200 protein-coding genes, 5 tRNA genes, 2 pseudogenes and 1 riboswitch are annotated in these 205542 nt (G+C 61.9%); of the genes and pseudogenes, 96 read left to right on the top strand and 111 right to left on the bottom strand.

From position 1 onward, the window contains the following. Positions 1-376 precede the first annotated feature (376 nt). The 11 genes from WNE31_RS11565 to WNE31_RS11515 all read left to right on the top strand — a co-directional run bounded on the left by WNE31_RS11565 (position 377) and on the right by WNE31_RS11515 (position 15831). On the top strand, positions 377-958 hold the full coding sequence (locus tag WNE31_RS11565; protein WP_349979934.1) for an ANTAR domain-containing response regulator: 582 nt from the start codon (positions 377-379) through the stop codon (positions 956-958). Further along, positions 958-2133 carry an ABC transporter substrate-binding protein gene (locus WNE31_RS11560; protein WP_349979933.1) on the top strand — a complete coding sequence of 392 codons (1176 nt, stop codon included), beginning with the start codon at positions 958-960 and terminating at the stop codon, positions 2131-2133. Before WNE31_RS11565 ends, WNE31_RS11560 begins: the two co-directional genes overlap by 1 nt. A gap of 262 nt (positions 2134-2395) precedes the next feature. Then, the gene (locus WNE31_RS11555; RefSeq protein ID WP_349979932.1) at positions 2396-3760 is read left to right on the top strand and encodes a CmpA/NrtA family ABC transporter substrate-binding protein; all 1365 of its coding nucleotides are present in this window, start codon (positions 2396-2398) and stop codon (positions 3758-3760) included. 109 nt (positions 3761-3869) lie between these two features. Then, positions 3870-4952, top strand: a complete 1083-nt coding sequence (locus WNE31_RS11550) for an ABC transporter permease (protein WP_349979931.1) — start codon at positions 3870-3872, stop codon at positions 4950-4952. A gap of 5 nt (positions 4953-4957) precedes the next feature. After that, positions 4958-6649: an ABC transporter ATP-binding protein gene (locus WNE31_RS11545; protein ID WP_349979930.1), complete on the top strand. Its 1692-nt coding sequence runs from the start codon at positions 4958-4960 to the stop codon at positions 6647-6649. 151 nt (positions 6650-6800) lie between these two features. Further along, on the top strand, positions 6801-9248 hold the full coding sequence (gene nirB / locus WNE31_RS11540) for a nitrite reductase large subunit NirB (protein WP_349979929.1): 2448 nt from the start codon (positions 6801-6803) through the stop codon (positions 9246-9248). Next, entirely contained in the window at positions 9245-9577 is a 333-nt protein-coding gene (nirD, locus tag WNE31_RS11535; protein ID WP_349979928.1) for a nitrite reductase small subunit NirD, read from the top strand. Before nirB ends, nirD begins: the two co-directional genes overlap by 4 nt. Continuing rightward, positions 9577-12246: a molybdopterin-dependent oxidoreductase gene (locus tag WNE31_RS11530; RefSeq protein ID WP_349979927.1), complete on the top strand. Its 2670-nt coding sequence runs from the start codon at positions 9577-9579 to the stop codon at positions 12244-12246. Before nirD ends, WNE31_RS11530 begins: the two co-directional genes overlap by 1 nt. 20 nt (positions 12247-12266) lie before the next feature. Then, on the top strand, positions 12267-13661 hold the full coding sequence (cysG, locus tag WNE31_RS11525; protein ID WP_349979926.1) for a siroheme synthase CysG: 1395 nt from the start codon (positions 12267-12269) through the stop codon (positions 13659-13661). A gap of 267 nt (positions 13662-13928) precedes the next feature. Next, positions 13929-14417: a CBS domain-containing protein gene (locus tag WNE31_RS11520; RefSeq protein ID WP_349979925.1), complete on the top strand. Its 489-nt coding sequence runs from the start codon at positions 13929-13931 to the stop codon at positions 14415-14417. A 46-nt stretch (positions 14418-14463) separates the two neighbouring features. Continuing rightward, positions 14464-15831, top strand: coding sequence for an ArsB/NhaD family transporter (locus WNE31_RS11515; protein WP_349979924.1), 1368 nt, complete (start codon positions 14464-14466; stop codon positions 15829-15831). A 78-nt stretch (positions 15832-15909) separates the two neighbouring features. On the opposite strand, the gene WNE31_RS11510 is transcribed toward WNE31_RS11515, so the two are convergent. Together WNE31_RS11510 and WNE31_RS11505 are read right to left on the bottom strand one after the other, a co-directional pair. Beyond that, positions 15910-16746, bottom strand: coding sequence for an alkaline phosphatase family protein (locus tag WNE31_RS11510; protein ID WP_349979923.1), 837 nt, complete (start codon positions 16744-16746; stop codon positions 15910-15912). Positions 16747-16971: 225 nt separating this feature from the next. Then, complete coding sequence (locus WNE31_RS11505) at positions 16972-19233, bottom strand: Ig-like domain-containing protein (protein WP_349979922.1); 2262 nt, start codon at positions 19231-19233, stop codon at positions 16972-16974. A 248-nt stretch (positions 19234-19481) separates the two neighbouring features. On the opposite strand from WNE31_RS11505, the gene WNE31_RS11500 reads away from it, so the two are divergent. From WNE31_RS11500 to WNE31_RS11475, 6 genes and pseudogenes are all read left to right on the top strand, one after another. Next, positions 19482-19555: transfer RNA gene (locus tag WNE31_RS11500), tRNA-Cys, on the top strand. A 154-nt stretch (positions 19556-19709) separates the two neighbouring features. Beyond that, positions 19710-19964, top strand: a pseudogene (locus tag WNE31_RS11495) (protein NO VEIN domain-containing protein); the annotation flags it as partial. 69 nt (positions 19965-20033) lie between these two features. Next, positions 20034-20417: a calcium-binding protein gene (locus tag WNE31_RS11490; RefSeq protein WP_349979921.1), complete on the top strand. Its 384-nt coding sequence runs from the start codon at positions 20034-20036 to the stop codon at positions 20415-20417. Between the two features lie 142 nt (positions 20418-20559). Beyond that, on the top strand, positions 20560-21663 hold the full coding sequence (locus WNE31_RS11485; protein ID WP_349979920.1) for an AI-2E family transporter: 1104 nt from the start codon (positions 20560-20562) through the stop codon (positions 21661-21663). Positions 21664-21783: 120 nt separating this feature from the next. Continuing rightward, positions 21784-22035 (top strand): hypothetical protein, encoded by a 252-nt coding sequence (locus WNE31_RS11480; RefSeq protein WP_349979919.1) that lies wholly within the window; start codon positions 21784-21786, stop codon positions 22033-22035. Positions 22036-22044: 9 nt separating this feature from the next. After that, on the top strand, positions 22045-22506 hold the full coding sequence (locus WNE31_RS11475; RefSeq protein WP_349979918.1) for a hypothetical protein: 462 nt from the start codon (positions 22045-22047) through the stop codon (positions 22504-22506). A 16-nt stretch (positions 22507-22522) separates the two neighbouring features. Here the strand turns inward: WNE31_RS11475 and hutU are convergent, their stop codons facing one another. Genes hutU through hutI form a run of 4 tightly spaced genes read right to left on the bottom strand, consistent with a single transcriptional unit; the run spans position 22523 to position 27741 of the window. Beyond that, positions 22523-24193: a urocanate hydratase gene (hutU, locus tag WNE31_RS11470; RefSeq protein WP_349979917.1), complete on the bottom strand. Its 1671-nt coding sequence runs from the start codon at positions 24191-24193 to the stop codon at positions 22523-22525. Positions 24194-24197: 4 nt separating this feature from the next. Next, positions 24198-25010, bottom strand: a complete 813-nt coding sequence (hutG, locus tag WNE31_RS11465; protein ID WP_349979916.1) for an N-formylglutamate deformylase — start codon at positions 25008-25010, stop codon at positions 24198-24200. Next, on the bottom strand, positions 25007-26542 hold the full coding sequence (gene hutH, locus WNE31_RS11460; RefSeq protein WP_349979915.1) for a histidine ammonia-lyase: 1536 nt from the start codon (positions 26540-26542) through the stop codon (positions 25007-25009). The genes hutG and hutH overlap by 4 nt, the downstream gene beginning before the upstream one ends. Beyond that, a complete protein-coding gene (gene hutI, locus WNE31_RS11455) occupies positions 26539-27741 on the bottom strand; it encodes an imidazolonepropionase (protein WP_349979914.1) in 1203 nt (400 codons plus the stop codon). Before hutI ends, hutH begins: the two co-directional genes overlap by 4 nt. A gap of 78 nt (positions 27742-27819) precedes the next feature. Between hutI and WNE31_RS11450 the strand changes: the two genes are divergently transcribed. From WNE31_RS11450 to WNE31_RS11440, 3 genes are all read left to right on the top strand, one after another. After that, the gene (locus WNE31_RS11450) at positions 27820-29181 is read left to right on the top strand and encodes a formimidoylglutamate deiminase (protein ID WP_349979913.1); all 1362 of its coding nucleotides are present in this window, start codon (positions 27820-27822) and stop codon (positions 29179-29181) included. A gap of 9 nt (positions 29182-29190) precedes the next feature. Beyond that, a complete protein-coding gene (locus WNE31_RS11445; protein ID WP_349979912.1) occupies positions 29191-29895 on the top strand; it encodes a UTRA domain-containing protein in 705 nt (234 codons plus the stop codon). 177 nt (positions 29896-30072) lie between these two features. Next, positions 30073-31695, top strand: a complete 1623-nt coding sequence (locus WNE31_RS11440; RefSeq protein ID WP_349979911.1) for a GMC family oxidoreductase — start codon at positions 30073-30075, stop codon at positions 31693-31695. Between the two features lie 6 nt (positions 31696-31701). Here WNE31_RS11440 and WNE31_RS11435 read toward each other — a convergent pair whose 3' ends face one another. The 3 genes from WNE31_RS11435 to WNE31_RS11425 all read right to left on the bottom strand — a co-directional run bounded on the left by WNE31_RS11435 (position 31702) and on the right by WNE31_RS11425 (position 37837). Beyond that, on the bottom strand, positions 31702-33285 hold the full coding sequence (locus WNE31_RS11435; protein ID WP_349979910.1) for a M10 family metallopeptidase C-terminal domain-containing protein: 1584 nt from the start codon (positions 33283-33285) through the stop codon (positions 31702-31704). Positions 33286-33372: 87 nt separating this feature from the next. After that, positions 33373-36498: an efflux RND transporter permease subunit gene (locus tag WNE31_RS11430; RefSeq protein WP_349979909.1), complete on the bottom strand. Its 3126-nt coding sequence runs from the start codon at positions 36496-36498 to the stop codon at positions 33373-33375. Then, positions 36491-37837 (bottom strand): efflux RND transporter periplasmic adaptor subunit, encoded by a 1347-nt coding sequence (locus WNE31_RS11425; RefSeq protein WP_349979908.1) that lies wholly within the window; start codon positions 37835-37837, stop codon positions 36491-36493. Before WNE31_RS11425 ends, WNE31_RS11430 begins: the two co-directional genes overlap by 8 nt. 588 nt (positions 37838-38425) lie before the next feature. Here WNE31_RS11425 and WNE31_RS11420 point away from each other — a divergent pair. From WNE31_RS11420 to WNE31_RS11405, 4 genes are read left to right on the top strand one after another with little or no spacing between them, the layout of a single operon-like run. Beyond that, positions 38426-39466, top strand: a complete 1041-nt coding sequence (locus WNE31_RS11420; protein ID WP_349979907.1) for a TRAP transporter substrate-binding protein — start codon at positions 38426-38428, stop codon at positions 39464-39466. Between the two features lie 57 nt (positions 39467-39523). Further along, positions 39524-40108, top strand: coding sequence for a TRAP transporter small permease (locus tag WNE31_RS11415; protein ID WP_349979906.1), 585 nt, complete (start codon positions 39524-39526; stop codon positions 40106-40108). Continuing rightward, positions 40105-41418 (top strand): TRAP transporter large permease, encoded by a 1314-nt coding sequence (locus WNE31_RS11410; RefSeq protein WP_349979905.1) that lies wholly within the window; start codon positions 40105-40107, stop codon positions 41416-41418. The genes WNE31_RS11415 and WNE31_RS11410 overlap by 4 nt, the downstream gene beginning before the upstream one ends. A 13-nt stretch (positions 41419-41431) precedes the next feature. Beyond that, positions 41432-42721: a flavin-dependent oxidoreductase gene (locus WNE31_RS11405; protein ID WP_349979904.1), complete on the top strand. Its 1290-nt coding sequence runs from the start codon at positions 41432-41434 to the stop codon at positions 42719-42721. On the opposite strand, the gene pcaQ is transcribed toward WNE31_RS11405, so the two are convergent. Next, the gene (gene pcaQ, locus WNE31_RS11400; protein WP_349979903.1) at positions 42718-43641 is read right to left on the bottom strand and encodes a pca operon transcription factor PcaQ; all 924 of its coding nucleotides are present in this window, start codon (positions 43639-43641) and stop codon (positions 42718-42720) included. The genes WNE31_RS11405 and pcaQ overlap by 4 nt on opposite strands. 99 nt (positions 43642-43740) lie before the next feature. Here pcaQ and pobA point away from each other — a divergent pair, with 99 nt between their 5' ends. Genes pobA through WNE31_RS11370 form a run of 6 tightly spaced genes read left to right on the top strand, consistent with a single transcriptional unit; the run spans position 43741 to position 48332 of the window. Further along, entirely contained in the window at positions 43741-44910 is a 1170-nt protein-coding gene (pobA, locus tag WNE31_RS11395; RefSeq protein ID WP_349979902.1) for a 4-hydroxybenzoate 3-monooxygenase, read from the top strand. Continuing rightward, positions 44910-45695: a 3-oxoadipate enol-lactonase gene (gene pcaD / locus WNE31_RS11390; protein ID WP_349979901.1), complete on the top strand. Its 786-nt coding sequence runs from the start codon at positions 44910-44912 to the stop codon at positions 45693-45695. The genes pobA and pcaD (WNE31_RS11390) overlap by 1 nt, the downstream gene beginning before the upstream one ends. Further along, a complete protein-coding gene (pcaC, locus tag WNE31_RS11385) occupies positions 45692-46069 on the top strand; it encodes a 4-carboxymuconolactone decarboxylase (RefSeq protein ID WP_349979900.1) in 378 nt (125 codons plus the stop codon). Before pcaD (WNE31_RS11390) ends, pcaC begins: the two co-directional genes overlap by 4 nt. Before the next feature lie 48 nt (positions 46070-46117). Then, a complete protein-coding gene (gene pcaH / locus WNE31_RS11380; RefSeq protein WP_349979899.1) occupies positions 46118-46846 on the top strand; it encodes a protocatechuate 3,4-dioxygenase subunit beta in 729 nt (242 codons plus the stop codon). Beyond that, on the top strand, positions 46846-47466 hold the full coding sequence (pcaG, locus tag WNE31_RS11375) for a protocatechuate 3,4-dioxygenase subunit alpha (RefSeq protein WP_349979898.1): 621 nt from the start codon (positions 46846-46848) through the stop codon (positions 47464-47466). The genes pcaH and pcaG overlap by 1 nt, the downstream gene beginning before the upstream one ends. 29 nt (positions 47467-47495) lie before the next feature. Further along, a complete protein-coding gene (locus WNE31_RS11370) occupies positions 47496-48332 on the top strand; it encodes a 3-oxoadipate:acetyl-CoA acetyltransferase (protein WP_349979897.1) in 837 nt (278 codons plus the stop codon). 19 nt (positions 48333-48351) lie between these two features. On the opposite strand, the gene WNE31_RS11365 is transcribed toward WNE31_RS11370, so the two are convergent. The 8 genes from WNE31_RS11365 to WNE31_RS11330 all read right to left on the bottom strand — a co-directional run bounded on the left by WNE31_RS11365 (position 48352) and on the right by WNE31_RS11330 (position 55487). Then, the gene (locus tag WNE31_RS11365) at positions 48352-49365 is read right to left on the bottom strand and encodes a HupE/UreJ family protein (protein WP_349979896.1); all 1014 of its coding nucleotides are present in this window, start codon (positions 49363-49365) and stop codon (positions 48352-48354) included. Continuing rightward, positions 49362-50195 carry a peptidylprolyl isomerase gene (locus WNE31_RS11360; protein ID WP_349979895.1) on the bottom strand — a complete coding sequence of 278 codons (834 nt, stop codon included), beginning with the start codon at positions 50193-50195 and terminating at the stop codon, positions 49362-49364. Before WNE31_RS11360 ends, WNE31_RS11365 begins: the two co-directional genes overlap by 4 nt. A gap of 72 nt (positions 50196-50267) precedes the next feature. Continuing rightward, on the bottom strand, positions 50268-51512 hold the full coding sequence (gene arsJ, locus WNE31_RS11355) for an organoarsenical effux MFS transporter ArsJ (RefSeq protein WP_349979894.1): 1245 nt from the start codon (positions 51510-51512) through the stop codon (positions 50268-50270). 6 nt (positions 51513-51518) lie between these two features. Next, positions 51519-52529, bottom strand: coding sequence for a DUF1036 domain-containing protein (locus WNE31_RS11350; protein WP_349979893.1), 1011 nt, complete (start codon positions 52527-52529; stop codon positions 51519-51521). Positions 52530-52551: 22 nt separating this feature from the next. Beyond that, positions 52552-53562 (bottom strand): ArsJ-associated glyceraldehyde-3-phosphate dehydrogenase, encoded by a 1011-nt coding sequence (locus WNE31_RS11345; RefSeq protein ID WP_349979892.1) that lies wholly within the window; start codon positions 53560-53562, stop codon positions 52552-52554. Between the two features lie 11 nt (positions 53563-53573). Next, entirely contained in the window at positions 53574-54626 is a 1053-nt protein-coding gene (gene arsB / locus WNE31_RS11340; RefSeq protein WP_349979891.1) for an ACR3 family arsenite efflux transporter, read from the bottom strand. Then, positions 54627-55142, bottom strand: a complete 516-nt coding sequence (locus tag WNE31_RS11335) for an arsenate reductase ArsC (RefSeq protein WP_349979890.1) — start codon at positions 55140-55142, stop codon at positions 54627-54629. It lies immediately after the preceding gene. A gap of 12 nt (positions 55143-55154) precedes the next feature. Then, a complete protein-coding gene (locus WNE31_RS11330; RefSeq protein ID WP_349979889.1) occupies positions 55155-55487 on the bottom strand; it encodes an ArsR/SmtB family transcription factor in 333 nt (110 codons plus the stop codon). Positions 55488-55631: 144 nt separating this feature from the next. On the opposite strand from WNE31_RS11330, the gene WNE31_RS11325 reads away from it, so the two are divergent. Continuing rightward, on the top strand, positions 55632-56303 hold the full coding sequence (locus WNE31_RS11325; protein WP_349979888.1) for a cupin domain-containing protein: 672 nt from the start codon (positions 55632-55634) through the stop codon (positions 56301-56303). Here the strand turns inward: WNE31_RS11325 and WNE31_RS11320 are convergent. Then, positions 56300-56767, bottom strand: coding sequence for an Lrp/AsnC family transcriptional regulator (locus WNE31_RS11320; RefSeq protein WP_349979887.1), 468 nt, complete (start codon positions 56765-56767; stop codon positions 56300-56302). The two genes, WNE31_RS11325 and WNE31_RS11320, sit on opposite strands and share 4 nt — an antisense overlap. Positions 56768-56887: 120 nt before the next feature. Between WNE31_RS11320 and WNE31_RS11315 the strand changes: the two genes are divergently transcribed. Further along, positions 56888-58297, top strand: a complete 1410-nt coding sequence (locus WNE31_RS11315) for an aminotransferase class V-fold PLP-dependent enzyme (protein ID WP_349979886.1) — start codon at positions 56888-56890, stop codon at positions 58295-58297. Between the two features lie 4 nt (positions 58298-58301). On the opposite strand, the gene WNE31_RS11310 is transcribed toward WNE31_RS11315, so the two are convergent. From WNE31_RS11310 to WNE31_RS11270, 9 genes are all read right to left on the bottom strand, one after another. Then, the gene (locus WNE31_RS11310) at positions 58302-59690 is read right to left on the bottom strand and encodes a multicopper oxidase family protein (RefSeq protein WP_349979885.1); all 1389 of its coding nucleotides are present in this window, start codon (positions 59688-59690) and stop codon (positions 58302-58304) included. A 106-nt stretch (positions 59691-59796) separates the two neighbouring features. Beyond that, entirely contained in the window at positions 59797-60216 is a 420-nt protein-coding gene (locus WNE31_RS11305) for a PaaI family thioesterase (RefSeq protein WP_349979884.1), read from the bottom strand. 41 nt (positions 60217-60257) lie between these two features. Next, entirely contained in the window at positions 60258-60857 is a 600-nt protein-coding gene (locus tag WNE31_RS11300; protein WP_349979883.1) for a cytochrome b/b6 domain-containing protein, read from the bottom strand. 11 nt (positions 60858-60868) lie between these two features. Next, positions 60869-61312: a c-type cytochrome gene (locus tag WNE31_RS11295; RefSeq protein ID WP_349979882.1), complete on the bottom strand. Its 444-nt coding sequence runs from the start codon at positions 61310-61312 to the stop codon at positions 60869-60871. A gap of 185 nt (positions 61313-61497) precedes the next feature. After that, a complete protein-coding gene (locus WNE31_RS11290; protein WP_349979881.1) occupies positions 61498-62283 on the bottom strand; it encodes an SDR family NAD(P)-dependent oxidoreductase in 786 nt (261 codons plus the stop codon). Further along, the gene (locus WNE31_RS11285; protein ID WP_349979880.1) at positions 62276-63301 is read right to left on the bottom strand and encodes a phosphotransferase family protein; all 1026 of its coding nucleotides are present in this window, start codon (positions 63299-63301) and stop codon (positions 62276-62278) included. The genes WNE31_RS11290 and WNE31_RS11285 overlap by 8 nt, the downstream gene beginning before the upstream one ends. Before the next feature lie 13 nt (positions 63302-63314). Beyond that, complete coding sequence (locus tag WNE31_RS11280) at positions 63315-63983, bottom strand: histidine phosphatase family protein (protein ID WP_349979879.1); 669 nt, start codon at positions 63981-63983, stop codon at positions 63315-63317. After that, positions 63980-64969: an NAD(P)H-dependent flavin oxidoreductase gene (locus tag WNE31_RS11275; protein ID WP_349979878.1), complete on the bottom strand. Its 990-nt coding sequence runs from the start codon at positions 64967-64969 to the stop codon at positions 63980-63982. The genes WNE31_RS11280 and WNE31_RS11275 overlap by 4 nt, the downstream gene beginning before the upstream one ends. A gap of 171 nt (positions 64970-65140) precedes the next feature. Continuing rightward, on the bottom strand, positions 65141-66763 hold the full coding sequence (locus WNE31_RS11270; protein WP_349979877.1) for a long-chain-fatty-acid--CoA ligase: 1623 nt from the start codon (positions 66761-66763) through the stop codon (positions 65141-65143). A gap of 188 nt (positions 66764-66951) precedes the next feature. Between WNE31_RS11270 and WNE31_RS11265 the strand changes: the two genes are divergently transcribed. Next, positions 66952-67854: a pirin family protein gene (locus WNE31_RS11265; protein WP_349979876.1), complete on the top strand. Its 903-nt coding sequence runs from the start codon at positions 66952-66954 to the stop codon at positions 67852-67854. A gap of 170 nt (positions 67855-68024) precedes the next feature. On the opposite strand, the gene WNE31_RS11260 is transcribed toward WNE31_RS11265, so the two are convergent. Next, positions 68025-68612 (bottom strand): TetR/AcrR family transcriptional regulator, encoded by a 588-nt coding sequence (locus WNE31_RS11260; RefSeq protein ID WP_349979875.1) that lies wholly within the window; start codon positions 68610-68612, stop codon positions 68025-68027. Between the two features lie 96 nt (positions 68613-68708). Here WNE31_RS11260 and WNE31_RS11255 point away from each other — a divergent pair, with 96 nt between their 5' ends. The 8 genes from WNE31_RS11255 to WNE31_RS11220 all read left to right on the top strand — a co-directional run bounded on the left by WNE31_RS11255 (position 68709) and on the right by WNE31_RS11220 (position 74826). Next, positions 68709-68951: a hypothetical protein gene (locus WNE31_RS11255; protein ID WP_349979874.1), complete on the top strand. Its 243-nt coding sequence runs from the start codon at positions 68709-68711 to the stop codon at positions 68949-68951. A 129-nt stretch (positions 68952-69080) separates the two neighbouring features. Continuing rightward, a complete protein-coding gene (locus WNE31_RS11250) occupies positions 69081-70367 on the top strand; it encodes a homoserine dehydrogenase (RefSeq protein WP_349979873.1) in 1287 nt (428 codons plus the stop codon). 239 nt (positions 70368-70606) lie between these two features. After that, positions 70607-71122 carry a hypothetical protein gene (locus WNE31_RS11245; protein ID WP_349979872.1) on the top strand — a complete coding sequence of 172 codons (516 nt, stop codon included), beginning with the start codon at positions 70607-70609 and terminating at the stop codon, positions 71120-71122. Between the two features lie 69 nt (positions 71123-71191). Then, positions 71192-72157, top strand: a complete 966-nt coding sequence (glpX, locus tag WNE31_RS11240; protein WP_349979871.1) for a class II fructose-bisphosphatase — start codon at positions 71192-71194, stop codon at positions 72155-72157. A 3-nt stretch (positions 72158-72160) separates the two neighbouring features. Further along, complete coding sequence (locus tag WNE31_RS11235; RefSeq protein WP_349979870.1) at positions 72161-72724, top strand: cysteine hydrolase family protein; 564 nt, start codon at positions 72161-72163, stop codon at positions 72722-72724. After that, positions 72721-74463 (top strand): single-stranded-DNA-specific exonuclease RecJ, encoded by a 1743-nt coding sequence (recJ, locus tag WNE31_RS11230; protein ID WP_349979869.1) that lies wholly within the window; start codon positions 72721-72723, stop codon positions 74461-74463. Before WNE31_RS11235 ends, recJ begins: the two co-directional genes overlap by 4 nt. Positions 74464-74631: 168 nt before the next feature. Continuing rightward, positions 74632-74706, top strand: a tRNA-Glu gene (locus WNE31_RS11225). A 45-nt stretch (positions 74707-74751) separates the two neighbouring features. Beyond that, positions 74752-74826 (top strand) — tRNA-Glu (locus WNE31_RS11220). A gap of 163 nt (positions 74827-74989) precedes the next feature. Here the strand turns inward: WNE31_RS11220 and WNE31_RS11215 are convergent. Both WNE31_RS11215 and WNE31_RS11210 read right to left on the bottom strand, forming a co-directional pair. Next, on the bottom strand, positions 74990-76309 hold the full coding sequence (locus WNE31_RS11215) for an ABC1 kinase family protein (protein ID WP_349979868.1): 1320 nt from the start codon (positions 76307-76309) through the stop codon (positions 74990-74992). 6 nt (positions 76310-76315) lie between these two features. Then, positions 76316-76789 carry a DUF427 domain-containing protein gene (locus WNE31_RS11210; RefSeq protein WP_349979867.1) on the bottom strand — a complete coding sequence of 158 codons (474 nt, stop codon included), beginning with the start codon at positions 76787-76789 and terminating at the stop codon, positions 76316-76318. Between the two features lie 349 nt (positions 76790-77138). Here WNE31_RS11210 and WNE31_RS11205 point away from each other — a divergent pair, with 349 nt between their 5' ends. Beyond that, a complete protein-coding gene (locus tag WNE31_RS11205; RefSeq protein ID WP_349979866.1) occupies positions 77139-77972 on the top strand; it encodes a bifunctional allantoicase/(S)-ureidoglycine aminohydrolase in 834 nt (277 codons plus the stop codon). Here the strand turns inward: WNE31_RS11205 and bhcR are convergent. After that, positions 77964-78809: an HTH-type transcriptional regulator BhcR gene (gene bhcR / locus WNE31_RS11200; protein WP_349979865.1), complete on the bottom strand. Its 846-nt coding sequence runs from the start codon at positions 78807-78809 to the stop codon at positions 77964-77966. The two genes, WNE31_RS11205 and bhcR, sit on opposite strands and share 9 nt — an antisense overlap. A gap of 169 nt (positions 78810-78978) precedes the next feature. Here bhcR and bhcA point away from each other — a divergent pair, with 169 nt between their 5' ends. The 4 genes from bhcA to bhcD all read left to right on the top strand — a co-directional run bounded on the left by bhcA (position 78979) and on the right by bhcD (position 83377). After that, on the top strand, positions 78979-80169 hold the full coding sequence (gene bhcA / locus WNE31_RS11195; protein ID WP_349979864.1) for an L-aspartate--glyoxylate aminotransferase BhcA: 1191 nt from the start codon (positions 78979-78981) through the stop codon (positions 80167-80169). Beyond that, positions 80169-81137 (top strand): beta-hydroxyaspartate dehydratase BhcB, encoded by a 969-nt coding sequence (gene bhcB, locus WNE31_RS11190; protein WP_349979863.1) that lies wholly within the window; start codon positions 80169-80171, stop codon positions 81135-81137. Before bhcA ends, bhcB begins: the two co-directional genes overlap by 1 nt. A gap of 29 nt (positions 81138-81166) precedes the next feature. Then, positions 81167-82330: a 3-hydroxy-D-aspartate aldolase BhcC gene (gene bhcC, locus WNE31_RS11185; protein ID WP_349979861.1), complete on the top strand. Its 1164-nt coding sequence runs from the start codon at positions 81167-81169 to the stop codon at positions 82328-82330. An 81-nt stretch (positions 82331-82411) separates the two neighbouring features. Further along, positions 82412-83377: an iminosuccinate reductase BhcD gene (bhcD, locus tag WNE31_RS11180; RefSeq protein WP_349979860.1), complete on the top strand. Its 966-nt coding sequence runs from the start codon at positions 82412-82414 to the stop codon at positions 83375-83377. A 65-nt stretch (positions 83378-83442) separates the two neighbouring features. Here bhcD and WNE31_RS11175 read toward each other — a convergent pair whose 3' ends face one another. Further along, on the bottom strand, positions 83443-84357 hold the full coding sequence (locus WNE31_RS11175) for a LysR family transcriptional regulator (protein ID WP_349979859.1): 915 nt from the start codon (positions 84355-84357) through the stop codon (positions 83443-83445). 161 nt (positions 84358-84518) lie between these two features. Here WNE31_RS11175 and xdhA point away from each other — a divergent pair, with 161 nt between their 5' ends. The 5 genes from xdhA to guaD all read left to right on the top strand — a co-directional run bounded on the left by xdhA (position 84519) and on the right by guaD (position 92282). Next, positions 84519-85982: a xanthine dehydrogenase small subunit gene (gene xdhA / locus WNE31_RS11170; RefSeq protein WP_349979858.1), complete on the top strand. Its 1464-nt coding sequence runs from the start codon at positions 84519-84521 to the stop codon at positions 85980-85982. An 11-nt stretch (positions 85983-85993) separates the two neighbouring features. Continuing rightward, the gene (gene xdhB / locus WNE31_RS11165; RefSeq protein WP_349979857.1) at positions 85994-88318 is read left to right on the top strand and encodes a xanthine dehydrogenase molybdopterin binding subunit; all 2325 of its coding nucleotides are present in this window, start codon (positions 85994-85996) and stop codon (positions 88316-88318) included. Positions 88319-88322: 4 nt separating this feature from the next. After that, positions 88323-89174: a xanthine dehydrogenase accessory protein XdhC gene (gene xdhC / locus WNE31_RS11160; protein ID WP_349979856.1), complete on the top strand. Its 852-nt coding sequence runs from the start codon at positions 88323-88325 to the stop codon at positions 89172-89174. Between the two features lie 67 nt (positions 89175-89241). Next, entirely contained in the window at positions 89242-90825 is a 1584-nt protein-coding gene (locus WNE31_RS11155) for a xanthine/uracil/vitamin C permease (protein ID WP_349979854.1), read from the top strand. A gap of 101 nt (positions 90826-90926) precedes the next feature. Then, positions 90927-92282 (top strand): guanine deaminase, encoded by a 1356-nt coding sequence (gene guaD / locus WNE31_RS11150; RefSeq protein WP_349979853.1) that lies wholly within the window; start codon positions 90927-90929, stop codon positions 92280-92282. Between the two features lie 39 nt (positions 92283-92321). On the opposite strand, the gene WNE31_RS11145 is transcribed toward guaD, so the two are convergent. The 4 genes from WNE31_RS11145 to puuE form a co-directional block, all read right to left on the bottom strand. Continuing rightward, entirely contained in the window at positions 92322-93080 is a 759-nt protein-coding gene (locus WNE31_RS11145) for a sulfite exporter TauE/SafE family protein (RefSeq protein ID WP_349979851.1), read from the bottom strand. 94 nt (positions 93081-93174) lie between these two features. Next, a complete protein-coding gene (locus WNE31_RS11140) occupies positions 93175-94599 on the bottom strand; it encodes a uracil-xanthine permease family protein (protein WP_349979850.1) in 1425 nt (474 codons plus the stop codon). 61 nt (positions 94600-94660) lie between these two features. Then, positions 94661-95149, bottom strand: coding sequence for an ureidoglycolate lyase (locus tag WNE31_RS11135; RefSeq protein WP_349979849.1), 489 nt, complete (start codon positions 95147-95149; stop codon positions 94661-94663). Continuing rightward, the gene (gene puuE / locus WNE31_RS11130; RefSeq protein WP_349979848.1) at positions 95146-96558 is read right to left on the bottom strand and encodes an allantoinase PuuE; all 1413 of its coding nucleotides are present in this window, start codon (positions 96556-96558) and stop codon (positions 95146-95148) included. The genes WNE31_RS11135 and puuE overlap by 4 nt, the downstream gene beginning before the upstream one ends. 147 nt (positions 96559-96705) lie before the next feature. Between puuE and uraH the strand changes: the two genes are divergently transcribed. Then, complete coding sequence (gene uraH / locus WNE31_RS11125; RefSeq protein ID WP_349979847.1) at positions 96706-97059, top strand: hydroxyisourate hydrolase; 354 nt, start codon at positions 96706-96708, stop codon at positions 97057-97059. Between the two features lie 48 nt (positions 97060-97107). On the opposite strand, the gene ychF is transcribed toward uraH, so the two are convergent. After that, a complete protein-coding gene (ychF, locus tag WNE31_RS11120) occupies positions 97108-98205 on the bottom strand; it encodes a redox-regulated ATPase YchF (RefSeq protein WP_349979846.1) in 1098 nt (365 codons plus the stop codon). A gap of 103 nt (positions 98206-98308) precedes the next feature. On the opposite strand from ychF, the gene WNE31_RS11115 reads away from it, so the two are divergent. From WNE31_RS11115 to WNE31_RS11070, 10 genes are all read left to right on the top strand, one after another. Continuing rightward, complete coding sequence (locus tag WNE31_RS11115) at positions 98309-98713, top strand: VOC family protein (RefSeq protein WP_349979845.1); 405 nt, start codon at positions 98309-98311, stop codon at positions 98711-98713. 112 nt (positions 98714-98825) lie between these two features. Continuing rightward, entirely contained in the window at positions 98826-99311 is a 486-nt protein-coding gene (locus tag WNE31_RS11110; RefSeq protein ID WP_349979844.1) for an acyloxyacyl hydrolase, read from the top strand. Positions 99312-99411: 100 nt separating this feature from the next. Next, complete coding sequence (gene trpA / locus WNE31_RS11105) at positions 99412-100203, top strand: tryptophan synthase subunit alpha (RefSeq protein WP_349979843.1); 792 nt, start codon at positions 99412-99414, stop codon at positions 100201-100203. Between the two features lie 6 nt (positions 100204-100209). Next, positions 100210-100908 carry a hypothetical protein gene (locus WNE31_RS11100; protein ID WP_349979842.1) on the top strand — a complete coding sequence of 233 codons (699 nt, stop codon included), beginning with the start codon at positions 100210-100212 and terminating at the stop codon, positions 100906-100908. Positions 100909-101026: 118 nt separating this feature from the next. Next, a complete protein-coding gene (locus WNE31_RS11095) occupies positions 101027-102193 on the top strand; it encodes an alpha-hydroxy acid oxidase (protein WP_349979841.1) in 1167 nt (388 codons plus the stop codon). A gap of 181 nt (positions 102194-102374) precedes the next feature. Next, the gene (locus WNE31_RS11090) at positions 102375-103004 is read left to right on the top strand and encodes a 50S ribosomal protein L25/general stress protein Ctc (RefSeq protein ID WP_349979840.1); all 630 of its coding nucleotides are present in this window, start codon (positions 102375-102377) and stop codon (positions 103002-103004) included. A 134-nt stretch (positions 103005-103138) separates the two neighbouring features. After that, positions 103139-103846: an aminoacyl-tRNA hydrolase gene (pth, locus tag WNE31_RS11085; protein WP_349979839.1), complete on the top strand. Its 708-nt coding sequence runs from the start codon at positions 103139-103141 to the stop codon at positions 103844-103846. Further along, entirely contained in the window at positions 103843-104886 is a 1044-nt protein-coding gene (locus tag WNE31_RS11080) for a DUF2332 domain-containing protein (RefSeq protein WP_349979838.1), read from the top strand. Before pth ends, WNE31_RS11080 begins: the two co-directional genes overlap by 4 nt. A 59-nt stretch (positions 104887-104945) precedes the next feature. Then, the gene (locus tag WNE31_RS11075; RefSeq protein WP_349979837.1) at positions 104946-106112 is read left to right on the top strand and encodes a serine hydrolase domain-containing protein; all 1167 of its coding nucleotides are present in this window, start codon (positions 104946-104948) and stop codon (positions 106110-106112) included. Positions 106113-106176: 64 nt separating this feature from the next. Then, a complete protein-coding gene (locus WNE31_RS11070) occupies positions 106177-106545 on the top strand; it encodes a DUF2237 family protein (RefSeq protein WP_349979836.1) in 369 nt (122 codons plus the stop codon). On the opposite strand, the gene WNE31_RS11065 is transcribed toward WNE31_RS11070, so the two are convergent. The 25 genes from WNE31_RS11065 to miaB form a co-directional block, all read right to left on the bottom strand. Further along, positions 106546-107910: an FAD-dependent oxidoreductase gene (locus WNE31_RS11065; RefSeq protein ID WP_349979835.1), complete on the bottom strand. Its 1365-nt coding sequence runs from the start codon at positions 107908-107910 to the stop codon at positions 106546-106548. Between the two features lie 76 nt (positions 107911-107986). After that, complete coding sequence (locus WNE31_RS11060; RefSeq protein WP_349979834.1) at positions 107987-108289, bottom strand: hypothetical protein; 303 nt, start codon at positions 108287-108289, stop codon at positions 107987-107989. Positions 108290-108337: 48 nt separating this feature from the next. After that, positions 108338-109591 carry a tryptophan synthase subunit beta gene (gene trpB / locus WNE31_RS11055; RefSeq protein WP_349979833.1) on the bottom strand — a complete coding sequence of 418 codons (1254 nt, stop codon included), beginning with the start codon at positions 109589-109591 and terminating at the stop codon, positions 108338-108340. Between the two features lie 34 nt (positions 109592-109625). Beyond that, positions 109626-110009: an antibiotic biosynthesis monooxygenase family protein gene (locus tag WNE31_RS11050; protein ID WP_349979832.1), complete on the bottom strand. Its 384-nt coding sequence runs from the start codon at positions 110007-110009 to the stop codon at positions 109626-109628. Between the two features lie 69 nt (positions 110010-110078). Continuing rightward, entirely contained in the window at positions 110079-110747 is a 669-nt protein-coding gene (locus tag WNE31_RS11045) for a phosphoribosylanthranilate isomerase (RefSeq protein WP_349979831.1), read from the bottom strand. A gap of 88 nt (positions 110748-110835) precedes the next feature. Continuing rightward, complete coding sequence (locus WNE31_RS11040) at positions 110836-111186, bottom strand: LapA family protein (RefSeq protein ID WP_349979830.1); 351 nt, start codon at positions 111184-111186, stop codon at positions 110836-110838. A 3-nt stretch (positions 111187-111189) separates the two neighbouring features. Then, positions 111190-111471, bottom strand: a complete 282-nt coding sequence (gene ihfB, locus WNE31_RS11035; protein WP_043141735.1) for an integration host factor subunit beta — start codon at positions 111469-111471, stop codon at positions 111190-111192. Continuing rightward, positions 111468-111776 carry a hypothetical protein gene (locus WNE31_RS11030; protein ID WP_349979829.1) on the bottom strand — a complete coding sequence of 103 codons (309 nt, stop codon included), beginning with the start codon at positions 111774-111776 and terminating at the stop codon, positions 111468-111470. Before WNE31_RS11030 ends, ihfB begins: the two co-directional genes overlap by 4 nt. Positions 111777-111801: 25 nt before the next feature. Continuing rightward, on the bottom strand, positions 111802-113481 hold the full coding sequence (gene rpsA / locus WNE31_RS11025) for a 30S ribosomal protein S1 (protein WP_349979828.1): 1680 nt from the start codon (positions 113479-113481) through the stop codon (positions 111802-111804). A 206-nt stretch (positions 113482-113687) separates the two neighbouring features. Continuing rightward, the gene (locus WNE31_RS11020) at positions 113688-113960 is read right to left on the bottom strand and encodes a DUF6525 family protein (RefSeq protein ID WP_349979827.1); all 273 of its coding nucleotides are present in this window, start codon (positions 113958-113960) and stop codon (positions 113688-113690) included. Positions 113961-114170: 210 nt separating this feature from the next. Next, entirely contained in the window at positions 114171-115055 is an 885-nt protein-coding gene (locus tag WNE31_RS11015) for a Hint domain-containing protein (RefSeq protein ID WP_349979826.1), read from the bottom strand. 606 nt (positions 115056-115661) lie between these two features. Continuing rightward, a complete protein-coding gene (gene cmk / locus WNE31_RS11010; protein WP_349979824.1) occupies positions 115662-116270 on the bottom strand; it encodes a (d)CMP kinase in 609 nt (202 codons plus the stop codon). 71 nt (positions 116271-116341) lie between these two features. Further along, entirely contained in the window at positions 116342-116848 is a 507-nt protein-coding gene (locus WNE31_RS11005; protein ID WP_349979823.1) for a hypothetical protein, read from the bottom strand. A 27-nt stretch (positions 116849-116875) separates the two neighbouring features. After that, positions 116876-117415 (bottom strand): hypothetical protein, encoded by a 540-nt coding sequence (locus tag WNE31_RS11000; RefSeq protein ID WP_349979822.1) that lies wholly within the window; start codon positions 117413-117415, stop codon positions 116876-116878. Beyond that, positions 117412-118764: a 3-phosphoshikimate 1-carboxyvinyltransferase gene (aroA, locus tag WNE31_RS10995; protein ID WP_349979821.1), complete on the bottom strand. Its 1353-nt coding sequence runs from the start codon at positions 118762-118764 to the stop codon at positions 117412-117414. The genes WNE31_RS11000 and aroA overlap by 4 nt, the downstream gene beginning before the upstream one ends. Positions 118765-118915: 151 nt before the next feature. Beyond that, positions 118916-119629: a tRNA (guanosine(46)-N7)-methyltransferase TrmB gene (gene trmB, locus WNE31_RS10990; RefSeq protein ID WP_349979820.1), complete on the bottom strand. Its 714-nt coding sequence runs from the start codon at positions 119627-119629 to the stop codon at positions 118916-118918. A gap of 51 nt (positions 119630-119680) precedes the next feature. Then, complete coding sequence (locus WNE31_RS10985; protein WP_349979819.1) at positions 119681-120541, bottom strand: bile acid:sodium symporter family protein; 861 nt, start codon at positions 120539-120541, stop codon at positions 119681-119683. Positions 120542-120666: 125 nt separating this feature from the next. Then, on the bottom strand, positions 120667-121848 hold the full coding sequence (gene metK / locus WNE31_RS10980) for a methionine adenosyltransferase (protein ID WP_349979818.1): 1182 nt from the start codon (positions 121846-121848) through the stop codon (positions 120667-120669). Between the two features lie 4 nt (positions 121849-121852). After that, a riboswitch (SAM-SAH riboswitch) is annotated at positions 121853-121901 on the bottom strand. Between the two features lie 11 nt (positions 121902-121912). Continuing rightward, positions 121913-123424 carry an apolipoprotein N-acyltransferase gene (lnt, locus tag WNE31_RS10975; RefSeq protein WP_349979817.1) on the bottom strand — a complete coding sequence of 504 codons (1512 nt, stop codon included), beginning with the start codon at positions 123422-123424 and terminating at the stop codon, positions 121913-121915. Then, a complete protein-coding gene (locus WNE31_RS10970; RefSeq protein ID WP_349979816.1) occupies positions 123417-124307 on the bottom strand; it encodes a hemolysin family protein in 891 nt (296 codons plus the stop codon). The genes lnt and WNE31_RS10970 overlap by 8 nt, the downstream gene beginning before the upstream one ends. 33 nt (positions 124308-124340) lie before the next feature. After that, on the bottom strand, positions 124341-124844 hold the full coding sequence (gene ybeY / locus WNE31_RS10965; RefSeq protein WP_349979815.1) for an rRNA maturation RNase YbeY: 504 nt from the start codon (positions 124842-124844) through the stop codon (positions 124341-124343). 67 nt (positions 124845-124911) lie between these two features. Then, complete coding sequence (locus tag WNE31_RS10960; protein ID WP_349979814.1) at positions 124912-125958, bottom strand: PhoH family protein; 1047 nt, start codon at positions 125956-125958, stop codon at positions 124912-124914. Between the two features lie 148 nt (positions 125959-126106). After that, on the bottom strand, positions 126107-126403 hold the full coding sequence (locus tag WNE31_RS10955; RefSeq protein WP_349979813.1) for a hypothetical protein: 297 nt from the start codon (positions 126401-126403) through the stop codon (positions 126107-126109). Positions 126404-126414: 11 nt separating this feature from the next. Then, positions 126415-126975, bottom strand: coding sequence for an OmpA family protein (locus tag WNE31_RS10950; RefSeq protein ID WP_463407431.1), 561 nt, complete (start codon positions 126973-126975; stop codon positions 126415-126417). Between the two features lie 341 nt (positions 126976-127316). Further along, positions 127317-128639 carry a tRNA (N6-isopentenyl adenosine(37)-C2)-methylthiotransferase MiaB gene (gene miaB, locus WNE31_RS10945; protein WP_349979811.1) on the bottom strand — a complete coding sequence of 441 codons (1323 nt, stop codon included), beginning with the start codon at positions 128637-128639 and terminating at the stop codon, positions 127317-127319. Positions 128640-128750: 111 nt separating this feature from the next. Here miaB and WNE31_RS10940 point away from each other — a divergent pair, with 111 nt between their 5' ends. Next, positions 128751-129620: a glycosyltransferase family 2 protein gene (locus WNE31_RS10940; protein WP_349979810.1), complete on the top strand. Its 870-nt coding sequence runs from the start codon at positions 128751-128753 to the stop codon at positions 129618-129620. Continuing rightward, on the top strand, positions 129611-131137 hold the full coding sequence (locus WNE31_RS10935) for a phospholipase D-like domain-containing protein (protein WP_349979809.1): 1527 nt from the start codon (positions 129611-129613) through the stop codon (positions 131135-131137). The genes WNE31_RS10940 and WNE31_RS10935 overlap by 10 nt, the downstream gene beginning before the upstream one ends. Here the strand turns inward: WNE31_RS10935 and WNE31_RS10930 are convergent. Both WNE31_RS10930 and irrA read right to left on the bottom strand, forming a co-directional pair. Beyond that, a complete protein-coding gene (locus WNE31_RS10930; protein WP_349979808.1) occupies positions 131134-132120 on the bottom strand; it encodes an NADPH:quinone reductase in 987 nt (328 codons plus the stop codon). The two genes, WNE31_RS10935 and WNE31_RS10930, sit on opposite strands and share 4 nt — an antisense overlap. A 168-nt stretch (positions 132121-132288) precedes the next feature. After that, positions 132289-132705 (bottom strand): iron response transcriptional regulator IrrA, encoded by a 417-nt coding sequence (irrA, locus tag WNE31_RS10925; protein WP_349979807.1) that lies wholly within the window; start codon positions 132703-132705, stop codon positions 132289-132291. A 186-nt stretch (positions 132706-132891) separates the two neighbouring features. On the opposite strand from irrA, the gene fabA reads away from it, so the two are divergent. Further along, a complete protein-coding gene (fabA, locus tag WNE31_RS10920; RefSeq protein WP_349979806.1) occupies positions 132892-133401 on the top strand; it encodes a bifunctional 3-hydroxydecanoyl-ACP dehydratase/trans-2-decenoyl-ACP isomerase in 510 nt (169 codons plus the stop codon). A 167-nt stretch (positions 133402-133568) separates the two neighbouring features. Here fabA and WNE31_RS10915 read toward each other — a convergent pair whose 3' ends face one another. Then, a complete protein-coding gene (locus WNE31_RS10915; protein WP_349979805.1) occupies positions 133569-133802 on the bottom strand; it encodes a hypothetical protein in 234 nt (77 codons plus the stop codon). Positions 133803-133907: 105 nt separating this feature from the next. On the opposite strand from WNE31_RS10915, the gene WNE31_RS10910 reads away from it, so the two are divergent. The 5 genes from WNE31_RS10910 (at position 133908) to WNE31_RS10890 (ending at position 138438) form a co-directional block, all read left to right on the top strand. Beyond that, positions 133908-134537, top strand: coding sequence for a hypothetical protein (locus WNE31_RS10910; RefSeq protein WP_349979804.1), 630 nt, complete (start codon positions 133908-133910; stop codon positions 134535-134537). Positions 134538-134839: 302 nt separating this feature from the next. After that, positions 134840-135532: a phosphatidylserine decarboxylase gene (locus WNE31_RS10905; protein WP_349979803.1), complete on the top strand. Its 693-nt coding sequence runs from the start codon at positions 134840-134842 to the stop codon at positions 135530-135532. Positions 135533-135534: 2 nt separating this feature from the next. Further along, positions 135535-136287 (top strand): CDP-diacylglycerol--serine O-phosphatidyltransferase, encoded by a 753-nt coding sequence (gene pssA / locus WNE31_RS10900; protein ID WP_349979802.1) that lies wholly within the window; start codon positions 135535-135537, stop codon positions 136285-136287. Positions 136288-136411: 124 nt separating this feature from the next. Continuing rightward, entirely contained in the window at positions 136412-137641 is a 1230-nt protein-coding gene (fabB, locus tag WNE31_RS10895) for a beta-ketoacyl-ACP synthase I (protein WP_349979801.1), read from the top strand. 5 nt (positions 137642-137646) lie between these two features. Next, complete coding sequence (locus tag WNE31_RS10890; RefSeq protein ID WP_349979800.1) at positions 137647-138438, top strand: enoyl-ACP reductase FabI; 792 nt, start codon at positions 137647-137649, stop codon at positions 138436-138438. A 49-nt stretch (positions 138439-138487) separates the two neighbouring features. Here the strand turns inward: WNE31_RS10890 and WNE31_RS10885 are convergent, their stop codons facing one another. The 3 genes from WNE31_RS10885 to WNE31_RS10875 form a co-directional block, all read right to left on the bottom strand. Next, positions 138488-139075, bottom strand: a complete 588-nt coding sequence (locus WNE31_RS10885; protein ID WP_349979799.1) for a hypothetical protein — start codon at positions 139073-139075, stop codon at positions 138488-138490. A 144-nt stretch (positions 139076-139219) separates the two neighbouring features. Further along, positions 139220-140272, bottom strand: a complete 1053-nt coding sequence (locus WNE31_RS10880; protein ID WP_349979797.1) for an NAD(P)H-dependent flavin oxidoreductase — start codon at positions 140270-140272, stop codon at positions 139220-139222. 102 nt (positions 140273-140374) lie between these two features. Beyond that, entirely contained in the window at positions 140375-140803 is a 429-nt protein-coding gene (locus tag WNE31_RS10875; RefSeq protein ID WP_349979796.1) for an FKBP-type peptidyl-prolyl cis-trans isomerase, read from the bottom strand. A gap of 141 nt (positions 140804-140944) precedes the next feature. Between WNE31_RS10875 and WNE31_RS10870 the strand changes: the two genes are divergently transcribed. From WNE31_RS10870 to WNE31_RS10815, 12 genes are all read left to right on the top strand, one after another. Beyond that, a complete protein-coding gene (locus WNE31_RS10870) occupies positions 140945-141631 on the top strand; it encodes a haloacid dehalogenase type II (protein ID WP_349979795.1) in 687 nt (228 codons plus the stop codon). Position 141632: 1 nt separating this feature from the next. After that, positions 141633-142469 (top strand): alpha/beta fold hydrolase, encoded by an 837-nt coding sequence (locus tag WNE31_RS10865; RefSeq protein WP_349979794.1) that lies wholly within the window; start codon positions 141633-141635, stop codon positions 142467-142469. Beyond that, positions 142466-143440, top strand: coding sequence for a threonine ammonia-lyase (locus WNE31_RS10860; RefSeq protein WP_349979793.1), 975 nt, complete (start codon positions 142466-142468; stop codon positions 143438-143440). The genes WNE31_RS10865 and WNE31_RS10860 overlap by 4 nt, the downstream gene beginning before the upstream one ends. 58 nt (positions 143441-143498) lie before the next feature. Beyond that, a complete protein-coding gene (locus WNE31_RS10855; RefSeq protein ID WP_349979792.1) occupies positions 143499-143978 on the top strand; it encodes a macro domain-containing protein in 480 nt (159 codons plus the stop codon). Then, on the top strand, positions 143975-145168 hold the full coding sequence (locus tag WNE31_RS10850; RefSeq protein WP_349979791.1) for an endonuclease/exonuclease/phosphatase family protein: 1194 nt from the start codon (positions 143975-143977) through the stop codon (positions 145166-145168). The genes WNE31_RS10855 and WNE31_RS10850 overlap by 4 nt, the downstream gene beginning before the upstream one ends. A 5-nt stretch (positions 145169-145173) precedes the next feature. Continuing rightward, complete coding sequence (gene pcaD / locus WNE31_RS10845) at positions 145174-145977, top strand: 3-oxoadipate enol-lactonase (protein WP_349979790.1); 804 nt, start codon at positions 145174-145176, stop codon at positions 145975-145977. Continuing rightward, positions 145970-146680 (top strand): alpha/beta fold hydrolase, encoded by a 711-nt coding sequence (locus tag WNE31_RS10840; RefSeq protein WP_349979789.1) that lies wholly within the window; start codon positions 145970-145972, stop codon positions 146678-146680. The genes pcaD (WNE31_RS10845) and WNE31_RS10840 overlap by 8 nt, the downstream gene beginning before the upstream one ends. A 2-nt stretch (positions 146681-146682) precedes the next feature. Next, positions 146683-148014: a class-II fumarase/aspartase family protein gene (locus WNE31_RS10835; protein WP_349979788.1), complete on the top strand. Its 1332-nt coding sequence runs from the start codon at positions 146683-146685 to the stop codon at positions 148012-148014. 36 nt (positions 148015-148050) lie between these two features. Continuing rightward, positions 148051-149256 carry a TCR/Tet family MFS transporter gene (locus WNE31_RS10830; protein ID WP_349979787.1) on the top strand — a complete coding sequence of 402 codons (1206 nt, stop codon included), beginning with the start codon at positions 148051-148053 and terminating at the stop codon, positions 149254-149256. Positions 149257-149376: 120 nt separating this feature from the next. After that, on the top strand, positions 149377-150468 hold the full coding sequence (locus WNE31_RS10825) for a Zn-dependent alcohol dehydrogenase (protein WP_349979786.1): 1092 nt from the start codon (positions 149377-149379) through the stop codon (positions 150466-150468). Between the two features lie 19 nt (positions 150469-150487). Further along, entirely contained in the window at positions 150488-150856 is a 369-nt protein-coding gene (locus tag WNE31_RS10820) for a hypothetical protein (RefSeq protein WP_349979785.1), read from the top strand. Between the two features lie 4 nt (positions 150857-150860). Continuing rightward, entirely contained in the window at positions 150861-152090 is a 1230-nt protein-coding gene (locus WNE31_RS10815; RefSeq protein ID WP_349979784.1) for a mandelate racemase/muconate lactonizing enzyme family protein, read from the top strand. 18 nt (positions 152091-152108) lie between these two features. Here the strand turns inward: WNE31_RS10815 and WNE31_RS10810 are convergent, their stop codons facing one another. Further along, complete coding sequence (locus WNE31_RS10810) at positions 152109-153137, bottom strand: DUF1214 domain-containing protein (protein ID WP_349979783.1); 1029 nt, start codon at positions 153135-153137, stop codon at positions 152109-152111. 194 nt (positions 153138-153331) lie between these two features. On the opposite strand from WNE31_RS10810, the gene WNE31_RS10805 reads away from it, so the two are divergent. From WNE31_RS10805 to pdeM, 3 genes are all read left to right on the top strand, one after another. Beyond that, complete coding sequence (locus tag WNE31_RS10805) at positions 153332-153652, top strand: metalloregulator ArsR/SmtB family transcription factor (protein ID WP_349979782.1); 321 nt, start codon at positions 153332-153334, stop codon at positions 153650-153652. Between the two features lie 3 nt (positions 153653-153655). Beyond that, positions 153656-156070, top strand: a complete 2415-nt coding sequence (locus WNE31_RS10800) for a ligase-associated DNA damage response DEXH box helicase (protein WP_349979781.1) — start codon at positions 153656-153658, stop codon at positions 156068-156070. 62 nt (positions 156071-156132) lie between these two features. Then, a complete protein-coding gene (gene pdeM, locus WNE31_RS10795) occupies positions 156133-156795 on the top strand; it encodes a ligase-associated DNA damage response endonuclease PdeM (RefSeq protein WP_349979780.1) in 663 nt (220 codons plus the stop codon). 10 nt (positions 156796-156805) lie between these two features. Here pdeM and WNE31_RS10790 read toward each other — a convergent pair whose 3' ends face one another. Then, the gene (locus WNE31_RS10790; RefSeq protein WP_349979779.1) at positions 156806-157591 is read right to left on the bottom strand and encodes a LytTR family DNA-binding domain-containing protein; all 786 of its coding nucleotides are present in this window, start codon (positions 157589-157591) and stop codon (positions 156806-156808) included. A gap of 114 nt (positions 157592-157705) precedes the next feature. Between WNE31_RS10790 and WNE31_RS10785 the strand changes: the two genes are divergently transcribed. Next, the gene (locus WNE31_RS10785) at positions 157706-158134 is read left to right on the top strand and encodes a PaaI family thioesterase (protein WP_349979778.1); all 429 of its coding nucleotides are present in this window, start codon (positions 157706-157708) and stop codon (positions 158132-158134) included. Between the two features lie 69 nt (positions 158135-158203). Here WNE31_RS10785 and folD read toward each other — a convergent pair whose 3' ends face one another. The 19 genes from folD to ruvC all read right to left on the bottom strand — a co-directional run bounded on the left by folD (position 158204) and on the right by ruvC (position 175196). Beyond that, positions 158204-159094, bottom strand: coding sequence for a bifunctional methylenetetrahydrofolate dehydrogenase/methenyltetrahydrofolate cyclohydrolase FolD (gene folD / locus WNE31_RS10780; protein WP_349979777.1), 891 nt, complete (start codon positions 159092-159094; stop codon positions 158204-158206). Between the two features lie 55 nt (positions 159095-159149). Next, positions 159150-159455 carry a chorismate mutase gene (locus WNE31_RS10775; RefSeq protein WP_349979776.1) on the bottom strand — a complete coding sequence of 102 codons (306 nt, stop codon included), beginning with the start codon at positions 159453-159455 and terminating at the stop codon, positions 159150-159152. A 56-nt stretch (positions 159456-159511) separates the two neighbouring features. Beyond that, positions 159512-161188, bottom strand: a complete 1677-nt coding sequence (locus tag WNE31_RS10770) for a formate--tetrahydrofolate ligase (protein WP_349979775.1) — start codon at positions 161186-161188, stop codon at positions 159512-159514. Positions 161189-161355: 167 nt separating this feature from the next. Then, the gene (locus tag WNE31_RS10765) at positions 161356-161955 is read right to left on the bottom strand and encodes an MOSC domain-containing protein (RefSeq protein WP_349979774.1); all 600 of its coding nucleotides are present in this window, start codon (positions 161953-161955) and stop codon (positions 161356-161358) included. A gap of 14 nt (positions 161956-161969) precedes the next feature. Beyond that, entirely contained in the window at positions 161970-162743 is a 774-nt protein-coding gene (locus tag WNE31_RS10760) for a methyltransferase domain-containing protein (protein WP_349979772.1), read from the bottom strand. Positions 162744-162831: 88 nt separating this feature from the next. Beyond that, the gene (ftsH, locus tag WNE31_RS10755) at positions 162832-164751 is read right to left on the bottom strand and encodes an ATP-dependent zinc metalloprotease FtsH (RefSeq protein ID WP_349979771.1); all 1920 of its coding nucleotides are present in this window, start codon (positions 164749-164751) and stop codon (positions 162832-162834) included. 66 nt (positions 164752-164817) lie between these two features. Next, positions 164818-166095, bottom strand: a complete 1278-nt coding sequence (gene tilS, locus WNE31_RS10750) for a tRNA lysidine(34) synthetase TilS (RefSeq protein WP_349979770.1) — start codon at positions 166093-166095, stop codon at positions 164818-164820. Further along, positions 166092-166919, bottom strand: a complete 828-nt coding sequence (ybgF, locus tag WNE31_RS10745; protein ID WP_349979769.1) for a tol-pal system protein YbgF — start codon at positions 166917-166919, stop codon at positions 166092-166094. Before ybgF ends, tilS begins: the two co-directional genes overlap by 4 nt. A 13-nt stretch (positions 166920-166932) precedes the next feature. Continuing rightward, positions 166933-167448, bottom strand: a complete 516-nt coding sequence (gene pal / locus WNE31_RS10740) for a peptidoglycan-associated lipoprotein Pal (RefSeq protein WP_349979768.1) — start codon at positions 167446-167448, stop codon at positions 166933-166935. A 76-nt stretch (positions 167449-167524) separates the two neighbouring features. Next, entirely contained in the window at positions 167525-168838 is a 1314-nt protein-coding gene (gene tolB / locus WNE31_RS10735) for a Tol-Pal system beta propeller repeat protein TolB (protein WP_349979767.1), read from the bottom strand. Next, positions 168835-169911, bottom strand: a complete 1077-nt coding sequence (locus WNE31_RS10730) for an energy transducer TonB (RefSeq protein WP_349979766.1) — start codon at positions 169909-169911, stop codon at positions 168835-168837. Before WNE31_RS10730 ends, tolB begins: the two co-directional genes overlap by 4 nt. 7 nt (positions 169912-169918) lie before the next feature. Further along, entirely contained in the window at positions 169919-170398 is a 480-nt protein-coding gene (gene tolR / locus WNE31_RS10725; RefSeq protein ID WP_349979765.1) for a protein TolR, read from the bottom strand. Between the two features lie 3 nt (positions 170399-170401). Continuing rightward, complete coding sequence (gene tolQ / locus WNE31_RS10720; protein ID WP_349979764.1) at positions 170402-171076, bottom strand: protein TolQ; 675 nt, start codon at positions 171074-171076, stop codon at positions 170402-170404. A gap of 111 nt (positions 171077-171187) precedes the next feature. Continuing rightward, positions 171188-171574, bottom strand: coding sequence for a tol-pal system-associated acyl-CoA thioesterase (ybgC, locus tag WNE31_RS10715; protein WP_349979763.1), 387 nt, complete (start codon positions 171572-171574; stop codon positions 171188-171190). A gap of 68 nt (positions 171575-171642) precedes the next feature. Beyond that, on the bottom strand, positions 171643-172191 hold the full coding sequence (gene thpR / locus WNE31_RS10710) for an RNA 2',3'-cyclic phosphodiesterase (protein WP_349979762.1): 549 nt from the start codon (positions 172189-172191) through the stop codon (positions 171643-171645). Beyond that, a complete protein-coding gene (locus WNE31_RS10705) occupies positions 172191-172829 on the bottom strand; it encodes a hypothetical protein (protein ID WP_349979761.1) in 639 nt (212 codons plus the stop codon). Before WNE31_RS10705 ends, thpR begins: the two co-directional genes overlap by 1 nt. Positions 172830-172977: 148 nt before the next feature. Then, positions 172978-174003 (bottom strand): Holliday junction branch migration DNA helicase RuvB, encoded by a 1026-nt coding sequence (ruvB, locus tag WNE31_RS10700; protein WP_349979760.1) that lies wholly within the window; start codon positions 174001-174003, stop codon positions 172978-172980. A gap of 9 nt (positions 174004-174012) precedes the next feature. Continuing rightward, positions 174013-174693, bottom strand: a complete 681-nt coding sequence (gene ruvA, locus WNE31_RS10695) for a Holliday junction branch migration protein RuvA (RefSeq protein ID WP_349979759.1) — start codon at positions 174691-174693, stop codon at positions 174013-174015. Further along, positions 174690-175196, bottom strand: a complete 507-nt coding sequence (gene ruvC / locus WNE31_RS10690) for a crossover junction endodeoxyribonuclease RuvC (RefSeq protein ID WP_349979758.1) — start codon at positions 175194-175196, stop codon at positions 174690-174692. Before ruvC ends, ruvA begins: the two co-directional genes overlap by 4 nt. 332 nt (positions 175197-175528) lie before the next feature. On the opposite strand from ruvC, the gene WNE31_RS10685 reads away from it, so the two are divergent. After that, positions 175529-175729, top strand: a complete 201-nt coding sequence (locus WNE31_RS10685; protein WP_349979757.1) for a DUF1127 domain-containing protein — start codon at positions 175529-175531, stop codon at positions 175727-175729. A 166-nt stretch (positions 175730-175895) separates the two neighbouring features. On the opposite strand, the gene WNE31_RS10680 is transcribed toward WNE31_RS10685, so the two are convergent. The 4 genes from WNE31_RS10680 to WNE31_RS10665 form a co-directional block, all read right to left on the bottom strand. Then, the gene (locus tag WNE31_RS10680) at positions 175896-176249 is read right to left on the bottom strand and encodes a hypothetical protein (protein WP_349979756.1); all 354 of its coding nucleotides are present in this window, start codon (positions 176247-176249) and stop codon (positions 175896-175898) included. Between the two features lie 246 nt (positions 176250-176495). Next, positions 176496-177365 (bottom strand): 50S ribosomal protein L11 methyltransferase, encoded by an 870-nt coding sequence (locus WNE31_RS10675; RefSeq protein ID WP_349979755.1) that lies wholly within the window; start codon positions 177363-177365, stop codon positions 176496-176498. Between the two features lie 52 nt (positions 177366-177417). After that, positions 177418-178749: an MATE family efflux transporter gene (locus WNE31_RS10670; protein WP_349979753.1), complete on the bottom strand. Its 1332-nt coding sequence runs from the start codon at positions 178747-178749 to the stop codon at positions 177418-177420. A gap of 3 nt (positions 178750-178752) precedes the next feature. Continuing rightward, entirely contained in the window at positions 178753-179985 is a 1233-nt protein-coding gene (locus tag WNE31_RS10665; RefSeq protein ID WP_349979752.1) for an MFS transporter, read from the bottom strand. Positions 179986-180110: 125 nt separating this feature from the next. Between WNE31_RS10665 and WNE31_RS10660 the strand changes: the two genes are divergently transcribed. Then, positions 180111-181175, top strand: a complete 1065-nt coding sequence (locus tag WNE31_RS10660; protein ID WP_349979751.1) for a YeeE/YedE family protein — start codon at positions 180111-180113, stop codon at positions 181173-181175. 122 nt (positions 181176-181297) lie between these two features. Here WNE31_RS10660 and WNE31_RS10655 read toward each other — a convergent pair whose 3' ends face one another. Beyond that, positions 181298-183493: a primosomal protein N' gene (locus tag WNE31_RS10655; protein ID WP_349979750.1), complete on the bottom strand. Its 2196-nt coding sequence runs from the start codon at positions 183491-183493 to the stop codon at positions 181298-181300. 130 nt (positions 183494-183623) lie between these two features. Here WNE31_RS10655 and fsa point away from each other — a divergent pair, with 130 nt between their 5' ends. From fsa to WNE31_RS10635, 4 genes are all read left to right on the top strand, one after another. Next, positions 183624-184277: a fructose-6-phosphate aldolase gene (fsa, locus tag WNE31_RS10650; RefSeq protein ID WP_349979748.1), complete on the top strand. Its 654-nt coding sequence runs from the start codon at positions 183624-183626 to the stop codon at positions 184275-184277. Positions 184278-184443: 166 nt separating this feature from the next. Further along, entirely contained in the window at positions 184444-185151 is a 708-nt protein-coding gene (locus WNE31_RS10645; RefSeq protein ID WP_349979747.1) for a DUF484 family protein, read from the top strand. Further along, positions 185148-186062 carry a tyrosine recombinase XerC gene (locus WNE31_RS10640; RefSeq protein WP_349979746.1) on the top strand — a complete coding sequence of 305 codons (915 nt, stop codon included), beginning with the start codon at positions 185148-185150 and terminating at the stop codon, positions 186060-186062. Before WNE31_RS10645 ends, WNE31_RS10640 begins: the two co-directional genes overlap by 4 nt. Next, positions 186031-186828: an NAD(P)-binding domain-containing protein gene (locus WNE31_RS10635; RefSeq protein ID WP_349979745.1), complete on the top strand. Its 798-nt coding sequence runs from the start codon at positions 186031-186033 to the stop codon at positions 186826-186828. The genes WNE31_RS10640 and WNE31_RS10635 overlap by 32 nt, the downstream gene beginning before the upstream one ends. Positions 186829-186832: 4 nt before the next feature. Here the strand turns inward: WNE31_RS10635 and WNE31_RS10630 are convergent, their stop codons facing one another. Together WNE31_RS10630 and WNE31_RS10625 are read right to left on the bottom strand one after the other, a co-directional pair. Further along, on the bottom strand, positions 186833-187006 hold the full coding sequence (locus WNE31_RS10630) for a hypothetical protein (protein ID WP_349979744.1): 174 nt from the start codon (positions 187004-187006) through the stop codon (positions 186833-186835). A gap of 13 nt (positions 187007-187019) precedes the next feature. Then, entirely contained in the window at positions 187020-187382 is a 363-nt protein-coding gene (locus tag WNE31_RS10625) for a hypothetical protein (protein ID WP_349979743.1), read from the bottom strand. A 134-nt stretch (positions 187383-187516) separates the two neighbouring features. Here WNE31_RS10625 and WNE31_RS10620 point away from each other — a divergent pair. Together WNE31_RS10620 and WNE31_RS10615 are read left to right on the top strand one after the other, a co-directional pair. After that, a tRNA-Gly gene (locus WNE31_RS10620) sits at positions 187517-187591 on the top strand. A gap of 22 nt (positions 187592-187613) precedes the next feature. Continuing rightward, positions 187614-187688: transfer RNA gene (locus WNE31_RS10615), tRNA-Gly, on the top strand. Positions 187689-187734: 46 nt separating this feature from the next. Here the strand turns inward: WNE31_RS10615 and WNE31_RS10610 are convergent. The 3 genes from WNE31_RS10610 to WNE31_RS10600 form a co-directional block, all read right to left on the bottom strand. Further along, complete coding sequence (locus tag WNE31_RS10610) at positions 187735-189072, bottom strand: 8-oxoguanine deaminase (protein WP_349979742.1); 1338 nt, start codon at positions 189070-189072, stop codon at positions 187735-187737. Between the two features lie 117 nt (positions 189073-189189). Continuing rightward, complete coding sequence (gene hisN / locus WNE31_RS10605) at positions 189190-189984, bottom strand: histidinol-phosphatase (RefSeq protein WP_349979741.1); 795 nt, start codon at positions 189982-189984, stop codon at positions 189190-189192. A 58-nt stretch (positions 189985-190042) separates the two neighbouring features. Further along, complete coding sequence (locus WNE31_RS10600) at positions 190043-190420, bottom strand: helix-turn-helix domain-containing protein (RefSeq protein WP_349979740.1); 378 nt, start codon at positions 190418-190420, stop codon at positions 190043-190045. A 303-nt stretch (positions 190421-190723) separates the two neighbouring features. Between WNE31_RS10600 and WNE31_RS10595 the strand changes: the two genes are divergently transcribed. Continuing rightward, a complete protein-coding gene (locus WNE31_RS10595; protein WP_349979739.1) occupies positions 190724-191689 on the top strand; it encodes an NADPH:quinone oxidoreductase family protein in 966 nt (321 codons plus the stop codon). An 81-nt stretch (positions 191690-191770) separates the two neighbouring features. On the opposite strand, the gene WNE31_RS10590 is transcribed toward WNE31_RS10595, so the two are convergent. The 7 genes from WNE31_RS10590 to capB are packed head-to-tail and all read right to left on the bottom strand — an operon-like array spanning position 191771 to position 200329. After that, a complete protein-coding gene (locus WNE31_RS10590; protein ID WP_349979738.1) occupies positions 191771-192940 on the bottom strand; it encodes an ABC transporter substrate-binding protein in 1170 nt (389 codons plus the stop codon). A gap of 11 nt (positions 192941-192951) precedes the next feature. After that, positions 192952-194010, bottom strand: a complete 1059-nt coding sequence (locus WNE31_RS10585) for a branched-chain amino acid ABC transporter permease (protein WP_349979737.1) — start codon at positions 194008-194010, stop codon at positions 192952-192954. A 3-nt stretch (positions 194011-194013) separates the two neighbouring features. Then, on the bottom strand, positions 194014-194928 hold the full coding sequence (locus WNE31_RS10580; RefSeq protein WP_349979736.1) for a branched-chain amino acid ABC transporter permease: 915 nt from the start codon (positions 194926-194928) through the stop codon (positions 194014-194016). Continuing rightward, positions 194925-195671, bottom strand: coding sequence for an ABC transporter ATP-binding protein (locus WNE31_RS10575; protein ID WP_349979734.1), 747 nt, complete (start codon positions 195669-195671; stop codon positions 194925-194927). The genes WNE31_RS10580 and WNE31_RS10575 overlap by 4 nt, the downstream gene beginning before the upstream one ends. Continuing rightward, entirely contained in the window at positions 195671-196375 is a 705-nt protein-coding gene (locus WNE31_RS10570) for an ABC transporter ATP-binding protein (protein ID WP_349979733.1), read from the bottom strand. The genes WNE31_RS10575 and WNE31_RS10570 overlap by 1 nt, the downstream gene beginning before the upstream one ends. A 48-nt stretch (positions 196376-196423) precedes the next feature. After that, on the bottom strand, positions 196424-198550 hold the full coding sequence (gene capA, locus WNE31_RS10565) for a caprolactamase subunit alpha (RefSeq protein ID WP_349979732.1): 2127 nt from the start codon (positions 198548-198550) through the stop codon (positions 196424-196426). A 27-nt stretch (positions 198551-198577) separates the two neighbouring features. Continuing rightward, positions 198578-200329 carry a caprolactamase subunit beta gene (capB, locus tag WNE31_RS10560; protein WP_349979730.1) on the bottom strand — a complete coding sequence of 584 codons (1752 nt, stop codon included), beginning with the start codon at positions 200327-200329 and terminating at the stop codon, positions 198578-198580. A 271-nt stretch (positions 200330-200600) separates the two neighbouring features. Between capB and WNE31_RS10555 the strand changes: the two genes are divergently transcribed. After that, positions 200601-201554: an AraC-like ligand-binding domain-containing protein gene (locus tag WNE31_RS10555; RefSeq protein WP_349979729.1), complete on the top strand. Its 954-nt coding sequence runs from the start codon at positions 200601-200603 to the stop codon at positions 201552-201554. 12 nt (positions 201555-201566) lie between these two features. Here the strand turns inward: WNE31_RS10555 and WNE31_RS10550 are convergent, their stop codons facing one another. From WNE31_RS10550 to WNE31_RS10535, 4 genes and pseudogenes are all read right to left on the bottom strand, one after another. Further along, complete coding sequence (locus WNE31_RS10550) at positions 201567-203018, bottom strand: Glu/Leu/Phe/Val family dehydrogenase (protein WP_349979728.1); 1452 nt, start codon at positions 203016-203018, stop codon at positions 201567-201569. Between the two features lie 17 nt (positions 203019-203035). Continuing rightward, on the bottom strand, positions 203036-203911 hold the full coding sequence (locus WNE31_RS10545; protein WP_349979727.1) for a 3-hydroxybutyryl-CoA dehydrogenase: 876 nt from the start codon (positions 203909-203911) through the stop codon (positions 203036-203038). Between the two features lie 4 nt (positions 203912-203915). Beyond that, complete coding sequence (locus WNE31_RS10540; RefSeq protein WP_349979726.1) at positions 203916-205346, bottom strand: aldehyde dehydrogenase family protein; 1431 nt, start codon at positions 205344-205346, stop codon at positions 203916-203918. Positions 205347-205450: 104 nt separating this feature from the next. Then, a pseudogene (locus tag WNE31_RS10535) lies at positions 205451-205542 on the bottom strand (acyl-CoA dehydrogenase family protein); the annotation flags it as partial.

The following is a 205542-nucleotide window of genomic DNA, read 5'->3' as shown; positions in this document are numbered from 1 at the left end:
TCATCCTCGGCAAGCTGGCTTTCAAGAAGAAACGGATCCTCCCACGTGAAAGAGGAAAGGTCGGGTTTAGATTGGGGGGCCAGATCTTTCGGCATATCGAAGTCTCCTTGTTTCGCCTAGAGGCGCAGATTTTGGCGGCAGGGTGTTATGGGGGTGCCGAAATGTCCAGCACCTGCCGCATAGTTTTTCGTCAGGACCTGGAGCGCAGGTGCAAAGTAGCTCAGGATGATCCGCCTTCAAGGCGCTCAAACTTTCAGCCAAACGCCCATCTTTTGACCAGCACCCATTGGTCAGTCGCGCACGCTGCAACGCAGCATATGGTGCCTTCCAACCTGCCCCGCTAGGGTTCCTGCAACGCAACAGGAGTGCAGATCGGGTGACAGACCGGCTTTCCATACTCATTGTCGAGGGCGACCGCGACAAGGCCACCTCGATTGTGGACAGTCTTCTGGAAACAGGCGACCACGACATTCAGGTTCTGGGGGCACATACGCGCCTTGCCCGATCGATTGCCGAAATCAATCCCGACATCGTGCTGATCGACGTCTCAAACCCGTCGCGGGATACGATCGAAGAACTGACCCTCGCCTCATCGCCGCTGGAACGGCCGGTCGCGTTGTTCGTCAACCGGTCGGATGACCGCCTGACAAAGACAGCCATTGAATCCGGCGTGTCGGCCTATGTGGTGAACGGGTTGCACAGCGACCGCGTGAAACCGGTTATTGACGCCGCGATTGCCCGCTTTCACATGTTCCAACGTATGCGGTCAGAGCTTGAGGCCACAAAACGCGCCCTTGAAGAACGCAAGATCATCGACCGCGCAAAAGGCATCGTGATGCGCGCGCGCGGGGTCGACGAAGACGAAGCCTATGCCCTGATCCGCAAGACGGCGATGGATCAAGGCAAGAAAATTGCGGATGTCGCGCAGGCGCTTGTGACCGCATCGGAGTTGTTGTGATGCGTACGGTCCCCCTGAAAACCGGCTTCATGCCGCTGGTCGATGCCGCCCCGCTGATCATCGCGCAGGAAATGGGGTTCGCCGAAGAAGAGGGCCTGTCCCTTGACCTGCAACGCGCGCCGTCCTGGTCAACACTGCGTGATTGGCTGGTGCTGGGGCAGTTGGAAACCGCCCAGATGCTGGCCCCGATCCCTGTCGCCATGGCATTGGGGCTTGGCGGTATGACCACGCGGCTTGATGCGCTGTCAGTCCTGTCGGTCAACGGCGATGTGGTCGGCGTCTCGACCGAACTGGCGGACCGCTTGCGCACCAACGGCTTCGTGCCGGATTTCGCGGATGCCCATGCGACAGGCCGCGCGCTCAGCGATCTGGGCGGAGGCTTGCGCGTCGGCGTGCCCTTTCCGTTCTCAATGCATGCCGAGCTTCTTTATTACTGGCTGGGCGCGATGGGGCCAGCCGCCCCCCAGAACCTTGACGTGCGCACCATCCCGCCCCCGTTGATGGCGGATGCCATCCGCGCCGGGGAAATCGACGCTTTCTGCGTGGGCGAACCCTGGGGATCGATCGCGGTCGAACAGGGGCATGGAGAGTTGCTCTTGCCCGGAAGCGCCATCTGGCAGTTCGCTCCCGAAAAGGTGCTGGCCGTGCGCCACGAATGGGCCGAGGCGGAACCAGACCTGACCGGCCTGCTGATGCGGGCCGTGTGGAAGGCGGGGCGCTGGCTGTCGGATCCCGCCCGCATGTCCACCGCAGCGGAAATCCTGTCATGGCCCGAATATCTGGGTGTCAGCGCCGAAGTGATCGAACGCGCCCTGACCGGACGCATGGTCATCGCGCGCAATATCAAGGCCAAGCCCGTGGCGCGCATGGTGACCTTCTTTGACGGTGCCGCCACCTTCCCGTGGAAATCGCAGGCCGCGTGGATCGGCTCGCAAATGGCCGCACGGATCGGTCTGGACCGCGCAAGCGCCGCCCGCACCGCCGAGACGGTATTCCGCACGGACCTTTATCGCAAACATCTGTCTCCGCTGAACGCGGACATGCCCGGCGCCTCGTCGAAATGTGAAGGCGCGCTGACCCATCCGACCGAGGTCGCCTCGGTCAATGGTGCGATGATTCTCGGACCGGACCGGTTCTTTGACGGGGCGATCTTTGACCCACAGGGGCAGAAATGACCAAAAAACAGGCAGTCACCTACGCAATTGCGGCAACGCAGCATTATTTTGCACCCGCAGCACAATCACAGGCTTGCCCTGTGGCGAGTCACCCGGCCTAATGATCTCAAGACGGGGCAAGGGCGTTCCGTCTCTTCTCCCCCATCCCAACGTTTGGGACCTTATGAGCAAAGCCGCTCGACCCTTCGACAGACAGTCGAAGTGCGTCAGCGGCTTTTTTTGTTTTTTTGCCCCGCAAGGGGGCGCGAACGAGGACAAACACATGAAACGGATAGCATCCATTCTCGCAGCGACCACGATGTTCGTAACGCCTGCCATGGCCGAACTGGAACTGGAAAAGGACGAACTGACCTTCGGCTTTATCAAGCTGACCGACATGGCCCCACTGGCCGTGGCCTATGAACAGGGTTTCTTTGATGACGAGGGCCTCTTTGTGACGCTCGAGGCACAGGCCAACTGGAAGGTTCTGCTGGACGGCGTGATCGACGGCCAACTGGACGGCGCGCATATGCTGGCCGGTCAGCCGCTGGCCGCGACCATCGGGTTCGGCACCAAGGCGCATATCATCACCCCCTTCTCGATGGACCTGAACGGCAACGGCATCACCGTGTCGAACCAGATCTGGGAAGAGATGAAGCCCTACGTGCCCCTGATGGACGATGGCCGCCCGCAACATCCGATTTCGGCCAAGTCGCTGGCGCCGGTGGTTGAAAAATACAAGTCCGAGGGCAAGCCCTTTAACATGGGCATGGTGTTCCCGGTTTCGACCCACAATTACGAGCTGCGCTACTGGCTGGCCGCTGGTGGTCTTGAGCCGGGCTATTACAGCCAGGAAAACATCTCGGGCCAAATCGGCGCGGACGTCCTGCTTTCCGTGACACCTCCGCCGCAGATGCCAGCCACCATGGAAGCCGGCACCATCTATGGCTATTGCGTAGGTGAGCCCTGGAACCAGCAGGCCGTTTTCAAGGGCATCGGTGTTCCGGTCATCACCGACTATGAACTCTGGAAGAACAACCCCGAGAAAGTCTTTGGCATCACCGCCGAATTCGCCGAGGAAAACCCCAACACCACCAAGGCCATCGTAAAGGCCCTGATCCGCGCCGCGATGTGGCTGGATGAAAACGACAACGCCAACCGTCCGGAAGCGGTGAAGATCCTGTCGCAGCCCGAATATGTGGGCGCGGATTATGACGTGATCGCGAACTCGATGACCGGCACCTTTGAATACGAAAAAGGTGACAAGCGCGAAGTGCCCGATTTCAACGTGTTCTTCCGCTATAACGCGACCTACCCCTTCTACTCGGACGCGGTTTGGTACCTGACCCAGATGCGCCGCTGGGGCCAGATCGCCGAGGCCAAGCCCGACAGCTGGTATGACGAGGTCGCGCGCTCGGTCTACAAGCCGGAAATCTATCTCGAGGCGGCGAAGCTACTGGTGGATGAAGGTCTGGCCAGTGCCGAGGACTTCCCCTGGGACAGCGATGGCTACAAGGCCCCGACCCCTGCCGAGGATATCATCGACGGCATCGCCTATGACGGAAAAACACCGAACGCCTATCTCGACAGCCTGCCGATCGGCCTGAAAGGCAACCAGAAAGTCGTGGGCACCGAAGTGCAGGGATAACTCCCCCGTCGGCCCGCCCCACCTGCCTGTTACAGGGCAAACGGGGTGGGCCGACACCGACCGCAGCCTGCCAACGGGACACCCAACGCCCAACCCGAGGATCAGATCCATGACCGCGATAGACCCCCAAACCCTTGCCGACGAAGAGCGCGAAGCCCGCCGAGCCCGTCTGTTCACACGTATCAACAAAGCCGACGGATGGTTCCAGGTGCTGGGCCTCAGCTTTGTGACCCCCATTCTCAAGGCTGTTGCCGGCGACAATCCCCGCGCCCAGATGAAGGAAATCTGGCGCCTGCTGGGGGTGCCGGTTCTGGCCATCCTTGCCTTCCTCGCCCTCTGGGGCACGCTGGCCCCCAAGGTGGAAACCTCGCTGGGTGCTGTCCCCGGCCCCAAGGAAGTCTGGACCGAGGCCGTCAACCTGCACGAAGACGCGCAGGCCAAAGCGGCAAAGGAACAGAAGTTCTATGACCGCGTCGAGGCGCGCAACCAGAAATTCATCGAAAAAGGCCAGCCCGAGAAGGTGAAGCAGATCACCTATACCGGTGCGCCCTCTTACTATGACCAGATCTGGACCTCGATCAAAACCGTGTTCTTCGGGTTCCTGATCGGGTCGGCCATTGCGATCCCGCTTGGCATCATGGCAGGCCTCAGCCCCTATGCCAACGCGGCCATCAACCCGCTGATCCAGATCTTCAAACCGGTCTCGCCACTGGCCTGGTTGCCCATCGTCACCATGGTTGTTTCGGCCACTTACACTGTCGATGACGGGTTGTTCTCGAAATCCTTTCTGACATCGGCGATCACCGTGACCCTGTGTTCGCTTTGGCCCACGCTGATCAACACCTCCCTGGGGGTGGCCTCGATCGACAAGGATCTGGTGAGCGTGTCCAAAGTTCTGAAAATGAACACCTACACTAAGATCACCAAGCTGGTGCTGCCCTCGGCCCTGCCGCTGATCTTTACCGGCCTGCGCCTGTCGCTGGGCGTCGGCTGGATGGTTCTGATCGCCGCCGAAATGCTGGCCCAGAACCCCGGTCTTGGCAAGTTCGTCTGGGATGAATTCCAGAACGGCTCTTCCAGCTCGCTCGCGAAGATCATGGTGGCGGTTTTCACCATCGGCATCATCGGCTTCCTGCTGGACCGCCTGATGTACGCGATCCAGTCGCTGTTCACCTTCTCGAACAACCGGTGATCCCCATGAGTATTCTGAAATTCGACAATGTCAGCAAAGGTTTCGGTGAGGGCACAGCCCACACCGAGGTTCTGAAAAACATCAATCTCGACGTGCAGGAAGGCGAATTCCTTGTCATTCTGGGGTTCTCGGGCACCGGCAAAACAACGCTGATCAACCTGATGGCCGGGCTGGAAACACCGTCCAAGGGCAACGTCACCTTTAAAGGCAAGCCCATCACCGGCCCCGGCCCGGAACGCGGCGTGATCTTCCAAAGCTATTCGCTGATGCCGTGGCTGACGGTGAACGGCAACGTGCGGCTTGCGCTGGACTCGGTCTTTCCCAAGATGCCCGCTGCCGAAAAGGCCGCAACTGTCGACAAATACGTCAAGATGGTGGGTCTGGGCCATGCCGCCAGCCGCCGCCCGGCGGAATTGTCGGGGGGGATGCGCCAGCGGGTCAACGTGGCCCGTGCGCTGGCAATGAACCCTGAAATGCTGCTCTTGGATGAACCGCTTTCGGCGCTGGATGCCCTGACACGCGCCAATCTCGCGGACGAGATCGAGGCGATCTGGGAGGCCGACAAGAAAACCTGCGTTCTGATCACCAATGACGTGGACGAGGCGATTATTCTGGCCGACCGGATCATCGCGCTGAACCCTGACGGCACCCTGGGCGAGGAATTCAAGGTCACCATCCCCCGCCCCCGCGACCGGATGGAGATGAACCACCATGACGGATTCAAGAAGCTGCGCGCTGCGATCACCAAATACCTGATGGATGTGGGAATCGACGCCAAGGCGGATATGACGCGGGAACTGCCCAACGTCACGGCGATCCACAACATTCCCAAGGCCCAGGCTGATGTGCGTGCAACCGAAAGCACCCGGACCGACAAGTATCTGGAATTCTCGCAGCTGCACAAAATCTATCCCACACCCAAAGGCCCGCTGACCGTGGTCGAGGATTTCGATCTCAAACTGGAAAAGGGCGAATTCATTTCGCTGATCGGACATTCGGGCTGCGGCAAATCCACGGTCCTGACCATGGCTGCCGGCCTCAACGAGATTTCCAAAGGGGTCATCAACCTTGACGGGCGCGGCGTTGTCGGCGCCGATCCCGAACGTGCCGTGGTGTTCCAGTCGCCCAACCTGTTCCCTTGGCTGTCAGCCAAGGAGAACGTCGCGATTGGGGTCGACAAGGTCTACCCCAAGGCCAGCCAGGCCGAACGGCAGGACGTGGTGGAATACTATCTGGAACGGGTTGGTCTTGGTGACGCGATGGACCGCCCCGCGCATTCCATGTCGAACGGCATGAAACAGCGTGTCGGCATCGCGCGCGCCTTTGCGCTGTCGCCCAAGCTGCTGTTGCTGGACGAACCTTTCGGGATGCTCGACAGCCTGACCCGTTGGGAACTGCAAGAAGTGCTTATGGAGGTCTGGGACCGGACCAAAGTGACCGCGATTTGCGTCACTCACGACGTGGATGAAGCCATTCTTCTGGCCGACCGCGTGGTGATGATGACCAATGGCCCGCAGGCCACCATCGGCAAGATCGTCGATGTCGACCTGCCCCGCCCACGCACGCGCAAGGCGCTGATGGAACATCCTGACTATTATGACTTCCGTCAGGAAGTGCTCGATTTCCTCGAGGAATACGAGCATGGCGCCACGCCGAAACCCAAAGCCCAGTCCCACGCGCCGATTGCAGCGGAGTGAAAGCGATGATGCGCCAACCTTCGACCTGCCCATTGACCGGCAATGCCGGACAGCCACCGACCGCCCTCATGGGCGGGGGCTTCACCCCCACACGCGGTCCGGGCTTGCCCTCCGCTCTTACTAAAATCGCGACTCAGGAGCATTTCCTGTTATGACACAGAAACTGATCATCATCGGGGCCGGCATGGCCTCGGGCCGGGCGCTGGAACACCTGTTGGAACAAGCCCCCGACGCCTTTGACGTCACCCTTTTCAACGCCGAACCGCGCGGCAACTATAACCGCATCATGCTCTCGCCGGTGCTGTCGGGCGACAAGACCTATGACGAGATCGTCACCCATACCGCCGAATGGTACGAAGAAAACGGCGTGACCTGCCGCTTTGGCGAAAGGGTCGTGTCCATCGACCGCAAGGCGAAGACGGTGACTGCCGAAAACGGCGACGTCCTGCCTTATGACAAGCTGATGTTCGGAACCGGATCGAACCCGTTCATCATCCCCCTGCCCGGTCATGATCTGGACGGGGTGATTGCCTATCGCGACCTTGAAGACACCCAACGCATGATGGCACTGGGGGACACGTCGGGCGCACGCGCCGTGGTGATCGGCGGCGGGCTTCTGGGCCTGGAAGCAGCGGCCGGCCTCAAGGCGCGGGGCGTTGATGTGACCGTGGTCCATATCATGGGCCACCTGATGGAACGCCAGCTGGACGAGGCCGCGGGTTATCTCTTGCGCAAGGCGCTGGTGGACAAGGGGATCACTGTCAAATGCTCGGCCAACTCCAAGGAAATCCTTGGCGAAAACGGCAAGGTGCGGGCGCTGTTGCTGGACGATGGCACCGAATTGCCTTGTGACCTTCTGGTCATGGCCGTGGGCATCCGCCCGAACATCGCGCTGGCGCAGGCCGTCGATCTGGACACCGACAAAGGGATCCTCGTCAATGACCAGATGGTCACGTCGGACCCTGATATCGTCGCCGTCGGGGAATGTGTCGAACATGACGGCGCGATCTTCGGCCTTGTCGCACCGCTTTATGATCAAGCCAAGGTCGTCGCCAAAACCCTGCTTGGGGAAGAGGCCACTTTCGTCAACAAGGAGGTCGCAACCAAGCTGAAAGTGACTGGCTGTGACCTGTTCAGCGCGGGCGATTTTGCCGAAACCGACACCCGCGAGGACATCGTGTTCCGCGATCCCGCGCGCGGGGTTTACAAACGGCTCGTGCTTGAGGCCGACAAGCTGGTCGGCGCGGTCATGTATGGTGACACGGCGGACGGGAACTGGTTCTTCGGCCTGATCAAGGACGGCACCGACGTGTCCGAGATGCGCGACACCCTGATCTTTGGGCCCGCCTTCCAAGGAGGGGCCGCCGTGGACCCTATGGCGGCCGTTGCAGCCTTACCGGCTGACGCAGAAATCTGCGGCTGCAACGGCATTTGCAAAGGTCAGATCGTCGAGGCCATCCAGAACGGGGCCACCGACCTTGGCGCGATCCGCGCCACCACCAAGGCATCCGCGTCCTGCGGCACCTGCACCGGCCTTGTCGAACAGGTTCTGGCCACCACGCTGGGCGATGACTTCGTGATCCCCGCCGCAGCCTCGGTCTGTGGCTGCACCGATCTCTCGCACGAGGATGTGCGCCGCCTGATCAAGTCGCAGGAACTGAAATCGCAGGCGGCCGTTTGGCAGGAACTCGGCTGGTCCACCCCCAACGGGTGCCATGTCTGCAGACCTGCGATCAATTACTATCTGCTGGCCGACTGGCCCGTCGAATATCAGGACGACCCGCAGTCGCGCTTTGTGAACGAACGCAATCACGCGAACATTCAGAAAGACGGCACCTACTCCGTGGTGCCGCGCATGTGGGGCGGCGTCACCACGCCCGACGAATTGCGCGCCATCGCCAATGCCGCCGACAAGTACAACGTGCCCACCGTCAAGGTGACCGGCGGCCAGCGGATCGACCTTCTGGGTGTCCGCAAGGAAGACCTGCCCGCCATCTGGTACGATCTCAACCAGGCGGGCATGGTCTCGGGTCATGCATATTCCAAGGGGCTGCGCACGGTGAAAACATGTGTTGGCACGGATCATTGCCGCGTCGCGACGCAGGATTCCACGGGGCTTGGCATCAAGCTGGAAAAACAGCTTTGGGGCTCTTGGACACCGCACAAACTAAAGCTGGGCGTGTCGGGCTGCCCGCGCAACTGCGCCGAAGCCACCTGCAAGGATATCGGCGTGATCTGCGTGGACTCGGGCTACGAGGTCTCGGTCGCGGGCGCCGCCGGCATGGAGGTCAAGGAAACCGAAGCCCTTGCCAAGGTCGAGACCGAGGAAGAGGCGACCGACATCATCGTCGCCTTCACCCAGCTTTACCGTGAACAGGCCAAGTATCTGGACCGCGTCTTCAAATGGACCGCCAAGGTTGGGCTTGACTGGTGCAAGGCACAGGTCGTGGACGATCTGGAAAACCGCAAGGCCCTGATCGCGCGGTTCGAACTCTCGCAAAGCGTCTATCGCACTGATCCCTGGGCGGAACATGCAAAACCCCAAAAGGCCGCGACCTATGCGCCGCTGGCCGACCTCACACTGGAGGCTGCAGAATGAGCTGGCTTGATATCGGACACATCGACGACATCCCCCTGCGCGGGGCCCGTATCGTGAAAACCGCCGTGGGCTGTGTCGCTGTGTTCCGCACGGACGAGACCGAGGTCTTTGCCACCACCGACCGCTGCCCGCACAAGGGCGGCCCCCTGTCCGAGGGCATCGTGCACGGGCGCAAGGTCACCTGCCCGCTGCACAACTGGGTGTTCAGCCTCGAAACCGGCGAAGCACAGGGCGCGGATGACGGCCAGATCGACACCTACGACACGCGCGTGGTCGATGGCCGGATCCTGCTGGATGCCAAGCAGATCAAGGCGCAGGTGGCCGCGTGATGGACGGGGCAGACTTTCCCGCAGCCGCGCGCGGCACAGAGGCGGGCCAAACCATCCGCACCACCTGCCCCTATTGCGGCGTCGGCTGCGGGGTTCTGGCCACCTTGGACGGCTCGGGCGGCGTCAAAATCAAGGGCGACCCGGACCACCCCGCAAATCTGGGACGACTTTGTTCCAAGGGGTCTGCGCTTGGCGAAACCTTTGATCCCGAGGGCCGCCTGCTGGCCCCGAAGATCGGGGGGCAAACCGCAAACTGGGACGCGGCACTTGATCTTGTGGCGGACCGGTTCAAACAGGCGATTGCCGACCACGGCCCCGACAGCGTGGCGTTCTACGTCTCGGGGCAGTTGTTGACCGAGGATTACTATGTCGCCAACAAACTGATGAAAGGCTTCATCGGTTCGGCCAATATCGACACCAATTCGCGGCTTTGCATGGCCTCGACCGTGGCAGGCCATAAGCGCGCCTTTGGCACTGACACCGTTCCGGGCATCTACGAGGATCTGGAACAGGCCGACCTGATCGTTCTGGTGGGGTCGAACCTTGCGTGGTGTCATCCGGTTCTGTTCCAGCGCATTGTCGCGGCCAAGAAGGCGCGGCCCGGCATGAAAGTGGTCAATATCGACCCGCGCCGCACCGCCACCTGTGACATCGCAGATCTGCACCTGCCGATCAAACCGGGCACGGACATCGCCCTGTTCAACCGGCTTTTGTCGGAAATTCATCAACAGGGCTGCGTCGACAGCGCCTTTGTGGCCGAGCATGTCGAAGGGTTCGAGGACGCGCTGAACGCCGCCTCGGGCGAGGACGCCGCCATCACAGGGCTTGACCATAGCGCCCTTCAGACTTTCCTGACTTGGTGGATCGGCACCGAGAAAACCGTGACCGTCTTTTCGCAGGGCGTGAACCAGTCGCGCCAGGGCAGTGACAAGGTGAACGCGATCCTGAACTGTCACCTGGCCACCGGACGTATCGGCAAACCGGGTTGCGGGCCGTTTTCGGTCACGGGGCAACCCAACGCCATGGGCGGGCGCGAGGTTGGGGGTCTGGCCAATATGCTGGCCTGTCATCTCGATATCGAAAACCCCCGCCACCGCGACGTGGTGCAGGGCTTCTGGACGGCGCCGGAGATGCCCACGCAAGCGGGGCTCAAGGCGGTCGACCTGTTTGATGCCGTGGGCCGGGGCAAGATAAAGGCGCTCTGGATCATGTGCACCAACCCCGTGGTCTCATTGCCAGACGCGGACAAGGTCAGGGCCGCGATTGAAAGCTGTGACTTCGTGGTCGTGTCCGACCTTTCTGCCGACACCGACACGGCGCGGCTGGCAGATGTGGTGTTGCCCGCTACCGGTTGGGGCGAAAAGGACGGAACCGTCACCAATTCCGAGCGGATGATCTCGCGTCAGCGCGCGCTCCTGCCGCCGATGGGCGAAGCCCGCCATGACTGGGACATCCTGAGCGATGTCGGCCGCCGCATGGGCTGGTCCGACGCATTTGCCTACGCAAATCCGGTTGATATTTTCCGGGAATACGCCGCCCTGTCCGGCCTTGCCGCCGCCGAGGGGCGCGACTTTGACATTTCCGGTCTGGCGGCGCTGTCGGATGCCGCGTTCGAGGGTTTTGAACCCACCCGTTGGCCCGTTCCTGCCCCCCGGCCCGGGGGCAGCGGGCGCATGTTCGCTGACGGGGCGTTCTATACCCAATCGGGCCGCGCGCGGATGTTGGCGGTACACAATGCCCCTGAACCTGCGGTCTCACCGGACACTCTGCGCCTGAACACGGGCCGGATCCGGGACCAGTGGCACACGATGACGCGCACCGCCAAGTCGCCGCGTCTGAACAGTCACATGGCCGAACCCTATCTCGAACTCCACCCCGAAGATGCCGTCCAACACGGCATCCGGGATGCCGACCTGGTCACAGTCACCTCGGACCACGGGCAGGCCATCCTGCGCGCCCTGATCACTGACCGGGTGCAGGCGGGCACGGCTTTTGCGCCGATCCACTGGACCTCGGAATATGCCAGCGCGGGTCGGATCAGCGCGGTGGTGCCCGCAATCACCGATCCGGTGTCGGGACAACCGGACTCCAAGGCCGCCATGGTCCGCATCCGCCCTTTGGCCCCGGCATGGTATGGGTTCGCCGTGTCGACCGAGACCATACACCCTGCGTCGGACTATTGGGCCACAGCGCGCCATGCGCGCGGCTGGCGGGCCGAACTGGCGGGGGCCGAGACGCCGGAGGACTGGCAAAGCTACGCGCGCGCCCTGTTCGCCCTGCCCGATGCCACCGCCAGCAGTGTGATCGACACAACGCGCGGCACCGCGCGGATCGCCCTGCATCAGGACGGCAAGGTTCTGGCGGCACTCTACTGCGCGCCTGGCCCCGTTTCAGTCTCGCGCAGTTGGGCGGCGGGCCGCATGGGCGGCAGTCTGTCTGCCGCCATACTGGCCGGGCGCCCCGGCGCCGATCAACCTGACCCCGGTGCCACGGTCTGCGCCTGTTTCAACGTGGGCGTGAACACCATTCTCGACGCGATCACGCGCCAGAACCTTGTCTCGGTCGAGCAGATCGGTACGGCGCTTGAGGCCGGATCGAACTGCGGCTCGTGCCGCCCCGAACTGGCCGCGCTACTGGCCAATGCCAACGCCCGCCACGCGGCGGAATAACCCGAAAGAAAGGCCCTGCCATGGATGCTTTCCCGATGTTCATCAAGCTGCGCGACCGAAGCGTGGTCATCGCCGGCGGCGGAGAAACGGCGGCCCAGAAATGCCGCCTGATGCTGAAGACTTCGGCGCGGATCACTGTCCTTGCCCCGGAACTGGACCCCGAATTGCAGGCGCTGGCCGATCAGAAACGTATCACCCATGATCCCAGCCCCGTTACCGCCGACCACTTCGCAGACACGGCCATAGTGTTTCTGGCCACGGGGAACGAGGCACGGGACAAGGCGCTGCACAAGCTGGCCAAGCAGGCCGGGGCGACCGTCAACGTTGTGGATCAACCCGCGCTCTGCGACATCACCACCCCGTCCATCGTCGATCGGGACCCGGTGGTCGTGGCCATTGGCACCGAAGGCACCGCCCCGGTGCTGGCGCGCCGCATCCGCACGGAGATCGAACAGATGCTCGACCCGTCGCTTGGCCGCTTTGCCGCGCTGGCCGGACGCCTGCGCGATGCCGTCGCCGCGCGTATCCCCGCCGGCCAGCCCCGCCTGAAATTCTGGCGCACGGTCTTTTCAGGGCCCGAATGGCAGATGTTCCGCGCAGGATCCGAACGCAAGGCCGCCGAAATGCTCAAGACCCGCATCGCCCAAACCGGCGAAGCGCCCACGGAAACGGGTCACATCGCCCTTGTGGGTGCAGGCCCGGGCGCGCGTGATCTTCTGACCCTGCGCGCAGTCGAACGGCTGCAAGAGGCGGACGTGATTTTCTATGACCGTCTGGTCGATCCCGATATTCTCGAACTCGCGCGGCGCGATGCCGAACGCGTCTATGTGGGCAAGGCGCTTGGCACGCACAACTGGCCACAGGAACGGATCAACGCCGTGATCCTGAACGCCGCCCGCCGGGGCCAGAATGTCGTGCGCTTGAAATCTGGCGATCCCGCCGTGTTCGGACGCGCAACCGAAGAACTTGACGCCGCCCGCGTCGCCGGAATCCCGATCGAGATCGTGCCCGGCATCACCGCCGCTAGCGGGGCTGCGGCATCTCTGGGAAGGGCCCTGACAGAACGCGGCAAGACCGACCGGCTGGTTCTGGCCACGGGCACCTGCAAACCCGGCGATGCCGAACCGGATTGGTCGGAATTGACCCGCCCCGGCACGACCGTGGTGTTTTACATGGCCGTCGCGCAGGCCCCGACGATCCGAGCCAACCTGCTGGCACGGGGCGTGCCTGCGGATTTGCCGATCGAGATTGTCGAACAGGTCAGCACACGCGAAGAACGTCAGGTAGAGGCAAGCCTTGGTGCCCTGCCCGAGGTCTTGGCCGAAAAGGGTATCAAGAACCCCGCAGTCCTGATCCTGCGCTACTCCAAGACCGTTGAGACCGGCAAAAAGAGGGTGCCGCTCGTCGTGGTGTGACCGCGAGCCATAGAACACGCCGACAAACATACCGGCAAAATACTTCTTTTTATTCAGCACCATGCGCCGAGAAAAAGATGTGGCACGGCTCCTTTTTTGCTCTGGCCAAGGGGGATGAATCGTGGAATGAAGCGCGCGCCTCGCGGGATTGACACATGTCATTCCGCCGGGCGTCTGTCCCATTTGCCGTGCGAGGAGGCACAGCGGAGGAGGAGACCGGACAGGCAACAGGCAGGACATCCTGCTGCCACTGATTGAGGTCTCGAAATGGGTCTGACTTGTTTTGACGTGATGGTTCCGCCCGAGAACCAACTCACGATTCATCCGGATGAAAGCGTTGCCACCGCTTTTCAGATGATCCGGCACAGCCGCGCACGGTTTCTGCCGGTCGTGGATGAAAACGGCAAATATGTCGGTGTGTTTACCGCGCCGACGCTTCTGAAGCTGATCTTGCCCAGCGCGGCCACGATTGGCCTGAACTCGGAGACAACCCGGGCCGGCATCGGATCGCTCAGCTTCATGAACCTGTCCAAGGAAGATTTCGACGCGCGGATCGCGCAGTTGAAATTCGAAAAGGTCTCGGACAACCTGTCGAACCCCGACAATATCCCCGTGGCCGCACCGGACACGCCGGTCATGGAAGGCGTCTTCCTGATCTATAAGTACAAGCGCCACGTGATCCTTGTGGACCCCGAGACCGGCAAATTCGTCGGCACGGTCTGCAGCAACTCGCTTCTCGACAGCGTTCTGAGCTAACCCCCTCCTCTTCTGAAATTCTCCTCCTTCACACCGGACCAATACCTTGACCGAACATTCCAGTTCTCACGGAGACGTCGCGTTCTCCGTTCCCGACCTGTTGGGCATCTCGCCCCTGTGGGTCGCCACCGGCATCCTGCTGCTTGTCTATGCCGTACTGATCACCGAGAAACTGAACCGCGCCGTTCTGGCGATGCTGGGCGCGTCGCTGATGGTTCTGTTCGGGATCATCAACCAGGAACAGGCGATTGCAGGCGTCGATTCCAACACGCTGGCGCTTTTGATCGGCATGATGGTGATCGTCGGCATCACGTCGAAATGCGGGTTGTTTCAATACGTGGCGATCAAGGCCGCCAAGCTGGTCAAGGCCAACCCCACCGGCATCCTGATCATGCTGACGCTGATCACGGCGGTGTTCTCGGCGCTTCTGGACAACGTGACCACGGTGCTTCTGATCGCGCCGATCACGCTGTTGATTACCGACGCACTGGGGGTGCGGGTATTCCCGTTCTTCCTGGCCGAAATCCTCGCCTCGAATGTCGGCGGCACCGCCACCCTGATCGGCGACCCGCCCAACATCATCATCGGCTCGGCCGCGGGGCTCAGCTTTAATGATTTCGTCGTGAATCTCGCACCGATTTCCGCGATCTGCCTCGTGATCCTGACCGGCATCATTTACCTGATGAACCGCAAGGAACTGGCCGCGATCCCGCCCGAGGCCAGCGCCCGCATCATGAAATTCGACGAAACCGAAGCGATCACCAACTATCCGCTAATGTTCAAGTCGCTGGGTGTTCTGGCCCTTGTGCTAGCAGGCTTCACGCTTGGGCATGGATATGGCATTCAGCCGGGCACCTCGGCGCTGGCCGGGGCCGCACTCTTGATGCTCTTGGCCTATGGCCACCAGCACGGTGAGAAACAGTCGGAATCCGTGCACCACATCTTTGGCGAGGTCGAATGGATCACCATCTTCTTCTTTGGTGGCCTGTTCGTGATCGTCGCCGGGGTAGAACATGTGGGGCTGCTGGACTATTTCGGAGAGAAAGTGCTGGAACTGACCGAGGGCGACATGATGAAAACCGCCTTCTTTATCTTCTGGGCCTCGGGCATCTTGTCGGCCATTCTCGACAATATCCCCTTTGTGGCGACGATGATCCCGCTGATCGAATCCACCGCCGACACCTTTGGCGGACCCGAGGCGATCGAGCCGCTGTGGTGGTCTCTGGCGCTTGGGGCCTGCCTTGGGGGGAACGGTACGCTTCTGGGCGCGTCCGCCAACCTGACCGTGGCGGCATTCGCGGAAAAGGCCAAACAGCCGATCCCCTTCCTCACCTTCATGAAAATCGCCTTCCCGATCATGATCCTGACGCTGGCGATTTCGAACGTGTATCTCTGGCTGCGGTATTTCTATTGACGGCAAGGCGCGCCTTATCGTGCAAAAAGGGCCCGGAGCAACCACTTCGGGCCTTTTCATGTCCACGTCGGCGGTACGTCAGGCGTTCAGGAAAGGGGCGTGCTGCATCGTGTCGGGGATTTCGGCGCCCAGTCGGGTCAGGATCGTGGGGGCCAGTTGGCGCTGATCCAGCAAGGTGTCGCTGTCCGGCCCCTCGGCTGCGCCGAAATAATACAGCGCAAAATCCTGCTGATCCGCACCGCGTCCGCCGTGATGGCCGCGTGCATTCTGTCCGTGGTCGGCAGTGACAATAACCTCATAGCCGCTGTCACGCCACCGCCGAACATATTGCGCAAGCTTTTCGTCGAGGTGAAAAATCGCATTGTCCATTTCATAGCAGTCATGCTGAAATCGGTGCCCCATCGAGTCGAGCGTGCAGGTATGCAGGATGCCATAGTCAATACCGAACCGCTCGCCCAGCATGGTCAGCGTGGCGAACAGGTCCGCATCCGAGGGGGTCATCTGGTTGCGCATGTTGTAGCCGGTCATCGTGTGAAACCGGCCATGGTTGATGCTGGTGCTTTCGGGTTCGTCATATTCGATGTCGCGCACAGGATCAAACGGGGCCCGGTTAAAAAACTCGGACCAGTAGGAATGGGTGACCGCTCCGGTGACACCCCCTGCCAGCCGGACCTGGCTGAAAATGTCGGGCAGACCGACACGGAACACATTGTCATTGCCAGTGACCCCGTGCACCGCAGGCGTCACGCCGGTGTGGATCGAGGCATAGCAGCTGGCCGAGGTCGAGGGCAGCACCGAGCGCATCCGCCATTTGTGCGCCGCGCCGGCATCAACCCAGCCCTCAAGGTTTCCGAACAGGTCCCAGTTGCGCCAAGGCACCCCGTCCAGAACGATCAAAAGAAGTTTGGCTTTCATGCGCGCCCATCCTCGCCTGGCAGTCTTTCGTTTACGGGATCATCCCGGCATGTTTGCATAAAACATGCGTCCCGCCGAGAGTCTCCACAAGCATGACGACACCTGCTTGACGCTTTTGTGAGACGGTGGGGAAATTCGTATGAAACACGCTCGGGCAGAAAGGGGCCCGCCTGGGCCCCTTCGTCGGGTATGAAAACCCCGCGCGCTGCGTCGTGGGTTCGGGTATCACACGAGATCAAACACCACGACCTCGCCCTCGGGACCCGGCACCGGAAGGCGCAAAACGACGCGGTCGATATCTTCATTGAGGAACTCGACGATCCGTTGTCCACGATAGAAAAGGGCGGTCTCTTGATTGTATGTCTCGGCCTCCTCATTCGGGTTCACCAATGTCACGTTGGTTGTGCGCACCCAGAAATCTGCCGTGTCGACTAACGATCCATCTATCACGATCGTATCACCCTCAGCCGCCGAATAATCGTGAATCCGCAAGTGATCTCCGCCGAGCAGTGCCCCATTGAGGAAGAAGCGATCTGCGCCATCGCCACCTGTGACAAGGTCCCGACCAAGCCCTCCGAAGATGAAATCGTCCCCCGCACCCCCAAGGATGGTGTCGTTGCCATACCCGCCAATCAACGTGTCATCGCCATCTTCTCCATTGAGATAATCACCCGACGCCCCCCCAAAGATGCTGTCATTGCCTGCGCCGCCATAAAGCCGGTCACGCCCCCCTGACAGATTTCCGTCGTCCCCCGTGATCGTATCCTGCCCGTCACTCCCCCCGATAGTATCATTGCCAAGGCCCCCGTTCAGGACATCATCCCCTGCCCCGCCTCCGACGTGGTCGTGATCAGCCCCGCCTTCAATGGTGTCGTTGCCCTCCATACCCAAAAGCCAGTCCGGACCGTTGCCCCCTTCGATGCTGTCGTGACCGTCCCCGCCATAGACACTGTCTGATCCTTCTCCGCCGGCCACTGTGTCATCACCAGTGCCACCGCTCAGAAGATCGTGACCGTCGTCCCCAAAGAGACTGTCATTGCCGTCGCCGCCATGCACGGTGTCGTCCCGCCCGGCCCCGGCCAGCGTGTCGTTGCCAGCAAGCCCGAAGACAAAATCCGCCCCGGCAAAGCCGGTCAGGTCATCATCTCCTGCTGTGCCCCCCACCGTCTCGTCCCCGACAATAGACAGCGTGAACGCCGTTAAGGCATTTTGCCCGTCAGTTTCAGTCGCGAGGATCTGAAGCGCCAGATCGCCTTCGCGCGACGCATCCATATCGCTGGCCGAAAACCCAAGCGTGCGGTTGTCGAACGACAGCCAGTCCGGCAAGGCGCCACCATCCGCCATCCGAATGTCATAGGTCACGGGACCACCCGAGAGATCCTCGAACAGATCATAAGGTACCTGCCATGCGAAATCCTCGCCGTAATAAGCGCTGTTCACATCAATCACGCCGGTTTGGACGGGCACGTCATCCACCCCGTTGACCCTCAGGTACACGGTGGCCGTTGCTGTACCACCAACCCCATCGTCAATCGTGTAGGTAAAGCTGTCCTCTTCGCGGTCCGCCTCGTCCAGCGCCTGAATCGTGGCCGATCCGGTGGGATCATAGGTGATCGTTCCATCCGCGTTCAACGTGACCGCCGCGCCCAGCGCGCTTGTGGCCGACACGGCGATGATCGACACCGGTTCATTGTCCGGATCGCTGTCATTGCTCAACAGATCAGCGCCGTCCACCGTTGCGGTCCGGTTGGCACTCACCAGCAATCCCTGCTCTGTGGACGCGGCAAAATTTCGGATCGCGGCATTATAGACCCCTGTGCCGTCCGCCGATGAGTTCTCCCAACTGCGCCAGTTACTATTTACGCCGCCGGACTGCCCGTTGGACACATAAGCGATCTCGCCCTCGCCCAACTGGCGCAAACTCCAGGACGCGCCCCCCAAATAGCTGCTGGGCACGATCACCTGCGTGCCGAGATCAGGATCGACAAATATGGTATCCAAATCACCATAGTAATCCTGCGGTTGAAGCCCGCGGATGTCGACCACACCGGTGGTCAAGCTGCTCTCTACATCGTTGATCGGGCGGGGGCCACCAAAGTCGCGGCTTCCGGTTCCCCCAAGAAAAGCAATCAAACGGTCATCGCGCGGACTGGCCACCGAGTCATAGCCGGTTACGAAGACCCGGCCACCGTCGGTCACATACTCGGTAAGGTTTGCGAACATCTCGGGGTCGGTGTGTTGGTCGCCTGCCCCGTTTCCGGATGCACTCCAGAATATGGCACCATAGTCGGAAAGGTCCTGCTGCAGGCGCCAGGTTGTTCCTCTGGAGAAATTATCCAGAACGCCGTCCACCTCATACCCAACGGACCGCAAGGCATTGGCGATACCGCGCCCGGCACCGCTGTCTGACACGAAAAGAATACGGTTGGCCCCGCCAAGCAGGTCATCTTCGGCAATGGGGGTCTGGTTCGCTGCACCTTCGGGCATGATATCTCACCTTCAATCTATCAAATGAATTCAACAACAACCCTGACACGAATCCCGGATTCGCTCCAGACCCTCATAGGACAGGGACACAAGGGTCGGCGCAGATGCTGCAGCAGCAGGCACCAAATGCCGCGCTCCTATCGCCTACATGCCTGCAAGCAAATTGCCCGAACACTTGATGCAAAACCGGTCACACAAGGGCTTGCACCCCCGTCAAGGAAACGATAAACGCATCGCACCACAAGGCTGGCGAGTTGGCGGAGTGGTGACGCAGCGGATTGCAAATCCGTGTACACCGGTTCGATTCCGGTACTCGCCTCCAACACTTAGCTAAAATTGCGTCACCCAGTTTACAGGTCGGTGTACACCGTAGTCCGTCAGGTTTCCTTTTCGTCACATCGTGAAACCCTTCGCATAGCCTGGGTGAGGAATGGTCAGATCTGGAAAACGACGCCATCGTGGCGGACTATTTCGCCATGCTTTCTGATGAGTTGGTCGGCAACAGATACAACAAGGCCGCCCACAACCGGGCCTTGCAGGAGTTGGTCGGCCGCTCCAATGGTTCGATCGAGGTCAAGCATCAGAACATCTCGGCGGTCCTCAAGGGGTTGGGTGAAACCTGGATCAACGGCTACAAGCCCGCCTTCAATTTCCAGATGTCTTTGGTGGAGGCGGTTGCCCGGCACCTCCAGCAAAGCGGAGAGTGGGTTGCCAGGAAGCCTTCCCTTCCAATGGGAGTATCGGAGCCTCTTGGAGCAAAAGGCACGATGGGTCAGTCATGAATCTCGAATGGCCGCACTTTGCAGGGATCACGACAGGACGACTGGATTTCGGTGCAGGCGTTTGGCGGTAATGAAACCGATGATCGTCTTTTCGGATATGCGGGCAACGACTTGCTCAACGGCGGCAACGGCAATGACAGCCTCTATGGCGGGCTGGGACGCGACACGTTGAATGGCGGCGACGGGGATGGCCTGCTTGTCGGCGGCAACGGCTTTGACACCGACATCTTCGACGGCGGCACGGGTCACGACACGCTGGTCCTGCAGGGCGCGCGGGCAGAGTATGACATCGCCATCGTGAACGGGCTCTACCAGATCAGCCACACCGGCGGCACAAGGCGCGACGGCATCGACCATTTTTGCCAATATCGAGACGTTGCAGTTTGCGGATATGGTGCTTGAAGAACAGGCCTGGTTGCTCTGACCCACGCGGTCAGACACACCCCGACGCCCGCCTCTCTATTGGGGGTGCCGCCCCGATCGACATTCGACAACCCGCCTTGCGCTGGCTATCGTGGTGGCATTGGCAAACGGGACGGGCGCGATGGCCGGAAAACCTGACAAAAACCTGACCGAGACGCGCAACCGGGCGCTGATGGCCACAGGTGTTGCGACGCTTCTGGTCACGGCCCTGTTCCTGACGCTGGTGCAGGGGTTCCTGATCGCGCTCAGCCTTGCGGGGATCTGCGCCGTGCTGGCACGCCCCCTGTTTGACTGGTTCCACCGAGTGTTGGGAGGACGAACGGGGCTGGCCAGCGGGCTGACCCTGATCGTCTGCACCCTGTCCGTGATCACGCCGCTAATCCTGATCACTTACGAGGCCGCCGTGCAGGCCGTCGAGGTGTTCCGCGATTCAGATGAACTGCTCGAAACCCTGTCGGAAGACGTGAAAGAGCTGCGCGAGGGCACGCTGCGCTGGCCGGACTGGCTGCCCTTCAAGGATACACTCGAACGGGCAGGCCCCCAGATCTATGCCAAGGCGCAGCAACTCATGGGGTCGCTGGCCTCGTTCTTTGCCACCTCGCTGTCGCACCTGACCAATGGCACTGCGACCTTCTTCCTGAGCCTGTTCACTTTCCTTTACGCGATGTTCTTCTTTCTGCCGATGAACACCACGGTGTTCGCACAGATGCTCGCCTATTCCGGCCTGCCCACCGATTTGCAGGCCAAGATCGACGCGAGGATCATCTCGGTCAGCCGTGCCACGATCCGGGGCACTTTCCTGATCGGCATCATCCAGGCTATCCTTGGCGGGCTCAGCTTCTGGGTTGTTGGAATAGAGGGCGTGATGTTCTGGTCCGTCATCATGGCGCTTCTGGCGGCCATTCCGGCGGTGGGCGCTGGGCTTATCGTGTTCGGCGGGGCCGTATATCTTGGCATCGAGGGCGAGTTTGCCAAGGCGCTGGCGTTGGCTGCCTGGGCGGCGCTGGTGGTGGGTTCGGTCGACAACATCCTGCGCCCGCGCCTTGTGGGCAAGGATGCGGGCATGTCGGACCTGTGGGTCTTTGTCAGCATTCTGGGCGGACTCGGGCTGTTCGGGGCGGCGGGGATCATCCTTGGGCCGGTCTGTGCCGGGGTGTTCCTGACGCTGTGGACCGAGGTCGGCCCGGACGATCCGACCCCGGTCGAGACGGAAGACGACACCTGAACCATCTCGTTGGGGGTTGCCAGCATCGTCCCCATAACCCACCCTGTCACAGAGACCGGAACAGACACACGCACGGCGGCCATGGGCCCGCGCCGGTGTTGGAAACCAAAGGAGATTGCCATGCCGACCAAGGCCGAACTCGAAGAAGAGCTGAAAGAGCTTCGCAAATTGCTGGCGGAGAAGGCGGCCCCGCCCGAGGAAAACGAACCCTCTGACGGGGACGGGTCCGGCGACACGCTGTTGGGCAAGCTGAGTATCGAGGACGAGGTGACAAGCCTTCTCAATGATCTCGACGACTTTCCGCATAAATCCGCCCTGCTATTTGCGCTGGGGGTCTTTGCCCTTGGCTTCATGGCTGGACGCGGCAAATAGGAGACCCCCATGAACCGTATCTCCAGAAACATCTCTATCATCCTGCGGTCGGAACGGCTGATCGCGCAACATCACCTGGCCGTGCTGCGCCGTCAGACGGGTCTCATGGCGGCGGCGGGGATTGCCGCCGCTGTTGGGCTGGTCATGCTGAACGTGGCGGCCTTTTTTGCGCTGGCCGAAACCCTATCCTACGCCATGTCGGGTCTGATCGTGGCGCTGGTCAATATCGGGTTGGCGGTGCTGCTTGCCGTGATCGCCACGAAATCCGACGTCGGCGACGAAACCGCCGCTGTGACCGAAGTGCGCGATATGGCGCTTGAGGATATCGAGGCCGAGCTGCGCGGTGTCGCGACCGAGGCCAAAGAGGCGACGGACGCGCTCAAGAAAATGGCGCGCGATCCCTTGGGTGTGGTTGCGCCGGGGGCGGCCGGTGCAATTGCCAAGGCACTGATCAACAACCTCAAGAAATGATGCGCGCGGCGCGCGTCTATCCCAAAATTCCGGGCAGGCGCAGCCCGTGCACGCGGGCACAGTCGATCGCGGTTTCATAGCCCGCATCCGCGTGCCGCCACACCCCCGAGGCCGGATCGTTCCACAAAACACGTTCGATCCGGCGCGCGGCCTCGTTGGTGCCGTCGGCACAGATCACCACGCCCGCATGTTGCGAAAACCCCATGCCGACTCCGCCCCCGTGGTGCAGTGACACCCAGGTCGCACCCGAGGCCGTGTTGACCAGCGCATTCAACAGCGGCCAGTCCGACACCGCGTCCGACCCGTCGCGCATCGCCTCGGTTTCGCGGTTGGGCGACGCGACCGACCCGCTGTCCAGATGGTCTCGCCCGATCACAACTGGCGCGCTCAACTCGCCGTTGCGCACCATCTCGTTAAAGGCCAGTCCCGCCTTGTGACGGTCCCCCAGCCCGATCCAGCAGATCCGCGCTGGCAACCCCTGAAAGGATATGCGGTCGGCGGCCATGTCCAGCCAACGGTGCAGGTGGGTGTTTTCGGGGAAAAGCGCTTTCATCTTGGCGTCGGTCTTGCGGATATCCTCGGGGTCGCCGGACAAAGCCACCCAGCGAAACGGCCCGATGCCGCGACAGAACAGCGGCCGGATATAGGCCGGCACGAACCCCGGGAAATCAAACGCGTTTTCCAGCCCTTCTTCCAGCGCCATCTGCCGGATGTTGTTGCCGTAATCCACCGTCGGAATGCCCATTGCGTGAAAATCGCACATCGCCTTGACCTGTACTTTCATACTGGCGCGGGCGGCTTTCTCGACATCTTTCGGGGCGGTTTCGCGTTTCGACTTCCACTCGGCCAGCGACCAGCCCTGCGGCAGGTAGCCATTCACCGGATCATGCGCGCTGGTTTGATCGGTGACGATATCGGGGCGCACGCCGCGCCGGACCAGTTCGGGAAAAACGTCCGCCGCATTGCCCAAAAGCCCTACCGATTTCGCCTCGCCCGCCTTGGTCCAGCGGTCGATCATCTCCAGCGCCTCGTCCAGACTCTCGGCCTGTTCATCAAGGTATCCGGTACGCAGGCGGAAGGCGATGCTGTCGGGGTTGCATTCCACGGCCAGACAGCAGGCCCCCGCAAACACGGCCGCCAGTGGTTGCGCCCCACCCATACCGCCAAGGCCCCCGGTCAGGATCCAGCGCCCGCGCAAATCGCCGCCGTAATGCTGACGTCCGGCCTCGGCGAAAGTTTCATAGGTGCCCTGCACGATGCCCTGCGTGCCGATATAGATCCACGACCCCGCCGTCATCTGACCGTACATCATCAACCCCTTGCGATCGAGTTCATTGAAATGATCCCACGTCGCCCAATGCGGCACGAGGTTGGAATTGGCGATCAGAACGCGCGGTGCATCCGCATGGGTTTTCACGATGGCGACGGGTTTGCCCGACTGCACCACGAGTGTCTCGTCCACCTCGAGGTCTTTCAGGCTGTCCACGATCAGGTCGAAATCCTGCCATGTCCGCGCCGCGCGTCCGATCCCGCCATAGACCACCAACTCGTGCGGGTTCTCGGCCACATCAGGGTGCAGGTTGTTCATCAGCATTCGCAACGGGGCCTCGGTCAGCCAGCTCTTGGCCGTCAACTCGGGGCCGGTGGGCGGAAAGATATCGCGGGCGTTCTTGCGCGGGTGTTGCATGAGGTCAGTCCTTTCCTTCGGTCAGCGCGCCAGACAGCGCAAGCGTGTTCAGGGTGTCGAGCATGGTTTTCAGATGAGGGCGCAACGCGGCGGCGCGGGGCCCGTCCCAGCGCCACGGGGCCGCCTCGTGCATGTAGGCGCGCTGCGCGATCTCCATCTGGATCGCGTGCACACCCGTGTCGGGGCGGCCATAGTGTCGGGTCGTCCAGCCGCCTTTGAAACGCCCGTTCAGCACATGGCTTTGCCCCGACTGGCGGGCCACTCCGTGCACCGCCGCTTCAATCACTTGCGCGCAGGTCCTCCCCCCATCCGTGCCAGTGTTGAACACGGGCAATACGCCTTCAAACAGGTAGGGAATGGTTGACCGGATCGAATGGCAGTCAAACAGGATCGCAATCCCGTGACGGTCTTTTGCCCGCGCCAGCGCCGCCTGCACTGCGGCGTGATAGGGCGCGTGATAGGCCGCGCGGCGCCCTGCGATCTCGTCCGCCGAAGGGGCCTGCCCGTCTCGCCAGATCGCACGCCCGTCAAAATCGGTCAACGGCACAAGGGTGGTCGTGTTCTTCCCGGGATACAGCGATGCGCCCGACGGATCTCGGTTGGCGTCGATCACATAGCGGTGGACATTGGCACGCACAACGGTCGTCGACGGCAGCAATCCTTCGTAAAGCCGCGCGATATGCCAATCGGCATCGGCCAACCCCTGCCCGTTTGCGTTGAGCCGCGCCATGATCGGCGCAGGCACATGGGTGCCGCCATGCGGCTGCCCCAGCACAATGGGGCCGTCCCCCTGCAGAACCTCGACCACCGCGCTCATGCCAGCCCCGGAAGATCATGCTCCAGCCCCTGCAAAAGATCGCCCTGCGCAACTAGGTCCTTGGCCGTTTCCAGATCGGGCGCAAGATAGCGGTCACCCTCCAACGTCGGGATATCACGACGCAGGCGGTCCACAACCCGTTGCAGCGCGGGGCTGGTGGCCAGCGGCGCACGAAACTCGATCCCCCGCGCGGCACATAACAGTTCGACCCCCAGAATGTAGTTGAGGTTCGCCCCCATCCGCAAAAGCCGGCGCGCCCCGTGGGCAGCCATCGACACGTGGTCCTCCTGATTGGCCGAGGTCGGGGTGCTGTCGGTCACGCAAGGGTTGGCCAGATGCTTGTTCTCGCTCATCAGGGCAGCGGTGGTCACCTCGGCAATCATCAACCCCGAATTCAGCCCCGGATCCGGCGTCAGGAAGGGCGGCAGATCGTAGCTGAGCGTCGGGTCCACCATCAGGGCGATCCGACGCTGGCTGATCGCGCCGATCTCGGACAGCGCCAGCGCGATCATGTCAGCGGCAAAGCCCACCGGCTCGGCGTGGAAATTGCCACCCGAGACAATCAGCCCAGCCCCGCTTAACACCAGCGGATTGTCCGTCGCGGCATTCGCCTCGATCAGCAAGGTGCCCGCCGCCTGTCGCAGCACGTCCATCGCGGCGCCGGTCACCTGTGGCTGGCAACGGATGCAATATGGATCCTGCACGCGGTGGTCACCTTCGCGGTGGCTTTCGCGAATCTCTGACCCCGCCAGCAGGGCGCGCATCGTGGCGGCCGCGTCGATCTGGCCCGCATGGCCGCGCAGGCTGTGGATTTCAGGCTGTAGCGGGGCGGTGGACCCCATGACCGCATCAGTCGACATGGCCGACACTACCAGCGCGTTGCCAATCGCGCGCCACGCCTCGAACAACCCGGCCAGCGCATAAGCCGTCGAAAACTGTGTCCCGTTTATAAAGGCCAGCCCCTCTTTCGGCCCAAGGGTGGCGGGGGTCAGCCCGACCCGTCGCAGTGCCTCGGCCCCCGGCAGGATCTCACCCGCAACGTCGGCCTGCCCCTCTCCGATCAGCACCGCCGTCATGTGGGCCAGCGGCGCGAGGTCGCCCGAGGCCCCGACCGACCCCTGAGAGGGCACCACGGGCGTCACCCCGCGCGCCAGAAGGTCTTGCAACTGCTGCACCATGTCCCAGCGCACGCCGGACGCCCCGCGACCGAAAGACATCAGCTTGAGCGTCATCATCAGCCGCACCAGCGCGCGCGGCATGGGATCGCCCACGCCGCAACAATGGCTGAGGATCAGGTTGCGCTGCAAAAGCGCCGTGTCCTGTGGCGCAATCTTGAGCGAGGCCAGCTTGCCGAACCCCGTATTCACCCCATAAACAGCCTGGTCCCCCGCCGCCGCTTGGGCCACTTGCTCCGCTGCCACGCGTACCGAGACCGCACAGGCCGGGTCAAGCGCGCCGGTCGCGCCATCGCGATACACCGCCTCGAGCTGGGCCAACGTCACCTGGCCCGGTGTTAGCGTCAGATCGGTCACAAGGTACCTCCATAGATACGTTGGTAAAGCGGTGCCCCGCCAATGCGATAGGACAGTTCGGCCGGATGGGTGACATCCCAGACCGCCAGGTCGGCGCGCAACCCCGGTACAAGGCGGCCCCGGTCCGACAGACCAAGCGCCCTTGCGGCGTGGCACGTAACGCCCGCCAGCGCCTCTTCCGGGGTCATGCGAAACAGGGTGCAGCCCATGTTCATTGCCAAGGGCAACGAGGTCATGGGCGACGATCCCGGGTTGCAATCCGTAGCCAGCGCCATCGGCACGCCATGTGCGCGCAATAGGTCGATCGGGGGCGCTTTGGTTTCGCGCAGGGTGTAATACGCCCCCGGCAGGATTGTCGCGACGGTGCCCGCCGCAGCCATGGCCCGCACGCCGGATTCGTTCAGGTATTCCAAATGATCCGCCGAAAGGGCGCCATAGCTGGCCGCAAGGCGCCCGCCCCCGAGATCGGACAATTGTTCGGCATGCAGCTTGACCGGCAGGCCAAGCTCTTGAGCAACATTGAAGACGCGATCAATCTGGGCAGGGGTAAAGGCAATGCCCTCGCAAAACCCGTCGACGGCGTCCACCAGCCCCAGATCCTGCGCCGCGCGTAGGGCCGGAAGGGCCACCTCGTCAATATAGGCATCTGCGCGCCCCCCGTATTCGGGTGGCACCGCATGCGCCCCGAGATAGGTCGTGTGCACGGAGACGGAACGCAATTCGCCAATCCGGCGCGCCGCCTGCAACATCGCGATCTCGGCCTCGACGTTGAGCCCATAGCCGGATTTGATCTCCAGCGTTGTCACCCCTTCGGCGATCATCGCATCCACCCTTGGCAAAGCCTCTTGCACAAGATCGTCAACCGTGGCGCGGCGGGTGGCTGTGACCGTGGACACGATCCCGCCCCCTGCCCGCGCGACGTCTTCGTAACTGGCCCCATTCAGACGCATCTCGAACTCGGCGGCACGGTTGCCGGCAAAAACAACATGCGTGTGGGCATCGATCAGGCCGGGCGTGACCAGACGCCCCCCAAGATCCTGCACGTTATAGTTCCCGGCGGGCAGCGCATCCCCTGGGCCGACCCATTCGATCCGCCCGCCCGAAAGCACCATCGCGCCCGCCTCGATCAGGCCATAAGGCTGTTCGGACGGGGCCATCGTGGCCAAAACGGCATTGGTCAACAGGGTGAGCGTGGTCATGCGAGTCGACTCCGGGGATTGCGTGTGATTTTTTTTCGTATACTTATTTGGATAATAAGTGTAGACATAAAATTGAAAATGACAATCCACGCAAACACTGCCCTGATCGGCGCGGACTGGTGTCGCAACGTGCGCCTGGCGCTGGAAGACGGCCGCATCCGTCGCATTGAAACCGGCGTATCTGCCGCGCCAGACGATGTCTGCGTGGGCGTGCTGTTGCCCGCGTTGGCAAACCTGCACAGCCACAGCTTTCAAAGGGCCATGGCCGGCATGACCGAAACGCGGGGCGCGGGGCGCGACAGTTTCTGGACGTGGCGCAATCTGATGTACCGTTTTCTGGGCCAGCTCACCCCGGATCATGTCGAGGCCATCGCCGCGCTGGTGTTCATGGAGATGCAAGAAGCGGGCTATGCCGCGGTGGGCGAGTTTCACTATGTCCATCACCGCCGCGATGGCACGCCCTATGCAGCGCCCGCGGAACTGAGTGCGCGCATTTTTGCGGCGGCCGACCAGACGGGCATCGGCCTGACCCACCTGCCAGTGCTCTATACCTATGGTGGGGTCCGGCAAGAAGCCCTGCGCGGCGGGCAGTTGCGTTTTGCCAACGAGTCGGACGCCTACCTGCGGCTTGTCGAGGATTGCCGCGCCCTCGCACGTGCAGCGTTCAAAGACACGCGGGTCGGGATCGCGCCTCATTCGCTGCGCGCGACCACACCCACCGACATGGCCGCAGTCCTACGCGCCACGCCCGACGGCCCCGTGCATATCCACATCGCCGAGCAACGGGCCGAGGTCAAAGCGGTCGAAAAGGCCCTTGGCGCGCGCCCTGTCGCGTGGCTGCTGGACAATGTCGACGTGACCGATCGCTGGTGCCTGATCCATGCCACCCACATGACCGATGCCGAAACGCGCGCACTGGCCCAGAGCGGGGCCGTGGCGGGGCTGTGCCCAATCACCGAGGCCAATCTGGGCGACGGCATTTTCAATGGCGCGACTTATCTTGAGGCGGGCGGGGCCTTTGGCGTGGGGTCGGATTCGAATGTGCGTATTTCTTTGGGCGAGGAACTGCGCCTGCTGGAATATTCCCAGCGGCTGAGGGACCGCGCGCGCAATGTTCTGGTGCGCGATGGCGCCTCGGTGGGCACCACGCTTTACACGGGTGCGGCCAAAGGCGGCGCGCAGGCCCTTGATCGACAGGCAGGGCAGATCGGCGAAGGGATGCTGGCCGATCTGGTGGCGATCGACCGCACCCACCCCGCCCTCTGTGCGTTGCAGGATCATCAGCTTCTGGACGGGCTGGTATTCGCCGCACCGGATGGCCTGGTCAGCGATACATGGTCAGCGGGGCGGCACATGGTCCGGGCTGGACGCCACGTGGCGCGGGATGCCATCCTGTCGCGGTATAAAACCGCGATTGCCGATCTGGTCAATCTTCTCTAAGGCCAACCCATGACCAGACCCCAAGCCCCCCTGAGTTATCGCGATATCAAGCAGATCGTCCTTGAACGCATCCAGAACGGGACGTGGCCGCCTGACAGTTTCCTGCCCAACGAGGCCGAACTGTCGGACCAGTTTTCCAGCACTCGCACCACCGTCAACCGGGCGCTGCGCGAACTGGCAGAGGAAGGGTATCTTGAACGCAGGCGCAAGGCGGGTACGCGGGTTTTGGCCGCGCCTGTCCGTCAGGCGCGCTTTGCCATTCCGCTTGTGCGCGAAGAGGTCGAACAAGCAGGTGCCGCCTATCGCTATGCGCTTGTGGCGCGGCGCGTCATTCCGGCGCCGACATGGCTGTCGGGGCGGCTTGACCTGACACCGAACCAGCGGGTGCTGCACCTGGAATGCATGCATTACGCCGACAATGCGCCTTTCCAATACGAGGTGCGCTGGATCGTGGCCGACACCATCCCCGAGGCACTGAAAGCGGATTTCACGGACATCGGCCCCAATGAATGGCTGGTGCAGCGGGTGCCGCTGACCAATCTGGAGCTGAGTTTCACCGCGACCAAGGCGGACGCGACCATCGCCCAGTTTCTTGAAACCACGGCAGGCGAACCCGTGTTTCTGGCAGAACGCACCACGTGGCTCAAGGCCGCGCCGGTCACGCTGGCCCGCATGTATTTCGCACCGGGATACCGGATGACAACGCGCATTTAAGGGCCGTTTCCGTTCGTTCTACCCCTGAAAATGACCTTGGGTCACGGGCCGTGCAGGTCCAATTTTTCTGGACAGGTGGGGCAAAACCTTTTCTCCTGATCCTGTTCTGGCACAGACCGGGCGCGCGTCCGCATGAACTGAGCATGCCGCGACGCAAGAAATACAAGGGGGGAAACCATGGCCTATGACTATATCGTTGTCGGGGGAGGCTCGGGCGGTGCAACCGTGGCCGCACGTCTGAGCGAAAACCCGAATGTCAACGTCTGCCTTCTCGAGGCGGGCGGCGACGGCAAGGACATCCTGATCCGCATGCCGATGGGGGTTGTGGCGATGCTGCCGGGATATGGCAAAATCAACAACTGGGCCTTCAACACCGTACCACAACCGGGCCTGAACGGACGGCGCGGGTACCAGCCACGGGGCCGCACCCTCGGCGGATCCAGTGCAATCAATGCAATGCTTTATGTCAGGGGGCAAAAAGAGGATTACGACGGTTGGGCCGAGGCAGGCTGCACCGGTTGGAGCTGGGACGAGGTGCTGCCCTATTTCAAGAAGGCCGAGAACAACGAGAACGGCGGCAACGACCATCACGGCGACAGCGGCCCCTTGCAGGTGTCGAACGCCAAGGCGCCGCGCCCGATCTCGCGCGCCTTCGTCGAGGCCAATACCCAGATGCAAATCCGCGAGACGCAGGATTTCAACAGCGGCGACAATGAAGGCGCGGCGATCTACCAATGTACACAGTTCCACAGCCCCGACCGGAACGGGGAACGCTGCTCGGCAGCGGCGGCCTATCTGCATCCGGTGATGGACAGCCGCCCCAACCTGACGGTGATCACCCGCGCGCGCGCCACCCGCATTCTGTTCGAGGGCAAGCGCGCGGTCGGGATCGCCTATCGGCAGGGCAAACAGGACAAAGAGGTGCGCTGCACACGCGAGGTCATCCTGTCTGGCGGCGCGTTCCAGTCTCCGCAACTGCTGATGCTGTCGGGCGTCGGCAATCGGGACGAGATCGGCAAACATGGTATCGACATGGTGCATGACCTGCCGGGGGTAGGGAAAAACCTGCAGGACCATCTTGATTTCATCCTCGCCTACAAGACCAAGGATACGGACAATATCGGCATCGGCCTTCGGGCCGGCATGAAGTCACTGCGCGAGATCATGAAGTGGCGCAAGGACGGGAATTCCATGGCGGCCTCGACCATCGCCGAGGCGGGATCGTTTTTCAAAACGGATCCGTCTCTGGATCGGCCCGACGTACAGACCCATTTCGTAATCTCGATCGTGGATGACCATGCGCGCAAGCTGCATCTGGGCAATGGCTATTCCTGCCATGTCTGCGTTCTACGCCCCTATTCGCGGGGCGAAGTGTTCCTGGAAACAGCCGACCCGATGGCCGATCCGGGGATTGATCCCAGATTTCTGTCGGACGAGCGTGACCTGCAAACACTGATCAAGGGGGCCAAGATAACCCGCGCGATCATGGAAACCCCGCCCATGGCGCAATACAAACATGCCGAATTGTTCGGTGTGCATGACAACATGACCGATGCGGAATGGGAGCAGCATATCCGTGACCGTGCCGATACGGTCTATCACCCGGTCGGGACCTGCAAGATGGGGGTGGACGATATGGCTGTGGTTGACCCGGAATTGCGGGTGCGCGGGCTGGAAGGGCTGCGCGTCGCGGATGCGTCTGTCATGCCCACCGTGGTCAGCGGCAATACCAACGCGCCCACCATCATGATCGGCGAGAAATGTGCCGACATGATCAAGGCGACCTACGCCAGCGCCTGAGGCGTGTTACGCCAACAGGTCGGCCAGGGCATTCTGGCCATTCACCATCAGGTGGATGCTGTCCTGTGCCGCGCCGTCAACCAGCGCCCAGATGATCTGGCCCGTGGGGCGGTAGATCACAAAGGCCTCTTCAACCCCTTCGACACCCGCGCCGGTGGTTTCGACGAAATTGACCTGAAACTGCGCGGCACGGGCCGCATTGTCGCCGAATTGCAGGGCATCGCCGGCGCTGGCGTTATAATCCTGAATCCAGTCCGACCCATGGTCGAAAATCCCGAGGTGAAAGAACCGGTCGGCCCCGGCCCCACCGTTCACGCGGTCATGGCCAAAGCCGCCATTGATAAAATCCGCCCCGTCGCCGCCGAACAGCACATCCGACAGTGCCGATCCGGTCAACTGATCCTCGCCCGTGCCCCCGATCAGCGTATCAGAGCCGAAACCGCCGGTCAGGGTGTCGGCCCCGGCATCGCCGCGCAGCGAGTCGTTGCCATAGCCGCCGGTCATCAGGTCATCCCCGTCTCCGCCATAGAGGATGTCGCGCAGATCTGCGGCGCTGTCACCACCATGCAGCACGTCATGCCCCGCGCCCCCGTTCAGCGTGTCATATCCATCCCCCCCAAGCAGCGTGTCACTGCCCTCGAACCCTATCAGAGAGTCATTTCCGCGTTGACCCGCTAGCCGGTTGTCGAGGGTGTTTCCGCGCAGCACATCATGCCCCGCGCGCCCGGATGCATTCTCGATCTCGGCGCCATAAGGCACCGCGAGCCGCGCAAAAGCCGCGTCCCCCGCAATCGAAAATTCGGAAAACCGGCCCGGACGCAGGTCGATAATCGCGTTTCCCGTGCTGTTTTCGGCGGTGATTTCATCCACCCCGCCCGCATCCCAGATCACCGAGACATTGCCATCCGCGCGCGGGGCATGGGTATCATCCCCGGCGTGGGTGGACATGTTCGCCCCCCAGCGCTCTTGAAGCGCGGCGATGTCATAAAGCATGAGGTTTAGAGGATAAGCCGAGGTGTCAGGGTTGGTGTTGTAGGACATGACCGAGAACTGGAAATTGTCTTCGTCCTCGGGCAGGAACGGCGCGGGTGCACCACCGCCCAGCACGTCATAATCCCCAGTATGCTTGAACGACATGGCGTGACCGATTTCGTGCAGGATCAACCATGGAATCCAGCTCTGGTTGAAATTCAGGGCTGTGTCGAACACCACCGCGCCGTCATACTGGAACCCGCCGCCATAGGTGTATTGCCACCAGCCCTGCCCGTCCGGCACCCCGTCCGAGGCGCGCACGAAGGACAGGTGATAGGTGTTCTGATCGGAACTTTCGACAAATTCGACATTGATATAACGGGCATATTCGGCCAGCCCGTCGCGCACCATCTGGCGCTGCGCATTGGTCAGGTAGGTATAGCCCGACACATTGGTCCAGCCCCAGTCCAGCAGATCATCCGGGCGCTGGTTGCCAAAGTGATAGGACATCTGCAAAGGCGCGGCCTGTGTGGTGTGAAACGGACCAAAAGACTGATCGTACTGGATCGCCGCGATGCGGCTGTGCAATTCGTTCGGGGATACGCCTTGGATTGTCACGTGCCGCTCCAATGTCTTGAATGAAAAGGTCCGACGACCCGGACCCCATCATACTAGCAGTACAACGCCCCCGCACAAAGCGCGCCCTCACGCGGGTTCTTTTGTCACCGACCCTGCCTCGGGGCCGCCCGTGAACCTGGCCTTCCAGGCCGAGGCGGACACCATGTCGAAATAGATGGTCAGCGTGGCGGGCAGGACCAGCACCACAAGAACCATCGACGCCGCAAGCCCGGAGGCCACCGCCACCACCAGCGGCACCATGGTCTGCACCTGCGGGCTGCCATCCGAGATCAGCGGCAACAGGCCCGCAATTGTGGTGCCGGTCGAGATCAGGATCGGGCGGAACCGGTCGCGCACCGCGTCAATCGCCGCCGAGACGTGATCTTCTTCCTGCAGATTGCTTTGGAAGAACGTCAGGAACAGGATCGCGTTATTCACCACGATTCCCGCCAGCGAAGCAAAGCCAATGAAACTGGGCATGGCAAGATTGATGCCCGTGGCCCAGTGGCCAAGGATGGTCCCGATCAGGGCAAAGGGGATCGACAGCATGATGACGATGGGCAGGGTGTAGCTACGGAACTGGAAGGCCAGCACCGCATAGACCCCGACCAAGCCGACGATCAGCTTGCCGAGGATGGAGCTTTGCGACCGCTGCTGGTCTTCGACCGCGCCGCGGTTTGCGATCTGAACATCGGGGAGGGCCGCCATCACCTCGGGGGCAAGCACGTTGGTGACGTGGGCGGCGACCTCGTTCGGCGAGACGACGCTGCGGTCCAGCTGCCCGACAACATGGGCGATCACCTTGCCGTTGCGGCGGGTGATGTTGGGATAGCTTGTCGTGACGCGCAGGTCCGCCACGGTGCTGAGCGCGGTTTTCTTTCCTTGCCCGACCAGCACAGGAAAGGTTTCCAGCGCACTGAGGTTTGCGACACTATCGCCGATCTGCACCCGCACCGCCATGTTCGACGCACCGGTGCGGAAGCTGTCGGTCTCGGACCCTGCAAAGGCATTGCGCAGCTGTTCGGCAAGGGATTGCGGCGTCAGGCCCACGGCATAGCCATAGGGGTTGAGGGCTAGTTGCACCTCCTGACGGCCACCAAAGAAATCCTGGTAAACCTCGGTCACGCCGTCATGATCCTGCAAGCCCTGCAAAAGGGCAGTGGCGGCGCGTTCGACATTGACGGGGTCACGGCCGGATATCTCGATATCCACATCCGCCCCACCCGGCCCCATTTCGGCCTGCGCAAAACTTGACTGGACCAGATCCGGCACGGGGCCTGTTTCGGCACGCCAGGCGCGCAGGAAGTCCTGCGCGCTCACGTTGCGGCGGGCACTTTCCAGAAGGTCTACGACGATGGTGGCCGAATGCGATCCGTTGTCGTTCACATCGGCATTCACCCCGTATTGCACCATGACGCGTTTGACCAACGGCTCTTGCCCATCGGTCAGTGGCGTATAGGCCGCATCTACGCGGTCCAGTGCGGCCAGCATCTGATCCACCGTGTCAATGGTGCGCTCGCGCGTGATCCCGGAACTGAGCGCAAAGCGAGCTTGAACGGTATCGCCCTCGATGGTGGGGAACCCGACCACCTTGACCATGCCGGATGTGACCATACCCACGGTCACAATCAACAGGCCAAATACCGCGCCAAGCGTCAGGTACCGCCAGCGCACGAACAGCTTGACCACGGGGATCACCGCGGCCTCTTTCACGCGGTTCAGCACCTGCGAAGCGCGGCTTTCCGTGGCCGCCCCGTGTGTGCCGCGCCCGGCATGGGCAAGGTGATGCGGCAGGATCAGGAACGCCTCGACCAGAGACAGGGCCAGCGTCATCAAAAGTACGATGGGAATAAAGCGCAGTACCTGCCCCATGTCCCCTGAAAGGAACATCAATGGCCCAAAGACACAGGCTGTGGTCAGGAACGAGGACGCCACACCGGGCATGACCTCGCGCGTACCCCGCGAGGCCGCATCATAGGGCGACAGCTTGCGCCGGTGCCGGTCGATGTTTTCGGCGATCACGATGGAATCGTCCATGATCAGCCCCACCGCCATGAGCAACGCCACAAGGGTCAGCATGTTGATCGACACGCCCAGCGCCTGCATCAGGAACATGGTGCCCAGGAACGACACAGGCAGCGACGCGGAAATCCACAGGGAATGGCCGAACGAAAAGAACAGCCACATCGTGCCGAAGACCAGCGCCAGACCGATGGCGGTGTTCTTGAGGATCAGGGTCAGACGTTCTTCGACAAGGTCGGTCATGTTGAAGGTGACCGTGATCTTGAACGGATCGGGATAGGCCGCTTCTTCGGCCCGAAGCACCGCCTCGACCCCGTCAAAGGTGCGGATCGCGTCGGCCTCGTTGGCCTTGAACACATACAGGATCGCGGCCTGATCGCCATTTATGAAAGACTGCTGGTTTTCGTCCTTGTCGACAAGCTGGATGCGCGCCAGATCGCTCAGACGCACCATGCCGCCGGCATCGTTTTCAAGGATGATGAGATCCTGCAATTCGGTGATGGTGCGCCGCGCATCGGAATAGCGCAGGACGACGCTGCCCTCGTCGGCCTCCAACGAGCCAAGGGGCTGGCGCAAGCTGCGGGCATTGATGGCCGAAACGATCTCGCGCCCGGAGACGCCAAAGCGCTGCAACGCCTGTTCGTCGAACATGATCCGCAATTCCCTATCGGTGATCCCGGTCACGCGCGCCTCTGAGACACCGGGCACCTGTTGCAGGGTCTCGGCCAGTTCGTCGGCATAGGATTTCAGCCCCTCCTTGCCGGAAATGCCCGACACGGCCAGCATCGCGATCAACTCGGTTCGGCCGCCCATCTTGACCGAGGGCGGCTCCGCATCCGAGGGGAAATCGTCAATCTCGGACACGGCGGAAAAGACATCGTTGTAAAATTCGCTGACATTGCCGCCTTCAACAAGTTCGGCCGTGGCAGTCGCCACGCCGTCAAGCGACAGGCACGTCAGTTCCGCAAGACCGGTGGTGCCGGTCAGGGCGTCTTCGATCGGGGTGCAGATTTCCTCGTCCACATCCACAGCGGACGAACCGGGATAAATCACGCTGACGATCACGGTCGAGGGCGTGATGTCGGGGAAAGTCTCGCGTTTGATCCCGCCGATCGAGGTAAGGCCCAGAACGCAGATCAATGCCATCAACAGATTGGCGGCAACCGGATGGCGGACAAACCAGTCAATCATCTTGCAGCGCCTTCTCGGTCAGGGGGGCCAGCTTCATGCCCGGGACAGGCGGGCGCGGCGCCGACAGCAACAGGGATTCGCCCCCCGAAAGACCATTCAAAACAATCACATTGGCCCCGATCACCGGCCCCGCCTCAATGGGGGCAAGAGACAGGCGGTTGTTGGCATCGGCAAGATAGACAAAGGGCGCGCCGTCGTCGTCATAGCGCACCGCGCTGCGCGGAATCGCGATGACGCCAGGGCGCGGGCCGGTGGAAAACCGCACTCCCACGAAGGTGCCCGCATTCAGCGGCGGCCTGTTGATCGGGCGTACACTGACCAGAGGATCCTTCACGCGCACCACCATGCCCAGCGCGCCGGTGTCGGCGTCCAGCGTGCCACGCGTGCGCACCAGATCGGCCGGCCAGGTGGCCTCGAACCCGCCCTGCGCCATAAAAACCTCGGCGGTGATTCCTGCGCGGGTCAGCATCTTGACCGCCTGCGTGGTGTCGATGCTTTCATCCGGCGACAGGGTGCCCTGAAAGGCCAGCGCGATCATCGGTCCGAATTCCGAGGGCTGCACCTCGGCGGTGATTTCAACCGCCGACACATCGTCAAGACTCAGCAGCAGATCCCCCGACCGCACATATTGCCCGGCCTCGGTATTGGTGGCCGAGATACGCCCCCGGAACGGCGCGCGGATCGTGGCCTTTTCAATCGCGCGTTCCGCCTCGGCAATTTCCGAACGGCGCAGCGACATGGTCGCCTCAAGCGACTGGCGCTTGGACGGGTAAAGCGAGATCGTATTTTTCAGGTTGGCGACCGACACCGTTTGCGACAGCAGCGTGCGCCGCGCCCCGTCCAGCGCCGACTGGCTGGAGGTGCCACGGTCGAACAGGCTTTCTATGCGCGCGAATTCAGATTCGGCCACATCGAGAATACGCTCTTCCACCTCGAGCATGGCGCGTGAATTGGCCTCTTGCTGGTCCAGTTCAGCCATCTGAGCTTCGACGACGGCGATATTGGCCTCGGCCTTTTGCCGCGCGAGGTCGTAATCGGTGGTGTCGATGCGGACCAATTCGGTTCCCGCCTCAACAATGGCACCGACAGCGTGGTCCTCAGGCAGGTAGGTCACGCGGCCCTGGACCTCGGCGATGGCCGACCATGTGCGCACTGCTTCGGCGCGACCATAGCCCGTGGCTGTGCCCGTGATTTCTTGCGGGGCCACGGTCTGGACGCGCACCGCCAATGCACGTTCCTCTGTCATGTCCTGCGGGGCGTCGCCGGAGCGGTTCATCAGGACAAACACCCCGACGGCCAGAACGATGGGGGGAAGAATGAGAAACGGGCGAAGTGTCATACGTCAAAATCCGGTCTTGCTGCGGCCTGCACGGCCGTCTTTCTGAAATTGCCCAAGATCGTGCCGCCTTTGGGCACGCCCTTGGGTTGGCTCCGACCATACGCGGCTCTGGACAAAAGGACAGGCCCTGACATGGGCGACGCCCTGCCATTTCCCGGTCGCAGGTCGGAATTTGCTTAGAACGAGTGTGGCCTGCGTTTCCGTCGCAGCTTTTGCGAATTTTCGCGGCTTATCCTGTCAACAGGCGTGTCAGGGGGCTAAGCGGCATCGAAATGACCTAAAACTTTCCAAAAAAGGAAAGAAAACCCGATGAATGCTCAATTTACCTTTACCATTTATGCAGGCAATCTGGTCTCAGGAGGAAACGTGATGCAGCAAACTTGTTGTAGGGGACAGTGTGCCCCCGACTCGCAGAAGCGCGCGCCCCGCTGCTTCCCGCCTTTGGGATAAAACCAGCACCACGCACAACACACCGACCCGCGCCAGACCGACAATAAATTCGTGTAAATGGCCGGAGATCGTTTACAAACAACAGGACGCTTGCAGAAAAAACAAAGGACGCGTCCGGGTCATTCAAGGGAGGAGACCATGACCAACACTCGCAGAAGCATTCTCAAGACCGCAGTTGCGGCACTTGCCTTTGGCGCCATCAGCACCGGCGCCTTTGCGGCAGATGTCACTTTGCGGATGCACCAGTTCCTGCCGGCGCAGGCAAACGTGCCCAAGAACATTCTGGACGTCTGGGCCAAGAAGGTCGAGGCGGACTCGGACGGGCGCATCGCGATCCAGCATTTCCCATCCATGCAACTGGGCGGCAAGCCCCCGCAACTGATTGACCAGGCCATTGATGGCGTGGCCGATATCATCTGGACCGTTGCAGGGTATACGCCAGGACGATTCCCGCGGGCCGAAGTGTTTGAACTGCCCTTTACCATGACCAATGCCGAGGCGGTGTCGCGGTCTTATTGGGAGCTGGCCGAAGAAACCATGATGGATCAGGACTTCAAGGATTTCAAAGTTCTTGGCCTGTGGGTGCATGGCCCCGGTCTGATCCATTCCAAGAAACCGATCGAAAGCGTTGCCGACCTGAACGGCGTCAAACTGCGCGCGCCGACCCGCGTAACCAACGGCATGTTCAGCAGCCTTGGCGCGACACCGGTCGGTATGCCGGTTCCGGCGGTGCCCGAGGCACTGTCGAAAGGGGTGATCGACGCAACCGTAATCCCGTGGGAAGTGACCGGCGCGCTGAAAGTGAACGAACTGGTGGGCAACCACACCATGTTCGGCGACGAGACGCTGTATACCACCACGTTTATCTTCGCGATGAACAAGGACCGGTGGAATGCGCTGCCTGACGATCTGAAGGCCGTGATCGACGCCAATTCCGGCGCGGATTTCTCGGCCTTTGCGGGCAAACAGATGCAGTCCGACGATGCCCCCTCGCACAAGCAGGCGATGGAGCGTGGCAACAACATCATCACGCTGGGCCCCGATCAGGTCGCCGAATGGAAAACCGCGGCACAGCCGACGACCGATGCCTGGATCGCCGAAATGGATGAAAAGGGTATGGACGGCACGGCCTTGTACAATCGCGCGATCGAGTTGATCGCCAAGAACAGCGGCTCTTAAGAGCCTGACATTTCCCCCGGTCGTGGATCGGGGGAAACCATCCTGCGGGAGAATTTCATGCACTCACTGGTCGAACGGCTTGCACGGATCATGGCGATCGCGGGCGGCGTGGTTCTGACCGCCCTTGTTGCGCTGACCTGCGTCAGCGTTCTGGGGCGTGGTCTGAATACATTCGGGCATTCCGACACGCTAAAGACCCTGTCCGAGGGGGCCGCCAATGCCCTGATCGCCACGGGCGTCGGTCCCGTGAACGGGGATTTCGAACTTGTCGAGGCAGGCGTCGCCTTTGCGATTTTTGCCTTCCTGCCGATCTGCCAGCTGTATGGCAGCCACGCGACGGTGGATGTGTTCACCAATGCGCTGCCCCCCAAGGTAAACAGGATCATCGTCACCTTCTGGGAAGTGGTGCTGACCGCTGTGATCCTGCTGATCACGTGGCGCCTGTTTGTCGGTTTGCAGTCCAAGATGGCCTATGGCGAAACCACGTTCCTTCTGCAGTTTCCGGTTTGGTGGGCCTATGGCTTCAGCTTTTTGGCCGCCGTTGTTGCCTCACTCGTCGCTGTCTACTGCGCCATTGCACGGATCATAGAACTGATGACGGGGCGGCACATTCTGCCTTATGCCGGGGAGGCAATCCATTGAGCATGCTAGAACTGGGCTACGTGTCCTTCCCCATCCTGCTGGTAATGATCTTCCTGCGCGCGCCGATTGGCTTGGCCATGTTCCTGTGCGGTATCGGGGGCCTCTATTTCGCTATGGGCGGTACCAACATGTTCATGGCCAAGCTGAAGACTGAAACCTATTCGACCTTCTCGAGCTATTCGCTGACCATTATCCCGATGTTCCTGCTGATGGGCCAGTTCGCGACGCTGTCGGGCATGTCCTCGGCCTTGTTCAAGGCCGCAGAAAGCTGGCTTGGCCACCGCAAGGGGGGCGTCGCCATGGCCTCGGTCGGGGCTTGTGCGGGGTTCGGCGCGATCTGTGGCTCGTCGCTGGCCACCGCCGCCACGATGAGCCGTGTCGCCCTGCCCGAACTGCGCCGCTATGGCTATTCCGGCGGGTTTTCGACGGCGACGCTGGCCGCAGGGGGCACGCTGGGTATCCTGATCCCGCCCTCGGTAATCCTCGTGATCTATGCCATTCTGACGGAACAGAACATTGCGAAACTGTTCCTTGCGGCCTTTGTCCCCGGCATCCTGGCCGCGATCGGCTATATCATCACGATTTCGATCTACGTCCGCCTTTACCCTGACGCTGCGGGAACGCGCGCGCCAACCCCCTATGCCGAACGGATCCGTGCGCTGCTGGATGTGTGGCCGGTGCTGCTGGTCTTTGGGCTTGTCGTGGGCGGCATCTATCTTGGCTGGTTCACCCCCACGGAAGGGGCCGCCGTGGGCGCGGCAGGAACGGGCGTGATTGCCCTGTTGTCCGGCAACCTGAACTGGAAAGTGTTCGTCGAAAGCATCATTGCCACCGCCACCAGCACCGCGATGATCTTTTTCATCGTGCTGGGTGCGGGGCTTTACAACAGCTTCCTCGCCCTCAGCCAGGTGCCGCAGGAATTATCCAACTGGGTGCTGAGCCTTGGCCTCAGCCCGTGGATGGTACTGTGCATGATCCTTGCGTTTTATCTGGTGTTTGGCTGTCTCATGGACAGCCTGTCGATGATCCTGCTGACGATCCCGATCTTCTTTCCGGTGATCAGCGCACTGGATTTCGGGATGAGCCCCGAACATGTCGCGATCTGGTTCGGCATCCTTGTTCTGATCGTGGTCGAGGTGGGACTGATTACGCCCCCGGTGGGCATGAACCTGTTCATCATCAACGCCATGGACCGCACGACGCCGATGGTCGAGACCTACAAGGCGGTGATGTGGTTCGTCACCTCGGACATCGTGCGGGTAATCATCCTAGTACTGTTCCCGGCCATCACGCTTTTCCTGATCCCCTAGAAAGGACCCTGCCATGGCACAGCCCCGTGTATTGATTGCCGGTGGCGGGATTGGTGGCCTGTCATTGGCGCTGACCCTGCACCAGATCGGCGTCGAGTGTCTGGTGTTCGAGACCGTGCGTGACTTGAAGCCGCTGGGCGTAGGTATCAACCTGCAACCCAATGCGGTGCGTGAATTGTTCGATCTCGGGTTCACCGCACAGGATCTTGACCAGTTCGGCGTGCCAGCGCGCGAATGGGCGCTTGTGGGCCTGAACGGGCAGGAAATCCATGCCGAGCCCCGAGGCACCGATGCCGGGTATGACTGGCCGCAATACGCGGTGCATCGCGGCGTCTTTCATATGGCGCTGTATCACCGGTTTGTTTCCCTTGCCGGTGCTGAATCCGTCCGGTTGGGTGCCCGCGCGACGGGCTACGAAATCGAAAAGGACGGGCGGGTATCGGTTCTTCTGGACACCGACAGGGGTGAGAGGCGCGAAACCGGCACGTTGTTGATCGGAGCCGACGGCATCCATTCCGCCATTCGCGCCCAGATGCACCCGGACCAGCCGCCGATTCACTGGGGCGGCGCGGTGATGTGGCGGGGCACCACGCGCACCAAACCGGTGCGCACCGGATCATCCTTTATCGGGCTGGGCACGCATGAGCACCGGATGGTGATCTATCCGATTTCGCACCCCGACCCTGACACGGGCCTGGCGCTGGTCAACTGGATCGCCGAGGTCACCTATGATGATCCCTCCGCCCACGAGACCACCGGCTGGTTCCGGCAGGTCGGCACAGAAGACTTTGCCCATCACTTTGACGGCTGGACCTATGACTGGCTGGATGTGCCTGCGCTGATCCGCGGGGCCGATGCGACCTATGAAAACCCGATGATCGACCGCGACCCGATCCCGACATGGGTCGAGGGGCCGGTCGCCCTGATGGGGGATGCGGCCCATGCGATGTATCCGACCGGATCAAACGGGGCAAGCCAGGCCATTATCGACGCGCGCACGCTTGGGGCGAAGTTCCTGCAGCATGGGGTGACAGCCGAGGCCCTTGCCGACTATGACGCCACCCTGTGCGGGCCGGTCTCCGAGCTGATCCTGCGCAACCGTGGCGCGGGGCCCTTCGGATTGCTGAACATGGTCAATGACCGGTGCGGCGGCATCTTTGACACGATTGACGACGTCATCCCCAAAGAAGAACGCGCCGCGTTCATGGCGCGGTACAAGGCCGCCGCCGGGTTCGCACGCGACACATTGAACGCCGCCCCCCCGACCATCCCCACCGGTGCCAAGGTCAAGACAACCCCCTAGCCCGCGCGCAGCCCCAGCCTGTCGAGCACGGTGTTCACGGCCAGACCAAAGATCTGCGCCTGCGGTGACAGGATATCGTCGGGCCGGTGCATCAGCCCGACCGGGCCACGTGTGATCGAGGTCTCGAACGGCAGCGCCACCAAATGCCCGTCGGCAATTTCATTGGCCACCACCCCGGCCGAGATGATCCAGACCGCGTCGGTCCGTCGGGTATAGACCCGCCCAAACGCCCCCGACACAGTTTCCAGCCGGTGCGCGATCTCGCCCACGCCATGCGCGATCAGGTAACGGTCCACAAGCGCCCGGATGGCCGAGCCTTCGGGCGGATAGATCACCTGCCAGTCGCCGATTTTCTTGAGGTCGGGATCTGCCAACAGCGGGTGCCCCGCCCGCACCACGAATTCGACCCGTTCCTCGTAAAGCTGGGTAAAGGAAATACCCTGCATCGTGTCGGCCTGCCCAAGGCGCCCGATCACCAAATCCAGCTCCCCAAGGCGCAACCTTTCGACAAGGTACCCGTGCGGCCCGTCCATGATCCGCAGGCTTGTCTGGGGCGCGAGTGCGGCGAATTCGGTGGCCACATCCGGCATCAGTCGGGCCGCTACCGAGGGCAAGGCCCCGACCGAAAGGCGTGTCTTGCCTTGTGCGCCCACCTGTTCCACACCGGTCAGCCCCTGCTGCAGGGCCGCAAGGGACATTTCAGCGAAATGCAGGAACACCTCGCCCTGCCGGGTCAGACTGACCCCCGAACGGTTACGTACCAGCAACGTCGCGCCCATGATCTCTTCCAGTTCTTTCAGCGTCTTGGAAATCGCGGGCTGCGTCAGGAACAGCTTTTCCGAGGCAAGCTTGAGACTTTGTTCGCGGCAGATCTCGACAAAACACTGGATATGGCGAAACTTGATGCGGCGGTCGATCATATACTTTCCAATTTCGACAATGAAACCGCATGTATCTTCATTTTACTTCGCCTGTTTTGGCAAGCATTATCTGAAGAAAGGGTCAAGGAGGAGGATCACATGCGCACTCAGGTTGCCATCATCGGCGGCGGACCTTCGGGGCTGCTTCTCAGCCAGCTTCTACACCGCAAGGGCATCGACAGCATCGTTCTGGAACGCAAGACCCGTGACTATGTGCTGGGGCGGATTCGCGCCGGTATCCTTGAAACCGGCTTTGTCGACCTGATGCACGAGGCGGGCGTCGGTGCGCGGATGGACAAGGAAAGCTTTGTGCATGACGGCACGGTCATCGCTTATGGCGAGACACAGTTCGGCATCAATTTTCAGGACCTGACCGGGCGCCATGTCGTGGTCTATGGCCAGACCGAGGTCACCCGAGATCTTTACGACGCGCGCGAAAAAGCGAATGGCAAGATCGTTTTCAACGCCGAGCATGTCGCCATTCACGACGCCGACAGCGATGCCCCCTATGTGACCTATGTCGTTGGTGGCACTGAACAGCGGATCGACTGTGACTTTGTGGCGGGCTGCGACGGGTTCCACGGGGTCAGCCGCCAGTCGATCCCCCTGACCGTACGCAAGGAATACGAAAAACTTTATCCCTTCGGCTGGCTTGGCGTTTTGTCCGAAACGCCGCCCGTGCACGAAGAACTGATCTATTCCGGCTCGGATCGCGGCTTTGCGCTGTGCTCGATGCGCAACGAAAATCTCAGCCGGTACTATATCCAGTGTTCCCTGTCGGACTCGCCCGATGACTGGACCGATGCGGCCTTTTGGGAGGAATTGAAACGCCGCATCCCGACCGAGTTTGCAGACACTCTTGTCACGGGGCCGTCCATCGAGAAATCGATCGCGCCCCTGCGGTCTTTCGTGACCGAACCCATGCGCTGGGGGCGCTTGTTCCTGTGCGGCGATGCCGCCCATATCGTCCCGCCGACGGGGGCCAAGGGGCTGAACACGGCGGCCAGCGATATCCACTATCTCTACAACGGGCTGCTGCAGTTTTACGAAGAGAGCGACAGCGAGGGCATCGACCGCTATTCGGAAAAGGCGCTGGCCCGCATCTGGAAGGCGGAACGGTTCAGCTGGTCCACCACCAATCTCTTGCACCGCTTCCCCGAGCAGAACGCCTTTGACCTCAAGATCCAGGAGGCGGATGTCAAATTCCTGCGCGACAATCGCGATGCGCAATCGGTGTTTGCCCAGAACTATGTGGGGCTGCCCTACTGATGCCCATGGCGACGCTGGATAAGGTCCACCTGCACTGGCACGAAGACGGCGACCCGTCGGGGGTGCCGGTTGTCTTTGCCAATTCGCTGGGCACCGATCTGCGCCTTTGGGACAAGATCGTGCCGCGCCTGCCTGCGGGATTGCGGATCATCCGGTTCGACAAACGGGGTCACGGATTGTCTTTCTGCCCCCCTGCCCCGTATCGCATGGATGATCTGGTCGACGACACCGAGGCCCTGCTGACCCATCTCGGGGTAAAAGACTGCGTACTGGTCGGGCTTTCGATTGGCGGGATGATCGGGCAGGCGCTGGCCGCCCGTCGCCCCGATCTGGTCCGGGCGCTGGTCCTGTCGAACACCGCTGCGAAAATGGGTGAGGCCGGGATGTGGCAAGACCGCATCGACAGCATCCGTGCGGGCGGGATCGAGGCGCTGGCTGATGCCATCCTGGACCGCTGGTTTGCAGCCGCATTTCTGAAGACGCCCGAAGCCGAAGCCTGGCGCAACATGCTGACGCGGACGCCGGTCGAGGGCTATCTGGGCTGTTGTGCGGCGATTGCCGGCACGGACCTGTCCGGAACAACCGCCACGCTACGCCTGCCCGTGCTGGGTATCGGTGGCAGCGATGACGGCGCCAGCCCGCCCGATCTTGTTCGCGCGACAACGGCACTGGTGCCGGGCGCGCGTTTCGTTGAAATTGAAGACGCGGGGCACCTGCCATGTGTCGAGCAGCCCGCCCTGTTCGCCGGTCATCTGACCGCATTCCTGAAGGAGACCGTTCTATGAGCGAGCGTTTCGAAAACGGCATGCGCGTGCGGCGCAAGATCCTTGGCGATGACCACGTGGACCGCGCCGAAAACGGCAAAACCGCGTTTGACCAGCCCTTCCAGACCCTGATCACCGAAGGGGCCTGGGGCACGGTCTGGGCATCGGATGGGATCAGCGACCGCGAACGGTCGATGCTGACGCTGGCCCTGCTGGCGGCGCTGGGGAATTTCGAAGAAATCCCGATGCATATCCGCGCCACCGCCCGCACCGGAGCCAGCAAACAGGACGTGCTCGAGGCGTTTCAGCACGTGGCCGTCTATGCTGGCGTGCCCCGTGCGAACCATGCGCTGAAGCTGGCCAAGCAGACCTATGACGAGATGGAAAACGAATAACGCCGGGAAACGCGTTGTATATCCCAGCTACGAAAAGGAGAACCGCCCATGAACAAGCCTGGCGAATTCTACCAGAGAGACCGAGAGTGGCATCCGCCCGCCTATGCAAAGGATTACAAAACCAGCGTGGCGCGCTCGCCCCAGTATTCGCTGATTTCCTTGCAGAACTCGGTCAGCGAGATCACAGGTCCGGTCTTTGGTCACAATGACATTGATCCGCTGGATAATGATCTGATCTACAACTACGCCCAACCCGACCAAAGCGCGATTGGCGAGCGGATCATCCTGCATGGACGGGTTCTGGATGAGAACGGCCGGCCCGTACCCAACACGCTTGTCGAGATCTGGCAGGCCAATGCAGGCGGGCGGTACCGGCACAAGAAAGACACCTACCTAGCCCCGATCGACCCCAATTTCGGCGGCTGCGGGCGCACGCTGACCGACGAGAACGGCTATTACTATTTCCGCACGGTCAAGCCCGGCGCTTATCCGTGGCGCAACTGGGTCAACAACTGGAGACCGGCGCACATCCATGTGTCGGTGTTCGGCACCGGGTTTGCGCAGCGCCTGATCACACAGTGTTATTTCGAGGGCGATCCGTTGATCGCCAAGTGCCCGATCGTCAACACCATTCCTGATCCGAATGCCGTTGAACAACTGGTGGCCGCACTGGATCTGAACGCAACCATCCCGCTGGACAGCATGGCCTATAAATTCGACATCATCCTGCGGGGGCGGCGCTCGACCCTGTTTGAAAACAGGCTGGAGGGAAACTGATGCCTCAGCAACTGAATTATCTCAAGGAAACCCCGTCACAGACCGCCGGTCCCTATGTCCATATCGGCCTTGCCCCCGGGGCGGCGGGTTTTGACATTTACAGGCAGGAACTGGGCTGGGACATCGCGGGGCCGAATGCCAAGGGGGAACGAATCCGCGTCGAGGGGATCGTGATCGACGGCACGGGATCACCGATCAAGGACGTGCTTCTGGAAGCGTGGCAAGCCAATGCCGACGGCAACTATGCCCACCCCGAGGGCGGTGGCAATGTCGAGGACGGGTTCCGGGGCTGGGGCCGCGTTATCACCGACTTTGATACCGGTGAGTGGGCGTTTGAGACCGTGAAGCCGGGCCGAACGCGCGGCCGCAATGTCGGCACACAGGCCCCGCATATCAATCTCTGGATCGTGGCCCGTGGCATCAATGTCGGGCTGAACACGCGCATCTACTTTGAGGACGAGGCAGACGCCAACGCCGCAGACCCCGTGCTGAACATCATCGAGTGGGAACGCCGCAGGGCAACCCTGCTTGCCAAGCGCAGCGAACGGGATGGCAAAGTGGTTTACCGTTTCGATATCAAGCTGCAAGGTGAAGACGAAACCGTCTTCTTCGATATCTGATCCAACCGCCAAGACCAGGACCCCGGACCATGACCAAACCCTGTATCATCTGTTGCGCCATCACAGGATCGGTGGCCCGCAAGGAAAACAACCCTGCAGTGCCGATCACCGTTGCCGAACAGGTCGAGAGCCTGCAAGAGGCTTTCGAGGCGGGGGCGACCATCGCGCATGTGCATGTGCGCAATGACGACCAGACCCCGACATCGGACCCCGAGAAATTCGCGCGTCTGAAAGAAGGGATCGAAACCCATTGTCCGGGCATGATCGTGCAATTTTCGACGGGGGGGCGCTCGGGGGCCGAGAAGGAACGCGGGGGCATGCTGCCCCTGCGTCCCGATATGGCGTCCTTGTCTGTGGGATCGGTGAACTTTCCGACCCGCATCTATCCCAACAGTCCCGATCTTGTGGCATGGCTGGCCGGCGAGATGCACAGCTATGACATCACCCCCGAGATCGAAGCCTTTGACCTCAGCCATATCCTGCAGGCGATCCGCATGAACGCAGAGGGTACCCTGCCGGGCAAGCTTTATGTGCAGTTCGTCATGGGTGTAAAAAACGCCATGCCCGTCGACAAGGAAGTGTTCGATTTTTACGTGAAGATCATGCAGGACCGTGCGCCCGCCGCCGAATGGTGCGCAGCCGGGATCGGCCCGAACCAGATCGTCGTGAATGAATGGGCGATTGCTGCGGGTGGCCACACGCGCACGGGGCTCGAGGATAACGTGCGGTTGGACCGGACCACGCTGGCCCCCTCGAACGCGGCGCTGGTGAAGCGCACGGTCAATCTTTGCGACAAATACGACCGCCCCGTCGCAACATGGCAACAGGCGCGCGAGATGCTGGGCCTGCGGATGCCAGACGCGTGACGCTGCGGGCGGCGGCGCCCTAAAACGCCGTAAGCCGCTGGACCAGCCAGAAGGTTGCCATGCCGCCAATCGCATAGCCAAGCATCAGCGTGCCGGGCAGATGCGGCTCGCGCACCTGCCGGGCCAGCGCGGGGGCGGCAATACGGATCGTGGCAAACATCGCCAGCACCGCCGCGACAAAAGTCAACTGCCCCAGTTCGACCCCGACATTGAACGCCAACAGCGCCAGCGGAATGTCCCCCGGGGGCAGGCCGATCTCGGTCAGCGCGCCCGCGAACCCGAACCCATGCAAAAGCCCGAACCCGAAGGACACCAGCCACGGCGCCCGTTCCGACAGGCGCATCTCGCCCTGCTCGTGCTTGAGGATTTCCACCGCCAGAAACACGATGGACAGGGCGATCACCGCCTCGACCGGTGGCCCCGGCAGGCGGATATGCCCCAGCGTGGCAAGCGCCAGCGTGATCGAATGCGCCACGGTAAAGGCCGTGATCGTGCCCACCAGACGCCACGGATTCCGCACGATCAGCAACAGCGCGAAGACGAACAGCAAATGGTCCAGACCTTCCAGAATATGTTCGAAACCAAGCCCAAGATAGCTTAGGAACACCTCTGAACCACTCAGCGCGACGGGCACGACAAACGAGATTTGCGAAGGTGTCAGGCGCACCGTAGACATAGGCTGTTCCAGCGGTTGCAGACGGACAAGCACATCAGTGCGCTGCGCCTCAAGCCCCGGAATGGACACGACGCCCCCTTCCAGCCCGCCCTTGCACTGTGCCACCCACGACGCGATCCAGGCATAGCCGTCAAAGCGCGGGGCATCGCCATGTGCCGGGATGCAGGGTTCGGGCAGCACCGCGTCGATACGCATCGGGGCGCCCTGTACGTCGGGTTTGCGCCAGAACACCTGCCAGCCTTCGTTCGTCAGTTGCCGCAGGTCCAGATAACCGGGTTCCAGCGCGTGCGCATTGGCCGAGAGCGCGGCCCCAATGGTCAGGAGCAGCCCCAGAAGGAAATGGCGCAGCACGCTCATTCCGCGGCATCCTCAGGCAGCGACACCCCTGCGGGCAGTTGTATGTCATAATTGGCGCGAAAGGCCTGCATCTGGGCCTTGGTCAGGGCCTCGGCCTGATCACGGCGCCAGTTTTGTAACACATCCTCGCGCACCTCTTCAAAGGGCAGCATCCGCGCGGGGGTGAAGGCCTCGACGAATACGAGATGCGTGCCATAGCCGGATGCGACCGGCCCCGCCCATTGCCCCTGTGGCAGGACAGCGATCTGGTCAAAGACCCCGCGCCCGAAAGTGCCGTCCACGGCGGTTTGCACGACCTGGTTGAGGGTTTCCGGCAACAGGCTGCGCGTGCCTATCCCGTTCGGATTGCCGCCCGCGTTCAGGGTGACGGCCACGGCGGCGGGGTCTTCATCCGGGCGCAGCATCACGTGACGGAAACTGACCCTTGGTGCGGTCTGGTAGGCCTCGGGGGTCTGTTCCATGAAAGCGATCAGGTCGGCGTCGTCAGGTTGCAGGGATTGCGCGACAGAGGTGGTCAGAAAGGACATTTTCTGCGCCAGCCGCATCCGCACCACCCCGTCACCCTGATCCAGACCCAGCGCCAATGCCTCGCGCACGAGGATTTCTTCTTCCACCAGGCTGTTCACAAGGGATTGCATCTCAGCGTCGGTTGGGGGGCGCTGGCGCGCGCCTTCGAACTGGGCCTTTAGGCGTTCGATATCCTGCGCGTCTATCACGATCTGCGACGGATCGCTTTGCGAGGGCACACCGTCATCCTGCACCGTGAACCATGCAAAAATCAGCACCCCCAGCAGAAAGAAATGGAAGAGGGGTTCTCGGAGAAGTTTCATGCCGGGCTCGCTCTTGGGGGCTCTTTGGGAAACCTAGCAACTCCGCCCCCGGTGGCAAGGCCCAACCGCGCCCTAGCTGCGCAACCGATTGGCCGCCAGTGTCGAAGCCGCTGCCATGACTGCTGCTGTGAACAGACACAGGGGCAGCCCCCCCGCCTGATAGCTCAGCCCGGACAGAAGCGTACCCAACAGCCGCCCCGCCGCGTTCGACATATAGTAGAACCCTACATCCATCGTCACATGCTCGCCCGTGGTGAAGGCAAGGATCAGGTAGGAATGGACTGACGAATTCACCGCGAACACGAACCCGAACACCATCAAGCCCGCCACGAGGATCACCGTCAGGTACGGCAGGTCCAGCCAGACCACCACCGCAAGGGTCAGCGGGATCACGGTCAGCACCGCGCACCAGACCACCGCTTTGTGAACGATCTCGGGCGTGGTGCTGGTCGCGGCCTTCAGAAGTTTCGGTGCCAGCCCCTGCACAAACCCGTAGAGGATAATCCAGACGGACATGAAAGAGCCAATCATGAAAAAGGCCGCGCGGTTGCCCTCTTCGCTGCCATCCGACAGGACCGCATAGAAATAGATCGGGACGCCGACTACGAACCACACATCCCGCGCCCCGAACAGGAACATGCGGGCAAGGCTAAGCCGGTTGATATTGCTGTCCTTGGAAAAGACCTGGCTGAATTTCGCTGACTTTTTGCCTTGTGGCAGGCCCGCGGGCATGAATGCAATTACGCCGGTCAGGATGACGGCGAGCACCGCCGCCATCACCCAGATCGACGTGGTAAACCCCCACACCCCAAGAAGTACCGCGCCCAGCAGAAATCCGACGCCTTTGACCGCGTTCTTGGACCCAGTCAGCACCGCCACCCATTTGAAGAGCCCGCCATTGCCCTCGGGCGCGAGCAGCTTGACCGCTGATTTGGCCGACATCTTGGAAAGATCCTTGGCCACACCCGACAGGCCCTGCACCCCCATCACGAACGCCACCGAAGCGGCCAGCCCCCATGCCGGATCCAGTTGGGCCAGCGCGACAAGCGCCACGATCTGCAGGCCCAGCCCCGCATATAGGGTCGAGGTCAGGCCAAACCGCGCCGCCAGCCAGCCCGCCGACAGGTTGGTGACGATGCCCATCACCTCGTAGAGAATGAACAGATAGGCCAGTTGCACCGGGCTGAACCCCAGCGTGTGGAAATGCAAAAGCACCAGCATCCGCAACGCGCCGTCGGTCAGCATGAAGGCCCAGTAGGCCGCCGTCACGGTGATATAAGCAGCCAGCCCCTGCGGGCGCGCGATGTCGGGTGTCATGTGTCTTTAGTTCACCTTGAAGAAACGCAGGTCGTTCATCACCCCGGCCGGATGCAGTTCAAGGGTCTGGCCGGTGTTCAGGATGAACATGCACCTGTCCGCTTCGGTTTCGCCGTAAGGCACAAGTTCGAAAGCCGGCCCCGAACCGGGCGAGTCTTCACAGCGTTGTGTGAAGAACATGGTCGAGGTGCTGGTCGAGATCTGCTGATACATCTCTTCATAGACGCTGCCATAGATCAGCACTTCGAAATTCGGATCATCCATCGACCGCCAAAACCCCTGCATACCCGCGCGGTAGGCGGCGTAGGGGTCGGTGCCCGTCGCCTCGTAGTCGCGGATCGTGACTTCGGCGACATTTCCCTCGTAGAAGATCATGTCACCCGAGATCGAGACGGGGCGGTTTTCGCCCAGATCGGCCATTTCCTCTAACAGGGTCTGAGGTGTGGGACCGGACGAGTTTGCGACATAGCGGAACCCGTTGGCGTGGATTTCACAGGCCATCGAGACGTCATAGAAATCACAATGGCTGAGGATTCCGCTGATCGTATAGGGTTCGCCATGGGTGCCCGGCGGATCGGTGCGCGCGGGCGACGGCTCGGGGGGTGGCGGTGGCGGCGGTGCACTGGCGGCCGCGGTCAGGTTCAGCGTGTAGCTGGTCAAGCCGCCGACCTCAATCTGGCGGAATTCGGACTGGTCATAGCCCCGTGCCGCGCAATCCTCATCCCCAGCAATGGTAAAGGCCGACTGCGAGGTACAGAAGAAATACCGCTCACCGGGCCAGGAATAGCGTTCCGACGTCACCCGGTAGTAATAGTATTTTTTGGTCAGATCCCCGCCCTGCACGACCGAGCAATCATAAGGCGGGATGTTCCACCACCCTTCCGACGTCCAGACCCCGCCATCGTTATAGCCGATGGCGACACTAGCCTTTGCATCGGTTTCGTTACATACCCGCAACTCGGCCTGTGCGGCAGTCGCAGCGCAAAAAGTCGTGGTGATCAAAAGCAGGCGGAACATGGCTGTCCCCTTTCCGGTTGGATCAAAGAGATGCCACCACCATACGGGTGACATCCGCCAATCGCCAAGCGTAGCCCCACTCGTTGTCGTACCAAGCATAGATTTTCACGTGCCGCCCCCCGATCACGCGGGTTGAAAGGGCATCAATGATGGTCGAGCGGTCGTCGTTGGTATAGTCACAGCTGACCAAGGGGCGGGTTTCGTACCCGAGAATGCCCTCCAAGGCCCCGTGCGATGCGTCTTCCAGCAGGGTGTTGACCTCTTCTGCGGTGGTGTCACGCGCCACGTTGAACACGATATCTGTCAGCGAGGCATTCAGCAGCGGTACCCGCACGGCATGACCGTCGATCCGGCCTTCGAGGTCAGGGAAAATCTGGATGATTGCCTTGGCAGACCCGGTGGTGGTCGGGATCAGCGAGTTAAGCGCCGAGCGCGCCCGGCGCGGATCCTTGTGGGCGCGGTCGACAATGGTCTGGGTGTTGGTCACGTCGTGAATGGTGGTGAACGATGCCTGCTCGATCCCCAGATGTGCGCGGATCACCTGCACCACGGGAGCGATACAGTTCGTCGTGCAAGAGGCAGCGGTTATGACCTTGTGCGCCTCTGCGTCATAGATATCGTGGTTCACGCCATAGACGATATTGGCAGCATCGTCTTCCTTGACCGGGGCCGACACGACCACCTTTTTCACGCCCGCATCAAAATAGGGTTGCAGCTTGGCGTTGGTCTTGAAGGCACCGGTGCAGTCCACAACGAGGTCAACGCCCATTTCCTCCAAAGGCAGTTCCTCAAGGTTGCGGGTCGCGGTAAAGCGCATCCGCTGGCCATCAACGGTAATATTGTCCGCGTCATGGGCAAAGTCCGCACGCCAGCGCCCGTGCACCGTGTCGAACTCCAAGAGATGCGCGTGCAGCGCGGCATCGCCCATGGCGTCGTTCAGCAAGACGATCTCGGCATCAAGCCCGAGGTCAAAGAAGCTGCGGATCACCAGCTTACCCATGCGGCCGAGGCCATTGATTGCAATTTTTGTCATCAGAGTATCCTTCAGGAGGGAAACCAGCCGCGCGTGCGGTTGGCAAAGGCCACAAGCGAGAGCATTACGGGCACTTCGACCAATACGCCGACCACGGTCGCAAGCGCCGCGCCCGAGCCAAGGCCAAAGAGCGAAATCGCCACGGCGACCGCCAGTTCAAAGAAATTCGAGGTGCCGATCAGCGCGCAGGGGGCGGCAACTTCGAATGGCACCCGCCACGCCCGCGCAGCGCCATAGGCGATGAAGAAGATACCGTAGGTCTGGATCAGCAACGGGATCGCGATCAGGACAATCACCAGCGGTTTGTCCAGAATGACCTGCGCCTGAAAGCCGAACAACAGCACCACCGTCAGCAACAGCCCCCCGACCGAGGCCGGGCGTAGGCGGTCCTTGAACGCCTCGACGGCGGCCTCGCCCCCTGAGGTGATCAGGTTGCGCCGTGTCAGGATGCCCGCGATCAGCGGCAGCGCGATATAAAGCAGAACCGACAGGATCAGCGTGTTCCATGGCACAACGATATCGGTCACCCCCAGCAAAAGCGCGACGATCGGCGCAAAGGCAAAGACCATGATGAGGTCGTTCACACTGACCTGCACAAGCGTATAGGTGGCATCCCCGCGTACGAGGTTGGACCAAACAAACACCATCGCCGTACAGGGCGCGGCCCCCAGAAGGATCACGCCTGCCAAATATTGCGCCGCGTCCTCGGGTGTGATCCAGCGGGCAAAGATCACCTCGAAGAACAGCACACCCAACAGCGCCATGGTGAAAGGTTTGATCAGCCAGTTCACCACAAGCGTGATGACCAGCCCCTTGGGTTTGCGCCCGACCTGTGTGATGGCCCCGAAATCGACGCCCACCATCATCGGATAGACCATTGCCCAGATCAGGATCGCCACCGGTAAGTTGACCGAAGCCACTTCAAGCGCCGCCAACCCGCCGAAAATCGACGGGAACAGGCTGCCCAGAAGTATGCCCGCCCCGATGGCCAGCGCCACCCAAAGTGACAAAAGACGTTCAAAAGTGCCAAGTCCCGCCTTGGCCTGCGCTGCGTGATCCGTCATTCAGGGGTCTTCCGCCAGATCGGTATTTGTGCCGATCTCGTCCAGTTTCTGCTGCAGGGCAAAGCGATCATGCGCCTCGATCGGCAGGTTGGTGAAAATCGAAATGCGGTTGCGCAGCATCCGGTAGGCCTCGGAAAAGGCCAGACGTTTTTCGGCCTCGGTGCCTTCGGCTTTGGTCGGGTCCGATACGCCCCAATGCGCCGTCATCGGCTGGCCCGGCCAGACCGGGCATTCCTCTTGCGCGGCCTGGTCACAGACGGTGAACACGAAGTCCATCTTCGGGGCATCCGGCCCTGCGAATTTTTCCCAGCTTTTTGAGCGGGCAAAAGACGTATCGTGGTTGATCCCTTTCAAAAGATCGAGTGTGTAGGGGTGGGGTTCACCGCGCGGATGCGACCCCGCCGAAAAGGCGCGGAACCGCCCCGCGCCCTCGCGTTGGGCAATCGCCTCAGCCATGAGCGAACGCGCCGAATTCCCGGTACAGAGGAACAGCACGTTATAGGGTTTTTCAGTCATTGGCCCGTCCTTTCAGCATTTGCAGGCAATGTCTTCGATCAGGGGTTCGCAAAGCTCTGGACGCCCGCCGCAACAGTCTCTCAACAGAAAGCCCAGCAGGCCGCGCAGCCCGTCGGTATTCGCGAAATAGCGGATGGTCCGGCCTTCCCGCAGGTTCTTGACCAGCCCGGCCGACAGCAGCACCGACAGATTCGCAGACATGGTGTTCTGGCGTACCCCAAGCGTTTCGGCGATCTCACCCGCCAGCATTCCCGCCTCGCCCGCCGCGATCAACAGGCGAAACACGTCAAGCCGGGTTTCTTGTGACAGGGCCCCGAAGGCCAAAAGCGACTCTGATTTATCCATAATTCATGAATTATCGAATTGAATTGGGCGCGCAAGCCTGAAATGCCCTGTTTCGATGAAACTTTTATGACCCCGCCCAAAGCGCGGTTCATTGACCGGTCCGCAAAAGCGCCTATGTCTGGAGGGCGTAAAAGGAGCAGCACCATGCGGATCAACTCAGATTTTTCGAAACGTGTCGTCATTCGCCCCGAGGATCGCGACTGGGTCAAATCCCCGGCCAACGGGGTGGAACGCATGATGCTGGACCGGATCGGGGATGAGGTCGCGCGTGCGACCAGCCTTGTGCGTTTTGCCCCCGAATCCCGGTTTGACGCCCACACCCATGGCGGCGGCGAAGAGTTCCTTGTGCTGGAGGGCGTGTTCTCGGACGAAACCGGTGATTATCCCGCAGGCACCTATGTCCGGAACCCGATTGGCACCTCGCACACGCCGCACACGGACGAAGGCTGTGTCATCTTCGTAAAGCTACATCAGTTTGACGCCGACGATCAGCACCAGTTCCATATCGACACGACCACGGCCGATTTCCGCCCCGGCGCCGTACCCGGCCTGTCGGTGTTGCCCCTGCACGCGGTCGAGGGCGAAAATGTCGCGCTGGTCCGCTGGGCCCCAGGCACGCAGTTCACGCGCCACCGTCATTGGGGTGGCGAAGAAATTCTGGTGCTGGAAGGCACCTTTCAGGATGAACACGGCGATTACCCCGCCGGAAGCTGGATCCGCAGCCCGCACATGTCAGAGCACACGCCCTTTTCCGACGAAGGCTGCCTGATCTATGTGAAAACGGGCCACCTCACGCCCGAGGCCGTGCCCGCTTAGCCAAACACATCTAGCGGGCGGTCTTCCAACATGGTTTCCATCGAGAAAAACCCCGTGACCGTTTCCAGCTCGATCCCAGTGGTGAGGCGGCGGTACACGCCGTCATAGCCCTGCATCCCTCGGGTCACGACCTTGAGCATATAGTCCCAGTCGCCCCCGATGCGGTGCATCTCGACCACCTCGGGGATGCGGCTCACGTGGGTCCGGAACGCTTCGATCCATTCGTCGGAATGGCTGCGGGTGCGCACCATCACAAAAACGGTCAGGTCCAGCCCCAGCTTGCCCGCGTCCACGCGCCGCCGCGATCCGAGCAGGATTCCTGCCTTTTCCAGGGCCTGCAAACGCCGCCACAGGGCATTCTGCGAAAGGCCTACCCGATCGGCCAGTTCCCGTTGTGACAGCGATCCGTCGCGTTGAGCGACATCCAGAATGCGCCTGTCAATCTGATCCAATTTTTCTTTCATCTTCGATCAAATGACACAATTTTTGTGAATTATCCACAAAATTGGGCGAAGTTTCTGCAGCTTGGCCTCAATATCTTGATTGCACCACCACTCACGCTCTTTCCACAGGTGCAAGAAACCATGACCCTCCGCCATCAGAGCCTTGCCGATTTCGAAACAAGCCTGCGTTGCCAACCCGATGCCCTTGCCGCCCTGCAAGACGGACAGATCGGCAAATCCGCGATGATCGACACGCCCTATGGGGCGAAACCGCTGGTCTACGCCGACTACATCGCTTCGGGGCGCCCCCTGCGGCAGGTCGAAGACTTCGTGATGACCGAAGTTCTGCCCTATTATGCCAACACCCACACCTCGGATTCCTATTGCGGGGCCACCATGACCGCCCTGCGTGAAGAGGCGCGCGCGGTAATTGCCGCGAAATGTGGCGGCACCCCGGCGGAACATGCCGTGATCTTTTCGGGGTCTGGCGCGACCTCGGGGCTGAACCAGTTGGTGCACCTTCTGGGGCTGCGCGACGCGGTGGCGACGGGGCACCCCGCCTTTGTGATCACCGGCCCTTATGAACACCATTCGAACATCCTGCCCTGGCGCGAGAGCGGCGCCACGGTGATCGAGATTTCCGAAGCTCCGGAAGGCGGGCCGGACATGGCCGAACTAAATGACACGCTGATCCGTTGCACCGCGCAAGGTCTGACGATTGCCGCCTTTTCCGCCGCATCGAACGTGACCGGAATCTGCACGGATGTCGCGGCTGTCACCCATGCGGTCAAGGCCCATGGCGCGGCAATGGTCTGGGATTATGCAGGTGGTGGCCCCTACCTGCCCGTGAACATGACCCAGCCCGACGGCGCCGCGATTGATGCGGTGGTCCTGTCGCCCCATAAATTCATCGGCGGCCCCGGGGCCAGCGGCGTTCTGATCCTGCGTCGCGATGCCGTGCGCACCCAGACACCCAGCCGCCCCGGTGGCGGTACGGTGGCTTTCGTCAATGCGCATCGCCACGATTATGTCAAACGTCTGGAACAACGCGAGGAAGGCGGAACGCCGAACGTGATCGGCGACATCCGCGCCGCGCTGGCCCTATTGGTGAAGGACGTGATCGGGCAAGAGACCATCTCTTCCCGCAATGCCGGAAACACGCGGAGGGCGTTCGACGCCTGGGGAGGTGTTTCCGGCATTGACATCCTTGCCCCCGAAAAGACGGATCGCCTGCCCTTCCTGTCTTTTGTGCCGCGCGATGGCAGCGGAGCGCGGATGGATTATCGCGCCTTTACCCGCGCGCTGTCGGACCGGTTCGGCATACAGGCGCGCGGCGGCTGTTCCTGCGCGGGGCCGTACGTGCATGACCTGATGGGCATTGATGACGCGACTTCGGACCGGATCCGCGACGATATCCTGTCAGGCGAGACCGCAAGCAAGCCGGGGTTCGTGCGGTTGAACCTCAGCTACCTGATGGACGAGAGTACGATCGACTATATCCTGAATGCAGTGATTGCCCTGACCGAAGACGCACAGGCCGTGGCAGCCTGAGGTCTCAGGTCACGCTGAGCCACGTCATCATGCCGGCGGCGGAGTGTTCCAGCATGTGACAATGCAACAACCACTTGCCGGGATTGTCCGCGACAAAGGCGATCTCGGCCACCGCGCCACGATCCATCAACAGCGTATCGCGCAGCGGACCGGTGGTGCCATCGGGCATCACTTCGCGGAAGTGGTGACCATGAAGGTGCATCCCGTGCGGCCATGCCGTGTCATTCGTCATCCTGATACGAATGGTTTCCCCGCGTTCCGCGGCGATCAGCGGGGTATCCGACATATCCGCCATGCCGTTGAACGCCCAGACCTTGCCCTTGGCCGCCATCTCGCGGATCGGTGTGTCCTGCCCATTTAGCATGGCACTTTGCAACCCACCCATCGCGCCCCCTTCCATCACCAGAGGCACACTGCGTGCGATGGTGAGGTCACCCAGTTCCGGAACGGGGTTGGGTGGCAGGGGGCCGGGGGCCGCAAGACGCGCCGGACGGGCGCGGCCAGTGACAGGGAAACCCGCCACGGCAAAACCGCCATCGCGTTCGAAACTGACCAGCAGCGCCTCTTCACCCTCGTCGGCCAGCACATCCACCACCAGGTCCGCGCGCTGTGCCGGGGCCAGTGTCAGGCGCTCCAGCGGTTCGGGCGCGTCGAGTGGCATCCCGTCGAGCGCCACGACCCAGCCTTTGAAACCCTGTGCCTCAAGCGTGAAGATGCGGGCATTGGCCGTGTTCACCAGACGCAGGCGCATCCGCGCGTTGGTCTTGACCGGACGCGAGAACGCGCCATCCCCGTTCACCGTCACCCAGTTGCCAAGCCGCCCGCCATGCGCCCAGTCGTGCAGCGCCCCGAAGCCGCCTGCAATCTGGGCATCTTCGGCCAGACGCCAGTCATCCAGCAGCAGAACCTCGTCATGGTCCACCGGAATCGCACCCTCTGGCTCCTCAACAATCAGCGCCCCGTAAAGGCCCCGCGCCATCTGCTCCCATGTCCGATTGTGCGGGTGATACCAGTAGGTGCCCGCATCAGGCACGGCAAAATCATAAAGAAAGTTCTCGCCCGATGCGACGGCGGGCTGAGTCATGCCAGCCACGCCGTCCATGGCATTGTCGATCCGAATGCCATGCCAGTGCACGGTTGACGGTTGCGGCAACTGGTTCATGAAGTCGCGCATCACACGCTGCCCCTGCCGGACACGGATTTCGGGACCGGGCACCGTTCCACCATAGCCCCAGATCACAGTTTCGGGATAGTCCGGAGGCGCGAGACGCGCCATGCCTTCCTGCGCCACGAGGCGCGGCGCACTTGCTGCACGGGACAGGCGCGGCAGCGCGCTTGCGACGACACCGCCCAGCAGGACACCGGAAAACTGGCGACGGGTCAGGTGTGGCATGGGGCAATCTCCGGAAACTGGGTTTCTCCAAACCTATCCGCCACCCGGCCAAAGGCAAGTCACAGTTGCTTGGGCACGCGGGCCACGCCCCCCCCCCACAAACAGACTACAAGGTGGTCTTGCGATACTTGAACGCGCCCGAGCCACGCGCGATCACCTCGCCGGTTTCGTCCAGAACGGTCGCCTCGGCAAAGAAGGTCGCCGCCCCGCCGCCCACCTTGCGCCCTTCGGCAATCAGCAATCGTCCCTTGGGACGGCTCAGGAAATTTGTGGTCAGCGACAGCGTCAAAGCAAGGCGTTTGTGATCCGGATCGCCGGTATAGCAGCCCGCATAGCCCATCACCGTATCCAGCAGAGTCGCATAGACCCCACCATGCGGCAGACCGGCCCGGTTCGACAGGTAGTGCTCGATCGGCAATTCCAGCCGCGCATGATCCGCACCCCAGTGGGTCAGATGAAACCCGAGGTGTTTTTGCAGCGCATAAGGCGTTTCGTCGAGGCGGGGGTCAAGCGGTGTCATTGTCATGCGCCCGTTCTAGCCCGCGACGAACGAAAAGGAAAAGCCTCTCACGACCGGTCTTTGCGCACCAGTTTCCAGCCGGTGATCATCGGAGTCACGAGGTTTTCGCCCTTGAACCGCTTGTAGAACAGGATCGCCGCGACATGCAGCAGCACCAGAAGCAGGATAACCGTAGACATCTGGTTGTGAAGGCGCGTCGCCGTGCGATTTGTCCCGGAACTGACCATATCGGCCAGCGGACCGACATTGATGTAATCGTCAGGGTCGGCAAAAAGGCCGGTCGAGACCTGAGCGATCAGGATCGCGAGGATCGCGAACACGGACAAGGCCCCGATCGGATTGTGCCCTGGCCAGTAGGACGGCTTGCGGTCCTTCAGGGTAGCCGCGTATTTCAGCGTCTTTCCGGGGCCATAGATGAAATTCACGAAACGGACGGGGGCCGGTCCGACCAGCCCCCATAGAATGCGGAACACCAGCAGCGCGATGACCGCATAACCGAAGTAGAAATGCAGCGTCATGATGTTGGGGCCGAATTTGCCCAGCCCCCACGCCGCGACCACGCAGATCACCAAGGCCCAATGGAACAGGCGCGTGCCGATATCCCATATTTTCTCGCGCGAGACACCCTCGGGGATCTGCTTGGTCATGTCAGTTGGCCTCAGTCGGCGCGATAGTTAGAGTGGCACGCCTTGCAGGTGCCGCCAAGCGGGCCAAGGGCTGCCGTCATTTCGGCCTGACCACTGCCGGCCACTTCCTGCATCGCCTTGACAGCGGCCTGGAAATCCGCGGCCTTGGCCTGAACACCCGGGAAGTCTTCCCAGATTTTGGGCAGGGCCCGCGCGCCTTTTACGTCTTCGGACGAGGTGCCGGGTGCAAACAGGTGCGCGCCGTTATAGGTGGTCAGGACGACCATGTTGTCGGCGGCGGTTTGCGCCTTGGCCGAGTCATAGTCCATCTTGCCCTGTGCCATGCCGGCCAGAACACCCATGTTCGCCCCCAACAATTTGTAAAACCCCTGACGGGCGGCGACGGTGTCTTCTGCCGGACCTGCCATGGACAGGGTCGGGGCGGCAATAAGGGCAGCAATAAGTGCGTAACGCATTAGGTTGGCTCCAATCTCAATAAAGTGTGTGGCTCATCCGTTGAACGCGACAAGCGTTGCATCCCGCCGCAAGAATCGCCAGAAGTTTTCGCATTCCGAACACGGAATATCACATCAATTTGAACAGGACCGGAGAACCCGCATGCAAGAGCGGCCTTCTACGCGCCGCCCTGCCAAGAAAACGGTCAGATGGCGGTAAGGCCGCCGTCCAGCGCAATGGTCTGTCCAGTCATAAAGCTGTTTTCCGGCGCGCAGGCCCAGAGCATGGCTTGCACGATCTCTTCGGGCTGGGCCACGCGGCCCATGGGGATCCGCTGCGCAATGTTGCCATAGGCCTGATCCCGCGTGATCCCGCCACGCGCGACCATCTGTTCGGCCATTTCCTCGACCATCGGTGTGACGGTAAAGGCCGGGCACAGGGCGTTCACGCGGATTTTCTTACGGGCATATTCATCCGCCGCCGCGCGTGTCAGCCCCACCACCGCATGTTTCGCCGCCGCATAGCCCGACAGCATGGCCGCCCCTGTCAGGCCCGCCGCAGAGGACACATTCAGGATGGCGCCCTGCCCCGCCTCGAGCATGAAGGGGATCTGCACCTTCATACACAGGAACACACCGCGCGCATTGACGGCATAGTTGAAATCGAACTCTTCGGTGCTGAGCATATGGGTGGGGCACAGGGTGTGGCCCACACCAGCGTTGTTGATGCCCACGTTCAACGCGCCGAACGCCTCTTTGATGTGGGCACCATGGGCCATCACCTGATCCGCTTGCGAGACATCCACGACATCGGTGATGACCTCGACGCCTCCCGCGCGCAGATCATCGGCCACCTGCGCCAGCGCATCGGCCGAAATATCCGACAGGGCCAGCTTAGCCCCTTCGGCTGCGAATCGCGTGGCGGCCATCTTGCCGAACCCGCTGGCGGCGCCGGTAATCATCACCACCTGATCCTGATACCGTTTATCCATGTTTCGTGGCCTCCAGACCTGCTTGGGCGAAAAGCGGCACATAAGTGCCCATCTTGGCCGCGCGTTCGGGATCAGAAGCGTTGCCTTCCAGCCCGCGTTTTTTGACCCCCTGGATGATCGCCGCCATGCGGAAGAAACAGAAGGCCAGGTAGAACCCGAACCGTTCGATCCCCGATAGTCCCATGCGCCGGCAATAGGCCGCGATGAAATCGGCGTCGCTCGGGATACCGAGCGCGGCGCGGTCCACGCCTTGCAGGCCCCGTCCCGCCCCGCCGGGCGGCATCTGCCACTGCATGATGACTGCGGCAAGGTCCGCATAGGGATGCCCGATGGTGGACAATTCCCAATCCAGCACCGCGACACAATCTGTGCCATCTTCGGCAAACAGAAGGTTGTCCAACCGGTAGTCGCCATGTACCAGTGTGCGCTTGCCGTCATCTTCGGGCATGTTTTCCGTCAGCCATTCGATCAGCTGATCCATGGCAGGCACGGTTTCGGTCTCCGAAGCCCTGTATTGCTTGGTCCAGCGCCCGACCTGACGTTCAAAGTAATTCCCTTCCGGGCCATAGTCCGACAGACCCACCGCGTCGATATCGACCGAATGGATCGCCGCCAGAACGCGGTTCATCTGATCGAACACCTTGCTGCGGTCTTCGGTGGAAACCTCGGGGATGCGGGGATCGTCGAAGTTGCGTCCGTGCACGCGCTCCATCACGTAGAAGGCCGAGCCGATCACAGCATCGTCTTCGCACAGCACATGCATGCGGGCGACCGGCACGTCTGTTCCCGCCAGCGCCTGTTGCACGCGAAATTCACGGTCGACGGCGTGGGCAGACTTCAACAGCACCCCAGGGGGTTTGCGGCGCAGCACATAGTCGCGCGCCGGTGTCTTTAACAGAAACGTCGGGTTCGACTGCCCGCCTGCGAATTTCTCGGCTGTCACCGGCCCCTCAAACCCGTCAAGGTGTTGGGACAGCCAGGCCGCCACGGCGTCAGTATCCAGATGTGTCGCGTCCATAAGCCGTCCTCCCTCAGCTATAGGTCAACATGTCAGCTTCGTTGCTGGCATCAATATGCGGGGTCTCGTTGAACCCGTGCAGCCAAGTGCCGTTCTTCGAGACAACAAAACGCGCCACGGCACAGTTCTTGACCTGCAATTGCAGAGCTATCATCTGGTCTGCCGGACCGCCGGTGATCTCGGCCACGGTCTGGCCGATGGCCCCACCAGAAGATACCGCCATCGGCAGGCGCGCGTCGCTGGCCGCGATCACTTCGCGCGCCTCGCGCACACGGGCCGCGAAATCCCCAAAGCGTTCCGGCGGGTTCTCGATCTCGTCTTTCTGCCACAACAGCACCGTGTCCCGCAGGGTGCGGAAATGTTGGCGGCGGTCGTCATGCATGCCTTCTGGCGCGCCACCCCTGGCGAAACGGGCATCCAGAAGGCCCTTGAAGTCAAATTCGTTCAACCCCGGCAGGATCACCGGCTCGGCCGTGATCCCCATGCCGCGCGCCATGCCTTCCCAGGTCTGGCGATGCCGCTTCATGGCCCCGATGAACACCTTGTCCGGCACCGCGCCCTGCCGTTTCAAAGCCACGCCCAGCGCCTCGGACTGGCGGTGGCCCAACTCTGACAGGTTGTCGTAATCCGCTGCCCCGAACGACGCCTGCGCGTGACGCACAAGATGGAACATCTGGCTCATGCCATGCGCTCTTGCAGGCGGGCATAGGCGGCAACGTATTCCCGTTCGAACCGCGCCACGAGGTCTTCGACAGGCCCGACGGATTTCACCGACCCGATCCCCTGCCCCGATCCCCAGATGTGTTTCCACGCCTTGGGTTTCTCGCGGTCCTGCCCGAAATCCATGGTTTTCAGGTCCCCGGATGGCAGATTGTCAGGATCCATACCTGCATTGCGCACCGACCCTTTCAGATAGTTGCCCGACACCCCCGTAAAGAGCGAGGAATAGACGATGTCCTCGGCGCCGCTCTCGACGATCATGTCCTTGTAACCTTGATCGGCATTGGCTTCGTCCGTGGCGATGAAGGGCGACCCGATATACCCCAGATCCGCGCCCATCGCCTGCGCTGCCAGCAAGGCGTCGCCGGTGCCGATGGACCCCGACAACAAAAGCGGCCCCTCGAACCATTCGCGGATCTCGCGGATCAGCGCAAAGGGCGATTGCATTCCCGCGTGCCCCCCCGCACCCGCCGCCACCGCGATCAGGCCATCCGCACCTTTCTCGATCGCCTTCTTGGCAAAGGTGTTGTTAATGATGTCATGCAGCGCGATCCCGCCACAGCTGTGGGCGGCCTCGTTTACCTCGACCCGCGCACCCAGCGACGTGATCCAGATCGGCACCTTCCACTTGGCGCAGAGTTCCAGGTCGCGTTCCAGCCTCGTATTCGAACGATGCACAATCTGGTTCACAGCAAAGGGCGCAGCCGGGCGATCAGGGTTTTCCTGATTGTGGCGGTCCAGTTCCTCGGTGATCTGTTTGAGCCAAGCTTCCAGTAAGGGCGGCTCTCCTTCCGCTTCACGCGCGTTCAGCGCCGGAAAGCTGCCAATAACGCCAGCCTTGCACTGCGCAATTACCAGCGCGGGCACCGAAATGATGAACAGGGGTGAAGCCACAGCCGGGATTCTCAATCCCTGCAGGGCCTTGGGCAAATGACTGTCACCGGACATGCGCACCTCCTTATTTCGCATTCACATACCGGACGGTATGTTATTCATCACAGAGCGCAAGCCCCTAGCAAAAGGACTTCACGTCACTTGACCGAAACCAGCCTGCAAAAACGCAAAAGGGCGATCCGACTTGAACCGCCCCATGCATCTCTGGTCTCGTAGACCGCGGTTTTAGACGGTAGGCAGGCTATGATCCTTGAACTGCTTGCGCAGGGTCAGCTTCGATACCTTGCCCGTCGCGGTCAGCGGCAAATCCTCGACAAAGACCACATCATCGGGCAATTGCCACTTGGCAAAATGCTCTTCCAGAAGGTCCATCAACTCGGCCACCTCTGGCTTACCCTCCGGTGCGGGCACCACAATCAGCAAAGGCCGCTCATCCCATTTCGGATGCGGCACGGCGATCACGGCACAATTCGCCACCTTTGGATGCGCCATCACGGTGTTTTCAAGGTCAAGAGAGCTGATCCATTCGCCGCCTGACTTGATCAAGTCCTTGGCGCGGTCCGTGATCGTCAGATAGCCATGGTTGTCGATACTGGCCACATCGCCGGTCCCGAACCAGCCTTCACTGTCAAAGGCCGTCGCGTTGGCCTCTTCATTCTTGAAATAGCCAGCTGTGATCGTGTTTCCGCGCACATAGAGTTCGCCCGTCGCGGTCCCGTCATGGGGTTGCGGTTGGCCGTCTTCGTTCACGATCTTGAGATCAACCCCGAATACACGGCGCCCCTGTTTGCCCTTGATCGCGACTTTTTCGTCCAGCGGCAGATGATCCAGATGCGCCGGCAGGTTGCCCTGCGTGCCGACCGGGCTCATCTCGGTCATGCCCCAGGCATGGCAGACATTGACGCCATGCTCCTCGAAATAGCGGATCATGCTGGCCGGCGCGGCAGACCCGCCCACGACCATATCCCCGAACCCTGTGGGCACGCGTTCCTGTTTGGCGATCTCGCCCTGAAGACCCAGCCATACGGTCGGCACGCCCCAGGCCGAAAACACCTCTTCCTGATCCATCAGGCGGAACAGGCTCTCGCCTTCCAGCGCGCCTCCCGGAAACACCAAGGATGCCCCTGTCAATGGTGCCGCATAGGGCAGGCCCCATGCGTTCACATGAAACAGCGGCACAACCGGCAGGATCTTTTTTCCCGGTTGCAAAGCCGCAGGCAGCGACACCCCGATCATCAGCGCGTGCAGAACGGTGGAGCGGTGCGTGTAAAGCGTGCCCTTGGGGTTTCCGGTCGTCCCCGAGGTATAACACAAGCCGGCCGCGGTCTCTTCCGGGAAATCTGGCCAGTGATGGCGGTCCGGCTGACCCTCCAGAAGCTCTTCGTAGCAGAGGTAATCGCCCTCGGGCATATGGGCCCGGTCGGTCATCACCACGATCTTAAGACCAGAGGGCCACTGGTCACGCAGCGCGGCGACAAGCGGCACAAAGGTCGTATCCACGAACAGCATCGTGTCCTCGGCATGGGTCACGATATAGGTCATTTGCTCCGCCGACAGGCGGGGATTGATGGTGTGACACACACAACCAATTCCGGAAATCGCATAGTACAGCTCGAAATGGCGATACCCGTTCCATGCCAGTGTCGCGATCCGGTCCCCGACCTGCGCGCCCTGCGCCGCGAGCCCATGGGCCAGCTGCGCAACCCGCTTGGCCGTGTCGGCATAGGTGGTGCGGTGGATATCGCCTTCGGTCCGCACCGAAACGATCTCGGCGGTCGGATGCACCTCGGCGGCAAATGTCAGGATGTCCGCGATTTTCAACGGACGCATCATCATCGAACCCAGCATGTCAGCCCTCCCCTGCTGATATCTTTTTCGTGGCCAGTGTAGGAGGATAGCGCCGCCAAAATGAAATGGTATTTTCACTTCGTTCCGCCACGTCGTTTCGGTGCGCTGATGCACAGCTGGCGTTCACGCCCCTGCAATTGCCGGGGCCCCACCGCCACACTAGCTTGGCATCTGAAAGGAGACATCCCATGTCGATCAGACCTGTTGTTGAAACACGCGCCGCCCAACCCGCCATCGAAGGCGCGGGCGTACATCTGCACCGTGCCTTCGGATTTCAGGACCCTTCGGAACTGGATCCGTTCCTGATGATGGACCATTTCAAGAACGACGATCCCCGCCTGTTCGAAAAAGGGTTCCCGTGGCACCCGCATCGCGGAATCGAGACCATCACCTATGTGTTGTCCGGCACGGTCGACCATCAAGACAGTCTCGGCAATACCGGCACGCTGGGTGCGGGTGACGTCCAATGGATGACCGCCGGTTCGGGCATCCTGCATCAGGAGATGCCTGCCCCGGACGCGCGCGGCGTGAACCACGGCTTTCAACTCTGGGCCAACCTGCCGCGCGACCTGAAAATGACCGCGCCGCGTTATCAGGACGTCGAAGCCAAGGAAATCCCCGAGATCATCGACGATGACGGCACCACCGTCCGCGTGATCGTGGGCAGCTTCTGGGGCAAGACAGGGCCCGTCGACGGGATAGCGGCCGAGCCGCAGTATCTTGACGTGTCCCTGCCCCCCGGCGTGAAAAAGACCCTGCCGGTTGATACCTACCGGCAGGCCTTCGCCTACGTCTTCGAGGGCGACGCCGCCTTTGCCGACGCCTCGACCCCGACGGGTATCCTGCTGGAAAAAGAAGTGGCTGGCGAAGAGGTCCACATCCGCGACATGTCGGGCGAACGCACGCTGGTGCGCTTTGGCACAGGCGATGCAGTCACGGTTCAGGCCGGCGAGCGTGGCGCAAGGTTCCTGCTGATATCCGGCGCGCCGATCCGTGAACCCGTGGCATGGCATGGCCCGATCGTCATGAACACGCAGGCCGAGTTGCAGCAAGCCTTCCAAGATCTGCGCAACGGCACATTCATTCGCTGACGCGACAGACCGCCCCGAACAGGCCCGGCGCCAAAGAGCTGCGCAGGGCCTGTTTCTTAACACGACCGCGTCTTTTTCTTGGGTCAAATACCTTTGCCGTGCGCAGCACGGCCGGGCCCAACCGTCTGCCCTTGCACGTCAGTGCATGGCAGGCGGGCGGGAGCCCTTTGTCACGCCGCGACGGATTTGCGCACCATATCCCAATAGACCTGCTCGACCTCGGCAAGGGACAACCGCCCGCCTTCCTGAAACCATGTATTGACCCCGGTCAGCATCGCGATCACCGCCATGGCGGCGATCTTTGGGTCCGACACGTCAAACACCCCGTCCCGCATCCCATCGCGCAGGATGGTCTCGAGCTGGTTTTCATACTGGCGCCGCAAGCCTTCAATGACCTCGAAATTTTCGGGCGTCAGGTTGCGCAACTCCATGTAGGCGATGAACACCTCGTCCGGGCGTTGCGAATGGAACCGGATGTGAAACCGCGTGAACGCCTCAAGCCGTGCCATAGCATTGTCGGCCTCTGGCAGATCCTCGCGCGCGGCCAAAAGCTCGACCATGTGGGCCTGCATCAGGTCGAAAAGCAGGGTCTGTTTGTCAGGCGTGTAATTGTAGAGCGCCCCGGCCTGCACCCCGACCTCTTTGGCAATCTGGCGCATCGACACCGCCGCGAACCCGTGTCGGGCAAACAGCGTCAGCGCCGCCGCGCGCACGCGCGGCCCTGTGATATCGGAATGTGATCCTGTCGTTCTTGCCATGATCCCACGCTAACTGAACGTATGTTCAATTGAAAGCCCCACTTGCACCGTCCCCGCCGCTGGGGCACAAAGCAAGAAAGGCCATACGGGGTTTTCATGCGTTTCTTGTTTTCACTGACTTTTCTGGTTGCCATCGCGGCCTGTGCCGCGTTTCCCGAGGTGGATCAGGCGGTCAGCGACGACGTGAAGAAGGCGCCCTACCCCGCGCTGGTACCGGTAGAACAGGTTCTAACCGAAACCCCCACCCGGCTTGACGAGAACAGCGACGAAGCGATCGACGCTCGCGTGACGGCGCTTCAGCGGCGCGCAGAGGCACTGCGCCGCCGGCCCGTCGAATAGGATTCACGCAAAACCCCGCTTTTAGACAGGTTTTCCGCGCGCGGTCCGCCACAGCGGCGCAACGCGCATTGCACCCTTTCGGGCAAGAGGGTACACGGCAAATCAGGAACACCTTCAAAGGAGAGCATGATGACCACCCCCTTGCGTCTGGGCATCGCCGGATTGGGCACCGTCGGGATCGGTGTCGTGAAAATCGTTCGGCAGAAAGCCAACCTTCTGGCCACCCGAACTGGACGCCCCGTGGTCATCACAGCCGTGTCTGCACGGTCGCGCGACAAAGATCGCGGCGTATCGCTTGCGGGCTATGCCTGGGAAGACGATCCCGTCGCGCTGGCCCAACGCGACGATGTGGATGTCTTTGTCGAGCTGATGGGCGGCCATGACGGCCCCGCCAAAGACGCGATCGAAGCCGCCATTGCCTCTGGCAAGGACGTCGTCACCGCCAACAAGGCACTTCTGGCCCATCATGGCCAAGTCTTGGCCGAAGCTGCCGAGGCCAAGGGCGCCGTGATCCGTTTCGAAGCGGCGGTCGCGGGCGGCATCCCCGTCATCAAGTCGCTGACCGAAGGGCTGGCCGGGAACGAAATCACCCGCGTGATGGGCGTGATGAACGGCACCTGCAACTATATCCTGACCCGGATGCAGGATGCGGGCTTGCCTTATGACGAGGTATTTGCCGAGGCCGACGCGCTGGGGTATCTCGAAGCCGATCCAAATCTGGACGTGGGCGGCATCGACGCGGGCCACAAACTGTCGCTGCTGTCGTCGATTGCCTTCGGCACGCAGGTCGATTTCGACGGGGTCGAGCTGGAAGGCATCCAGCGAATCTCGATCGAGGATATCCATCAGGCCGCTGACCTTGGCTACAAGATCAAGCTGCTGGGCGTGGCCCAGATGACGGGGCGCGGGTTGGAACAGCGCATGTCGCCCTGCCTTGTCCCCGCCGACAGCCCGCTGGGCCAGCTCAAGGGCGGCACCAACATGGTGGTGATCGAAGGCGACGCTGTCGAACAGGTTGTCCTGCGCGGCCCTGGCGCGGGTGAAGGCCCGACCGCAAGCGCCGTGATGGGTGACGTCTGCGATATCGCGCGGGGCCTGCGCATCCCGACCTTTGGCGTGCCGGCAACCGAACTGGCCAAAGCCAAGGTGGCACAGTCGAATTCGCCCGCGCCCTATTACCTCCACCTCACGCTCGAGGACAAACCCGGCGCGCTGGCCAAGATTGCCACGGTGCTGGGCGACAACGGGATCAGCATCGACCGGATGCGCCAGACGCGTCATAATGACACGAACGCACCGGTTCTGATCGTAACCCACAAAACCACGCGCGCCGCACTGGATGCCGCGATCGAGGCTATGACGGTCACTGGCGTGATGGTGAATGCGCCCGTCGCGTTGCGGATCGAAACGGTCTGAGAACCGCCGCACGGCATAGTGAAACGCATAAGACGCGCCGCCCCCAAGCGGCGCGTTTCTTTTTACAAGGTACTGATTTTATGGATTACTCTGCTTTTATTGATCCTTGATGTGAACGCGCTGCGCCCAGTTTCTGGAATAAACCCATCAACGCATGGTCGAACCTGGCATTCCCCGCCGCCGTCTGGGCCTGGCTGGAGGCACGCAAAAACCGGCCCATCCCGGCAACGCTGTGGGTTTTGATCCTGCTTGCAGCCTTTATCGGCATCGGGTCGTTCCTGTTTCATACGTTTATAAATGACTGGACCGAACTTGCCGATGTCGTCCCGATCTGGAGCTGCGTGGCCCTGTGTGTACCGACCGCGATCCATTTTTTCGGCGGCGTGCCGCCCGCGCGTGTTCTGCGCATCGGGGCGATTGTCGCCGCGGTGGTGGTGATCGTTTTTCTGGCCTCGGGGTCTGACCCCGCACATGCACACGCTCACAGCCATGTCCCTGTTTTAAATGGGTCGTTGCAATATGCACCCGCGCTGATCTCACTTGTCATCTTTGGCGCGGTCACTTGGAGGCGTAGCCATCCAATGGCACCGAGGGCTCTGGCCGCAATACTTACCCTTGCAGCCTCGCTTTTCTTCCGCACCGTTGATCCGCAGGCCTGCGCCGCGTTCCCCACTGGGTCGCATTTCACGTGGCACCTTCTCAATGGTCTTATGGTTGGAATTCTGTTGCAGGCGCTCATCCGAAACCGCCTTTGACGCTTGTGCCCAAAGGCACAGACGTCTAAACCCCTTGGTCAAAAGACCCATCTCCCAAGGAACGTTTTCATGCCAACCAAAGCTGAATTTCAGGATCGTATGCTTTCTCTGGGCCTTGCCCGCGTTGCCGAGCAGGCCGCGCTGGCCTCGGCCAAACTTGTCGGACGCGGTGACGAAAAGGCCGCCGACCAGGCAGCCGTGAACGCCATGCGTGACCAGCTGAACCTGCTGGACATTGCCGGTGTCGTCGTGATCGGCGAAGGCGAACGCGACGAAGCTCCGATGCTCTATATCGGTGAAGAAGTTGGCACCGGCAACGGCCCGGGCGTCGACATCGCGCTGGACCCGCTGGAAGGCACCACGCTGACCGCCAAGGACATGCCCAACGCGCTGACCGTGATCTCGATGGGGCCACGGGGCTCAATGCTGCATGCGCCCGACGTATACATGGACAAGCTGGCCATCGGGCCGGGCTATGAAAAGGATGTCGTCTCTCTCGATATGTCGCCCAAGGAACGCGTCGAGGCGCTGGCCAAGGCCAAGGGCTGTGACACGTCCGACATCACCGTCTGCATCCTGGAACGCCCCCGTCACGAAGACATGATCGCCGAGGTCCGGTCGACCGGGGCGGCCATCCGCCTGATCACCGACGGGGATGTGGCCGGCGTCATGCATTGCGCCGAGGCCGACGTGACCGGCATCGACATGTATATGGGCTCTGGTGGTGCGCCAGAGGGCGTTCTGGCCGCGTCCGCGCTGAAATGCATGGGGGGACAGATCTGGGGCCGCCTGTTGTTCCGCAACGACGACGAGCGCGGCCGTGCCGCCAAAGCCGGGATCACCGACCTTGACCGCATCTACAGCCGTGACGAAATGGTCACGCAAGACGTGATCTTTGCCGCAACCGGCGTGACGCAGGGTTCGCTCGTGTCGGGCATCAAGCGCGAACCCGGCTGGGTCACCACCGAAACCCTGATCATGCGTTCGAAAACCGGCTCGGTCCGCCGCATGGTCTATCGCACCCCGGTCGCATAATCCGTGACACGCGCGCTGGTCCTGATTGACATTCAAGAAGGGATGAACAGTCCCCTATGGGGCGCGCGCAACAATCCGGATGCCGAACAGAACGCGGCGCGCCTCCTCGCCTTTTTCAGACAGGCAGGCGCGCCGCTTTTCCATATCTACCATCAGTCGACACGCCCCGGGTCCCCCCTGCATCCCGACAACGGTGGCACTGCGATCAAGACCTGCGTCGCACCGACAGATGGGGAACCGGTTTTTTCGAAACAGACAAACTCCGCCTTCATCGGTACCCCGCTGGAAGCCGACCTGCATAAGGCAGGCGTGTCCGGTGTGGTCATCGCGGGGCTTTCCACGCCGCAATGCATTTCGACCTCGGTCCGCATGGCGGCCAATCTGGGCTTTGACACCTGGCTTGCGCATGATGCCTGCGCCGCGTTCGAGACCCACGCCACCTATGACTGGGCCACGGACCTGCCCCGCATGACCGCCGAAGAGATCCACCGCAACGAGGTATCCATGCTGCATGGCGAATTCTGCCGCGCCCTGCCCACGGATGCGATCCTGAAGGCGCTGGCATGAGCGATTTCCTGAATGTCTCGGCATCGCTGACCGGGCGGCGCTGGCTTGGACCCTCGATCGAAATCAGCCGCGCGGCGGAACGTCTGGCGCAGGAAACCCCGCTGCCGCCGGCCCTGTGTCAGGTGCTCGCGCGGCGCGGTGTCGATCCCAACGGAGCCGAGGCGTTTCTGGAGCCGAAGCTGGCCGACCTCCTGCCCGATCCGCGCACGCTCAAGGACATGGACAAGGCCGCTGCGCGTTTCCTGCAGGCAGTGAAGCGGCGCGAACGCATCGCGATCTTTGCTGACTATGACGTGGATGGCGGCACTTCGGCGGCGCAACTGATTGTCTGGCTGCGCGCGATGGGGCTAGCGGCGACGCTCTATATCCCCGATCGCATCGACGAGGGCTATGGCCCCAACGAAACTGCCATGGCGGCCCTCGCGCAGGAACACGACCTCATCGTGTGTGTGGATTGCGGCACGCTCTCGCACGGCCCCGTTGAGGCGGCAAAGGGGGCTGACGTTGTCGTGCTTGACCACCACCTTGGCGGCGAGACTCTACCTGCGGCGGTGGCTGTGGTGAACCCCAACCGGCAGGACGAAACCGGCGATCTGTCGCATCTCTGTGCCGCGGCGGTGGTCTTCCTGCTACTCGTTGAAGTCAACCGCCAGATGCGCGAAGGCGGCCAGAAAGGCCCCGACCTGATGGCGCTTCTGGATCTGGTGGCGCTTGGCACCGTGGCCGATGTCGCGCCCCTTGTGGGGGTGAACCGGGCCCTTGTGCGGCAGGGGTTGAAGATCATGGCGCGCCGTGACCGCCCCGGTCTTGTCGCCCTGTCGGACGTATCCCGCATGGATACGGCGCCCAACACCTATCACCTCGGGTTCCTGCTTGGGCCGCGCGTCAATGCCGGCGGGCGGATCGGACAGGCCGACCTTGGGGCACGCCTTTTGGCCACGAACAACCCGCACGAAGCCGCTGCGCTGGCGGAACGGCTGGATGTGCTGAACACCGAACGTCGCGATATCGAATCCGCCGTCAGGGACGCCGCAATGGACCAGGCCGAGGCGCGCGGTCTGGACGCCCCGCTGGTCTGGGCCGCGGGCGAAGGCTGGCATCCCGGCGTGGTCGGCATCGTCGCCAGCCGTCTGAAAGAGGCCACAAACCGCCCTGCCATCGTGATTGGACTGGACGGGGACGAGGGCAAGGGCTCGGGCCGCTCGATCGCGGGCGTGGATCTTGGTGCGTCGATCCAGAAACTCGCCTCTGAAGGCCTGCTCATCAAGGGCGGCGGGCACAAGATGGCCGCGGGTCTGACCGTGGCCCGCGACCAACTGGAACCGGCGATGACGCGCCTGGCGGACCTGCTGGCCAAACAGGGCGCGGCCGAGGCTGGTCCGGCAGACCTCAAACTGGACGGGATGCTCATGCCCACTGCCGCGCGGGTCGAACTGGTGGAAGACATCGAGAAAGCAGGTCCGTTCGGCGCGGGCGCCCCTGCTCCGCGCTTTGCCTTCCCCGATGTCGAAATCCTGTTTGCCAAACGTGTCGGGGACAGCCACCTGAAACTGACTTTCGGCGACGGACTGGGTGCGCGGATCGATGCGATCTGTTTCGGGGCCTTCGACACCGCCCTTGGCCCCGCCCTACAGAATCACAACGGCGCCCGCTTTCACCTCGCCGGGCGGCTGGAAATCAACGAATGGGGCGGGCGGCGCAACGTGCAACTGCGTCTTGAAGATGCAGCGCCCGCCTGAACCGGCCTCGATCTTCTTTTTTCTACCAAATACTCCGGGGTGAATTGGCCCCCAAAGCGCCAGGAAGGGCAGCGCCCCTGCCAGCCTTCGAAAAATTGCAACGAGTCCTGAAGTTTCCGCTTGCGCCCGTGAGGCGCTTTGCATAAATACCGCCTCACGCTTCGGAATGGCCCGTTCGTCTATCGGTTAGGACGCCAGGTTTTCAACCTGGAAAGAGGGGTTCGATTCCCCTACGGGCTGCCACCGAAGCTGTCTCTTTCTCTGAGACACCGAACCAAAGGTTCCAGTGGCCCGTTCGTCTATCGGTTAGGACGCCAGGTTTTCAACCTGGAAAGAGGGGTTCGATTCCCCTACGGGCTGCCACACAAACCCCAGCTTTCTACATCCGATGGGCCTGAGCGGCGCCGAGCACGGTGCTGGCACATCGAAAAGGTCGGCCGACCGTAGTCGTAGGCCGCAGAGAGCACGCTTTGCCTGCTGTGGGTTTGTTTTGGACGGGTTGCAGAACGGGGCACGCGATGCCCGATCACCTGACGTATTTTGTCACAAGCGCCTTCACCGGCAGCGACGCATTCAACCGCGTGGCCAGCAGGAACATCCCCCCGATCTTTCGCTGAAGGTAAAGAATATCCATCGGCACCTTGGGCGGGATATAGCGGGCCTCGGCCAGCGCCACGCCTTCCTTGTTCAGGTGGTTGGAAAGCGTCCGGTCCGAGAAATCAAATTCATCGGCGGATTGGATGGCGTCGAAAACGCTTTGGATCATGCCCAGGATTCGGTCGTCGAAGGGGCCATCGCCTTCCAAAATCCCCAAATGAATGGCCGCCGCGCGAAGCTCTGTGTCATCGCCCTGCAATCCTGCACGCAACAAACGCCTGTATTTGTCAGATGCCGATGGGGGCACCGGGCGGGCCGCGCCAAAATCCAAAAGACCAATCTTCCCGGTCTCCCGATTATACCGGTAATTCGCAAAGTTCGGGTCGCTTTGCATGACACCCAACTCGAAAACCTCGCGCAGCGTGAGGTCCACCAACGCCCCGGAGACCCGGTTGCGTTCCGAATGTGGCGCATCACGCACAGTCTCGATGGTGCGCCCTTCGAGAAAGGACATCGTGAGAACCTCAGACGTGCTCCAGTCGGGGTAAAACTCCGGGATTTCAAAGGCTTCTTGATCTTTCAACAGTGCCGCAAAACGGCGCAGGTGTTGCCCCTCGCGGTCATAATCCGTTTCCTCGTGCAACTGCGTTTGCGCCTCTTGGATATAGGGATCCAGATCAAAGCTTTTGGGAAGCAAACCTGACATCCGCACCAGAACAGCCACATTAGCGATATCGCTGTCGATGCTGCGCGCGATGCCCGGATACTGCACCTTGATCGCCACATCGCGCCCGTCTTTCAGCGTTGCGCGATGCACCTGACCGATACTCGCCGCCGCGATTGGCCTGACATTGAAGGTCTGGAAAGACGTTTGCCAGTTCTGCCCCCAGTTTCTGTTCAAAACGTCACGCAACTGCTTGGGAGGCATGAAATGTGCCTGATCGCGCAAACGCGCCATGATGTCAGCCAGTTCAGGGGGCAGGACGTCGCCCGCATCCATTGAAATCAACTGTCCCACCTTCATGGCGGCGCCGCGCATCCGCGCAAGTTGATCCGCGACCCGTGTCACATTGCCCGGCGTCATCAGCAAACCGCGCATATCGGGTCGTGCCCCGCGCCCGACATCCCGCAGGGCACGCACCGCCACGTTGCCAGCGATACCTGCCGTCATGCTGCTCAGACCGGCAATACGCACCAGCCGGCCTGTCGGGACAGCCAAAGGATTGGCCGAGGGTTTGGGGTCAGTCATCAATCCTCACCAAAATTCCGTGCCCGGAGCGCCCTTGATACGCCCTGTCAGATTCTCGGTCACCCAGCCGCCATAAAAGTCCCCGGGTTGCGGGTTCACGCGATGCCCTCCAACAAAACACGCGTCCATAAGGCCGGCGTAAAACGCGAGATAACCTTTGATCGGCTCAAAACCCCTGGTCGGCGCCGCATAGCTCCACGCGGCTTTTCTGGCCATGGCCGCGCCGCCCTGAACGTCCCAGTAACTTGCAACGCCTTTCCATTCGCAAAAGGATCGACCGGCGGCCGGTATCAGGGCCGCGTCAACATCATCCGGCGGGATATAGTAGGTCGGCGCGTGGTGGGTTTCCAGAACTCGAAACGCCCGTTCGGTGTCCACGATCGTGGTACCGCCAAGCTCAACACGAATGGGCAGTTGCACCACTTCCAATGCAGGCGGCCGAGGATAGTCTTGAACATTTTCGATCTTCAGAGATGACATCGGGGGCCCGTGTAGGTTTGCATGAGGGGACTGCGACACGCAAGCTAGCGCAAGATAAAAGGGAATCTAGACCTTCAGGTTTGACGCAAACGTCTGCCCCGGCTTCGTCCAGAAGATGGAGGCGAACAAGAATGCCCGAAAAGGCCTTCTGCGTTGGGCGCGCAAAAGTCAGACGGCAGCGTCAAAGACGTAGAACGGCTGGCACAGTCCGCATGTCCGCTGTCGCGGCCAAGGTCAGATGTCCGCATTGTCAAAATTCTCCTAAAAGAGTTGTCACCTCTTTCTGTCTGGCAGCGCCAGAAACGAGGCCGCATATTTCCCCAAAGACACGCGGCCTTCAGGAGCACCTATGAGCACAACATATTACGCACCGCACGGCGGCCACCCCGGTCAGGAACAGCTTCTGACGGATCGCGCGATTTTCACCGAGGCTTATGCGGTGATCCCCAAGGGCACGATGCGCGATATCGTGACGAGCTTTCTACCGTTCTGGGATGACACGCGGCTTTGGGTGATTGCCCGCCCGATGACCGGCTTTGCCGAGACGTTTTCGCAATACATCATGGAAGTGCAGCCCGGCGGCGGCTCGGACCGGCCGGAAACCGATCCCGAGGCCGAAGGGGTGCTGTTTGTCGTGGAAGGCACGGCCACGTTGCACGTTGGTGGCCAGACCCATGAGATGACGCCGGGCGGCTATGCCTATTTGCCGCCGTCTTCGGGCTGGACGTTGCGCAACCGTGGCGATGAAACGCTGCGGTTTCATTGGATTCGCAAGGCCTATGAAGCGGTAGACGGGTTGGACGCGCCGGATGTGCTGGTGCTCAACGAGCAGGATATCGCGCCCAACGTGATGCCTGGCACCGAGGGCAAATGGGCGACGACGCGCTTTGTCGATCCGGCGGACCTGCGCCATGACATGCATGTGACCATCGTCACGTTTGAACCGGGGGCCGTGATCCCGTTTCTGGAAACCCATGTGATGGAGCATGGGCTTTACGTGCTTGAAGGCAAGGCGGCCTATCGGTTGAACAATGACTGGGTCGAGGTCGAGGCCGGGGATTACATGTGGCTGCGCGCTTTTTGCCCGCAGGCCTGTTATGCCGGTGGGCCGGGCAAGTTCCGCTACCTGCTTTACAAGGACGTCAACCGGCACATGTCGCTGCGTCCGCGGCTCTCACGATAACGCGGGCGCCACGCCCCCGATCGCCTGCGTCAGCGCCTTGGCCGCTTCGGTAACCGGGGCGCTCAGCCGCGCGACGTCCTCAGGGGTCACCCGGCTTGTGGGCCCCGAAACCGAAATTCCGGCCACGGCCTCTCCGTTCATGTCAAAAACCGGCGCCGCGATGCATCGCATCCCTGCGGTGCGTTCCTCGTTGTCGATGGAAAACCCACGGTCGCGGATCTGAGCGAGGTCGTTCAGAAGCGCATCGCGGTCGGTGATGGTGTGATCGGTGAAGGCCTGCAAACTGCTTTTGGCAAGAACCCTTTGCAGGCGATCCGCCTCCATATGCGCCATCAGCGCCTTGCCAATCCCCGACGCATGCATGTCAGAGAGCGTACCGGGCGGAAAGAAGGCGCGGATGGTTTCGTGGGTTTCTACCTGGCTCAGGAACAGAACGCTGCCTTCCTTCTCGATCCCGAGATTGGCGGTTTCGCCCGTGTCTTCCATCAGCTTGCGCATGATCGGGCGGGCACGGTCGACAAGGCTGGTGCGGCGCAGAAAACGGGCCCCGATGACAAAGGCGCCGGGGCCAATGTTCCATAGCTGGTCCTCGCCGTCGAATTCGACGAGTCCGCGCCCTTCGAGCGTGACCAGAACGCGGTACACGGTGGCCGGAGACTGGCCCATATCCTCGGCAATACGGGTCAGGGGCAAGCCCTGTGACCGGCTCAGATACTCAAGAACCGCCATCGCTCGATCCAGTGATTTGATGGTGTTCTGTTCGGTTTTGTCATGCCAGTCGCGCGGGCGGCCACGGGCACGACGCCCCTCATTCGAGCCACTTTCTTGGGAATCCATAAATTGTCTCTCCAGAGATATGAAAGCGTTTTTCATAATATGAAAAATTCAAGATACTGACAAGGCTTGATTTTTTCTCACCCTTCCACTTTTGAAAAACGATTTCAAAAAAATTTAACCTGCAGGGAAGCGCGTCTATGGTCAGGGCAACGATGCAAGGAGACGATCCATGAGCTTTCAAAACCCGGTCTTCATTCCCGGCCCGACCAATATTCCCGAGAGCCTGCGCAAGGCCTGTGACATGCCCACCATTGACCACCGCTCACCGCTGTTTGGGCAAATCCTGCATCCGGCCCGGGCGGGCGTACGCAAGATCCTCAAGAGCGAGACGGCGGAAGTGTTCATCTTTCCCTCGACCGGTACGGGTGGCTGGGAAACCGCGCTGACCAACTGCTTGTCAGCGGGTGACAAGGTACTGGCCGCGCGCAACGGCATGTTCAGCCATCGCTGGATCGACATGTGCCAGCGGCACGGGCTTGATGTTCAGATTGTGGAAACGCCGTGGGGCGAAGGCCTGCCGGCGGACCGCTATGAAGAAATCCTGACGGCAGACACCGCCCATGAGATCAAGGTGGTTCTGGCCACGCATAACGAGACCGCCACCGGCGTGAAGTCGGACATCGCTGCTGTGCGCCGCGCGCTGGATGTGGCGGGACACCCCGCGCTCTTGTTCGTCGACGGCGTGTCGTCGATTGCGTCGATGGATTTCCGTATGGACGAATGGGGCGTGGATGTCGCCGTGACCGGATCGCAAAAGGGGTTCATGCTGACCGCCGGGCTGGCCATTGTGGGCTTTAGCGCCAAGGCGATCGAGGCCACCAAGTCGGCCACCCTGCCCCGCACCTTTTTTGACATCAACGACATGACAGCGGGCTATGCCAACAACGCCTACCCTTACACTCCCGCCGTAGGGTTGCTGAACGGGTTGAGCGAAGCCTGCACGATGTTGCTCAATGAAGGCCTGGAGAACGTATTTGCCCGCCATCACCGCATCGCCGAAGGCGTGCGTGCGGCTGTCGGTGCATGGGGGCTGGAGCTGTGCGCGGCCAATCCGTCGGTCTATTCCGACACGGTCAGCGCCATCTGCACGCCGGACGGGTTCAACGCCACCGATATCGTGACTCATGCCGCCGACAAATATGGCGTCGCCTTTGGCGTGGGGCTTGGCGAAGTGGCGGGCAAGGTGTTCCGCATTGGCCATCTGGGCAGTCTGACCGACGTCATGGCGCTTTCGGGAATTGCCACAGCTGAAATGTGCATGGTCGATCTCGGGCTGGATATCCAGCTGGGGTCGGGGGTTGCCGCCGCGCAGGACTATTATCGCGGCCACGGGATCGAAGCCCGAAAGGATGCCGCGTGATGAAGGATACCGCGATGTATATTCCCACCTATCAGGACATGCTGGACGCGCATGAACGCATCAAACCGCATATCCGGCGCACCCCGGTGCGGACGTCGGATTACCTTAATGAGCTGACCGGCGCGGAGCTGTTCTTCAAATGCGAGAACTTCCAGGAACCGGGCGCATTCAAGGTGCGAGGCGCCTCGAACGCCGTGTTCGGGCTGGATGATGCGCAAGCCGCCAAGGGCGTGGCCACGCATTCCTCGGGCAATCATGCGTCCTGTCTGAGCTATGCCGCCATGAAGCGCGGCATCCCCTGTAACGTGGTGATGCCGCGCACGGCCCCGCAAGCCAAGAAGGATACGGTGCGCCGCTATGGCGGGCAGATCACGGAATGCGAGCCGTCCACCTCGTCACGCGAAGAGACCTTTGCGCAGGTGCAGGCAGAGACGGGCGGTGATTTTGTGCATCCCTATAACGATCCGCGCGTGATTGCCGGTCAGGGCACCTGTTCGCGCGAGTTCGTGGAACAGACCGATGGGCTCGACATGGTGGTCGCGCCGATTGGCGGGGGCGGGATGATTTCGGGCACCTGTCTGACGCTGGCGTCGCTGGCCCCAGAAACACAGGTGATTGCCGCCGAGCCGGAACAGGCCGACGACGCCTATCGCAGCTTCAAAGCGGGGCACATCATTGCCGACGATGCGCCCAAGACCATCGCCGACGGGCTTTTGGTCCCTCTCAAGGATCTCACATGGCATTTCGTGTCGACCCACGTGAGCGAGATCTACACCGCGTCAGAGCAAGAGATCATCGACGCGATGAAGCTGATTTGGAAACACCTGCGGATTGTTATGGAGCCGTCGAGCGCTGTGCCATTGGCGACCATTCTCAAGAACCCGGATGCGTTCAAAGGCAAGCGCGTCGGGCTGATCATCACCGGCGGCAATGTCGATCTGGATCGACTGCCGTGGATGGCGGGCTGAGTTTCGGCCAAAGTGAAAGGACAAAGGACATGAGAGATATGACTGATTTCGACGCCTACGAGGTGGGCTATGACATCCCCGCCAAACCCGGCATGGACGAGGCCGATATCCAGACGCCCGCGCTGGTGCTGGATCTGGACGCGCTGGAACGCAACATCAAGAAAATGGGCGACTATGCCAAGGCGCATGGGATGCAGCATCGGGTGCATGGCAAAATGCACAAGTCTGTCGATGTCGCCAAGCTTCAGGAAAGCCTCGGCGGCGCGGTTGGCGTGTGCTGTCAGAAAGTCTCCGAGGCCGAGGTGTTTGCCCGCGGCGGGATCAAGGACATCCTTGTCTCGAACCAGGTGCGCGACCCGGCCAAGATCGACCGGCTGGCCCGCCTGCCCAAGTTTGGAAGCCGCACGATTGTCTGTGTCGATGACATTGACAACGTCGCCGAGCTTTCGGCGGCGGCGGTCCAGCATGGTACCGAGATCCAGGTCTTCATCGAGATCGATTGCGGCGCGGGACGGTGCGGTGTCACCACCACGCCCGAGGTTGTGGCGATTGCCAAGGCGGTCGAAGCGGCGGAGAACCTGAAATTCTCGGGCATTCAGGCCTATCAGGGCGCGATGCAGCATCTCGACAGCTACGAGGACCGCAAGGCCAAGCTGGATGTGGCGATTGCCATGGTTCAGGACGCCGTGGACGGTCTCAAGGCCGACGGGATCACCTGTGAGCTGGTTTCCGGCGGCGGCACCGGGTCGTATTACTTTGAGTCCAACTCGGGTGTGTATAACGAGCTGCAATGTGGATCCTATGCCTTTATGGACGCCGATTACGGGCGCATTCTGGACAAGGATGGCAAGCGTATCGATCAGGGCGAATGGGAAAACGCGTTCTTCATCCTGACCTCGGTCATGTCCCACGCCAAAGCAGACAAGGCCATCGTGGATGCCGGTTTGAAAGCACAGTCGGTGGACTCGGGCCTGCCGGTGATCTTTGGCCGGAACGATGTCGAATACATCAAATGCTCGGATGAGCATGGCGTTGTGATGGACCCCAACGGCGTGCTCAAGGTCAACGACAAGCTGCGGCTCGTGCCCGGCCACTGTGACCCGACCGCGAACGTGCATGATTGGTATGTCGGCGTGCGGGGCGGCAAGGTCGAAACCGTCTGGCCCGTGTCGGCACGCGGGCGCGCCTACTGATCCGACCCTTGCAAAATTATCCCCCCGTGCACGGCTTTTGAAAGGCGTGCACGGGCTTTCCAATCCTGTCTGGAGACCCCCATGCTGATCGTACCCGAACGCGAAATCGCCAATCTGATGACCCGCGCCGCGGCCTTTGAGGCCGTTGAAAAGGTGTTTGCCGCCATGGCCTCGGGCGATGCGTATAATTTTCCTGTCGTCCGCCAGGCAATCGGCCACGAAGACGCACTTTATGGCTTCAAGGGCGGGTTTGACCGCGCGGGCCTGACGCTGGGCCTCAAGGCTGGGGGCTATTGGCCAAAAAACCTTGAAAAACGCGGGCTGATCAACCACCAGTCAACGGTCTTTCTGTTTGACCCCGACACCGGGATGGTCCGCGCCATGGTGGGCGGCAACCTTCTGACCGCACTGCGCACGGCGGCGGCGTCCTCGGTCTCGATCCGGCATCTGGCGCGCGAGGATGCCAAGGTGATCGGCATGATCGGCGCCGGACATCAGGCCACGTTCCAATTGCGCGCGGCGCTGGAACAGCGCGATTTTGAAAAGGTCATCGGCTGGAACTATCACCCCGAGATGCTGCCCAATATCGCCAAGGTCGCGGACGAGGCGGGCGTGCCGTTCGAGGCTGTCCCCCTTGAAGGAATGCAAGACGCGGACGTCATCATCTCGATCACCTCGGCCTTTGAACCGTCGCTCATGGCCGGCCATGTCTCGGCGGGGACCCACATTGCCTGCATGGGCACCGATACCAAGGGCAAGCAAGAGGTCGAGGCACAGCTTCTCGCGCGGGCCACGGTCTTTACCGATGAGGTCGCGCAGTCCGTCTCGATTGGCGAGGCACAGCACGCCGTGGCCGAAGGGCTGATCCGGGCCGAGGACGTGCGGCAACTGGGCGCTGTCATCAACGGCACCCATGCAGGTCGCCGGTCGGACACAGAAATTACTCTGTTCGACGGCACCGGAGTCGGCCTGCAGGATCTGGCCGTGGCGGCGGCTGTGGTCGATTTGGCCGTGGAACAGGGCATCGCGATCGAAGTCGATTTCTGACACCCACCCATAAGAATTTCCAACAAATGCTCCGGTTTTCCGGGGCATTTTTCTTGGCCTGGTGTTTACCCCCGCTCGGCCTGCTTCATCCGCTGCAAGGCGCGCGGTGCCATGAAATCAAGGAACAGCCGCACCTTGGGGTCTTGCAGGTTCTTGTGTGGATAGAGACTCCCGAACATCGAGGGCAGAGGGCGCGCCTCGGGCAGAATTTCGACAAGCCTTCCGGCTTGCAAGTGTTCGGCCACTTCAAACAGGGGCTTGTTGGTGATGCCGCGCCCATCCAGCGCCCATTCCAGCAACACGTCGCTGTCATCGGCATCAAACGCCCCGCCCACGTCGTATTTCTTAAACCCACCGCTGCCTTTCAAAGTCCAGTAGTATTCGGGCGAGCGCGGATAACGCAGCAGCAGGCAATTATGGCCCTTTAACAGGTCTTCGGGGGTTTGCGGCACGCCGAACCTGTCAAGATAGGCAGGAGCCGCACAGAGCACGCGATCACAATCCGAGATCTTGCGCAGCTTGAGGCTGGAGTCGCCCGGGTTCCCCACGAAAAACGCCACATCAATGCCATCGGCAAGAATATCGACCTTGCGGTCTGACATTCGCAACCGCACTTGGATTTCGGGGTGTTGGTCCACGAAATCAGGGATCAGCGGCGCGATCAGACGCCGCCCAGCCCCGAACGGGGCCGTCACCCGAAGCGTGCCCTTGGGGGCCTCGGAATACTGGGCCACGACATTTTCGGCGTCCCCCACCGCTTCGAGAATGCGCAGCGCCTCGCGATAGAATTGCTGCCCGACCTCGGTCGGCGTCAGCGAGCGGGTGGTGCGATTGAACAACCGCACACCCAGCTGTTTCTCCAACTCCTTGATGCGCTTGCTGGCCACGGCAGGGGTCAGGCGCAGGTCGCGCCCGCCCGAGGTGATACTGCCCAGTTCCACCACACGGCAGAACACCCGGATGCTTTCGAGATAGGCCATGATCTTCCCCCGGCGCTGCGCCTGTCAGCAGGTCGCCCTGATTGCACACATTCTCAACGATCTGTTGAAAGTATTCCGCAAATACGGTCGTTTTTCAATGCAGTCATTCACGGTAGTCTTATGGTGAGCCCACGCTTTTTTGGACGGGCACAGGAGACACCATGGCGCATCAGAACGAAATCCGCTTCCTGCTGAACGGCAAGGACACGACGGTCGTGGACCCCAAGGCGACGACAACCCTGCTGGATTACCTGCGGATCGACCAACGCCTGACCGGCACCAAGGAAGGTTGCGCCGAAGGCGATTGCGGCGCCTGTACAGTTCTGGTCGGGCGACTGCGGGATGGCAAATTGAAGTATGAAACCGTCAATGCCTGCATCCGCTTCCTCGCCTCGCTGAACGGCTGTCACATCGTGACGATCGAACACCTCTCGGGCCCCGATGGGCGTCTGCATCCGGTGCAGGAGGCCATGATCGAACACCATGGCAGTCAGTGCGGGTTCTGCACACCCGGCTTCGTAATGTCGCTTTATGCACTTTGGATGGAGACCCCCGCGCCCAGCGCGCAAGAAGTAGAAACCGCACTGCAGGGGAATCTCTGCCGCTGCACCGGATACGAGCCGATTGTGCAGGCTGCCCTGGCGATCAATCAATATGGCAGCCCCTCGAACGATTATCTGAACCGCGAACGGTCCGACGTGACCGCGCGCCTTGCGGCACTGCAATCGACAAGCCGGATCGAGACCGGCCCCGCCGACGACCGCGCCATCCTGCCGCGCGACGTGTCCGATCTGGCCGAGGTATTGGCGGAACATCCCGAGGCCACCCTCGTGGCTGGGTCTACGGATGTCGGCCTTTGGGTGACGAAATTCATGCGCCCGATCTCGCCGGTGGTATTCATCAACCATCTGGAAGAGCTGAAAGACATCACGCTGGACGACGACGCGCTGACCATAGGTGCGGGCGTGACCTATAGCGAGAGCGAAGCCGCCATCCGCGAGGCGTTCCCGCATCTGCGCGAATACTGGGACCGCATTGCCGGCTGGCAGGTGCGCAACATGGGGACCATCGGGGGCAATGTCGCCAATGGGTCGCCCATCGGAGACACGCCGCCGGTTCTGATTTCGCTTGGTGCCGAGGTGACATTGCAAAAGGCGGGGGGCGCACGCACCCTGCCGCTGGAAGCGTTCTTTATCGACTATGGCAAGCAGGATCGCGAAGCCGGAGATTTTGTCGCCAGCATCTGCATTCCGCGCGCCAAGCCAGGGCAGATCGACGCCGCCTACAAGATTTCCAAGCGTCGCGACGAGGATATTTCCTCGGTCGCCGTGGGGATCAGCGTTGTGCTTGAGAAGGGTACGATTGCAGAGGCGCGGATTGCCTTTGGTGGCATGGCGGCGACCCCCAAGAGGGCCGCGTCTGCCGAGGCGGCGCTGGTTGGGCAAAGCTGGAGCGCGGAGGCCTTTGATGCCGCCGCCAAGGCGCTGGCGCAGGATTTCACACCACTTTCGGACTGGCGGGCCTCGGCCGAGTACCGGCTGCTGGTTGCGGGCAACCTGTTGCGGCGTTTCCATCTTGAACACGACACCGCCAAGGACGCGCCTGTGCGTCTGGCCATCGCGTGAGGAGTAGGGCGATGAAGGATCAAACGACCATTCGCGGTGCCGTTCACCAGAACCAGAAACACGACAGCGCCGTCAAACAGGTGCAGGGGCGTGCGGATTACACCGACGATATTGCCGAACCTGTTGGCACGCTGCACGCCTATCTGGGTGTTTCCAGCGTGGCCCATGGCCGGATCAAGGGCATGGACCTGTCGCGCGTGCGCGCGGCCCCCGGCGTGGTGGATGTGCTAACCGCCGAGGACATCCCCGGCGTGAACGATGTCAGCCCCACGGGCAAACATGACGAGCCGGTCTTTCCCACCGACAAGGTCGAGTTTCATGGCCAGCCGATCTTTGCCGTGATCGCCGAGACGCGCGACTTGGCGCGGCGGGCGGCGGAACTGGCGGAGGTAGAATACGAGGTGCTGCCCCATGCGATTGATGCGGTTTCGGCGCATGAGGCCGGAATGCCGCTGGTGACGGACCCGCTCAAGCTGGAACGGGGCGATGTGGACGCGGCTTTTGAAGGTGTTGCGAACCGCGTCTCGGCGCGCATGGTCGTGGGCGGGCAGGATCACATGTATTTGGAAGGGCATATCGCCTTTGCCATCCCCGGTGAGGACGAGGATGTGATCGTGCATTGTTCGACCCAGCACCCGAGCGAGGCGCAGCACATGGTCGCCCATGTTCTGGGGGTGCCCTCGAACGCCGTCGTGGTGAATGTACGCCGTATGGGTGGCGGGTTTGGTGGCAAAGAAAGCCAGATGAACCTGTTCTGTGCCGTCGCAGCCATTGGCGCCAAAAAGCTGAACCGCCCGGTGAAAATCCGCCCCGATCGCGATCAGGATATGACCGCGACCGGCAAGCGGCATGATTTCGTGATCGACTATGACCTTGGCTTTGATAACGACGGCCGGATCGAGGTGGTCGAGGGCCAGTTTGCCGCCCGCTGCGGGTATTCCTCGGACCTTTCGGGGCCAGTGACGGATCGTGCGCTGTTTCACGCGGACAATGCCTATTTCTATCCGCATGTGCGCCTGACCTCGCGCCCGCAAAAGACCAACACCGTCTCCAACACCGCCTTTCGCGGCTTTGGCGGGCCGCAGGGCGTTGTGGCCGCCGAACGGATGATCGAAGAGATCGCCTATGCGCTTGGCAAAGACCCGCTTGAGGTGCGCAAGGCCAATTTCTATGGCGATGCCAACGATGGACGGAACCTGACGCCCTATCATCAGGAGGTCGAGGACAACGTCATTGGTCGCGTGGTGGAAGAGCTGGAAAGCAGCGCCGACTATCAGGCACGTCGAAAGGCCATTCTGGAGGAGAACGCCAAGGGCGGGATCATTCGCCGTGGTATCGCGCTGACCCCCGTCAAGTTCGGGATTTCCTTTACGGCGACCTGGTACAATCAGGCCGGATGCCTGCTGCATGTCTATAATGACGGCTCGATCATGCTGAACCATGGCGGCACCGAGATGGGTCAGGGGCTCAACACCAAGGTGGCGCAGGTTGTGGCCGACGCGTTGCAGGTGGATTTCGACCGGATCAAGATCACCAAGACCACAACCGAGAAAGTGCCAAACACCTCGGCCACGGCGGCCTCTTCCGGGTCCGACCTTAATGGTATGGCCGCACTGGATGCGGTGGAACAGATCAAGGCCCGACTGGTGGCGTTTGCAGTCGCCGAATGGGATGTCTCACCCGAAGAGGTGGTGTTTGCCCCCAACGAGATCCGCGTCGGACAAGAGACCTTTGCCTTCGATGAGTTCATCAAACGGGCCTATATGGCGCGGGTACACCTGTCGGCGGCAGGGTTCTACAAGACACCGAAAATCCACTGGGACCGTGCGGCTGGCAAAGGGCGTCCGTTCTACTACTACGCCTATGGCGCGGCCTGTTCGGAAGTGGCGATTGACACGCTCACCGGCGAATACCGGGTGGAACGCACTGATATCCTGCATGATGTCGGACGCTCGCTGAACCCGATCCTCGACAAGGGGCAGGTGGAAGGCGCGTTCATTCAGGGGATGGGCTGGCTCACGACCGAGGAGCTTTGGTGGGATGATGCGGGGCGGCTGCGCACGCATGCGCCCTCGACCTACAAGATTCCGCTGGCCAGCGACCGCCCGCGCATTTTCAACACGAACCTCGCCGATTGGTCAGAGAACCGCGAAATGACGATCAAGCGGTCCAAGGCCGTGGGCGAGCCGCCCTTCATGTTGGGCATCTCGGTTTTCGAGGCGCTTTCCATGGCGGTGGCCAGCGTTGCCGATTACCGCGTCTGTCCGCGCATGGATGCGCCTGCCACGCCGGAACGGGTGTTGATGACCATCGAACGGCTGAAAGCAGAGGTGTGATCCCATGACCACCGCACGTGCCCTCACAGACTTTATGAACGGCCCCGGTGCCGTGGCCTCGGTGCGGCTGACCCGCGTGCGCGGGTCTTCTCCGCGTACCGCCGGGACAGAGATGTTTGTGCGGGACGATGCACTGTGGGGCACGATTGGCGGCGGTCAGCTGGAACATCTCGCGATCTCGGCGGCGCGCAAGCTTTTGTCCGAAGGCAACCTGTCACAACATATGGACGTGCCTTTGGGGCCTGAAATTGGCCAGTGCTGCGGCGGTCGGGTTGAGCTGGTGATCTCGCGCCTCAGCACCGCCGACAAGGAAGACGCAATTGTTTCGGTGAAACAGGACGAGGCCGCACAACCAACCGTGTTCGTTCTGGGCGCGGGCCATGTGGGGCGCGCGCTGGCCGACCTGCTGCAACATATGCCCGTGCGCACCGTGCTGGTGGACCCTCGTGAAAGGGAACTGACGCAATCCAAGGCGCAGGTGGAAAAACGCCTGAGCGTGATCCCGGAAGTGGATGTGCAGAACGCCCCCGCAGGCAGCGCCTTTGTCGTGCTGACCCATGACCACGGGCTTGATTTCCTGCTGGCCTCGGCGGCGCTGCAGCGCGGGGATGCAAGTTATGTCGGGCTGATCGGCTCGGACACGAAACGCGCCAAGTTTGCCAGCTGGTGCAAAGACCACTGTGATGGCTTGTCCATCACACCCTTGATCTGCCCCATCGGGGCAGGCGGTAGCCGCGACAAGCGGCCGCCCGTGATCGCCGCGCAGGTCGCGGCCGAAGTGATCACGGCACTGACCTCTGAAACTACCGCAACTCCCCACTTCGGGGGCACTGTGTCGCAAATCGCGGCTCAGTGAGAAACGCCGGGCTTTAGCCGCGTCGAGGAGGAGGCGGCAGGGCATCGGTTTGCTTATGGAGGTCCCAATGAGGGATGGTAGCTATACCTACAAGCTGTTTCATCGCAGCGATTTCAGCGCGTTCTGGGCGCTGTTTACTGACAACCTGATCAACCTGATGGTGCTGGCCGGAGTGTGTCAGTTCGTCTTTCAGATGCCAGCAGAGATCGTTTATGGCCGGATCGTGCCGGGCGCGGCGGTGGCCATTCTGGCCGGTATCGCCGTTTATGTCGGGCTCGCCAAACGGGCCGCAGCCCAGCATGGGCGGGACGTGACGGCCCTGCCCTATGGCATCTCGACGCCGGTCATGTTCGTCTATCTGTTTGGCGTGATCGGGCCGATCTACTGGTCGACCAATGATCCGGTTCTGGCCTGGCAGGTGGGCATTGGCGCGGGGTTCATGGGCGGCATCGTGGCCGCACTTGGCGCCGTGATCGGGCCTTGGCTCAAGCGGGTGACACCGCGTGCAGGCATGTTGGGGACGCTTTGCGGCATTGCGCTGGTGTTTATTGGCACCGTGCCGCTGGCCACCGTGTTTGAAAACCCGTTCATCGGCTTTGCCTCGATGATCATCATCCTTTGGGGCCTCGTGGGCCGGTTCCGCCTGCCCTATAACATCCCCGCAGGCCTGTTGGCCTTGATCGTCGGGACCGTGGTGGCCTTTGCGATTGGCGAGGCCAAACTCAGCGCCGAAGGGGTCGGGTTCTATCCCCCACTGCCGTATCTGGGCGATCTGATGGCGGGTATTCAGTACCTCTTTGCCAACCCGGAACTGTTCCTCGTTCTGGTGCCGGTGCAGATCTATAACTTCATCGAAACCATGAACAACGTCGAAAGCGCCGAGGCGGCAGGCGACCATTATCCGGTTGCGACCTGTCAGATCACCGACGGGCTTGGCACGATGGTGGGTGCGGTCTTTGGCTCGCCTTTCCCAACCACCGCCTATATCGGGCATCCCGCCTACAAGCGCATGGGCGCACATGCGGGCTATGTCATTGGCGTGGGCGTGGTCATTCCTGCGGCGGCCTTCTTTGGGCTGCTGGCCTTTCTCAACAACCTGATCCCCGTGGCCGCCGCCGCGCCGGTTCTGGTGTTCGTGGCGCTCAGCCTGATCACCAACACCGCGCATTCGGTCAAGACCGACCACATGGCCGCCGTTACCTTTGCGATGATGCCGCATGTGTCGTCTTTCCTGATGGTCAAATGGGGCTCGCTCATGGGTGCGCTTGGTGCTGTCGGGGTTGCGGGTTTGCCGCAACTGGGGGATCCGGCCCTGACCGCCGCGCTGTTGCAGCAGGGCGCGCATTTCGAAGGGCACCTGGCCCTGTCGCAGGGTGCGATCCTGACCGGGTTGATCTGGGGTGCGATTGTGGCCAGCGTGATTGACGGACGGTTCCGCAATGCGGGCGGGTTTGCCCTTGCCGCGGCTGTCATGTCGGCCTTTGGCATCATCCACGGCGCGAGCCTGCATTGGCCCGAGCTGAGCGGCGTATCCGCTGGCTACCTGATCGCGGCGGCGTTCCTCTACATCTATCCGCTCTTTCACAAGGAAGATGATCTGGTGAATGAAAACGTGGTGGTGGGAGAGGCCCCGACCCTGCCCGCAGAATAACTGTTCGTCTCCCCGAACAGACATGGCGCGGGCCGGACCGTCTCCCCGGTTCCGGCCCGCGCATCCCTTTCAATGACACAGCTTTCAGACTGGACCCGCTCATGACATCGACGGATCAATATACGCTCTTGCGTGGCCGTATTCTGGATTTCCACGCCGCGCCGCAGGATGAGACAGACACCGAGGCCTATCGCTATATCGAGGATGGCGCGATCCTGTTGGCGGGTGGCAAGATCAAGGCCACCGGAGCGTTCGCAGAGATGGCCGCCCTTGCCCCCGACGCTCCGATCACGGACCACCGCCCCAACCTTTTGATGGCGGGCTTTATCGACACCCATGTGCATTTTCCGCAGGTGCAGGTCATCGCCTCGTGGGGCGCGCAGCTTCTTGACTGGCTCAACAGCTACACTTTCCCCGAAGAGACCCGCTTTGCGGACCCGGCCCATGGCGCCGCCATGGCGGGGCAGTTCCTTGATCTTCTGACCAGCCATGGCACCACCACCGCCGTGGCCTATTGCTCGGTGCATCCCGCATCGGTGGATGCCTATTTCACCGAGGCCGCCCAGCGCAACATGTGCATGATCGGCGGCAAGGTGATGATGGACCGCAATGCACCCGAGGCTCTGACCGATACGCCGCAATCAAGCTATGACGACAGCAAGGCGCTTATTGCAAAATGGCATGGAAAGGGGCGCGCGCATTATGCGATCACGCCGCGTTTCGCGATCACCTCAACGCCGGAACAGCTTGAGATGGCGGGTGCGCTTGTCGCAGAGCATCCCGACTGTTTTGTGCAAACGCATCTCAGCGAAAACCATGACGAGATCGCCTATACCGCAGAGCTTTACCCCGGTGCGCCGGATTATCTTGGCGTTTACGAAAACTACGGGCTGCTGACGCCCAAGATGCTCTTGGGGCATTCGATCCACCTTACCCCGCGCGAGATCGACGTGCTGGCCGAGACGCAGGCCAAGCCGGTGTTTTGCCCGACCTCGAACCTGTTTCTGGGCAGTGGTCTGTTTGACGACGCGGGGTTGCGCGGGCGCGGCATTCAGAACGCCATCGCCACCGATATCGGTGCGGGCACCAGCTATTCGATGCTGCAAACACTGAACGAAGGCTACAAGGTGCTCCAGCTTCAGAACCAGAAACTGCACCCCCTGCGCGCCTTTCACTGGATCACGCGGGGCAATGCCGAGGTCTTGGGTCTTGCGGACCGGATCGGGACACTGGCCGACGGATCGGACGCCGATATCGTGGTCTTGAATGCGCGCGCCACGCCCGCCATGGCGCTTCGGATGCAGCGGGCACAAACCCTGTCGGAAGAATTGTTCATCCTTCAGATGCTGGGCGATGATCGCGCGATTGAAGAGACCTATGTAGCAGGCGTGCCGCAAAAACAGACCGGCGTCAGCGCCATTCCGGACGTGGGTCCGGCGGTTCTGGAATTGGCCTGAGCCTGAGTGACCTTGATCGGCTGGTGCCCATCGCGGGCGTCAGCCGACAAACAAACGGCCAAGGAAGATGGCGCTCATGCCGTAGCCGATGATGATCACGATGATGCAGACCACCGAGACGGGCACGGCCTTGGCAATCCATGCGCCGCCATAGCCACCTAGCACCGCGAACACCATCATCAGCACCGCCATCGGCCACACGACCAGCCCGGCAACGGCAAAGGTGGCAACCGAAATGGCCGAGAGGGCAAAGGACAGACCGTTCTTGACGCCATTCATCAGGTGGATATCGCGCCAGCCCCACATGGCAAACAGCGCAAGCAGCACGATCCCCAACCCGCCGTTGAAATAGCCGCCATAGACACTGACCAGAAACAGGCCGATCGCGCCTTCGGGCTTGAGCGCACGTGACCGGCGTTCCGCCCAGGCGCGCAGTTTGCCGCCCAAAAGGAAAGCCGTGGTGGCAAAGAACAACAGGAACGGGACGATGAGCGAAAACGCCTCGTTCGAGGACACCAGAAGCAACAGGGATCCGGTCAGGCCGCCAGCAAGAGTGATCGCCGTCAAACGGATCATCTGTGCGCGTGAGAGGGTTTTCAGTTCCGAAAGAAACCCGATGGCGCCGCCGAGATAGCCCGGAAACACCGATACGGCGCTGGTGGCATTGGCCGCGACGGGCGGCACCCCGGCCCAGACAAGCGCCGGAAAGGTCAGGAACGTGCCTCCGCCCGCGATGGTGTTGACGACACCGGCCCCGAACCCTGCCAGCGCCAGCACAACAATTTCCAGAACGCTCATCTTCTTCCCCTTTTGAAGAGAAAAGCGGCGTGGGGGCACGCCGCTTTCCAGTCTTTTTCCAACCGTGTCAGGCGGTTGTCAATGCAGCCCCCCCTCAGACGTGATCGTCATGCGGCAGCGAGCCTTCGCCATGGCCCGCCAGACCGCCCGACACCTCTTCGGTGGCTTCGTCCGAAAGTTCTTCGGGCAGGATCAGGTTCAGCACGATGGCAATCAGCGCCGCGGGCAGGATACCCGACGTAGCCAGCACCTTGAGCGTGCTCGGCAGGTGCTGCAACGCGCCCGGTTCCAGCTGAAGCCCCAGACCCAGCGACAGGGAGATCGCGAAGATCACCATGTTGCGGCGGTTCCAATGCACATCCGAGAGCATCGAGATGCCCGCAGCCGCGACCATGCCGAACATCACGATCACGCCGCCGCCCAGAACCTCGATCGGGATCGACGAAATGATGGCGCCGATCTTGGGCACAAGCCCGGCAAGGATCAGGAAGATCGCACCAATGGTTACAACCCCCCGGCTCATCACGCCGGTCATGGCAATCAGGCCGACATTCTGGCTGAACGAGGTGTTGGGCAGCGCGCCAAACAGACCCGAGATCGCGGTGCCAAACCCGTCGGCATAGGTTGCGCCCTCGATTTCCTTGTCGGTGGCTTCACGCCCGGCACCGCCCTTGGTGATCCCCGAGACGTCGCCCACGGTTTCAACGGCCGAGACAAAGGACATCAGACAGAAGCCGATGATCGCAGCAACCGAGAATTCTATGCCAAAGTGCAGCGGGTTGGGCAGGGCAAAGGACGCCGCGCGGCCCACATTGGCAAGGCTGACCTCCCCCATGACAAAGGCAAAGATATAGCCCACGATCAGCCCGATCAGCACCGCCGAGACCGACAGCATGCCTTTGGCAAAGAACTTGAGCCCCAGCGTGACGAAGATCACGATCAGCGCCATGGTCCAGTTGATGAGCGAGCCATATTCGGGCTTGCCAATGGCCGGCACACCCCCGGCGGCGTATTGAATACCGACCTTGACCAGCGCCAGACCGATCATCGTGACCACAAGGCCCGTCACCAGAGGTGGCAGGGCAAAACGGATTTTGCCGATGAACAATCCCAGGAAGGCATGAAACAGGCCGCCGACCACGATACCGCCCATCAGAACCGCAATCGCGTCCACCCCTTTGCCCGCAACCAGCGGGATCATGATCGGGATAAAAGCAAAAGACGTGCCCTGAACGATGGGCAGGCGCGCACCAACGGGACCGACGCCGACTGTCTGAAACAATGTGGCGATGCCTGCAAAGAACATCGACATCTGGATCATGTAGATCATCTGCGGAAAGTCCGGGCTGTTCGAGCCAAACCCGAACCCGGCCGCGCCGCATACAATGATGGCTGGCGTCACGTTCGAAACGAACATGGCCAGCACGTGTTGGATTCCAAGCGGAACCGCCTTGGCGATGGGTGGTGTATAATTCGGATCGCGCAGCTGTTCCGGCGTCCCGATTGATGCATCAGCCATAATGTGTCTCCCCACTAGCTGTTCATTGGGGCCACCTCTCCTCCCTGGTGGCCCTTGGGCTCTAGTCCGCCACCACCTCGAACGGGGTTTCGAACCAGAATTCTTCCAAGTTGGCCCCAGCGCCGATCCGATCGACTACGGCAAACAGCCCCGATCCTGTGATCGGTGTCAGAACGCCATGCCACGTGTTGCGGGCAAAGTTGATGGCCTGACCGGGGGACGTGATGAACGCGCGGGGTGTTCCGGGGCCATTGCCTGTATCTTCGGCAACAATGACCAGAAATGCCTCCATGCTCATCGGAATGAAGGCTTGCGACCCGTCCGGGTGCCGCTCCATCATATCAAGCTGATACGGCAGGCTGCGCAATTCGGCCTGAAACAGGCTGATCCCTGCGCGCCCCTCGACAAAATCCAGCGTGGCGCGGTCGTGATAGCGCCCGCAAAGCCCCTGGTTGATGAGCTTGTCCGGCGCGCCCGACGTGTCGAGCACCTCGCCAAAAGGTGCAAACGCCTCTTGGGTCAGCGGCTCAATGTGGATGTGCCGGGTCATGCGCCTAGCTTTTCCAGAAGGCGCAACTCGGCAATGCGTTCAACCTGACGGCAGGCTTCGGTGAATTCGGTGGCGCGGTCATTGTTGATCCGGCGCTTGAAAGCCTCGGTGATGGTTGCCTTGGTGTTGTCGCGCACGGCAATGATGAAGGGAAACCCGAATTTTGCGACATAGGCGCTGTTCAATTCGGTGAACATCGCGCGTTCTTCATCGGTCAGCGCGTCCAATCCCACGGAGGCCTGTTCCGCAGTGCTTTCAGCGGTCAGGCGCTTGGCCTCGGCCAGTTTTCCAGCCAGATCCGGGTGGGCCACCAGCACGCCAAGGCGCTGCTCTTCGCTGGCTGACCGGAACACGCGGGCCAGGGCATTGTGCACGCCAGCCGCCGTGTTATGGGTCGGCCCCAGTTCAAGCTCATAAGCCCCTTCGGCGATCCACGGGCTGTGTTCAAAGATACCGCCAAACTCGGACACAAAGGTCTGTTTGTCCATTTCGGAGGGGCGCGTCGTCTGCATGGGAGGATGTTCCTTGGCCCAATGGTCGGCGATCTGTTCACGGGTCGCGAACCAGACACCTTCATGAGTGTTGAAATGATCGAGCACACGCTTGAGCGCGGCGGCGCGTCCGGGACGCCCGATCAGGCGGCAATGCAACCCGATCGAGAGCATACTGGGCATACCCGCCTGCCCTTCGGCATAGAGCATGTCAAAGCTGTCCTTGAGATAGCTTTCGAACTGATCGCCGTTGGTATAGCCCGCCTGAATGGCAAAGCGCATGTCGTTGCAATCCATCGTATACGGCACGATCAGCTGATCCTTGCCCCCGGCCTTGACCCAATAAGGCAGATCGTCGGCATAGCTGTCGGCGATGTAGGCAAAATCGCCCTCTTCGGCGGCCAGATCGACCGTGTTCATGGAACAGCGCCCGGTGTACCAGCCGCGCGGCGGGGTGCCCGTGACCTCGGTATGCAACCGGATCGCCTCGCGGATTTGCGCGCGCTCTTCCTCGGGAGACATATCCTTGTGCTCGATCCACTTCAGACCGTGACTGGCAATTTCCCAGCCTGCGGCCTTCATCGCGGCGACCTGCTCGGGCGCGCGGGCCAGCGCGGTGGCGACACCGTAAACCGTGAGTGGTGTGTCTTTGAGCATACGATGCACGCGCCAGAACCCGGCCCGCGCGCCATATTCGTAGATGGATTCCATGTTCCAGTGCCGCTGTCCGGGCCAGGGCTGCGCGCCGGTGATTTCGGACAGGAACGCTTCGGACGCAGGATCGCCATGCAGGATGTTATTCTCGCCACCCTCTTCATAGTTCAGCACGATCTGCACGGCGATCCGGGCGCCATTCGGCCAGTTCGCGTGCGGGATGCGCGGGCCATATCCGGTCAGGTCTCTTGGATATCTTGTCAAAATACGCTCCTCGGTGTTCGCAACTTGATAAACCAAATAATCAATACTGTTTTTCAAAAAAAATTAAAAAGAGCATTCTGACAGAGTATCTTTGCCACGCCGCCCCTGTGCGGATTAGAAGGGCAGAAACAATCAGGAGACAGCGCCATGACCGGCTATCTGACCACCCATGTTCTTGACACAGCGCGCGGATGCCCCGCCGAGGACCTTCGGATCGAGCTGTTCCGGATCGAGGGGGATACGCGAGTCAAGCTGAAAACGCTGGTCACCAATGACGACGGGCGCACGGATGAACAGATCCTGCCCGCAGAAGACTTCAAGCTGGGCGAATACGAACTGGTGTTCCACGCGGGCGCCTATCTCGATGCCTGCGGCACCCCGCCCGAAAGCCCGCGTTTCCTTGACATCGTGCCAATCCGCTTTGGCATGTCCGAAGCATCGCACTATCACGTGCCGCTGCTGCTTTCGCCCTTTGGGTATTCAACCTATCGCGGCAGCTGACCGGCAGGCCCTGCACGCGCATCCTGTTACCGGATGCGCGTCATGGGGTCAGGTGTTGAACAGGAAGTGCATCACGTCGCCGTCCTGAACGACATAGCCCTTGCCCTCGGCGCGCATCTTGCCCGCTTCCTTGGCGCCGTTTTCACCGTTGCAGGCGATATAGTCGTCATAGGCAATGGTTTCAGCGCGGATGAAGCCCTTTTCGAAATCGCCGTGAATGACGCCCGCCGCCTGCGGGGCCATCGTGCCCTGCCGGATGGTCCAGGCACGCGCCTCTTTCGGGCCGACGGTGAAATAGGTTTCCAGGTGCAAAAGCTCATATCCCGCGCGGATCAGACGATCCAGACCGGCCTCTTCCAGCCCCATTTCCTCAAGGAACATCGCCGCCTCATCGTCTTCCAGCTGGCTGATCTCTTCTTCGATCTGGGCCGAAATGATCACGTGACTATTGCCCTGCGCGGCAGCCATCTCGGCCACCTTGGCTGAGTGGGCATTACCCTCGGCGGCCTCGGATTCACCGACGTTGCAGACATAGAGAACCGGCTTGGTGGTCAGCAGTTGCAGCATCTTCCACGCCTTGGCATCCTCGGCATCGACCTCGACGACACGGGCGGGCTGACCATTTTCAAGGACCTCTTGCGCGGCGGCCAGAAGGCGGTCCTGCTGCTGCGCTTCCTTGTCGTTGCCCTTGAGCTTGCGCACGAGGTTGGCGCGGCGCTTTTCGATCGACTCGAGATCGGCCAGCATCAGCTCGGTCTCGATGGTCTCGGCATCTTCGACGGGGTTCACGCGGCCCTCGACGTGGGTCACGTCGCCATCCTCGAAACAGCGCAGCACATGGGCAATCGCATCCACTTCGCGGATATTGGCAAGGAACTGGTTGCCCAGGCCCTCGCCCTTCGAGGCCCCTTTCACGAGACCGGCAATATCCACAAAGGTCATGCGTGTCGGGATGATCTGCTTGGACTGCGCGATCGCCGCCAGTTTGTCCAGGCGCGCATCCGGCACGCCCACCTCGCCCACATTGGGCTCGATCGTGCAGAACGGAAAATTCGCAGCCTGCGCGGCGGCGGTCTTGGTCAGCGCGTTGAACAGCGTGGACTTGCCCACATTCGGCAGCCCAACGATCCCCATTTTAAAGCCCATCTCGGCCTCCTGTCACATTCGACTGGTCTTCTAGGGTCAGACCGGAGGCGACGCAAGACATGTGTTGTGCCTGTGTTAGACTGATCTGGAAAGGAGCGATCCCATGTCATTCATCCCCTATCTCAATTTCGACGGCACCTGCGCCGAGGCCATGCAATTCTATGCCGACTTGTTCGGCGCCACCGAGGTGCAGATCATGCGCTATACCGACGCGCCGGAGAGCGAGGGCCTGCCCCCGTCCGACCGCGTGATGTATGCCCATATCATGCTGGGCGATGCCTGCCTGATGGCATCCGACTGGCCGCCCGGCATGGAAGCCCCGCCCATGGCTTCGGTCTCGGTCAACCATCCGGTCGCCGACCCAGAGACCGGGCAACGCCTGTTCGATGCGCTGGCCGAAGGGGGCACTATCACCATGCCCTTTGAAAAGACTTTCTTTTCCGAGTCCTTCGGTATGGTCACCGACCGCTTCGGGACAAGCTGGATGATCGGCGTTCTGACCGATTGAGCACCCCTAACCGCGCCGGACGCCGGGGAAACAACGCTTACTGGTTGAACTGTTTGACGGCATGCCCAATTAGAGGCTTAACATCTATGGCAAACAGGATTTTAATTGCGCCATGAAGAAAGCATTATTTGTCGCCGCCGCGCTGCTGACCGGCACTTCGGCCATCGCCCAGGAAATCGTTATCGGGGCCGGATACACCAAATACGGGAACATCCTTGCCGAAGATTCCGCGATCTTTGACATTGAATACCACCACAGCCCGTTCCACGACACCCGCCACTGGGACGTGTCTTGGGGCGGCGTCCTGTCCAGCACCGCCAACGGCGATGTATTCGTCGGGGCGGGCCTTGTCGGGGTCTATGATTTCGACAGCCCGTGGTTTGCCGAACTCAGCGTGATGCCCGGCGCCTATTGGGAAAGCGATCCACTGACCGATCTTGGCCAGACTTTTGAAATCCGCAGCCTTTTGGGCGTGGGCTATACCTTTGCCAACGGCAACGCCCTGTCGCTGGCGGTGTCGCACAAATCAAACGGTGGTCTGGCGAATTCAAACCCCGGTGTGAACGCCCTGCACCTGCGTTATCACGCGCGGTTCTGAGCGGTTTTTCCAAGTGAGTGTATCCCAGCGGCATGGTCGGGATTGATTTCCCCTGCCGGTTCCGGCACATCGGAACGCAGAATTTCACAGGGACCAGCCGATGACTCGTATTGACGCCAAATTCGCCGAACTGAATGCCGCAGGCAAAAAAGCCTTCGTGGCGTATGTCATGGCCGGAGACCCGGATTACGACACCTCGCTCGAAATCGTGCGCGGCCTGCCCGGCGCGGGCGTCGACATCATCGAACTGGGCCTGCCCTTCACCGATCCGATGGCCGACGGCCCCACGATCCAGCTGGCCGGCCAGCGCGCGCTGGATGGCGGCATGACCCTGCAAAGGACGCTGGACCTCGCAACCGAGTTCCGCAAGCAGGACGACACCACCCCGATCGTGCTCATGGGCTATTACAACCCGATCTATTCGCGCGGCGTGGACAAGTTTCTGGACGATGCCAAGGCGGCGGGCATTGACGGGCTGATCGTCGTGGACTTGCCCCCGGAAGAGGACGAAGAACTCTGCATCCCGGCACAGGCGGCCGGCATGAACTTTATCCGCCTTGCCACCCCCACCACCGACGACAAACGCCTGCCCAAGGTGCTCCAGAACACCTCGGGCTTTGTTTATTACGTCTCGGTGACCGGCATCACCGGCGCAGCCGAGGCGCAGGCGGGCGAAGTCGGCCCCGAAGTCGCCCGCATCAAGGCCTCGACCGACCTGCCCGTGATTGTCGGTTTCGGCATCAACACGCCCGAGAAATCCGAGGCCATTGCCTCGGTCGCTGACGGCGCAGTTGTCGGGTCGGCCATTGTAGGCCAGATCGGGGCCGGAAAACCCGTGACCGAGGTGCTGGACTTTGTGAAATCGCTGGCTGACGGCGCCCACCGCGCCTGATCCGGCATGGTCCCTGAAACCCTCACCCTTCTGCGGCACAACATTGCGCATTACGTGATCGTCGTGGTGGTCGTGGTCATGCTCGAACTAATGATGCAGGCCACCGGCATCGTGACGCTGGTCTTTGCGGGTCTGTCGATGCTTTACACTCATCGCATGGTGCAACTGGGCGAGGTCCACGGCTGGGCCGATCCACTGGGTACCACGGGCAAGGACGGCTCCAAGGTCCCCGTGGTCGGTTATCTTCTGCGCTTTCTCGCGCTGTTCATGGTGCTGATGCTGCTGATGGCGGGCGGGTTCCTTGCGTTGGGGGTTTCCGGCATTTCGCCCGAAGCGGACGGGGCCTTCGCGCTTTGGGGGATCGCCGTGGGCACGCCCCTGTTCTGCGGGCTACTGGCCCTGATCGGCAGCGTCCTGCCCGCCTGCGCCGAACGCGCGGATACCTCACTCAGCGCCGCCTTGAAACGGGGACGCAAGGCGTTTGGCCGCGATGTGCTGCACCTGTTGACAGGCCCCGTTGCCGTCGGGATCGCGGGCATGGCCCTGCTGGCCTTCACTGGCTGGCAGGCCACGCCCGACAGCCCCCTTTTGCAGCGGATCGCTTATCAAACGCTGGTCACGGTCCTGACCCTTGTGCCCGCAATTCTGGCTGCGGTTATCCTCAGCCGCGCCTATCTGCGCGCCGAGTCACGCCCGTCCGCCTGACGCCCCCTCCAATGCCTTGCTCCAGCCAGTCGCGCCATGCAGCGACAGGTCGCACTTGCGTCAAACGCCGCGCATTGGTAAAGAACCTTGACCAATGCGACCCAGAAGCGAGCCCATCATGCCCGTCATCACCAATATCGAAGATCTGAAACATATCTATGAACGGCGGGTGCCGCGCATGTTCTTTGACTATGCCGAAAGCGGCAGCTGGACGGAACAGACCTTCCGCGAGAACACATCGGACTTTGAAAAGCTCTACCTGCGCCAGCGCGTCGCCATCGACATGACCGGCCGCAGCACCAAGACCCAGATGATCGGACAGGATGTGGCGATGCCCGTGGCCCTGGCCCCCGTGGGCCTGACCGGCATGCAGAATGCTGATGGCGAAATCAAGGCGGCCCGCGCCGCCGAGAAATTCGGCGTGCCTTTCACTCTGTCGACCATGTCGATCTGTTCAATCGAGGACGTGGCCGAAAACACGACCAAACCGTTCTGGATGCAGGTCTACACCCTGAAAGACGACGATTTCATGCAGCGCCTGTTCGACCGCGCCAAAGCGGCGAAATGTTCGGCGGCGGTGATTACGGTCGACCTGCAAATGCTGGGGCAGCGCCACAAGGACCTCAAGAACGGCCTGTCCGCCCCGCCCAAGCTGACCCTGAAATCCATGGCCAACCTTGCCACGAAATGGAGCTGGGGACTTGAAATGCTGGGCACCAAGCGGCGCTTTTTCGGCAATATCGTGGGACATGCCAAGGGCGTGACCGATCCTGGCAGCCTCAGCACATGGACCTCGAAGGCGTTCGACCAGGCGCTGGATTGGGACCGGATCCGCGAATTCCGCAAGATGTGGGATGGTCCCCTGATCATCAAGGGCATCATCGACCCGCGCGACGCACTTGAGGCGCTGAATGTGGGCGCGGATGCGATCATTGTGTCGAACCACGGCGGGCGGCAACTGGACGGGGCACTGTCGTCGATCCGTGCCCTGCCCGCCATACTGGATGCGGTGGGCGACAAGATCGAGGTGCATCTCGACAGCGGTATCCGCTCGGGTCAGGACGTGCTCAAGGCGGTCGCGATGGGGGCCAAGGGCACCTATATCGGGCGCGCCTTCACCTATGGTCTTGGCGCGATGGGCGAGGCCGGCGTTACCAAGGCGCTGGAGCTGATCCACAACGAACTCGACGTATCTATGGGCCTTTGCGGACGCACCGACATCAACGATGTGGACCGCGATATCCTGATGATCCCCGAGGATTTTGCAGGCCGCTGGCAATCGTGATCCCGCGCTATTGAAACCTCCGGCACGGACGCGCCCGCGATGCGCCCGTGTCCAAAGGGGCAGCGCGGCAAAAAACCTGCGCGAATCCTCTTTCCAAACGGACGAGACTGCGCTAAGAGCGCGGCTTCACGCGGGGTGACAGCCTTGGAGGCACCCTGCCCTAACATATTGGAGAATTCAAATGGCTGGACAGATCCCTGATCTTCACGCCGAGGTCCGCGCGGGGACAGGCAAGGGCGCCGCTCGCGAAGCACGTCGCAACAACATGGTTCCCGGTGTCGTCTATGGCGGCGACGCAGAGCCTCTCGCAATCCAGATGCCTTTCAACGTTCTGCTGAAGAAACTGAAAGAAGGCCGCTTCCTGTCGACCCTGTTCAACCTCAAGGTTGAAGGCCAGGAAGACGTGCGCGTCATCTGCCGTGGCGTACAGCGCGACGTGGTCAAAGACCTGCCGACCCACATCGACCTGCTGCGCCTGCGCCGCACTTCGAAAATCAACCTGTTCATCCACGTTGACTTCATCAACGAAGAAGCTGCCCCCGGCATCAAGAAAGGCGGCGTTTTGACCGTTGTCCGTCCCGAGGTGGAACTGAACGTGACCGCGGGCGAGATCCCCGAGAGCATCACCGTGGACCTGAGCGGTCTGGACATCGGCGACATCGTGCACATCTCGGACGTCACCCTGCCCGAAGGTTGCAAGCCGACCATCGACCGTGACTTCGTCATCGCCAACATCTCGGCCCCGTCGGGTCTGCGTTCGGCAGAAGATGAAGCCGAAGGAGAAGAAGGCGAAGAGGCTGCAGAAGAATAATCTTTGCGCCCTTTTGCGGTTCTATTGAAACGCGGTTCCTTCGGGGACCGCGTTTTTCATTGGGGCAGGTGAATTGATTCCGCGCCGTCGGACGCCTATAGATCAGAGCAACAGGCAACAGGGGCGCGCAAGAGATGAAACTGTTTGTTGGACTGGGCAATCCCGGCCCCAAATACGCAGGCAACCGCCACAATATCGGCTACATGGCATTGGACCGCATCGCCGAAGATCACGGCTTTGCCCCGTGGCGCAGCAAGTTCCAGGGACAGGTTTCCGAAGGTAAGTTCGGCAGCGAAAAGGTGATCTTGCTGAAACCCGAAACCTTCATGAATCTCTCGGGGCAATCCGTCGGCGAAGCCATGCGGTTTTACAAGCTGGACAGCACGGACGTGACCGTGTTCCACGATGAACTGGACCTCGCCCCCGGCAAATGCCGCGCCAAGGCGGGCGGCGGCCATGCGGGCCACAACGGGCTGCGCTCGATCCACCAGCATATTGGCCCGCATTACGACCGCATTCGCATGGGCATAGGCCATCCCGGCAACAAGAACGCGGTCTCGGGCTATGTACTGCGTGACTTTGCCAAGGCCGATCAGGACTGGCTGGATGACGTGCTGCGCGGGGTCTCGGACGGGGCGCAGCATCTGGCCGCTGATGACACCGGCAAATTCATGAACGCGGTCGCCCTGCGCGTGAATCCGCCCCGGTCCTCCACCACCCAGCCCAAGCCCAAACGCCCCCCCGAGCCCGCCGCGCCCAAACCCGTGCCCTCCCCTACGCCGGCGCCCGAGGCCCAAGATACCCGCAGTCCCATGCAAAAGCTGCTGGACAAGTTCAAATGACGGTGGCCCTGCACGCGGCCTTTCGCGATCAGGCCGGACATTGCGAGGCGCTGGACAGCCCGTTCATGGGACGCTTACTGCGGCTTCTGGCCGACAACTGGCCCGAGGACACGGCGCTGGCCGCCAAACTGGCCGGGTGGCAGGGCGATATCGGCCCCATGGCCGCCAGCCTGCCCCTACGCACCACCGGCGGCCTGCACGCGCTTGTGCTGAACGGCATGGACGCGGACCTTGCCGCCGTCTATCCACCCCATGAGGCCGGGGACGCCCCCCTTTGGCAGGCCGTCGAGGCTGCGCTGCGCCGCCATGACCAATGGCTGTGTGACTGGGTGGACAATGCCCCCCAGACCAACGAGGTGCGCCGCGCGGTTGCCATGATTGCCACGTCCCATCTTTTGGCCGACCGCTATGACCTGCCGGTTCGCCTGTCAGAACTGGGGGCAAGCGGCGGATTGAACCTGATGTTCGACCGCTTTGCCCTGCACTTGAACGGCACCCTTTACGGATCCGCAAATTCGCCCGTGGCCCTGTCGCCCGACTGGCAAGGCCCGCTGCCACCGCAAAGCCGCCCCCGTATCACAGACCGCCGCGGCGTTGACCTGAACCCGCTACAGGCCCAAAATCCCGACGGCGCCCTGCGGCTGCTGGCCTATCTCTGGCCCGACCAGACCGAACGGATGGAGCGGACCCGCGCCGCGATTGCCCTGCAAGAGGCCAAGGTGGACCGCGCCGACGCGATTGACTGGCTCGAACAGCGGCTGGAAGGCCGCTTTGACGGGCTGCACCTGATCTATCACACAATCGCGTGGCAGTATTTCCCCGACGCGGTGCAAACGCGCGGCAAGGCTCTGATTGAAACCGCCGGGGACGCCGCGACCGAGTCCCGCCCGCTGGCATGGTTGCGGATGGAAGCCGACGCCGACACGCCCGGCGCGGGGCTAAGCCTGCGCCTCTGGCCCGGCGACCGGCAGATTGATCTGGGCCGGATCGACTTTCACGGGCGCTGGGTCTATTGGCGGGGCCCAGACGGCCTTTCCTAACGTCAGGCTTGCCAAGCCCCCTGCCCCGCGTGTCGAATGGCCAAAAGGGGAGAAGAAACATGCGTACATTTGGGAAGTGGCTAGGCCGTATCCTGCTGATGCTGGTTCTGGCAGCGGCGGTCATCTACGTCTGGAAACGCGAGGAAATCCATCGTCTGCTGGCGGTGAACTCACTATTTACCGAAGAAAAGATCGTTCACAATTTCTCGCATATGGATCAGGCCTTCCTGACCCGCGAAGTGTCGCGCGGCGACGGGCCGGTTTCTGACCTGCCCAAGGGGCCGGATACGCCCCTGCCCGGCGGGTTCAGCGACTGGATCGACGCGCGTTCAGTCACTGCGCTGGTCATGCTGAAAGACGGACAGATCGTGCATGAAAGCTACTACAAGGGCACCGCGCCCGAGGATCAGCGCATTTCGTGGTCGGTGGCCAAATCCTATCTCTCGGCGCTGTTCGGCGTGATCGTGGCCGAAGGCCATATCGACAGTCTGGATGATCCCGTCACGAAATACGCGCCTTCGTTAAAGGGCACCGCTTATGACGGGGCGACGGTGCGCAATGTGTTGCAAATGTCCAGCGGCGTAACCTTCAACGAGGATTACCTCGACTATAATTCTGACATCAACCGGATGGGGCGCGTGATTGCGCTTGGCGGCACGATGGACGGCTTCGCCGAGGCCCTCTCCGAGACCTTCATCGCTGCGGGCACCGAATGGCAATACGTGTCGATCGACACCCATATCCTTGGCATGGTGATCCGGGGCGCGACGGGTCGCGATATCGCCTCCTTGCTGTCGGAAAAGATCATCCAGCCGCTGGGGTACGAGGCGTCGCCCTATTACATCACCGATGGCGTGGGCGTGGCCTTTGTTCTGGGCGGTCTGAACATCCGCACGCGTGACTATGCGCGCTTTGGCCAGATGTTCCTGCAAGACGGCGCTTATGGTGGTCAACAGATCGTACCCGCCGACTGGGTGGCTGCAAGCACGGTGCCCAGCGCCAATACGGATGAAGGCAACCTGCATTACGGGTATCAGTGGTGGATGCCCAAGGACGTGCGCGACGGCGAATTCTTCGGCATCGGCATCTATGGCCAGTATATCTATGTGAACAAACCTCTGGGCGTGGTGATCGCCATGAACTCGGCAGACCGCCGGTTCAAGGACGAAGGCGTCACCGACACCAATATCGCGATGTTCAGGGCAATGGCCGAAGCAGCACAGTAGATTTGGCACAAATCGCGGTTTGCCCTAGTATGATAGGGCAAGCCACACACAGGAGTGCCGGATCATGCAGATGGAACCTTCGGTCAACGTCCTTGGAACCGCGCTCGAACTTTGTTCCGGTGATCCGGTCACGGGGTTCTTCCGCGACGGGCATTGCAACACCTGTTTCGAGGATCAGGGTGTGCATACCGTTTGTGCCATCATGACGGCCGAGTTTCTGGCCTTTTCCAAGTATGTCGGCAACGACCTGAGCACCCCACACCCCGAATTTGCCTTTCCGGGGCTGAAACCCGGAGACGCATGGTGTCTGTGTGCCGGCAGGTTCCTGCAGGCCCATGATGAAGGCTGCGCGCCCAAGGTGCGGCTTGAGGCAACCCATGAACGCACACTGGACCTGATCCCACTGGAAGTGCTGGAACTTTATCGCGTCTGATCAGTGCACCCGCGCGCCCTGCCGGTCCAGTTCTGTCTGGATGGCGGTGATATTGATCGCGTCCAGATCGGCGTTTGAGCGCACCGCCAGCGCCGCCGCCACACCTGCGCCCTGCCCGATCACCGCACAACAGGCCATGTTGCGTGTTGCGGCATGGGCAATTTTCTCGCCCCCCGTGGCGCGCCCCGACACCAAAAGGCCCTTGATTTTCTTGGGCAGCAGGTTGCGATAGGGCACCTCGAAATAGCGCCCTGTGGTCGGCAGGAGCAGCACGCCATAGCCGTCGATAAACTCGGGAAAAATCCCGATACTGTCCTCGAACCGGCCCTGTTCACGCACATCCTGTTCCGTCATGATATAGGCCGTGTCGACCTTGCGCGTGTCCCGAATGCCCAACGTCATCCCGAAGTTGCGCAGGCGGATGTTTTCGCACCCCGGCGTATAGACCCGCAAGGCCTCGATCGCGAGCATGGCCTGACGGCGGCCCTCGATCTCGTGCGCGGTCAGATCATCGGGATCGGTGCCGTCGCAATTGGCCAGATGGATCAGGTTCATATAGGTCAGCTCGCCCGTGTCATGGGCCGCGCCCCAAGTGCCGGCGATGGTATTCAGATGCGCCGGGATCATGCCCGCCTTGATCGCCTGCGCGAACGGCTTGTGCAGGAAGGGCGAAAACATCTCGTCCTCTTTACCCGAGGTTTCGATATTCCATTCGCCCCCGCCGCCCCAATCGGCATAGGTCTGGGGATCGGCCTTGATGCCTTCGATGAAGCGCGCCTTGTCCAGCCCCGCCACATGGAACATCACCGAGGCCGCCATCAGGTCTTCGCGCGGGGCCTTGCGGGTCGGCGCACCGGCCCTGTGGGCGACATCCGCGTCGCCGGTCGCATCAATCACCACCCTGGCCAGGATCGCCTCGCGCCCGGCCTTGGATTCGGTGATGATCCCGGTGATCCGGTCGCCCTCCATCACCGGGGCCACGAAAGAGCGATGCAGCATGGCGTTAATGCCCGCCTCTTCCACCATCCGGTCAGCGACCAGCTTGAACCCTTCGCTGTCGATCTCGTAACTCAAAGACTGGCTTTCGGGCACTGCCGCCCCCGCCGCAACGGCCGCGTCCTCGAATTCCTTGGGAATGCCCATCGACTCGACGGTCTGTTCGTGGCGATACCAGTGCATCCCCTCGACACCCACGGCGGTGATATTACCGCCGAAACAGCCGAACCGTTCCACCAGCGTGACCGCCACCCCGGCGCGCGCAGCGGCCAGCGCAGCGGACAGGCCCCCGGGCCCCGATCCGACGACAAGAACATCGGTTTCGTGAATGACTTCAATCTGGCGGGCGGGTTCTGTGATTGTACGCATGAACGGCAGGTTTGCGCAGCACCCGAGGCCGCGTCAATCCAAAACCTGTACCGGCATTTAACTTTTCGGCGGGACGTCAGTAGGACAGGCCCGTCCCGTCCGGCGTGTTCCTGTGACCGGGCGGGGGCGCCATCGGGCCGCTGATATCCTCGAACACCTTGCCGGACCTCGGGTTCAGCGTCACGATGCGCGCCTGCCCGTCGACATAGCCGGTGATCTTCATACGTCCAAACGGGGTGTTGCGGACGGTGATCCGCTCATAGCCCTGCGCCTGCATTTCGGCGATGATCCGGTCCTTCGGCGCGGTATCGGCCAGCGCAGGGGGGGCCAGCACCCAAATGGTCTGGATCAGGGCGACAAGAACACCGCGCCACATCATGCATCGCCTCCGAAACAAAAAGGCGCCCCGCAGGACGCCCTTCGTGATTTAATCGACCGAGCGGCCCTCGGTATCGCTCATGTCAAAGCCAAGATAGCGGGCGACGGTCTGTACGTCCTTGTCGCCGCGTCCGCACATGTTCATGACGAGCACGTGATCCTTGGGCAGGGTCGGCGCGATCTTCATCACATGCGCAAGCGCGTGACAGGGTTCGAGCGCCGGAATGATGCCCTCTTGCGCACAAGAAAACTGGAACGCCTCAAGCGCCTCTTTGTCAGTGATCGACACATATTGCGCGCGCCCCGTATCGTGCAGCCAGCTGTGCTCTGGGCCGATGCCGGGATAATCCAGACCGGCCGAGATCGAATACCCTTCGAGGATCTGCCCGTCATCATCCTGCAACAGGTAGGTGCGGTTACCATGCAGCACGCCCGGACGTCCACCGGTCAGCGAGGCGCAGTGCTCCATGTTGTCGTCCACGCCCTTGCCACCGGCCTCGACGCCGATGATGTTGACCGACTTGTCGTCAAGGAACGGATAGAACAGGCCCATCGCGTTCGACCCGCCGCCAATCGCGGCGATGACAGTGTCGGGAAGGGCGCCCTCGCCTTCAAACTCGGGCAATTGCTGTTTGACTTCCTTGCCGATGATCGACTGGAAATCCCGCACCATCGCCGGATAGGGGTGCGGTCCGGCCACGGTGCCGATGCAATAAAAGGTGTCGCGCACATTGGTCACCCAGTCGCGCAACGCGTCGTTCATCGCGTCCTTGAGCGTGCCACGCCCGGACGTAACCGGCACAACCTCGGCCCCCAGAAGGCGCATCCGGAAAACGTTGGGCGCCTGCCGCTGCACGTCATGCGCGCCCATGTAGATCACGCATTTCAGTCCGAACTTGGCACAGACCGTGGCCGTGGCCACCCCGTGCTGCCCAGCGCCGGTTTCGGCGATGATGCGTTCCTTGCCCATGCGGCGCGCCAGAATGATCTGACCCAGCACGTTGTTGATCTTGTGCGCGCCGGTGTGGTTCAACTCGTCACGCTTCAGATAGATTTTGGCACCGCCCAGCGTCTCGGTCATGCGCTCGGCAAAATAAAGCGGGCTGGGACGCCCCACGTAATGCGTCCAGAGATCGTTCATCTCGTCCCAGAAGGTCGGATCCGTCTTGGCCTTTTCATATTCGGCTTCAAGATCCAGGATCAGCGGCATCAGCGTTTCCGACACGAAGCGGCCCCCGAATTTCCCGAACCGGCCCTTTTCGTCGGGACCATTCATGAAGCTGTTGAAAAGATCGTTCGACATAGAAGCGTCTCCAAAGAGGGTATCTCGCCCGTGTTTAAGTGTGATCCACTGGTTTTGCCACCGGATTTTGCATCGCAGAGGGTTCAATGTGACGCGCGGCTTGTGTCCAGGCCCTGAGGGCCACGGAAACAGACGGGATTGTTTCGGACCAAAACCCGTGAAACACCGAACTTTCCGTCAGTTTTGGCCCCATCTTCAAAGCCCCGCGATGCGCGCCACTTGTGACATAGGCCTTCATATGTGCAGGGCTTTCCCAGACCGTGATCGAAAAGTAGTGCCCAAGGGCAGGCACCGTCTTTGCCACCACACATCCTCTGGCCGTTTTTGCCTGTTTCAACGCGGCTGATGCACGCCAGAAAAACTCGGGGTAGTGCCACCAATGGCGCATTTTGGCGGCGCCGACCGCAACATAGTACATGGGTGATCTCCAGACATCAGGAGATCTACAGGATAGTTTGATCGCAAGGCGAAACCAGCCTGTGCCGGATCAAGTCAGGATCGGCACCTGCTGCGCACCCTGCCCATTTGCCGCCTCAACAAAGGCGCGGATCAACGCCACGTCCTTGACGCCCGGCGCGCTTTCCACGCCCGAAGAGACATCGACCTGCCGCGCGCCTGTCATCTGCACCGCCGTGGCAACGTTTTCGGGGGTCAGCCCGCCTGCCAACATCCACGGGCAGGGCCAGTATTTCCGGTTCACCAGACGCCAGTCAAAAGACAGCCCGTTGCCGCCCGGCAGGTCTGCGTTTTTGGGCGGCTTGGCATCGACCAGCAATTGATCAGCGACCGCACCATAGGCCTGTAGCTGGGACAGGTCGGAGTCGTCCGCGATACCGACCGCCTTCATCACAGGCAGGCCATAGCGGGCGCGAATCTCGGCCACCCGTTCCGGCGTTTCGCGCCCGTGCAGCTGCAACATGTCCAGCGGCACCGCCTCGACCAGCCCGTCCAGAAACGCATCATCCGCATTCACGGTCAGCGCCACTTTGGCCAGCCCCACTGGCGCCGCCAGCGCAAGGTCACGCGCTTGGGGCACCGACACGTGGCGCGGTGATTTTTCAAAGAATACGAACCCCGCATAGGCGGCCCCCGCCTCGGCGACGGCCACGACATGCTCAGGCTCTTTCAGCCCGCAGATTTTCACACGAATATTCATGCGCTCTCTTTCACGCAAAAAAGGCGGTCTGTAAACCACACCGCCCTTTGCCTCGGGACACAGGCCCCGGTGTTCTTGTGTTCGGGATTCAGCTTGCCTCGTCGAGCAGCGCCAGAACCTCGTCTTTCTTTTCGTTCTGTTTGCCCTTCAGACGGCGCACCTCGCGCTGGGTCTGTTTCAGCTCTTTCTGGGTCTTCACCTTTTCCGAGCGATGCTTGTGCTCGCGAAGCCATTCCCAGACGAACCCGATCAGCAGGCCGACCACCACGCTGCCCAGAATGACAACGAACAGCGGCAGGGTCACCGATTTGTTAAAGCCGAACAGTTCGGCCAGGGCATCGGGCAACAGCACAAGCTGCACCGGCTGCAGGTTGGCAATCGCCACCGAGATCAGGGCAATCCCGATCGCACCAAGAAACGCGTAACGAATATATCGCATGGATTACTTTCCGTTGAGACGATCACGCAACAGCTTGCCCGTCTTGAAGAAAGGCACGTGCTTTTCCTCGACCTGCACCGATTCTCCGGTGCGCGGGTTGCGGCCCACGCGGGCGTCGCGCTTCTTGACCGAAAAGGCCCCGAAGCCACGCAGCTCGACACGGTCCCCGCGGGACATGGCGTTGGTGATTTCGTCAAAGATCGTGTTAACGATCCGTTCTACGTCCCGCTGGTATAGGTGCGGGTTTTCATCTGCAATCTTCTGGATCAGTTCCGAACGGATCATGTGTGTATCTCCCTGGGCGTGCATGTCTTGTTGCGTGCATCACGCCAACTATAGGAACAATCCCGCAAAACGGAAACAAATTGCGGGGCCAAGATCGGAAAATCACGGTGCAGACGCCGGTTTTTTGGACGGATCGGCGAAAGGCCGCCGCCTGCCAGCGGATGCAGGGTATCGCGGCCGGGCTTCTGCGGCGCAGAGAACTCGTTGATTCGGAATGGAAAACCCTTCAGCTGCTCGAACCGTTCGGCGAAACTGTTGCCCATGCAAAGAAAAACGGCCCCGCGCATCCGCGAGGCCGTTTCCATAAACCGGAGATCCGGTTCGATCTTATCAGTCGCCCGATTTCAGAGCCGCGCCGAGGATATCGCCCAGCGATGCGCCCGAGTCCGAAGACCCGTACTGTTCCACGGCTTCTTTCTCTTCGGCGATCTCGCGTGCCTTGATCGACAGGCCCAGACGACGGGTCTTGCTGTCAACGTTGGTCACGCGCACGTCGACCTTGTCACCAACCGAGAAACGCTCGGGGCGTTGCTCTGCACGGTCACGCGACAGGTCCGAACGACGGATGAACGACTTCATGCCTTCGTACTCGACCTCGATGCCGCCATCTTCGATCGCGGTCACTTCCACGGTGATGACCGAGCCACGCTTCACGCCGCCAACGGCTTCTGCGAACTTGTCACCGCCCAGTGCCTTGATCGACAGCGAGATGCGCTCTTTGTCGACGTCAACTTCCGAAACCACGGCGCCGACAACGTCGCCTTTCTTGTAGTTCTGGATGGCGTCTTCGCCGCGCTCGTCCCACGAGATGTCCGACAGGTGAACCATGCCGTCGATGTCGTTGTCGAGACCGATGAACAGACCGAACTCGGTGATGTTCTTGACTTCGCCTTCGACCTCGGTGCCCTCGGGGTGGGTTTCTGCAAACACTTCCCACGGGTTGCGCATGGTCTGCTTGAGACCCAGCGAAACGCGGCGCTTAGCGCTGTCGATTTCCAGAACCATGACTTCGACTTCTTGCGAGGTCGACACGATCTTGCCGGGGTGCACGTTCTTCTTGGTCCAGGACATTTCGGACACGTGAACCAGACCTTCAACGCCGGGCTCCAGCTCAACAAACGCACCGTAGTCGGTGATGTTGGTGACGCGACCGGTGTGGACCGATTCCAGCGGGTACTTGGCAGCCACCAGATCCCACGGATCGTCTTGCAGTTGCTTCATGCCCAGCGAGATGCGGTGGGTTTCCTTGTTGATCTTGATGACCTGTACCTTGACAGTTTCACCGATCGACAGGATTTCCGACGGGTGGTTCACACGGCGCCATGCCATGTCGGTGACGTGCAGCAGGCCGTCAACGCCGCCCAAGTCAACAAATGCACCGTATTCGGTGATGTTCTTGACCACACCTTCGACCGCCTGGCCTTCGGACAGGTTGCCGATAACCTCGGCACGCTGTTCGGCGCGCGATTCTTCGAGGATCGCACGGCGCGACACAACGATGTTGCCACGGCGACGGTCCATCTTGAGGATTTGGAACGGCTGCTTCAGCCCCATCAGCGGGCCGGCGTCGCGCACGGGGCGCACGTCAACTTGCGAACCGGGCAGGAAGGCCACGGCGCCACCCAGATCGACGGTGAAACCGCCTTTTACGCGGCCAAAGATGGCGCCTTCGACGCGTGCGTCGTCTGCATATGCTTTTTCCAGGCGATCCCATGCTTCTTCGCGACGGGCCATCTCGCGCGAGATGACGGCTTCGCCACGGGCGTTTTCAGCCGCGCGCAGGAAGACTTCGACTTCGTCGCCAACAGCGATTTCAGGGGCTTCACCGGGGTTTGCGAATTCTTTCAGATCAACGCGGCCTTCCATTTTGTAGCCTACGTCGATAATGGCTTGGCCCGCTTCAATTGCGATGACCTTGCCTTTGACAACCGAACCCTCGTTCGGGGTGTCCATTTCGAAGCTTTCGTTCAGGAGGGCTTCGAATTCCTCCATCGATACGTTTTGAGCCATGTGGTCTCAGTTTCCTTTACTAACGTTTTTTCGGGCCGAGCGGTTGTCTCCGCCGGTCTTGGTGACGCCTGCTTTTGCAGACAGATTGGTCAGACGCACACATAAAACAAAGAGGGCCGGAGGTTCCGACCCTGCTCGTCTCTTTTGTTCTATGGCGGTGTTCGCCTTGTCGACAGGGCGCTCTCTACACCCACAAGGCGCGATTATCAACCGGTTTTGCGTTTTTGCGAGGCGTCAAAGGCAAATGACACGCGATCCCGCGCCAGGGTGGCTGCTTCAACCTCGGTTAGACGGGCCAGTGCGCGTTCCGGCCCGCCCTTGCGACAGGCGCGGTTCCAGATGCGTAGGGCGGAGGCCGGGCTCCAGGGCAGTGCCGCCTCACGCAACCACGCCCGCAACGGCGATGGCAGGCGATCAAAACGGCGCATCGGGTCACTCTGGTAGCGCCTTGCAAGACTTGATGCGAGATTCCGGCCCATGTCTCTCACCCCTGAACACATTGTTACGTTATCACATTTCATACCCAAAGTGAAAACAGCCCGCAAGCTAGTTCAAGGCGCGACGTGCGAGGGCCAAAGGGCGTTTCCACACATGCGGTACATTGCCTTGCAGTCAATAACTTAAACCGGAATTATCCGCGCCCAGTTGGGCCTCGCCCCCAAGTGTCGGGCGTTATACGCGGGTGAGGGTCAAGCCGCCAACGACACGGGCACCTTGGTTTCGCTGCTCTTGACGCCCCCAATTCCTGCGTATGCCAAAAGCAGCTCTCCTTCGCGCCGTGTCAGGGATTGTCGCGCCGTGTCGCCAAACCCTGCCCAGCCCTGACGGAATTCAGGAAACCTCTGTTTCAGATCCTCTCGCGCCTCAGCATCCATAGCTGCAATTGCCGCGTCTCCCGGAAACAGGCTCTCGCAAGGCAAACCGTTTGCCACAAGCACTTCGTGCCGTTCGAGTAAAAGATGGTAATAGGTAACGCCGCAGACGATATCTGCCGCTCCCTGGCCTTCCAGATCGGCAAAGCTGATCGCCGGTACAAATACCTCTGCATTGCGGAAAAGCAACTCGGCTTCCCAGCCCGCAAATAACACACGATGCTGGGGCGACAACCACAGGTCGCGCGCGGGCAGCCCCCTGCCAAGAACACCCTTTGCGATACGTACCGGCCTGAACCGTTGCTCGATGAGCAATTCCGAAAATGTCAGGTGCCGCTTCGCTATCCAGCGGATGGTTCGCGTGTCACCTTCAAACGTCGTGACTGTGTCACCAATCGCGAGTGTCTCGACAGGCCGCTCGCCGGAGGGGGTCAATATCCCGGCACCTTCGACAAAGCATACGGGTACGTTCAAGGTCGTCGTGAAAGATACAAGACTATGAGCCCAGTTCGGAAAGTCCTCCATCGTGGCGAGGCTGATTCCGTCCGGCAGGAAAAACAAACGTTGACCATCCTCGGTGGTGATGACAACGATCCGTTCTCCCCGTAGATCCTCTCCATTCACGTTTCTGAGTTTGTTTGATTGTGGCAAGGCCCCGGAAAAGTTTACCGTGAAGCTCATTTCGACACCGTCGATGATCACGGTAGTATCGGGATCCGGCGCCCCTCCGTTCGGTTCAAGCTTAAGATCTCCGTCCGTCCCGCTTGAGAACGTGATTTCGGTCGTGGGGGTTGTACCCGTATTTTCGACGTTCAGATACGCATTGTTCGCGGTGTTGCTATCACCCGCGCGCGAAAAAGGAAATCGTCGCCATTGCTCTGCCTCATGCCCTTTCGGGCGCCCCCATTTTTTGGGGATTTTTTGTGTCCGGGATCAAGCCCCGGAGTAGCTTTGAAGCTTTCTTGATAAATGTGGCAGAAATAGGGCAAGACGCCATAGCGGCCACATTTACAGCACAATTCTGGCTTTGGAGACCGAAATGAGGACCGATCCGATGCACCGCACGCAGGCGCAGGTCGGCTTTAACCCGCCTGCTGCACACTGTCCCGCGGTTAACCACTGAAAAATGGATCTGCCCCCTGACACGGGGCTTTTGCGATCTGGCTGGACTGCGGGCAAAATGTCCGAAGCGAACCGGGGCCTGGCACCCCCGGCCCACAGAATCCGTTCCCTTTGGCGGCCGCCAATTTCAGGACTGACATATCCCCCGACGATCTGCCCCGCTCTGGCAAAGCCAGCCTGCGGGCCTCAGGCGATGCGCGCCTCAATCGTGGCAATCGCCTTGGCGACCGCCTCGTCAATCGACAATGCGCTGGTGTCGATCAGCACCGCATCCCCGGCCGGTTTCAACGGTGCCTCGGAGCGATCCATATCGCGTGCGTCGCGTTCCTTCACATCCGCCAGAACCTGCGCCCGTGTCACTTCGGCGCCCTTGGCCTCCAGTTCAAGAAACCGCCGTTCGGCGCGCACCTCGGCACTGGCGGTAACAAACAGCTTGGCCTCGGCCTCGGGGCAGATCACCGTTCCGATGTCGCGCCCGTCCAGCACCGCGCCCCCCGCGCGGCGCGCAAAGGCACGTTGGAAATCCACCAGTGCGGCGCGCACCTCGGGGATGACCGCGACCTTGCTGGCGGCCTGTGCGACTTCGGCCGTGCGCAGGTTCTCGGCCTCAATATCCCCGGCCTGCAAGGCACGGGCGGCGGCCACCGCGTCGGTTCCGTCAAGCGTGCGCGCGCCCACGGCCCGGTACAGCAACCCCGTGTCCAGATGGGCAAACCCGAAATGCGCCGCCACAGCCTTGGAAATCGTGCCTTTTCCGGCCGCTGCCGGCCCGTCAATCGCGATGGTAAAGCGCATCCTGTCCCCCTGTCTCAACCCTGTCTGGAAAGTGCCCTCTCTATCTCAGCCCGCCCTTGCGGGTTCAAGACCTATCGCAACAGTTTGCGTCCCAACCGATGCACGCTTCCCACCAGAAGTGCGACGAAACACACAGTGTGGCCCATGGATTTGCACAGCGTCAGGAAACTGGCTACCTGCACCGTGGCCGCATCAAGTTCGGCCACGGGCGTGTGCAGCATCCCGGCCACAAGGAAGTTCTCAAAATAATCCGCTGCAGTCGCCATCAGGGCAACAACGCCGAACACCGTCGCCCAAGGGCGTGGCAAAAGCATCTGCAACCCGAGGATCAGCGCAAGGCCCAGCGCCGCCGGATAGAAGATATCCAGCCGCAATTGCGTATGAAGGTAAAAGTCACGCCCCGCCGGGGACAGGTCGCCAAGGAACCGGCGCGCCTCTTCCAGACCATAACCCATGGGGCGCATGTCAAACGGCACCTGCCCGCCTGCTTCCTGCGCGATATAGGGGATCGCCCAGAACACCATCACGAGGTAAATCCCGAGGGCCCCTGTCAGGCTGAACCAGAAAACACGCCGCATATGCCCTCCCCATGCAGGGACTGTGGCCTAGTGCGTGCGCCGCGCCCCAAGGCCAAACAGGCCGAAGTGTCGGACAATCATGGCCAACAACAGCGCAAAAGCAACAAAAAGTGTGACGTATTTCGACATGGTATAGGTGCTGGCCAGCGTGACGAGATCACGGTCCAGTGTCTCTGGACCCTGCGCCACCATCTCGGCGATCAGGGCGTTTTCACACAGGTCCATCACCGCATAGCTTGACGGCACCACCAACAGGATCAGCCGCGACCACGGGTGCATGGCACTGGTTACCGCCCACAATCCCATGCCCATGAGCAGCCCCATCAACACCGGAAACACCGTGTCCAGCTGGCGCAGGCGCCCGGTATAGAAGGCCGCCTGCTCTTCGGTCAGCAATTCCAAATAATTGAGCGCGTCCAGAAACGTGTATCCCAGAACCCGCAGGTCGAACGGGGGCAGATTGTCCGGCCCCAAAAGAAGATGCCGCGCGCCCATGACGACCATCCCGAGATAGACCGTCAGGGTGACCGTCCCAAGGGCGATCATGGCTTTGGCATAAAGACTCAAAGGTTGCTTCTCTCGATCTTGGCCCCCAGAGCGGCCATCAGCGGCTCGAAAATCGGGAAAGACGTGGCAATCGGCCCGCCGTCATCCACGCTGACCGGCTGTTGTGATGCCATGCCCATGACCATGAACGACATGGCAATGCGGTGATCCAGATGGCTCGCGCAGGTAGCACCGCCCGGCACGTTGCCGTGGCCGCGCCCGTGCACGATCCACCAATCCTCGCCCTCGTCCACGTCAACTCCGTTCAGGCGCAACCCCGTGGCCATGGCCTCGATCCGGTCGCTTTCCTTGACCCGCAATTCCTTGACGCCTTTCATCACCGTGTCGCCCCGAGCAAAGGCCGCGACCACCGACAGAACCGGATATTCGTCGATCATGCTGGCCGCACGGGCCGGATCGACCTCGATGCCCTTCAGGTCGGGCGAGAACCGCGCGCGAAGATCGGCCACCGGCTCGCCCCCTTCTTCGCGTTCGTTCTCATAGGCCAGGTCCGCGCCCATCTCGCGCAGCGTGGTGAACAGCCCTGCGCGGGTCGGGTTCAGACCGATATTGGGCACCAGCACATCCGACCCCGGCGTGATGATCGCCGCACAGACCGGGAAGGCCGCCGACGAGGGGTCACGCGGCACGGCAATCGTTTGTGGCTGCAACTCGGGCTGCCCGGTCAGGGTGATGACGCGGCCCTCGTCTTTGATCTCGGTCGTGATCTCGGCACCAAAGCCTGCCAGCATACGTTCGGTATGGTCGCGGGTCGCCTCTTTCTCGATCACCACGGTCTGTCCCGGCGCGTTCAGCCCCGCAAGCAGCACTGCGGATTTCACCTGCGCCGAGGGCATCGGCACCTCGTAACGCACCGGCACCGGATCGGCCGCGCCGACAATGGTCATGGGCAACCGCCCCCCCGACCGGCCGACGGCCTGCGCCCCGAACAGGGCAATCGGATCGGTGACCCGCGCCATGGGCCGCTTGTTCAGCGATGCGTCTCCGGTAAAGGTCGCGGTGATCCCCGTGGTGGCCATCGCCCCCATGATCAGCCGCACGCCGGTACCCGAATTGCCGCAATCAATCACGTTTTCTGGTTCGGCAAACCCGCCGACCCCCACGCCTTGCACGGTCCAGCTGCCGCCGCCATGATCGGTTACCGTGGCACCAAAGGCCCGCATGGCCTTGGCCGTGTCCAGCACGTCCTCGCCTTCCAGCAGGCCAGTAATGCGAGTCTCGCCCACCGCCATCGCCCCAAGGATCAGCGACCGGTGCGAGATCGACTTGTCCCCGGGGACATGCGCCTCGCCTGTCAGCGGGCCACAGGCGCGGGAAGTCATGGGGATCAGGGTGCCATGTCCGGACATGCGCGTTTCCTTTAGTCTTGTTCCAGGTCGTTGTTAGCGCGCACGGGGCGAACCGTCCATGCGCGATAACGTCTTCATCTCTTCAAAAATACCTCTGGGGTGAATTGGCGCCGGACCGCATCCGAGGCCAAGACTGGCAACGCCCCTCCCCTCAGGTTTTGCGGAACGTCAGATAGTGCGGCGTGCGCCCTTCGCGGAACGCCTTCTGCTCGTAACGGGTGGAAATCCAGTCCTCCCACGGTTCACGCCAATCTGCCGGGCGTTCGGCCAGCCATTCAAACCCCGCCTTCGGCACCTGTTCCAGCGTCTGTCGCACGTAATCGGGAATATCGGTGGCCACGCGGAAGATCGCACCGGGTTTCAGCACCCGCGCCAGCGGTTCCAGATGCTCGGGCGTGACAAAGCGGCGGCGGTGGTGGCGCTTCTTGGGCCACGGGTCGGGATACAGCAGAAAGGCGCGTGCGATGCTGGCCTCCGGCAATACATCGAACATGTCGCGCGCATCGCCAGGATGCACGCGAATATTGTCTGCCCCGGCCTGCCGGATCTTGCCCAACAGCATTGCGACGCCGTTGATATAAGGCTCGCAGCCGATGATGCCCACGTCGGGGTTCTGCACAGCCTGATGCACCATGTGCTCGCCGCCGCCAAAGCCAACCTCGAGCCAGACATCGCGCCCGCCGAACAGCGCCGCAAGGTCGATCTTTTCGCGGTCGGGGTTTTCCTCCCAGCCGACCTTGCCCGGCGACAGCTTGGCCAGATCCTCGTCCAGCCAGGCCTCCTGCGACTTACGCAGGCCCTTGCCCTTGAAACGTCCGTAAAAATTGCGCCACGGGGCGCCCGAAGGGTGTTGAGAGTCGCTCATCGTTCCGCCAGATCTGATTTCTGGGCCATGTGCCCTGTCCTGCGCGCGGGGTCAAGTTTTGCCGAAAACCGCCTTGAGCACAAACAGTCCCGGCAGCGTCACCAGATACATGGTGATGCCATAGACCGCCGCGGGCACCGCGAATTCCGGAATGCCGCCCTGCCCCGCGATCAGACCGGCCACGGTGATGCCCAGCGCGGCGTTCTGAACCCCCATCTCGATCGAGATACAAATCCCGTCCGGCCCGCCCAGCCCCACGGCACGTGCGATCAGCACGCCCGCGATCAAGAGCACGATATTGATCCCGACCAGCATCGGCCCCAGCTGCCCCACATTCGAAATGAACATATCCCAGTTGGTTGCCAGCGCCGCGACAACGATCACCACAAACAGCACCATTGCGATGGCCGAGACCCGGCCCTCGGTCCGCTCGGCAAAATCCGTCGCCACGAACCGCACCAAGAGCCCGATCAACGCGGGCGCGGCGGTGAGGGCGAACATTGAAATCCCGATCGAGGTCACGTCGATATCCACCGCAAGATCGCCCAGAAACGCCTCTGCCGCCCAGCCCGCAAACACCGGTAGGGTGATAACCGACAACAGGCTGACCACGGCGGTCAGCGTGATCGACAACGCCACGGTGCCGCCCCCGAGCTTGGTCAGAATGTTCGACGTCACCCCTCCGGGACAAAAGGCCAGGATCATCACCCCAAAGGCCATCGCTGGTGGCAATTCGACCACCATCAGCGCGAGATAAGCCACCAGCGGCACCGCCAGAACTTGCAAGGCCATCCCCGTCAACACCGCGCGCGGCATGCTCAGCACCCGCCCGAAATCCGCGAAGGTCAGGCCATAGCCCAGCGAAAACATGATGAAGGCCAGCGACAGCGGCAGGGCAACATCCAGCAACATATAAGATTTCCTTTATCTCTTCCCTGCTCGGGACCCTGCCACAGAAACGAAGCCACAGAAACGAAAAAAGGCCAAAGCCTTCCGCTGCGGAAGCCTTTGGCCTTTCCAAGAATTTTTCAAACGCTTCAGATCGCGCGTTTCAGGTCCTCGACCAGGTCGGTGCGTTCCCAACTGAAGCCGCCATCGGCATCGGGGGTGCGGCCGAAATGGCCATAGGCTGCGGTGCGCTGATAGATAGGCTTGTTCAGTTCCAGCTTTTCGCGAATACCACGCGGGGTCAGGCTCATGACCTTGCGGATCGCCTTCTCGATTTCGGCGGGGTGCACCTCGCCGGTGCCGAACGTATCGGCATAGATCGACAGGGGCTCGCTCACGCCAATCGCATAAGACAGCTGGATCGTGCATTTTTCGGCCATACCCGCCGCCACGACATTCTTGGCCAGATAGCGCGCCGCATAGGCCGCCGAACGGTCCACCTTGGTCGGGTCCTTGCCTGAAAACGCACCGCCGCCATGCGGGGCTGCGCCGCCATAGGTGTCGACGATGATCTTGCGCCCGGTCAGGCCCGCGTCGCCATCCGGCCCGCCGATCACGAACTTGCCGGTCGGGTTCACGTGCCATGCAGTGTCTGCGCTGATCCAGCCCTCGGGAAGAGTCTCGCGGATATAAGGCTCGACAATGGCGCGGATGTCGGCGCTGGTCAGGGTTTCGTCCAGATGCTGGGTCGAGAGCACGATCGAACTGACGCCCACTGGCTTGCCGTCGCGATAGACCACCGAAAGCTGCGATTTCGCATCAGGGCCCAGCGCAGGCTCGGCGCCGGATTTGCGCACCTCGGCCAGACGGCGCAGGATCGCGTGGCTGTACTGGATCGGAGCCGGCATCAGCGCCTCGGTTTCGGTCGTGGCATAGCCGAACATGATGCCCTGGTCGCCCGCGCCTTCGTCCTTGTCGGCAGCGGCGTCGACGCCCTGTGCGATGTGGGCCGACTGTTCATGCAGCAGGTTGGTCACTTCCACGGTTTCGTGGTGGAACTTGTCCTGTTCATAGCCGATGTCCTTGATACAGGCGCGCGCGATCTCGTCGATGCGGCCCATGTATTCGGACAGCTTGGCCGCGTCGGACAATCCGACCTCTCCGCCGATCACGACACGGTTGGTCGTGGCAAAGGTCTCGCAGGCGACCCGCGCTTCGGGTTCCTCGGCCAGTAAGGCGTCGAGCACCGCATCGGAAATGCGGTCGCAAACCTTATCCGGGTGGCCTTCGGAAACCGACTCGGAGGTGAAAGTGTAGTTCTGTCTGCTCATGAAATGCTCCATTAGGTCTCGATCGTCACGCCAGGAAGCCGTTGTGACGACGGGTCCGAGGGGCTTACGCGCCCCTGCGGGAATGGTCAACGTTATTCTTGCTCGCGCGAAAGCCCGCCAGCGCGCAGAACAGCGCCAGCACCAACGCCAGCGGCAGATCCCCAAGGCGCGCATAAGGCGTCGGCGGGCGCGGCGCGGGCAGGACCGCGTCCAGATGTCCCGCCGTATCAAGCGCCAGTTGCGCCGTGATCCGCCCGCGCGCGTCAATCACCGCCGACACCCCGGTATTGGCGGCGCGCACCAGCGGCAGGCCGGTCTCGATGGCCCGCATCCGCGCCTGTTGCAGGTGCTGGTACGGCCCCGAAAAATTGCCGAACCACGCATCATTGGTCAGCTGCAGCAGAAAGGCGGGCCGTGCAGGCGCGGCACGCACATCCTGCGGGAAGACCACCTCGTAACAGATCAGCGGCAGCGCCGCGCCCAGGTCCCCAAGGTCCAGCAGCGCAGGCCCCGGCCCCGCGCTGAACCCCTGCCCCTCGCGCGCGGCCATGCCATGAATGCCCACCGTATCCAGCAGATCGCCAAAGGGCACGTATTCGCCAAATGGCACGAGATGGTGCTTGTCATAGACGTCCGAGACCGTGCCAGCGGCATCCATCACGGCGGCAGAGTTATAAAGACGCGCGCCCTCGAACCGGTTGATGCCGAACACCACCGGCACGCCTGCCGCAGCCTCGGCCATGGCGGCCAGCGTCTGTTCGGCATAGTTCAGGGCGACCGGCACCGCGGTCTCTGGCCAGACGATCAGATCGGGGCGTTCGGGCCCAGCGGCGGTGGCCGCAATCGCGCGCTGGAAAAATACTGGCATGTAGGCCGGATCCCATTTCTGCGCCTGCGGGGCGTTCGGCTGCACCAGCCGCACCACGGGGCCTTCATCGGTCTGCACCGGCGCGGGTATCGGCCAGAGCGCCGCGCCCAGAAACAGCACCGGCAGCCCTGCCAGTACCGGTTTACGCAACGCCGCAACCGCCCCCGCCACTGAAAGGAACAGGAACAGATTCAACCCGTGCGGACCGACCCAAGCGGCAAGCTGCCCCGCCCATCCCTCGACCAGCACATAAGACGGCATGGCCCATGGAAAGCCGGTGAACACATAGGCGCGCAGCATTTCCGCCCCGGCAAGGGCGACGGCCAGCCCCGCAAGGCCGGCCCGCATCCGGAACGCCGCCCAGAAAGCCGCCCCCCAGAACAACGCCAGCCCGACCGACAACAGGACCAGCGCAAAGGGCGCCATCCAGCCGTGGCGGGCCACATCGACAAGGAAGGGCTCGACAATCCAGTTCAGGGCGATGGCGAAATAGCCGGTACCCAGCGCCACCCCGCGCCACGCAGCGCGCCGTGCGGTGTCACTGTCAGAAAAGGCCCAAAAGCCCAGCGCCAGCCCCACAAAGATCAGCAGCGCCAGGTCAAACGGTGCCTGCCCCAGCGCCGCCAGCGCGCCGAAGACCGCCATCAGGGCCAGCTGTTGCCCGCACCTGCGGGCGCGCCACCAGCGCGCGGGCGCGCTGTCAGTCATCCTGTGTCTGCGCCTCGGCCAGCCGCACCCGCAGCCGCTTGATCCGGCGGGGGTCGGCATCGACCACCTCGAACTCGGTGCCGTCGGGATGGGCCACGACTTCGCCCCGCGCGGGCACATGTCCGGACAGGGTAAAGACCAGCCCGCCCAGCGTGTCGACATCTTCGGCATCCACATCGTTGTGGTCGGTCAGGTCGCGGCCGATCTCGGCCTCGAAATCCTCGAGCGGAGTCTTGGCCTGCGCCAGATAGACCCCTTCGGTCTCGCCGATCCAGAAGGCGTCTTCGCCGACATCATGTTCATCCTCGATCTCGCCGATCACCTGTTCGATCAGATCCTCGATCGTCACCAGACCGTCCACACCGCCATATTCGTCGATCACCAGCGCCATGTGGCGCCGTTCGGTCTGCATCTTGGTCAGCAACACACCAATCGGCATCGAGGGCGGCACGAACAGCAACGGGCGCAGCATGTCCTTGAGATCCAGATCGCCCCCGCTGCCGTTAAACCCGTGCTTCAGCGCGAGGTCTTTCAGGTGCACGAACCCGATCGGGGTATCCAGCGTGCCCTCGTAGACCGGGAGGCGCGTCAGGCCGCTTTCGCGAAACAGGTCGACCAGTTCGTCCTTGGTGATGGTTTCGGCCACGGCCACGATGTCGGCCTTGGGAATGGCCACATCCTCAACCCGCATCCGGCGCAGGTTGATCATGCCATGCGTCTGGGGCCGCGGGGTCGAAACATGCGAGGGGGCCTCATCTGTGGCGTCGTCGCCCGGAGAGATGGCCTTTACGATACGGCCGAAAAAGCCGCTTTGCGATTTAGGGGGGCCCAGAGGCTGCGCGCTTGGCGCTGCGTTAGAAGACCCGTCGGTACTGTCGCCCATTTTACCTTTCCAAATTGGGGGAATGTCCCCGTCTTACCCATTATATGGGTCAGGCAGACCCATTTTGCCAAGTATCGCGGTCTCAAGACCTTCCATCAGCGTGGCATCCTTGTCACGGACATGGTCATAGCCCAGAAGATGCAGCACCCCGTGCACCATCAGATGCGTCACGTGATCGGCCAGCGGTTTGCCCGCCGCGGATGCCTCGCGCGCGCAGGTCTCGAAGGCGATGGCAATGTCGCCCAGTTCCTCGGGCATACCTGCAAAACCGGGCACCGGCGGGTCGGGCACCGCCCCGTCCAGTGCCGCGCCGCGTTCGTCCGAAGGCCAGCTCAGCACATTTGTCGGCGCGGGCTTGTCGCGAAAATCGCGGTTCAGATCGGCAATGCGTGTATCGTCACAGGCCAGCACGGCAATCTCGAAATCCTGCGGGTCAAGGCCCAGATGCGCCAGAGCCGCCACCGCAGCGCGCTCGGCCAGCGTGTCGAGATCGACCTCTTGCCAGCGCGCATCCTCGAGTATCGTGTCCGTCAGCATGGTGCCCTCATCGTGGGGGCTGACTGCCCCCACACCCCCGTAGGTATTTTGCCCAAGAAAAAGCCGCTCAGGTGGCTTTCTTCCGCTCCCGCTCGGCCAGCATACGCTGTGCGTCGGCGTCATAGGCCTTGATGATGGCGGCGACAAGGGGATGGCGCACCACGTCGTCAGCGGTGAAGTAGTTGAAGCTGACATTATCGATGCCCTTGAGCAGGCGCTCGGCATCGGCCAGCCCCGAGGGCACGCCGCGCGGCAGGTCGACCTGGCTGCGGTCACCCGTGATGACCATGCGACTGCCTTCGCCAAGGCGCGTGAGGAACATCTTCATCTGCATGGTGGTCGCGTTCTGGGCTTCGTCCAGCACCACGAAAGCATTGGCCAGTGTCCGCCCGCGCATGAAGGCCAGCGGCGCGATCTCGATGCGTTTTTCCTCGATCAGCTTGGCCAGTTGCTTGCCCGGCAGGAAATCGTTCAGCGCATCGTACAGCGGCTGCATGTAGGGGTCGACCTTGTCCTTCATGTCGCCGGGCAGATAGCCCAGTTTCTCGCCCGCCTCGACCGCGGGACGCGACAGGATGATGCGGTCGACATGCCCCTGGATGAACATCGACACGCCGACGGCCACGGCAAGATAGGTCTTGCCCGTGCCCGCAGGGCCGATCCCGAAGGCCAGTTCGTGGTTGAACAGCGACAGCACATAGGCCTTTTGCGCATCGGTGCGCGGTTCGATCAGCTTTTTGCGGGTCTTGATTTCAACCGGGCCGCCCTTGAACATCTCGAGTTGGTCACCGCTGCGCGTGCCGGTGCCCTTTTCCGAGGCCCCCATCCGCAACTCGCGGTCGATATCGCCATGTTCTACGGATTTTCCGGTCTCGAGCCGCTCGTAGAGGGATTTGAGTACTTCGACCGCTTCTTTCTGGGCGCTTTCTTCCCCGAAGATCGCCAGCTGGTTGCCGCGTCTCAGGATCTGCACCGAAAGTTTCTGTTCGATGTCGGCCAGGTTGCGGTCATATTCGCCGCACAGGTCGATCAGCAATCTGTTATCCGGAAACTCGACAAGGATCTCGGCGACATTTTCGGGCGAGGGCGGTGGGGTCAGAACACCTGTGGCCAATCAACTCTCCTGCTGGCGTTTGTTTCAAGGAAAGGGTGCCAAGTCGCGGCGCGATGCGCAAGCGTCGGGGCGGTAAAATTCACATCATCGACACAAAAAAGAGCCGCGTGCAAAAACACGCGGCTCTGGGTTGTGTATGTCGACGGCATCAGATTTGGTCTTTGACCGGCGAGCCCTTCTTGAAGGGTCCGGTGGCCACGCCCGGAGGCGCGACGCCCGAACAGACGGGCTTGCCGTATTTATCGAGACGCTGCGAGAGGTAGCCCTCGAAGCCGTCATCAATGATCCAGTGGTCACAGCCATTGGGATCCACCCAGATGCCCGCCTGAAGCTGGCTCAGGTGTTTGCTGTCCCAGCCCCGGTCCACGGTTTTGTCGACCTTGTTGTCGCAGGCGGCCACGACGGCCACGGCGCCAATCAGAAGAAGACCACGCATCAGTTTCATGTTCATTCTCCTTAACGCAGACAGATAATTTCGACGCGGCGGTTTTCGGCCATGCCGGCGGCGGTGCTGTTGGTGGCGCGCGGCATGCGTTCGCCGTAGCCCCGCACGTCAATCACGCGGGCGCCGGACGATTTGGCGATCTTGGCCACGGCGTTGGCGCGGTTATAGCTGAGGCGCATGTTGTATTCATCCGAAGCGCGGCTGTCGGTATGCCCCGCGATGATAAAGGCCGAGGCGGTCGAGGTCTGGAAGAATTCCTTCAGACGCTGCGAATTGGCCGCGTTGATGTAATACCGGTCGGTGGCAAAGAACTGGTCCGAGTTCATCACGCCGCAGACATTGCCGCGCCGGCAGACCGGAATGCCCTGACGGTTCACATGCGGGCTCATATAGCCCTCGGCGCCGTCATCCATTACCCAGTGTTCGCACCCGTCCGGATCAACCCAGATTGTCGGTACATATTCCTGACCCAGTACAGTCCGCTGGGTCTGCGCAGCCGCCGGTTGTGCGAAGGATACGGCAGCCACGCACAATGCGGCGATCCCTCCCAAAGCGGTGCGACGCTTGTTCATAGTTTTGTCCGCCACAGCAAATTTCCTCTGACTTATCCCCCGGGCATGTGAAATCGCAAATGCGCATACCTCGTTCGTAATACGCATCACTGTAGCAAATTTAGAGATTGTGTGAAGGAGAATTCACAAGATGTGGTAGGAAAATGTGGCCGAAATGTGGCGCGTCCTGTGACAAGGTCCGAAATCGGGCGTCATTTTGCACGCTGCGGGAACAACGCACAGGAGACCGGCGGCTTTGTTTCCGAATACCCGCCAATCGCGGGGCGTGCACGTTTTGCGGGCATGGTGATTTTTGACGCCCCCGCCCCCCCGAAACGGGGCGAAGGTGTCGCTTTCCGGTCTCAGAGCATCTCGCCCGAAAGGGAATTGGGGCCGCTTTCCACGATGCGGACACGCGCCAGATCGCCGACTTGCGCGGTGTCGGTTGCGACATGAACCGCGTGCAGGTATTCGGATTTGCCAACCATTTGCCCTTCGAAGCGGCCCGGCTTTTCGAACAGCACGTTGACCTCACGACCGACCATGCCATCCTGCACCTCGCGCTGTTGCTGCGTGATCAGGGCCTGAAGACGATAGAGCCGGTCCGACGCCTCGGCATCATCGACCATGCCGCGTTCCGCCGCCGGCGTGCCGGGGCGCGGCGAATATTTGAAGCTGAACGCCTGCCCGTATTTGACCTCGTCGATCAGGTCCATCGTGTCCTGGAAATCGGCTTCGGTCTCTTCGGGGAAACCGACGATGAAGTCGCCCGAGATCAGGATGTCGGGCCGTGCCGCGCGGATGCGCTCGATCAGGCGCAGATAGCTATCACGGTCATGGCTGCGGTTCATGCGTTTCAGGATCTTGTTGCTGCCCGACTGCACCGGAAGATGCAGGTAGGGCATCAGCTTGGCGCAGGTGCCATGTGCCTCGATCAGGTCGTCCATCATGTCGTTGGGGTGGCTCGTGGTAAAGCGGATGCGCTCCAGCCCATCGACCTTGTCCAGCTCCCAGATAAGCTTGGCCAGGGACCAGCTGTCGCCATTGGAGGCAGCCCCGTGATAGGCATTCACGTTCTGCCCCAGAAGGGTGATCTCGCGCACGCCCCGGTCAACCAGATCGCGGGCCTCGGTCAGGATACGGTCCACCGGGCGTGACACTTCCGCCCCGCGGGTATAGGGCACGACACAGAAGGCGCAGAACTTGTCACAGCCTTCCTGCACGGTCAGAAACGCGGTCGGACCACGCTTGGCCTTGGGACGGCGCTTCAGCTTCTCGAACTTGTCCTCTTCCGGAAAATCCGTATCCAGCGCCTTTTCGCCGGTGTGGGTCTTTGCCTCCATCTCGGGCAGGCGGTGATAGGCCTGCGGCCCCACCACCAGATCGACCAGCGGCTGGCGGCGCATGATTTCCTCGCCCTCGGCCTGCGCGACACAGCCCGCCACCCCGATCTTGAGGTCCGGCTTTTCGGCCTTCAACCCTTTGAACCGGCCCAGTTCGGAGTAAACCTTCTCGGCGGCCTTTTCGCGGATGTGACAGGTGTTCAGCAGGATCATGTCCGCGTCATCGGGCGTGTCGGTGGTGGTATAGCCCGCCCCGCCCATTGCCTCGACCATGCGTTCGCTGTCATAGACATTCATCTGACAGCCATAGGTCTTGATATAAAGCTTCTTCTCGTCAGCCATGTGTCCGATCCTGTCGCGGTTTCAGGGCGCTTCCCTACATCAAAACAGGTCTGTCTTGCAATGCATGGAAAATTGATCGATTCTGCGCCCAACAAGAGCAGGAAATAACCCATGAAATACGCCTCGTTGTCCGAGTTTCTTCGAAACGGTCGCGCCGCGCTGGCCAAGGGGCCTATCGCGCTGATCTTTGGCGAGGACGAAACCGAGCTGGACACGACCCTGCGCCACCATCAACAACTGGGCTTCAAGCAGATCCTGCTGATGACCCCGGCCAGCTTCGACATCCCCGAGGATGTCGCGGACGAAATCATCCGCATCGACATGGACAGCCCCAGTGGCATGACGATGATACATGCCGTGAATGACATCATCGCTGCCGCGCCGGGCGTCTGGATGTATTATTGTTTCAACGCCGAATACCTATTCTATCCCTTTTGCGAAAACCGCACCGTGGGCGAAATGCTGACCTTCCACACCGAGGAACGCCGTGACGCAATGCTGACCTATGTGGTCGACCTCTACGCCGAGGATCTTGAAAAAAATCCCGACGCGGTGTCGCTTGAAGAGGCCCTGATGGACCGGTCGGGGTACTACGCGCTGGCCCGCAACGACCCCGACAACCACAACTACCCAAAGGAACGGCAGCTTGATTTCTTTGGCGGGCTGCGCTGGCGGTTCGAGGAACATATCCCCGCCATCCGGCGCAAGATCGACCGGATTTCGTTGTTCAAGGCCAAGCCCGACCTGAAACTGCGTGACGACTTCACCTTCAATGATGAAGAATACAACACCTATGCCTGTGAATGGCACAACAACCTGACTGCCTCGGTCTGTTCCTTCCGCACCGCAAAGGCGCTCAAGCGCAACCCGGGCAGCAAGTATGAAATCGACACGTTCAAATGGCACAATTCGGTGCCGTTCGAATGGCATTCGCGCCAGCTTCTCGACCTTGGCCTGATGGAACCCGGCCAGTGGTTTTGACACGGGTAACGGCCCTGCTGGCACTCTGTGCCATGACAGCCTGCACGCCTGTACCGCTCGACGCACCACGCCCTGTGACCCGCCATGACGTCGTTGACAACGTCCCCATCACGCCCCGCCGGGTCAGTGCCGCCCATCCCCCATCCCGCTCGGCATATTACGATCTCATCAAAGGGCGTGACGCTCTTGGCGCACGCATGCAGATGATCGACTCCGCCCAATCTACGATCGATGTCTCGACCTTTCTGATCAAGCCCGACACGGCAGGGCGTCTGTTTGCCGCCAAGCTGATCGAAGCCGCTGACCGCGGCGTGCGGGTGCGGTTCCTGATCGACGATGTGTTCACCACCGCCAAAGACCGCCATCTCGCCTATCTCGATGCGCATGAGAATATCGAGCTGCGCATGTTCAACCCCGCCCCGCGCGGACTGCCCAAGGCGCTGACCTTTCCCTTCAACTTCAAGCGCCTGAACCGCCGCATGCACAACAAGATGTTCGTGGTCGACAGTTCCATGGCGATCATCGGCGGGCGCAACATTGCCGACGAATATTACCAGCTCGACACAACCGCAGTGTTTGCCGATTTCGAGATATTCACCGCCGGCCCCGATGCCGCCAAGCTGGGCAGCCTGTTCGATACTTTCTGGAACGACGAATATGCCGTGCCGCTGGACATGCTGATTTCAGAAACCACCCGACGCCGGGCGAGTGAGGATATCATCAACTGGGAACTGGCCGCCCACCCCGAAGAAGAAGCCGCCTATCGCGAGGCCCTCGCCTCTCCGCATCTGCGCAAAATCAACGAGGGCCGCATCGCGGCGCATGCCGGTCGCGCGTGGATCATCACCGACCCCCCGCAAAAGCTGCGCAACAGCGTCGCCGAAGGCCCGCACGCCATCGCCAACGCGCTTTTCACCGAGATGCGCAACGCCAGGCGCGACGTGGTCATGCTGACCCCCTATTTTGTGCCGGAACCCTATGGGGTGCGCTTCTATGCCAGCCTTGTCGAGAAAGGGATCCGCGTGCGGATCGTGACCAATTCGCTGGCGGCCAACAATCATCCCTATGTGCATGGCGGCTATCAACCCTATCGCGAAGAGTTGCTGCGCGCTGGGGTCGAGCTTTATGAAATCCGCGCCGACGTGCCGGAACTGTTGGGCGTGCAGGACGATGGCGTGGGTCAGCCGACCCTGACCATGCACTCCAAGATGGGGGTGATCGACGACGACAAGGTGTTTGTCGGCTCGCTCAACCTCGACCCAAGGGCGATCAAGCTCAACACCGAACACGGCATGATGATCCAAAGCCCCAGCTTGGCCCGCGCCATGCGGAGCGATATCGACAACGCGCTGAACGACTATGCCTATCGCGTCGGACTGGATGACGGAGGCAATCTGATCTGGGATTATTTCGGCTTTGGCAAGACCGAGCGGCGCCTGCGGGAACCGCAGGCGACCGGGTTCCAGAAACTGATCGCCAATATCACCGAACTCCTCGACGTCGAGCTACAGCTCTAGAGCCGGACCAGAACCGCCCCCGTGCGCCCGCCCTGCTCGACCATCTCATGCGCTGCCGCGGCGTCCTGCATCTGAAAGACATTCGGTTCGGGCAAAGAAAGCGCGCCATCTGCCAGCGCCGCGTGCAGCCGTTCAATCGCCCGGCCCCGTTCGACCTCGGGCAGGATATAGATCAGCACGATATCCAGTGTCAGCGCCTTGAACAAAAGCGGGCCGAACGGGATTTCAGGCGCCATGTCCTTGGCCGAGCCATAAATGGCAATGCGCGCGTTTTCGGCCATCACCTCGGCCAGCGTCGCGATATTGACCCCGAATTCCACCTCGACCGCCATATCGATCAAACGGCCCCCGTTGGCCGCGAGGACATCCGCCGCCAGCGAATCGCTGCGGTAGTCCAGCACGTGATCGGCTCCGGCAGCCCGCATCCGGTCAAAGTCGCGGGGTGACCCTGTGGCGATCACCGTCGCTCCGCCCCACTTGGCCAGTTGCACCGCCAGATTTCCGACCGTGCCCGCACCACCACTGATCAACACGGTCTTGCCGGTCACCGTGCCCGCGCCGAAAACGCAATGCGCGGCGGTCAGGCCGGGAATGCCCAACACCGCCCCGGCCTCGAGCGACACATCCTCCGGCAGGGTCACGGCCTGCGCGTCCGGCAGGGCGATAAACTCGGCCGCCGTACCAAAGGCGCGCTGCCACTGGCCGTTCCAGATCCAGACCCGTTCGCCGATCCGGCCCGGATTCACACCCTCGCCGACAGCCTCGATCACGCCGGACCCGTCACTATGGGGCACGATCACCGGAAAGGGCGGTCGTGTCACGCCGGGCCGCGTCCCGGCCCGCGCCTTGACGTCCGACGGGTTTACCCCGGAATATGCCACCCGCACCAAAACCTCGCCCGCACCTGGCGCAGGCCGCGCAAGATCGCGCAGCACCAGCACCTCTGCCGCCGGCCCGAACCGGTCATATGTCACTGCTTTCATGATCTCTCCCCTCTCGCTTTTGGCGCCATGCTGACATGTTCGCCACACGACAACAATCGCCAAAACGCCCCTGCTTTTTCTTGGGGAAAATACCTCGGGGGAGGGTTTCAAATCCTGCGGGATTTGAAACGCGGGGGCAGCGCCCCCAAATTCGATCGCCAGCCGCCGTTACTTGCGGCGCAGACGGATCACCACGTCGACCTTGGAGATTTCCGCCCCTTCGGGCAGCTCCGGCAGTCGTTGGATTTCAAGCTGGTCTGCCGGCGCGTCGGTCAGTACGCGGTCATCTTCCCAGAAGAAATGCGGGTGGTCATGGGTGTTGGTGTCGAAATAACTTTTCGACCCATCCACGGTGATTTCCTGCATCAGCCCGGCATCGCAGAACGCCCTCAGCGTGTTATAGACGGTGGCCAGCGACACGCTTTCGCCATGCGCGCGCGCGTCGGCATAAAGGCTCTCGGCGGTGACATGGCGGTCCATGCCGTCGCCCACCAGCAATGACGCCAGGGCCACGCGCTGGCGCGTCGGACGCAATCCGGCCTTGGTCAGCCAGTTGGATCCAATGGTCGTAGCTTGCTCAGTCATGCGGGCATACCTTTTGTTTGCACGACAGTATAAAGGGCACGTGCAGGCAAATTCAAATGAAAATCAGTCGCAACCCTTCCGCATCACGCTGCGGGGCTGTGACATGACCGCACTTGCAGCGCCCTTCCGTGGGGTGTTAGAGGGGCACAAGCAAACCAGGCACGGATGACGAGGGGGTATACCAGCATGGCCGATTTCCCAACCAGCTTTGACAAAGAGGACCTGCTGAAATGCGCCCGGGGCGAATTGTTCGGCCCCGGAAATGCCCAGCTGCCCGCCCCGCCGATGCTGATGATGGACCGCATCACCGACATCTCGGGCGATGGCGGCGCGCATGGCAAGGGCCATGTTCTGGCCGAATTCGACATCACCCCCGACCTTTGGTTCTTTGACTGCCACTTCCCCGGCAACCCGATCATGCCCGGCTGCCTGGGCCTTGACGGCTTGTGGCAGCTGACCGGCTTCAACCTCGGCTGGCGTGGCTGGCAGGGGCGCGGCTATGCGCTGGGTGTGGGCGAGGTCAAACTGACCGGCATGGTGCGCCCTGATCGCAAGATGCTGACCTATAAGATCGACTTCACCAAGGCGATCCAGACCCGCCGCCTGACCATGGGCGTCGCAGACGGCATCGTCGAGGCGGATGGCGAGGTGATCTATCAGGTCAAGGACATGAAGGTCGCGCTCAGCGAAAGCTGATCCAATCCCCGGTACGATTTGAAAGAGGCCCCCTGCGGGCCTTTTTTTGTTCCATCGCGTTTTTGTTCCGCCAAGGGGCGCGACCGCGCCGCTTGCCCCGGTCCGTAGCGTGGGTTTCCAACCCGCCCTAACCCCCCAGCCATAACCGGTTCCGGGATTGCCCCGACTTAATGCAGGCTCAGCAACACCGCGATGTCGCGCCTGCCGAGTCGCTCCAGTAGGGTCCTTTCCTCGGCATGGAGCGTGGCCCCGTGGGCGATATAGCGTTCCACCTGCAAGGCGACCTCGCTTGTCGGCTGGTAATACAGAGACGGGTTCCTGTCGCTGAGTTCGTGGAGCAGCCGTTCCAGCAGTTTTTTCTGTTTCTCCGCATCAAGGTCTTTGCGTTTGTCTTGCAACATGGGCTGGTTCCCCGGTGGATTTGCCTTACCTTACTGCACAGAAACATAGACCGCCGCGCGCCCCTGTCGAGGCTGCAGGCCCCAAACCGACAAAGGTGTCCCCCCATGTTGCGCTCTCTCTCTGCCCTGCTGCGCCCCCTTGCGGACCGGACAGCTTCCCGCGCAACGATCCGCCCCGCCCCGGACATGGCCACATTTGCCGCGCGGCTGGAGGTGCTGGACAAGGATCCCTTCCTGATGGTCGCAGATGACACACTGCGGCTGATCTCGGTTTTTGATGACCTGAAATACGACCGCGCCGATCTCGACATGATGTCGGGTCCGATGCGGCGCCATGTGGTGGGCAAGCTTGCCCCGCTGGGGTTCCGGCAGGTCTCGGGGTCGGTGATCGAAAACCGCACCGAGGATATCCGCATGCTGTTTCCGAAATATCGCGCGCTGGGGGCTTCGCCCTTTGACGCGGCGCGCGACACTCCACGCCGGGCGCAGGACTATTATATTCTGACCCCGACACAGGTGGCCTGTCAGATCATAGACCATTACCCGATTGAAGACGCGGTCGCGCGGATCAAGGCGCTGATCGTGAAACACCCGATCAACCTTTACCGGATCTGGGATTTTCTGGAGAAGACCGACCGGCACAACGGGTTCCTGCCCGCCATCGGCCACCTGAAATACGTCCAGCGCGAGGCCATCGAGAAAGAACCCCTCAAAACCCGCCGCGCCTTGCGGTGAGACAGGGCCGCTATCTGGGCGGGCTGCCGGCAGCCTGCTGTGCGCCACGTTTGAGCCCTAGCCGGCCATGATCGTCAGGCCCTGATGCAAGGCCTTGGTGCACGCCACGCGGCCCGACACACTCGGCAACTTTCGAAGCAGGCACCGCTAGACCCGTCCGACACTGCGTAAGTTCCTCGATGAAGGGCGCACACCGAAGTATATTTCGTCGTTTTTCGCGTTTTTTGCATACGCTGTGTTTGGACACCGGCGATAAATGGGGATAGGACATTCGGAGACGTCCTAATCAGGTGATACCTTCAATGAAAATGCGCGATACGTTCCTCAAGCCAATGCATCCCGAAGGGCGAAAGTTTGTCGCCATTTTCGCAGCTGTGACGGCTGTTCTGTTCCTGGTTTCCTCTGTCTTGGGTTGGATCGGGGTCGGGTTGACGGTCTGGTGCTATTACTTCTTCCGCGATCCGGTCCGTGCGACGCCTGTGCGCGACGGCCTGATTGTCAGTCCCGCAGACGGCGTGGTGTCCCTGATCGAAAAAGCCGTGCCGCCGGCAGAACTTGGCATGCCGGACGAGGCGCTGACCCGGGTCAGCGTATTCATGAGCGTGTTCAACTGCCATGTGAACCGCGCGCCTGTTGCAGGCCGGATTGCCGCCATCGCCTATCGGCCGGGCAAGTTCTTCAACGCCTCTCTCGACAAGGCAAGCTCTGACAACGAACGCAACAGCCTGTGCATCGAAATGGCGGATGGACGGAAAATCGCGGTCGTGCAGATTGCCGGGCTGGTGGCGCGGCGGATTGTCTGTTTCTCCGCCACCGGCGACACCGTGAAAACCGGTGAACGGTTCGGCCTGATCCGCTTTGGGTCACGGCTGGACGTCTACTTGCCGGATGATGTGCATCCGATGGTCAGCGTGGGACAAACCATGATTTCCGGCGAAACCGTTCTGGCCGACCTGACCTCGGACGAGCCGCCCCGGTCCGCGCGGGCGGACTGACCATGTCCAAGCCGCCCCCCACCAAGAAACGCAGTGTGCCGGTTTTCCTGTTGTTGCCAAACCTGATGACCGTCATGGCCATCTGTGCTGGTCTGACGGCGATCCGTTTTGCCTATGAAGGAAATTACGAAACCTCGGTGCGTTTGATCCTGGTGGCCTGCATCCTGGATGGTCTGGATGGGCGGCTCGCGCGCCTGATGAAAGCGGAATCCCCGATCGGTGCCGAACTCGACTCACTGGCGGATTTCGTGAATTTCGGCGTTGCGCCCGTGTTGATCCTCTACAGCTGGACGCTGCACGATTTTGGGGGCGCGGGCTGGATCGCGGTTCTCACCTACGCGATCTGCTGTGTTCTGCGGCTGGCCCGTTTCAACGTCAGCAACCGGTTGGGTGCAGAAGGGCATTCATCCGACTACTTTGTCGGCATCCCATCACCCGCCGGGGCGGTGCTCGTATTGCTGCCCATGGTGGTCAGCTTTGCCCTGTCCGGGGCTCCTGTGACATCCCCGGTGGTTACCGCCATCTATGTCTGCATCATCGGGTTGCTGATGATCAGCCGCATCCCCACCTATTCGTTCAAGAATGTCGTGGTGGACCAGCGGAATACGAAATTCGTCCTTCTGGGCACGGTGCTGTTGGTGGCTGCTTTGCTGACATATCTCTGGACCACCCTTGCCCTGCTCAGCGTCGCCTATATCGGGCTCGTGCTATGGGGGCTCAAAACCGAGTATCTGTCAAAGAAACCGCGGACATGACCCGCGACCGACGACAGCACCCCGCGCCGATCTCATGAGCCAAGCGCCTTAGCCAGCCCAACCCACCTTGCACCTCTGCGCCTCAACCCCTAGTAAGAAAGCAAGCAAATAAGGGAGAGCACGTATGCGTCGTGTCGTCGTCACCGGACTGGGCATTGTCTCGTCCATCGGCAACAATGCCGAAGAGGTCACCGCCTCGCTCAAGGCCGGGAAATCCGGCATCGAAGCCAGCCCCGAAATGGTTGAACACGGGTTCCGCAGCCAGATTGCGGGCACGCTCAAGATCGACCCGAAGGAACATATAGACAAGCGCGCGCTGCGCTTCATGGGCGATGGGGCGGCTTATGCCCACATCGCCATGCAACAGGCGATTGCCGACTCCGGCCTGACCGAAGACCAGATCGTCAACACCCGCACCGGTCTTGTGGCTGGTTCCGGCGGCCCCTCGACCAGCGCCATGCTGACCGCGCACCAGACCGTGCTGAAATCCGGCGCGACCAAGCGGATCGGCCCGTTTGCCGTGCCGAAATGCATGTCGTCCACGATCTCGGCCAACCTTGCGACCGCGTTCAAGATCAAGGGCATCAACTATTCGATCACCTCGGCCTGCTCAACCTCGCTGCATTGCATCGGCAATGCGGCCGAACAGATCATGATGGGCAAGCAGGACGTGATGTTTGCCGGCGGCGGCGAGGAACTGGACTGGACCCTGTCCTGCCTGTTCGACGCAATGGGTGCGATGTCGTCCAAGTATAACGACGCCCCCGAAACCGCCTCGCGCGCCTTTGACGAAAGCCGCGACGGCTTTGTCATCTCGGGTGGCGGCGGCATTGTCGTGCTGGAAGACCTTGACCACGCGCTGGCGCGCGGCGCCAAGATCTATGCAGAGGTCACGGGCTTTGCGGCCACCTCGGACGGCCACGATATGGTGGCCCCCTCGGGCGAAGGCGGCGAACGCGCCATGCGCCTTGCGCTGCAAACCCTGCCCGAAGGCCGCAAGGTCGATTATATCAACGCCCATGGCACCTCGACCCCGGTCGGCGACGTGGGCGAGGTCGAGGCCGTGCGCCGCGTTTTTGACGGGCTGCAACAGCCGCCGATCTCTTCGACCAAGTCGATGACCGGCCACGCCCAGGGCGCGGCGGGCGCGCTCGAGGCGATTTTCTGCCTGCTTATGCTGGACAATGACTTCATCACGCCCTCGATCAATGTCGAGACACTTGACCCCGCAATCAAGGATGGCGAAATCGCGACCAAACTGGTGGAAAACGCGGGTCTGGACAGCGTCATGACCAACAGCTTCGGCTTTGGTGGCACCAACGGATCCATGATCCTGTCGAAATACAAGGGGTAAGCCGGATGTCTGACCAGATGAAAGGCAAACGCGGCCTGATCATGGGCGTCGCCAATGAACGCTCGATCGCCTGGGGCATTGCCAAGGCAATGGCCGAAGCCGGGGCCGAACTGGCCTTTACCTACCAGGGCGAAGGCTTTGGCAAGCGCCTTGCCCCCCTTGCCGCCAGCGTCGGCAGCGACTTCATGGTGGATGTCGACGTGACGGACGATGTTTCGCTGGATGCCGCCTTTGCCCAGTTGCAAGACCGCTGGGGCACGATTGATTTCCTCGTGCACGCAATCGCCTATTCCGACAAGAACGAACTTGGCGGGCGCTTCATGGACACCAGCCGCGCAAACTTCAAGAACTCGCTGGATATCTCGTGCTACTCGCTGATCGAAGTGGCGCGCCGGGCGCATCCGATGATGAAGGAAAATGGCGGCACGATCCTGACCCTGACCTACCAGGGCTCGAACCGTGTGACCCCCTTCTACAATGTCATGGGTGTGGCAAAGGCCGCGCTCGAGGCCGCGACCCGCTATCTTGCCAATGATCTTGGCCCCGATGGTATCCGCGTCAACGCGATCTCGCCCGGGCCGATGAAAACGCTGGCCGGGGCCGCGATCAGCGGCGCGCGCAAGACCTTCCGCCAGACCGAGCAGAACGCTCCGATGCGCGCCAATGCCACGCTCGAGGCCGTGGGCGGCACCGCCGTCTACCTTGCCTCGGATGCAGGTGCCTGCACCACCGGCGAGATCATCCGCGTCGATGGCGGCTATCACGTGCTGGGCATGCCACAGCCGGAAAACCTGTGATCCGGGCCTGACAAACACCGCGCCCCTGCCCGCCAAAGGCGGGGGCGCGTCACTCTTCCTGGCGCAGGCGGTTACGCGATTGGACCACCCCCGCCTCGAACCCCTCACCATCCCCGAACTCCATGAAACCCGCATAGCGCGCATGTGCGCCATTGATGCGGGCGGCGTGCTTGATCGGGCACCAATAGGCCTCGGTCCGGCTGGCGATCTCGCGCACATAGGACACGACCCCGTTGCAATAGCCGCAATAGACACAGTTCAGCTTTTGCAGGGCGTTGAGATAGGCAAGGTGATGGCGGTCGATGCGGACATGATCACGCCGCCGTACCTTGGGGATGCCATAAACCGGAAAACAGATCGCGTGATAGACCGTCACGAAAAGATCAAGGATCAAGAAGGGGATGATCAGCGCATATATCACCGGCGCGGTCAGCACCACCAAGGGCCGCGTGGCCCGCAGGAACGCCCAGAACCGCACGCGCAACGCCCGGTGGCGTTTGCGCGCCTCGGCCTCGAACACCACCCGCCCATTGTCGAGCCGATAGCGAAACGCCGCGCGACGCTTGCCGATTTCGTCTTCAAGCTGGTCCTGCAACTTTGCCATCCGGTCCAGAATATCCTGCATCGGGTTGTCCATGACACTCTCCTGCGCTGTGGGCCTGCCCCGAGCCTAACCCCCGCCGCGCCCAGCGCGCAACGTCGGGCCAAGGCCCGGCTTCATCTTGCGCAAAATACTCCGGGGTGAATTGGCCCCGTCAGGGGCAAAGAGGGGCAGCGCCCCTTATGCGGTCATCTCTGCCACCAGCCCCGCCATGATATCGGAGGCGGGGACCGCACGCGCCTGCATCGCCCCTGTCCCGGCCCATTGCGCGCCGTAGCCGACCTCCCCCGCCGCGTGGGACGCCGCAGCCAGCGCCTTGGCTGCATCGTAAGCCACCGGATAGGACGGTACGGGCACGCGCGCGGTTTCGGACCAGCGCACGAAGCGGTTCTGCAAACAACGCGCCGGTCGCCCCGACAGCGCCGGCGTCAGCACCGACGGGTTCACCGCAGGATCGACCAGCGCAGCGCGATAGGCCGCATCCGCCGCGCTTTCGTCACAGGCGACAAAGGCCGTGCCCAGTTGCGCCGCGACCGCGCCCAGATCGAGCATCCGCCGGATGTCACCGCCCGACATGATCCCCCCGGCTGCGATCACGGGGCAAGGTACCTGCCCAACCAACAGATGCACAAGATCGGCGGTCGACAGAGCCGCATCCGGGGCGCCCGGGTCAAACACACCGCGATGCCCGCCGGCCTCGATCCCCTGTGCCACGATCGCGTCAATCCCCGCCGCCGCGATGGCGCGGGCCTCGTCCAACGAAGTGGCAGAGGCCAGCAACACACAGCCCGCGTCCCTGAGCGCCACGATCTTCTCGGGCGCTGGCAGGCCAAAGTGGAAGCTGACAACGGCGGGCCTCTCCTCCAGCAACATCTCCAGCATGGCGTCGTTGGTCTGGAAGCTCTCGTAAATCTCGTGCAGGGCCTCTGGGGGCGCGGCCCCGAAACGGGCAAACTCGGGCGCCATGGCCGCCAGCCACGCGGCCTCACGCGCCGGATCGCGTGACGCGGGCAGATGGCAGAACAGGTTGACGTTGAAAGAGTGATCGGTCAGGCGTCGGGTTTCAGCAATCATCGCCCGCGCGGCAGCGACAGTGCTGGCACCGAGCCCCAGCGACCCAAGCCCTCCGGCATCGGACACTGCTGCCGCCATGTCAGGCGTCGAAACCCCGGCCATGGGGGCCTGTATCACCGGATGCTTCACCCCGAGTTGCTGAAAAAGCCAATGTGTCATGTGATCTGCCTCCGTGTCTGACAAGCTGCGCCAGTACGCGGCAAAAGAAAAGCCCGCAAAACTGCGGGCTCTTCGGAACTCAGCGGTGGTAAATGGTGCGGATCAGCCGACCGAGACCAGCTCCAGCGCAAAGGTCAGGTCCTTGCCGGCCAGCGCGTGGTTGGCGTCCAGCGTCACGGCCTCTTCGGTGATCTCGATCACGGTCACAGGCACGACCTGTCCGGTGGGCGCCTGCATCTGCAGTTGCAGACCCACCTCAAGCGGGATTTCCGCCGGGATCTGTTCACGCGGAACGTCCTGAATGGCTTCGGGATGCGAGGGGCCATAGGCCTGGTCCGAGGGGATCTCGATCGTCTTTTTCTCGCCAACCGACATGCCGGTCACGCCTGCGTCGAAACCGGGGATCACCTGACCCGAGCCAAGTGTGAACTCAAGCGGATCGCGCCCTTCCGAGCTGTCGAAGACCGAGCCATCGCTCAGCGTACCGGTATAGTGGATGCGGACCTTATCGCCCGATTTCGCAACAGTCATAACATGTCCAATTCTGGTTTGTGTGCGGGCATTGGCCCTTGGATCAAGTGCCGCACCCTAGGGGGTCGGGGCCGGAAAGGCAAACAGGCTTTGACAGCACCGCTCAAGCTGACAGTATGGCGCCCGAGAGAGGGAACAAACATGACCATCACAACCTGCATTTTCGATGCCTATGGCACCTTGTTCGACGTGGCCGCCGCCGCGCGCGAGGCTGCCGCCGAACCGGGCCGCGAAAGCTTTGCCGCGCATTGGCCCAAGGTGGCCGAGCACTGGCGGCTGAAACAGCTGCAATACACCTGGCTGCGCGCCATCACCGGTGCGCATGACGATTTCTGGCGCGTGACGCAGGACGGGCTGGATTGGGCGCTCGAGGCCAACGGGCTGGACGGGGATGCCGATCTGCGAGACCGGCTGTTGCAACTCTACTGGGAACTCAGTTGCTATCCCGAGGTGCCCGCGATGCTGGCTGCGCTCAAGGCGCGAGGACTGAACACGGCGATCCTGTCGAACGGGTCGCCCGACATGCTGCGCGGCGCGGTCGACAGCGCCGGGATCGGTGACGTGCTGGACGACGTCCTGAGCGTCGAGGATGTGGGCATCTTCAAACCCGCCAGTGCGGTCTATGACCTTGTTGGCCAGCGGTTTGGTTGCACGAAGGCCGAAGTGCTGTTCGTGTCCTCGAACGGGTGGGATGCCGCAGGCGCGGCGGGCTATGGTTTTCACACCGTTTGGGTAAACCGCGCGGGCGACCCCGTCGACCGCCTGCCCTGGACCCCGCACAACATCCTTTCCGACCTTACGACCATTCCCGACCTGACAGGAGCCTGACTTGCCCCGTTTTGCCAGTTCTGACGGCCTTTCCCTTTACTACACCGACGAGGGCGATGGCCTGCCCGTGATCTGCCTGTCGGGCCTGACCCGCAATGGCAGCGATTTTGACTATGCCATGCCCGCCCTGCAGGGCTGCCGCGTGATCCGGCCCGATTATCGCGGGCGCGGCCAGTCGGATTGGGCCGAGGATTTCATGACTTATTCCGTCCCGCGCGAGGCGCAGGATGTGCTGGAACTGATGGATCATCTGGGACTTGAGGCAGCCGCCTTTCTGGGCACCTCGCGCGGCGGGTTGATCGCACTGACCCTGGGCGCGATGGCGCGCGACCGGATGCTGGGGGTGTGTTTTGTCGATATCGGTCCGGTGATCGAAACCGCCGGGCTTGAGGTGGTGGTCACTTTTGTCGGGCTGAACCCTGTCTGGAAAACGCTGGACGAGGCGCAGCATATCATCGGCACGCGCATGGCGGGCTTTGCCAATGTGCCCGACAGCCGCTGGCGCGAAGAGGTGGAACATCACTTCATCGAGGTCGAGGGCGGGCTGACCATCAATTATGACCCGAAACTGCGCGACGCGGTCCTGGCGACGTTCGACCCCAAGGCCGAGGCGCCGGACCTTTGGCCATTCTACGACGGGCTGGCGGGGATGCCGCTGGCCGCCATTCGCGGCGCGAACTCTGACCTGATGAGTGCCGACACGCTGGACGAGATGGCGCAACGGCAACCGCTGATCGCGGCCACAGTGCCGGATCGCGGCCATGTGCCGTTTCTGGATGAACCCGAGTCGGTCGCGGCCCTGCGCCAATGGATTGCAGACATGGAGCGCAGGACATGAATATCGAGATGATCCGCGCCGCCGCCACGCGGCTTGAGGGCCATGCCCGCAAGACGCCTTTGCTGTCTTCGCCCTTTCTGGACGAGATCGCGGGCCGGCGGCTGTTCGTTAAACCCGAATGCCTGCAACATACCGGTTCGTTCAAGTTTCGCGGTGGCTGGTCGGCTGTGTCGGCCCTTGACGCGGCAACCCGCGCACGCGGCGTGATCGCCTTTTCCAGCGGCAACCATGCGCAGGGCGTGGCCATGGCCGCGGCAGCCCATAGCGCACCTGCCGTAATCGTCATGCCCGCCGATGCCCCGAAGATGAAGATCGACAACACCCGTGCCTTGGGGGCCGAGGTGGTTCTGTACGATCGCGCAGGCGGTGAGAGCCGCGAGGCCGTGGGCGACAAAATCGCGGGAGAGAGGGGGCTGACACTGATCAAACCCTATGACGAACCGCAGGTCATCGCGGGGCAAGGCACAACCGGTCTTGAGATCGCGCAACAGGCGGGTGACGCGGGTGTGGCACAGGCCGATGTGCTGGTTTGTTGCGGTGGCGGCGGGCTAACGTCAGGGATCGCGCTGGCGCTTGAGGCCGACGCGCCGGGGCTGCGCGCCCGCCCGGTCGAACCTGAAGGGTTCGACGATGTGGCCCGGTCGCTGGCCAGTGGGCGGATCGAGCAGAACGCGGAGCTGTCGGGCAGCATTTGTGACGCGATCATCACCCCCGCCCCCGGCGAAATCACCTTTCCGATCATGCAACGCCTGTGTGGCCCCGGCCTTGTCGTGAGTGAAGAGGACTGCCTGCGTGCCATGGCGCTGGCCTTTGCGCGGCTCAAGATCGTGGTGGAACCGGGCGGCGCGGCGGCGCTGGCGGCGGCCTTGTTCCATGGAGACCGGATCGAAGGCGATGCCGTGATCGCGGTTTGCACCGGCGGCAATGTCGATGCCGAGATGTTCCGCACCGCGTTGACGCGGGAGATTTGAGTATTTTTGGCAAGATGAAGACAGGGGGCGGTGTGCGCCGTCCGGCAAGGGCCTGACCATGCAGGTTGTCGAGGGGGATCTGATTGCGCTGGCGCGGGCCGGACGGTTCGATGTGATCGTGCATGGCTGTAATTGTTTTCATGCCATGGGCGCGGGCGTGGCGCGCGCGATTGCCGAGGCGTTCCCCGAGGCCCTGGCAGCGGATCGCGCCACCGGTTTCGGCGATGCGACCAAGCTGGGCGAGGTTTCCTGTGCCGAGGTCGGGGTCGGCGGGCAACGCCTGACCATCGTCAATGCCTATACCCAGTTCCGGTTCGAGGGCCCCCTGCCCCTTGTGGAGTACGACGCGCTGTCCCGGTGTTTCGACACCGTCGCGGCGCGGTTTGACGGGGCGCGGATCGGATACCCTCTGATCGGCGCAGGGCTGGCGGGCGGCGACTGGGGTCGGATCGCGCCATTGATTGACGCCGCGCTGGTTTCGCAAGACCATAGCCTTGTGCTGCGCCCGGGCAGCGCCACCCCGCAGGAGGCCCCATGACCCGTTTCACGATTGCCACGTTCAACGTCAAGAATCTGATCGGCCCCGACAGGGAATTCTACGAATTCCAGTCTTACACCCCCGAGGAATACGCGTGGAAAGAGGACTGGATGGCGCAGCAGATGTTCGCCATGGACGCCGACATCGTCGGGTTTCAGGAGATTTTCGAGGAAGAGGCCCTGCGCGCGGTGATCGCCGAAAGCGACCGTATCGGACGCGAAAGCAACGACGCGGTGCTTCCGTCGAAATCCAAGAGCTATCGCAAAAAGGTGATTTTCCGCAAATTGGGCTACCGGCCCTACACCGACGCCGCGCTGGCCTTTGCACCCAATGCCAATGACCTCGGCCAGCCCGGCAAGCGTCGGCCCGGTCTGGCGATCCTGTCGCGGTTCGGCTTTGTCGGAGAGCCCGAGATCATCCAGGACCTTGCCACGCCGGTCCACATTCCGTTTCGCGAACTGACCGGCGAAGATGCGGGCCATTACACCCTGACGCGCCTGTCGCGCCCCATCCTGAAGGCGCGCATTCCGGTGGGGGCGCATGTGGTGCATGTTTATAACTGTCACCTCAAATCCAAGCTGGGCGAATACCTCACCCCTGGGGGGGCTGCCTATGCGCCAGAGGCGGACCTGACCCGCTATGACGCGGTGGGCCGCGCCATGGGGGCCCTGCGCGCAGCCGTCCGGCGCATGGCCGAGGCCTGGGTCCTGCGCCGCGCGATCGTGCGCGATTTGCAGGCGGGGCATCCGGTGATGGTGTTGGGCGATTTCAACGATGGCGAACACGCGGTCAGTTCCGAGATTGTTGCGGGCGAGATCCCGTTCCGCAATTATACGTGGATGCTGCGCCATGATGCGCGCGACTATAACGACCGCTATTCCGCCGAAGACAGCGTCGCGATTTCCGAGGCCGTTCAGGACCACCAGCTGACCAGCGCCGAGAGCCTGTTCGTGCGCAAATCGCTGCGTGACATGGTCTATACGGCGGCCTTCAACGGCGTCTACGAGAGCCTTGACCAGATCTTCCTGTCGCGCCATTTCCACCCCGATAATGATAACCGGATCGGCGAGATGGAATATTTCAGCGTGTTCAACGATCACCTGACCGATGGCAGCCACGCCGAAGCGCCCTATAACAAGCTGGCCAGCGATCACGGACAGATCATGGCCCACATGAAGATCGGAGATTGAGGCCCATGGAAATGGCGGAGCTTGGCGATGTGCGCCTGCATTACCGGATGGACGGCGACCCGGACGGCGCGCCGGTGCTGTTTATCAACTCGCTGGGCACCGATCTGCGGCTTTGGGACAAGGTGGTCACCCGCCTGCCAGCCGGGCTGTGCCTGATCCGCTATGACAAACGCGGGCACGGGCTGTCCTCTTGTCCCGAGGCGCCTTATTCCATGGGCGCGCTGGTGCGTGACGCCGAACGTCTGCTGGAGCACCTGAAGGTCAAAGACGCGATAGTCGTGGGTCTGTCGATTGGCGGAATGATTGCGCAGGGGCTGGCGGTGAAGCGGCTGGATCTGGTGCGCGCGATGGTTCTGTCGAACACAGCGGCCAAGATCGGACAACCCGCCATGTGGCTGGATCGGATCGCCGCCGTGAAACAGGGCGGGATCGAGGCGCTGGCCGACGCCACGATGGAGCGCTGGTTCAGCCGCGATTTCCGAGCCACCCCAGAGGTCGATCTGTGGCGCAACATGATGGTGCGCCAGCCTGCAACCGGATACGCAGGATGCTGCGCGGCCATCGCGGGCACCGATTTCTATACCCCGACCAGCGGCTTGCGTCTGCCCACACTGGGCATTGCGGGGTCCGAGGACGGATCGACACCACCCGATCTTGTGCGCGAAACGGTGGACCTGATCCCGGGATCACAATTCGCGTTGATCCGGCGGGCGGGGCATCTGCCTTGTGTGGAAAAACCCGATGAGTTTACCGCGTTGCTGACGGGCTTCCTACGCGCGACCGGACATATGGAGCAAAAGGATGGCTGATGTTCTTCTGGTGCATGGATCTTGCCACGGCGCGTGGTGCTGGCGCGATCTGGTCCCCGCATTGCAGGCGCGCGGCCATGCGCCCCGTACGATGAACATGCCCAGCCACGGCGGCGACCCCACCCCGATCGCGGATGTGACGCTGGAAAGCTGCACCCGATCCGTGGTCGATGCCTTGGGCGAGGATACGGTGGTCGTGGCCCATAGCTGGGGCGGGTTTCCGGCCACGCTGGCCGCAGATATCGCGCCGCGCCGGATCCGCCGCCTGATCTATGTTTGCGCCTATGTCCCGCGCGAGGGCCTTTCCCTCGTTGACATGCGCAAACTGGCCCCGCGCCAGCCGATCCTCAAGGCGCTGAACCGCGCCGCCGACGGCAAGAGCTATACCACCCACCCCGAGCACACGCGCGAGGTGTTCTATCAGGATTGTCCCGACGACACGCTGGGTTATGCCTTGGCCCATCTGACGCCACAGGCCACCCTGCCCCAGACCACGCCGGCCCATCTGACCCGTGCACACACGATGGTGCCGCGCAGCTATATCCGCTGTCTTTACGACAACGCCATCCCGACCGAGTTCCAGGCCGAAATGGCAGATGACTTTCCGGTCAAGGACGTCTACCAGATGGCCACCGGCCATTCGCCCTTTTTCGCCGATCCCGAAGGGCTGGCCGAACTGATTGACCTGATCTTGAAGGACTGACCATGGCCGCCTCTGTTTTCGACAGCCCCCTTTTCGCACGGCTTTTTCCCACCGGTGAGGCGGGGCGCCTGTTCACCGACACGGCCGAGGTGCGTGCCATGTTGCTGGTCGAGGGGATGCTGGCCAAGGTGCAGGGCGAAATGGGCGTGATCCCCGAAGATAGCGCGTTTTTCATCCAGCGCGCCGCGATGGAAGTGCAGATCGATCCGGCCGGTCTTGCCGACGAGACCGGCGAGAACGGGGTGAGCGTGCCAGGGCTGGTCGCGGCCTTCCGCAAGGCGATGGAAGCCCCCGACCATGCGCAATACGTGCATTGGGGCGCGACATCGCAGGATATCACCGATACGGGCCTGATGCTGCGGCTGCGCTCGCTCTTGACGCTGGTCGAGAAAGATTTGCAAAAATGTCTGAATGCGCTGGCTGATTTGGCCGAAGCGCATGCAGAAACGCCAATGGCAGCCCGTACATGGGGTCAGGTGGCGACGCTGACCAGTTTTGGCGCGCAGGCCGCCGAATGGGGCAACCCGCTGCTGGCGCTGCACGAAGACCTGCCCGCCCTGCGCGAGGCCTGCCTTGTCCTGTCCATGTCGGGGGCCTCGGGCACCTCGGCGGCTTATGGCGCGCACGCCCCCGAGATGCGAGCGGCGCTGGCCAAGGCGCTGAACCTGCGCGATCCGGGCCGCAGCTGGCACACCGACCGCACGCCTGTGTTGCGGCTGGCCGACTGGCTGGTGCGGGTGAACGTGGCGCTTGGCAAAATCGGCGAAGACCTGATTGCGATGGCGATGTCGGGAATATCCGAGGTTGATCTTGGCTCGGGCGGGGCCTCGTCGACCATGCCGCAGAAACAGAACCCTGTCGCGGCCTCGACCCTTGCCGCGCTGGCCCGCCAAGGCGGTGGCCTGAACGGCACCTTGCAAGCCGCAGGGATGCAAAAGCACCAGCGCGACGCAGCCGCATGGTTCACCGAATGGCTGTGCCTGCCGCAGATCTGTCTGGGGGCGGCCTCGGCGGCAGGCATCGCCGCGGACCTTCTGGCCGGAATTACCCCGCGCCCCGAGGCGATGGCCCGCACAGCCGAGGACCCGCAGCAACTGATCTATGCCGAGGCGCTGTCTTTTGCCCTGACCGAACAATTGCCACGCCCCGAAGCACAGGCCGCGACCAAGGCGCTGTGCAAAGAGGTCAACGCAACCGGCGCGTCCCTGTCGTCGCTGGTGGCGCGCGATTATCCTGACCTTGACCGCGCTCGCGTCTTTGATCCGGTGCAGCAGATGGGCCTTGCCCCCGACGCCGCGCGTGCCTTTGCCAAGCGGGTGCGCGCCACCGGCTAGGCCCGTTTCCCGGCCCTGCCCCAGACCAGAGGTTCCATGCGATCTAAACTGCCGGTTTTGTTCATCTTTGTGACCGTGGTGCTGGATGCGATGGGCATCGGGCTGATCATGCCGGTGATGCCCGACCTGATCCGCGAGGTCACGGGCGAGGCGCTGGGCGATGCGGCGGTCTGGGGTGGTGTGCTGGCGGCGGCCTTCGCGCTGATGCAGTTTCTGTTCGGGCCGGTGATCGGCAACCTGTCGGACCGGTTCGGGCGGCGGCCCGTGCTGCTGGTGTCGCTGGCCGTCATGGCGCTGGACTATGTGGTGATGGCACTGGCTGGGTCGATCTGGCTGTTGTTTCTGGGCCGCGTTGTCGGCGGCATCACGGCAGCCACGCACGCGACCGCCTCGGCCTATATGGCCGACATTTCCCACCCGGATGAAAAGGCGCGGAACTTCGGCCTGATCGGGGCCGCCTTTGGCGTGGGTTTCGTGCTGGGGCCCGCGCTGGGTGGGGTGCTGGCCGAGTTCGGCACGCGCGCGCCGTTCTGGGGGGCGGCCGCGCTGGCGGCGCTGAACTTCGTGCTGGGCTATATCGTGTTCAGGGAAACCGTGACCGACGCCATCCGCCGCCCGTTCGACTGGCGCCGCGCCAACCCGCTGGGCGCGTTGTTGTCGGTGACAAAACTGCCGGGGCTGGCGGCGCTGTTGCTGGTCTATTTCATCTACCAGGTGGCGACAGCGGTCTATCCCGCGATCTGGTCCTATTTCACGGCGGAAAGGTTCGACTGGTCGCCCGGCATGATCGGCGTGTCACTGGCGGCGTTCGGCCTTGGCTTTGCAATTGTGCAGGGCGCGCTGGTGGCGCCGTCGATCCGGCGCTTCGGACATCGCGGCACGGTGGCGCTGGGGCTGGGAATCGAGGTCGCCACGCTGAGCCTGCTTGGGGTGATCACATCGGGGGCGGTGGTGCTGGCGCTGGTGCCCCTTGCCGCCCTTGGCGCGCTGGGGATGCCTGCGCTGCAAGGGATCATGTCACGGCGGGTGGATGACAACGCGCAGGGCGAATTGCAAGGCGTGCTGACCAGCCTGACCTCGCTTGCCACCGTTCTGTCGCCATTGGTAATGACCCAGACCTTCGCCCATTTCAGCCGCCCCGACGCCCCGCTCTATCTGCCAGGGGCGCCGTTCCTTCTGTCGGCGGGGCTACTGATCCTTGGCCTGATGGTGTTTTTCCGGTCGAAACGGCGCGTCGCCTGACGAAACTGCCCCAACGTCTTTTGCCGGATGGCCCGTCCGCGACAGGAATGACGCAATTCGGTCTTGCGCGGTGACCCCGGTCTTTGCCACGCTGATGGCAAGACGAAGAGGGAGCGTTCCATGTCAACTATCAAAGCCGCGGTCTGTCATGAATTCGGGGCACCGCTTGTGATCGAAGAGGTGCAGCTGCGCGCGCCCGAAATGGGCGAGGTCGAGGTCACGCTGGATGCTGTGGCGATCTGCCATTCCGACATTTCCTTTGCCGATGGTGCGTGGGGTGGGTCGCTGCCAGCAGTTTATGGTCACGAGGCCGCGGGCCGCGTGACCAGCGTGGGCCCCGGCGTCACAGGCATTGCCGAAGGTGATCCGGTGGTTGTCACACTGATCCGGGCCTGCGGATCATGTGCGTCCTGTTCCGAGGGCAAGCCGGTGATCTGTTCAACACCCTATGACGGCGACAAGGGGCCTCTGAGCACGGCAGATGGCGGCAAGCTGCATCAGGCGATGGCCTGCGGGGCCTTCGCCGAAAAGGTGGTGGTGGACCAGAGCCAGGTGGTCAAGATCGCCGAGAGCGTCGCGATGGAAGCGGCCTGTCTGATTGCCTGCGGTGTCATCACCGGTGTCGGCGCGGTAGTGAACGCCGCACAAATCCGGGCGGGACAGGACGTGGTCGTGATCGGGGCCGGTGGTGTGGGCCTGAACGCCATCCAAGGCGCGCGCATTGCCGGGGCGCGCCGGATCGTCGCCGTGGACATGAGCGAGGAAAAACTTGAGATCGCCAAGCAGTTCGGCGCGACCGACGGGGTTCTGGCCACCGACAGGAAACCCTTTGTCAAGGCGATGCGCGCCATGGGGCGCGGTGCCGATGCGGTGATCGTGACCGTCGGCGCCATTCCCGCCTATGACGAGGCGCCGCGCTATCTGGCGCCGGGGGGCAAGGTCATCATGGTCGGGATGCCACATTCGGGAGCCAAGGCCACCTATGAGCCGGTGATCCTTGCGGCCATCGGACAGGGGATGCAGGGGTCCAAGATGGGCGATGTGGTGATCAAGCGCGACATCCCGTGGATGGTGGACATGTACCAGCAGGGCCGCCTCAAACTGGACGAGTTGATCTCGGGGCGATGGAGCCTTGACCAGATCAACGAGGCGATTGCCGACACCAAGACTGGCGCGGCGAAACGCAATGTGATTGTGTTCAACCGAGACTGACGCAAGACGGAGCGGTGCCGTGCTGAAATTCCTGACTGACCTGTTCAAACCGGAAGAGCCCAAGGCCCCGCCCATTACCTCGGAAACCTCGATGGGATTCGAGGCGGTCGAGGTTGCACCTTTCCTGACGCGGCTGGCCAACAACCCGCGCTTTGGCCTGCCTGCGGGCTTTGCCGGGCTGATCGCCGACGCTCTGCCCGAAATCGCCGTGGACGAAACCCGCCGCTGGAAGATCGACGGCGGGTTCGACGGGGCGTTGAACGCGTTTGAAATCGAGGTGTTCATGGATGCCAAGGACGCGCCCATGATCACCTTTTACGGCACGGCAGCGGCCATCGCGGAAATCGACCGCGAATTGATTGCCTTTGACGAGGCGATGGAGGGATAACCCCATGAAACTGCAAGATCTTGACGTGATTGTCACCGCGCCGCCCGCGCCCGGCTGGGGCGGGCGGTACTGGATACTTGTCAAGGTCACGACCGACACCGGGATCACCGGCTGGGGCGAATGCTATGCCTCGTCCATCGGACCCGAAGCGATGACCCACGTGATCCGCGACGTGTTCGAGCGGCACATGCAGGGTGAAAACCCCGAGAATATCGAAAAGATGTTCCGCCGCGCCTACTCCAGCGGCTTTACCCAGCGCCCTGACCTGACTGTCATAGGGGCGTTTTCGGGGCTGGAGATCGCCTGCTGGGATATCCTTGGCAAAGAACGGGAGCGGCCTGTCTGGGCGCTGATCGGCGGCAAGATGAATGACAGGCTGCGCGCCTATACTTATCTTTATCCCCTGCCCCATCACGACATGGCGGCGTTCTGGACCGCGCCGGAGATGGCCGCCGAAACCGCCGCCGAGATGGTGCGGCAGGGCTATACGGCGGTGAAATTCGACCCCGCCGGCCCCTATACGATGCGCGGCGGGCATATGCCCGCGATGTCGGACATCTCCATGTCGGTGTCCTTTTGCAAGGCCATCCGCGAGGCCGTGGGCGACCGCGCCGACCTGCTGTTCGGCACCCATGGCCAGTTCAACACGGCGGGCGCGATCCGGCTGGGGCAGGCGCTGGAACCCTATTCGCCGCTGTGGTTCGAAGAACCGACCCCGCCCGACAATATCGAAGACATGGCTCGCGTCGCGCGCAACGTGCGCATCCCCGTCGCGACGGGTGAACGCATGACCACCAAGGCCGAGTTCGGCGCGGTGCTGCGCGCGGGCGCGGCGGAAATCCTGCAACCGGCGCTGGGGCGGGCGGGCGGTATCTGGGAGATGAAAAAGGTCGCGGCAATGGCCGAGGTGTTCAACGCCCAGATGGCCCCGCACCTTTACGCAGGGCCGGTGGAGTGGGCCGCCAATATCCATCTGGCCACCGCCATTCCGAACCTGTTGATGATCGAAACCATCGAAACCCCGTTTCACGATCAGCTGATCAAGGGCGGCATACGTGTGCACGGCGGCTATGTCGTCCCGCCCGAGGCGCCGGGTCTGGGCATTGAGGTGGACGAGGCGCTGGCCCGTGCGCATCCCTACTCTGGCCGCGACCTGCACCTGCAAATGCAGGACGCCCCCTGCGATTACACTCATGGCAACAATTTTCAGGGCGGCGCGCCGGCGACGGAGTGACCCGCCGCCAATTTGCAGTTACTGCGTGACTTCGGTGACATCGGGCAGTTTGTAGGTGCGTTCCAGAACCGCCGCGCCGGGGCGATAGACACGCATCAGGAAATTCCAGCCCTCGGTGATGTCCACGCGGTTGGGCTGCGCGCCGCATTTGGCCTCGGGGCCGTAATGCACGGTGAAGGTGCCATCGTCGTTCAGGGCCACGTTGCGGTCATTGATGATGTTGGTGTCGCTCTTCATGAAACCGTCATTGCCGTAGACTGTAATCGACCAGAAGGCATCATTGGGCGGCACGTCATAGGTGGCGGTGTAGCAGGCATCGGCCGAGGACGGGCCCGTATAGTTGATATAAACCGCGTCCTTCTCGGGGAAGAGGCCCCATGCCCCGGCCACGGCCAGATGGCGCGTGTCTTCGTTGACCTCACCGCGCGGCCCCATCCAGTCGGGTTCATACTGGTCAAACTTCTGGAACTCGACCTCGTAGCCCGCACGCAGGGCCAGCATGCTGTCCAGATCCCACTGCGGTTCAGGGAACAGATCATGGCTGCTGGCGCTGATCTCGAACTTGTTCTGCATCTCGTTCACCAGCGCCACGTCGGCGGGGTCGGACGGATCCATGATCTGGATGCGCATGATGAGCGAGACATATTTGGTGTCGCCCGGAATCTCATAGGTGCCCGGTTCATAGAACACGACCGGCGCGTAGTGGTCATTGTCGATCACGAGGATCGAGAAATAACGGTCATCGGGAAATTCGGGGATGGTGATCGTGGCCCCACCCTCGGTATCGACCACCGCGCCGGCATAAAGCGTGTCGCGGTTCATGCGCACCACCGCCTGCGCATCCAGCGGCGTGGGTTTGCGGATATAGTAGAACCGGTTCACATCACTGCCCGCGTTGAACTGGAACTGCGAAAACGACATATCCACCTCGGCGCGAATATAGCTCTCGGGGGTCACAGTTTCTTGCGCCATAAGCGGCGCGGCAGACAGGGCAAGCACTGAAATTGCGGATTTGAAGTACATGTTTTTCACGATCTCGACTTTCATTAAGGCAAGGACACGCTTTATTAGATAGTCCGCACGGCCATTGTTCAAATGGAATATTTAACAAACCAAGCGCCCAAAAGCGGCGAGACCACTTACCGGCCGGCAGGATTATTCTGCCTTGTTTCAGACCTACTCGCACTTTCCGAAAAGCCATGCTATAAAAGACAAAAGACCTGAGGATGACGCGCGTGAACATGCAAAAACCCCCGGCTCCGCCGACGGAAATGGCCCGCAGCGCGGCAAGTGCCGCCGCCTATCTCAAGACATTGGCCCATGAAGGCCGGTTGATGATCCTGTGCCATCTGGGTTCGGGCGAAAAATCGGTGGGCGAGTTGGAAAGCCTTCTGGAGATCCGGCAGGCCGCAGTCAGTCAGATGCTGGCACGGTTGCGTGAAGAACAGCTGGTCTCGACCCGTCGCGACGGCAAGACCATCTTCTACAGCCTCGCTGACGAAAGCACCGCCGAAGTCATCGGCATGTTGTACCGCCTGTTCTGCGGTTCCGACGACGGCTGAGCCTTGCCTCAGACGGGGCTGCCCCCACGTTTCCATGACTGGTTTGCCAGCAAGGGCTGGCAAGCGCATCCGCATCAGATTGATATGCTGGCGCGGGCAGATGCCCCCTGCACCCTGCTGATTGCGCCCACCGGTGGCGGCAAGACAATGGCTGGGTTCCTGCCCTCGCTGGTCGATCTGGCCGAAGGCGGGCATGAGGGGCTGCATACGCTCTATGTCTCGCCGCTCAAGGCATTGGCGGCGGATATCAAGCGCAACCTGCGCACGCCGGTCGACGAGATGGGCCTGTCCATCCGGATAGAGGACCGCACCGGCGACACCCCGAACACGCGCAAGAAGGCCCAGCGCGCCGACCCGCCGCATATCCTGCTGACCACGCCCGAAAGCCTTGCCCTGCTGACATCCTACGAGGACGCGCCGCGCATGTTCCGTGGGCTGAAACGCGTGATCGTAGACGAAATCCACGCCCTTGCCGAAAGCAAACGGGGCGATCAGTTAATGCTGGCCCTGTCGCGGCTGCAAACCCTGTGCCCCGACCTGCGGCGCGTCGGTCTGTCGGCAACCGTGGACGACCCCGCCGCCATTGCCGGGTTGCTGGCCCGCCATCCGGACCCTTGCGAAATCCTGACCGCCGATCCCGGCCCCGCGCCGGACATTTCCATGTTGCGCACCGAGGCCCCACCGCCGTGGTCAGGAGGCGGCGCGGCCTATGCCATTCCGGCGGTTATGGAGCTGATCAAGGCGCACAAGACCACGCTGATTTTTCACAACACCCGCGCTCAGGCCGAGATTTTCTTTCACAACCTGTGGCTGGCCAACGAGGACGCGCTACCGATTGGCATCCACCACGGATCGCTTGACCGGCAACAGCGCGAACGTGTCGAGGCGGCGATGGTGCGGGGCGAGTTGCGCGCTATTGTCTGCACCGGGTCGCTGGACCTTGGAATCGACTGGGGCGATGTCGATCTGGTGGTGCAGGTCGGCGCGCCGAAGAACGTCAAGCGCCTTGTTCAGCGGATCGGCCGTGCCAACCATCGCTACAACGCCCCGTCCAAGGCGGTTCTGGTGCCTGCCAACAGGTTCGAGGTGATCGAATGCGTCGCCGCGCTTCAGGCGGTGCAAGCGCATGATCTGGACGGCGCGCCCCGCGGTGAGGGGCCGCGCGACGTCTTGTGCCAGCATATCCTGCTGCGGGCGGCAGCGGGGCCGTTCGACGCCGACATCCTGTTCGCCGAGGTCGTGACCGTCGGAACCTATGCCAAGCTGACCCGCGCAGCGTTTGACGCTTGTCTCGATTTTTGTGCCACAGGGGGCTATGCGCTGCGCGCCTATGACCGCTGGCAACGGCTGATGCAGCGCCCCGACGGCCTGTGGCAGCTGCGCGATCCGCGCGCGGCCCCGCAAATCCGTATGAATGCCGGCACGATCCAGGACACCGATACGCTCAAGGTACGGCTCAAACGGGCGCGCGGCGGCAAGCCGCTTGGCGAAATCGAAGAGGGTTTTGCCGCGACACTCAGTCCCGGCGACACCTTCCTGATCGGTGGGCAGATCGTGCGCTATGAAGGCCTGCGAGAGATGACGGTCGAGGTTTCGCGCCACGCCGCGAAGAAACCCAAGGTCGCCACCTTCAACGGCACCAAATTCGCCACCTCGACCCAGCTTTCGCAGCGTATCCTGACCCTGTTGCAACAGCCCGACTGGCCCGATTTGCCGGGGCACACGCGCGACTGGCTGGATCTGCAGCGCACCCGTTCGAGGATGCCGCGTGCCGAGCGTCTTCTGGTCGAGAGTTTCCCCCGCGACGGGCGTGAAAACCTGTGTGTTTACGGGTTTGCCGGGCGCAACGCGCAGCAGACGCTGGGCCTGTTGCTGACCAAGCGGATGGAAGAGACCGGGCTGGCGCCGATGGGGTTCGTGGCGACGGATTACGCCACGCTGATCTGGGGGCTGGACGCGGTGACAGACCCGGCCCGGCTGTTTGAGCCCGAGGCGCTGCGCGACGGGCTGGACGGATGGCTGGCGGGCAATGCGCTGATGAAGCGGACGTTCCGGGCGGCGGCCACCATCGCGGGCCTGATCGACCGCAACACGATCCGGGGGCGCAAATCCGGACGGCAGGCGACGTTTTCCTCAGACATTCTCTATGACACGCTGCTGAAATACGACCCCGACCACCTGCTGATGCAGATTACGCGGCAAGAGGCGATGCGCGGGCTGGTGGATTTTGCGCGGATCGAAGAGATGCTGCACCGGATCGACGGGCGCATCGACCTTGTGCGCACCGATCACGTGACGCCGCTGGCCGCGCCGCTGTTTCTTGAGGTGGGCAAGGTGCGCGTCGACGGCATGGCCGAGGAACGCCTTCTGGCCGAAGAAAGCGCGCGCGTCATGCAAGAGGCCGGGGTCCAGCCCTAGCCGCCCAAGAGCACAACCAATTTGACTTGCCCCCCTGGCGGAATTGCGCCACCAATGTGGCCATGAGCGGGGTAGAAATCACATTGGCAGGCGCGCAGTTGCGGGCCCTCGGGTCCGGGGCACTGTGGTGGCAAGCGCGCGAAATCCTGTGCGTCTCGGACCTGCATCTTGGCAAGTCCGAACGCTTGGCGCGGCGCGGCGGCCCGCCCCTGCCCCCGTATGAAACCCGCGACACGTTGATCCGGCTGGAACATGACCTGCAACTGACCGGCGCCAGCACGGTGATCTGCCTTGGCGACAGTTTTGACGACCGCGAGGCCGCCGAGGCCCTGCCCGAAGCCGAACGCCTGTGGATCGCGCGTTTGCAAGCGGGGCGGCGCTGGGTCTGGATTGAGGGCAACCATGACCCCGGCCCGATTGACCTTGGCGGCAGCCATCTGGCGACCCTGCCCCTGCCACCGCTGACCTTTCGCCATATCGCGCAACCCGGCCAGAGCGGCGAAATCTCGGGGCATTACCACCCAAAGGTGCGGGTGCAGACGCGCCTTCGCACCCTGACGCGCCCGGCCTTCCTGTTTGACAGTGACCGCATCATCATGCCCGCCTATGGCACCTATACCGGCGGCCTGCACAGCACGGATGTGGCGCTGACCGACCTGATGCGCGCCGAGGCGCGCGCCATCGTCACCGGGCAGACTCCGCGTATCGTCGACATGCCGCGCTAGGCATCCGCACTCAGAGCCAGCCCGCCTCTTCCAACGTCGTGTGATAGTTCCGGCTGACCGGTACGCGTTTCCCTTCAGGCAAGCGCAGAAATACACGGGCCTGATCCTTTTCGATGCCCTGCACGGCACGATGCGCCACCCAGTGCGACCGGTGCACACGATATCCATGCACCCCGTCCAGTTCATCGAGTGCATCACGGAACCGCATGCGGATGCTGGCCGACCCGTTGTTGGTGTTGACCTCGACGAAGTGGTCCTTGACTGACATGTGCAGGATGTCGCCCTGCACCTCGGGCGGCAGGCGACGGGCAAGACGGGGCACCTCGGTCAGGGTCATATCGGACTGGTCTTCCGAGGCCGGGGCAAGCGTTTGCGTATGGTGCATCAGCAAAAGCCGCAACACCCCAACCGACGCGTTGATCAGGGCGACATAGCTCAGCAACACCCAGAATGTTGGCGGCTCAAGATCGCTGGAGGCCGCGGCGATAGTGTTGCAGGTCCAGACCGCTCCGGTGACCAGAACGGTGCCCGCGAGGCTGCCCCAGAGAATCGTACGCAGTTTGTTGTCGGGATCCACCACCAGCCGCACCAGAGCATAGCCGGTATAGCCCAGCACCACAGAACTCAGCACGATTGCTCCCCAATAAAGGAACCGTCCGCCCAGTGGCATCGCCGAGAACGTCCCGAAAGGTCCGGCCACCGCCGCGATAAGGGCGGCGACGGCGCCCAAAGTCAGGATCTGCCACGACACCATGGTGGCATAAGTGGAATAGAATCTCTCCAGCCTGATAATCACGACCAGCCTTACAATCTCTCAACACGTATGACGTGGCGGCTCTCTTGACCCGCCGGGAACACACCCCAAAGCTGAGACTGGCAGAGGCGCCGGCTCGAGTAAGGGGGAATCAATATGGGTTTATCACCTGAAATCGTTGAAAAAATCAAAAACAGTTTTGCGCGACAGGCGATGATGGCCACGATGCAGGCCGCAATCGCGTCAATTGGGCGCGGCGCGGTGGACCTGACCAGCCCCTTGCCCGACAGTTGCAAACAGCAACACGGGTTCGGGCACGCCGCCCTGACATTCGGCCTTGGCGACAGCGCCGCCGGATACGCGGCCCTGACCGTGATGCCGCCCGAGGCCGAGGTGCTGACCAGCGAGATGAAGATCCACCTTCTGGCCCCCTGCGCGGGCGACCAGATCAAGGCGCGCGGGCGCGTGATCAAACCGGGCAAACGGCTTGTGATTGTCCAGTCAGACGTCTTTGCCATCACCGGCGACAAGGAAACCCATATCGCGCTGATGACCGGCACCATGGTGCCGGTCCTGCCCAAATAACAAAAAGGGCGGCCCCTGCGCGCCGCCCCGTCTTCACCTTTCCAAAAATACTCGCGCCGCAGGCAGGGCTTACGCAGTAAGCCCTTCCGGCTCGGCCAGACCGTTGGCGCGGCAGCAGGCGGTCACGGTATTGGCCAGAAGGCAGGCAATGGTCATCGGTCCGACGCCGCCCGGCACCGGCGTGATCGCCCCGGCCACTTTCGACGCGCTTTCGAAATCCACATCGCCCACCAGCCTGGTCTTGCCGTCGCGCTCGATCCGGTTGATGCCCACGTCGATCACGGTGGCCCCTTCGCGGATCCAGTCGCCCGGCACCATTTCCGGCCGACCGACGGCAGCCACAACGATATCCGCGCCGCGCACGACCTCGGGCAGATCCTTGGTGCGACTATGCGCGATGGTCACGGTACAGCTGTCGCCCAGCAGAAGCTGCGCCATCGGCTTGCCCACGATATTCGACCGCCCGATCACCACCGCGTTCATGCCCGACAGCGACCCGTGATAATCGCGCAGCATCATCAGACAGCCCAGCGGCGTGCAGGGCACCATCGACTTTTGCCCGGTGCCCAGTAGTCCCACATTCGAGATGTGGAAGCCGTCGACGTCCTTTTCCGGCGCGATCGAGTTGATAATAAGGTCTTCGTTCAGATGCCCCGGCAACGGCAGTTGCACGAGGATACCATGCACCGCCGGATCATTGTTCAGCTTTTCGATCACCGCGAGCAGGTCTGCCTCGGAGGTGTCGGCGTCCATCTTGTGCTCATAGGAATTCATGCCAACCTCGACGGTCTGTTTCCCCTTCGAGCGCACATAGACCTGGCTGGCGGGGTCTTCTCCGACCAGAACCACCGCAAGACCTGGGGTGATGCCGTTTTCCTCTTTCAGGCGCGCCACGTGGCCTGCCACTTTTTCGCGCACGGTGGCGGCAAAAGCCTTGCCGTCAATGATCGCTGCGGTCATCGTCTTTCCTCTCTCACGGTTTCAGGGCCGTCGCCTGCGCGTCGGGCCCGGTCTTTTACTCTTCGGCAATCACCCGCGCTTCGCGCGCGATTGACCAGTCTATCAAATCCCGCCAGAGCCGTTCGACCAGCGCGGGGTCCAACCCCTCGGCCTCTGCACTCTGGCACACCTTCTGCACCACGTCCTCGACCCGGGCCGGAATGCGGGCCGGCCAGCCATTGCCCTTTTTCAACTCGATGGCACGGTCGATATAAGTGGCGCGTTTGGCCAGCAGCCTTACCAGCGTGTCATCCAGCGCGTCGATCTCGGCGCGCAGCGCCTGCATCGTGTCACAGTCCTGTGGTGGGGTCAGGGGTGTCATATCGGGGTCTCCTGCGGCCCAAAGTGTCTTGGGCCGCAGAAAGCGTATTTTGCGCCTTAGAACAAGCCTTCGATCTGGCCTTCGGCGTTCAGGCGGATGTTTTCCGCCGCCGGTTTGCGCGGCAGGCCCGGCATGGTCATGATTTCACCGCAAACGACCACGATAAACCCGGCCCCGGCCGACAGGCGCACTTCGCGCACCGGCACCGAATGGCCAGTGGGCGCACCGCGCAGGTTCGGATCGGTCGAGAAGGAATACTGGGTTTTGGCCATGCAGACCGGCAGATTGCCGTAACCCTGCTCTTCCCAAAGACGCAGCTGGTCACGGATCTTCTTGTCGGCCAGCACCTCGTCGGCGCGGTAGATGCCCTTGGCGATGCGCTCGATCTTTTCGAACAGCGGCAGTTCATCGTTGTAAAGCGGGGCAAACTGGCTGGCGCCGCTGTCGGCGATTTCGGCCACGCGTTGCGCCAGCTCTGCCGAGCCTTCAGAGCCCAGTTCCCAGTGACGCGAGACAATCGCTTCGGAGCCTTGGCTGGTCACGTAATCCTTGACCGCCTGCACTTCTGCGTCGGTGTCGTTGACAAAATGGTTGATCGCCACGACCACCGGCACGCCAAAGGATTTCAGGTTGCCAATGTGACGCCCGAGATTGGCACAGCCTTCCTTGACCGCGTCGACGTTCTCGGCCCCGAGATCGTCCTTGGCGACACCGCCGTTCATTTTCATCGCGCGCACGGTGGCAACCAGAACCACACAATCGGGCGCCAGACCGGCTTTGCGGCACTTGATGTTCATGAACTTCTCGGCGCCCAGATCGGCCCCGAAACCGGCCTCGGTCACCACGTAATCCGCCACCTTGAGCGCGGTCTGGGTGGCGATCACCGAGTTACAGCCATGCGCGATGTTGGCAAACGGGCCGCCATGTACGAAGGCGGGGTTGTTTTCCAGCGTCTGCACGAGGTTCGGCTGCATCGCGTCCTTGAGCAGCACGGTCATCGCGCCCTCGGCCTTGATGTCGCGGCAGAACACAGGCGAGCGGTCACGGCGATAGGCCACGATCATGTCGCCCAGGCGCTCTTCAAGGTCCTTCAGGTCCTTCGCCAGACACAGGATCGCCATTACTTCGGAGGCCACGGTGATGTCAAAGCCACCTTCGCGCGGGAAACCGTTGGCCACGCCACCAAGCGACACGTTGACCTGACGCAGGGCGCGGTCGTTCATGTCGACGACGCGTTTCCACTGGACGCGTCGGATGTCGATTTCCTGTTCGTTACCCCAGTAGATGTGGTTGTCGATCATCGCCGACAGCAAGGAATGTGCCGAGGTGATCGCGTGGAAGTCGCCGGTAAAGTGAAGGTTCATTTCCTCCATCGGCACGATCTGGGCATAGCCGCCCCCGGCTGCGCCGCCCTTCATGCCAAAGTTCGGACCCAGCGAGGCCTCGCGGATACAGATCATGGCGTTCTTGCCAATACGGTTCAGGCCGTCCCCCAAGCCCACGGTGGTGGTGGTCTTGCCTTCACCCGCAGGGGTCGGGTTGATCGCGGTCACGAGGATCAGCTTGCCGTTCTCGCGCTCCTGCACCGAGTTGATGAATTGCTGGCTCACCTTGGCCTTGTCGTGGCCATAGGGCAACAGGTCATCGCTGCTGATTCCCAGTTTGGCGCCGATTTCGAAAATCGGTTTCTTGTTCGCTTCACGGGCGATTTCGATGTCGGATTTGTAGCTCATGGCAGTCCCAGTCAGACAGGTTTGTGATCGTTTCTCTGCCTTTTTGCATAACGACACCGGACCCTGATTCAGGTTGCATTTCCGACATTTCCGACGCTTCTTGCGTCGAAGAAATGCGGTCGGTTTCATTTTGGAAACGAAATGCGCCTGATCGACACCGGCGCACCTCAGGTCGCGCGGGCCTCGTCGAGTCGCTGCCAGACCGGTTGGTCGGGGATGTGCAGGCGCAGAATATCCCCCACTTTCAGGGTGCCCGGGCGTTCCACCCAGGCCGTCACCCCGCGCTTGCCCTCGGCGGCGGCCTTGAAAGCCTTGCCATGGCCGGGCATCTCTTTTTCGATCACCCGACCGGGCAGGACACAGGGGCGGTTTTCCATGTCTACCACCAGGGTCACGCCACTGTCGCCCTGCAACCGGGAGGACGGGGGCACATGGCTGAAATCGGGAATGCCGCGCAGGATGACCGAGGCTCCGACCCAGGCCGGATCGAATTCGGCCACGCCGATGCTATCGGCGATTTGCAGCAATTCCTCTTCCGACAGGATCGAGATTTGCCGCGTATTGGCAATTTCAGTGCCGCGCGGGTGCTGCGACAAGACACGGCTGCACGAGGGGCGTGTCAGCCCCGCGTGACATTCCCCCGCCAGCCCTTCAAAGCCAAGTGCCATCTCGGACAGTTCTTGCGCGCGCAGGTCTTCAACACTGTCGGCCACACGGCCCAGCCACAGGACCTCTGCATAAAATTCGGTGGGTTTCAGCGCGGGCATGGGGATCTCCTGTGTCAGCCTTGGTCAAGGCGCAAGGTGAAAAACAACCGGCGGAACGGGAACAGAACAGTGCCATCCGCCCTCACCGGATATGCCTTGGCCATAGCCCGTTCATAGGCGGCGATCAACTGCGCCTTTTCGTCCGGTTTGGCAGCATCCAGAAAGGGTTTGCCAAAGGTACTTTCGGTGAACAGCCGTACAGGATGCGCCCCGTCGGCGGCAGGCAGGTGTTGCAGATATTCTGTCTGCCAGAGGCGCAGAGTACCCAGTGGCGACAACAAATCGAAATACCCCTCGGGCAGCAGCACGTGCAGGGCGGTCTGCGTGCGGGCCGTGCCATAAACCGCCCTTTCGGCCTCGGCCCAAGCAAGATGCGAGGGCGCGGCGTGTTGCATGGGCATCTGCACCGCCAGCGTGCCCTCCGGCGCCAGTTGGCCAACCAGCGCGGGGATCAACCGGAGGTGCTCCGGCACCCATTGCAGCGCGGCATTCGAGTAAATCAACGCGGGCGGCACCTCTGCCTGCCAATGCGCGATATCGGCCTGCTCTATTCTGTCATATGTTCCTGCCGCCTGTGCCCGCGCCAGCATCGCCGCCGAGTCATCCACCCCGACCATCGGTCGCGCGGGCCAGCGGTGCCGCAAGGCGGGGGCCACTGCCCCACTGCCACAGCCAAGGTCCACAACGCCCCCGTCGGGCAGACCCTGCACCGCCCCCAACAGATCCAGCGCCGGTTGCAGACGCACATCTGCAAAACGTCCATAGCTTTGCGGGTTCCAGTCGTTCATCTTCTTGCTCTTGATCATAAGGGGACGAGACAGACCCATCCCCCACCGGAAAGAGAAAGGCCGGACACTGGGTCCGGCCTTGTTTACGTTAAGCGGTGGGTTCGGGCTCCATGCCGCCATCCCCTTCGGGCTTCTTGCGCGGCTTGGTTTTCGGGATCGCCGTGATGCTGGGCGCGTTGCCCGCATCGGTGTCGTCCGATTGATCGTCTCCCGAATGCGGCGGTTCGCCGTTCATCACGCGTTTGATCTCGTCGCCGGTCAGGGTTTCATATTCCAGAAGGCCCTGCGCCAAACGTTCCCACGCGTCGTTTTTATCGGTCAGGATCTGCAGGGCGCGTTGATAGCCCTGTTCGATCAGGCGTTTCACCTCTTCCTCGATCAGCTCCTTGGTATGCGCCGACACCGAGAAGCCACCGGTATTGCCCTGATAGCCTTCATGCGCCTCGGCATAGTCGATATTGCCAACCTTGTCCGACATGCCCCAGCGCATCACCATGGCGCGCGCCAGCTGGCTGGCCTGCATGATGTCTCCGGCGGGACCGTTCGACACGTGGTCTTCGCCATATTTGATCACCTCGGCGGCTTTTCCGGCCATCGTCATGGCCAGTTTTTGCTCACACTCATCCCGGTGATAGTTCAGACGATCCATCTCGGGCAGCGAAACCACCATACCCAGCGCACCACCGCGCGGAATGATCGTTGCCTTGTAGACCGGGTCACACAGCGGCAGCTCAAGACCGACAACGGCGTGGCCTGCCTCGTGATAGGCTGTCTTCTCTTTCTGATCCTGCGTCAAGACCATGCTGCGGCGCTCGGCGCCCATCATCACCTTGTCTTTCGCGTTCTCGAAATCTTCCATGGTGACAAAGCGGCGGCCCACACGGGCGGCCATCAGCGCTGCCTCGTTCACGAGGTTGGCGAGGTCCGCACCAGAGAAACCGGGCGTGCCGCGTGCGATGATGCGCAGGTCGACATCGGGGCCGAGCGGGGTCTTGCGGGCATGGACGCCCAGAATTTTCTCGCGGCCCTTGATGTCGGGGTTGCCGACGGTCACGTTGCGGTCAAACCGGCCCGGACGCAACAGTGCCGGGTCCAGAACGTCTTTCCGGTTGGTCGCGGCCAGAATGATCACGCCTTCATTTGCCTCAAAGCCGTCCATCTCGACCAGAAGCTGGTTGAGCGTCTGTTCGCGTTCGTCGTTCCCGCCGCCATAACCGGCGCCACGATGGCGGCCCACGGCGTCGATTTCGTCAATGAAAACGATACAGGGCGCGTTTTTCTTGGCCTGTTCGAACATGTCACGAACGCGGGATGCACCGACACCGACGAACATTTCCACGAAGTCCGAACCCGAAATAGTGAAGAAGGGCACGCCCGCCTCGCCTGCAATCGCACGCGCCAGCAGGGTTTTGCCGGTGCCCGGAGGGCCCACCAGCAGCGCACCCTTTGGGATCTTGCCGCCAAGGCGCGAGAATTTCTGCGGGTTGCGCAGGAATTCCACGATCTCTTCCAGCTCTTCCTTGGCTTCGTCGATGCCCGCCACGTCGTCAAAGGTCACGCGGCCATGCTTCTCGGTCAGCATCTTGGCCTTGGATTTGCCAAAGCCCATGGCACCGCCTTTGCCACCGCCCTGCATCCGGTTCATGAAGTAGATCCAGACACCGATCAACAGCAGGAAGGGCAGAAGCGACAGGATGAACGACTGGAAGCCAGATTGTTGCTGGCTTTCCGCCTTGACCGGGATGTTGGCCTCGATCAGCAGGTCGGTCACCTGCGCATCCTCGGGCTTGATCGCAACGAATTCACCCCCGTCATTGGTGCGGTACATCACGCGTTCACCATCAAGGGTCACGCTTGCGACATTGCCGCCATCAACAGCCGCTACAAAATCGGAATACCCGATTTCCCGGCTTTGAAGCGTATTGTTTCCACCGCTGAAGAGGTTGAACAGGGCGAGGATCAGCAGAAACAGAACCACCCAGAATGCGATATTGCGTGCGTTGCCCAAGGCAAAATCTCCCAATCGTCGTGCTCCGCCGTCCCTAACACGACGGATGTTCCTGATAAATAGACATCAGTTCGGCATGTTCAATGCGATAATGCCCATTGGGGCCCGCTCGGGCAGGAAAACAGCGCGTTCCGGCAACAACTCGGCATCCCACGAGGCATTATAGTGCGCCAGAGGGGCAGCGACCAGTGTGTCCCCCCGCCAAACCGAGGGGCTGGCCAGCAGGCTGGCGCGCGGCTGGCCCGACTCGCGCCAGCCCGGCAGGGCCGCGATCCCGTCCTCGCCCAAAGCGCGCAGCGCATCGCCATCCTGCCACGGGCCATTGAGCCGCCAACGATTGTCCCAAACAGGCCCCTTGACCCGAAGGTCACGCACCGCCGCGAATTCCCGCGTCACGCGGCATTGTCCCTTCGCGACCGTGACCAGACAGCCCTGCAAGGTGCCGCCCTGCCCTTGGAAAAGCCCTTGAAGCATGGCGTGCACCGGTGCGCGCCGCGCGCTGTAAGGCGCGCCCGACACCCATTGCAGCGCCGTGACGAAAAGACGTCGGGTAATCTCGGCCGGGGCCGTTTGCAGGGGGGGCAACGATATCAGAACATCGCCCCGATCCAGCGTGACCGTTGCATCGGCCAGCGCCCGCACCTGAGCATCCAGCGCATCGCGGACACGTGACATGTTGTGACTGACCTCGGCCAGATCCGCGGGCGTGATCCCTGCCCCGGCCAACACCCCGAGCGCCTTGCGGATGCGGACACGGTCATAGGACAGATCATCGTTGGACGGGTCTTCAACCCATGCCACGCCCCGCGTGGTCAGCAGCGCGCGCAAGGCAGCGCGGGACACCGGCAGAAGCGGGCGGGCAAAGGTCTGGCCGTTGCGCTTGAAGAGCGGAGCCATCGCGGCAAGGCCATCGACCCCCGCACGCCGCCCCAGACGCATGACAAAGGTTTCCGCCAGATCATCCTGCGTATGCCCAAGCAACATCACATCCACCCCCTGCTCGCCCGCCCAATCGGCCAGCAGGCGATAGCGCGCAGCGCGAGCGGCGTCCTGCAGGTTGCCCCCACCCGGATGATCGCGCCAATGCAGGGTGCTGTGGTCAATGGAAAGCCCGGCACAGATCGCGGCCACCTTTGCAGCCTCTTCCGCGGCCTCGGGGCGCAATCCATGATCGACCGTCGCGGCCACCACCTGCACGGAACAAGAGGTCGCCCACTCGTGGACAAGGTGCAAGAGGGCCAGGGAATCGCTGCCGCCCGACACTGCGACCCCCACGACCTGCACGTCCAGCGGGGTCAGAAACTCCGAAAGGGCGGTGGTGGGGTCGGAAAGAGGCTGACTCAATTGCAGGAGAGCTTTTGCATTTCGCCCTCTGCCTCAGCAACCCAGGGCGATCCGGGATGGCGCACGGCGACCTCGCTCAGCGTGACGCAGGCCTCGTTGGTCTGGCCCAGCCCGCCCAGAGATTTACCAAGACGGAACAGCGCCTCGTCCGCAACGCGGCTTTGCGGGGCGCCGGAGTAGCTGTCGAGATAGGCGCGCGCGGCGCGGGTGGTTTCACCCAGCCCGTCCAGCGCCTCGCCCCGGCGCAGATGCGCCTCGGGTTCCAGCGGGCTGCCGGGATAGGTGGTCAGGAACGCATCGAACTGGTCGGCGGCACTGCGAAAATCACCCTCAGCCAGCGCCTTGGCGGCACGTTCGAAATCGGGGCCTTCGCCCACCGCGAGTTCGGTGGCGGTTTCTTCAGGGGCGAGGCTGGGCACGCTGGTATCGGGTTCTGCCACATCACCGCCCAGCGTGGTGGTTTCGCCCAACTGGCTGACATCGCCGCCTTCCAGTTCCACAAGGCGGAACTCCAGATCGCCTATCCGGTTGGTGCCGTCCTCGACCACGCGATGTACCCGGTTCTCAAGCTGCTCGGTGCGCCCGGTGAGGCGCTGCAACTCGGCCTCGATCGCATCCAGCCGTTGCAGTGTGGTGCCGCTGGTTTCGACCCCCGTGGGCGAACCGGTGGTCGAAAGTTCGCGTTTGAGGCGCTGCATCTCCACGTAAAGCACGGACAGCTGCTGACGCACATCGGCCAGCGTTTCCTCCTTGGTTTGCGCCCACGATGCTACGGGCAACGTCAAGGCCATGGACAGGGTCAGGATCGAAAGCGTCAGACGCATCGGCATCATCCTATCAGCTGCCCAGACCGGCGGTCAGCACCGTCACCGCGCGGCGGTTCTGGGCATAGCAGGACTCAGCCGAGCAGATTTCCAGCGGGCGTTCCTTGCCATAGCTGACCGTGTTCAATCGGTTCGAGGCGATGCCGCGCGACACGAGGAATTCCTTGACCGCGCTGGCGCGGCGGGCACCCAGCGCAAGGTTGTATTCACGGGTGCCCTGTTCGTCGGCGTGCCCTTGGATCACGGCGACATAATCGGTGTTTTCCAGCATCCAGTTCGCCTGCGCCAGCAGGGTCATGCGGGCCTCTTCGGTCAGGGTGGACTGATCGACAAGGAACAGCACCCGATCCCCGACGTTTTGCTGGAAATAAGCAACCGAGGTTGGGTCGTTCACGCTGCCCGGTTCAATTGCGCCTGCGCCGGAACCGGCTCCGCTTGCACTGTCATTGCCGAAAAGGCCGTCATTGTTGCTACAGGCGGCAAGGGTCATGCCCGCCACCAGCAAAACTGCTTTTGTCCAACCGCTCATTCCAATTGCCTCTTGGTATAGGTTCTGTCGTTTCAGATGGGTTTACCACAGCCTTCCCTTCAAGGGAACGCAACGCTTATTTTTGCAGGGGCGACCACGCCGGGTCGGACGCGCCACTCATCACTTTCTTGAGGTTGCGCCCCGAGACATCCACCGAATACAGCGAGGCGCCCCCGCTGGCCCCCTGCGTTTCCCGGGTGAACATGATGACACGCCCGTTCGGGGCCCATGTCGGGCCTTCATCAAGGAACGAGGCGGTCAGCAGGCGTTCCTCGCTGCCATCGGTACGCATCACGCCGATATGAAACCGACCCTTGTTCTGTTTGGTGAACGCGATCAGGTCGCCGCGCGGCGACCAGACCGGCGTGCCATAGCGACCCTGCCCAAAGCTGATACGCTTGGCCTCGCCGCCGTTGGCGGGCATCACGTAAAGCTGCTGGGTGCCCGAGCGGTCGCTTTCGAACACGATCTGCGACCCGTCGGGACTGAAGCTCGGGGCGGTTTCGATGGCGGGTGAATTGGTCAGACGCCGGGGGGTGCCGCCGCTGATGGGCATGGTGTAGATATCGGTATTGCCGTTCTGTGTGATCGACATCACCACGTTGCGGCCATCGGGCGAAAAGCGCGGGGCAAAGCTCATCGTGCCTTGCTGGTTCTGCAGGGCGCGGCGCTGGACGCTGCCGACATCCAGCACAAAGACCTGCGGGAACCCGGTTTCATAGCTGGTGTAAAGCACCTGATCACCCTTGGGCGAAAAACGCGGGGCCAGCACGATGGCGCTGCTGTCGGTCAGGAAATGAACGTTCGCGCCGTCGTAATCCATGATGGCAAGGCGCTTTTTGCGGTCGTTCTTGGGGCCCATTTCCGAAACGAACACCACGCGGCTGTCGAAATAGCCGCCTTCGCCGGTGATCCGGCTATAGACCTCGTCGGCAACCTTGTGGGCCATCCGGCGCCAGCCATCCGTGGTGCCCTTGAAGCGCAGCCCGCTGCCCAGTTCCTGCCCGGCGAACACGTCATAGACGCGGAATTTGACCTCGAGGTTATTGCCCGACACGCTGACCGCGCCGGTGATCAGCGCCTGCGCGTTGATCGCCTTCCAGTCTGCATATTGCACCGGCGAGGCAAAATTCGTGACCTGGCTGATATGCGCCTTGGCGGGGATTTCACGGAAAAGCCCTGTACCCGAGAGATCAGCCGCAATCAGCCGAGAGATGTCCGAGGCGTATTGACCGGCGCTGCCGTTCTCGGCGACGAAATCGGGCACCGCATAGGGCAACGGTTCAATCACCCCGTCCGTAATCTCGAGCCGGAGCGGGCCGTTCTGCGCCACGGCCATCTGGGCCAACAGCATCAAACCGGCAAGGAGCGTTGCAAGAAGTCGCATCATTTCAGCCTCATTTTCTCCGGGTTAAACGTTATTTCAATATCGCGCCAATGGTCATATTTTTCGATCGGCAATTTATAGCCGCCTCTCTGGCAACGCAGGATGGCACGGCGCGCCGACTGGAAAGCGGTGTTGACCGACGCCTCGTCGCCGCCCTCGGACGACAACAGGCGCACCGGCCCGTCTACCTTGCCCTCGCGGGTCAGCGAGAAACCAACTGTCACCGTCACGTTCGAGGACTGCCCGCCCACATCAACAACCCAGCAATTCTGAACCGCGATCCGCATACTGTCTTTTTCGCCCTGCGTCATGGGCGGACCCGAAGGCGCAGCGGCGGTTTCCGCCTCGGCCAGCGCGGCGGCGACGGCAGCATCGGCCCCGGCGGCGACATTTGCGCCAGAAGATGTCGGGGTCGGGCGTGACGGCGGGCGCAGCACCGGACGCATCGACGCCTTGGGCGCCAGCGCGGGCTGCTCCTTGGCCTCGGTCACGATCTCGGTTGTGGCCGCTTCGGGTGCGGTAGCCTCTTGCGGCTCTTCCACAGCTTGGCCTGCGCTGTCATCAGGGGTAGTTGCTTCACGCACCACATCGTCGATGACCGTGTCCGGCGCCGGTTCGGCCACCGGTTCGGGGGCGACACGGGGGGCCGGGCGCGCGGTGGGGCGCACCACGTCGCGCGGGATCAGCACCGCCATTTCCTCAGCGGGCGGGGTCAGCGTGGGCGCATCATCTGTCACTTCGGCAGGCTGTGGCGCGGCCAGATCGCTCAGGTCCGGTGTCGCATCAGGGTCCGTGGTCGCGGTTTCCTGCGGGCGCTCGGTGGGAACGGGCGTGTCCGCCTCGGACGCCATTGCGGGGCCATCTTCGCTGACGTCGGGGGCCACCGGCGTGTCCACATCGGTTTCGGGGAAAGGTGCGCGCTCGGTATTCAGGATGGCATTGAATTCTTCAACGCTCACCATGGACACCCCCGTCACCTCCATAGGCGGCGGGTCCGACTGAAAGGCGCCGCCAAACAGCGCCCAGCTGATCAGCCCGAGATGGGCTGCTCCTGAGATATAATGCCCGATATGCACCTGAGCCTCAGCCGTCCTGATCGGCGCCCAGTTCCGGCCCGCCGATATCCGTCACCAGCCCGATATCCGTGAACCCGCCCGCATTCAGCGCGCCCATGATCTGGACCACGGTTTCATAGGGCAGCGCCCCGTCGGCGCGCAGGTACACACGTTGCGAGTCCCGCTCGGCCGCAACGGCGCGCAATTTCGCGACCAATTGATCGGCAGGGGTTTCGGTGGACTGGATCATCACCCGCCCGTCCGCTGCGATCGTCACGGTCAGGGGTTCTTCCTGCTGTTCGCCGGGCAACGGGTTGGCCGCCGTTTTCGGCAGTTCGACCGGCACGCCCACCGTCAACAACGGCGCGGCCACCATGAAGATGATCAACAACACCAGCATCACGTCCACGAAGGGCGTGACGTTGATCTCGGACATGGGTTGGCTATGCGTGGTGCGGCGGCGTCTGCGCGACCCGCCCCCCTGCTTTTTCATGACACCGGCACCCATCGCTCAGCTGTCCAACTGGCGACTGAGGATCGTGGCGAATTCATCGGCAAAGGCCTCGTACCCGGCAATGATCCGGTCGCTGTCGGCGCTCAGCTTGTTATAAAACACCACCGCCGGGATGGCCGCCAAGAGGCCAAGCCCCGTCGCCAGAAGGGCCTCGGCGATGCCGGGGGCCACCACGGCAAGGTTTGTGTTCTGTTGTTCGGCAATCTCGATAAAGGCGTTCATGATGCCCCAGACCGTGCCGAACAACCCGACAAAGGGCGCGGTCGAGCCCACCGTCGCCAGCACCGGCAGCCCCTTTTGCAGGGCCTCGGCCTCTTTGGCGATGGCCACATCCATCGACCGGTCGATCCGGCTGGTGGCATTGGCAATCAACCCGCCATCCTGCCGGTGCGAGCGTCGCCATTCCATCATGCCTGCCGCAAAAATCCGCTCCGACCGCCCGTCAGGTGTGCTGCCGATCTCGTCAAACAGCTGGTCCAGCGGCTCGCCCGACCAGAAGGCGCGGTCAAACCGGGCGGCCTCGGCCCGGGCGGCGCGATAGGTGATGATCTTCTGGATGATCACGGACCATGCCCAGAAGGACGCTGCCACCAGCATCAACATCACGAGTTTTACGGTAAGGGTGGCGCGCGCGAAAAGCGCCCACATCGAGAAATCGACTGCTGCTTCCATGTGCCTGCTCTGCTTTTTGGCCTGCTTGTGCGGCCTTGTTATGCGCCAAAGCTACAGGAGTTCTACGGGGAAAGCCATCAAATAGGCGTCATCCGTGGGATTTCGCCGTCTTTAATGCACCATCTGGCGAACTTTCGCCGGCAAACGGGTCGGTTGACCGTTTTCTCCAATACAGACCACTGTGACGATGGCATGAAACAGCAATTCCTCGCCACGTTTGACATGCTGCTCCATCACCATGCGCGCCGCGGTGACGCTGGTCACGTCGGTCTCGACCACCAACTCGTCATCCAGCTTGGCCGGCATCAGGTAATCCGCCTCGATCCGGCGCACGGCGAATACCACGCCCTCGGCCTTCATGGCGTTCTGGTCCATGCCGTTGTCGCGCACCCATTCGCTGCGGCCGCGTTCGATATAGCGCAGGTAATTTGCGTAATAGACAATCCCCGCCATATCGGTGTCTTCGTAATAGACGCGAACGCTCAGTTTGTGGGTCATAGGGCACCTTTCGGGAAACAGTCGAGGCGCAGATTGGCGCGAAGGGACGTCAGGTGCAAGCCTTGGATTCAGGCGGTCGGCACCGGATATGCGGCCAGTGCCTCGTGCACGGCCCCCTCGGGCAAAAGGCGCGAGGCAAACAAGCTGAAGCTCTGGATGCCAAAGGGCGGCAGCGCTGCGTCCCCCTGCCGTTCCAGAAACCGGCCCAATTGCGCGATCTGCTCGGGGCGCATATCGCGGCGGAACCGGGCCAGCGTGACATGGGGGCGGAACCTCTCGCGGGGCAAATCGATCCCCACCTCACCTGCGGCCTGCCGCACCTTCCGGCGCAACGCGCGCAAGGCTTCGCCGCCGTCAGCACGCAGATACAGAACGCGAGGCGCTTTACCCCCGAACAACTCAAGGCCCTGCAACCTCAAGATGACAGGATCGGGCTGCAAAGTGTACAACCGACCGTGCAACGCCCGCAAGACCGCCTCGGGCTGGTCCTCCAGAAAGGCCAGTGTCAGGTGAAGGTTCTCTTCCGGCACAAGCCGCCCCACCCGCAGATCGGCCTGCACTGCCGCCAGTGCTGCGCGGATGTCCGCAGGCAGGTCGATCGCCACAAAGGCCCGCATCAGCCCTTTGGATCGTCCAGACGCAACCGCGCAAACAGGCGCAGTGCATGGCTCGGGTCATCCGCGCTGGGTGGCATCATGCGGTCATACCCCGCCGCGATCACCGCCGCGATCTCGGGGCGCAGGACAGTTGCGCCACTCTCGGGCAGAACCGCAAGCGGGGACTTTTCGGCAAAAGCGCGGTCGCCCCACATCAGGATCACCTGCACCGCCTGCGCCAGCGCAAGACTCTCGGCCGGGATCTGCGACATGGCTTCGTTCATGCGCAGGAACACGAACGCCGCCTGAATAGCGTTGTCGTCGTCAAACCGGAAAGCGCGGTATTGCGTGGCATCCGCTGCCGACAGGCGCGCCACCAGCGGCTCGAGATCAGGAATAAGCCGCCCAAGGTCCGGCACCTCGAGCAATTCTTCCCACTCGCGGAAAAAGAACACCATCAGGTTCGCGCCAAGTTCCGGATCCGTTTCAGCCATCTGCGCCCCGGCCAGCGTCGCCACGGCCTCGATCGCGCCCTTCACGACCGACAGGGTTTCGTCCTGCACACCAAAGACGATCGGGGCGATTGGACGGCCCCAGCGGGCAAAGCCATAGCTGCCATCATGGCGGGTGAACAGGGTTTCAACGTCTTGTGGGGTCATGACTCAGGCTCCGGTTCTTTACGCCTCTTGTTGTCCAAAGCGGCGCCAAGGTCCACCCCCGACCGGGCCTCTCGCCGCCCCCTGCTTCACCTTTCGAAAAATACTCCGGGGTGAATTGGCCCCGCAGGGGTCAAGAGGGGCAGCGCCCCTATTCGAACAGCCCCGCCTGATCGGGACGGCGCGGAGCCTGCATCCCCAGATGGGTCCATGCCTTCTGGGCCAGCATCCGCCCGCGCGGCGTACGCTGGATCAACCCCTGCTGCAGCAGGAACGGTTCAATCACCTCTTCCAAAGCGTCGCGGCTTTCGCTTAGGGCGGCGCTGATCGTGTCGATCCCGACCGGACCGCCGGCATAGTTCTCGGCGATGAACCGCAGATAGCGCCGGTCCGCCCCGTCCAGCCCGAGATGATCCACCCCCAGCCGCGTCAGCGCCCCGTCGGCAAGGGCGTGGGTGATATGCCCGTCGCCCTCGACCAGCGCGAAATCCACCACGCGGCGCAACAGCCGCCCGGCGATGCGCGGTGTGCCCCGCGACCGTCGCGCAATCTCACGCGCACCCGCGTCATCGGCGGGCACGCCCAGCTTACGGGCGTTGCGGGTCACGATGATGTTCAACTCGTCCTCGGTATAAAACTGCAACCGCGTCGGAATACCGAACCGGTCGCGCAGAGGCGTGGTCAGCAGACCCAACCGTGTGGTCGCACCAACCAGAGTGAAGGGCTGCAATTCGATCCGCACCGTGCGCGCCGCCGGGCCTTCGCCGATCACGAGGTCCAGTTCGAAATCCTCCATCGCGGGATAGAGCACCTCTTCCACGGCAGGGTTCAGGCGGTGGATTTCGTCGATGAACAGCACATCGCGCGCTTCGAGATTGGTCAGGATCGCGGCCAGATCGCCCGCCTTGGCCAATACCGGCCCCGATGTCATCCGGAAATTCACGCCCAGCTCGCGCGCCATGATCTGGGCAAGCGTCGTCTTGCCCAACCCCGGCGGGCCGTGAAACAGGGTGTGGTCCATCGCCTCGCCCCGCCGCCGCGCGGATTCAATGAACACCCGCAGGTTGGCGCGGGCCTCGGCCTGCCCAACAAATTCCTCAAGCGCCTGCGGGCGCAAGGCGCGGTCGACATCTTCGGGCTGGGCCTCGGGGCGCAAGGTTGGATCAGGGTCGCTCATCACTTAGCCCTATCCTTTTGGCGCCAGAAGTTTCAGGGCCGCGCGGATCAGTGTCGCGGTATCGGCCTCGGGCAGTTCGGTGGCAGCTTCGGCCACGGCAGCAGCAGCCTCTCCCGGTGCGTAGCCGAGGTTGCCCAGAGCGGACAGGGCTTCGGCCTGCGCCGAAGCAGATGCAGACGCACGGCTTTTGGCGGCGCGCTTGGCCGAAGGCGCTGCGACCTCGGTTTCGATCACCTCGGGCGGGGCCTCGCCCGTCGCCTCTGTGAGCGTCCCGCCCAGCGCCATCACCGCCGGCGCCTTGTCCTTGAGATCCAGCACCACCCGTTGCGCGGTCTTGGGCCCCACGCCCTTTGCGGCCTTGATCGCGTTGATGTCGCCCAGCGAGATGGCGCGCCCGACGCCTTCGGCCCCCAGCGCCCCGAGAATGGCCAATGACGCCTTGGCCCCGATGCCCTGCACCGACATCAGAAGGCGATGCCATTCCTTTTCCAGCAGCGACGTAAAACCGTAAAGCTGCATCAGGTCTTCGCGGACCAGCATATCGGTATAAAGCGCGACCACCTCGCCATTCGAAGGCAGCGCGGCCAGCGTCCGCTCCGAGACATGCACGATATAACCCACGCCGCGCACGTCGATCAGCACGTGATCCAGCGTGCGGTATTCAATCCGTCCTGTCAGTTTTCCGATCATGCCCGTGCCCTCTTGAGCGCGCCCTCGATCCCGGCGCCCGCGCGGGCATAATGCGCGTGGCAGATCGCGATGGCCAGAGCGTCGGCAGCATCCGCTCCGTTGATCGCCACGCCGGGCAATTGCAGCTTGACCATATGTTCGACCTGGTGCTTTTCGGCGTGACCCACGCCCACAACGGTTTTCTTGACCTTGTTGGGCGCGTATTCCCCGATCACCAGCCCGAACTGTGCGGGCACCAGAAGCGCCACGCCCCGCGCCTGCCCGAGTTTCAGCGTGCCAACCCCGTCCTTGTTGACAAAGGTATTCTCGATCGCGGCATGATCCGGCTGAAACCGCGCGACCACATCGGTCAGCTGTTCGTGCAGGGACAAGAGCCGCGCTGCCAACTCCGAGCCGACCGAGTGACAAATCCCGTTGGCCACGTGGCTGAGTCGGCTGCCCTCGGCATCAATGATGCCCCATCCCATGTTCCGCAAACCGGGATCGATTCCCAAAACCCGCATAAATCCGCCTGCCCGTTGTCATTCTGTTGCTTTTTTGAACCACTAGCACAAAACCAGAACAAACACCAAGGGCTTTGCGCGCATGGCATGAATGCGACAGCGCCATGTCGCAATTGCATCTCCCGGTCAAAAAGCGACACTTCACACCCCTTTTCACGACACGTCTTGAGGGCGGTTTGGGCTAAGTTTTTATGGATAAAACGCCTGTTCTGACCCATGCAGAAACGGCATATCACCTATGCGTTTTTTTCTGCTTGTTTTGTATGCAAGCCGCTCCTAAATGCCGCTCATCGAAAACGACGACCATCAACCAAAACAGAAGGAAGATTGATATGGCCGCTTTTGACACCACCCGCGCGCAGTTTGAAACTGCTGGCTTTGCTGGCCGTATTGGTCAGGGCTTCGCAAACGTTGTGGCAACCGTAATTGCATGGAATGACTCGCGTGTGACCCGTGCCGCCCTCGCCGGTCTGAGCGACCGCGAACTGGACGATATCGGCCTCTCGCGCCACGACATCGAAAACATCCGCTGATCGGGTCTTAGAACCCGTTTCACCCGTTTTCAGATCTTTTATGGATCAAGAAACCGCAGCCTGACCGGGCTGCGGTTTTTTTTCGTGCGCGTGCATGTCTTGTGCCGGAAAATGAAAACGGCTCCGGGAGAGAGACCGGAGCCGTTTCCGTGCTGACTTGGAGGGATCAGCCAAGTGATTTGATTTGCAGCGCCACCCAGCGCGAGATCGGGTCGGGACGCATGGTCCAGGCGCCGGCCTCTTCAAGGAGGCTGGCAGGCGTCAGTCGGGACACCTGTTGGGAATAGAAATCGGGGCCAAGCTTGGCCATCACGGCGCCCTTGGTACCAAAGAAGGCAACGGCGACCAGCAACAGCCCGGTCCAGGGAAAACTGCGGCGGCGGGCCGCGCCACGGATCACAAAATCCCCGTCGCGCGTCAGTGTCTGGGAATACCGCTTTCTGAGAAAGCCGCGCTTCTTGCCCTCATTCTTGTAGATGCGGGCAACACGGGCCTGAAATTCGTCATACGAGTCAGTCATGGCAGCACTCAATTCGTTTGGCCCCCACCAAACAAGGCCAAATTCCACTTAGATTGTGGCAAAACTGTGGCAAGATGCTGAAAATGGGGCAAATTCAAGACAAATGAGGCAGGTTTGTCAGATTTGCCCTGCTGAAACGGAAACAGCGCCCGGAGGGGCGCCGTCATTGTTTCTGAACTGGAAAAACGTATCTGTCGCGCTTGCGACTCTGCCTCTCGAATCGGGCGGGGCGCGCGGCGTGATTCCCTAGCGTCGGGTCAGGGTGAGGGTCGTCCATTCCCCGATTTCCTCGCGCGTGTGCACGTCGAAACCGGCGGCGTCATAGGCGGTGACCACCTCGTCCGCCTGTTCATTCAGGATGCCGGACAGGATCGCATGACCGGACGCGACGATATTGGCACCCATGTCGGGGGCCAGATCCACCAGCGGGGCCTTGAGGATATTCGCGAACACCAGATCATAGGGCGCCTTGGCCTTGAGGTCGGGGTGGTCGAAACCCGCCGCCTCGACACAGATCACGCGGCCGGTCAGGTCGTTGGCGGCGACGTTGGCCTCGGCCACCTCGACCGCGACCTCGTCAATGTCGCTGGCCAGAACAGGGTTCGGCCAGATCCGCGCCGCGCCCATCGCCAGCACCGCCGTGCCACAACCGATATCGGCCACGTTCTGCCCGACGATCCCTTCGTTGGCCAGACGGTCCAGCGCCTTGAGACAGCCCAGCGTCGTGCCGTGATGCCCGGTGCCAAAGGCCATCGCCGCCTCGATCAGAAGGGGTTCGCTGTCGGCTGGCACCTTGTCGGCGTCATGGCTGCCATAAACAAAAAAGCGCCCTGCCTCGACCGGGGCCAATTCGCGTTTGACCTTGGCCACCCAATCGGTTTCCGGCAGCTCCGACACCACGAAAGGTTTCGCGCCAAAGGCCGCGGCCAGCACAGCCAGCCCCGCCTCGTCCGGCGTTTCGATGAAATAGCCGCCGATTTCCCACAGGCCCGACCCGTCCTCGATCTCGAACACGCCCACGCCGGTGGGTTCAGGGCTCAGACGCTCCATCGCCTCGCCAAGTTTTTCGGCGTTTTCTTTTCCGGTCAGGGTCGTCAGGGCGGTAAAAGTGGGCATCGTGCATGTTCCTCTCAGGTTGCAAGCGGCCTAGGGCCATGCGGCCCGCAGGTCAAGGCTCGCTTTGGAAACCACGCAGGAAATGCCAGCTCCAAAGTGCCGTCAGCACACCGACCACGCCACCGGCCACGGCTTGCGCATAGACCACGCCGGGTGCCGCCAGCCAAGCCGCGCCAACCCACGCCGCAGGCAGCATCAGCACCCCGTCGCGTGTCCAGTTGGCAATGGTGGACCGCACGGGTTTGCCAAGGCTGTTGAAGGTCGCGTTCGACACGAACAGCGCCCCGACCAGAACGAAGGCCGCTGACCCCACATAAGCAAAGGCGCGGTAAACCTCGGCGCCATCCCCGCTCAGGGCGAAGATCGCGATCACATGATTGGCGGTCAACGACAACAGTACCCAGACGATTATGGTGTAGCCCGCGCAGAAGATCAGCGAGTCTCGGAAGGTGGTCATGAGGCGGTCATATTGCCGGGCGCCATAGTTCTGGCCGTAAATCCCGCCAATCGCCCCAGAGAGCGAGAAAATACCGCCAAAGGCCACCACGGTCAGCCGGTTGACCACCGCCCAAGCAGCCACGGCGTCATCTCCGAAGGTGGCGATCACACCGGTCAACAGGTAGTTCCCGAACGGGGTCGATATCTGGGTCAGGATCGCCGGCAGGGCAATCGCGAAATAGGGGCGCAAAACACGCTTGAAGGTGCGCAGGCGCGGAACGGCCAACAGGTTATGCGTCCCGATGGCAAACCGCAGCGCCATGCCCGCCAGCACAAAGCGCGAGATGATCAGGGCCAGCGCCGCCCCATCGAGGCCCCAGCCCAGATAGAGGATCAGGAACGGGTCAACCGCCATGGAAATCGTGCCCGAGGTCAGGGTCACGAACATGGCGCGTTTGCCATCGCCCTCGGCCCGCAACACCGCCGATCCGACAAGGCCCACAGCCATCACCGTCAGCGACGGCACCGTCCACGCCAGATAGCGCGCGGCCAGAGACGCGGTTTCGCCCTCGGCCCCGACAAGTTCCAAAAGCGGGTAACGAAAGGCCACGATCAGGGCTGCCACCACCGCCTGAAAGGCGACGGTGATGATCATCGAACTGGTCGCCTCGCGCCGCGCGCGTTCGCGCTGTCCCATGCCGATACGCTTCGAAACCAGCACGGTCGCGGCAATCATCAGTCCGATACCGGTACTGACCGAAAAGAACTGGACCGCGAAAGCATAGCCGATGGCCGCAACGATCTTGGGGTCGCCCACCTGCGACAGCCAGAACAGGTTGGCAAGATCCACAAGAAAGACAAAGGTGATGCCCGTGGCCCCGGTCAGGGTCATGCGCACCACATGCCCCATGGTCGATCCGTCCAGAAACCGCCCCCGTGCCGCCATGCCTTATTCCGCCGGCACGTGGAAATAGCGGTTCAGCCGCGTCTCGTTGCCTTTTTCAGGGTGACGCGGCACCAGCAGGGACAGGCTCAGCGACACCAGCGCCATCCCCGCGGCCAAGACGAACACGGCACCGGGCGACACGACCCAGAGCAACCCCAAGGGGACCGGCAGGGCCACCGCCGCGATATGGTTGATCGTAAAGGCCACCGCCGCCGTGGGGGCGATATCTTCGGGATCGGCGATTTTCTGGAAATAGGTTTTCAAAGCAAGCGCCAGACCAAACAGGATGTGGTCAATGACATAGAGCACCGCCGCCACAAGAACACCCCAGCCAAACCAGTAGACTCCGCCATAGGCCAGGAACACGATCACCAGACCGGCATATTCAAAGATCAGCGTGGCGCGTTCCCCGAACCGCGCGACCGCCTTGCCCAGAAGCGGGGCCACCACCATGTTGACAATCAGGTTAATCAGGTAAAGCCCCGTCAGCTCGTGCACTTCAAAGCCGAATTTCTCGACCATCATGAAGCCTGCAAAGATCATAAAGATCTGCCGCCGCGCGCCTGACATGAACTGCAAAGCGTAATACAGCCAATAGCGTTTGCGCAGGATCATCTTCTTGACCTGCGGCGTGCGCGCCTCGAACTGGGGATAGGCAAACAGGCAGAACAGCGCGATCGCTGCCGTGGTGAACCCCGCCGCCATGAACACGGTATTGTAAGTCAGGTTCAGCGTGTCCCACATCAGCACGATCAGGACAAAGACGATCAGCGTGCTGCCTGAGCCCACCGCCAGAAGCCAACCCAGCACCTGTGGTGCGCGCTCTTTCGACAGCCATTGAAGCTGCAGTGACTGATTAACCGTCTCGTAATAGTGGAATCCGACCGAACTGAGGAAGGTCAGCATCAATAGCCCGCCCAGCGACGGGTACCATGCCGTAAAGGCCGTCGCCACCCCCAGCAGGACCAGCGACACCATACCCAGCACCTGTTCGCGCACGAAGATGATGATCGCGATCACCCCGATGGCCAGAAAGCCTGGAATTTCGCGCACCGCATGCAACAGGCCGATGTCGCGCCCGTCGAAATCTGCCGCCTCGATCACGAAGTTATTCAACAACGCATACCAAGCGTAAAAGGCAATCGGCATCGCAAAGGCCGTCACGAAAAGCAACGACACGGGCCGGCGCCACAGCGGCAGGTGCTGCGCGTCATCCAGAGAAATTTTACTTAACATGCGTTCCATCTACGCCTTTTACCCCCCGAAGGCGAGCAGATTCGCGACCTTCCCTGATCTGAATCAAGGTCAAACGCGACATCGCGGGCATATATCCACCCATTCATATTATTGAAGGGATCACCATGGATATTCTCGCCCTCGTCGAACGCATAGGCGAAGCGCCCACCGCGGCGGTTCTGGGATTGATAACGGGGATCATCTTCGGGGTCGCCGCACAACGGTCGAAATTCTGCCTGCGGGCCGCAACCGTGGAATTTGCGCGCGGCGAGCTGGGCGACAAAGTGGCGGTCTGGCTGCTGACCATCTCGACCGCGATTGTCTGGGTGCAGGGGGCGCAGGCGATGGGGCTGATGCATTCGGCTGACGCGCGCATGATGGCCGTGCCGGGCTCGTGGTCGGGCGCGATCATCGGAGGGCTTTTGTTCGGGGTCGGCATGGTGCTGGCGCGTGGCTGTTCCGGCCGCCTTCTGGTGCTGGCCGCGAACGGCAACCTGCGCTCGGTGGTGTCGGGGCTGATCTTTGCGGTGGTCGCCCAGATGAGCCTGTCAGGTGTGCTGTCAGGCTGGCGCGACAAGATTGCGATGCTCTGGGTCACGGATGGCGGGCGCAATGTCGACCTGATTGCCGCCTTCGGTCTGCCCGAGTTCACCGGGCTGGCTTTTGGCGCGGTGATGGCGGTGCTGGCGCTGGTGATCGCGCGCAAGAACCGGATCGGCGCGTCGCGCCTGATCTTTGCCTCGGGCGTGGGCTTTGCCGTCGCAGTAGGCTGGGTGCTGACCTACGGGCTGGCACAAGTCGCCTTTGAGCCGGTCCAGATTGAAAGCGCCACCTTCTCGGGGCCCTCGGCCCATACACTGATGTTCTTCCTCGACCGCAACGCGGTGCTGGAGTTCGATATCGGCCTGGTGCCCGGCGTGGTGATCGGGTCTTTCGTGGCCGCAATCCTGTCGGGCGAGTTCAAGTTCCAGGGTTTCGAAGGCGAAAGCAACATGCGCCGTGCCATGACCGGTGCTGTCCTGATGGGCTTTGGCGCGATGCTGGCGGGCGGTTGCGCCATCGGCGCGGGCGTGACCGGCGGCTCGATCTTTGCGGGCACGGCATGGTGCGCCCTGTTCTGCATGTGGATCGGTGCCATGGCGACCGATATCCTTGTCGACCAGCGCGGCGCACGAGCCGCCACCGCGTAACGCGGTGCCGGCGGCGAGGCTCTGCCTCGCGCTCCGAGGTATTTTCCCAAGAAAAAGATCATTCCGGCTTTTTCTTGGGTCAAATACCTTGGGGGTTTGGGGGCAAAGCCCCCGAGACACCGCTAGTAGAAACTCTGCGGGTCGATATCGACGGACAGGCGGATGTCGTTCTTGAGGCGAAACTGCCCGACCCATTGCGCCAGCGCTGCCTGGATCGGCGCGCCTTTGTCCGCCTTGACCAGCAACCGCACCCTGTGGCGCCCGCGCACCCGCGCAATCGGGGCGGGCGCGGGGCCAAACACCTGTGCGCCGATGGCGCGCATCGGGCCATCATTCCTTGCCAGCGCATTGCCCAAATCAAACACCTGCTGTACATCCGGCGCCGACAGGATAATGCCGGCCATCCTGCCAAACGGCGGCACCCCGGCATGGCGGCGTTCTTCGGCCTCGGCGCGCCAGAAGCCCACCTCGTCCCCAGAAAGGATAGCACGGATCACCGGATGCTCGGGCTGGAAGGTCTGCAACAGCGCCTCGCCTTTTTTCTCGGACCGCCCGGCGCGTCCGGCCACCTGCCGCATCAGTTGAAAGGTGCGCTCGGCCGCGCGCAGGTCGGACCCTTGCAGCCCCAGGTCCGCATCGATCACGCCGACCAGCGTCAGCAGCGGAAAGTTGTGGCCCTTGGCCACAAGCTGCGTGCCGATAATGATATCCGCGCCGCCTTCGGCGATGGTGTTGATCCCTTCCTTCAGGGCGCGGGCCGAGCCGAACAGGTCCGAGGACAGCACCGCCAGCCGCGCCTCGGGCCAGAGGGACTGCGCCTCTTCGGCCAAACGCTCGACCCCGGGGCCGACCGGGGCCAGCTTGCCCTCGACATGGCAGGAAGGGCAGGCCTCGGGCATGGGTTTGGTTTCGCCGCACTGATGACAAACCAGCCGTTTCAGGAACCGGTGCTCCACCATACGGGCATCGCATTGGTCACAGCCGATCTGGTGACCGCAGGCGCGGCAGATCGTGACCGGCGCATAGCCGCGCCGGTTGATGAACAACAATGACTGCTCGCCCTGTTCAAGCCGTCGGTTGACGGCTTGTTTCAGCGAGGGCGAAATCCAGCGGCTGCCGGGCAGGTCTTCGGCCCGCATGTCGATGGCTTTCATCTCGGGCAGGACGGCGGGACCGAACCGCGAGGTCAGCTCCAGTTTTTCGTATTTCCCTGCCTCCGCATTGACCCAGCTTTCCAGCGAAGGGGTCGCCGAGGCCAGCACTACCCGCGCGCCACAGATGCTGGCCCTCAGCACGGCCATGTCGCGCGCGTTATAGAGCACGCCATCGTCCTGTTTGTATGACGTGTCATGTTCTTCATCGACCACGATCAGGCCAAGGTTCTGGAAGGGCAGGAACAGGGCCGACCGCGCCCCGATCACCACCTGCGCGCAACCCTGTCCGACCATTTTCCAGATACGGCGGCGTTCTGTCATAGTCACGCCGGAATGCCACTCTGCCGGTTTGGCGCCGAAACGGGCCTCGACCCGGGTCAGGAATTCGGCCGTGAGGGCAATCTCGGGCAACAGTACAAGGGCCTGTCGTCCCATGCGCAGACATTCGGCCACGGCCTCGAGATAGACCTCGGTCTTGCCCGATCCGGTCACGCCGCGTAGCAAGGTGGTGCCATAGTTGCCCGACCGGATGCCGGCGCGTAGGGTGTCGGCCGTGGCGGCCTGATCTCCGGTCAGGTCCTTGCCGCCCCGATCAGGGTCCAGCCGCAGGAAAGGCACGTCGCGCGGCGTATCCTCTTCGCGAACCACGCCCTGTTTCACAAGCCCCTTCACCACCGAGCCCGTGACCCCGGCCATCTCGCTCAGTTCCTTGAGGGTAAAGGCCAGACCGCCATACTCGTGAAGGGTTTCAAGCACGCGGCGGCGGGCGTCGGTCTGCCGATCCGGCTCTCCTTTTCCAAGACGATAGATCTTGCGCATCGAGGGCGGGTCAGACAGGCCCGGCGCGCGGGTCGCGAGGCGTAGCATGGCGTGCAGGGGCGTCAGGGTATATTCGGCCGCGCGCTCGAGGAACGCGCGCATCTCGTCGCGCATCGGGACCACGTCCAGCGCGCGGTTGACCGGGCGCACCTTGGCATAGTCGAAATCGCCGCGCCCCGCGCCCCAGACCACGCCAAGCACCTTGCGCGGGCCCAGCGGCACCTCGACAAAAGCACCGCGGAAACAACCTCCCTCGGGCGCCTTGTAGTCAAGCATCCGGTCCAGCGGCTGCGTTGTCTGCACCGCGACCAATGCACCCTGATCAAAGAAGTCCTGTTCGTCCACGTCTGTCTCTGCTCCCGGCCCTGCCCTCGGCCAAACCCTGCCACGCGCCGGCGCTTGGGGGTTCCAGCATCTCAAAACTTGCGCTAAAGGCAAGCCAAGGAAAGGCCAACCCATCAAAGGACCCGCGCCCATGAAATTCTTCGTTGATACCGCTGAAATCGACGCCATCGCCGAACTGAACGATCTTGGCATGGTGGACGGTGTGACCACAAACCCTTCGCTGATCAAGAAATCCGGCCGTGACATCATCGAAGTCACCAAGGAAATCTGCGATCTGGTCGACGGCCCCGTGTCGGCCGAAGTGACCGCGACCGATGCCGACGAGATGATCGCCGAAGGGCGCAAGCTGGTAGAGATCGCCGAAAACATCGCCGTCAAAGTCCCGCTGACGTGGGACGGGCTCAAGGCATGTAAGGCGCTGAGCGATGACGGCCACATGGTCAACGTGACTCTGTGCTTCTCAGCCAACCAGGCGCTGCTGGCGGCCAAGGCGGGTGCGACCTTCATCTCGCCATTTATCGGGCGTCTGGATGACATCAACTTTGATGGCATGGACCTGATTGCCGACATCCGAACAATCTATGACAATTACGGCTTTGAAACCCAGATTTTGGCGGCCTCGATCCGTACTGTGAACCACGTCACCCAAAGCGCCCTGTGCGGGGCCGACGTGATGACCGCGCCTCCGGGCGTGATCAAGTCGATGGTGAACCACCCTCTGACCGACAAGGGTCTGGATGCGTTCCTTGCCGACATCAAGGCGGCCGGGATCAAGATCCTCTGAGCGAGGTCACCTTTTTGAAAGACAGGAAAGGCGCGGGAATGATCTGCGCCTTTTTTCGTCGGCGTGACGATGCCCATGCCCCGCAGTCCGGAAAATTGCCGCAAAAAAGAAGAGGCATTCCGCGCGCGGCTCTGATACCATTGGCGCAAACAAGAACGAGACAGACATGAGCAGCAACGCCAAAATCGACGATTCGGTGCGCGAGAAGATTATCTCTCAACCAGACATGATTCTGGACGATCAGGACCTAATGCGCGCCCTGATTGCCGCGAACGAAAAATCCATGGGTGGCAATATCGTCGATCTGCGCGGCATTGCCATGGAACGTCTCGAGGCGCGGCTGGACCGGCTGGAAGACACCCACCGCAGCGTGATCGCAGCCGCTTATGAAAACCTCGCGGGCACCAACCAGGTGCATCGGGCGATTCTGCGGATGCTGGACCCGGTGGAATTCGAACCCTTCCTGCATGACCTTGGCGGCGAAGTGGCCGAAATCCTACGGGTGGATGCGGTGCGCCTCGTGCTTGAATCCGTCCAATCCGAGGACGATCCCGCCATCCAGAAACTGGGCGATGTGCTGTCAGTGGCAGAACCCGGTTTCATCGACGACTATCTGGCCGGCGGGCGAAACGTGCCGCTGCGACAGGTCACCCTGCGCCAGCTGCATTCTGGATCGACGCTGATCTATGGCGAGGAGGCCGACTGGATCCGCTCCGAAGCCTGTCTGAAACTGGATTTCGGAGAAGGCCGCCTGCCCGGTATGCTGGTGATGGGGGCGGAAGACCCGCATCAATTCACCCCGCAGCAGGGCACCGATCTTCTGGCGTTTTTCGCAGGCGTGTTCGAACGGGCCATGCGGCGCTGGCTGTCGTGATCTCTCCGGCGGCTGCCGATGCGCTGTCGGGCTGGCTGGCCAGCCAATCCGCCCTGTCGGGCGCCTCGCAGAACACGCTGGTGGCCTATCAGGGCGATCTGACCGAATTCCTGAGCTTCATCACTTTGCACAAGGGTGAAACGCAGGGCATGCGCCCGTTGACCGAGATTACCGTATCCGACATGCGTGCATGGATGGCCCATGCGCGCGGCCACGGGGTTGGCGCGCGCTCGCTGGCGCGCAAACTTTCGGCGGTCAAAAGCTTTTATCGCTGGCTGGCCGAGCGGGAAGAGTTCGATCCCACCGCGGTGCTGTCCACCCGCGCGCCGAAATTCCAGAAAAAACTGCCCCGCCCGCTGGATCAGGACGCGGCCCGCGCCGTCATCGATACGGTCGAGTTGCAATCGCAAATGCCTTGGGTTGGCGCGCGAGATACCGCGGTAGTCACCTTGCTTTATGGCTGTGGCTTGCGGATTTCCGAGGCGTTGGGCCTGAACGGACGGGACGCGCCGCTGCCCCCTGCCCTGCGTATTCTCGGCAAAGGCGGCAAGGAACGGGTGGTGCCGGTGATCGGCCCCGCGCGCGAGGCAGTTGCCGCCTATCTTGACCTGTGTCCACACCCGAAAGAGGACGATGCGCCGCTGTTTCGCGGGGTACGCGGCGGACGTCTGTCGCCCCGCATCGTGTCAGGGGTGATGGCGCGCACGCGGATGCAACTGGGCCTGCCCGCGACCGCGACGCCCCACGCCCTGCGCCACAGCTTTGCCACCCATCTGCTTGAGGCAGGCGGCGACCTGCGCGCGATTCAGGAGCTTCTGGGGCATGCGTCGCTGTCCACGACCCAAGCCTACACCGCCGTGGATACCACCCGCCTGATGGATGTTTACAACCGGACGCACCCCAAGGCCTAGGCGGCGGATGGGGCGGTCATCGAAAGGAAACACCATGCGCATCGGAATTCTGGGCACCGGCACAATCGCCACCGCAGTTGTTAGGGGACTCGTTGGGGATGGGCACAAAATCACCGTTTCCGAACGCAGCCGCACCAATGCCGCGGCGCTGGCCTGTGCGTATGACAATGTGACTGTAGCCGACAACCAGACCGTTATCGACCAAAGCGACGTGATCTTTCTGGGCCTCATGGCCGAACAAGCGCCGGACATCCTCGGGGCCCTCGTGTTCCGCGCCGATCAGCAGGTCATCACCCTCATGGCCGGGGCCTCGCTGGCCGAGGCGGACGCACTGGTCGCGCCGGCGCAGGCGGTGGCGATCATGATGCCGTTTCCGTCGATCGCCGAGGGCGGGTCGGCCATCATGATGCACGGGGACACGGGGCTGATCGACACATTGTTCGGGGCTCGCAACCATATCTTTGCGCTGCCCACGCCGGACGAAATGGACGCCTATCTTTGTGCGCAGGCAGTGTTGTCGCCCATCGCGCGCATGTTGGAAGATGCCGGTGACTGGCTGGGCGCGCGTGTGTCGGATCCGGCGCAGGGCGAGGCATTCCTGCGCCATCTTGTGTCATCCAGCCTTGCGGCCACGCCCGCCGCCGCGCTGGTACAGGCGCTGAACACGCCCGGCGGCTATAACCAGCGCCTGCGCCTTCACATGGAAAAAGTCGAAATGCGCACGGCCCTGCGCCAAGGACTTACGGCTCTCGAAAACGGCGACTGACGTCTCAGAGGCAGGCGGGCGCCTGTTCCGAACATGCGTGCAGATCTCTGGTGTCCGCAAGGCTTTGCCCGTCATCCAGTGCGCCGATCCAGCGCTGCGCGCCCACCCCCAGAAGAATGGCGGCGATCAACGCAGCAAGGCGCAGGTTGTCCGATATCTTCATGATCCTCTCCGACATGTTGCTTTCCCTGTCACGGGACAATCTGCAGATGTTCCTGACCGTCCTGACCAAAGTCGAGCGTCAGCGTGAACCGCTCTGGTGTGCCCTGCGCAAAGTGCAGGTCACAGGTCACGTCCAGCGCCCCAAACCCCGGCAACGGGGCGCTTCCGGGCTTGGTTTCAATCTCGGCCCCGTCCACTTGCATGGAGTCAAACACCATGGCCTTGCTGCTCAGGTTCAAGATGCTGATCTTCAGGCGCAGCTTGTTATTGCGGTTGCGTGTGATCTTGGCCGACGCGCGGATGCTGGCCCGGCCATGTTCGCCATGCGCAAGGGCAAGGGTCGGCAAGGCACATAGGCCCAATAGGGCGGCGCGGCGTGTGGTCAGGGTCATCGGTACTGTCCTCATGGCGGTAATACGGGATCGGATTGGAATCCCGTCGCCTGAATGACATTTTTTTGCGCTGGGGTCGATTTTCCTCTTGCGGCGCTGCGCGAGTCTTTATATCTCACGCCTCACTCAATGACGCGGGCGTAGCTCAGGGGTAGAGCATAACCTTGCCAAGGTTAGGGTCGTGAGTTCGAATCTCATCGCCCGCTCCATTGAAGACATAGCTTTCTGTAAGCGGGCGTAGCTCAGGGGTAGAGCATAACCTTGCCAAGGTTAGGGTCGTGAGTTCGAATCTCATCGCCCGCTCCAGAAAGAACCGAAAAGGCGCCGGGGAAACCCAGCGCCTTTCGTCTTTTCAGAGCCACGCCAAAGCCCGCGCCAGTGTGTTTTGCCGCGCGATCACCTTGGGCAGGTCAATCGTGGTCACGTGGCTGTCGCGCACCACAGCGCGCCCTTCAATCAAAAGGTCGCGCACTCGTGTCGGCCCCGCCAGCAACAAGGCCGCCGGATCCCAGCTGCCGGCGCTTTCGATGCCGGACACGTCCCAGATCGCGATATCGGCCCGTTTGCCCACGGCGATCTGGCCGCAATCCTGCCGACCCAGAACCTCTGCTCCGCCCCGGGTGGCAATTTCCAGCGCCTCACGGGCGCTCATCGCGTCGGCCCCGCGGGCAACCCGCTGCAACAGCATCGCCTGCCGCGCCTCAAGCACGATGTTGCCGGCGTCATTGCTGGCCGAACCGTCCACACCCAGCCCGACAGGCACGCCTGCATCGCGCATCGCCCGCACCGGCGCGATGCCACTGCCAAGGCGGCAGTTGGAACAGGGGCAATGGGCCACTCCGGTTCTGGTGCGCGCGAACAGGTCGATTTCCTGACCGTCCAGCTTCACGCAGTGGGCGTGCCATACATCTTCACCGGTCCAGCCCAGATCCTCGGCATATTGCCCAGGGCGGCAGCCGAATTTCTCAAGGCTATAGGCGATGTCCTCGTCATTTTCCGCAAGGTGCGTGTGCAGCATGACGCCCTTATCCCGCGCCAGAAGCGCCGCGTCGCGCATCAGGTTGCGCGTGACCGAGAAGGGCGAACATGGGGCGACACCGACCCGGCACATCGACCCTTCGGCGGGATCGTGGAAGCCGTCGATCACGCGGATCGAGTCTTCGAGGATGTCCGCCTCGCGCTCGACAAGGCTGTCAGGGGGCAGACCACCATCGCTTTCGCCGATGCTCATCGCGCCGCGTGTGGGGTGAAACCGCATCCCGATATCGCGTGCCGCATGGATCGTGTCGTCCAATCGTGCCCCGTTGGGGAACAGGTAAAGGTGGTCCGAGGTGAGCGTGCAGCCCGACAGCATCAATTCCGCCAGCCCCACCTGCGCAGAGACATACATCTCTTCGGGGCCGAACCGGCTCCAGATCGGATAGAGTGTCTGCAACCAGCCGAACAACAATGCATCCTGCCCGCCCGGTACGGCACGGGTCAGGGTCTGGTAAAGGTGGTGGTGCGTGTTTACGAGGCCGGGCGTCACCACGCAGCCCTCGGCCAAAAGGGTGTCGCCGGTGCTGTCCAGCCCGGTGCCGATTTCAGTGATCACGCCGTGCTTGATGCGAATATCGACCCCGCTGTGCTCACTGCGGGCGTCGTCCATAGTCAGAACATGGCTGGCATTGCGGATGAGAATCTCGGTCATCATGAGTCCTTTCACACTTCATCTGGCCCGTTTCGGTGGCTGAAGTGTGACAGGCTCCGACAGAATACGGGCAAAGGACTCGAAGCGCGTTCAGTTTGGCGCGTTCGCGGGCTGTGGTCAATATTGGCTGAGAATGGCCAGCGCCTCGGCATGGACTTCGGGGTTGGCAGCGGCAAGAACCCGCCCGCCGTCATGGGCCGGACGGCCCTGCCAGTCGGTCACGATCCCACCCGCAGCCTCGATCACGGCAATGGGCGCCTGAATATCATAGGCATTAAGCCCTGCCTCGATCACGAGATCCACCTGCCCCGTCGAGACCAGAGCATAGCCATAACAGTCCATGCCATAACGTGTCAGGCGCACGCCCTGCGACACGGCCTCGAAGGCGGCGCGTTCGGTCGGGCTTCCGATTTCGGGAAAGGTGCTGAGCAGGATCGCATCCGCCAGCGCGCCCGCCTCGCGACACCGCAGATCCATGCGCCCGGAAGGGCCGTCGACATGCGCCTGCCCAAAGCCGCCGACAAAGCGTTCGCGGATATAGGGTTGATCGATCACGCCAAACACGGGACCGGTCTCATCCGACAGGGCGATCAGAACCCCCCAGGTCGGGGTGCCGCTGATGAAGCCACGTGTGCCATCGATCGGGTCCAACACCCAGGTCAGCCCCGACGTGCCCTTGGACGCGCCGTATTCTTCACCCAGAATGGCATCTTGCGGACGCAGACGGGCCAGAACATCGCGCATCGCCCGTTCGGCCGCGCGATCGCCTTCGGTCACCGGATCAAAGCCGTCTTCCAACTTGTTGTCAGCGGCCAGGCCCTGCAGGCGGAAATGCGGAAGTATCGCAGAACGGGCGGCGTCTGCCATCGCAAACGCCGCTTCGATAATACTGTCTTGTTCGGTCCTGGTCACTTGAGTCGTCCTCTGGCAAGGGGGCTTTCGCCACCGCTAGACCAGAGGGCCTGCGAACTCAAGCGACGTCACTTAAAACCCGGGCCAGCTCGAACAGCCGGCGGCGTTGGTTTTCAGGGATCGAATAGTAGGAACGCACCAGATCAAGCGCCTCTTTGTCGCCCATCAGGTCTGCGGGCACTTTCGAGGTCGACTCGGAGGCCTCGGCGGCTTCGGCTTCCTCGATACCTTCGAAGAAAAAGCTGACCGGCACGTCCAGCGCCTCGGCGATATCCCACAGGCGGGATGCGCTGACGCGATTGGCGCCGGTTTCGTATTTCTGGATCTGCTGGAACTTGATGCCGACATGCTGGGCCAGCTGTTGCTGCGTCATACCGGTAAGCCAACGGCGCTGACGGATGCGTTTCCCGACATGCACGTCTACTGGATGGGCCATCGAAAGACTCCTCACGATTCATTTTGCAAGCCACACCCGCAAAGGGCCAGTTCGCTTGGAAGCCAGCAGGTGCTCTTTAGTTTAGAACGCCGTCATTTCGGCGGCACGGGCCTCACTGTAGCAGCTTCGCCCACCGAATCAAGAATTTTGATACAAGCAAATGGCAACGACATCTTTAAACCATACAATCTCTAGGTGAATTTCGGACGCAACGGAAACGGGGTTCCACCTTGTTTTTGCACCGATTTTTGACAAGCCTTCGGGAAAGGTTACAAAGACATCCAGACCATCAGGAGACACCCCATGCGCGCATACCAGATCACCTCGCACGACGAGCTGCCCCAAGTCACCGACCTGCCCATGCCCGAACCGGGCCCTGGAGAGATTCGCGTGCGGATCCGCGCCTGCGGTCTGAACTTTGCGGATCTGCTGATGCAGAAGGGCACCTATCAGGAAACCCCGCCCCTGCCCTTTGTCGGCGGCATGGAGGTCGCGGGCGAGGTAGATGCGCTTGGCCCCGACACCAAGGGTCCCGCCATCGGCACGCGCGTCGCCGTCTTTGCGGGCAAAGGCGGGCTTGCGGAATATGGCTGCTACGATGCGCGCATGTGCGTGCCGCTGCCGGATGCGATGTCCTTTGTGGATGCCGCCGCCTTTATGGTGGCTTATGGCACCAGCCATGTCGCGCTGGATTACCGCGCACGCCTTCAACCGGGCGAAAACCTTCTGGTGTTGGGCGCGGCAGGTGGCGTGGGCCTGACCGCCGTGGAAATCGGCAAGCTCATGGGCGCCAATGTCATTGCCTGCGCACGTGGCAAAGACAAACTGGCCGTGGCCGGGAAATTCGGCGCGGATCATCTGATTGATGCGACCGACGCCGACATTCGCGCAGAGGTCAAAGCCTTGGGCGGGGCCGATGTGGTCTATGACCCGGTGGGCGGTGAACAGTTCAAGGCGGCCTTCCGCGCCAGCAACCCCGAGGCGCGCCTGTTGCCGATAGGCTTTGCCAGCGGCGATGTTCCTCAAATTCCGGCCAATCACCTGCTGGTGAAAAACCTGACCGTGATGGGGCTTTATTGGGGGGGCTACATGGCCTTCAAACCGAACGTCCTCACCGACAGCCTTGCCACGTTGTTCGGATGGTACGCAGAAGGCCGGATCAAGCCGCATGTGAGCCACACCTTGCCGCTGGAACAGACCAACGACGCAATGGAGTTGCTGCGCAGCCGCAAATCTACCGGCAAGGTGGTCGTCACCATGCGCGACTAAGCGGCGGTGTCCAACGCCTGAAATAATATCACCCGCCCGGACATCGTCGCGGGCGGGTGCGTGAAGCGCCAGTCTCTTCGCTTACTTCAGCAGAACATCCAGCGGCACCGGCGCGCTGATGGTCCAGTCCCCGACAACGCCGGGTTTGGCCCCCGAAATCTCGATGATCTGCATCTTGGCGCTGTTCTGGTGGTGCAGCGTGTCACTAAAGCTGCGCGGGCCAAAGATCGTCGCCTCGTCCTGCATCTTTTCCAGTTCGGCGGTCACAGCTGCACCCTCGGTGCTGCCCGCGCGTTCCACGGCCTTGGCCCAGAGGTCGATCAGGATATAGCCCGGATAGGCGTAAGAGCTGGCCGGACGGGCGCCGCTGGCCTTCTCGAAGGCAGCGTTAAACGCCTCGACTTCGGGGCGCGGGTCATCGCCATAGATCGACCCCTGCACCGGCAGCACAAAGCCCGACAGATCCGGCACCGCATCCAGCCAGTAAGAGCCGTCCACCGCGGACCCGTTCAGGATCAGTGCGTTGATCCCCGCAGCCCGGATTTGACGCACGGCGGCGGCGGCACCGGGGATGTATGAACACAGCATGATCACGTCGGGTTCTTGCGGCAGAGCCTTGATCCGGCTGATCTGACTGGCAATCGAGGCGTCGTTGTTCTTGAACGTATCCCGTCCGACAATTTCACCGCCTGCCTTGGGGAACATCCAGTCAAAGCCGGTGCAGATGCCCTTGTTGTATTCGATGGTGGTGTCCAGCAGCACATAGCCGGTCTTGGCATTGCGTTCCGCCATCGACCATTCCGCCATGGTTGCACCCTGCACCGCGGCCAGAACCGAACCCGAGAAACTGTTGGGACCAACGCCCTGAATCCCGGCCTTCACGTCCTCGGCACAGAGAAAGAACGAGTTCTTGCCTTCTGCCTCGGCAGCCAGCGCCGCAGGCGCCCCAAAGTCATAGTCACAGCTGACCACCATCATGTCGGCACCTTGGTCCAGCACCTGCAACCCTGCCTTGGCGGATTGCGCACGGTCGGTCTTGGTGTCGGCCTCGATCCACTTGATCTGTTTGCCCAATAGGCCGCCATTGGCGTTGATCTCGTCAATGCGGATTTTGGCGGCGGTGGCAGCGGGGGTGTCATAAGCCTCCATCCAGCCGGACTTGGCGATGGCAAAGCCAACGGTGATGTCCTCGGCGAGGGCGGGCGTCGCAAGGGCAAGCGCCAGCGCGGACCCGATCAGTGTCTGTTTCATGGAAAGTCTCCTCAGTTGGTGGGGTTTTGTTTTGGATGAAGGGCACGGCCAAGGCGTGGCAGGCGCAGTTCGCGACCTGCCAGCAGACCGGCTGGACGCAAGATCAGGACAAGGATCATCACCACGCCGATCAGGATTTCCTGCGCACCACCAGGCAGCGCGAGCTCGGCGGCACCGATCGTGACGCCCTGTTCCAGACGCACCAGCATTTCAATCAGAAGGGACAGGCTCAGCACACCGGCGACCGCGCCGGACAGGCTGCCGATTCCGCCGATAACCAGCATGGCCAGCGAAATGAAGGTGATTCCGAGATAGAAACTGTCGGGGTTCAGCACGCCGATGGAGTGCCCAAGAAGGGCGCCCGCCACGCCGGTGAAAAAGCCACTGATCACCAGCGACAACAGGCGGTGTCGGTACATGTTGATGCCCGAGGCGCTGGCCGCGACCTCGTCTTCGCGGGTGGCCCGCAAGGCCAGCCCGCTGGCAGAATTGGCATAGAGGTTGGCCGCGACAATCGCGGCGGCGGCCCAGCCCAGCGCCACCCATTGATCGACATAACGGGTCAACCCGACCACGGACGAGGTCGCGCCGGTCACACCTTCCCAGTTGGAATAGACAGTGTTGACGATGGCCAGAAAGGCGAATGTGGCAATCGAGGCTGCAATCCCTGACAGGCGCAGGATCGCGGCGCCGGAAATCAGCGCGACCAGCGCCGCCAACAGCCCCGAGGCAATGGCGGCGGGAAAAACCGGCCATTCCGCCTGCGCCAACCAGGGCGGAAGGTCGGGCAGGAACAGCGCCTTCATCTGGGGTTTGAGAGTCAGCCAGGCCGAGCAATAGGCCCCGATCGCCATGTATCCGGCATGGCCAAAACTGACGACGCCCGAATTGCCGACAAAGATCCACAAGCCCACAACCAGAACGACGCGGATCAGGGTTTCAGCAGCCATGCGGCCCAGTGCCTTGTCTCCGGTCAGGGTCACGCAGGCGACGAACACCAGAAGGATCGCGATCAGGACCACGGGGGTGGAATAGGACAAAAGACGGTTTTGCGCGTGTTTACCCATCATGGTTCAGATCCTCGGCTTGGCAGAGCTGGACACGAACAAGCCCTGCGGCCGCAGCAGCAGACAGGCGATCACCAGCGTGTAGAGAAAGGCATCCCGGAAGGGACGGATTTCGAGCGGCAGAAAGGCCTGCAACAGGACCGAAGCAGCCCCGATCAGGAACCCGGCCGCGACTGCACCGGGCAGCGACCCAAGCCCGCCGATCACGGTGGCGATAAAGGCCACGAGCATGATCTGCCCGCCCATGCGCACATCGGCCACGCCGGTCTGTGTCGCCATGATCAGCGCAACAGCGGCGGCAAGCGCGCCCGACAGCGCGAACGCTCCGGTGATGACCACGTTCGCGCGCACGCCCAGCAGGCGCGCCATGGTAAAGTTCTCGGCCGCTGCGCGCATTTCCAGCCCCAGCCGCGTGCGTTTCAACAAGAGCGCCAGCGCGCAGACCACGACAAGGGTGGCAAGAATCACGATCAGTTGCAGCAGGGGCACCTCAGCCCCCATGACGCCGACCGGCGTGTTCAGGTCGGGCCAGAGGCTGATCGCCTTGGGGCGTCCGCCATACACCGCCAGAAGGGCGTTCTGGATCACGAAACCCAGCGCGAAGGACGAGATCATCATCGCAACCGGCGTGGCCTTGCGCATATGCCGGAACACCACATATTCGCTGGCCACGGCCACCGCAGCGCCCAACCCCAGAAGGACCGGGATCAACAGCAGCGCCGGCGCCTTGCCAAGAAACATCACCGCGACGGCTTCGGTCGAGGGTACAATCAGGGCAAAAACGCAGAAGGCGATATATTCGCCATGGGCAAAGTTCACGAGGTTCATCACCCCGAAGATCAGCGCGATACCAAGGGCGGCCATCGCGTAGATACCCCCAAGCGACGCGGCATCGAAAAAGAGTTGGGCCAGCGATGTCATTGTGCTGCCTCCTTTGAGGGTCGGGTACCGGATTGTCCGAAATAGGCTTCGCTGAGCAGGTCACGCTCGGCGAAAGAGGCCGCGTCGCCCTCGCCCACGATGGCACCCCCCCTGAGCAGGATCATGCGCCCGCCAACCCGCGCGGCCCGCATCGAGCTTTGCTCGACGATTAAAAGGGTCAGCCCGCGATCTTCCTGAAGCTGCACCAGCGTGTCATAGACCTGATCCACGATCTTGGGGGCCAGCCCCAGCGATGGTTCATCCACCATCATCAGTTTCGGATTGGTCATGAGGGCGCGCCCGATGGCGAGCATTTGTTGCTGCCCCCCCGAAAGCGCGCCCGCGCTGGCCTGACGGCGTTCCCGCAGAATGGGAAAGGCGTCGAAAATTTCTGCAATGTCGCCTTCCACAGCGTCGCGGTCGCGGCGCAGGCCGGTGCCGACGCGCAGGTTTTCCTCGACCGTCAGCGCGCCGAAAATCTCGCGCCCCTCGGGCACCATGGAAAGGCCCAGACGGGCGATGGCCTCGGGCGGGCGACCGGTCAGAAGATCACCGTCCATCTCGATCCGTCCATGGCTGGTCGGTACCGCGCCGCTGATCGCGCCAAGGAGCGAGGATTTTCCGGCCCCGTTCGGCCCCGAGATGAACACCCGCTCACCTTCTTCGAGGTGCAATGTCACATCCGTCAGCGCAGGCACCTTGCCATAGCGCACGGACAGATCAAAAACGCCAAGCTTGGACATCACGCAGCCTCCTGGTCTGCGCCGAGATAGGCATCGCGCACGGCCTGGCTGCTCAGGATCACATCGACATCGCCCTCTTCGATGACCTGCCCCGCATCCAGCACGTAGACATGGTGGGACACCGACAGGACCAACCCGACATTGTGTTCGATCAACAAAACGCCCGCGCCCAGTTCGGCGGCAACGCGTCCGATCAGGGCGGCCAGATCGGCGGCCTCGGCTTCGGACATGCCTGCTGCCGGTTCGTCTAGTAGCAGGAAATCCGGTGAAAACATCAACGAGCGGGCAATCCCCACGCGCCGTTCATCCGTGTAGGGCAACCCTGCTGCGGGCTGCTCGGCCAGATGGGACACGCCCATCCAGTCGAGCAGCCGCAGCGCCTCGGCCTCGGAGGCAGAACGGGAGTGCCCCAGTCCCACGCCGGTGACGGCGAGGTTGTCCAGTACATCCAGTCCGGGGAAAAGCCGACCCGCCTGGAAGGTGCGGGCCACACCAGCCCGACGCAGATCATGTGGCGGCAGGCTGCCAACATCCCGCCCCCCAAGCATGACCGTCCCGTGGGTCGGGGCCTGAAACCCGGTCAGGGTGTTGACCATGGTAGTTTTGCCCGCCCCGTTCGGCCCGATCAGCCCATGCACGGCACCCGGAGTGATCGTCATCGTGACATCGGTGAGGGCCTTGAACCCGCCGAAAGCCACCGTCACCCCAGATGCCGCCAGGGAGGACCCCGTTCCTGTCCGCCGTCCCATCGTTCAGACCTCGGCCAGTTCTTTGAGCTGGTCGACCTGACGCTGGCCCTGTGCTGCATCCGCGGTCAGCACATAGACACCACTTTCGTGCAGGGTCACGGTCCAGCCGGGCTCGACCACGATGGTGGTGGTGACTTCTTCGATCACGGCCGGGCCGTGCAACGTGTCCCCTGCCCCCATCGCCGAGCCGTCATAGACCGGCGTGTCCTGGGCGATGCCGTCGGCGTTGAAGACCATTTCGCGCGTGCCTTTCAGGGTTTCATGCGCGCCCTTGCCTTCTGCTATGGTCATGCGCTCGGGCTTGTCGACGTGGCCGGCAATCGTGCTTTCGACGTTGACGATCTCGACCGCATTGTGCGGTTCGTCATAGGTATAGAGCTCTTTGTGGCGGGCGTGGAACGCTGCCTTGATGTCTTCGATCGTGGCCTCGGTGACTTCGAACGGATCGATTTCCACCGTGCATTCATGCACCTGCCCGACATAGCGCATATCCAGCGAGCGACGGATCGAAATCCGGTCTTCGGCAAACCCATCACCCGCCAGATCGACCTTGCCGCGCGCCTCAAGCGTGTTGAACAAATCGTCCAGCTTCTTGGCCGCCTCGGCCCCTTCCAGACGGATCGGAGCGGGCGCCATGTAGTTGTATTTGACGTCCGAAATGATCTGTCCATAGGCGCACAAGCCCGAGGCCAGCTTGGAAATCAGCACCTTCGAGATGCCCATCTCGCGGGCCAGCGCGGTGATATGCGCGCCCGTAGCCCCGCCTGCGCCCATCAGCACAAAGTCCCGCGGATCATAGCCCCGTTCAACCGAGACGCGGCGGATGGCGTTGACCATATTGTTGTTGACGATGGTGAACATGCCATAGGCGGCTTTTTCGACGGAAATACCCAAGGGGTCAGCAAGGTTCGCCTTGATCGCGCCGCGCGCCTTGTCCACGTCCAGCGGCAAACGCCCTCCGACAAGACCGTCGGAATTGAGATACCCCAGAACAAGGTTGGCATCGGTCGTGGTCGGGTTTTCCCCCCCTTGCCCGTAACAGGCGGGGCCGGGTTCGGACCCTGCCGATTGCGGCCCCATCTGCATCAGGCCCATCGAGTCGATCCACCCGATCGAGCCACCGCCCGCGCCCAGCGTTTCCACCTGGATCATCGGAATGCCAATGCGATATCGCAGAAAGTCGATGTTCTTGTTGACGTTGGCCTGCCCGTCCTTGGTCAGGGTGATGTCAAACGAGGTGCCGCCCATGTCACAGGTGATGATGTTCTTGTCACCCCAGGGTGCAGCCACATCCAGCGCTGCCTGTGGGGCCGAAGCCGGGCCGGAGTTAATGGCATAGACCGATTGGTCACTGACCACCTTGCCCAGTGCAAGCCCGCCGTTGGACTGGAAATAGCGCACCGGATGCTGGCTGCCGAGTTCGCGGAAATAGGCGTCGATCGCCTCGACATAACGCTGCAGGATCGGCGCGAGATAGGCATTCACGATGGCGGTCGAGGTGCGGGTGTATTCGCGCACCTGTGGATACAACTGCGACCCCACGGTCAGACGCACATCGGGCATCATTTCCCGCACGATCTCGGCGGCACGGTTTTCATGCTCTGGGTGAAGCACTGACCAGACAAAGCTGATTGCGACCGACTCAACTCCTTCTGCGATGAAATAGCGGCAGGCGTCGCGCACGTCTTCCTCGTTGATCGGGGTCTTGATCGACCCGTCCGAGATCACCCGCTCGCTAACCCCTTTGCGCAGGTGACGCGGTACCAGCATGGTTGCGGGAGGATAGTCCGGATCATAGCGATAGCCGTCTTCCTTGTGACCAAGGCGGATCTCGATGGAATCCTCGTGGCCCTTGGTGGCGATCAGGCCGGTTTTGGCGCCGGTATGGGTAATCAGCGCGTTCAGCCCCACCGTGGTGCCGTTGATGCACAGGTCCGAGTTCGAGACGATCTCTTCTGCGGTGAGACCGGTTTCCTCAGTGATCAGCGCAAGGCCGTTCTTGATGGCCTTGGTGGGTTCGGTTGGTGTGGACAGCACCTTGAAGATGCGGGTGCCGCCCTTTTTGTCGGCAAGAATGAAATCGGTGAATGTGCCGCCGGCGTCAATGCCCAGACGATATTGGGTTCGCATGATGTTTTTCCTTTTCTGTCAGGGGCTTCAGGCCGCAGCACGGGCCTTGGCCGTGGCGTCTTCGTCGATGGAGAGCGTGTCTGCGTCATCAATGATCACGCCGTAATCCAGCCGCGCGCCTTCGATGGAAACGAGCCCGTTGCGCACGTCCTCGACCACCTTGAGAGGGTCGCGTTCGAACGGGTTGCCAAAGCCACCGCCACCGGGGTTGAGGTTGGCCGCGATCTCGCCGGGTTTGATGGTTTCGATCACGTTGTCGGTGATGATCTGGGTTTCGCCATCGCGGGTGATTTCAAGGCGACCCACCTTTTTGTGCACCATTTCGGATTTCGCCCCGGCGGCGCCCATGGCCGGAATGCGACGGCCTTCGCCAAAGGTGACAAGGGTCATGTCGGTATCCAGCGGCTCTACCGCCCAGCGGGTGCCCGACCCGCCACGGAACTTGCCCGCGCCGCCGCTGTCTTCCATCAGCCCATATTCGTGGATGATGATCGGATAGCTGTGTTCTAGCATCTCGATATCGCCCGAGGTCAGTGCTCCGAAACAGCACTCGGGCCCGCAGGCGTGCCAGCCATCCTGGCTGGCCGTGGCCCCTGCCCCCGAAATGATCGAAGCCAGCACCATGGTGACGTATTCCTCGTCATGGCGGCTGTCCCAACCGGCAATGTTGCAGCCGTTGGCATGGCCCCAACTGGCCGAGACCTTGTCAGGCGCGGCCTGTTCAAAGGCCAGACGCACCGCATCGGTCAGTGTCTCCATCGGCGTGGTGGTACAGTTCATATGCGGCGCGGGCGACTGCGCGTTACAGAGCGTGCCCTTTTTGCCCATGTCCACCGTCACATTGCGATAGAGCCCCTCGTTATAGGGCGGCGGCAATTGCGCGAACATCATTAGCCCGAGATAGACACCGGAATAGCTGTTGCCCTCGTAAGAATTGATGAAATAGGGCACCTGCGGCGGGCTTTCGATTTCGATGTGACAGCTGTCGCCCTTGATGGTGACGGTGGCTGTGATGTCGAAATCGCCAAACCCGTGGCCTGCATCTTCCAGAACAGCCGTGCCAGAATACGTGCCATCGGGCACCTGCGCGATCAGGCCGTTCATATGCGCATTGGCCATGTCCAGCAGTTCGGCGATGCAGTCCTGCACAACGGTCTTGCCATATTTGTCCATCAGCGCAGTCAGGTTGCGCGCGCCCACCTGGCAGGCACCGATCAGGGCGTTGAAGTCGCCTTCCTGATCACGACGTGCCCGCATGTTGGTCAGCAGCATGTTCATGATGTCATGCCGCGGCACGCCCTTGTCCCACAGCTTGATCGGTGGAATGCGCAGGCCTTCGGCGAAAATTTCCTTGGCCTCGGGGTTATAGCCCGCAGGCACCGGGCCACCGATGTCGGTCAGGTGGCCCTTGCAGACCGTCCAGAACACCAGCTCGCCTTCGTAGAAGACCGGATAATACATGCAGGTGTCGATGATGTGGCTGCCGCCATAGGCCGGATCATTGTGCAGGATCAGGTCGCCCTCGTGGATATCTCCCTCAAAGAACCCGGCCACGGATTTCATCGCCGGAATGAGCGAGCCAAGGTGGATCGGAATGTCCTGACCCTGCAGGATCATCTCGGGAGTGTGATTGAACAGCGCCGTGGAATAGTCATGTGCAAGGTTGAACACCGAACTGCGCGCGGTCTTTTCCAGCGCGAGGGTCATTTCGCGCTGCGTGGTTTCCAATACACCGCGCACCACCGAAAGTGTGATTGGGTCGACTTGTCTCTTGGTCATTCGTTCTGGTCCTTTGCATGGGTGCAAGACAGGGGCCTGACGGGCGTAATCTCCTCCCGATCCGGCGCGCCGCGTTTGCACGTCGATCTCGTTCAGACAGCTTGGCGAAGGTTTGATGAACGGTCTTGACGCTGGGTGCAGAAGCGTTTGCCCCCCCGCGCAAAACAATTTGTCACCCAGCGCAAAACCATTTGCCGATCCGCGCAAAGGGGCAGATTTCTTTTGTTTTATTGATCTTTCCGGGTAAGGTTTTCCGATAGGAGGACCGCATATGACCGCCGAGTTCACATTCTCGACGGCCACGACAGAGCCGCAACACCGCTCCAGCAAATGGAACGCGGTGATTGGAGAGTCTTACTTTCCTCTGGAACTGCAGTTCCGGGATCCGATCCACTTTAACGGTCAGTTAAGCCGCCAGGCCTTTGGTCATGTGCGCATGTCGCGGCTAACCTCGGATCCGGTAAATTACGAACGTCGGCCCGCACATATCAAGGAAGCGCGCGAAGAAGAGTACCTGATCACCCTGCCTCGCGCATCTTCGGTCGAGTTCCGGCAACTGGGCCGGGATGTGCGCTGTGATCCGGGCGGGTTCATCATCGAACGAGGCGACGAACCTTACCGGTTCATGTATGAAAACCCCAATGACCTGTTTGTCCTGAAGGTGGGGCGCAAGGCGCTTGAGGAACGGGTCCGCCAGCCAGACCGGTTCTGCGCGCAGGTGTTCAACGCCACATCAGGCACGGCGGGCCTGTTCGCGACGCTGGTCGACCAGGCCCAGTCAAATTTCGGCTCGTTCGGAAACGCGGCCAGCGAAACCATCGGCCGGCAATTGCTGGAACTTCTGGGGCTTGCGCTGGATGAAACCGTGGATGCCTCGACCAGCAACCTGTCGGCGGTGCGGTCCGCCCATATCGCGCGGGTCGAGAAATTCATCCGCGCGAACCTCAAGAATCCGGACCTGTCGCCCGACCTGATTGCCGACAATTGCGGGATATCGAAACGCTATCTGCATGACCTGTTCAAGGACGTGAACGGCACGGTCAGCCAGCAAATCCGCGACCAACGTCTGATTGCCGCGCGCGACAGGCTGGCCTCGGCGCCCGGCCTGCCGATCGCCGAGGTCTCGTACAGGTTCGGTTTTTCGGATCAGGCGCAGTTTTCACGGCTGTTCAAGAACAAGTTTGGGCTGACCCCGTCCGCCTTCAAGGCCGAGATCAGCGGGTAGACCAAAAGGGGCTCACAGCCCCTTGGAGCGATAGCTGTCCGCGATCCTTGACACGGAACAAACAAAACCCGCCGTGCGTAAATCCTGCACCTGCCCGTTGCCATGCCAGACCTCGCGCATCGCGCCATAGGCCGTGCGCATGGTGTCATCCAGCCCCGAGCGTACCAACTCCAATTCATCCGCGCCGCGCAGGTATTTCTGTTTGAAATCAGGACTGGGCGACCATTGCTTGCCCAAAGCCTCGGACAGGCTTTCAAGCTGATCGACGATCAACTGGTGGCGGGCCTCTTCCTGGCGGCGCTGCATCCGTCCAAACCGGATATGGCCCAAATTCTTGACCCATTCGAAATAGGACACGGTCACACCGCCCGCATTGGCATAGAGATCGGGGATAATGACGGTGCCGCGTTCCGTCAGGATGCGGTCCGCCCCAACGGTGATCGGGCCATTTGCGGCCTCGACGATCAGGGGCGCCTTGATCCGCGCGGCATTGCCAAGATGGATCACGCCCTCGACCGCGGCGGGGATCAAAATATCGCAATCTGCCTCAAGCAACGCGGCCCCGTTGGCGATGAACTCTGCATGTGGGAAACCGCACACGCCGCCGTGATGTGTGATCCACTGCGCCACCGCCTCGACGTCTAAACCGGTCTCGCACAACAGCGCGCCGTCCCGTTCTATGACGCCCACGACGCGGGCGCCATCCTCTTGCGACAGGAACATGGCAGCGTGGTAGCCCACGTTGCCCAACCCCTGCACGATCACGCGCTTGCCTTCCAGCCCACCGGACAAACCGCAACGGGCGACGTCCTCGCGGTGCCGGAAAAACTCGCGCACGGCATATTGCACGCCGCGGCCCGTGGCCTCGACCCGACCCTCGATGCCACCGCTGTCCACGGGTTTACCGGTCACACAGGCCTGTGCATTGATGTCGGTGGTGTTCATGCGCGCGTATTGGTCAGCGATCCATGCCATTTCACGTTCACCGGTACCCATGTCCGGCGCGGGCACGTTCTGCGAGGGATGGATCAAATCGCGCTTGGCCAGTTCATAGGCAAACCGGCGGGTGATTTTCTCAAGTTCGTGTTCGTCCCAGTCACGCGGATCAATACAGAGCCCGCCTTTCGAGCCGCCGAACGGGGCCTCGACCAGCGCGCATTTATAGGTCATCAGCGCGGCCAGCGCCTCGACCTCGTCCTGATTGACCGACGGCGCATAGCGGATACCGCCCTTGACCGGTTCCATATGTTCGGAATGGACCGAGCGATAGCCGACGAAAGTCTGGATCTTGCCCCGCAACCGCACGCCGAAGCGTACGGTGTAGGTGGCATTGCAGACGCGGATCTTTTCCTCGAGACCGGGCGACAGGTCCATGACCGCCGCCGCGCGGTTGAACATCAGGTCTACGGATTCCCGAAAACTCGGCTCATGCGGAACGGATTGCACAGGGGTGTCGTGAGTCATGGCGATACTCCGATAAATTAGCGGGTCGGCACCGGGGTCTCGCCCCGATAGTCATAGAAGCCGCGACCAGACTTTCGACCCAGCCATCCGGCCTCGACATATTTCACCAACAGCGGACAGGGCCGGTACTTGGTATCGGCCAGCCCGTCATGCAGCACGTGCATGATGGCAAGACAGGTATCCAGCCCGATAAAATCGCCCAACTCCAAAGGCCCCATCGGGTGGTTCGCACCCAGTTTCATCGCCGCGTCGATCGAGGCCACGTTGCCGACGCCTTCATAGAGCGTATAAGCCGCTTCGTTGATCATCGGGATCAGGATGCGGTTCACGATAAAGGCCGGGTAATCCTCGGCCGAGGCCGGGGTCTTGCCCAGCCGTTGCACGGTGGCCAAAAGGGCCTGATAGGTGTCCTCGGATGTGGCGATGCCGCGGATCAGTTCGACAAGGTTCATCAGCGGCACGGGGTTCATGAAATGAAACCCCATGAACCGCTCGGGACGGTCGGTCTTGGCCGCCAGTCGCGTGATCGAAATCGACGAGGTATTCGAAGTCAGGACCGTGTGAGGTTCCAATGATCCGGCCAGATCGGAGAAGATCTGGTCCTTGACCTGCTCGCGTTCGGTGGCGGCCTCAATCACCAGGTCGGTGCCGCCCACCTCGCCCAGATCCAGCGTGGTGCGGATGCGCCCCAATGCGTCTGCGCGCGCCATCTCGGACAGGTGCCCCTTGGCCACCTGCCGCGCAGTGTTCTTTGTGATGCGCTGGACCGCGTCGGCCAGCGCATCATCGGAAATATCGGTCAGTAAAACCTGATAGCCCGCCGTGGCAAAGACATGGGCGATGCCGTTGCCCATCTGACCGGCGCCGATCACGCCCACGCTGCGAAACGCCATTGTCTCAGCCCGCAAAGCTATAGGCGGTTTTCACCGCGGTATAGAATTCGGCCGCATAGCGCCCCTGTTCGCGCGATCCGTGGGACGATCCCTTTCGACCGCCAAAGGGCACGTGATAATCCACACCCGCCGTGGGCAGATTCACCATTACCATGCCGGCCTGACTTTGCTGTTTGAAGGCCCGGGCATATTTCAGTGATGACGTGCAGATGCCCGACGACAGCCCAAATTCGGTATCGTTGGCCACGGCCAGCGCCTCGTCAAATCCCGTAACCTTGATGATCGACGCGCAGGGGCCGAAAATCTCTTCGCGGCTGGACCGCATATCGTTGGTCGCGTTCAGAAAGACAGCAGGTGCCTGAAAATAGCCGTCTGTGTCGCCAGTTACACGTTCACCGCCAATCACCTCGGCCCCTTCCGACTCGGCCAGTGCGACATAGCGCAGGTTGTTGGAAAGCTGCTTGTCCGACACAACCGGCCCGATCTGCACGGCAGGATCCAGCGGATCGCCAATGTTGAGTGCCTGCGCCTCGGTGATCAACCGATCCACAAAGACATCATGGATACCCGCATCGACAATGATCCGGCTCGAGGCGGTACAACGTTGCCCGGTCGAGAAAAACGCCCCGTTCAACACAGCGGGCACGGCGATATCGAGATCGGCGTCGTCCAGGACCACCATCGGATTCTTCCCGCCCATCTCTAGCTGGACCTTCTTCATGCCCTGTGCCGCCGTCACGGCAAGGTCACGACCCACAGGCACCGAGCCGGTAAAGGAAATGGCGTCCACCTCGGGATGGGTGGCAATCGCGTCGCCTACGACAGACCCACGTCCCATCACCAGGTTGAACACCCCCGCAGGGCATCCGGCCTCGTGAATGATTTCTGCAAGAACATGCGCGGAAGCTGGCGTAAGGTCGGCCGGTTTGAACAGGACCGTGTTGCCATAAGCCAGCGCCGGCGCGATCTTCCATGCGGGGATGGCAATGGGGAAGTTCCACGGTGTGATCAGCCCGACCACCCCGACCGGTTCGCGCACCACATCCACATCCACGTCGGGCCGCACCGAGGCAATCGCATCCCCTGCAACACGGATCGCCTCGCCTGCGAAAAACCGGAAAATCTGCGCCGCGCGCGCGGTTTCGCCGATGGCCTCGGCCAGCGTTTTGCCCTCTTCCCGCGCGAGCAAGGTGCCGATTTCGTCTTTGCGTGCCAAGAGCTGTCGAGCAACGGTTTCCAACATATCCGCACGCAGCTGCGGCGACGCCTTGGCCCAGCCGGGCAGGGCCGCACGGGCGGCAGTTGCGGCCTCGGCCACCTGCGCGGCGCTGGCGCGGGCATAGGTTCCGATCACCTCTGAAACATCGGCGGGGTTACGGTTTTCCACGGCATCAACGCCGTCCAGCCATTGGCCGGCAATGAGATTCTGTTTCATCACGTGCTCATCGAAATTTAGGGAAAGGAAAGGTGGGGAAAGCCGGGGGAGTGTGGCTTTCCCCAAGGCGCAGCGCCCGGCCAGATCAGGCGCCGCACGAGGGTTTACACGAACGCCTGCAGCCCGGTCTGTGCGCGGCCCAGGATGAGGGCGTGCACGTCGTGGGTGCCTTCGTAGGTGTTCACGGTCTCGAGGT

The organism is Shimia fortis, assembly GCF_040225985.1.
GTDB lineage: Bacteria > Pseudomonadota > Alphaproteobacteria > Rhodobacterales > Rhodobacteraceae > Shimia.
The sequence above is the reverse complement of the archived record's forward strand: the minus strand, read 5'-3'. Positions and strand labels throughout refer to the sequence as shown.

Coding starts and splice junctions, on each gene's coding strand:
- WNE31_RS11560 (WP_349979933.1), top strand. CDS start 958: ATGCGTACGGTCCCCCTGAAAACCGGCTTCATGCCGCTGGTCGATGCC.
- WNE31_RS11555 (WP_349979932.1), top strand. CDS start 2,396: ATGAAACGGATAGCATCCATTCTCGCAGCGACCACGATGTTCGTAACG.
- WNE31_RS11550 (WP_349979931.1), top strand. CDS start 3,870: ATGACCGCGATAGACCCCCAAACCCTTGCCGACGAAGAGCGCGAAGCC.
- WNE31_RS11545 (WP_349979930.1), top strand. CDS start 4,958: ATGAGTATTCTGAAATTCGACAATGTCAGCAAAGGTTTCGGTGAGGGC.
- nirB (WP_349979929.1), top strand. CDS start 6,801: ATGACACAGAAACTGATCATCATCGGGGCCGGCATGGCCTCGGGCCGG.
- nirD (WP_349979928.1), top strand. CDS start 9,245: ATGAGCTGGCTTGATATCGGACACATCGACGACATCCCCCTGCGCGGG.
- WNE31_RS11530 (WP_349979927.1), top strand. CDS start 9,577: ATGGACGGGGCAGACTTTCCCGCAGCCGCGCGCGGCACAGAGGCGGGC.
- cysG (WP_349979926.1), top strand. CDS start 12,267: ATGGATGCTTTCCCGATGTTCATCAAGCTGCGCGACCGAAGCGTGGTC.
- WNE31_RS11520 (WP_349979925.1), top strand. CDS start 13,929: ATGGGTCTGACTTGTTTTGACGTGATGGTTCCGCCCGAGAACCAACTC.
- WNE31_RS11510 (WP_349979923.1), bottom strand. CDS start 16,746: ATGAAAGCCAAACTTCTTTTGATCGTTCTGGACGGGGTGCCTTGGCGC.
- WNE31_RS11505 (WP_349979922.1), bottom strand. CDS start 19,233: ATGCCCGAAGGTGCAGCGAACCAGACCCCCATTGCCGAAGATGACCTG.
- WNE31_RS11485 (WP_349979920.1), top strand. CDS start 20,560: ATGGCCGGAAAACCTGACAAAAACCTGACCGAGACGCGCAACCGGGCG.
- WNE31_RS11480 (WP_349979919.1), top strand. CDS start 21,784: ATGCCGACCAAGGCCGAACTCGAAGAAGAGCTGAAAGAGCTTCGCAAA.
- WNE31_RS11475 (WP_349979918.1), top strand. CDS start 22,045: ATGAACCGTATCTCCAGAAACATCTCTATCATCCTGCGGTCGGAACGG.
- hutU (WP_349979917.1), bottom strand. CDS start 24,193: ATGCAACACCCGCGCAAGAACGCCCGCGATATCTTTCCGCCCACCGGC.
- hutG (WP_349979916.1), bottom strand. CDS start 25,010: ATGAGCGCGGTGGTCGAGGTTCTGCAGGGGGACGGCCCCATTGTGCTG.
- hutI (WP_349979914.1), bottom strand. CDS start 27,741: ATGACCACGCTCACCCTGTTGACCAATGCCGTTTTGGCCACGATGGCC.
- WNE31_RS11450 (WP_349979913.1), top strand. CDS start 27,820: ATGACAATCCACGCAAACACTGCCCTGATCGGCGCGGACTGGTGTCGC.
- WNE31_RS11445 (WP_349979912.1), top strand. CDS start 29,191: ATGACCAGACCCCAAGCCCCCCTGAGTTATCGCGATATCAAGCAGATC.
- WNE31_RS11440 (WP_349979911.1), top strand. CDS start 30,073: ATGGCCTATGACTATATCGTTGTCGGGGGAGGCTCGGGCGGTGCAACC.
- WNE31_RS11430 (WP_349979909.1), bottom strand. CDS start 36,498: ATGATTGACTGGTTTGTCCGCCATCCGGTTGCCGCCAATCTGTTGATG.
- WNE31_RS11425 (WP_349979908.1), bottom strand. CDS start 37,837: ATGACACTTCGCCCGTTTCTCATTCTTCCCCCCATCGTTCTGGCCGTC.
- WNE31_RS11420 (WP_349979907.1), top strand. CDS start 38,426: ATGACCAACACTCGCAGAAGCATTCTCAAGACCGCAGTTGCGGCACTT.
- WNE31_RS11415 (WP_349979906.1), top strand. CDS start 39,524: ATGCACTCACTGGTCGAACGGCTTGCACGGATCATGGCGATCGCGGGC.
- WNE31_RS11405 (WP_349979904.1), top strand. CDS start 41,432: ATGGCACAGCCCCGTGTATTGATTGCCGGTGGCGGGATTGGTGGCCTG.
- pcaQ (WP_349979903.1), bottom strand. CDS start 43,641: ATGATCGACCGCCGCATCAAGTTTCGCCATATCCAGTGTTTTGTCGAG.
- pobA (WP_349979902.1), top strand. CDS start 43,741: ATGCGCACTCAGGTTGCCATCATCGGCGGCGGACCTTCGGGGCTGCTT.
- pcaD (WP_349979901.1), top strand. CDS start 44,910: ATGCCCATGGCGACGCTGGATAAGGTCCACCTGCACTGGCACGAAGAC.
- pcaC (WP_349979900.1), top strand. CDS start 45,692: ATGAGCGAGCGTTTCGAAAACGGCATGCGCGTGCGGCGCAAGATCCTT.
- pcaH (WP_349979899.1), top strand. CDS start 46,118: ATGAACAAGCCTGGCGAATTCTACCAGAGAGACCGAGAGTGGCATCCG.
- pcaG (WP_349979898.1), top strand. CDS start 46,846: ATGCCTCAGCAACTGAATTATCTCAAGGAAACCCCGTCACAGACCGCC.
- WNE31_RS11370 (WP_349979897.1), top strand. CDS start 47,496: ATGACCAAACCCTGTATCATCTGTTGCGCCATCACAGGATCGGTGGCC.
- WNE31_RS11365 (WP_349979896.1), bottom strand. CDS start 49,365: ATGAGCGTGCTGCGCCATTTCCTTCTGGGGCTGCTCCTGACCATTGGG.
- WNE31_RS11360 (WP_349979895.1), bottom strand. CDS start 50,195: ATGAAACTTCTCCGAGAACCCCTCTTCCATTTCTTTCTGCTGGGGGTG.
- arsJ (WP_349979894.1), bottom strand. CDS start 51,512: ATGACACCCGACATCGCGCGCCCGCAGGGGCTGGCTGCTTATATCACC.
- WNE31_RS11350 (WP_349979893.1), bottom strand. CDS start 52,529: ATGTTCCGCCTGCTTTTGATCACCACGACTTTTTGCGCTGCGACTGCC.
- WNE31_RS11345 (WP_349979892.1), bottom strand. CDS start 53,562: ATGACAAAAATTGCAATCAATGGCCTCGGCCGCATGGGTAAGCTGGTG.
- arsB (WP_349979891.1), bottom strand. CDS start 54,626: ATGACGGATCACGCAGCGCAGGCCAAGGCGGGACTTGGCACTTTTGAA.
- WNE31_RS11335 (WP_349979890.1), bottom strand. CDS start 55,142: ATGACTGAAAAACCCTATAACGTGCTGTTCCTCTGTACCGGGAATTCG.
- WNE31_RS11330 (WP_349979889.1), bottom strand. CDS start 55,487: ATGGATAAATCAGAGTCGCTTTTGGCCTTCGGGGCCCTGTCACAAGAA.
- WNE31_RS11325 (WP_349979888.1), top strand. CDS start 55,632: ATGCGGATCAACTCAGATTTTTCGAAACGTGTCGTCATTCGCCCCGAG.
- WNE31_RS11320 (WP_349979887.1), bottom strand. CDS start 56,767: ATGAAAGAAAAATTGGATCAGATTGACAGGCGCATTCTGGATGTCGCT.
- WNE31_RS11315 (WP_349979886.1), top strand. CDS start 56,888: ATGACCCTCCGCCATCAGAGCCTTGCCGATTTCGAAACAAGCCTGCGT.
- WNE31_RS11310 (WP_349979885.1), bottom strand. CDS start 59,690: ATGCCACACCTGACCCGTCGCCAGTTTTCCGGTGTCCTGCTGGGCGGT.
- WNE31_RS11305 (WP_349979884.1), bottom strand. CDS start 60,216: ATGACAATGACACCGCTTGACCCCCGCCTCGACGAAACGCCTTATGCG.
- WNE31_RS11300 (WP_349979883.1), bottom strand. CDS start 60,857: ATGACCAAGCAGATCCCCGAGGGTGTCTCGCGCGAGAAAATATGGGAT.
- WNE31_RS11295 (WP_349979882.1), bottom strand. CDS start 61,312: ATGCGTTACGCACTTATTGCTGCCCTTATTGCCGCCCCGACCCTGTCC.
- WNE31_RS11290 (WP_349979881.1), bottom strand. CDS start 62,283: ATGGATAAACGGTATCAGGATCAGGTGGTGATGATTACCGGCGCCGCC.
- WNE31_RS11285 (WP_349979880.1), bottom strand. CDS start 63,301: ATGGACGCGACACATCTGGATACTGACGCCGTGGCGGCCTGGCTGTCC.
- WNE31_RS11280 (WP_349979879.1), bottom strand. CDS start 63,983: ATGAGCCAGATGTTCCATCTTGTGCGTCACGCGCAGGCGTCGTTCGGG.
- WNE31_RS11275 (WP_349979878.1), bottom strand. CDS start 64,969: ATGTCCGGTGACAGTCATTTGCCCAAGGCCCTGCAGGGATTGAGAATC.
- WNE31_RS11270 (WP_349979877.1), bottom strand. CDS start 66,763: ATGCTGGGTTCGATGATGATGCGTCCGTTGAAAATCGCGGACATCCTG.
- WNE31_RS11265 (WP_349979876.1), top strand. CDS start 66,952: ATGTCGATCAGACCTGTTGTTGAAACACGCGCCGCCCAACCCGCCATC.
- WNE31_RS11260 (WP_349979875.1), bottom strand. CDS start 68,612: ATGGCAAGAACGACAGGATCACATTCCGATATCACAGGGCCGCGCGTG.
- WNE31_RS11255 (WP_349979874.1), top strand. CDS start 68,709: ATGCGTTTCTTGTTTTCACTGACTTTTCTGGTTGCCATCGCGGCCTGT.
- WNE31_RS11250 (WP_349979873.1), top strand. CDS start 69,081: ATGACCACCCCCTTGCGTCTGGGCATCGCCGGATTGGGCACCGTCGGG.
- glpX (WP_349979871.1), top strand. CDS start 71,192: ATGCCAACCAAAGCTGAATTTCAGGATCGTATGCTTTCTCTGGGCCTT.
- recJ (WP_349979869.1), top strand. CDS start 72,721: ATGAGCGATTTCCTGAATGTCTCGGCATCGCTGACCGGGCGGCGCTGG.
- WNE31_RS11215 (WP_349979868.1), bottom strand. CDS start 76,309: ATGACTGACCCCAAACCCTCGGCCAATCCTTTGGCTGTCCCGACAGGC.
- WNE31_RS11210 (WP_349979867.1), bottom strand. CDS start 76,789: ATGTCATCTCTGAAGATCGAAAATGTTCAAGACTATCCTCGGCCGCCT.
- WNE31_RS11205 (WP_349979866.1), top strand. CDS start 77,139: ATGAGCACAACATATTACGCACCGCACGGCGGCCACCCCGGTCAGGAA.
- bhcR (WP_349979865.1), bottom strand. CDS start 78,809: ATGGATTCCCAAGAAAGTGGCTCGAATGAGGGGCGTCGTGCCCGTGGC.
- bhcA (WP_349979864.1), top strand. CDS start 78,979: ATGAGCTTTCAAAACCCGGTCTTCATTCCCGGCCCGACCAATATTCCC.
- bhcB (WP_349979863.1), top strand. CDS start 80,169: ATGAAGGATACCGCGATGTATATTCCCACCTATCAGGACATGCTGGAC.
- bhcC (WP_349979861.1), top strand. CDS start 81,167: ATGAGAGATATGACTGATTTCGACGCCTACGAGGTGGGCTATGACATC.
- bhcD (WP_349979860.1), top strand. CDS start 82,412: ATGCTGATCGTACCCGAACGCGAAATCGCCAATCTGATGACCCGCGCC.
- WNE31_RS11175 (WP_349979859.1), bottom strand. CDS start 84,357: ATGGCCTATCTCGAAAGCATCCGGGTGTTCTGCCGTGTGGTGGAACTG.
- xdhA (WP_349979858.1), top strand. CDS start 84,519: ATGGCGCATCAGAACGAAATCCGCTTCCTGCTGAACGGCAAGGACACG.
- xdhB (WP_349979857.1), top strand. CDS start 85,994: ATGAAGGATCAAACGACCATTCGCGGTGCCGTTCACCAGAACCAGAAA.
- xdhC (WP_349979856.1), top strand. CDS start 88,323: ATGACCACCGCACGTGCCCTCACAGACTTTATGAACGGCCCCGGTGCC.
- WNE31_RS11155 (WP_349979854.1), top strand. CDS start 89,242: ATGAGGGATGGTAGCTATACCTACAAGCTGTTTCATCGCAGCGATTTC.
- guaD (WP_349979853.1), top strand. CDS start 90,927: ATGACATCGACGGATCAATATACGCTCTTGCGTGGCCGTATTCTGGAT.
- WNE31_RS11145 (WP_349979851.1), bottom strand. CDS start 93,080: ATGAGCGTTCTGGAAATTGTTGTGCTGGCGCTGGCAGGGTTCGGGGCC.
- WNE31_RS11140 (WP_349979850.1), bottom strand. CDS start 94,599: ATGGCTGATGCATCAATCGGGACGCCGGAACAGCTGCGCGATCCGAAT.
- WNE31_RS11135 (WP_349979849.1), bottom strand. CDS start 95,149: ATGACCCGGCACATCCACATTGAGCCGCTGACCCAAGAGGCGTTTGCA.
- uraH (WP_349979847.1), top strand. CDS start 96,706: ATGACCGGCTATCTGACCACCCATGTTCTTGACACAGCGCGCGGATGC.
- ychF (WP_349979846.1), bottom strand. CDS start 98,205: ATGGGCTTTAAAATGGGGATCGTTGGGCTGCCGAATGTGGGCAAGTCC.
- WNE31_RS11115 (WP_349979845.1), top strand. CDS start 98,309: ATGTCATTCATCCCCTATCTCAATTTCGACGGCACCTGCGCCGAGGCC.
- WNE31_RS11110 (WP_349979844.1), top strand. CDS start 98,826: ATGAAGAAAGCATTATTTGTCGCCGCCGCGCTGCTGACCGGCACTTCG.
- trpA (WP_349979843.1), top strand. CDS start 99,412: ATGACTCGTATTGACGCCAAATTCGCCGAACTGAATGCCGCAGGCAAA.
- WNE31_RS11100 (WP_349979842.1), top strand. CDS start 100,210: ATGGTCCCTGAAACCCTCACCCTTCTGCGGCACAACATTGCGCATTAC.
- WNE31_RS11095 (WP_349979841.1), top strand. CDS start 101,027: ATGCCCGTCATCACCAATATCGAAGATCTGAAACATATCTATGAACGG.
- WNE31_RS11090 (WP_349979840.1), top strand. CDS start 102,375: ATGGCTGGACAGATCCCTGATCTTCACGCCGAGGTCCGCGCGGGGACA.
- pth (WP_349979839.1), top strand. CDS start 103,139: ATGAAACTGTTTGTTGGACTGGGCAATCCCGGCCCCAAATACGCAGGC.
- WNE31_RS11080 (WP_349979838.1), top strand. CDS start 103,843: ATGACGGTGGCCCTGCACGCGGCCTTTCGCGATCAGGCCGGACATTGC.
- WNE31_RS11075 (WP_349979837.1), top strand. CDS start 104,946: ATGCGTACATTTGGGAAGTGGCTAGGCCGTATCCTGCTGATGCTGGTT.
- WNE31_RS11070 (WP_349979836.1), top strand. CDS start 106,177: ATGCAGATGGAACCTTCGGTCAACGTCCTTGGAACCGCGCTCGAACTT.
- WNE31_RS11065 (WP_349979835.1), bottom strand. CDS start 107,910: ATGCGTACAATCACAGAACCCGCCCGCCAGATTGAAGTCATTCACGAA.
- WNE31_RS11060 (WP_349979834.1), bottom strand. CDS start 108,289: ATGATGTGGCGCGGTGTTCTTGTCGCCCTGATCCAGACCATTTGGGTG.
- trpB (WP_349979833.1), bottom strand. CDS start 109,591: ATGTCGAACGATCTTTTCAACAGCTTCATGAATGGTCCCGACGAAAAG.
- WNE31_RS11050 (WP_349979832.1), bottom strand. CDS start 110,009: ATGTACTATGTTGCGGTCGGCGCCGCCAAAATGCGCCATTGGTGGCAC.
- WNE31_RS11045 (WP_349979831.1), bottom strand. CDS start 110,747: ATGAATATTCGTGTGAAAATCTGCGGGCTGAAAGAGCCTGAGCATGTC.
- WNE31_RS11040 (WP_349979830.1), bottom strand. CDS start 111,186: ATGCGATATATTCGTTACGCGTTTCTTGGTGCGATCGGGATTGCCCTG.
- ihfB (WP_043141735.1), bottom strand. CDS start 111,471: ATGATCCGTTCGGAACTGATCCAGAAGATTGCAGATGAAAACCCGCAC.
- WNE31_RS11030 (WP_349979829.1), bottom strand. CDS start 111,776: ATGGAAACGGCCTCGCGGATGCGCGGGGCCGTTTTTCTTTGCATGGGC.
- rpsA (WP_349979828.1), bottom strand. CDS start 113,481: ATGGCTCAAAACGTATCGATGGAGGAATTCGAAGCCCTCCTGAACGAA.
- WNE31_RS11020 (WP_349979827.1), bottom strand. CDS start 113,960: ATGGGCCGGAATCTCGCATCAAGTCTTGCAAGGCGCTACCAGAGTGAC.
- cmk (WP_349979824.1), bottom strand. CDS start 116,270: ATGCGCTTTACCATCGCGATTGACGGGCCGGCAGCGGCCGGAAAAGGC.
- WNE31_RS11005 (WP_349979823.1), bottom strand. CDS start 116,848: ATGCGGCGTGTTTTCTGGTTCAGCCTGACAGGGGCCCTCGGGATTTAC.
- aroA (WP_349979821.1), bottom strand. CDS start 118,764: ATGTCCGGACATGGCACCCTGATCCCCATGACTTCCCGCGCCTGTGGC.
- trmB (WP_349979820.1), bottom strand. CDS start 119,629: ATGAGCGACTCTCAACACCCTTCGGGCGCCCCGTGGCGCAATTTTTAC.
- WNE31_RS10985 (WP_349979819.1), bottom strand. CDS start 120,541: ATGTTGCTGGATGTTGCCCTGCCGCTGTCGCTGGCCTTCATCATGTTT.
- metK (WP_349979818.1), bottom strand. CDS start 121,848: ATGAGCAGACAGAACTACACTTTCACCTCCGAGTCGGTTTCCGAAGGC.
- lnt (WP_349979817.1), bottom strand. CDS start 123,424: ATGACTGACAGCGCGCCCGCGCGCTGGTGGCGCGCCCGCAGGTGCGGG.
- WNE31_RS10970 (WP_349979816.1), bottom strand. CDS start 124,307: ATGGGCGACAGTACCGACGGGTCTTCTAACGCAGCGCCAAGCGCGCAG.
- ybeY (WP_349979815.1), bottom strand. CDS start 124,844: ATGCTGACGGACACGATACTCGAGGATGCGCGCTGGCAAGAGGTCGAT.
- WNE31_RS10955 (WP_349979813.1), bottom strand. CDS start 126,403: ATGAAACTGATGCGTGGTCTTCTTCTGATTGGCGCCGTGGCCGTCGTG.
- WNE31_RS10950 (WP_463407431.1), bottom strand. CDS start 126,975: ATGAACAAGCGTCGCACCGCTTTGGGAGGGATCGCCGCATTGTGCGTG.
- miaB (WP_349979811.1), bottom strand. CDS start 128,639: ATGGCTGACGAGAAGAAGCTTTATATCAAGACCTATGGCTGTCAGATG.
- WNE31_RS10940 (WP_349979810.1), top strand. CDS start 128,751: ATGAAATACGCCTCGTTGTCCGAGTTTCTTCGAAACGGTCGCGCCGCG.
- WNE31_RS10930 (WP_349979808.1), bottom strand. CDS start 132,120: ATGAAAGCAGTGACATATGACCGGTTCGGGCCGGCGGCAGAGGTGCTG.
- irrA (WP_349979807.1), bottom strand. CDS start 132,705: ATGACTGAGCAAGCTACGACCATTGGATCCAACTGGCTGACCAAGGCC.
- fabA (WP_349979806.1), top strand. CDS start 132,892: ATGGCCGATTTCCCAACCAGCTTTGACAAAGAGGACCTGCTGAAATGC.
- WNE31_RS10915 (WP_349979805.1), bottom strand. CDS start 133,802: ATGTTGCAAGACAAACGCAAAGACCTTGATGCGGAGAAACAGAAAAAA.
- WNE31_RS10910 (WP_349979804.1), top strand. CDS start 133,908: ATGTTGCGCTCTCTCTCTGCCCTGCTGCGCCCCCTTGCGGACCGGACA.
- WNE31_RS10905 (WP_349979803.1), top strand. CDS start 134,840: ATGAAAATGCGCGATACGTTCCTCAAGCCAATGCATCCCGAAGGGCGA.
- pssA (WP_349979802.1), top strand. CDS start 135,535: ATGTCCAAGCCGCCCCCCACCAAGAAACGCAGTGTGCCGGTTTTCCTG.
- fabB (WP_349979801.1), top strand. CDS start 136,412: ATGCGTCGTGTCGTCGTCACCGGACTGGGCATTGTCTCGTCCATCGGC.
- WNE31_RS10890 (WP_349979800.1), top strand. CDS start 137,647: ATGTCTGACCAGATGAAAGGCAAACGCGGCCTGATCATGGGCGTCGCC.
- WNE31_RS10885 (WP_349979799.1), bottom strand. CDS start 139,075: ATGGACAACCCGATGCAGGATATTCTGGACCGGATGGCAAAGTTGCAG.
- WNE31_RS10880 (WP_349979797.1), bottom strand. CDS start 140,272: ATGACACATTGGCTTTTTCAGCAACTCGGGGTGAAGCATCCGGTGATA.
- WNE31_RS10875 (WP_349979796.1), bottom strand. CDS start 140,803: ATGACTGTTGCGAAATCGGGCGATAAGGTCCGCATCCACTATACCGGT.
- WNE31_RS10870 (WP_349979795.1), top strand. CDS start 140,945: ATGACCATCACAACCTGCATTTTCGATGCCTATGGCACCTTGTTCGAC.
- WNE31_RS10860 (WP_349979793.1), top strand. CDS start 142,466: ATGAATATCGAGATGATCCGCGCCGCCGCCACGCGGCTTGAGGGCCAT.
- WNE31_RS10855 (WP_349979792.1), top strand. CDS start 143,499: ATGCAGGTTGTCGAGGGGGATCTGATTGCGCTGGCGCGGGCCGGACGG.
- WNE31_RS10850 (WP_349979791.1), top strand. CDS start 143,975: ATGACCCGTTTCACGATTGCCACGTTCAACGTCAAGAATCTGATCGGC.
- pcaD (WP_349979790.1), top strand. CDS start 145,174: ATGGAAATGGCGGAGCTTGGCGATGTGCGCCTGCATTACCGGATGGAC.
- WNE31_RS10840 (WP_349979789.1), top strand. CDS start 145,970: ATGGCTGATGTTCTTCTGGTGCATGGATCTTGCCACGGCGCGTGGTGC.
- WNE31_RS10835 (WP_349979788.1), top strand. CDS start 146,683: ATGGCCGCCTCTGTTTTCGACAGCCCCCTTTTCGCACGGCTTTTTCCC.
- WNE31_RS10830 (WP_349979787.1), top strand. CDS start 148,051: ATGCGATCTAAACTGCCGGTTTTGTTCATCTTTGTGACCGTGGTGCTG.
- WNE31_RS10825 (WP_349979786.1), top strand. CDS start 149,377: ATGTCAACTATCAAAGCCGCGGTCTGTCATGAATTCGGGGCACCGCTT.
- WNE31_RS10815 (WP_349979784.1), top strand. CDS start 150,861: ATGAAACTGCAAGATCTTGACGTGATTGTCACCGCGCCGCCCGCGCCC.
- WNE31_RS10810 (WP_349979783.1), bottom strand. CDS start 153,137: ATGAAAGTCGAGATCGTGAAAAACATGTACTTCAAATCCGCAATTTCA.
- WNE31_RS10805 (WP_349979782.1), top strand. CDS start 153,332: ATGCAAAAACCCCCGGCTCCGCCGACGGAAATGGCCCGCAGCGCGGCA.
- pdeM (WP_349979780.1), top strand. CDS start 156,133: ATGAGCGGGGTAGAAATCACATTGGCAGGCGCGCAGTTGCGGGCCCTC.
- WNE31_RS10785 (WP_349979778.1), top strand. CDS start 157,706: ATGGGTTTATCACCTGAAATCGTTGAAAAAATCAAAAACAGTTTTGCG.
- folD (WP_349979777.1), bottom strand. CDS start 159,094: ATGACCGCAGCGATCATTGACGGCAAGGCTTTTGCCGCCACCGTGCGC.
- WNE31_RS10775 (WP_349979776.1), bottom strand. CDS start 159,455: ATGACACCCCTGACCCCACCACAGGACTGTGACACGATGCAGGCGCTG.
- WNE31_RS10770 (WP_349979775.1), bottom strand. CDS start 161,188: ATGAGCTACAAATCCGACATCGAAATCGCCCGTGAAGCGAACAAGAAA.
- WNE31_RS10765 (WP_349979774.1), bottom strand. CDS start 161,955: ATGCCCGCGCTGAAACCCACCGAATTTTATGCAGAGGTCCTGTGGCTG.
- WNE31_RS10760 (WP_349979772.1), bottom strand. CDS start 162,743: ATGAACGACTGGAACCCGCAAAGCTATGGACGTTTTGCAGATGTGCGT.
- ybgF (WP_349979769.1), bottom strand. CDS start 166,919: ATGCGTCTGACGCTTTCGATCCTGACCCTGTCCATGGCCTTGACGTTG.
- pal (WP_349979768.1), bottom strand. CDS start 167,448: ATGAGCGGTTGGACAAAAGCAGTTTTGCTGGTGGCGGGCATGACCCTT.
- tolB (WP_349979767.1), bottom strand. CDS start 168,838: ATGATGCGACTTCTTGCAACGCTCCTTGCCGGTTTGATGCTGTTGGCC.
- tolR (WP_349979765.1), bottom strand. CDS start 170,398: ATGGGTGCCGGTGTCATGAAAAAGCAGGGGGGCGGGTCGCGCAGACGC.
- tolQ (WP_349979764.1), bottom strand. CDS start 171,076: ATGGAAGCAGCAGTCGATTTCTCGATGTGGGCGCTTTTCGCGCGCGCC.
- ybgC (WP_349979763.1), bottom strand. CDS start 171,574: ATGACCCACAAACTGAGCGTTCGCGTCTATTACGAAGACACCGATATG.
- thpR (WP_349979762.1), bottom strand. CDS start 172,191: ATGCGGGCCTTTGTGGCGATCGACCTGCCTGCGGACATCCGCGCAGCA.
- WNE31_RS10705 (WP_349979761.1), bottom strand. CDS start 172,829: ATGACCCCACAAGACGTTGAAACCCTGTTCACCCGCCATGATGGCAGC.
- ruvB (WP_349979760.1), bottom strand. CDS start 174,003: ATGAGCGACCCTGATCCAACCTTGCGCCCCGAGGCCCAGCCCGAAGAT.
- ruvA (WP_349979759.1), bottom strand. CDS start 174,693: ATGATCGGAAAACTGACAGGACGGATTGAATACCGCACGCTGGATCAC.
- ruvC (WP_349979758.1), bottom strand. CDS start 175,196: ATGCGGGTTTTGGGAATCGATCCCGGTTTGCGGAACATGGGATGGGGC.
- WNE31_RS10685 (WP_349979757.1), top strand. CDS start 175,529: ATGGCCGCTTTTGACACCACCCGCGCGCAGTTTGAAACTGCTGGCTTT.
- WNE31_RS10680 (WP_349979756.1), bottom strand. CDS start 176,249: ATGACTGACTCGTATGACGAATTTCAGGCCCGTGTTGCCCGCATCTAC.
- WNE31_RS10675 (WP_349979755.1), bottom strand. CDS start 177,365: ATGCCCACTTTTACCGCCCTGACGACCCTGACCGGAAAAGAAAACGCC.
- WNE31_RS10670 (WP_349979753.1), bottom strand. CDS start 178,749: ATGGCGGCACGGGGGCGGTTTCTGGACGGATCGACCATGGGGCATGTG.
- WNE31_RS10665 (WP_349979752.1), bottom strand. CDS start 179,985: ATGTTAAGTAAAATTTCTCTGGATGACGCGCAGCACCTGCCGCTGTGG.
- WNE31_RS10660 (WP_349979751.1), top strand. CDS start 180,111: ATGGATATTCTCGCCCTCGTCGAACGCATAGGCGAAGCGCCCACCGCG.
- fsa (WP_349979748.1), top strand. CDS start 183,624: ATGAAATTCTTCGTTGATACCGCTGAAATCGACGCCATCGCCGAACTG.
- WNE31_RS10645 (WP_349979747.1), top strand. CDS start 184,444: ATGAGCAGCAACGCCAAAATCGACGATTCGGTGCGCGAGAAGATTATC.
- WNE31_RS10635 (WP_349979745.1), top strand. CDS start 186,031: ATGTTTACAACCGGACGCACCCCAAGGCCTAGGCGGCGGATGGGGCGG.
- WNE31_RS10630 (WP_349979744.1), bottom strand. CDS start 187,006: ATGTCGGAGAGGATCATGAAGATATCGGACAACCTGCGCCTTGCTGCG.
- WNE31_RS10625 (WP_349979743.1), bottom strand. CDS start 187,382: ATGACCCTGACCACACGCCGCGCCGCCCTATTGGGCCTATGTGCCTTG.
- WNE31_RS10610 (WP_349979742.1), bottom strand. CDS start 189,072: ATGACCGAGATTCTCATCCGCAATGCCAGCCATGTTCTGACTATGGAC.
- WNE31_RS10600 (WP_349979740.1), bottom strand. CDS start 190,420: ATGGCCCATCCAGTAGACGTGCATGTCGGGAAACGCATCCGTCAGCGC.
- WNE31_RS10595 (WP_349979739.1), top strand. CDS start 190,724: ATGCGCGCATACCAGATCACCTCGCACGACGAGCTGCCCCAAGTCACC.
- WNE31_RS10590 (WP_349979738.1), bottom strand. CDS start 192,940: ATGAAACAGACACTGATCGGGTCCGCGCTGGCGCTTGCCCTTGCGACG.
- WNE31_RS10585 (WP_349979737.1), bottom strand. CDS start 194,010: ATGATGGGTAAACACGCGCAAAACCGTCTTTTGTCCTATTCCACCCCC.
- WNE31_RS10580 (WP_349979736.1), bottom strand. CDS start 194,928: ATGACATCGCTGGCCCAACTCTTTTTCGATGCCGCGTCGCTTGGGGGT.
- WNE31_RS10575 (WP_349979734.1), bottom strand. CDS start 195,671: ATGTCCAAGCTTGGCGTTTTTGATCTGTCCGTGCGCTATGGCAAGGTG.
- capA (WP_349979732.1), bottom strand. CDS start 198,550: ATGCGAACCCAATATCGTCTGGGCATTGACGCCGGCGGCACATTCACC.
- capB (WP_349979730.1), bottom strand. CDS start 200,329: ATGACCAAGAGACAAGTCGACCCAATCACACTTTCGGTGGTGCGCGGT.
- WNE31_RS10555 (WP_349979729.1), top strand. CDS start 200,601: ATGACCGCCGAGTTCACATTCTCGACGGCCACGACAGAGCCGCAACAC.
- WNE31_RS10550 (WP_349979728.1), bottom strand. CDS start 203,018: ATGACTCACGACACCCCTGTGCAATCCGTTCCGCATGAGCCGAGTTTT.
- WNE31_RS10545 (WP_349979727.1), bottom strand. CDS start 203,911: ATGGCGTTTCGCAGCGTGGGCGTGATCGGCGCCGGTCAGATGGGCAAC.
- WNE31_RS10540 (WP_349979726.1), bottom strand. CDS start 205,346: ATGAAACAGAATCTCATTGCCGGCCAATGGCTGGACGGCGTTGATGCC.